Consider the following 230,686-nt stretch of genomic DNA (forward strand, 5'->3'; position numbering starts at 1 on the left):
TCCACCTGCAGCTGCAGTGGTAGGCGTTTTATAGCTTACCAGCGTTACATCATCGGTGTTGGAAGTACAGGTTGGGCTGCCATTGGAAACCGTCCAGCGTAATACAACCGTGCTGCCGGGCGTTAAGTTCACCCGGGTGGTTGGGCTGGTGGGCGCAACGATGGTGGCTGTGCCGGATACGATGGTCCACACACCGGTACCTACAGCCGGTGCGGTGGCGGTCATGTCAAAGAAGGTCACATTACAATCGCTCTGATCGTCGCCTGCTACCGCAGCAGAAGGTAATTCATAATTTATTAGCGTTACATCATCAGAAGACGGTGTACAAACAGTACCACCGTTGCTGATGGTCCAGCGCAATACCGCAGTATTGCCCGCCGCTACTGTTACAGTAGTATTGCGGTCTGTCAGATCGGTAATGGTAGCTGAGCCGGATATAACACTCCAGCGTCCTGTACCGGCGCCAGCTGCAGGAGCATTGGCTGCCATGGTGAAGGTGCTGATGTTACAATGTGATTGGTCTGCGCCTGCATCCGCCGTGGTAGGCAATTTATAGCTTGTCAGCTGTACGCCATCGGTAACGGGCGGACAGGTTGGGCTGCCATTGGAAACCGCCCAGCGTAATACCGCTGTGTTGCCGGGGACAATATTCACCCTGGTGGTTGGGCTGTTGGGCGTAAGGATGGTAGCTGCACCAGATACCACGGTCCACGTGCCAGTACCTACTGTAGGTGCAGTGGCGGCCATATCAAAGAAGGTCACATTACAACCGCTCTGATCAGCGCCTGCATCCGCAGGAGAGGGCTTCTGATAATTTGTAATTGATACGTCATCTGTGGTGGAGGTACAGGTTGGGTTGCCATTGCTAACTGTCCAGCGTAATACCGCGGTGGTACCTGCAGGCACTGTTACCGCAGAATTATAGAGGGCAGTGTTGGCGATCGTAGCCGTACCGGATACGATGGTCCAAACGCCGGTACCCACTGCAGGGTCCGTGGCGCCCAGGGTAAAGGACGCCAGTTCACAACCAAACAGGTCGTTGCCTGCTGCAGCCTGGCTGGGCTTGCGGAAGTTTGTGAGTGTTACCTGGTCTGCAGAAGTAGGACAAGGACCGTTTGAAATGGTCCAGGCCAGTACCGCCGTATCGCCATTTGGCACGGTGACGGTCGTATTACGCACGCTGGGGTTAGCAATAACAATGCTCGCCAGCGGTGCAGAAGAGCTAACTACGGACCAGGTACCCTTGGCGGTTGCCGGGCTGGGTACGCTGCCAGCCATTGTGAAGGTTGGCACTTCACAATGTACCTGATCAATGCCAGCATTTGCTGCACTAGGCTGGGCGAATACTGTTACTGTAGTAGAGGCGCAAGTAGTGTTGCCGCACGGGCCAGTACTTTCTGCTCTTACATAAAATGTAGTGGTGCTGGTAATTGTGCGGGTGATGGAGGGGCCGGTACCTACCTGGGTACCAGGAGCTCCGCAGCTGCCGGTATACCAAACCCACTGTGCGCCGGTACCTAATGTACCGCCGATTACCTTTAAGGTAACAGTATCGCGTACGCAGACCTGGGAAACACGGGCCTCAATGCCAATAGGAGCCACGGAAGGCGCAATCACTGTCACCGTGAACGGCTTGGTGGTTTCGCAGCTGTTCAGCGTTGTGTTCCTTAATACCAGGTTAAAATTATAAGTGCCGGGCGCTGTTCCTACCGGGTAGTTTACCGTAATAGGAGAGGTAGCCGGGAAAGTGGCATTATTTAAAGCTGTGAAACCAGGCATTGCGTTAGGGCCAACAGTCACTACGTCATATTTATCAGGACTGTTAACAACACCGCTGAATGGCAAGATGAATTTGCCGGTTGTTCTACAGGACGGATCAATAGTGCCTAATGTAAGATTAGGTTTATCGATCACATTTACGATCACGCTGTCCATATCCACGCAGGCGCCGTTTGTAACGGTGACCTTATATTTATTAGGCCCAACGACTGTTGGCGTATGCGTTAAGGTAACATCTGTTGAACCGGTAGGGTCCCATAGTATATCATAGAAGTTATCTGCATTGGATTGATCAATGCTGAGTGTTACCGATTGGCCTATACATATAGGATTGGTAGAGGTAAGGTTCAGATCTATCACCGGGGGATCGTCCACTAACACAAGCGCAGTTGCACTCCGGTAACAGACACGGCTCTCACCATTGCCATAGGTTTTTTTACCGGTAACGGTATACATTGTCTGCGTTGTTGGCGAGACATGGAGTGAGTCTCCGGGATATGTTAATGTGGTATCAGTAGGACCAGGCCCCCATCTCCAACCAAATTCATTGTATTCACCGTCCGGAAATAGAACAGCTTCCTGGCCCAAACAGATCTGGGTGCCATCAATTACGATCTTCGGGTTGGGGAGCAATCTTACTTTTACGGGTATAGAAGGTTGCGAACATGTGGTTGTGTTGCCCCTTTCATACACCTGTAACCGGAAGTATACAGAGTCAATAAGGCTGGGATCGCCCTGAAGTATGAGGGCATCCGGGTTAAAGTGCAGGATGGAACTATCCGCGCCAACAATACCATCTCCATCACCGGCAATTGTGGTCCAGCCGCCCGTAGCCTTTGTTGTATCGCGGGTGTATTGCCAGAAGTACTGTGCAGTATCAAAATACGTTTTAGGGTTGATCACGGAAGTCAGGTTGGTCTCCGCTCCGGCACACATAGTATATGTACCGCCCAGCTGGTCTGTCTGCCCATCAAAGAAAGAGTAGATCTGTGGTCCGCAATAGGCAAATTGAATATCATCAATGGCGATATCGTTACCGCAACCGCCTGGATTATTATTTTTTATACGCACGATCACCGAATCTATCTTTGGCGGCGTTTTAAAACTACCGCCGTACAGCTGCCAGCCACGATTAGGCGGATTGGCCTGTAATGGCATAGACACATCGTTCGTATTGAACGATGCAAGCACCTGGCTTGGGTTCTTAGCATTTAATACTTCAAATGTCACGCCTGCATATATATAGCCACCCTGGCAAATATCTTCTATTACATCCTGGCTGTTGGCGTTCCTGAACCAGGCAGTAAAATTATAGGTGGCGCCAGGACATAAGGAGCCAACAGGTCTGCTATAAAACGATTTCTTATCTATTGAAGAGTTGGCCACAAGCATTGCGCCGTTTGTGTTACCCGTGTGATCGAGTGACTGGTCCCAATCCGGCTTCAACTGCATTTGATTGGATATTGCGTATTGGTTATCCTGTAGATCTGAGCCGTTCACGAGGTTTGGAATATATTGAATCTGTCCTCTGCTTGGATCGAGCGCAATGCGGCTAGTGGTTTGACCGAAGTCCTCCTTGAAATTGGCCATCTCATCGTTTTCGCCTCTACAAACATCTATCACGCAGCTTTCTACCACAATGTTCTTGTTAACATCTGACCTAACGGTACCAGTTGTAGAGTTCCGCCCACGGGCCCTTACATTGTAGGTGCCTGCTTTGAGGAACTCAATCACCAGTGAGCGGTTTTGAGGAGATGCAGTGGCGCAGTTATTACAACCTTGTGAAAGAGCGGTGCCGCCATATAATATATTATAGTCTACTCCCGCCACGGCAGCTACACCACCCCGGGTAATATCCCATTGAGTATAATCGCCGTTGGGATTACCAACACTGACGGTAGCCCATCTTTTATTAGTGGCATCGGGTGAAAGACATACCCTGGCAGGTGCGTTAAGAACCTGCGCCTGGGCAGTTCCCAGGGCGAATGCTAAACAGAGGTATAGGAAAGCTAATATCTTTTTCATGTTTTCTGTAATCATTGAGTGAAAGAAGTGTGATTCCGGGAGAGGGTTACTCATAGCGGAATGACGTTGATTTACAGTGATTTAAAACAAGAAAAAGAGCAAACCTTTCTAACAGGCCGGCATTTTGAGATGAGTAAACTGGTTTCATAGGCATCGCTTATTCATTCGGTTAATAATATATGATATGGGTAAAATATGAGACTTATTTGAAATTAAAATTATGAATAATATAGTAAATAAAAAATGTGTGTATGCCAAAAAGGCATCTATGGCAGGAGAGGGGTAAGCAAAAAGACAGAAGGCGGATTTGATACTCAATTGTTTACCGGGGGCTAAAAAAGTATAAATTTGTGTTAAAAAGTTATCCACAGGGTTTCGTGGAAACTGGATGGTGAATAAATAATTGAAAATGACTGCTTGTAGTATGAAATATTTCCCTACCTTTGCAGACCAAATTTGACGTAAGATGCCCAAAGTAAAGACTCATTCCCGTGCTAAGAAAACGTTCAAGGTGACCGGGAGCGGACAGATCAAAAGGTATAAAGCTTTTAAAAGTCACTTGCTGACCAAGAAAGCTACCAAAAGAAAACGCAGCCTGAGAGGCAGCACGCTGGTTGCTGACGCTAACCTGAACCTGGTAAAGCGGCTGCTTTGTCTCCGTTAATTATAATCTAATTTATTAATCTGATCAAAAAAGCAGTATATGCCTCGTTCAGTAAATGCAGTTGCTTCCAGGGCCCGCAGGAAGAAAATATTAAAACAGGCCAAAGGCTTTTACGGTAAAAGAAAGAATGTTTACACCGTAGCCAAAAACGTATTGGAGAAAGGGCTTACCTATAGCTATGTAGGCCGTAAGCTGAAGAAAAGAAATTACCGTCAGCTGTGGATCGCACGTATCAACGCTGCTGCCCGCGCTGAAGGTATAACCTACTCTGAGTTTATGCACAAGCTGTCTGAAAAGAATGTAGGTCTGAACAGGAAAGTGCTGGCTGATCTGGCCATGAATGAGCCTGAGACTTTCAAGAGCTTAGTTGCAACTGTAAAGTAATTACGGGTGGATAGTCAGCGGTGAAGGGGTTTACTTTTCACTGATCACTTTCATCTTTCAGATAATTTCAAATACGCGATAGCCGGTGTCCCATAAGATGCCGGCTATATTATTTTTGGGAAATATCCCTACCATGGCAGATCCGCTGCCGCTCATGGTTGCATATAACGCGCCTGCGTTGTACATTTTTTCCTTTATCTGCTTTAATATGGGATGCGCCTGGAATACCGGCGCCTCAAAATCGTTGTGGATGAGGTCTTTCCAGGCCTCGAGGGGGTGTTGTATGCTGTCCCGGAGGGATAAAGCAGGTACCCTGGGGGTGATCTGGCCAAAAGCCCAGCCGGTATTTACGTGGATACCGGGGTGCACCAGCAGTATGGAATAAGCCGCCAGGTTCAGTTCCAGCGGTTCTAATATTTCTCCTCTGCCTGTAGCGTAAGCAGTACGGTTCTGGATAAAGAAAGCACAGTCGCTGCCCAGTTGTGCCGCGTAGGCGATCAACTGCGCTGTGCTAAGCTCCAGCCGGAACTTGTTATTCAGCAGCTGCAGCATAAAGGCCGCATCTGCGGAACCGCCGCCCAGTCCGGCGCCTATAGGAATATGTTTATGCAGGTGGATGTTTACGGGAGGCAGTTCAGGGAAGTCCGCCTTCAGCAAATGCCATGCTTTCAGGCACAGGTTATCCGCGGCATTGCCTGGCACGGGTATGCCGGTGCTGTTGAACTGCAGTTGTCCGGGTGACAGGACTTCCAGCGCATCTGTTACCGGCAGGGGATAAAAGACCGTTTCCAGGTCATGGAACCCATCTGCCCGCCGCTGCAGGATATTCAGCCCTAGGTTTATCTTACAGTTTGGAAAAACGATCATGGGAATTGTCCGTGGTAAGCGGTATTATTTGCTTTTACGGCTGTTGATCTCATCACGGATGGCGATGGCCCTTATATAGTCTTCCTGCTCCAGCACTTCCTGTAACAGGGTGCTTAATTCTTCCACGCTCATGGCTTTGAGGTCGTCTTCCACCCCTTTTTCGTGCTCAGAGATGGTTGGTGTGGTAGGTTTGGTGCCCTTTTTGCCAGTGGGGTCATCCAGCAATATACCTGCGCTGTTTAAAATATTCTCATAGGTGTAGATGGGGCAGCCAAAGCGGACTGCGAGCGCCAGGGCATCAGAGGTGCGGGAATCGATCTCTATGGTCTCGTCATTATTATGGCAGATGAGCTTGGAATAGAAGATCCCTTCCTGCAGGTTACTGATAACGACTTCAGAAAGCTCTATATTGAACGCATTCATGAAATTCTTCATCAGATCGTGCGTCAGGGGGCGGCTGGGTTGCATTTTTTCGAGTGCTACGGCAATAGCTTGCGCTTCAAAGCCACCTATTACAATGGGTAGACGGCGTAGTCCGTTCACTTCTCCCAATACCACGGCGTACGAATGTGTTTGCGTAATACTGTGCGATAATGCAACTATTTCCAGTTCTATTTTTCTCATATCTGTTATCTGTCTCGCGTTGTCGGCTGATAATTTTGTAAGACCGTGAAGTTAGAAAAATATTCCCTATCTAAAAAACTAGTTGGCAGTTAGCAAGACGCTAACTGCCAATGTTTATTACTGTTTTAGCTTTTTTACGGCCTCGGTCAGCTTTGGCACCACCTCAAAGGCGTCGCCCACAATGCCATAGTCCGCCGCCTTGAAGAAGGGGGCCTCCGGATCTTTATTGATCACCACTATGACCTTGCTGCCGTTTACGCCGGCCAGGTGCTGTATGGCGCCGGATATACCGATAGCGATATACAGGTTGGGGCGTACCGTTAAGCCGGTCTGGCCTACGTGCTCGTGATGCGGCCGCCAGCCGGAATCTGCCACTGGTCTGGAGCAGGCTGTAGCTGCGCCCAGGGCTTTTGCCAGGTCTTCCACCAGTCCCCAGTTCTCAGGGCCTTTAAGCCCGCGCCCGCCGCTGACGATGGTCTCCGCTTCTGTAAGGGGCACTTCGCCGCTTACTGTTTGCACGCTGGTGACCTTTACCCGGAAATCGGCGTCATTTACAGCAGCCTGGAAGGGCATTACCGTAGCAGTAGCGTCTGTTTTTTCCGGTGTAAATGTGTTGGGCATTACGGAGATCACTTTCTTATCTGATGTGATATTGATATTGGCAAATGCCTTGCCGGAGAATACGGTCTTTTTTACCACAAAACCATTGGCGGTATCCGGCAATGCTATGGCGCCGGTCACCAGGCCTGCCTGCAGGCGGGCGGCTACCCTGGGGGCAATGGCCCTGCCATCGAAGTTGTGGGAGAATATAATGATCTTAGCGTCTTCCTGGTTGGCGGCGGCTACTATTACCTTGGCCGCTACGCCGCTATCGATATCGTTTAAACGGGCATCTGCGGCGTGCAGCACTTTCTGGGCGCCATAATTGCCCAGGGCCGCCAGCTCAGCGTTATCTACTTCACCTAATACGATAGCCGTGGCGGTACCGCCAGATTGCCGGGCAAGTTTGGCCCCATATTGTACCGCTTCGAAAGCTGCTTTTTTTATTTTACCCTGGGATTGATCTGCGAATATTAAAACAGACATTGATTGTAGGATTTATAATTGTAGAGATGAGCGTTTCATGCATTCCGGGAGCAAGGGACGTATTAGAGCGCCTTGGCTTCTTCGTGCAATAATTTTACCAGTTCTTCCACGTTATCGGGGCTGATCAGCTTAACGCCTGCTTTGGCAGGGGGCATCTCAAAGCTAACGATGCTGGTAAGGGTGGGTGTTTCAACAGGCTCAACTACCGTGAGCGGCTTGCTTTTAGCAGCCATGATGCCCCTCATATTGGGGATACGGGCTTCCGCCATTCCTTTCTGACAGGATACTACGACAGGCAGGTTGACCTGTACGATCTCTTCGCCGCCTTCTATTTCGCGGTTGAGGGTGGCCGTGGCGCCATTCAGCTCCAGTTTGGCAGCGATGGAAATAAAAGGCAGATCCAGCAGTTCTGCTATCATACCGCCAATGGAAGAGCCGTTATAGTTGATTGTTTCTTTACCGGTAAGGATAAGGTCATAACCTTGTTGTTTTGCATGGGCAGCTATCTGCGAGGCTATATAATAACTGTCCTGGCTATCCGCATTTATACGGAAGGACTCATCGCCTCCCAGCGCCAGGGCTTTACGGATCACCGGCTCTGTATCTGCTCCGCCAACGGTTAACAGGTGCACGGTAGCTCCCTGGGTTTCTTTGAGCTCCAGAGCGCGTACCAGCGCATACCATTCATCATAGGGGTTGATGATGAATTGCACACCGGTCTCACTGAATTTCGTGTTGTTGTCTGTGAAAGCTATTTTTGCAGTAGTGTCCGGAGTTTTACTGATACATACTAAAATCTTCATAACCTAAAACTGTTTGGTTTGGAAAAAGCGGTATCAGCAAATATAACGGATTATTGGATAACTAATAAAACCATCAATGGACAGGATAGCTAAACTGAAAACCTTCCTGGAAAGCAGCCCTGACGACAGTTTCCTGAAGCATGCACTGGCGCTGGAGTATATAAAACTGGATGATGATGCAACGGCCCGCCGCCTGTTTGAGGAGGTATTGGAAAAGGAGCCCGGTTATGTGGGGTCTTATTACCATCTGGGCAAGCTGCTGGAAAGGGCAGGGGAGCAGACCCTGGCCGCGGGAATCTATGAAAAGGGAATGGAAGCAGCCCGGGAAGCCAGGGAGAAACATGCCTATAATGAGCTGCAGGCGGCCTATGAGGACCTGATGTATTAACTAGCAGCATGCAACTAAGACATATGAATAAAGACCTACAGACGGGGTTCAGCGAATATATACAAAAAGAGCAATTATGGGCGCCAGGGCGGCAAGTGTTGCTGGCCGTTAGCGGCGGAGTGGATTCTATTGTGATGACAGATCTTTTCCATGCGGCAGGTGTACCGTTCGCTATTGCCCACTGCAATTTTCAGCTGCGGGGAGAGGAATCGCTGCGGGACGAACAATTTGTGACGGCACTGGCAGCCAGGTACCATGCGCCTTTTCATACCATCCGGTTTGACACGGCCGCTTATATGGACAAACACCGTGTATCCGTACAGGTGGCCGCACGTGAGCTGCGTTATGGCTGGCTGGAGGAAATAAGGGCGGCACAGTCCTATGCGGCTATCGCTACGGCCCACCATATGCAGGATAATGTAGAAACGGTGCTGATGAACTTTAGCAAAGGCACGGGGTTGGCAGGGCTGCATGGCATACTGCCTAAACAGGGGCAGATCATCCGCCCTTTATTGTTTGCAGAAAAGGAAACGCTGCTGTCTTATGCGGCGGAAAAAGGCCTTTCATTTGTTGAAGACAGTTCCAATATAACAGATAAGTATACGCGTAATTTTTTCCGGCATCATGTGCTGCCGCCTATAAAAGAGGCATACCCCGGCGCTGTTGGCCATATGGCCGCCACCATAGAGCGGGTACGGGAAGCAGAGCAATTGTACCAGGAGGCGGTAGAGCGGCATAAAAAACGCCTGTTGGAACAACGCGGCAACACCTTTATGGTGGCGGTACTGAAGCTGCAGCAAACCAAACCGCTGGCTACTGTTGCCTATGAATTATTCCGCCCCTTTAACTGTGCGCCTGCGCAGATAAGCCAGGTACTGGAGCTGCTGGAAAGCGACAGCGGCCGCTATGTGAGCACGCCTACACATCGCATCATCCGCAACCGGCAATGGCTGCTGATCACGCCTGTTACACAACAGGACGCCAGTATCATTGTTATTGAACCGGAACAATCACATATACATTCCGCCGGCGGGCATTTAAAGCTGCGTACACTGGATAAGGCAACCATGGCCAGTATCCCATCCGCCGCGCAGACAGCCTGCCTGGATACGCAACATATACGTTACCCGCTATTACTGCGCCGCTGGAAACAGGGGGATTATTTCTACCCCCTGGGCATGACAAAGAAGAAAAAGCTGAGCCGTTTTTTCATCGACCAAAAGCTATCCTTACCACAGAAGGATAATGTATGGGTGCTGGAATCCGCCAAACGCATTGTTTGGGTGGTAGGCATGCGTATAGATGACCGGTTTAAAATAACAGACCATACCAGGAAGGTATTATGCCTGGAATGGGAGGCTTAGTTATCTCGCAAAATACCGCTCAAAATGTTTTATCTCATCTAAAAACTGGAGGGCCAGCACGGGCTTCAATATGATAGGGAATATGAACCCAAAGAGCGCGCCCCAAAGATGTGCGCTGTGGTTGATATTATCCCCTCCCCGGCGGGACATGTAGATGGAAGAGCCCAGGAACAGCAATCCATAGACTATAGCCGGCATTGGTATACCAAAAACATACAGCTGCGCCCAGGGCTCTGCTAATATGGCGGCAAACACTACTGCAGATACCGCGCCGGAAGCCCCTAGTGTTCTATAGCTGTATTGGTTGCGGTAGCGGATATAGGTAGGAAGATCTGAGACGATCAACCCCAGGATGTAGAAGACGAGGAAATAGGTCTTGCCGCCAAAATAATCCACAAACCGCGGTTCCATACTTGCCCCAAAGAAGAATAGGGTGATCATGTTAAAACCCAGGTGCAGATAATCCGCGTGGACTAAACCACTGCTGATAAAACGGTAATACTCCTTATGCTGTTTTACCATATAAGGCCACATCAACAGCTTCTCTTTATCGTCTGGCCTTGAGAAGGTGAGGATAGATACAAAGCAGGTGAAAACGATAATCGAGGTAGTGATTATTATCTTCGAGAGGATGAAAATTATCTCCGGCGGATTCATAATAATTCCAAAAGGTTAAGGTGTAAATGTAACTATTGGTGATGATATTTTTCGTTATGTAATACCGAATAAGCCCGGTACAGCTGTTCTGTTACAATCAGGCGTACCAGCTGATGGGGGAAGGTAAGGGAAGAGAGCGATAACTTGCCCTGTGCCCGTTGCAGGATGCTGGCATCCAATCCAAAGGCGCCGCCTATGAGGAGGATCAGTTGCCGGGCGCCGGCATTGGTGCGTTGCTGGAGAAAGTCCGCGAATTGCAGGGTGGTCATCATCTTACCATGTTCATCCAATGCCAGCAGGTAATCCTGCGGTTGCAGCAGATCCAGGATGAGGCGGGCCTCCTGTTTCTTTAGTTCGGGAATAGAAAGGCTGGCAGCCTGTTTTACGGTAGGGATGAGGCGTAATTCAAAATCCACATAATGTTGCAGGCGTTTCTGGAAAACCGCGATGCCATCCCTGATGTAGGGGTCATTATCTTTTCCTATGCTCCAGAGCTGTATTTTCATTTTATGCTGCCGCTTTTAATATGCAAAGCTAAGATTTGTGCGATCATTGTGAGGGATGTTTACTTATCCGGATCTCATCACCAGGGGATTTTTTATGATAGCAGGCTCCGCTGTGAAGTAACGTTGGTGGCGGTTTTCAGGTAAAAATATGTACTTTAAAACTGTGTGTAAATCAGTAGTTTTGAGAAAATATTTTGAAAAGTATTTGTTGATTTCAAAAAAACGCCTACTTTTGCAATCCCAATCACACAGACGGAAAGCGGTCAAAAAGTGATGAAGGAAATGGCTGCGTAGCTCAACTGAATAGAGCATCTGACTACGGATCAGAAGGTTTCAGGTTTGAATCCTGACGCGGTCACAAGAGGTCTGGCGAAAGCCAGGCCTCTTTTGTTTTGGCGTGGCTCAACTGATTAGAGCATCCCGATCTATGATCGGGAAGGTTTCAGGTTTGAATCCTGACGCGGTCACAAGAGGGAAGTCTTCACAAGACTAAAAACGAACAAAAGGCCCTCCAGCTCAATGCTGGAGGGCCTTTTAATTTTCTGGACTTCCCGGCAATTCCTGTTAATTCCCGGTAGTTTTTTGCACTTTTCTTTGCACTTTTTTGGAATGTTGGCGCCATCCATTGTATATCATGGGTAGTGTCCGTTGTCTCTGAATTAATGCATCCACACATAGGTGTATGGCTATATAAGTAAAGCCTTACAAAACTAAATTCCTAATACCTGAAGTAATAATCGATACGACACGCTGCTAATTCGTTTATCCCTGCACAGTTTGTAATTGGGACAGAATTTCCGTGACAGAAAACTTTGCCGCGCAAATAAACTCATCGGCGGCCCCGTAGTATACGGTAATTTCATCTCCATTTAAAATATGTCCATTCGTAAACACTACTTCGCCGAAAAAACCAATAAGCTCATAACTTGCAGTTGGTATCATAATAGGTTCCTTTGTCCTTCCGATTACAACAGAAGGGTCTTCGAGGTCCAACAAAAAGGCGCCGAGGCAATATTGATGTTGTGCGTTAGCCCCGTGATAAATGGCTAGCCATCCTTCGTCGGTCCTAATGGGAGCAGCGCCAGCGCCAACTCTTACACTATCCCACATTTGGGGGCGTGTCCGGATAATACATTGGTGATTTCCCCAATGAATACCATCCGGTGAAGAAGCCAGCCAGATATAGTTGCCTCCCAATTCAAGACTACTTGGACGATGAAATGCATAGCAAAGCCCCGTAATTCTCTCCGTGAAAATGGCGCAGTCCTTATTTTGTGGGGGCATGATCATCCCATGGTGTACAAACCGTTTCCAATCGGAAGTGGTTCTGAGACCCACACCCACCCCATTTTCAGATACTGCTGTATAAGTGAGATAATACATACTATCTAATAAGGATACTCTGCAATCCTCAATGCCAAATGTTTCAAGTACTCCTTGCCCATAAAGTGCTGGGTATTCCTCAACCTCATAAAAATGAACGTTATCATCGCTACACAACAACCGCAAATGAGAGAGTGTAGTGAGGTAATCCAAACCTTTATACCGGACAATACGAGTATCAGTCGCTATTAGGTCGGGATCATCCAATTTTATCTCCTGAATTTGTATTTTTCCTTCAGTCGTTTGTATTGGCAATGAAATATAAACCTCTCTTTGAAGAGGTCGCTCAGCGACCCGAATTATCAACCAGGTCTTACCTAAATAGGTAAAAACGCCGGGGTTCAATAAGCAGGCAATATGCAGTCCGGAGGCACTCGGCTTTAAGTCCCGGGGGGAAATAAGGGGATTTTCAATAAATCGCTTTGCAATATCTGTCATGTTAATAAAAGAGCTGGACGATATGGATGTATATTATTGAATGTTAGTGCATAAATCATTCCATTTATTACACTCAGGAAGAGTTTGGTACACGTTGAAAGATTTCAATGAAGACCTCAAGGAAATGGCAATTGCTGTCGGTTGGGAAAGAAAGTCATTTTGCGACGCTAAAATAGTCCGTTTTTGGCGATATTTATGTTTGCATCCGATAGAATGTTGCCACTGCTATCGTAGGTGTAGTCTGCCGTTTTATTGTTGTTTACATGGCCTCCATAGATACAAGGGACAGGGAAGCAGCCATGAGCGTAGGGGTACATTGTTTTATCATTAAAAAATGGTAATATTGGCGAGCTTGCGAACCTTTTTACTAGGACTAAATCAATTTATAAACCTATTATATCCGATTTCAATCTTTAAGAATGCATAGGCAGGCTGCTGCCCTTATAATGGCTAAAATAATTGATATTTTTCATGCTCTTACAGAAACTCTTTGCTTATTCCTGAGATTGACATTACCACTTATGACATCAATTTTTTAAACTTGTATAGTAAATTAATGTGTCGCTTAATATAACAATTTTACTATGGTAATTATTAACAGTTTTGAAGAATACAAAGCTTTAGAAGGGAAAATTTTAGGAGTTTCAAAGTGGCATAGAATCAGCCAAGAACAGATTAATAAATTTGCTGATGCAACCTTAGACCACCAATGGATTCATGTTGATAAACATCGGGCGGAAAACGAAGGGCCTTTTAAGTCAACTATTGCCCACGGTTACTTAACATTAGCGCTTATTCCTTACCTGTGGAAACAGATTGCAGACGTAAGAAACGTAAAAATGGAGATCAATTATGGAATCGAAAATCTGAGATTTGGCCAGCCCGTGTTGGTCGATAGTGAGATTCAGCTACAGGCTAAAGTAAAATCAATAACAAATCTCAGGGGCACCGTGAAGGCGGTTATCGAAGCAATATTGATGCTCAGGGAGAAAGAAAAACCGGTGTATATAGGGGATGTGGTCTTTTTGTATCATTTTAATTAAGATGAATTAATATTATTAAAAGTTAAAGATACGAATGCCCTGGTTACCATGCCGTCTAACATCTAACTGGACGCTTTATAAGAACGGGGTATTTGCTATCTTATCAAAAAGCAGGGTTTAACTAAGAAACAGCATTTCTGATATGATTCGATCAAAAATAATTGGTACCGGTGCGCATATACCTATTCAAAATGTAACAAACGACTATTTTTTGAATAATACATTCTATAACAATGACCATACAGTAATCGAACAATCCCCTGAAACAATTATCCGAAAGTTTAAAGCGATTACCGGAATAGAGCAGAGGCGGTATGCTCCGGTCGGAATGGCTGTATCCGATATTGGTACCTTTGCCGCTGAAGAAGCAATAGCAAATGCGGCGATAGACCGTGAATTGATAGACCTTATAATTGTTGCTCATAATTATGGAGATATGAAGTATAATGGAGCACCGCGAGACATGGTACCTTCAGTTGCATCCCGTATTAAGCACAAGTTGGGAATTAGGAATGTAAAGTGCATACCATTTGATATTATATTTGGTTGCCCAGGATGGTTACAAGCCCTACTCCAAGCTGATCTTGCTATTAGATCAGGCGATGCAGGAACCTGTCTTGTCATCGGTAGCGAGACCCTTTCACGAGTTATCGATCCATCAGACCGGGACGGCATGATATTCTCCGATGGGGCGGGCGCCTGTATTGTTCAAAGGAGCATAGATGGAGACAGTGGAATTATAAACACGGCTGTGAGGTCCGATACGGGGGACGAGGTCGAGTATATATGCTCCTCGGGAACCAATAAAGGTGATGAAACCGAACCGCACTTTATCAAAATGAAGGGCCGAAAAGTTTATGAGTATGCGCTCAAAAATGTTCCGCAGGCGATGAAAGAATGCTTTGATAAAAGCGGGAAGAACATCTGCGACCTGAAAATGATCTTTCTTCATCAGGCCAATGACAAGATGGATGAAGCTATCGTTAAAAGGTTCTTTGAATTGTATGGCATAGAAGATCTTCCTGAAAACATTATGCCTATGAATATCTCAACGATGGGCAACAGTTCGGTAGCGACCATTCCGACACTGCTGCATCAAGTTTTGAATGGGGAGTTAGCCCCCTTTCAACTATCCGAAGGTGATTTGATTATGTTCGCCTCGGTCGGTGCGGGAATGAATATAAATGCGCTTACATATAAATGGTGATAATTACAAAGATTATTCTCTTATCTATGGTCTTTACCGTTTCCGGTATGCGGGAACATGCCACCCAATTGCTGGAAGCCCGGGGGGAATCGCGGATAAGGCTGGTTACGCCGCTTCTTCATCCGTTTTGCAATGGCTTCCATCGGTTCCATTTGATGTTGAAAGTACTTAAGCATAGAGCTGTTGTTTGCATGGTTTTTGTATCGCTGTAATATCAGGATCAAGCGCCCATATGAAAAAGCCGTTAACAACAGCTTGCACTGACGCCGAAAGGACCCGCACACACCTTTCCGAAATCATAAAGGAAAGGATTTGGAGGAACGGGCCTATTACCTTCCAGGAGTACATGGAAATGGCTTTATATTACCCACAGTTAGGATATTATACCTCTGACCGTAATAAAATTGGTCCGAAGGGAGATTATTACACCAGTACCAATTTAAGTGCAGTTTTTGGCGCTATGATCGGGCGTCAGCTTGAAGAAATGTGGGATTTGACGGGGCGGGAAACGTTCACCATTGTAGAGTATGGAGCGGGAACGGGGGCACTTTGTCATGACGTGCTGCAATATCTGAAAAACAACCAGCTATTTTATGATCGGCTGAGGTATTGCATTATCGAAAAGAGCCCATTCATGCGCATGACCGAACAAGCCTATCTCCCTGGCGAAAAGGTAAGCTGGTACGATTCGATTGCTGCGATTGGCCCGGTTACCGGATGCATATTATCTAATGAACTGCTGGATAATTTCCCGGTTCATGAGGTTGTTATGGCGAACCAACTTATGGAAGTGTATGTAGGCTATGAAAAAGGGTTCTTTGAATTGCTGCGCCCGGCATCGGAAGCACTTAAGAATTATCTGAAGGAGCTACATATAGTTTTGCCAAAGGGTTTTCGAACAGAGGTCAATTTGCAGGCTATAGACTGGATGAAGGAAATTGCCTGTTTTTTAAAAAAGGGATTCGTACTAACTATTGACTATGGTTACCCTTCTGCCGAATTGTACAATCAGTACCGATGCAATGGTACACTTATGTGTTATTATCAGCACCGGATAAATGAGGATCCTTATTGTCATATAGGGGAGCAGGATATCACCTCTCACGTTAACTTTTCAGCATTAGATCACTGGGGTTCGATAAGTGGATTGGAATGCTGCGGATTCACGGAACAAGGCTATTTTCTACGATCCCTCGGCCTGATGGATTATTTGCGAACGGAGGAACAAAAGAAAAAAGATAACTTTTCTTCCAGTCCCGAAAAGGCGGCAGCGATTCATGATCTTCTAAACGGAATCGGAACTAAGCTAAAAATTTTCATCCAGCGAAAAGGGGTGACGCCGAAAGAATTAATGGGGCTTTCACTTACCAGAATGGCCGTATAGCGTTCAAGATGTGCTGTACACTGGAGCAGATTATACCACGATTTCTTCATAACTAATTGATTATAAGTGAGCAAATTGACTATGGCAGGGTCACAGAAGGTCTGGCGATTCAAAGGACGTAGAATCTTATTCCTAAACCACGAAGGCTTCGTAACTTGCGGTTAATGATCCTATTGTATGAAGACTTCAACCAACACAAGGCAAAGGTAGAACTGTTGTATGCGGATCACGCCATGAGCATGGCTTTCTGCAAGTACCGCCGTTCTTCGGAAGATGCGTTCTTTATGCCCTATGCAACGCTTACCTATGTACGTGAAGGCAGGAAAGTGGTTTTTCTGAACGGTGAATGTTATGACATGAAAGCCGGCGATGCACTTTTCGTTCCGAGAAATTCGATTCTATATTCTGATATCATTGTGAAGCGGGAGCCGTTCGTAAGCCTGAACCTGCTGCTTGGTGATGTGGATACATTGCTCAGCCCCATGGCCTGCCGGATTGCAGACCATATGCAACTGCAATATTATGCCGGTATCTACAACATGAGCCTGAGCACTTTTAAGCGATGGTTCAAAAAGAAAGTGGGCGCCAGCCCTGGCCAATGGATGATCGAGAAACGTCTGCAACAAGCAAAATACCTTTTGCAACACAAGCGTTTATCCGTGAAGGAGGCCTGTTATGGGAGCGGGTTTGAGGATGTGTCCTACTTTATCCGCAGGTATAAGCAGACCTTCGGCTATACGCCGGGTCAGGCAGCAATTTGACCTTTTTGTCCTATTCTCTCATCTTCCACCACCATACCTTTATCAAAAAAAAATGATCTCACGCGAACAAGCCCTGCAATTTGCGGACGAATGGGTAGCCGCATGGAACGCACATGACCTTGATGCGGTACTCACACATTATACAGAGAATTTTGAAATGAGCAGTCCCTTTATATTGCAGATGGGCATGAGCCCGGATGGCCGGCTAAAAGGCAAAGTAAATGTGCGGAACTACTGGGAAAAGGCCCTGGCGAAATATCATGATCTTCATTTCGATCTGCACGAAGTATTATCATGTATCAATACGGTGATCATTTATTACACAAGCGTCAACGGGAAAAAAGCGGCAGAATTTTTTGTGTTCAATGAAGATGGAAAGGTGGTTCAGGCGATAGGGCATTACAATTAGAGGGATCGCGGTAAGCTACCAGACCGCCGGGATTCGTGACATCATCAAATCCCGGTACTACGGTCTTATTATCCTATTTTCTGCCAAAGAATTTCTGCTTCACACTCTCTGCCGGCATCATCGAACGTATCGCATCCGCCGCCTCAATAGACCGGTCAGCTTCGATCAAGCTGGCGCCATCACGGATAATCGCCTGGTAAGCTGCCTTACGTTCAGCCGCAGAAGCAAGCTTGTCATATGTAGGCGCTGTTGAGATCATACACATCACACCGCGCTTATTTAAATCGCGATAAAGCGGTTTTAACGCGGTGCTGTTATCCGGTCCTACATATGCCATAATATGTGACCAGGGTATCTGTTCCGCTTCATATTCCTTCATCGCCTGCTGCGTTTTAACAAATGCCTCAAACACAATATCCTTATTGCGCTCGTAATACCAGCGGGCTTCTTTGGCGGTATGTACTGTTACCATTACGTTTCCTTCCGCGTGATTATCTTTAATGATCTTCGCGGTCATCTCGAAAGGAACGTCTTTTTTATCCAGGATCAATACGGTTTTCCCTTTGCTCCAGATAATAGCTTCCTGCAGGGTGGGGATGCGGAATGCTGTTACATTTCCTTCCGCATCTTTTAATTTCAATTGTTTAAGCTCTGCCAGGGTATAGTCGCCAACCTTTCCTTTGCCGGTAGTGGTGCGGTCTAGTGTGGCGTCATGCATCAATACAATGGCGCTGTCTTTTGTCAGACGCGGATCAATTTCAAAGGTGGCAGGCGTATGACGCAGGGTATTTTCAAAAGCCTCGATACTGTTTTCCGGGTAGCCTGCATTCACACCACCCCTATGCCCGCTGATAAACGGAATATCTTTCCCGGTATATTTAAAGAATTCTTGCAGGTCTTTACTGTTGCGGATGTTCAGCACATTCAACGGACCGGATTGTGCTGAGGTGTGCAGCTGGCAGGTAAGAAACGCGCCTGCCAATAATAGGTTTTTAATCTTCATAAATGGAATTTTGCATTAAGATGTTGTAATGTGAAAGGTTCGTTGGCCGACAGGCTAAATACGGTGACAGCCGCGTTGTCCTGTACCAGCATCCGGTAATTTTTCAGTGGCATCCCCAGCTTATAGGCCAGGTACAGGCGGTTAACCCCATTGTGGGCTGCCACCAGGATGTTGCCGCTGCTGTGTTGCTGCAGGAGCTCCTGGAAAAACTGCTCTACACGCGTTACTATTTCATGGCCGGTTTCGCCAGTGCCGCCGGCAGGGTGACTGCCGGGATCATTTATCCAGTTATCCCATAGCTGTGGGTCTTCGGCGATGAATTCTTCTTTCGTTTTATTTTCCCATTTGCCAAAATCAGCTTCAATGAGGCGGTCGTCCCTGGTCACGTCCATACCGCTGGCAATAGCGGCTGTTTTGTAAGCCCGGTCTAAGGGGGAGGAGTATACGGCGGAAAAACTAATTCCTTTGAGTTGTTCCCGTACGGCTTCCGCCTGACTGATGCCTTCTGCGGTCAGCGCAATATCTGACCGGCCGCAGTAGCGGTTATTGTCTGCGTTCCAGGCGGTTTGCCCGTGTCTTAACAGGTAAATATTAAGCATGCTCATAAGTTGAGATATATCCTTTTTCTTGCAGCAGTTGTATGAATGACAGATAATTGGTATCGTATTTTTTTACAAGGGATGGGTTGGGCAGTATCTCTTCCGCCACCTGGGTCATAGCAGCCGCGGCTTCCATGATGTTGGTGTACCATGTTTTCGAGGCCGCCAGGATAGCAGCTCCGGTAGCGCCGCTTACCTGTTTCATTTTGATGATGGGCAGGTTCAGCACATTGCTGCGGATAGTTAACCATGCCTGGCTGTTGCTGGCGCCGCCTGCGGTATAGATCTTCTTCACCGGTTCTCCGCTCAGCTGCCGGATCATATTGTATGCATAGCGCTCTATAAAGGCAACTCCTTCCATGCCTGCGGCGTAACTTTCCAGGTCAGATAATTCCGGCGGTTCAAATCCCCTTGCCTGTGGCGCCATAAACGGGAATCGTTCTCCCTGCTGCAACAATGGCCAGCTAAGGTACCCGGTAGGAATAACTGACAGGGCCTGCTCATTCAACAAGCTAAGCTCGCCCGGGAATTTTTTGCTCACCCAATCTGCTCCCGTATTACTGGCGCCTCCGGGCATCCAGTAGCCTTCCGGATGACGGTGACAGTATAACGCGCCGGAAGGATCGTTGATGAACCGGGTGGTCACTCCTTTTACTACCAGGGTAGTGCCTATTGTCGTATTCCAGTCGCCTGGCTTAACCGCCCCTGCTGCAATTTGTGAAGCGCAGCCATCTGTCATGCCAGCCACAACGATCACTGCTTCCGGTAGATCCAGGATGGTGGCCAGGTGGGGCAGAATGTTGCCCACAGGGGCGCCGGCAGCTACCACCTCCGGCAACCAGGATCGCTGTAAAGGCAGTTGCTCCCAGAGATATGCCGGCCATTCGTAGGCCTGTACGTCATAGCCCGATTTCAGGGCGTTGGTCTGATCCGTGATATCAAAGCGGCCACATAACTGACCGGTGATGTAATCCGCCGCATGAATAAATTTATACAGCGCTTTCGCCTGCCCGGGGTATTGTTGCACAAACCACCACATTTTCGACAAGCCACTGGAAGTATTGAATGATGTATATCCGGATGGGTGATACCGTAGGGCTGCCTCCCGGCAAATTTCCCCGGCATCTGCCTGCCTGCCATCGCTGTACATAATGGCATTATGCAGCGGTTGATGCTGATGGTCAATAGGTATAATGGTACCGGAGGTAGAAGTAACTGCGATGGCCCTGATCTGCTGCCGGTACGGCTGCAGGAGGGGATCCCCGAGAAGGCCCTGCAGGCAGGCAAGACATGCATCCCACCAGCCGGCGGGCGACTGCTCCTCCCGCATCTTTTCGCGCAGCGGAAAATGCGCTTCCCGGCTGCCCAGCAGTTGACCGGCTGCATCCATCAATACCACCCTTGCGCCTTGTGTGCCTACGTCGATGCCTATGAAACAAGCTGTTTCCATTATTGCTGTTTGATGTAATTAATTTATGCTCCGGAAATATTGCCGGGTTTTTTCCCATTCTGCATACAGGGTGGCATGATATTCCATATCGGAAGGATAGATCACTTCAGTATGATCATCCATCACTACCGGTACCTGCAACGCCTCATTGCAGATCAGCGCCCCGCCTACGGCAGATGACTGCTCATATTCTTTCCTGATCTGTACTTTTTTCCCGGTCAGGTTGGCGATGAGTTGCCGTAATACACGGCTTTGTAATCCTCCCCCGCAAGCCCAGATATAGTCCGGGTGATGACCGGCCGTTGCTGCCAGGATCCGGTAGTTTTTAACAATAGAACAGGCAATATCAAGGATGGTGGCCCATACAAAGGAACCACGGGTAAGCAGATGCGATACCGGCGCTGGAAAGATAAAGCCGCCACGCGTAAGGGAAATTGCTTCATCTGCCAGCAACGAACCCAAAGAAGCCATGCAAAAAGTATGGGTGTTTTCTTCCAGTTCTTTTTCTATCACCTCATAATTTTCATTGGGATAAAAAATTTCCTTCAGCCGCTGATAGTTCAGTCCTGTTACACCGGCGTTGGCCTCAAATACAAAGCGCCCCGGTTCTATATCCCGGCTGGTCCATGTTCTTTCCTCCGCATCGAGCGTATATGTTCCGGTTATCTTTACAATAGGTGTGGTGGTGCCGGAAACAATCACTACATCGTCTACCGCCGGGCGGGTGCTTTTAATGGCAAGCTGTGTATCGCCGCCGCCTGCTATTATCTTCACTGTTTCCGGAAGGCCCAGCTGGATGGCTGCTTCCGGGAGGATGTTGCCCAGTATGGCGGCGGAATCTACCAGTGGAGGCAGCAAAGCGGCATCCAACCCGAAAACATTACATAGCTCCGGCGACCATTCCTTTTGCGCTACATCGTATAGCAGTGTTTCAGATGCCTGGGAATGCTCATACCGCGCCACTCCGCTGAGCATAAATTCTATCCAGTTGCTGATACTGAGAAATGTGCTGCAGCGCTGCCATATCTCCGGCTTCCGCTCGCGGATGCCCACCAGTTTCAGCGCAGAGAATAACGACGTGGGATAACGCCCGGTGAGTTGGTATACCCTGCTTTTATCGGCAATCATGTTTTGCCATTCCCGGCCGCGATGGTCGATATTGGGTAACCCTATCAGCGATTCGCCTGAAGCCGAAAGCAGTACAATTCCTTCACGCTGGCTGGTGGCAGTGATCGCTTTCACGGAGCTGCCTGGAATGGCGGCCAGCACCTGTGCCGCCAAACGTAATACCTGTGACCACAGTTGCACCGGTTCAAAATACAGTGCATCGGGGTATAGCGGATCATTGATATACAATATATCTTCCCGGGCAACCCCCAATACCTGTCCCTGTGGGGATGCTGCTGCTACACGTACGTTCCCGGTGCCTATGTCCACAATGATGTAGGTGTCCTGTATTGTCATTGGAAATGAACTTTAAGAATGTCTTTGTTGGCTAATTCGGCAATGTACCGGTTGGCTTGTGCATACCACTGCAGCAAGGCCCTGTTCATAATTTCAACGTGGTGATCTTCCACTTCAAAGGTAGCTCCCGCAATATGCGGTGTGGCAATTACCTGCGGAAGATCAATGATCCGGTAATCCAGCTCGTCCGGTGGTTCATGGTCAAAGACATCTAAGATAGCGCCCCGGATCGATTTATTTTCCAGTACTTCCAGCAGCTCTTCCTGCTGCACTACCGAAGCCCTGGCTGTGTTGATGAAGATGGCGTCTTTTTTCATCATCTTCAGCAACCGGCTGTTGATCATCCCTTTGGTTTCTGCGGTAACAGGCAGGTGGATGGATACAATATCACTGGTGGCAAACACATCCTCCAGTGTTGTTTTGCGGTAGCCGCTGTTATATTCTGCCACATAAGGATCAAAAAACTGGATAGGGCAGGGGTATTCCCTGACCAGTTTGGCGATCAGTTGCCCAATGGCGCCAAAACCCACCATACCAATGGTTTTGCCCGCCAGTTCATTGCCTTTGAAATGCAGGTAGGAGTCGTGTGCGCCTGCCTGCCAGTTGCGTCCCTTCAGCCAGTTCATGCCCGGAATGGTATTGCGCAGCAGCATAATAACATTGGAAATAAACAGTTCCGCTACGGCCTGCGCATTACGGGCGGGCGTAAAAAATACGGGAATGCCCATTGCTGTAGCTTTACTCACCGCTACATTGGAAGGTGTGCCGCGGCATACCCCTATAAATTGCAGCTGCGGATTGGCCGTGATCACCTTGTCGGTCACATGATCGTGTTCTGTAATGAGCGCATCTGCCTGTGTATCCAACAGCATTTTCAGCAGCTCGTCTTCGTTGTAGGCCCTTCCATTAGGTTTCCATGACCGGTATATAATTTCACCAAACTGCCGTTGCAATGTTTCGAGCCCCGGCTCATGATATGGGGCAGTGACTAATATTTTCATGTGTATTATAATTGTATGGTTTCCGTGGTATTGCTGTAATGATAGATGGTCTTTGCATTGTCTGGCAAGGTGATGAAGCGGGTGATCAGCGCGCTGACAAGGTACAGTGCCGCCAGGATCCAGATAACGCCGGCATCGCCCACGCTGCCTATAAATAATCCTACAATAGCAGGACCTACAAAAACGGGCAACCCGGCGCCCAGGTTCAGAATAGCCATTGCTGCGCCTTTGTCTTTTTTCACGAGGGAAGGGACTAATGCGGACAGGGGTACATAACCAGCCAAGCAGGCGCCCCATAATATGCCGGCGACCATGACCACCCAGAAACTGCCTTCCCAGATCTGCGGGGCATAATAGAACAACAAGGTGGTAACCGCACATCCTATACCGCCAAACCACATAATAGTATTACGCCATCCCAGGCGGTCGCCTACAAATCCAAAAAGAAGGTTGAAGATGATATTGGCGGTAAAAATGGTGCCCCAGATTTGCAGCCACTGTGTGGTTGCATACCCATGTTCTGCCATATACATGGGCAGGAACACCGGAAACGCAAATTGCGCCGTGGTATTAATGATCCGGACAATGCCGCCCAGTAATACTTTGGGCTCCTCTTTCACAATGGTAAGCCCCTTGGTTAGTTCTTTGATCTGCGAGCCGCCTGTGGTTTGTTTCTTAATGCTTCCCTTATTTAATACCAGCGCGAACAATGCGCCCAGTAGTGCCCAGAAAACAGAGGTCCACAAAGTATTAAGATGGCCAAAACGGCCAATGGCCCAGCTGGAATAGTAGGCGCCAAGTACATTTAATCCGCCGGTAAATACAAACCAGAACCAGCCCACTGCACGCCCCAGCTGCTGCTGCGGACTGCTATACGCAATCCATACCAGGAAAGAGTAGGCGAATAAGGGATAACCAAATCCGCGCAATGCATAAAAAAGCAACATCAGCGGATAGTTCAGGTCCGGCATACCGTATCCTACAAACCCGATGGTGCCGAGAATATAGAGGACCAGGCCCGTGAACATGGTGCGTTTTACGCCATAGCCCTCCGCCAGTACGCCGGAAAACCAGGCGGATATGGCGATGGTGACGCCATACACCGTAAACAGCGCGGCGGACTGTTGTACACGCATACCATGTGACACCAGGTATGGGCTTAGCCAGCCCTGTTCAATACCATCGCCCATCATAAAGATCATGATGCCGATGTAACCGAAAAGCAGCTGCCGGGGCAATCCTGCCTTCTCAAAGAATGTTTTGTTTACTGTGGAATTGTTACCGGACATACCGTTGCTTGTTTAAGGTTCGTTGGTGTTGTTAATTTGCCCATCCCGGGTTCTGCACTAAATTTCCATTTAAGATGATCTCGTTATATGGAATAGGATAGAAGTATTTGCGGTCTTCGTACTTACGCGGCAGGTTGTCGAATAGCTGTAGCTTACCGCTGGCGCCGTTGCTCAGCTTAAACTGTACGTTGTCTACCAGGAAATAATATACACCGGGTACTTTCGTTGCCGGGATCTTTTCTACAAAACATACATCCATTTTACCATCTTCATTCAGGTCCATCAGTGTATTCAGCGCAGGTACATACATGCCATCGTAGGGCATGGTAAGGAGGTTGCCGAGATGCCAGCGTTTCAGATCGTCATAACGGAAGCCTTCCAATGCCAGCTCAATACCTCTCTCCCGGCGTATTTCCAGCAGTACAGGATCATTTATACCGGGAAAATAATGTTGCTGAAGATAGGAGTCCGCGGTTACCGGTAAACTGGCAGTGGTAATGCCCGCCCGCTGCCGCAGCGGTGCAATGGTGAGATCCCAGTCTTCCGGCGTAAAATTGCCCCGCTCCGCTTTCGCTTCTGCATAATTGAGCAACACTTCGGCATATCTTATCAGTGGAAGGGAGTTAAAGTTTTCGGCTACGCCATCGGTGGCTTTTGCGTCTACCGTCAGTTTGATGGGCATATACCCCGTATAGGTATATGTAAAGTCAGGCGGGGCTATAGCGCCATCGCGTGTATAGTTACCCATGCGGATACTCTGTTTCAGGCGCAGATCGCGATCTTTCACTTCCTGTGCAAATGGGATATTATCAAAACCTGCCTGCGCGGTAAAAGGAGTGCCATCCGTGTTCAGGTAGGTGTTGATGAAAGTTTTGATGAAGCTGTAACGGCCGCCGTAGGTGGCGCTGGTCCAATACCAGTTGGCGTCGTTGAATACGCGCAGGCTTTTGTTATTTACCGCCGCCAGCAGCACTTCTGTACTGTTGGGTGTTTCATTGATGAAGAGATTGCGGTAATTCTGATCGGTGGCGCCGGCGGTAAGGAGCTTATACTGTTTCCCGTCCATCACCTGTTTGGCGGCATCAGCGGCTTTATCGAGCCAGTCGTTGGAAGTGCCGGCGAGATTCAGTGCAGGATGGTATTTACGGATAGTTCCTTCAAACAGGCACACCCTCGATTTAAATGCCAGCGCTACCCACCGGGTGATCTGGGATGCGCCGTTATCCTTTGTATTACGGATATGGCTGCACGCGTAGTCGAGGTCGGCGAGCACGTTGTCCATTACCAGCGTGCGGGGATTCCGGCCTTTATAAAGATCGGGGTCATCCGCTGCCAGGCTTTTATCATACCAGGGCACATCCCCGAACTGCTTTACTTTATCGAAATAAAACCAGGCGCGGAAAAAACGGGCAAGACCCATGTAATGTTCCTTTGCCTCAGTGGTAATGTTTGCGTTACCGGCATGTTCCAGGAAGTAGTTGATCTTGCGCAATGCGCTCCACGTCCAGCCAGTGGCTTCTGTGGGGCCAAAGGCGCCATAGATATAATTGGACGGGGTTCTGCCCACCAGGTAATCACTCATGGCGTCACCACGTACAATGTCGCTCCCGTCCGGCAGATCCAGGTAAAAGGAATTAGCGTACAGCTGCAGGTCCTTTTCTGTATTAAAGGCATTTCCGGGCGACAGCTTATCAAATGGTTTCAGATCAAGATCACGGTTACATGCACTCATGATCATCATACCGGCAACCAGGAAGAGAATATATTTCATGATCATTTTATTTGAATGTTACATTGATCCCTATAGTGTAGGTTTTCAGCATGGGATAGCTCATCCCGTTCCCCGCGCCGTCATTGAGCTCAGGATCTGAGCCTTCAATTACTTCCGGGTCCATCGTTTTCACATACTTATACATCGGGCTCCAGGTCCATAAGTTTTGCCCGGTTACATAAATGCGTGCATTGGCCATGCCTGCCTTGTTCACCAGCGACGCCGGCAGGTTGTAACCCAGCGTAATATTTTTGAGGCGCAGGTAAGCGGCATTCTGCAGATATCTGGATTGTGTTACCTGTAGCTCAGCGCGGGAGTTAAGGGCAGTATAACCGCGCATACGCGGGAAGTAGGCGTCCGGGTTTTCTTCAGACCATACCTTGTTCATCACGTCTACCGGCTGCCAGCTATAGGGCCGGTTATAGGGGCCCCAGAACAGTGAGTTATCGGCCCCTGGCCAGAAATCCCTTTTGCCAATGCCCTGGAAGAAAAAGGAAACGAAAATATTATTCCAGTCCATGTTGCCGGTAAAACCATACATATACCGCGGAGAGCTGTTACCGATCACGGTCTTATCGCCCGGATCGGAGAGCGACCCGGCGCCTTCATTGATTATTCTATCGTTGTTAAGATCCTTGAACTTGATATCGCCCGGGAGTATTTTGTTGGCGGCAGATACGCGGATAAAACTCTGGTCAATGCCGCGGGTATCTATTTCGTGCTGATCCCTGAAATATCCATCGTTCACAAATCCCCAGATGTCGCCGATCTGCATGCCTTCATAGTAGGTGTTGATGAGCCCCAGCGGATTATTGAAGCGGGTGATCACACTTTTATTATCTGACAGTACCAAACGGACGTCGTAGCTGAATGGCTTTTTGCCGCCGGTTTTATTCCTCCACCCGATAGAAAGCTCCCATCCTGTTGTTTTCAGGTCCGCGTAGTTGCCTTTGGGCTCGGTAGCGCCAAATACGCCGGGGAGTGGCAATCCATCGGTAAACATGTCTTTTGTTTTGCGGGTGTACCAGTCGGCGGTAATGGTGAGCCGGTTGTTGAGTAAAGCGAGATCGGTCCCCAAATTCAGCGTCGTGGCTTTTTCCCAGGTAAGGCCATTCGGAATTACATTCGGTTGCTGGGTATAGTCTGGCCGGATGCCGTTCAGGATACGGGGCATTTGTGTTACGCTCATGGTTTCCAGGAACTGGTAAGGAGAGATGTTACCATTTCCCAGGGTGCCATAGGAAGCTCTCAGCTTCATATCAGATATCGCTTTGTAAGGGATCTTCCAGAACTTTTCTTTTGATACCCTCCATCCGGCGGAGGCGGAAGGGAAGAAGCCCCATTGCTGCGTTTGCGGAAATTTGGAAGTGCCATCATACCGGCCGTTCACTTCCAGCAGGTAGCGTTCATCAAAGTTGTAGTTGATGCGGAAGAAGCCGCCCAGCGTGCGCCATTCGTTGCCGCCGCCTCTCATCGTAAAATTAAGTCCGTTGGTAAGGGAAAAATCAGGCAGTTCGTTGTTGATAATACCATCCCGCTGGATGTACCTGCTTTTCAGCAGAGAGTTTTCATAGTTATACCCTGCCATTACCTTAAAGTAATGTTTGCGGTAAGTATGTTCGTAATCGGCGTAAAAGTTGGCCGCGAGGTAATTGGTTTTATCATCGTTTTCGTTCATCTTACTTTCGCCGCGTTCCAGTCTCACATCAGGTTTTTTGCTGTAGGGCACAGGCGTGTATATGCGTGTTTCCACATCGTTCAGCCGCCAGAAGGTCAGGTCACCGTTTACATGTACTTTGTTTTTAAAGAAGGTGGCGGTAAAGCGGGATGTGTTGCGGATCTGCACGCGGCTTAATTCTGATTGGTTATTGCCGGAAATAAAGCTGCCGAATACAATAGAGGCATTTTCGGTAAGGGTGCCATCCGGGTTGCGGAGCATGGCAATAGGAAAGGCTTCATCGGAGATCCGTCTCCATACCGGCGTATTGCTGGGATGGTTTAGGATCGGGTAAAAATAGCTGGTTTGCGTATAGTTAAGGTCATTTTCCACCTTCAGCCAGGATAGCGCCTGGACTGAGCCGCGCGCCCGCAGGTTATAGGTCTTAAAGTCATCAGGATTATAACGGAAGATGCCATCCTGCGACATATAGCGGCCAGAGAGGTAATAGCTTACGTTTTTGGCGCTGCCGGAAAGGCTGAGATTATGTTCCATAGATGGCGTGTTATCTGCATATAGCTCCTTCAGCCAGTCGGTGTTGCCGTAGTAAACATATTCACCCGTAGTGGGATTGATGTCTGTTTTAGGCAGGGAAGGGTCATCGTTCCTGCGTTTCAGTTCATCGAGATAGTCTAATGAGAACGGAAATACAGAGTTCGCTTTTTGTGGATGGGAGGCATAATCGTTCCAGGAAGTGAACGCGTCGTCGAAGTTTTTAGCCCATTGGTAACCGTTTGTCACCATTTTGGGTTTGATGGTGCGTTCGTTGATGGAATAATTGCTGGAGTAGTTGAGCGTGGTTCTGTCTTTAGCCGGGCTCTTAGTGGTGATCAGGATAACCCCGAACGATCCCCTGGATCCATAGATAGCAGCCGCGGCGGCGTCTTTCAATACCGTTACGCTCTCTATGTCGTTGGGATTGAGCAGGGATGGCTCACCTGGTACGCCATCAATGAGCACCAGGGCGCTGCCGCCTGCGCCAATGGAGGTGGTTCCGCGTACATTATAGGTGGCGCTGCGGGTGGGCTTACCATCTGTCATGCGGATGTTGAGGTTAGGGATAACGCCCTGCAAACCACGGGTGACGTTGGTGAGTGGCCTGTTTTGAAATACCTCGCTGCCTACCTGGTCCACTGCGCCGGTGAGGTTTATTTTCTTTTGTGTACCATAACCCACCACTACAAGGTCCTGCAATTGTTTAGCGGAAGGGGTGAGTTGAAGATCGATGGTATTGCGGTTGCCAACAGGCAATTCCTGTGGTGTGTAACCCACAAAAGAAAAGACGAGGATGGATCCACTACCCGGTACCGCCAACTGGTAGCGGCCTTCTGTGTTGGTGGTAACGCCGGTATTACTGCCTTTAACCCTTACATTCACGCCAATGAGTATTTCTCCTTTGTCATTGGTAACCAGGCCTTGTACATTGCGGGTTGTTTGGCCGGATAATGCAGACGGCCATGCAAGCAGCAGGAAACAGAGTATGTACAGTCTGTACATAACAGTGCAGCTTAAGTGATTCATAACTGGAATGTTTGTTTTGGTTGACCCTTTTTTTCTATAACATGAAATTGTTTATTGTGAACATACGGTTGCGCAGCGTCGTTACACCAAATTAAACATAATTTAACTGAATTAAAGCAAATGTAAGTAAACTATTTAATTTTTTTAAATGTTTTTTAACTTTATTAAATTGGGTCTTCTTTAACATTGTTACAGAAGGGAAGCTATTCTGCTGGCTGTTTCATCCAGGAGAGAATGGGGAGATTTGATTAATAATTTTATATTTGGTGAAAGAAATTTAAACATAAAGAAGAAAAATTCAACCTTTCATGAATATTACAGACCGGCATCAGCTTATTCTGCAGAAATTACAGGAAAACGGGAAAGTGGATATCCAGGAACTAAGTGATGCACTACAGGTGTCCGGTGTTACTATCCGGAAAGATCTTAAGCTACTGGAAGAGAAAAAGCTGTTGTACCGGACCAAGGGTGGCGGGTCCACACAAAACCCCTATACGGCAGAGCGGCCCATCAACGAAAAGGAGTTTATCAAAACCGAAGAAAAGAAAAAGATCGCCAAAGCAGCGGAAGCGCTGATCGGTATGAATGATTCTATCATTATTGGCTCGGGCACCACCGCCTTTGAGCTAACCCGCTACCTGCATCCGACCAAACACCTGACCGTGATCACACCGGCCCTGAAAGTGGCGCTGGAGCTGTGTAACCGTCCGTTTGTAGATGTTTTGCAGATAGGGGGCCTTATTCACCAAACGTCTTCCTCCGCCGCGGGCTCTTTCGCAGAGCGCTTGCTGGACGATATTTCATGCGGGGTGTTATTCATAGGGGTAGACGGTATAGATATGGAATTCGGGCTTTCTATTACCAACCTTGCAGAGGCCAGCCTGAATATGAAAATGATCAACCTTGCGCAAACCGTGGTGATCATGGCCGACAGTTCCAAATTCAACCGCCGCGGTATAGGCCGTATCTGCAGCCTGGAACAGGTGGATTATATTATTACAGATAGCCTGGTATCTGCAGACGCCGTGAAAACGCTGAAAGAACATGGTGTAAAGGTGATCATTGCGGAGTAACACCCGTCTGCATTGGCTGCTGGCTAGGGCATCCCGAAAAGAAAAATCCTCCAGCATCGCGCTGGAGGATCCAGGAGAATAGATCTTATCATAAAAATATCCGGAAAACCGGCAGCCTCACTTACCTCTTAGCCCGGACATCTCCATACATCTCAGGATATTTGTTAAACATCATGGACACAAATCCGCAGTGTGGTACTATCTTCAAATTGTTCACGCGTGCATAATCAACCACTGCACTTATTAATTTTCTTCCGTATCCTTTTTTGCGTTGCGTAAGGCTAACACCTGTATTTCCTGCGTTTAATATACCAGGAGTAATTTCGACCATCATCCTGCCGACTTCCTGGCCATCCACCATTAACGAAAAAAAGGAAATCCCTTTTTCACCTTCATGTATTTCAATTTTCTCCATCTGTATGGTCATTTACTATCCCCTGAAGTATTGCTCTTTTACGATCTGGCCATTTTCCCATATTGAGCGGATTATCTCATGCCAATGTATATTGCTTCCGTCCTTCATTTCGAAACTAAAAATGTATTCAGAAAAAGAGGCGTTATCATAGGATGCAGACCGGTGCAGCGTAATTTCATTCACAGTTTGAATGGCGCCTACAAAGTCCTGTAATTTCTTCATAGTTGCGTGCTTTCCCTCTGTTATAGAACCATCAAAATCGATGGTTTTGACGTGCGGCGCGAAATACTTTTCTGCAGCCTCAATGATCTGGCCAACTGTTATCATTTCATTCTTGTCGTTTGATAATTCCTGAAGCGTTTCTTTCATTGTCTGTTTTTTTATATTGTGAATAATTGTTTAAACGGCTGTCCAAATTGCATCCATAAACCATGATCTGGCGTCTAAAAACTCTGCAGTATGGATAAAACCATTATTACCTGCCATTTGGCGGATCTGCGCTTTTGAATATTTCTGTGATATTTCAGTCCATATGCATTCATCTTTCTCAAAAAGAATGCTTGCACCAGGTAGATGCACCACCATATCACTTAAACAAACAAGATAGCTGTTCGCGGCCCCTGTCAGCGGATCATAGCTGCAATAATGTTCAAACTGGTCAATCTTGAAATCGGCGCCTAATTCCCGGTTAATTCTCCTTAACAGGTTTAGATTGAATTCACTGGTAAACCCGTCCCCGTCATCGTAGGCCCGCTTGATAATAGCAGGATGTTTGACCAGATCGAATCCGATGATACATTGATCACCGGGGTGTAGATAACTACGCAGCTTTTTGCAGAATTGATTGCTTTCCGCCACCGTCATGTTGCCTATATTGCCTCCCAAACACATTACAACCTTCCGCTTTGTGGGTAATAAGGAATAAGATGTCAGTGAGTCAAAGTAATCGCCAACCAATCCATCAAATCGCAGATCCGGAATATTATCGGGTAGAAATGATTGTAGCTCACTGATCACATTTTCAGATATGTCGATAGGCACATAATTAAAAGACGCATTTGCAGTGATCAGGGCCCGTAACAGATGAATTGATTTCACGCAATTGCCAGGTCCTAATTCAATCAATTCAAAATCTAAATTTTTAGATATTAAGCTGTCAACTATTTGGGGGGCCTGACACGTGAAGATCTCCATTTCACATCTGGTAAGATAATAATCCGGAGAGCTCATGATTGATTGAAAAATGCCATCCCCTTCTTTGTCGTAAAAGTACTTTGATGGTAGCGTTTTGGGGACCTGTGTCAGCCCCTGGATAATGTCCAGATAAAATTCACTGTTCTCTTTTTGTCTGTATTTATCTACGTCTATTGTTAGCATACGTTAAATAGCGTGATCTTTCTTTGTTCTTATAGTTGCGAAGTGTGGTTGTCCGGCGTCTGTGTAGATGTTGCATCCAATGGCGGGTAGTTACCTGTGCCTGCAGGTGCTGCTTTATCGTCGGATAGGTGAGTGTCTATTACAATTTCACCTTGTAACAATTTAGCAACCGGGCAGTTTTTTGCTACCCAGAGCAGCCTTTCCTTTTGTTCATCCGTGACCGGTTGGCCAAACGTAATTGTTCTGAAGATGGATGTTTTGAAAGGCTCCGCCTCTTGCAGCATGTTTATCGAACAATGAATGTCCGTGATATCCCATTCTTTTCTCTTGATATACATACGTAGAGTGGTCAGTGTACACCCGATCAATCCTGACAGTACCGTTGTAAACGGGTCCGGGCCCATGTCTTTACCACCGTTAAAGGATGGCTCATCCAACACCATCTGGCCTGCCCTCCAGTTGATGATGACCTCCTGGCGGTCTTTTACCAGGTCCCCGGTAATATCTTTCGGGAAGAGACGCACGGTTTGCTTTCTGCGGATCATATTATTCGATTTTAGAACGGTTTATTGATTATTACATTCACCTTAGGCCAATCGATGGGTACATTGGTTATCGCATACAATAGGTTCAGTGTCCAGATATTACCAACAGCCAGTACCACATCCACCAGGTGCCCCTGGTCATATCCGGCTTCATAAAATTCTTCTAGGATATCGCCTACTATTTGCCCTTTGGTGATCGTTATGTTATGCGCCAATGCAGCTATGGCTTTTAGCCTCCTGTCAAAGCTGATATTATTCGAGCGGATGTCCAGGATCTGATCATTCGTAAAACCAATGCGGCCGGCGATAATAGTGTGAAAACTCAGGCAATAGGGGCATTGGTTCACCTGGCTAACTATCAGGTTCACCGTTTCGCGCTCACGGTCGCTGAGCGAGCTCTTTTGTGTCAGGTAGTTGAAATAGTTCTCAAGGCCATTCTCGCTGCTTGCAAAGGCGGCAAAGATATTGGGGACTATGCCAAACAGCCCCTTTAGTTCGCCAAAGATCCTTTTATTACTGTCTGAGATATTTTGCTCAGTGGACACTACAAACTCATTCATAAAAAGTATGCTATTGATTAAACAGGTTTGATTGTTTGTCTTCTTTTAACAAAATTGGAAAATGGCGAAATCATTTAAAGTGACATATATCACAGAATAACATTGTAATCTATCGTAAGGCCAATGGAAGCGGAGGGGGAGAATGGGCGCACCCGGTGGGGAAAATTTTTCTGGTCTTTGTGTGACATATATCAAATAAAAAGAGAAATCTCCATGCGTCCTTTGCAAAGCAACTGGCGATAGATTACTTTATATAACGCTAAAAATTAAACAGATGAAATCAGACACTAAACAGATGCCCGACTCTTTTCCACTTCCTACTAAACCCGAAGACATTATCCCGTCACTGGTTAGCCGGTTCCACTCCGGCGACGTCCGCAATCAAATGGCCATGTATGCCCCGGATGCGGTGTTCATCGCCAATGACGGGCGCACCATTACCGATCACGCAGAGATCGCTGCCATAATCGGGCGTGATATCAAACTTGGCCTGCCGCTGAAGACCAATGTGCGCCATCTGTTCGTTGCCGGCGATACCGCACAGATTGTTTTGGACTGGTCGATTGAAGGCAAAGGCCCTGATGGCCAGGATGTACGTCTTGGAGGATCGGCATGTGATATTGCGCGCCGCGGGGCGGATGGGTTCTGGCGGTATATCATTGACAACAATCAGGGGACCGCGGTGCGGCAGCCCGCCTGATGTATTAACTGGACCCCTTGATATTTTGAAATTGGCCTATTAGGTGGGCCAAGTTGCGTTTTAATTTTACACCAGATTAATAAGACCATTGTACTACTTAAATGTTAAAATCATGTTGAAAACAACCATGTACAGCAACAACACTTGCTCAAGTGAATGTTTGCTGACGAACAAAAAAGGAGGTGTAGTATGCAAGCAATAGTAGTAACAGATCAAGCTGCGGGAAGGCCCGGAATGCAGCTTGTGGAGCGGCCGGAACCGGAAGTAGCGATAAACGATGTTATCGTTGAGGTGCATGCATCGGCAATGACAGGGGATGAGCTGTCCTGGCCCTCTACCTGGACCGATCGCGCCGGCAGAGACAGGACGCCATCGATCCCCGGTCATGAGCTGGCTGGCATTGTCACCGCCATTGGCTATGGAACGACGGGCCTGTCCGTAGGACAGCGCGTATTTGGTCTAACGGACTGGTACCGCGATGGCACGCTGGCGGAGTATGTAGCCGTAGAGGCACGTAACCTGGCGCCGCTGCCGGCTGATGTTGACTTTACGGATGGTGCAGCCCTCGTAATGCCTGGTCTGACCGCATGGCAGGGATTATTCGACCATGGCCGTCTCCGCGCAGGGCAGACAGTTCTTGTACACGGTGCAGCTGGTGTGGTAGGTTCAATGGCGGCTCAGCTCGCACGTGCAGCTGGTGCTTATGTCATTGGCACGGGGCGTGCAAGCGGCCGCCAGGCAGCGCTTGATTTTGGTGCGCAGGAGTATGTTGATCTTGAAAAGGACAAGCTGCAGGACGTAGGCAACGTCGACCTGGTGTTCGATATCTTCGGTGGGGATATTGCCAACCAATCCACAGGCCTTATCAAACCAGGAGGAACGCTGGTGACGATCGCGGGCCCGATCGATGGCCGGCCTGCTAACGGATCGGTAATCGACTTTGTTGTTGTTGCAGATCCCAACCAATTAAATGAGGTTGTACAACGATTCCGCGAGGGGCGCCTGCGGACGAACACCGGCAATATATCTTCTCTCAGGGACGCCGTTGCGACGTACAATTCCGCCCAGGTCAGCGGAAAGACGATCCTCCGCGTCCGCCCTTAAAAGTCCGGACGTTGAAGGGTATACCACCCGTCGATCATCGTTATTATTTTCATTGAATGAGTTAAGAAACGATGGAGTATGTACACTCAGTTTGGGCTGGGCATACTCCATTTCATTTCTGTATTGGTAGTGCTAATGTTCTTCCGGGTCTACCACCTTCCCCAATGGCATATTTATAACAACTGCGGCTCTGTAGTATAATACAGCACTTAGTTACGGTATTGAGAAAATTCTTCTTTCAGTGCGTCTGTAAAACCTTTGAACTTATCTGTGTTTATATCATTGTCACGTAAATGGCATTGAAATAAAATTGTTGGATGATGAATAAAGACTTAAAAATAGAATTAGTAAATCCCCAAACCAATATTTTAGCGTTTAAGCTGATACAGCTTAACGATGACGAATATTTTAAAAGCATAAAAAGCTTTAACTGTTATAAAATAATCCTGATCAGAAAAGGGAAAGGCCGGGTATGCTTTGATGCCGCCAGGTATGATTTCTCTGAAAATTGCTTAATCAGATTTCCAATTTACCAGCCTTTTCAAATAGAGGGAGAGGGGCCACTTGATGGAATATTACTCCGGTTCCATCCGGATTTCTTCTGGAATCACAAATATGATATGGAGTTGACAAGCAAGCAGGTGCTGTTTAAGAGTACCGGTGAGATCCCCCTGATAAAAATCAGTAAAGAGGAAATGGATCAACTCCTGGACCCGCTGGATCATCTTCTTTCAGAGCTCAACAGCGACGGCCTGGGCCGCTATGATATTGCGATATCCTGGGTGAAAATATTTATGATCTATGCCTCACGGATAAAGATGGAAAGAGGCGTAGTTCATTCTGAAGCACTCTCAGAAGTTCATTACGCTGTCCGGGAGCTGGTCAATGCCGTGGAGCAGCACTATCAGCGCAAGCACCGGCCGGCGGACTATGCAAAATTATTGAACGTTTCTGTAAAAACGCTGAACCGTACCGCCAAGCAGCATCTGGGAAAGACCGTTGGCGATATGATCTCAGAGCGCATAATAACACAGGCTAAGCATGAATTGTATTTGAGTGACAAACCAATAAAACAAATCGCCTTTGATCTTGGATTTCAGGATGTAGCCTATTTCAGCCGTTTCTTTAAGGCACAGACCACTATGTCTCCCGAGTTATATCGTAAATCACTGCGGGCGGATACGAATTCATAATTGTTATAGATCGATCATGCTGCTGCGTATCCTGGCTAATGTTTCCCTTGTTATCCCAAGATAAGATGCGATCATAGACATTGGAAGGCGGTGATGTAATTGCGGAAAACACCGGATAAATTGCCGGTATCTTTCTTCTGCCTGATGACTGAGCATCATATAGATCCTATCCCTGGTTGTACTACATTCATCAATGATAATTTTAGTGTTTAAGGTATCGAAACCGGGGATGTCTTTCAGCAGTGTTTTAAAGCTATCTGTCGAAAACTGCATAACAGCACTATCTTCCAACGCATCGATAAATTCCTTTGAAGGCGCGCCGGTTACAATACTCACACGATCGCTTACCCAATGATTGGCCGGCGAAAGGCTAAAGATATGTTCGTTGCCTTTGTTGTCGATCCGGTATGATCGCAGACATCCGCTACATACGAATGTGTGAAACCTGCATACACTTCCTTCCCGTAATAAGTATTGCTTCTTTTTAAGTTGGTTTGGTATTGCCAATGACTTAATAATTGCAATCTCCCTATCGGAAAATAAGTTATGGGCTCTGATATAACTCTCAAAGGAATCAAATATACTCTCGGACATTAAATTGGGAATAGCTGAATAGCTTTCTACTATTGCTATTTTACCTATAAAATTAGCCCATATAAGAAGCGCGGAAAATGGACAAAAGGGACATTCTGTTGTAAAAACCGTCTTGATTGTTTAGCAGATCATCAATAACCTGCGCTGTCCGGGTTTTTCTTTTGGTGCACGGTGAATACATGGAAGAACCTTGCTTCCCGGATGATCAACTGCTAACCTCCATAGGTTACCGGGGCCTAAGTTTATTGGCCGTGCATGAGGTGTAGCCTGATAATGCAGATCAAAGAAATGTTCACTTAAGAATGATTCAAAACCGTTATCTGGCCCGTGGTATAGTTTTCTAAGCTCATCGCGTATTTCCGGAATAAGTACTTTCTTTTGGGCTTGTGAATTTGGCAATATGTCACTGCACTCGCCATAGTAGGTGCATAAAAAGGTATTGGTGGGGATAGGAGAGCGATCTACATGAAATGAATAAACATCGGTTGGAAAAAACCCGTAGCTGTCATCGCGGTCATAGTGGCTGATCACATTAAGGGTTGGCGATGCGCCATATGCATGCAAAGCTTTCCAGTCATTTAGAAGGATTTCACGGGCAAGTTGCCCTTGTTCACTTAGCTGAAGAGCAAGAAGATCCTCCTGGTCAATTGTCGTTATGTTTCCGCTTAGCGCTACCTTTCTGACAATCTCAGAAAAATCACCTGTTAGCTCACGGGCCCAGCAAATTGCATTCATTTCGCCACTGAACGGCGTAGAGACGAGGTCCTGGAAGTTCGTGACATAGTGAATGTTTTTCTCAGCAGAAGATAGATCGATCATAACAGCTAATATAAGATCATTTGGCGACTCAGGGGAAATGGAAATCTATTTCCCCTGCCCGGTCCAGCCGGGCCTTGTTGGGCGTTGCTTCGCTTTTTTCAGCTGCTGTTTCAATGCATCTGTTATCTCCTGGTGCTCATTGGCAATATTCCGTTGCTCTCCTTTATCGCTTTGCAGATTGTATAGCTGATCAACATGCATAAAGCCTGTTTCTATCTTTTTGTTCTTCATCCATAATGGTCCTTTCTGTGCTATTGGCCTGATATACTTCCACTCTTTTGCGCGTATGGCCAGCGTACCTGATTCTTCGAGCATAGTGTCCCGTCCTTTATTGGAGGTACCGAGGAGAGCAGCCAGCATATCAAAACTATCAGGGGCTTCGTTGCCAGCCAGCTCATGATGCACCAGTCTGGCAAAGGAGGCGTACCAATCCACCTGGCTAACCATCGCCTCGCTTGCCCCAGGTTTAATGGCGCCCGGCCAGGATACGATAACGGGCACGCGCGTACCGCCTTCAAATGCGCTGTATTTGCCGCCTCTGAATGGCCCCGCAGGTTTATGACTGCCTAGCTTTTCAACGGCCAGATCTTCGTATCCATCGTTTAAAACAGGGCCATTGTCACTGGAGAAAATGATCAATGTATTTTTTGAGATTCCCAGCTGTTGAATTTCTTTCATGATCTCACCCACGCACCAATCCATCTCAACGATGGCGTCACCGCGTGGCCCCATGGCCGTTTTGCCTACGAATGCCGGGTTGGGGGAGCGTGGCACATGGATATCAGTCAGCGAAAAATAGAGGAAGAAGGGCCGGTCCTTGTTGGTATTGATAAACTGTTTTGCCTTTGCCGTAAAGATCATGGCAAAATCCTCGTCTTTCCACCAGGCTTTTTTGCCACCGGTTTGGTAGCCGATACGGCTGATACCGTTTACGATAGTATTACTGTGCTGGGTATCCGCTTTCATCCTTAAGAGGCCGGGCTGTTCAAGCCCGGTTGGTTCGTTACCGATCTTTTTTTCATAAGAAACGGCTAAAGGGTCTGTGGCGTCTGCATTGACCATCCTGTGGTCTTCAATGTAAACGGTAGGCACGCGGTCTGCTGTTGCGGGTAACAGATAGCTGTAATCAAATCCTATTTCCAGGGGACCGGGGCTGATGTCCCCGTTCCAGTTAATGTTTCCTGATCCCAGGCCAAGATGCCATTTGCCAACGACCGCGGTTTTATAACCTTCTTTCTGTAACATGCCCGGGAGCGTTGGCGTGCCAGGCCGGATGAGCAAGGGCGCGTCGCCGGGTAATATCGCTGCTTTATTGCGGAACGCATAACTGCCGGTCAATAACGACACGCGCGAAGGCGTGCAGGTGGCGGCGGTACAGTGCGCATCCGTAAACCGTAGCCCCTGGGCCGCAAGGGCGTCGATATTGGGCGTTTTTACGCCGGTAGCGCCATAGCATCCTACATCCCCATAGCCAACATCATCCGTATAAATGATGATGATATTGGGCCGGGATTGCGCCTGGCAGGCGCCCGGACTATAAGAAAGAGCAACCGCCGCCGCGGCGCAAACGATCATCTTTTTTAAGATAGTATACATAGGTTATTGCCTGTATGGGAAACCGAGTTTCGTTTATCTCCCAATATAGGAAATTATGGTCTTTTTGTTTTCATGTGTTACGGCAAGTGGCCTTAACAACCGGGAACGTTTGCGTAATTTGATCGGTCAACAGCGCTTCAAATTCCTACATTAGCCTAACTGTGTATCGATTTTAATTAAGCCCGTATGAAAACTGTATACCGTCTTTATATGCTGATCATGGCAATAATGATAGCGCAGCTATCGTTTGGCCAGGTAAAGAACAACGATCTGTCATATACCAGTGTTGATCCCCGGCCTTTTGCGGATGCCGCAGGTCATTGGTATAGTATTGCCGATAAGAGCAACATGATAAATGCTTTGCCGGGCAGGCCAAGATATAAGCCAACAGAGATAGTAAAGATCGCAGACAATATCCTCCTTTTTCAAAAAGCCAATGGCGGCTGGCCTAAGAACTATGATGTTTTTGCTATTCTTACGGATGCACAAAAGGATAGCGTGCTTGCAAAAAAAGATGTTGATAATACTACTTTTGATAATGGCACTACCTATACGCATATAACCGTGCTGGCAAGCGTGTACACGGTTACCGGCGCCGCTAAATATAAGGAAGCTGCCATAAAAGGCCTGGATTTTATCCTGCAGGCACAATATGAGAATGGTGGCTGGCCACAGTATTATCCGCTGGAGAAAGGCAAATACAGCAGTCATATCACCTTTAATGATGGCGCTTTTGGGGGCATTATGGAGTTGCTTAAAGATATCGCAGATGGCAAACCGCAATACGCTTTTCTTGACGAAAAACAACGCACACAATTGGTAGCAGCCTTTAATAGAGCGATTCCCTGTATCGTAAAAATGCAGATAGACGATACGGGCAAACCAACGGCCTGGTGCCAGCAGTATGATGAGCAGACCCTGCAGCCGGTGTGGGCGCGGAAGTTTGAACCAGCAGCGATCTGCAACGGTGAAAGCGCAGGGATCGTACTTTTTTTGATGAGCATACAACACCCCTCCAATGAGGTGAAAACAGCCGTTCAGAATGCGGTAAACTGGTTTAAAGAATCCGAGATCCTGGATACCCGTATACAAACCATTCCTGCTGAACGGATGGTAACGCCGTTCAGGATCTCAACAACAGATAGGGTAGTGGTAACGGATACTGCAGCCCCTCCCATATGGACGCGTTATTATGAACTAAAAACGCATCGCCCCATTTTCTGTAACCGGGATAGTAAGATCGTGTATTCCCTGGCAGAGGTAGCGCGGGAGCGGCGCGACGGTTATGCCTGGTATACCTATGCGCCGCAGAAGGTATTGGATAAATACCCCGCCTGGCGCAAGCAATGGATAGGGCAGTAGTGATGCGGGATCTTACTTTTTCCGCTTTGTCTTAGCGCCGCGTGTTTTAGGCTTACCATATTTAGCCTTCATCTTATCAGCATGACTGATCTTTACATTCACTTTTTTGTTCTTCGCTGATTTTTCATGGAAGGCGGCGCCCACATTTTCGCGCTTGGGCTGTTTTAGTACGATGTTGGGAACAATAAAGACGGGATCTTCTTCATCCGTGAGTCTGGATGAGATCTCCAGGTGCGCTGGCAAGGGCAGCTCCGGGATCTGATAGTTCATCAATGCTTCCACGGCTTCGCGCTGGGCCTGTTCTTTTGCTGTAATGAAGCTAAGCGCAATGCCCTTTTTGTCAAACCGGCCCGTACGGCCAATACGGTGGATATAACTTTCCCGGATCTCCGGCATATCGAAATTGATCACATGGGTTACCTCAGAAATATCCAGGCCACGTGCAATGATGTCCGTGGCGATCAACACCCGGTATTTACCTTCCTGGAACTGTTTTACGGCGTTAAACCGGAAGTTCTGGTCCTTATTGGAATGAATAACGCCGATGGTATCCGGGAATGCTGCTGCCAGCGGCTCGTATAACTCATCCGCCAGTTTTTTAGTAGATGCAAATACCAGCACTTTGGTCATATCTGTTTGCTCGCGGATCAATAATTCGAGCAGGTTTACTTTTGTGTAGAAATTGGGTACCAGGTAGGCATGTTGACTGATATTCGTCAAAGGGGTGCCAGCCGGGGCGGCCTCGATGGTAACGGGATTATTAAAGAAAATAGCCATCAGCTCTTCCACCTCCGGCGTAATGGTGGCGGAGAAAAGAAGGTTCTGGCGCTTGGCGGGCAATAAGTCCAGGATGTTCTTTATTTGTGTACGGAAGCCAAGGTTCAGCATTTCGTCCATTTCATCTATCACCAGCTGCCGGATGGATTTCAGTTTTAGTGCGCCGCTAAGCACAAGATCCACCAGTCTGCCCGGGGTGGCTACCACCAGATCCAGTTTGCCTTTGGCTGTCTCCATCTGCGGGTTCATATTAGTGCCGCCATAGAAGCCTGCTACCTCAATGCTCATGTAAGGGGTAAGCTGCTTAACGGATTCCACTACCTGTGCGACTAGTTCCCGGGTGGGCACTACCACCAGGATCTGTGGGAACTTGTCTTTGGAGAAAGCCCACATACGCAGACAGGGCAGGAGGTACGCGAAGGTTTTACCGGTACCCGTCTGGGCAATGCCGCAGACGTCCCGTCCGGACATAGCCACGGAGAATACCCTGCCTTGAATAGTAGTAGGCGTGGTGAAATTAAGGTCCTTCAGTGCCGCAAGTAAAGGTTTATTCAGGTTTAATTCGTCAAAAGTCATATTTGTCAGGTAAACCGCAAAAATAATGTTATTCCCCGGTTAGGGGAAATTCATATTAGTTTTGCCATATGTTAAACAGTGCGGAGCTATATACGGATGGCAGTTGTAATACCCAAAACGGCCTGGGGGCCTGGGTAGCTATCCTGCTTTCGGGCGGAGAAAAGACCATTTTGTCCGGAACGACGCCGGATACCACCCATAACAGGATGGAGCTATACGCGGTGATAGCGGGCATCCGCCATGCGGAAAAGGCGTTTACCTCAATCCGGATCTTCTCAGACAGCCAGTATGTAACGGGATTGATGGCACGAAAGGAGAAGCTGACGGCTGCCGGCTTTATTACCAGCAAAGGAACGGAACTACGGAATGCAGACCTGGTAAGGGAATTATATGCCCTGAGCACACAGATCGAATTGACGTTTATTAAGGTGAAGGCGCACCAAAAGCAAGGCCCTGCGCGGAATTTTAATATAGAGGCGGATAAACTGGTCCGGAAAATCATGCGGGATACCTGTATGGAATAAAAGTATTGCTATTTTTACCTTATGAAACAGCTACTGTTATTCCTATTTACCCTTGCAGTAAACATTGTACATGCCCAGGAGCAACCCAATTTCCCTGATATGCGAAGCTGGATGATCTATGCCGGCGATACCACAGAACGGTACATATTTGCAGATACCGCCTTTGTGCGGGCCAGCCCGGGAATAAAGGGCGCGCCTGCCGACACGTTGTTTGCAGGCGATAATGTGAGGATAACAGCAATAACAGCGAAACCGCTGACTATCCGTGGTATAAACGGCCCCTGGTTAAAAATAGATTATTCCAAAAACGGGGAACAGAAGAACGGGTATATATGGCAGGGGCTTTTAAGCTGCGCCCCGTTACGCCGTGGAGATACAAAATTCATATATGGCATCGAACGCCGGGCAGACAGCCTGCACCTCGAAGGTACCAATACAGATACGATCCGGCGTTTTATGGTGGGCCTGAAGGTGGTACAGCAGGGCGGTATCCTGGCCAGAGCGTCTTTTATAACCCCGGATGACGAAAGCGCTAACTCCAGTTTTGGAAAGGTAATGAGCGGTATGGGGCTTAGTAATGTACAGAATGTGGTAGTACTTAGTTTCAGCGGTGAAGCATGCGGTATTCCTACCTATGACTACTATTTTGCCTGGACCAATCCAGGCCATCTGTTGCCCCTGCCTGGTAAAGTAAATATTGCGGATGCCGGCGTGTTTTATCAGTCAGAAACATTCACTTTTCCCAATGAGAAAAATGGCAAACCGGATATGATCCTCTGGAATATGACCACGGAAGAAGCAACAGATAAAGTGGATAAAAACGGCGAAAATATCATGAAGACCACGGAGAAGAAAAGCGCTGCTTACACCTGGGACGGCGTCAATGGAAAAATTGCAAAATCCGGCCAGCGCTAAACCGGCGCTGGTATACGTTCGTTGACCCCAGCGGCATCCCGGTGGCGGGTACTTATATCGTAAAAGGTATTGATAACAAGACCGGGGAAGTGTTATTCGCTAATAAAGCAGTGGTCTTATAGCGGCTGGTACGTCCGTATTAAATAAAAAGCCCTCCAGGTAATTTGCCGGAGGGCTTTTTATTGCCATAGGAAAATTTATAGGCTTGATCAAAAAGGGAGATTGCCCTCGCTCTTCAGTAAACAAAGGCTTTTTCTATCACCTTCCATGTTGTTTTTTCTGTTGCTTTTACTTGTATAGTACCATTGGAAGTGAGCTCCACATTTTCCAGTTCATAAAGCCCGGACTTAAAATGGGAGGGTACGCTTAAACCTTCTATTTTAGCTTCTGCCGGAATGGTGTTTCCATCTCCTTCTGCAACGATCTCGAGTATTTCCACTTTTTTCATAGGACAAAAATACATGACCACGCGGCCATGATCCATTTCAAGCCGTACAGGCGACAAATTTGCTTTCACTGTTCCACCATGAGACATTTTTTCCTCTTTCATCCTGGTCTGCAGGACGTTTGGCTGGGAGTAAGCGGTAACGGTTACGGGGGAAGATGAGGGTTGCTCAGATGGATCATAAGACTTTCCGCCGCCCAAAAAGTCTTCGAAGGCTGCAAATACCTTGTTCATAAACATAAATTTTGAGGATGAATGCAAGAAACCCGAATGGAGCGCGACCAGATCTAAAGTTGATTAAATTAATTCGGTATTAAACCACTCAACACGAAATACCTCTTAGCTAAGTTATGCAATTAACGGGCCCGGGTGCATTAAAACAGGGTAAGATCCTGTTTTTTGTTTGCTATAAATTTCGTAAATTCTTTGAGGGCGCCGGTAGCAGGATAAACACTAGCTTAACCACTCCATCACCAGGACCATAACTACGCTAAATAAGACATGAGAGCTGCCAATAACCAGGAGATAGGAGGAGCGGGGAACGCCCGGGGGCTGGTAGCGCACAATGAAAGTCAGCCACCAGATCAGCATGGCCAGCAAACCAGCCAGCACACCATACACAATAGCGCTATGTAAATTGATGCCGGTAACGCCGGCAGCCAATAGCTTACAGTAAATTATTGCAAATAAGACCCCTATAAAAAAATGCAGGAAGGTGGCCACGGCGAGCGGCGTATGGTACAATTTCCTGTCCGTTAACGGCCGGCGGCTGAGCACTGCCGAAAGGATATGGACCACCTGCCAGTTCCTGTTGGCCAGCCAGGCCAGTAAGTACACATAGATGGTCATCACTCCGGCGCCGGCCGTGCCAGCTAAAACAGCGTGTCCTATCATAATTTGTTAATAAGGTCTATTTCCCCTCCTCAACCTCCTTACTTTTCAGCAGGAAACTGATCCGGCCGTTCACCTCCAGATAAGCCAGTTTAACCTCCTGCAAAGCAGTTTGTTTTGTTTCAAGCCGGAGGCTTTCCTGCAGATCGGCCTTGCTGATCGAATTTGCCTTCATATTATGCCAGATAAATTCCCCATCCTTGTACAATACCTTATGGCGGCCTTTCAGCAGGTGCTCCAGCCGCTCGCTGTATACGCACAGAAAAGCCAGCAGCCGGTAGATAACGATCATAACAAAGGTGGCCGCAATGGTAGCCAGCAGGGGAGAGGCGCCCACTACTGCCCTGGCCAGTATTGCGCCCAGCATGATAACGACAATGCTGTCGAGCGCGGTTTTCTTACCAAATAAGCGTAAACCGCCCAGCCGTATCAGTACCAGCGCTACAAAAAATATCAACGCCGCGCGAACGGACATCTGTAATGGCGTGAGGTGCTCGCCCTGGCCTAATAAATTTAAGAGACTAACCATAGTGACTCTTTTTTATCATTTTCTCCGCTTCTTTTATAGAAACGGCGCCGATTTCCCGGAATAGATGATTATGAGCATATTATGAACCCATTAAAGAACGTGCCAATCTGCAGGGGGGAAGCCGGGGGTTTCCTTATTCAGGCAGCGCTTCAAAAGCAGGTATTACATCTTCCTGGATAATACGCGGTATATCCTTTGGCAGGGCTACGAAATCCACCAAACCGGTATGGATGGCATTTGTTGGCATGGCCGGAAACTCACAGCTTTCCGGCAGCTGCGCTAAAACGCGCCCTCCGGTCTGTTTTACACGATGAATACCCTGGCTGCCGTCAGCGCCGTTACCAGACAGTACAACAGCGATAACATCCAGATCGGGCTTATCGGGGATGGAGTTCAAAAAGCAGTCAAATGCATAGTTCCGGCCTGCCTTTTCATCACGTGCTACCGGAGATATGTTGTCCCCGGACACGTTCAGGTACATACGGGCCGGCAGGGTGTACACCCAGTTTGCCGTGATGGGCATGCCGCTCTCCGGTATAACGATCTTCATTTCCGAATACCGGGCAAGGATCTGCTTCAGTTTGCTTTCGTAGTCGTAAGGCAGGTGTTGCAGGATCACATAGGCCGCTGAGTCCAGCGGGGTATGGTCAAAAAAGGCTATTAAGGGCTGAAGCCCGCCGGCAGAACAGCCTATTGCCACCAGATACTTGCATTCCATACTGATAGCTTTACAAAAAACGCCCCAATTGCAGGAGCGGCCCGATCAACTCAGGGTAAATCCATGGATACTGTAGCAAAACAGCGGCAAGTTGTACTATAGGATTGGCATATACCCGGCCAAAAAGGTACTATTCTCTACAGTGGGGATTACAATAAGCCCGTAAACGATGCGGAACAAATATTGCTGAGTGGTAGCAGATGAATAAATCCCTTGATATGAACGCACTAACTCCCTGGGCAGTGTCGGCATGTTCTGAATTAACGCATTCAGCGCCAGCATTATTTGCGCAATCGGTAGATGGTTTTACGTTCCTGGTTACCCACACGGCTGATTCCCTATGGATCATTGCCGAAATGCCCAATGGTGGGCGGATGGCGTTCCGTGCGGCCTACAGTCCCGGTTCTTCCCTTAAAATAACGGACAGTCATATGCTGGAGCAGGGCGTTGAGCTGCAGCTATCCAGCGATATAGGCGCCTATGTGGCCACGGTCACTATTGACCGGGAGCAGGTGGTACCGGTGCTCCGTTATACTACTACGCTTACCCCGGCAAAGGATCTGCTGGTATCGTTCTGGCCGCGTGATGTATTGGCTACCGGTAAAAGCAACAACCCGGAATATACGGCAGGCAAGATACATGCCCGTCAGCAGGGCACACGTTCCGGCTTCCTGTATATGACGATGACACGTCCGCGGTCTGCCAGCATATTATACCTCCAAAACCTGACGGCGCTGGCAGACTACTGCGAGCAAACGCAGACCTCCTGCGCCGGCACGGTGGGTGGTGAATGGCCGGAGCTGGGTTTTGCATTGCCCCCCGCCAAAGACAAACCTTTGCCTGCGGGGAAAGAAGTCTGTATCTGCGATGCGCTGGTGGCTTTTGATCCGCAGTTCCCGGATGAGGAGCCTGCCCTGGTACGGCAATACCTGGAGCTGCTGGGGCGGCTCTACCTGCTGTTGCCCAAACCAGATACCTTGTACCGGGACTGGCCGGTTGTGCTTTCAAAGGGGCTTCATGACCTGATCGATAGTCCCGGCTGCTGGTCACAGGTAGCCGGCCATCAGTATTTCAATGCATATGTATCGGACTATAAAACGCCGCCGGAGATCATGGTGCAGCTGGCTATCCTGCTTCCATTACTGGATTATGTGGAATGGAATAAGAGCGAACTGAAAGTAATGAAGACGATCAGGGAAAACCTGTCTACCTTCTATGATGAAAAGCTGGGAACTATCCGGCGCTGGCTTCCCGCGGCTGCGGATAAGCTGGAAGCGGAAGAAGAACAGAAGCATCCCGATGTAATGGACAGCTGGTACCTGCATCATCCCCTGTTAAACCTGGCCCGGCTAGCGCTTAAAGGCGATAAAGAAGCCGCGCGGCTTTTCACAGACTCAGCGGAATTTGCAATCAAAGTAGCCCATCATTTCAACTATCACTGGCCCGTATTTTATAACATGAAAACCCTTGAGGTGATCAAAGCGGAGACAGCGGAGGGAAAAGGTGGGGAAAAGGATGTTGCCGGGTTATATGCACATGTTATGTTGCAGGCCTGGGAGCTTACGGATGAAAAACGATACCTCAGGGAAGCGGAGCAGGCTGCCAAAACATTGGAGGGGTATGGATTTGAGGTCTTCTACCAGGCCAACAATACCGCATTTTCGGCAGCGGCATTGCTTCGTCTTTATAAGATAACGCAAAATGAGCTGTACCTGCATCTGAGTAATATGTGCCTGGCCAGCATCTTCCAGAACACGCAGTTATGGGATTGCAATTATGGGCATGGGAAGCATTTTTCAACTTTTTTTGCGCTTTACCCGCTCAATGATGCGCCCTATACCGCGGCATATGAAGAACAGGAAGTGTTTTGCGCATTGCATGATTATCTGAAACATGCGGACGGCGTACCGGTCCTGCCATCGATCCGTATTTTAACAGCAGAATACATCCGTTACCTGGTGTACCGTGCGGTGTATTATTATCCAACCATGTTACCCAAAGAGATGCTTGCAGACAAGCCCAAGGTGGGGGAACTGGATAACAAGCTATGGATTGCGCTGGAGGACCTCCAGGATGGCTGGTTAAAGTCCGGTACCGTAGGTCAGGAGGTGTATGGCGCGGGCAATGCTTTTGGCATCCTGCCACGCCATTATATGCTGGTGCCGGATGAGGAATTTATGGTGTATGTAGACTATCCCACTGCAGGTTTTAATGCGCGTAAAGGACAGAACATCCATTTCCAGGTACTTGGCGACAGCCGTTTGCAATGCCGGATGATGATCGTCAGAGCCGCGGAAGCCAAATTGCCGAAGCTCACTGTTACCCTGGGTGGCAGCAGCCGGGAGATCAAGGGTAATAGCACGGAGGACGGCAATATGGAATATATTATCCATGGCGATCAGCAGGTCCACATTAGCTGGCCAAAGTAATAAGGGGCTGATTTCCCATGCCTGTGGATATTGCCCGAATTTTCTTATATTTATAATACGTGTATTTCAATGATATAATAGCCCCGATTTAAAAGATACAGCAGCCAAGCATATAGAGAAACAGGTATTACACTGGCAAAATTGCCATATTATCTTCCCTATACCTTCTCAAAGAACAGGGTGTTATAATGCCGCAGGTTACCGCGGTTTCAATTCACAAGAGAAAGGGTATACGACAATGTTTGCAAAACTAAAGCGTATTGGATGGCTGCTGGGCCTTCTATTGTGTAACATATTAAAAGCCCAGTTGCCCCTGCCGGTGCTGGGACCCTGCGGCGCTTCTGCCACTATAAGCGGGGTAGTTAATACTTATTATCCGGGATTGAACAATATAAACACCGGCGAGGTGACCATTGTGCTGGGCGCTCCCACTGGCAATGCCCAGCCGTTGGTAAGGGGCGACCGGGTGCTGATCATCCAGATGCAGGACGCCACCATTAACAGCAGCAATACGCCAGCCTATGGCGGAAACGGTACAGGGGGGAACGGCTGTATAGATCCCGGGCTCTCCGGCCAGTTTGAGTTTGGCCGGGTGGCCAATATCGCCGGTAATATCATCACGCTTAGTAATCCTTTACAACGTAGTTACCGCGCCATCAGCGGCATCCCCAACCGGAAATCTGCCTACCAGGTGGTGCGGGTGCCAACCTATCAAAATGCAACACTGGCAGGCAATGTTACCGCCACTGGCTGGAATGGGGCTGCCGGCGGCATCGTGGCATTTCATGCATGGCAAATACTGGATCTGAACGGGCATGAGATCAGCGCCACCGGCCTGGGATTCCGGCCAGGTAAGATCAATTCTGCCGGCGGATTATATAATCTCCAGGATTATGTAAGCCTTACCTATGGCAGTTATGGAGAAAAAGGAGAGGGTATAGCCGGTACGCCGCTGGGTACCTGGGCTGCTACCGCAGGGGGCTATGAAAACGGTAGTTTTGGAAGGGGCGCGCCGGCAAACGCCGGTGGCGGTGGCAATGCACATAATTCCGGCGGTGGCGGCGGCGCTAATTACGGGGATGGGGGACAAGGAGGATACCAGTACTCCGGTCCCCAGGATGTGGGCGGTCGTGGTGGCAAAGGTATCACCACAGGGCTGCCGGGCCGTATCATTATGGGCGGCGGCGGTGGCGGCGGGCACCAGAATAATGCGGCCGCTTTTGGCGGGGAACTGGGCGGCGGTATCATCCTTATTACCGCTAACCAGATCATGGGCACGGGTCTTATTCATGCCGATGGTAACAGCGCCGGGCCATCTACAGATGATGGCGCCGGCGGCGGCGGGGCAGGAGGTACCGTTATGCTTTCCTATACCGGCACACTGCCCGCCGGGATCACGATAACAGCCAAAGGCGGCGCAGGCGGTAATGAAACCTTTCTGGCCCGTCATGGCTCCGGTGGCGGCGCCGGCGGCGGAGTGATCATCACCAGCACGCCAGTAGCAATAACAGATGTTTCCGGCGGGCTGCGGGGGCTCTCGAACGGTACGGAATACGGCGCAACAGATGGAACGCCGGGTATTACGATGGATCTGGACCTGTCCCAGTTACACCCTGACAATATTGTGTTGCCGCTGCTGGAGGTAAAGGATACGGTGGTTTGCGCACCAGCAGCGGTAGACCTTATCAGCACCGTTACAAATAGCGACCAGGGGCCGGAATTTGTGCTTAGTTACTGGACCAACCCCGCGGCTACTGATCCCCTGCCAACGCCCCATGCGGTCAGTCAGCCAGGTATTTATTATATAAAACTCACCAACACCAATACCAACTGCCAAACCGTGCGGCAGCTGGAAGTAACTGTACACCCGCAACCCATATTGGTATTAACAGCTACATCGCCTCCCTGCGCGGGTGGCAATGGAAGTATCGTGCCCCGCCCCGGTAACGGAACAGCGCCTTATGAATTTAGTACGGATGGGGGCATGAACTGGCAGACAACCGGCTTTAACAGCCTGCCAGCCGGTACGTATACCATGCTGGTCAGGGATAGTTATGGTTGTATTTCCCGGCCGGTATCCGCCACGCTTACCGAGCCGCCATTGCTTACCCTGGGGGAAGAAACCGGCGCCCATGCGGATGTTACCTGCCAGGGGTTACAGAATGGACAGCTGCAACTTAATGCTACCGGTGGCACTACAGGTTACCTGTATACCGTTAGCTCCGCCGCAACGGGTGTGCTTAGTAATAATACCGGCCTTTTTACCGGGCTGGGGGCCGGCGCTTACAACACCGGCGTAACAGATGCAGCGGGGTGTACCCAAAGCGGGAATGCCCTCATACTGGAGCCGCCGGCGTTGCAGGTTTCCCTTATCTCTAAAACAGACCTGGAATGCGATGCATTGCCCAAAGCCGTTATTACGCTCAGCGCCACCGGCGGTGTGCCGCCTTACGCATTCAGCACCGGGAATAACAGCTGGCAAAGCGACAGCATATTCCGGGGCCTGGCGCTGGGACCATATACTATTGTAGTAAGGGATGGTAATAATTGTGTAACTGATCCGCTGCAGACAGAGATAATAATAGTAGAAGACTGCGATATATTTTTCCCCTCTGCATTTACGCCCAACGGCGACGGCCGGAATGATCTTTTCCGGCCTAAATACTACAAGCGGGTGAGCCATTACCAGCTAAACGTGTATAACCGCTGGGGGGCTACCATTTTCCAGAGCAATGACCCGGCTATTGGATGGGATGGTTCATTCAAGGGGGCATTATCAGATACCGGCACCTTTGTATGGATCGCCACGTTTATGAACCGGCACGGACAGGCGCAAACGGTAAAAGGAACGGTTACCCTGGTGAGGTGAGGTATTATCTCATGGCAATACGCTCCAGCTCCCGGCCCTGATACAGGTCATATAATTGCAGGTCTTCCAGGTGCACATAACCAATATGGCAACCACAGGTCTTATTGGTACAATTGCGCGGAAACAGGTTAGCGGTAAAATCCGCCTCGTAGATATTCCCTATTTTTTCTTTGATAAAATGGCAGCGGTACATATTGCCCTCGCCATCCACGCTGATAACCGTATGGCCTGTTTTACAGGCCTTTCCGTAGCTCTCGTGGTAGATCATATTGTTGGCCACATACGGGTCTATACCCATTAAAGTGGCGGTTTCCTCCGCGGTATAATAGTCAGCCTGTTTCTTTAATGCATTCACCCAAAGGTATTTTCCGACGGGTAGTAGTGCCCGTAACTCCTGTATCTCTGTGATCACGTCTTTAAAACCCACTACGCCTACGCTATAGGCCACCTGCATCTCATCCAGCTTACGGCATTTTTCCAGGAAAGCAGCCCTGTCTGTTTCGTTGGGATGATAGGTGGTCCACAGGGCTATCTTTTCTGTATCGGCCTTTTTTAACCAACCCAGCTGGCAGGACAGGTTGGTTTGTACGGCTACTTTCTCCACATTAGGCAGCAGGCTTAAGTTTACCATTGCCTCCTGGTAATGTTTGCGTATCAGGGCTTCGCCCCAGGGGGTGAACAGTATTTTAAACCGGATATGGGTATGTTGCCGCACAAATTCAACAAAGCGCATCAGACTGGCCGCATCGGCTTCCAGCGTTTTACGGGAGTCCTTTGTTTTGGCAAAGGGGCAATAACCGCAGCTGTAATTACAGCTGGACAACGGCCCTCTGTATAGAATGGATAGCGTCATTGTAAAGCAAAACTGTTTATACGTTCATTGATACCGGTGGAATATAACCAGGGGCCAATGGCATCCGAATAGTCGATACCGGCGCTGGTTAATGTAAGCAGCTGATCCTGCTGTATTGCCAGGCCATGCTCCTGTAACTGTTGCAATTGTGGATAGTCATCTGCGGGCAGGCTGCCGTACAGGGCCTGGTACCGTGTTAGATCCAGCCCGGTGCTGTGCAGGATGGATTTGATGATGAACCTTCTCTGCTGCTCTTCCCGGGAGAGTACAATGCCATAATCCGCATAGCCAAAGTCCTGGGTGGTTTTCAATGCGTATTGGTCTATGATGGATTTGATATTATGCCTGGCCACAGCGTATTCTGATGAGTAGTGCACCGCTTTGGTATAAGACCTGGCGCCGGCGCCCAGGCCCATCATCCCATCTTCCTGGCAGGAATACAGGGTAGTTGGCGCATTTGTTTTGCCGCGCCGGAACATCCGCATAGATACCTGCTCATAACCGGCTGTTATAAGCGCATTTTTGGCCGCCTGGTAAAGGGCCGGGCGGTTATCTTCCGGTAGTACGCCGGACCGGGTAATGCCTGTTAAAGGCCTTATATATAGCGGGTAAATAAATACTTCCTCTACCTCATAACGGATAGCCTCTTCTACGGAATACAGCCAGGTATCAACGGTTTGGCCCTGTGCGCCATAGATAAGATCTACGTTCACCGCGCCAAATGGGTATTGTTTCAGCAGATCAAGCGCAGCAAAAGCTTCTTTATTCTTTTGCGGCCTGCCTAATGCTTTCTGTTCTGTTTCAAGAAAACTCTGGATGCCGATGCTTACCCTGCTTACGCCCTGTGCCAGTAACAGTTCCGCCTTGGCGGCGGTAATAGTTTGCGGCGACATCTCAAAGGAGACCGGGATGTTTTCCGGCTGCGCGCCCAGGCGGCGGATGATGGCGAACAGCTTTTCCAGCTGCGGCAGCTCCAGGAAAGTGGGCGTTCCGCCGCCTACCGCCATTTGGCCAAAGCCTACCGGCTCCACCAGCTGTTTTAGCGCAACGGCTTCCCGTTCCAGCGCCTGCAAATAGGCGTTTACCATATCCTCTTTAGGATTGGCCATGGTGAACAGGTTACAGAAACCGCAACGCATTTCACAGAACGGCAGGTGTACATACAGGAAAAGCGCATCCTTTTTCTCGGGCTCCCATAGCTCCTTAAGGGATAGGGGCGCCAGCCTGCGGTAGCTATGCTTATGCGGGTAGGAATAAGCGTAAGATTCAAATATGTTCTCAAACAATGTTGTCATGTACTCTCTTTTTTATTACGAAACTGGCCATGGGCACCTCCCATACACTGGGGTGGCCAATGCGGTGGCCGGAATAGCCATCCTCTCCATATGCGGTGCCGTGGTCAGAACAGATGATACAAAAAGTATCCCGTTGCTGCTGTGCAAAAGCATCCAGCAACAGCGGCAACTGGCTGTCCACATATCGCAACGCCGCTTTATGCGAGTCCAGCGTGTCCGCTGTTTTAACAGGCGTGTGGTAAAAATAATTAGGTTGATGAATGGCGGATACGTTAATGAACATAAACAGCTGCTGGTTCTTCTGATCGTTGCTGTCCAGTACTTCCACCGCTTTGCTGAATTGGCGCCGGGTGGCATCCGGATCAGTTACGCCATATGATCTATCCCAGTAGCTTTCCTGGAACAATGCCGGCAGTACGCTGCCCAGGGCGGTTTGTTTATTAAAAAAGCCTACGCCGCCAATACAAACGGTGCGGAAACCCATACCGGCAAAACCGGTCACAATATCGGCGGTTTCAAAGACCAGCGTATCTTCCCCGGTGGTCTCGCTGCCTGCAAACTGCGCTGCAAACAAGCGGGGTGTTTTACCCGGCGTGGCCGGTGTTGGTAAAAAGCCGGCAAAAAAAGCATGGTGCGCCGCATAGGTAAAACTGCCGGGGGAATGGCATAATTGCCAGCCTTCCGGGCAGTACTGCCTGAAATTGGGCGTTTGGTGATCCCGGAATAATGCAATGGCGGCATCATAGCGTAGGCTGTCCAGGGTAATGAACAGGATATGCATGTGCCGGGCCAGCTCTTTCATGTTCAACATTTCAGCCATTGGTCCAGTGCGGTTATATGATGAATAGTCAGATCGGGTGTTACCGCCTGGCCGGTACTGCGGCCCTGCGACACCCAACAGGAAAAAAGCCCGCATTGTTGCGCGGGTCTTATATCATTGGTTAGATCATCGCCTGTCATCATCGCCTGTTGCGGATGAATAGCAAGTCTTTCCAAGATCGTTGTATAAAAACCGGTAGCTGGTTTTGCCAGCCCCATTTCGCCGGAAATGAATATATGCTCCTCATCAAAGTACCCTATCAACCCACATTGCTGTAGCTTGGCCCGTTGTACCTGGCTGCTGCCGTTACTGGCCAGCACCAGGCGAAAACGCTGCCGGAGTTTTTCCATCAACTGTAAGACGCCTGGATCCGGCGCCAGGTATTTTAACATGGTTTGCTGGATATATAACAGCAAGGCCGCCGGATCATCTATACCCGTGGTTTGCGTGCCAAACGTGTCCAGCAGCCAGCTACAGAACAGGGTACGGTCTGTATAACCTTCCGCATCCTGTTCCATGATAAGCGCTAATGGACAAGGGTGGCCGGCGTGTAGCTGCAACCAGTGTTCCATGGTCTTACGCATGGCCTTGTTACGGTCTGCCAGGGTATTATCCAGGTCAAAGATCAGCGTATCAATGGCTGCGCTCAACATATAGCCCTGGCCTCCTTTTGCTGTAATGCAGCTGAGAGGCTTGCTTCATAACAGTTTTCATCGTTATGCACCAGCCCGGGTAAAAGATCGCCAAAGGCATTTACTTCCAATACAAACACGTTAGCGGTGTTGGTCAGCAAAATATCTATTCCCATGTATAATGAGTTGGGAAAGCAGGCGGCTGTTTGCTCCGCCAGTTGCTGGATCTCCGTTAGTTTTTGTGCGCCGAAGATCGCTATAAGGTCCTGCATATTGCCCCTTTTGTTACCCAGGTGCAGGTTGGTGATCACCTGTTTACTGGTCCTGAGCACCATATGCCGGGCCTTGCCGGCGATAGCCAGCACGCGTATATCAAAATAACGGTCATGGATAATGGCTTTTGGCAGCCATTCCTCTACCTGTGCGTTTTCTGAGAGTATAATGTTCATTAGTGCTGCAATATCTGTTTCCCGGTTATAGGTTTGCACTTTCAGGGAATTGTACAGCCTGGGGCCATCCGGCGTATGGTGGAGCGCCGCAGAGCTAACCGCCTGTACCTGGCGCCCGTTCCTACGGAAGGCTACTACGCCTGATGCGGAAGATGCATGCGCCGGTTTTACAAATACCCGCATGATCCGCTGTTGCTGCATAACCAGTACCAGCTCGTCGTAATTATCTACCGGGGGCAGTATACGCGGCACAGGTACCTTGTTATTATAGAGATGTTGCTGACAGGCGGGTTTATCAAACATCAGCTTAATATCCTGTACGGTATTCATTACGTGCGCGGTATCTGGTAGCTGTTGTCTTATCCTGTCCAGCAAACCGCAATAGCCCTTGTACCATGCCTGCAGGTGAATAATAGGGCCTTTTTCATACGGCTCATCGGCGGCGGCGCCCAGGCCGCGTTCTATCAACAGTTTTCTAACGGCTGTATTTTCTCCGGGAGAATCTATCTTCACAATACTGCCCGGTGTTATGCCGGGCAGTATTGTATTTATATGGGTAAGCAGATCTATATAAGGTACAATGGTGATGGTACCATTCAACAATTTAGCGGCCGCTTCGCAGAAGAAAGCGGTGCGCCTGTTTTCCGGGTTCCCTATGATCACCGCGTCCGTCTTCATTCAGATACCTCTACATAACCACCCATGTCGCTATCGGGTTTTTCCTGATCGTCCAGGTTTATGTTGATACCCAGTGCAGCTAGTTTTGCCATCATCTCATTGCTGAGGAAATGGTGCCGCAGGTTCAGGAAAGATAAGCCTTTAATGCCGGGGCTGGCCAGCAGGGCTTCTGCGCCTTTGTCTGTGAGTGTGCCCATGGACATATCCAGTACTTCCAGCTGTTTTAATATGGGTGATTGGGAAATTGCAATAGCAATACCGTCCTGTATTTCGCTGTCCATTAAGCCCAGGTGTTTCAGCGTTGGGAATTTGCTGCCGGAAATGATGGGTTGCAGATCTTCCACAGTAGAATTAAAGCCATAGTTCTCATCACCCAGCCAAAGATCCAGCCTTTCCAGTTTAGGCAGCCCTGCATTTATAACATCCGTAAGGGTTGCCGGATGAAAGCCGCCGGTTTCGATGATCAATGTCTGCAGGTTGGCATGATGCAGGTTGTTAAAGCGCAAACCTTCGCCGCCTCTTACCTGTAAATGTGTTAATTCCGGGTAGGCATTTAACAGGGGGCTTATATCGCTTTGCTGGATCCAGGAGATCTCGCATTCTTCGTAGGTCATTTCCCCAATGAAAATAGCGCGCAGGCTTTTCAGTTTATCCTTTAAGGTGATCAGCGCGGATATCACTTCTGATGAATCATCGCTGGTATCTGTAACAAACATACCAATGATCAGTTCCTGTACTTCAGCTGCCTTAGGGTCATTGGCGAATTCATCCAGCAGGGTGGTGATGGCGATTTCTTCATTATCATAACTTACGCTAACCCGGTACACCACGCTTTCGATGTCTGTAAGGGGAGATCCGGAAATGAAATCCTGAACCCTTTTGTTCAGGAAGGTGTTGAGGTTGGAGGAAACGGTCATTTTTTTTGCCGGTAAATATATACGGTTTTTTTTACCGGCAAGAAGAATTTTACTTTAAGTTTATGGTAAGTTATATATTATTACGTTTTTCCCTATATGAAGAATAAGTGGGAAGTATTATATTGCACCGGTTTTAATGTTACCCATGTTCTGAATGTTAATCGTCCTATACCTTCATGGCTAAAGATTTTAAAGTGGTCAGCTGCCCCAATTGCGGTAGCGCACATAAGACAGCACTTAAACCTGACTATTTCCGCTGTGAGAATTGCCAGACTACCTGTTTCCCGGATAGCGACGAAGTCCGTATCCATGTTTACGGCCATCACCAGTCAGCATCCGGCACGTTGGATGTAAAGGAAGGGCGGCGCGTGGCTATCGCCATCTTTATTGTGATCCTGGGGCTGATGGGCGTTGGGTATTGGCTGGCAACAGCCGGGTAATGGCCAATGTATGACAGCGTAGCATGAAGAAGTTCCTTTACCTGTTTCAAAGCGGGCATAAAATGGCGCTTTGTTTGCGGCGGCTAATATAGGGAATGTAACACCATCAGCCGGTGGAGATGCTGCGGGGAGCAGTATCAAATCAAAGTTAAAGGCGTTAAAGGAACTGTTTGATGAGGGGCTGCTGAATGAGGATGAGTATAAGCAGAAGAAGCAGGAGTTGATGAAGGAGCTATAGCTATTGCTAAAAATAAAATAGAAGAAGCCGTCCAGTTGATCTGTGACGGCTTCTTTTGTTAATTACGTCGGTGCTCCATGGTTTCCGGTCACTTCACTGCCAGCAGGTCCACTTTCTCGATCACCGGTTCTTTAGCCAGCAGTTCCGGGGCATTGGCCATTAGAGCCTGGGCAATCTGTCCGCCCAGGTGGGCCTCCCGGCCCGCTTCCGCCTCAAAGGTGTCAAAGATGCCAAAGGTGGAAGGGCCCAGTTGGAGGGCAAACCAATGTACGGTTCCGGTTTCTGCCTGAGCCAGCGGCAATGCGCCCTTTATAAACTCTGCCACTTGCTGCTCCTTGCCCGGTTTGGCCTCGAGCCTTGCCAGCAATGCTAATTTTACCATGGGTCTGTATTTTTGAAGGTGAAGAAACTTATTTGACCTGGAACTCCGGCTTCATCTTATCGCCCATGGCCAGGGCCAGCTTATGCACTTTGGGGGCTGATACATACTGGATATAAGACTCATCCGGGTGCAGCCGGTAGTAACCCTGGTGATAGCTTTCTGCCGGGTAAATGACCTTAAATGGCTTTACCTCCGTCACGATCTTGTTCTTATAGTGATGCCCGGCATTTACCTTGGCGATCACCTGGTTCAGGATCTCCTTTTCTTCCGGCGTACGGTAAAAGGCTACGGAGCGGTAGTCTGAGCCTTCGTCCGGTCCCTGGCGGTTAAGTGTGGTAGGATCATGCGCATAAAAGAATGCCTCTGCCAGGGTAGCGTAGCTGATCACGGCGGGGTCGTAGTATACCTGTACGGATTCCGCATGCCCGGTTTCCTGTGTGCCTACCAGCTCATAGGTAGGCCGTACGGTGGTACCGCCGGCATAACCGGCCACTGTTCTGTTTACGCCTTTTAGTTCCAGCAGCCCTTCTGAAAGGCTCCAGAAACAGCCGCCGGCAAAAGTAGCTACCTGTTCGCCTTTTTTAGGCGCGGGCAGGTCTGCAAAATCTTCAGCGCTACGGGCGCTTTGGGCATAGGCGCAGCCAGATGTAAGAGCTACGCCCAGGAGATATATTAATAGCTTTTTCATTGTTCAACTGTTTTATTTAGTTTATTTAGCGGGGATAAATTTGAATGCGTAGGAGTTCATACAATAGCGTTTGCCGGTAGGCGGGGGGCCGTCATCAAAAACGTGTCCCAGGTGCAGGCCGGTGCTTTTTTCTACTACTTCGTCCCGTTGCATACCAAAGGAGTTATCACTTACGATCATGATATCATCCGGGTTAATAGGCGCATAAAAGCTGGGCCAGCCGGTACCGGACTCAAACTTGGTATTGGAGCTGAACAGCGGTTTGCCGGTAGCTGCGCTTACATAGGTGCCCTTTTTATGGTTGTTCCAATAGGGATTCTCAAAAGGCCTTTCCGTGCCCTTGTTCACCATGATCTCATAGGCCTCCGGTGATAATACCTTTTTCCAGTAGCTGTCCGGTTTAGCGTCCGGGAAGTTCTTATTCTGTACGGCGGCCGCCTTGGCGGAATTGTCTGATTGCTGTGCACAGGCCGTGAAGACCAAGAAGGCCATCAGCGGCGCCAGGAAATAAAGCGATTTCTGTTTCATATGATGCATGTTTTCTGTTCAATTAGTCGCATGCTACAGACAGTACCTTACAGTTGCTGATTGTAAAGAATTGTTAAAGCCCGGAGTAATAATCATATCCCTGCTCTGCCCAATAATCCGGCGGCCGCTCATTACTAAAGCTAATGGCGCCTATGCGTTTCAGGTTCTTGATACCGTATTTTACAGGGATAATAAGTCGCAGGGGCGCTCCGTGCTCCAGCTCCAGGGGCTGGCCATTCATTTCGTAAGCCAGCAGGGTTTGCGGGTGCAGGGCGCTTTCCATATCCAGGCCTATATAATACTCGCTATTGGGCGTTTCCATACCTACATATTTCATCCGGGCCTGTTGCTGCAGCCCGAAATGCGCTATAAAGTCCGTGAACTTTACGCCGCCCCAATGCTGGATCTGGTCCCAGCCTTCCACGCATTTAAAATCGAAAACGATATCTGTTTTGGGCAGTTTTTTCAGGTCTGCCAGGCTTAGCTGGAGGGTTTCTTTTTTGTTCTTTACCACGGACAGTTGCCAGCTATCCGGGTTATAATCCTCATCATCTATGCCAATATCGCCGTTTACGCGCACTTCCTTAGCGGCCATGGATGGGGGGTAGAGTTTTACCTCATGATCATTGCTGAAGATGCGACGGAAAAACAGTTCTGTTTTGTTAAGCGCCCGGCGCAGCGGTTTGCGGGCGCCGGCGGTAATACCTTCCGCTTCCTCCGGGGCATTGAACAACCATTTCCAGCCGCCAAACATAGCGCCGCCTACTACAAAAAAAGTGGTGAAAGAGATAAAGTTGCGGCGATTGATCCTTTGTTCTACCGTTAGTTCCTGTTTTTTCTTTTTATTGTTCACTGTTGCCATTATATAAAACATTTATATGGTTGGATCCTGTTTATTCACTACTTCAAATCCGGATACTACGGAGCGGAAATTATTCCAGCCGGCCAGTATCACCTGCACAATATGGATCAGGAAAAAGAATACATAACCCACGGTTAAAATAAAATGCAGGATCCGGGCTATATGATAGCCGCCACACAGCCAGCATAACCAGTATAACTGCACCGGCTTGTAAATAGCCAGACCGGTCAGTACGGAACCGATGCCCATAAAGATGATGGCGGTATAGGCCACACGTTGGGCCGCGTTGTACTTACCCTGTGGTGGCATGGTCTTACGCAGGTGCAGATCGTGCAACAATACCAGCCAGGCTTCTTTAAAGGAGCGGCGGTTGGGCATCAGCTCACGCCATTCGCCGGAGAAGATGGTATACAACACATAAAAGAAGCCGTTCAGCATAAAAAGCCACATAAACAGGAAATGGAAGGCCATACCTTCCGCCAGCCGCTGCGGAATGTTAAAGAGCTGATAGAACCAGTCCGGGAAGAAGCGTAGCAGCGTATGCCCGAAAATGGTGATAGTGTATACATCATTAGCCCAATAGATGAGCATGCCGCTCCAGATCATGATGGCCAGCACCGGGAAGTTGATCCAGTGCGTCCAGCGCATCAGCAGGGAGTGTTTTTCTTTGATCTCTTTCATATAGCAGGTTTGATAGCAAAGGCGCCTTATTAAAACACCGGTATTGCGGCCTTTGTTGCTGCAATTATCCCGCCATTGGCGGGTGTTTGTAAGAATGATATGATCTCCAGGTCGGCGACAGGGATGCCGGCTGGCAGCTGAATAGTGGCGGCGCCGGTGTCTTTACCATCCAGGGCATAACTGCTGAGTTTGCGCACCACCTGTACATGTGACAAAGTGCGGCCGCTATTTTCACCACGGCGTACCTGGGTCTGTGCGGCTTTTTGCACTACGGCTACCAACAGGTTGGTCTGCCCGCCCGCCGGCGATACCGTGTACTGCAGGTGCAGCTGCCCTTTATCTACCTGCATGGGCGCTACCCGGAGCTGTACATCGGACTGGCGGTCCAGGCTGGTGCTGATCGCCTTGCGTAGAACCTGTTCCTGGGAGCCGATAAGCTCTTCCCGGCCGTTTACCACGATCTGCGGGGTATATACAGACTTCAGGTGCAGCCAGCCGGCATATTGGTCCTGCCGACTGGAGTAGTCCGCGCTGCTGAAAACGTCTTTCCAGCCCAGCCGGTTCCAGTAATCTACATGGTAGGCCAATATATATACCGGCTGGTTATTGGTTTCCCGGCTTATCTGGGCCACCAGCTCGTCTGCCGGCGGACAGCTGGAGCAGCCTTCAGAGGTGAACAGCTCTACCACTGCGAAGCCTTTTTGTTCGCCTGTTATCTTTTTGTTACCGTTTGAGCGCTGGTAACTGTAGCCCGTTAAGCTGCGGCACAGCAACATCACTGTAAGGACACAGGCGGTTATTAAAAAGAACAATATTGTTTTCACGTTCACTGGTTTTTAACGGATTGGTCGTTTACAAGGCACAAACCTTACAAAAGGTTTTCAAATATTTTGTGACTTCCATCACACCCTCATGAAAAAAGCCTTAACATTTTTGTAAGGATCATTCTGCTGCAACGACTAGTCATGTAATTAAAAGCAAAGCAATGCTGCTGATGAGGAAAACAGGATGCAACTGCCGGCAAGCTACGGCAATGATAGAAAGGCAACAGGCAGGTTCATTGACAATATTACAGCGGTTAAGGTTACGCAGGCATCTGTCCCGTTGCCCGCCTTGCCGCTTTTTCAAGCGGCAGACCAGGCTGCTGGGCTGCCTGGTAAGAGACCGTCGGTACCCGGCAGCCGCCATACGCCCGGATAATAGCTTTATAATGAACTTACTGGAGACGCTTAAAAAAAATATTTAAAAAATACCCCCTGAACTGTAAGGTTTGTTTTGTTACAACGACAATAAGGGAAATGCTCAATTTTTAAACAAACAACAATCATGAAAAATCAAAACCTGAGAACAAACTTATTGGCCGCTTTAGTTGCTGCTGCCATTACCGCTTCTTTTACCGTACATGTGAATGCCGCTCCTGCCTACACCCAACCCGTAAGCGATACCACCCACCCTAAAATGGATAAAATGGGTAAGATGGACAAGAAGATGGATAAAAAGATGGATGGCAAAATGGACAAGATGGATAAGAAGATGGACGGCAAGATGGATAAGATGGACAAGAAAATGGATGGTAAGATGGACAAAATGGATAAGAAGATGGATGGCAAAAAGAAGGATAAAATGTCTGATAGTAAAATGTAATGTTAGTGTATGAACAGCATAAAGGGGCGTCTGCCCCTTTATCTTAAAAAACATCTAACCATGAAAAGACTCTTCACATTTACAGCTGGTATCTTGTGCGTTCTTGGGGCCATGGCCCAGTCTGGCCTTAAAAGCGGCGCTCCCGCACCTATGTTCACTGCCGTTGATAATGCCGGTAAATCCATAGATATGGGAAAGCTGCTGCAATCGCACAAAGCGGTAATACTGTTCTTTTACCGCGGACAGTGGTGCCCCTACTGCAATAAACATATACAGCAGCTGCAGGATTCATTACAGATGCTTACGGGTAAAGGTGCTTATGTGATAGGCGTAACGCCGGAAACCGGGGAAAACATCAATAAAACCATTGAGAAAACCCATGCTTCCTTTTCCATTATACAAGATAAGGACTACCGGATCATGAAGGCATATGATGTTAACTATGTGATGGCAGACACGATGGTGGCCAAATACAAAGCCTGGAACGTAGATCTCGAAAAGATGAACGGCAACATGGACCATGTATTGCCAGTACCGGCCACTTATGTGATAGATCAAAGTGGCAAGATCAGCTTTGTACAGTTTGACAAGGATTATCGTAACAGGGCGTCTGTACGATCATTGTTAAACGAGCTTAACTAACAGCTATAAAAGTTATCCAATAATTTATGGGCATTAACGGGATCATTAGCCACGGTGCAAGCTAAGTGTACCGGATAGGATCCGTGTGCCCTAACCTGAACAATAATCATTCGCTAACAGGGATATAAAACGATCCCAACAAACACAACAAACATATGAACTATCTGAAAAGCTTCAGCAGCTGGTCTGCTATCGCCCTGCTGCCTTTAGCCATCGCATCCTGCAGTAAAGATGATGACAACAATCAACCCCCTGCAGACAAAAAAAGCACTATTACCATTGAGAATGTACTGGATTCAAGACCACTGGTAGAATCCGGTACCTTCCAGGGAACCGGCTCCCCCGCGCTGATACTGCCTGGACAATCCACCACCATCCAGTTCTCTGCCGCCAAGGGTGAGGCGCTTACTTTTGCAGCCATGTACGGCGCGTCTAATGACCTGTTTTTTGCGCCGGCCAACCCTGGTATTCAGGTATATGATGATAAAGGTATGCCTATAGAAGGCGATGTATCTGCCCAGGTAAAGCTGTGGGACAACGGTACCCGTATTAACCAAAAGCCTGGCGCTACCGTGAACCATCCCGGTACGGCAGACAGCAAAAATATCACAGAGGTGAACGGCACGGATGCGCAGGGTAATACTTACCTGGCCGCTTCCAAACTGGTAAAGGCTACTTTAAAATACAACGGTAATTCCACCTTTACCCTTACGCTGCAGAACACCTCCGGCGGTACTGCTAATGAAACACCGCTAAGCCCCGGCGTTTGGGCGGTTTCCTACATCGTAGGCGGCCAGCTGCTGAATGCGGCGCCTTTGTTTGAAAACGGTAAACCTACTGCCAATGGCCTTACCGCTATCGCGGAAATGGGCGACAACTCCCAGCTGTCTGCTTACGTTAAAGGCATTACCGGCATCTTTACGCCGCTGTCACCGATCCTGGTGGTAGTATACAATGGCATTGACAACCCTATTTATAAGACCGGTGAAAACGACCGCGGCGAAGGTTTGAAAGATCTTGCACAGAAGGGCGATGCTACTGCACTGGCAGCTTCCCTGAAAGGTAAAGCCGGTGTAAAAGCGGTGTATGTATTACCTGCGCCCAGCAGCAAAGTGCTGTTGCCAAAGATAGGCGACCAACCCGGCAGCACAGTCTCCCAGGAAATAACCGTGGGTGAAGGCGACCGTTTGGCTATTGCCACTATGTATGGTTTCTCCAACGATTGGTTCTTTGCTTCCGCAGACAATGGCATTCCTGCTTCACAGACAGGCGATGTTTCCGCTACCATCAAACTGTTTGATAATGGCACCGCGGTAGATCAGTTCCCGGGCGCAGGCATCACCCAGTTTAACCTGGCAGGCACCCCGCTGGCAGAAACTAAAGTGATCAGTGAAATACCTAATCCTAATGCTTTTACTACCTTACCCGGCATTTCGAACATCATCCGTGTTACGCTTAAATAAGGACCACCATTAAAAGACCGGCGCTTCCCTGAAAGGGGAGGGCGCCGGTTTCCTATTTATGGCCAGCCATATCCAAGGGCTGGCCATATTTATTTCAGGGCCCGTCTGACCATTTCTGCTGACGCAAATTCCCCCTTATAATGTCGTGTTTACGCCCCTTGCAACCAAAAGGTTCCCTATATATTTGTACTGTAATAACAACCACCTAAACCACAACCTACAATGAAAAAGATTAACATCGCCTATTGGATCATCACCGGCTTATTAAGCGCTTTATTGCTCATGGGCTCCATTCCCGATGTGGTGAAACATTCTGACGCCATCGCACTATTTCAGAAGCTCGGTTACCCGGAATACCTGCTGCCTTTCCTGGGCATTGCCAAGATACTGGGCATCATCACCATATTGATACCTGGTTTTCCCCGGCTCAAGGAATGGGCCTATGCGGGGCTCACCTATGACCTGGCCGGCGCTATGTATTCCTCCATCAGCATTGGGGAGCCTATCAGTAACTGGTTCTTTTTCTTTATCGGCTTTGCAATGATCGCCGCATCTTATATTCTTCATCATAAAAGACTTAAACAACACCAACAACATGGCACTGTACGATTGGCATAACTGCCACCGCGCGCCTGTGAATAAATCCCTGCAGCTTATGGTAGAAGTCTTTAAAACCAATGTGGAGCATGCCACCCAGGCAACGCAACTGGTGGCCTTATTGCTGCAGCATTTCCCGGATAGCAGGGTGAATTTTGACCTGGAGGATTGTGACAGGATCCTGCGTATTGAGGGGCAACATTTTATTGCAGAGAAAGTACAGCTGCTGGTCAATGGCCGTGGATTCAGCTGCGAGGCACTGGAATAATGTGCTAATGTGCTAATATGCTAATGAATGTATACAATAGTGCGGTTTTTCGCATTTACACAGCTATACATCCCCAAATTAGCACATCAGCACATTAGCACATCAGCACATTTGCACATCCGCACATTAGCTTTCCGCATCGTGAAATATAATTCCCAGCGTATGCCTGTTACCGCTATGCAGCGGACTTACCCCATGTTTCATATTCACGCGGTAATAACCCTTACTGCCCTTTGCCGGCCGGAAATTGGTCGTGAACAGCAGCATATCGCCCCGGCGGGGCTGCAGTACATTGGCTTTGGATTGGGCCCGGGGGATCTGTTCCGTTAGCACAAACTCGCCGCCCGTATAATCTGTTCCCGGCTCATTGAGAAATAATACCAGCTGCATGGGAAAATATACCTCCCCATATAAATCCTGGTGCAGGGTATTGAAACCACCCGGGCCATATTGCAGGATCAATACGGTAGGCTGTGTTTGCCCTTTTGCATCACACAGGCTTTTCAGCTCCGCCAGGGTAGGCGGGAAGCGGGTAGCTATGTTCAATACCTCCATCCATTTATTGGCTACGGGGGCCAGGTAGGGATATACAGTTTGTCTGATATCGCTGATCAGCGCCGGTAATGGGTAGCGGAAGTATTTGTACTGTCCCTGTCCAAAGCGGTAACGCTCCATGCTGATGGTCTTGCGGTAGGTATCGTCCGCATTGTAAGCGGCTATCAGGGTATCACATTCGTGTTGTTGAAGGATATTGGGCAGCAGGGCATGCCCCTGTGCATGCAGGTCTGTAGCTGCTTTTTGCCAGTCCTGCTGTTGCAGGCGCTCGGTAATTGGTAACATGATCTTTTAGGGCAAAATTATCCCTTCATAATGGCGGGGGAAACCCGGAACTTGCTTATATATACCATACACCGCCCGGCGCTACAGATACATGTACAATATCGCCGGTTTTTACCTGTGGATGGGTAGCGCGGAGGGTAATGGCGCCTTCCGGTAGCAATACCTCCAGCTCATGATAACTACCCCAGAAGCTTATTTTTTTCACTTTTCCTGCGGGCGCGTGGCCATTTTCCGGTACCAGCATAAAGTTCTCCGGGCGTATGAACAGGTAACGGCCATTGAGGTGTATGTCCGGCAAACCATCCAGGGATCTTGCCTGCGCAGGCGACATTAAATTATATTTCCCCAGCAGGGCGGCGGCGTATTCATTTACGGGGCGCAGGTATACTTCTTCCGGCGGGCCTTGTTGCAGGATCTGCCCGTCTTTCATGATCATGATCTCATCCGCCCAGGACAGTATATCCTGCGGATCGTGGGAGATAAGCGTGCAGGTGATGCCCAGGTCGTTGCCTATATCGCGGATCACGGATTTAAGCACGCCTTTATGGATCATATCCAGGTTGGAGAAGGGCTCATCCAGCAGCAGGAGTTTGGGCGCGGTGATGAGCAGCCTGGCCAGCGCTATGCGTTGTTTTTCGCCGCCGGAGAGCGCATCTGTACGGCGTTTCAGCAGGTGGGTAATGCGGCAGATCTCGTATACCTCGTCTGCGCTTTCCTGCGTGAGCTGGTTCACATAGGCCAGGATCTCCTCTACACGGTACTGGTTGCGCAGCTCAAAATGCTGGGAAAGGTAGGCGATACCAGGATGCCCCGGCAGTAATACTTCCAGCGGGCCTTTTACGCGCACGCCTTCAAAACGGGCCTCGCCGCTATCCGGTTGTATAAGCCCGCCCGCCATTTTCAGCAGGGTGCTTTTACCGGAGCCGGTCTCGCCGGCAATGGCCAGCTTTTGAAAGGGCTGCTGGGTAAAGCTTACTTCGTTCACTACCAGTACGCCCTGCTGTATTTTGCTGATCTTTGTTACTTCTAAAAACTGCATGTCTGTTTTACCTTCTTTCATCATATACCCCAAACTCTGCTATGCGGGGAGCTTTACTAAACTGATCTATCAATATCCTTACTTTGCCTCCCCATACCCGGTTAAAACGGTGGATCTTTACCCGGCGTGTATCGTTGCCCGTGAGGAGCGGTTTCCAGGCGCCGTTTTCATAATACTCCAGGCGGTAATGGCTAATAGCCGGTTCCGCTTCTGTGATGGTAATGGTATTAAAAGGTTGGTCGTGGTCAAAAACTACTTCGTACCAGGGCTGTTTCACCGTAGGGTTCGACATCCAGTAGGTGGTAAAGTCATCATCATTTCCAAAATCCATGATCATCATATCATCGCTCCAGCTGGCATTGGCCGGCTGGTGTTTGGCTATGTTGGAGGCAATAACCGGGGCCTCATTCTCCGGCAGCGGCGCTACCGGGCCTTCGTTCTTCCATAAACGGCCTATTTCCTGCAGGGCTTTTACCGCGTTGTCGTCTATAAGGCCATCGCGGTTGGGCGCTACATTCAGGATAAAGTTACACCAGGCATTGTTAAAAGGCACAATATCCTCGTTCACCAGCATCTTAGGATCCTTTACGGGAGCAGTGGGGAAGCTGGTCTTCCAGAACCAGTTCTTATTTATAGGCAGGCAGGAGAGGGCCGGCAGGCGGTTATTCTCCTTAGAGATATGTTGGCCCGCGCCCTGCTCATAGGATTTAATATCCGTATACAGGAGGGCTTCCGCGGGATATTTGGCGGAGTTGAGGTCCATTACCAGGCAGTTGGGCTGCAGGGATTTGATGAGGGTATAGATCTCCTGGAAGGGCACCACATCATAGGAGATGCGTGACCAGGGAGCGTCCCATCCGTCAATGATCAATGCGCTGATCTCCCCGTAGTTGGAAAGCAGCTCAGTAAGCTGCGCCTTGATCATCTCTACATGCTGGCGGGTAATAAAACCGGGCCGCAATTTATGATGGGTATCCAGTATGGAATAGTACAGGAACACCTTAAGGCCTTTGGCGCGGAAAGCATTTACATACTCCCGTACCACATCCCGTTTTAAGGGGCTGTTCATCACGTTATAATCGGTGGTCCTGGTATCCCAGATACAGAAACCGCTATGGTGTTTGGTGGTCAGGCAGCCGTAGCTCATATGGGCAGCCTTGGCGGCGTCTGCCCACTGGTTGCAATCCAGCTTTTTAGGATCAAAAATGGCCGGGGAAGCATCCGGATCGGCCCAATCCTGGTCCATAAAAGTGGGGATATTAAAGTGGATGAACATGCCAAAGCGCAGATCCTCAAACTTTTGCTGCAGCGTATGCAATGGTATGGGCCGGGTGCCGGTAGACTGGGCATTGGCAAAAGACAGGAGCAGGGAAAGCGCGCATACAGCAAATAGCCTGTTCATTAGACGGTGCGTTTGAAGTAAAAGGGCTAAAATTATATATTTGCGCAGAATTTGCCAACAAACGCTCTTAATTACTATAATATGAAAGCCACTAAGCCGTATCCGCTACTGTTGCTCCTGTTGTTGTTCCTTTTCGCCTGTTCGCCCCTCATTTCCCGATACAATGAGTATGCCTATCAGCAAACTACCGCCCTGAAGGTGGATGTAATGCTGGTGATGGATATGGCGGCAGACAGCTTTTCTACCCACCAGAAAGAGCTGGCCGCGCTGCGGGTAAAAGTGGATAAGGCGTATGAATACGAGATCCACCGTCCCAATAACAGGATCACCATAGAGATGTGGCAGCTGCTAAAGGATTCCAGCCGCAACCTGTTAGGCGGATACCTGAAACGCTGGCAGCAGGACACTAAGCTGAACCCCGTCTTTATCCAGGAAGCCAAACAGCAGGTAGGGGAGGCGTTTGATAAGATCGCGGAGCTGGAAAGCGGAAAGGTCAAAAACTAAAACCATCTAAACCCTAAGAACAATGTCAACCGATTTTGCCCAGATATTCAACCAACTGATCGAGCAGGTCACCACGTTAGCTAAGAACACCGTAAAGGATTATACGGACGCGGCCGTAACAGACGGTAAACAATTCCTCCAGGAATCACAGGAAAAACTGCAACGCTGGACCACGCTGCTGGCCAATCACCAGCTGACCACGCAAGACTTTACCTGGCTGGTACAGAGCCAGAAAGACCTGGCGCAGATGGAAGCCCTGAAACAGGCCGGTCTGGCCATGGCACGCATAGACGCTTTTAAGGCCAGCATGCTTACCCTGATCATCGATACTGTATTTAGCATCCTGAAGGTAGCCTAGCTTAGAGCTGCCAGGAATTTTTATTCGTTTACATCGGGTTAACTAAGTAAATAACATATTCCTGCTAACTTCCTGTAAGTAAACCCATTTAGCTATGGAATATATGATCACCCATTACCAGATCTCCCCGCTGGTACACGGTATAAGGAAGTGCAGGTTCATTTACGCGATGGACGACGGCACTATTACGGTTGTTTGTGTGAACGGGCGTAAGAAAATGCAGGATTTCCTCATTAACACGGATGCCATTGAACTGGATGAGACGGTAAGTATATACGAAAAGGCGAATGAATTAAGGCGCATGCTGGGCCGTAAGGCAGAAAGCGTACCGCAAACAGAAGTGGAGGAGTAGAGAACGCCGGCTGTACGTAATTCCCGTATGATAAACGAATGCCATATTATTTATGATCTTCAAAAGCCGCCAGGTATTTATCTACGTATTCCTGTTTGCTTTTGGCCTTGTATTGCATCACAAACCGGGGGTGCTCTAACGGTATTACCTGCTCAAAAAAGCCTTCTTTTTCGTTGAGCGCCTGCAGAAAAGCAGCGTTTTTACCGGTTCCCATACAGTACCCAACTTTTCTGTCTATGCCAAACTGCAGTTGCCGGCGTATGCTGGTTACAATAAGCTCGTACACGGCTGTGGTGAGCGCCTTGCTGTCATAATAATTGTAGTTCACCACCTTGCCATTGGCAGCATCCGCGGTAAACCCGAGCGGGCATACGGAGCCAATGTAAAAATCCTGGTAAAACGGTTGTACCCCGCCATAGGCATGTATCACATCATATACAAATACGGAAGATGGCTCATGAGTCTTAAACCCGGTGATATGGATCCCGCATTCGTCCGCCAGGCGTTTGGTATCGCTGAAAGGTACACCGGTTGAGCCGGAGCCCAGCCTGCCCGGGTTAATGCCAAGGATCATGCGGCGCGTACGGTGATCGTTATAGAACTTTTTATAGAACTGCTGCATTACATCCGCAATAGCTCCCTGCTCCCGGAATGGGTTCATGATCTGTATACCGGGTGGCAATTTCCCTTTAAAATCTAGGCTAAGGTTAAACTGGATCACATGATCGGCAAAAGTAGACATGCTGCAATATACAGCCCCGCGCCGTACTCTCTGCAGTTTTCCCTATATTGCCGCATAAATTTTGTCACCACATGGAAGAAGAATTATCGGCAGGCCTGGGCTCCCGGGTACAACATTCCCGGTACGGCCCAGGGGTTATCATCGGGGTAAAATACGCCCAATACGTAGTCACTTTTATGAACACGGGTATTATGGAGGTGGATAAAACGGACCCCCTGTTTGAGGTACTGCACGCGGAAAATAAAACAGTAGAGGTGGAAACGGTCTCCGAAGTAGAGACCTCCCTGTTAAAGATCCTGCGTTTATGGGGCAATATCACAGAGGTAGTGCCGCTGGGCGACCGCTGGGTAAAAGGCACTATGGTGCTGAAACCATCCGACCCCACGTTAAAGCCTAAAGAGGTGCCGTTGGAAGCCTTCTTCCACAAGATCGTGATGGTCCGCGACCGCCTGCGGGTGCTGGAGCAACAGATCAACGGCCATAAGCTGCTGAGCGACGAGGACAAGGTGAATATGCAGCAGTATATTACCCGTATCTATGGCTCCCTTACCACGTTTAACGTGTTATTCCGCGATAAAGAGCACTGGTTTACCGGCGAAAAGGGAAGCGGTGAATAATCTGGCGGTAACAACTTATAACTATTACTTATATATTTGTTGGCGAATAAAATCCATTATTCTCCAACCGTGCAAAAGTCCATATCCTTTCAACACCACACATTCTGGGTAACACTGCTTTGTGTTTGCCTGGCGCCGCTGGCGCTCTCCGCACAGTCTATCCGTCCGCAACGTGATTCCGGTAGTGTAAACCGGGGCCGTCCGGGTTTTGCCGACAGTATACTGCAAAAGATAGAGCATGTACAGCAAACCCTTACCCGTATCAATAATGTAACGGAAGAAGGGTTTAATACAGATGAGATAGAGCAGGACCTGCCGGATATACAGGCCAATGTCCAGATCATACAGGAAAACCTGTCCCTGTACAGCAGCGTGCTCAATATCAAGAACCTCCTCATGTTCCAGGTACTGATGGGGGATATGCAGCAGCGCCTCAGCGACTGGCGCAGCTCCCTGTTCAGGTACAATAAAGAGCTGGTGACCATGCAGCTGGAAATGCGGAATTTTGGCCGGGATGATGTGTTCCAGCAGTTGCGCAAGGATACCCTGCTGCAGCAGCTGTATACAGATCAGCTGAATGATATCAAAAAGAACTGGCGGCTGGCCCGCAAGTCTGCCCGCGCCAATATGGCCCATATCACCACTTTACAGGCCAATGTATCCAAAAACTATTTTGCCCTGGTAGAGCTGCAGGATAATGTACGGGACCGGATCCGCCAAACCGGCATGCAGAGCTTTGGCAAGGAATATAATTACCTGTGGCAGGTAGCTGACAGTAATAAGACCAATGTACAGCTGATGGAGCTGGCCAGCAAATCGTATAGGGGCCAGCGTAAGATGCTGGGGTATTATTTCCGGGAGCACCAGTCTAACTGGTTTTGGCTGTTGCTGATAGCCGGCGTGTATTTCTTTTGGGTGTTCAATGCATACCGGAGGATCAAACGTGCCGGCCAGCTGGAATTGCTGGAAGAAGCCCGCTTTAATTATGTGAATGCCGTACCGGTGCTGGCTGCGCTGGTGGTAGCCCTGAACATGGCCCCGTTCTTTGACCTGCGGCCGCCATCTTCCTATGTGGAGATGATGCAGTTTTTCCTGATGCTGGCCCTTACCGCGCTTTTCTGGCGTAACTGGCCCCGCCGCCTGTTCTATTACTGGGTGGCCATTGTGGTGTTTTACCTGCTGTTTTCCTTTACCAATGCGGTGATCACGCCTAAACTCTCTACCCGTTTATGGCTGCTGGCGCTGAATATGGCTTCCGTGGTTTTTGGCTGGCTGCTGCTGCCAAATGTACGGCCCCCCATGCGCAAGTTTACCCGCATGGTGGTATACATTTATATAGGCCTCAACTTGCTGGCCGCGCTTTGTAATGTATTGGGCCGCATCAGCATGGCCAAGATAATGGGCACGGCGGCTATCTACAGCCTGGTACAGGTAATTGCCCTCAGCGTATTTACCCAGATGATCACGGAGGCATTTCATGTGCAGATGCTGAGCAGCCGCGTGGCGGAAGGCGAAAAACAGCTGTTCAATTACCAGCGCATACAGGCCAAGCTGAACCAGCTGCTTTCTTTTGGCGTGGTGACCTGCTGGCTGATCATTTTTACCACCAACCTGAATATCTATAACTATTTCCTGCGGATTGTAGAACATGTGCTCACCGCGCCGCATAAGATAGGCAGCACCCGGTTTACATTCTGGGGCATTATACTGCTGATAGCCATTTTGTACCTGGCCAATACATTGCAGAAATACATCGGTTATTTCTTTGGGGAAACAGAGGAAGGTTTTGGCGCGGAGATCTCCCGCAAAGGCTCACGGCTGCTGATGATACGGCTTTGCGTGCTAACCGTTGGTTTCCTGCTGGCGATCGTGGCCACCGGGCTGCCGCTGGACAAGATCACCATTGTGCTGGGCGCACTGGGCGTAGGTATTGGTCTGGGCCTGCAGAATATCGTCAACAACCTGATCTCCGGTATCATCCTCATATTTGAGCGGCCATTACAGCTGGGCGATTATGTGGAGATCGGCGAAAATAAGGGCCGGGTGCGCGATATCGGTATCCGGGCCAGCCGGCTGATCACGGCGCAGGGGGCGGAGATCGTAGTGCCCAATGGCGACCTGCTTTCCGGGCAGCTCACCAACTGGACGCTTACCAATAACCACATCCGGGTGGAGATGGAATTCACCATCAGCCCCACGGAAAAACAGGAGATCGCCCGGCAGGTGATCACCCAAACTTTAACGGGGCATCAATATGTGATGAATAAGATGCCGGTGGAGATCTTGTTCATCAGCATTACGGACGAGGCCTGCCAGCTGCGGGTACAATGCTGGATCAATAATATTGCGGCGGAGCATACCGTAAGGAGCGCATTGCTGTTTGATATTTACCAGGCGCTGAAAGGGGCCGATGTAGAGGTGAAATAATTTGACTAAATAAAAGAAGGGGGTGCATCGGATCCGATGCACCCCCTTCTTCTTATAATGATGTAACGTTTTGCTTTATGCAAATGCGGGCATTGGCTTGCGGCCCAGGGCCTTCATTAACCGGAAATGTGATCTCACCGCCTCCATCATGGTGGGCATGCTGTGATAAGGCAGCCCAAATTCCGCGCATTTGGCGGCAACTATCTTGCTGATGGCGGGATAGTGCACGTGACTGATACGGGGGAACAGGTGGTGCTCGATCTGGTAATTAAGGCCGCCTACAAACCAGGAGGTCACTTTATTACCTGCTGAAAAGTTAGCGGTGGTCTTTATCTGGTGGATGGCCCATTCGTTCTCAATCACCTTATCCTCTACGGATACGGTTTCGAACTCTGTCTCTTCCACTACATGCGCCAGCTGGAACACGATGGCCAGCGTAAAGCCCATCACGAAGTGCATGGCCAGGAAACCTACCAGCCAGGCCTGCGCGCCTACACACAGGATAGGGATCACCACATAAAAAACCACATATAATACCTTGCTGGCCCAGAATATAATATGATCATTCATTTTCATGGGCTGTAAAGGCGTTTTGTATACTTTACGGCTCAGGTATTTGATAAAATCGGTTAAAAATATCCACAGGATGGAAGAGATACCGTATACCAGCGGCAGGTACAGGTGCTGCACCCGGTGCATAGGCACCCAGCGTTGTGTGCTGCACTGGCGTATTACAGGGCTTTTGGCAATATCATCGTCCACACCGTCTACATTGGTATAGGTATGGTGGATCACATTATGTTTCTGTTTCCATAAAAAGGCATTACTGCCCAATGCGTTCAATGTAAGCCCCAGCACTTCGTTTACCCAGGGCTTGCGGGAATAGCTGCCATGGCAGGCGTCGTGCATGACGTTAAACCCTATGCAGGACAGTATAAAACCCAGGAAAGCGCTCAGCAGGATAGCCGGTAATGCCGGCAATACTCCGGTAAGCAGGATCACATACATAGCCAAAGCGCCGGGGATGAGTACGGCTGTTTTGATGTACAGGCGCGTATTGCCCGTCTTCTTCAGGTTATTCTCTTTGAAATAAGATTCTACCTCAGCCTTTACGGATTGAAAGAAGAAAGCGTTTTTGTTGTTGAAAGTTACTTTTGGCATAATATGTAAAAAAGCATTTAGGTCATTAGAATTGGCTGTCGAAGATGCACTGAGCGGAGAATTGTTAAACAGGCGTAATCAGCAGAAATTTAAAAGCCATAGCGCACTAAGATAATCTTTTTTGTGTTAACGAAGTCATAATACGGCAACAATCTCTTACATATCACAATCAATTAACATACGCAGACGGGTGTGTAAAACCGCATAACCCTTTATTATTTAATTATTTTGGATTATTGAACAGATACTGCTACCTTGCATCTTTATTCTTTTATAATATTTATCAAATGAACACAAAATTCCAGGGAACTGTAAAGTTCTTTAACGAGACAAAAGGCTTCGGCTTCATTAAACATGATGAATCCAATAAAGAGACTTTTGTACACGTAAACGGTCTCATTCATGAGATCCAAGCCGATGACAGGGTTGAATTCGAGCTGCAGGAAGGCAGAAAAGGTATGAACGCTGTAAATGTAAGACGTATTGACTAAGCTTTCTTATTAATACCTGTAAAAAGGTCCTGGTGAACACCAGGACCTTTTTAATTTTACAACCGGTTGTAAAACAACTAAGCCAAAGCGTCCTGCCGGCTAAGTCTCCAGAAGGAAATAGTTACCCCTGCCACGAAATTTTAAGGGCACATAAATCAAAACACTGCTGTAACTGTGCAGGCTTGTGTCTTATTATCGTGATAAGATTACACCAGTCGAAAGCACCCGTTTACTATCACTATTAAAACCCCGTTTATGAAACGACAATTTTACCTGTTTCTGTCGGCTATCCTCCTGGCTACTGCTACTACCTACGGCCAGAACGCCCAACAACTTTATTTTAACCAGTTAACCACAGATTTTGATTACCAGGCGCGTAGCTTCGTAGTGGATACGCCACCCAGCCCGAGTGGCGCAAGGGCTTTCCTGTTATGGAGCAAGAACTTCACGAAAGACCTGCTGGTAAGAGGTTTGTCGCTGGATGAGTTTGACAAATCCGGCAATTTCCTCTCCGCGCAGATCAATATGCAGCCGCAATCTCCCACAGAGACCATCCAGCCCAAAAAGATCATCAAAGCCCAGCGTGTAAAGGGTTATTACTTATTGGGATATGTGATCCGGTCTTTTAACACGATCAATGGTTTCCAGGTATATTCCACGCCGCTGGTCATCCGCCTGGATGATAACCTGCGGCCGGTGTGGATCTTCAAGATCCATTACAGCACTATCACCAGCGCCAATGCACAGTCCCTGATAGAGTATAACGATATCATAGAAGCCAGCAACGGCGACCTGGTGCTGGCAGGGCGCTACAGCGACGCGGCCGGCCAGCAGAGCCGTGTGCTGCTGACCCGTTTAAACGCGGGCGGCGCTGTATTATGGGCTATGCAATATTTCCCCGGTGGTTGTAATGTGGAAGCTTTTTCCCTTACAGAAACCACCAACCGCAACCTGGCGCTGACCGGTTATGTGGAGGAGTGCGGCAGCACCCCCAGCGGCGTACGCCGCCTGCTGTATGCCAATATCAGCAGCACGGGCATTCCCATCGTGTTTGAAAAGCTGGGCAATACCCCATTGGCCCTGGAAGGCAGCAAGATCGTAAAACATACGAATATAGCCGGCGCAGATGAGTTCTTCATCACCGGGTATGTGGATATTGTACAGCCCACCGGCCTTACGAACAGGCAGGTATTACTGGTGGATATCAAGGAAAGCGGCGGGTTGATCACCCTGAACCATATTGGCGACGCCGGTAGTGAAACAGGCAATGACCTCACGTACCGGGATGCCGGCAATGGCAACTACGACCTGTACCTGACCGGCGCCACCAGCAGTTATTATACGAACGTAAAATCAGAAGCATTCTACCTGCAGCTGAAGTATAGCGGCCATGTACTGGGCCTGGCGGAGTTCAGCACTTTCCCCAGCCTGGTGAGCAACTATGTAGCCAGGAGAGGGCTGGAGATAAAGAAAGCCGGTAAAGACCGCTTTGCCATACTGGCCAATAATGATTTTGTGATCGGTAGTCAGCAACGCAATTTCACCCATGTATTTATCCGCGACCTGGGAGATCCAACGGGCAACTGTATTAAACTGCACCAGCCCCCGGTTACCCGCTTCTCTATGGATGTGAAGACCATTGCGTTGAACTTCCCGCGGTTACCGTTCACCGTTTACCGCGATGATTTCAGGCCGTTTGAAAAAGTGACCCCGCGCCTGGAATGTGGCGATTTCTATGTTGACGCCTATAACGCCGCATCTGCTGCCCGTTTAATGAAAGGCGCATCGCTGGCAGTACAGCCAACGGTAAAAGGACCGGTGGCCTTAAAAGTATTCCCTAACCCGGTAAAAGATCAGCTGTATATCGAGCATCCATCCACCTTTACAAAGGGTATGGCTACGGCGCGTGTTTACAGTACAGATATGCGCTTGTTACGGCAGATAAGCCTGCCGGCAGGTGGTAACCGCAGCAATATATCTATGGATGGATTGCCGGCCGGGCTGTATTTCCTGCAGCTGCAATATGGCAGTGAAACACAACTCATCAAGATAAAGAAGGATTAAGATATTTGGGGGCTTCGCCTGGGAGTAAGCGAAAGGCGTACCTGCCGTAAAAAGCGGGTATGCCTTTTATCTTTTGAGATAGGGCGCAAGTTTTATGCGTACATACTGCTGCAGCAAAACAGGATATACATTGTAGAGGATATTGGTGATCAGCAAAATAAGCACCCAGCCTATATGACCTTTTACCAGTGCATCACCTATAATCACCAGGAAGAACAGGAACAACAGGAAATGAAATTTCTCAAACATATAGGTTTGATGATAGTGTTGCCGGATGGCCCGCCGGTTAAGCGGTATTACCCTGTACTGCGGGTATTTTTTCCGGATCCATTGGTTGATGATGGCGCCGTGTTGTGTAAACCGGTTTATAAAATGTACGCCCAGCTTATGGTAGATAGCAGGCGTTTGGCCCAGCTGCATACGATCAAAAAAAGCGCGGGGCAGGAATAAGCTCAGGGAACAACCCGCCAATGACCAGTAAAACAACAGGGGATCCGTAAACCGGTAACAGAAAACGGCAATAGGCGCGAGGTTCAGGATAGACCAGAAAAAGTTGGGAATGGCATTGTACAGGGCAGCGGTACGCTGCATTTTGGTATTGCTTACAGACATGGGGCAGGTGGCTAACCGCAAAAATAGTCATAATGTGCGGATGTGTGTATCCACATCCGCACATCCTTATGTTGAAAAGATAGTGTTAGCCTGCGTGATCTCGTCCTGGTTGATAGTATGCCCCATATTATCATACACTTTCAACCGCACATCCGCATTCATTTCCTGGAGGATATTACTGGTAGCATATACACGTTCAATAGGCACATGTATATCCGGGTTGCTGGAGCCAATGAATACCGGCGTACCGGCAAAATCGCCCGTGTAATGCTCCCGGTAGATCTTATCGCCTATCAGCCCGCCGGTAAAGGCAATAGCGCCGCCATAACGTTTGGCGTTGCGGGTCAGGAACTCCAGCATGAGACAGGCGCCCTGGGAAAAGCCCAGGAAATAAAGCTGTTCTGCCGCTATGCCTTGTTGTTGCACCTCTGCTGTTAATTCCTGCAGCAGATCAAGCGAGGAGCTTAACCATGGTTCATTATGCGATGGCTCTGCCAGGAAAGAATAGGGGTACCAGGTATGGTTGGTGGCCTGTGGCGCCAGCAGCGCATAATCCGTTACCTCCAGGTGGGTGGCCAGGGACAGGATGTCCATGGCGCTGCCACCCCGGCCGTGTACCATTATCAGCGCTTTGGTAGCGTCTGGCAGGGCTTTTCCTGCGGTCACAATATTCTTGGTGTGCATAATATTATTTGTATTGGTCCAGGTGTAAGGTGATAGGAGGCAATGCTTTTATAAGCGCTTCGCGGTGGGGCTCAAACTGCTCCGGCAGTTTTAAGCCTTCTCCCAGGTGGGCCATTTCTTCATCTACAGCAAAACCAGGGCCTGCGGTAGCTACTTCAAACAATACGCCGCCTGGCTCCCGGAAATAGATGGAAGTAAAATAGTTACGGTCCAATACCGGTGTGGGATTAAGCATACGTTTGGAAATACGCTGTCTTACTTCCAGCTGGGAAGCCGCATCCGGTGTGGCAAAAGCAATATGGTGCACGGTGCCGTTGCCGGACAGGCCTTTCAGGCTATCGGGCGTACACAGGATATCGATATAGTTGCCGGGTTTATCCGTGGCCGCAAAGCGGAAGCGGCCGCTTTTTTCAGCAATGAGCTGATGGTCCAGCTGTTCTGTGAGCAGGCCGGCGGTGCGCTCATAACCTTCTTCCCAGATCTCTACGTTATGGAACCCGCGGATAGCATGTTCCAGGGGAATAGGTCCATAGGTGAAACCGGGGCGCTCGTCACGGTCGTTAAATACTAGTTCCAGCCCCAGGCCGTCCGGATCTTCGAAGTATATGAACAGTTCGTTGTCAAATCGTTCCTGCGGTTCTTTGGTGGCTATGCCAAAACGTTTCAGGCGTTCCTGCCAGTAGCTGAAGGAGGACAGGGGCACGGAAAAGGTAGTGGTATTAAGCATGCCTTTACCATGCCGGCCGCCTGTTATGTCGCCGTAAGGGAAAAAAGTGAGTATGCTGCCGGGGTGGCCGGCTTCATCACCATAATAGAAATGATATACATCGGGGGCGTCAAAGTTCACGGTCTTTTTCACCAGCCTCACGCCCAGTATACCGGCGTAGAAGTCTACGTTCTTTTGTGCATCGCCTGCAATGGCGGTCACGTGGTGGATGCCTGTGATCAATTGGCTCATATAATAGGTTTATTTAGATGAATGATAATTAGTGGGACGTTTCATTACTGCCGCTGCGCCAGTGCGTTCTGGATCTCGTTCTCCAGCAGGCCGCTGCCGCCGCCAAAGTGCCGGGTAATAACCGCCCTGGGCTGCAGGGCCCGTAGTTTGGCGGTTAATGCCGCAGCTTCCTGCGGAGTAACGCCTGCGCAAAACAATATGATATCAAATGTTTCCTGCTGGCAGGCCGCTACCGCTTCCGCGTCTGTTGTAACGGTTACGCCTGTGCGCTGTTCTTTAGCGTTCAACAACCGGTGTAACACGGTCATGATCTCTTCGTTGCGGCCTATTGCCAGTACTTTGATGGGTTGTTCCATGATCCGTAGTATTATTGAATGTCCATAGGTACTTCCATGATCAGCAGCTCTGCCTGGTCATCGTTAGCGGTAATGTCTATCTTCCCTGCGTCTGCTATACCCAGTCCGTCGCGCTCGTTGAGGGTTTGACCATCTATGGTAAAGGATCCTTTGATCACAAAAGCATAGATGCCATTATCTGCTTTTTTAAGCTGATAGCTGGTCTGGAAACCTTTGTCAAAGATGCCCATATGGAACCAGGCATCCTGGTAGAGCCAGGTACCGGCATCGTCCGGGTTGGGGGATATTACCTGTTGCAGCTGGTTCTGACGGTCTGCCCGTTTCAGGGTTATCTGGTCATACCGGGGCGTTACGTTCAGCTGGTTAGGGAACAGCCAGATCTGGAGGAATTTCACGGGGCGTATCACATCGCCGTTATATTCGCTGTGGAATACGCCGGAGCCGGTGCTCATGACCTGTACATCGCCCTGGCGGATGATCTTGGTGTTACCCATATTATCCTTATGTTCCAGCACGCCTTCCAGGGGTATGCTGATGATCTCCATATTATCGTGCGGATGGGAGCCAAAGCCTTTGCCGCCTGCTACAAAATCGTCGTTCAGTACGCGCAGGGCGCCAAAATGTACCCGTTCCGGGTTATAATAATTAGCGAAGCTAAAGGTCTGATGTGAGTCTAACCAACCATGATTCGCGTGTCCGCGTGTATTTGCTGTATGTAGTGTGTGTGTTGCCATAACTTGTAATTTGATGACACAAATTTCAGCAACGTAAACTCCCTGGCCATTAATGTAGGTTAAGAAATTGAGCGGGTAGGGCGGGGGCGCTCTAAAAGGCTCAGTAATAGTAAGATAAACGCTATCAGCCCCAGGATGGCCACGATGGCGTGGGAATACTCCCATTGCAGCCTGAGCGCCGCCCAGTTTTCCGGCAGCTGGGTCCAGTTGGCGGTAGCCCGGTTTACCGGGAAGGTGAAGAAGAAGAACAGCAGCAGCATAGCGGCGCTGCACACCAGCGCGCCCAGGGTAAGGCGGAAAGCAGCGCCTTTTTCATGCAGCAGCTTTATGAATACCGCTACCAGGAAGCAGACCTGGAACGCGCCCAGCAAGGCCCAGCCCCGGTAGATCTGCTGCACCACAGCATAGTCCTGCTGCGGCATCTGCAGTTTCTGATACATTTCCAGCAGGTGGGCCATGGATGGCGATAGCGCCAGCATGGCAAATAACAGGCTCAGGAAGGTGAATGTACGGTTCATAACAGGTATACTGCCACAAATAACGTGCAAAGCATGTAAGATCATTATCCGATAGGGGCTGGTTATTTATTGATCGCTATGATACGATACCCTGACTGATCAGTTTGGGTAAACCAGATAGCGCCGTTTCCGAGCATAGCGCCCTGGTAGTTACGGAAAATACGGTCCAGCCGCTGGCTGGCTACGATTTCCTTTAATTCCCGGTCAAATACCTGCGCATAATGCTGTTTAAACTGGGCAGCCGTTTTGTATTTACCCAGCGGGTAGCGGATGCTGGCGGCAATACTATCCACCTGGTCTGCACGTACCCATTCTTTAAAACGGGCCACAAAACGTTTAAACCCGGCAGGGTCTGTGAAGCCGGCATCATCCCAGTTGGCAGGTTTACTGCCGTCTTCAAAAAGGGTATCCTGGGCCAGTAACTGCAGTCCGCTGGGGTCTTCCGGGGGCATGATGGCTGCCCGTGCAGGCGTATCCGTCAACACGGTATCTGTTAATACAGTATCCAGCCCGTCTGAGGGTTGCTGGGGACTGGGTTTAGGCTGACAGGCGGCCAGCAACAGGCAGAGAATAAGGGCCTTGGGTACGTACATTATATGATGGTTTAAGCATAAAGATATCATGTATACAAACGGGGTGTTAAAATAGTTCTGTTTTTATACACTGTTATGTTGTTGCATTTAGCGAGCTTTACCTTGCAATAAATAGCTATAATGGAAAACTATGAGCCCGATAACGATCCCACGCCTTTACTGCCCATTTACCCCCTCTGTTAACCCATTTGCGGCAGCTGTTACGATTCATACGGATGATTGGGTGCGCAGGTTTGGCCTCCATACCGGGGCTGCCTGGCAAAAGTACAAAGCCGACAACTTTACACAGCTCACTGCCCGTTTTTATACCACTGCCGGCCTGGAAAGACTGGCGGCTGCCAACGACCTGGTAGTGCTGTTATTTGCCGTGGACGACCTGCTGGATGATCAGCTGCAGCGCTCCTCCCTGATACAGCAAAAGGAGCGCCTGCAGGCATTTATTGAGCAGGTGACCGCTATTACCAGCGGCGCTGCCCCGTCTGTTGCGCCGGATGCCATGCCCTGGCTGGCGGCACTGGCAGATGTGTGGGAACGGCTCTGCGCTTTTGGCCCGCCCCAATGGCAGCAGCAGTTTGCCAAAAGCATACTGAAGATGTTCCGGACCGCCATATGGGAGTTTGACAATGCCCGTGGCCAGCTGCCCACCATAGCCCAATACGTGGAGAAAAGGCAATACCTGGGCGCTGCCTTCATTACCATTGGCATGATACAGGTGATAGAAGATATTCCCCTGCCGCCGGAAGTATTACAGCACCCCCGGGTACAGGAGATGGTAATGCTGTGCCGGAACATCATCTGCTGGGCCAATGACCTGTTTTCACTGGGTAAGGAACAGCAGCATGGCGATGGGCATAACCTGGTAACGCTGCTGCAAACGGAACGGAACCTTACGCAGGACGAAGCCATCCTTTGTACCACGGCCATGCATGACGCGGACATGTTTAAGTTCCTGCGCCTGTCTAAACAGCTGCCATCGTTTGACGCCGCTACCAACAAACACCTGGAGCGGTATGCCGGTACGCTTAACCGCCATATCCGGGGCAATGTGGACTGGAGCGTACAGGACACAAAGCGGTATAGTTTTGTTTATGGGAAATAGGGGATAACGGCTAAGGGCATACTGAATTTCAGATCATTACGGTGAACAACGCCGGTTTGTTAGTAAACGGTCTGCATATGGCTGCCGTAGCGGACGATCCATGCTGTTAAATAAACGTGCGCGTACCGGATGACAGGCTCTCACGGAACATTTTTGGCGTGCAGCCTTTCTTCTTTTTAAACAGGCGGTTAAAATTGGAGATATTATTAAAACCGCATTTGTAGGATATTTCCGCTACGGCATGTGTGGTATTTACCAGCATGCGGCAGGCATGGCCCAGGCGGATCTCGTTCAGGCTGTCTATAAAAGTATTGCCGGTACATTTCTTTATAAAACGGCTAAACGATACTTCCGTCATGCTTACCAGTTTGGCCACATCCGTAAGGCTGATGGCCTTATCGTAATTGTTGTTCATATATTCAAAAGCGGTTTCTATACGCCGGCTGTTGTGGTTGAACAGACCTTTGTGAAAAGTACTGTCTGAGAGCGTGCGCATGTTACGGGAAATGGACAGATCGTGCAGGATAGACATGAGCTCCAGCACGGAGTCGAAACCGGTTTTCTGGTTTAGCGTGAGCAGCCGGGGCGTTAACTGCTTTATGGTATCCCTGGAAAAGAGGAGGCCGTTGGCCGCTTTCTCAAACATCACCCGCATAAAACTCAGCTGATTCTTGCGCAGCAGCCTATCATCAAACAGGTCGCGATGGAACTGGATGGTGATCTCTGTGATCTCCTTGCTTTTGCACTCATGCGTAAACCAGCCATGGCTCAGGTTGGGGCCTACCAATACTAATTCTTCCGCTTCAATAGTATCGATATGATCCCCCACGATACGTTGCGCGCCGGGCGCCTGCAGGATCAGGTTCAGCTCAAACTCCTCGTGGTAATGCAGTGGAAAGTCGAATTTCTGTTTGGTACGGGCAAAGATCATGAAACAATCGCTTTGCGTAAGCGGGGTGATCTCCCGCAGGATACTCTTACTGATGGTATGATTCATAACGTGGGAGAGTTGGATATACCAAATATAACGGATAAAATAATACCATGATCGCCCGCTGCAAGACAACTTCAGTAGCACAGGCGTTTACAAGAATAGCTTTATAATAAGGTGGAAGAATGCGCATAACAAGATAAAAAAGTACAATTAGTGAGTATGTATTAAGACTAGATTTGGTTCAAATTCTTACGTTATGGAGAAGCATATTTTCTGCGGGGATTTTGTTATTTTGAATTAGTGAAACGTTATGGCGCCGTACCACCTGCGGTTGGAGGCCTATGATCCGGCACAATCCATGAATATTGCAGGTTTTGGCCTGTATCAATACAGTAATGCGGCAGACTATCAGCGCCTGTTGCGGGAGCGCCTGCAAATATTGGAGGGTGTAGCAGCAGCACATGGTAAGATCCCGGCATTAACAGAAACAGGCGCGGAGCAGATACCGCAGCCAACCTGGTGGACGGAGACGCTGCTGCCGGTGTTAAAAGCGCACCCGGTATCTTATGTGCTGATATGGCGGAATGGCCGGCAGGATCATTACTATGCGCCCTACCCCGGACAGGCCAGTGCGGAAGATTTCCGGCGGTTTTATGCAGATAAAAGCACGCTCTTCCTGTCGGAAATAAAAAGTAAAAAATAACAAATGAAGTTAGCAAGCATCGATCTTATCATCATCCTGGTTTATCTGCTGGCCACTATCGTTATCGGCATCATCCTCAAGAAAAAAGCAAAACAAAGCAAGGACGCTTATATGCTGGGCGGCAAATCCCTGCCCTGGTATTTACTGGGCCTCTCCAATGCGTCGGATATGTTTGATATTTCCGGCACTATGTGGATGGTGACGCTGGCATTTGTGTACGGGCTCAAAAGCATCTGGATCCCCTGGTTATGGCCATCCTTTAACCAGGTGTTTATGATGGTATACCTGTCTGACTGGCTGCGGCGCTCCAATGTAACCACAGGGGCGGAATGGATCAGCACACGATTTGGCGAAGGACGTGGCACGGCTTTATCCCATACGATCGTGGTGGTGTTTGCCCTGATCAGCTGCCTGGGTTTCCTGGCTTATGGTTTTATAGGGCTGGGCAAGTTTGTGGAGATCTTTGTACCCTGGACGGCCGTGCAGCCTTATATACCTTTTGAAGTACCAGCGGCCTATGTGCCGCATTTCTACGGCATCCTGTTCACCCTGTTTGCTGTGTTCTATGCGGTAATGGGCGGTATGACAAGCGTGGTGTGGGCTGATGTGCTGAAGTACCTGATCATGAGCGTGGCAGCGGTGACCATTGCGATCATTGCTTACCATAACCTGGCGGGCAAACAGCTACCGGTACCGGAAGGCTGGCTCAATCCTTTTTTCGGGTGGCGGCTGGAGTTGAACTGGAGCCGGATCATCCCGGAGGTAAATGATAAGATCAGAAGCGATGGCTTTTCCCTCTTTAGTATATTCTTTACGATGGTGGTGTTTAAAGGTATCCTGGCCAGTCTGGCCGGGCCTGCGCCAAATTATGATATGCAGAAGATCCTCTCTACCCGTTCCCCCCGGGAGGCCTCCATGATGAGCGGTATTGTATCCGTGGTGCTGATACCCGTGCGGTATGCCATGATCATCGGCTTTGCCGTGCTGGCCCTGCTGTACTACAACCAGCTGGACCTGACGACTGCACAGGGTATCGATTTTGAGAAGATCCTGCCCTCCGCTATCTACAATTTTGTGCCGGTAGGCCTCACCGGGCTGTTGCTGGCAGGGTTGCTGGCAGCGTTCATGGGCACTTTTGCCGGTACGCTCAATGCCGCGCAGGCTTATGTAGTAAATGATATCTATCTCAAGTACATACGGCCCAATGCCTCCAACCGCAGTATAGCGGGAATGAATTATCTATCCGGTATCATCGTTACGCTGGTCAGCATTGTACTGGGGCTGTTTGCCCGGGATGTGAACAGCATCCTGCAATGGATCGTATCTGCCCTGTATGGCGGTTATGTAGCAGCCAATGTATTAAAATGGCATTGGTGGCGTTTTAATGGTAACGGCTTTTTCTGGGGCATGCTGGCCGGTATTGTACCGGCGCTTATTTGTCCGCATATCTTCCCGGATACCCTGGGGCTGTACTATTTTCCCCTCATCTTCGTGCTTTCTGTAGCAGGCTGTATCCTTGGCGCGTATGCAGCGCCGGCCACGGATATGGAAACGCTGAAACATTTTTACCGTACGGTACGGCCCTGGGGCTACTGGCAGCCGGTGCATGCGCTGGTGGTGGCGGACGATCCCGGGTTTACCGCCAATAAACGTTTTGGGGCAGACATGTTCAATGTGCTGATGGGTATTACGGCGCAGATCTGCCTCACCTTATTGCCCATTTATGCCGTGCTGGCCATGCAGCTGCCCTTGATCATTACCATTGTCATACTGGCCACAGTATGCTTCATATTAAAACAAACCTGGTGGAAACACCTGGATGAGCAAAAGAAAAACCCAATGCGCAAAACACAACGTTATGAAACACTTTACTGAAAGACTGGCCGGATTACGGCAGCATCATGAGGCGCTAATTACCCGGCCCAACGAAATAATAACACCCGGCAACGGCGTATATGACCGTTACCGCTACCCGGTACTGACCAGCGCGCACACCCCATTGTACTGGCGTTATGATCTGGACCCCGCCACCAATCCATACCTGATGGAGCGTTTTGGCATCAATGCCGCTTTTAATGCAGGCGCTATTAAATGGGAGGGGCAATACCTGCTCATGGCCCGGGTAGAAGGGGTAGACCGTAAATCCTTTTTTGCCATTGCCGCCAGTGATAATGGGATAGATAATTTCCGTTTCTGGGAATATCCCTCCCTGATACCGGAAACGGCAGACCCGGATATCAATATTTATGACATGCGGCTCATCGCGCATGAAGATGGTTATATTTATGGTGTGTTCTGCACGGAGCGGCGGGACCCGTCAGCCCCGGCATACGACCAATCTGCCGCGCTGGCCAGCTGCGGTATTGTACGCAGCCGGGACCTGCAGCATTGGGAGCGCCTGCCGGACCTGCAAACGCCCTCGCCCCAGCAGCGTAATGTAGTATTACACCCGGAGCTGGTAAATGGCCGTTATGCTTTTTATACCCGCCCGCAGGATGGTTTTATAGACGCCGGCACCGGTGGTGGCATTGGCTTTGGTTATTGTAATGACATTACGCAGCCGGTGATCCGCGAAGAAAGTATACTGGATGGTAAGGCCTACCACACCGTGTACGAAGCCAAGAACGGCCTGGGCCCGGCGCCCATTAAAACGCCGCAGGGATGGCTACACCTGGCGCATGGCGTACGCAACACAGCCGCCGGACTACGGTATGTGCTGTACCTGTTCCTGACGGACCTGCAGGACCTGGCACGCATCACCCACAAACCCGCCGGCTATTTCCTGGCGCCGGAAGGGGAGGAGCGGATTGGCGATGTATCCAACGTGGTGTTCTCTAATGGCTGGATAGCGGATGAGGATGGAAAAGTGTTTATCTATTACGGCTCTTCTGACACGCGTATGCATGTAGCCGTTAGCACCCTGAGCCAGTTGCTGGACTATGTGACGCACACGCCAACAGACGGCGGCCGGTCTGCGGAAACCGTTAATACCGTGTACCGCATCATCAACAAAAATAAACAATACCTTTCGCATGCAAACGCCGCTTATTCGTTACCGTGAGGAAGTAAAGCAGGAGCTCTATAATATTCTCCGGTACTGGCAATCCCATATGGTAGATAAGGAGCAGGGCGGTTTCTATGGCGCCATCAACAACGCCAACGAAGTGCAGCCCAACGCTGCCAAAGGCCTGGTACTCAACAGCCGCATCCTGTGGACCTTCTCCGCGGCCTACGGTTTTGACCAGCACAAGGAATGGCTGCCATTGGCAGAGCGGGCCTATGATTACCTGCAGCAGCATTTCCGGGATATGCAGTATGGCGGCCTTTACTGGTCTGTGGATGCCCAGGGCAAACCATTGGATACCCGTAAACAGATCTATGGCGAGGTATTCGCCATTTACGCACTGAGCGAATACTACCGGCGCACGCAGCAGCAGGAAGCCCTGAACTGGGCCATAGCGCTATACAAGCTGGTAGAACGGTATAGCTTTGACCCGCTTCGCAAAGGTTACCTGGATGCCTTTACCCGCGAATGGCAGCTAACGGCAGACACACAGCTGAGCAATCAAAAAGAGCATGCGGATAAAACCATGAACACCCATCTGCATATCCTGGAGGCCTATACGAACCTGTACCGGGTATGGCCGGATGCAGGCCTGCGCACGCAACTCTATTATCTGATCAAAGTATTTACAGATCACATCATCCACCCCCAGACCCATCACCAGGTCCTTTTCTTTGACGCCCAATGGCAGCACCCCTCCACTGTATTTTCTTACGGACATGATATCGAAGCCGCCTGGTTATTGCCGGAGGCTGCGGACCTGTTACATGACAGCGAGCTTACCCAGCAGATAAGGGCGGTGAGCATGGCGCTCACCAATGCCGCCGCAGAAGGGCTGGATAAAACCGGCGGCCTTCGTAATGAATACGAGCCAGCCACCCAACATATGGATGCAGATAAACACTGGTGGGTACAGGCAGAGGCCATGGTAGGTTTTATGAACGCTTACCAGCAAAGCGGGCAGGAGCAATACCTGCAACAATCCCTGCACTGCTGGGACTTTGTGAAACAGTATATCATCGACAAAAAAGAAGGTGAATGGTATTGGGGCGTAACGGGCGATCTGCAGGTAATGGCCCGCCAGGATAAAGCCGGTTTCTGGAAATGCCCTTACCATAACAGCCGGGCATGCCTGGAGATCATTCACCGGGTAGGTGAGGAGCTTAAAGGGTAGCTGTTCACCTGCGGACAGCCATTGTACCGAAAGCGGACACTCCGCGCGTTATCTCATTACTAAACAATTGGTTAACAGGGATGTATATTCCGGCATTTTCTTAGCTTGCAGCTATACCGGATAATACTGCCCCTATGTTTAGAAACTATTTCAGGATTGCCTGGCGGAACCTGTGGAAGCACCGGTTGTTTTCCCTGATCAATATCGTTGGGTTGGGATTGGCGATGGCGTTTTGCCTGCTCATCATCATCCAGGTACAGAGTAGTTTTGAAAAAGATACTTTTCATCCATACCCTGACCGCACTTACCGTATACGCACAGATGTTACCAATAAAGATGGCAAAACGTTCGCGTTGGCCACCAGCCCTTTGCCACTGGGTGATAAGCTGCAGCAGGAGCAGAGTGGTATTGAGAAAACCGCCCAATTGATCCGTGGTTTTGGCGGCAATTTCAACACAGGGGAAAAATCATTGCCTGCTGGAGGCCTGTATGTAAGCCCCGGTTATTTTGATATGTTCGCTTTCCCGCTGGAGAAAGGTAAACCGGCGGAGGCGCCTTATACGATGGTGCTCTCCCATGAAACGGCTGCACGTTTCTTTGGCACAGCAGATCCCATTGGAAAAACACTGGAGGACAAAAAGTTAGGTACGTTTACCGTGACCGGCGTTTTTGCACCCATAAAAGAAAAGACCAGCAACCTGTCAGCCGATCTGGTGGTATCTATGGCCACTTATCCGTTGCTCCATCCCGGCAACGGGCAACAGGAATGGCTGAATTATGAGACCTATACTTTTGTGCTGTTACGCAAGGGCGTAAGCACGGCGCAGCTGGACCATATGCTGGCCACTGTTGTTGCCGATAACAAAAAGACGGTAGATTTTAAGGAGATCAGGGATCATCAGTTTCATTACCAGTTGATCGGCAAGCTTTCCCCTGATTTTAAAGGACTGTTTAAAAACCCGGGTGTAGAGCCCTTTACCAAAGTATTGGTGAATATCATTATGCTGCTGGTGATCATATCACTGGCGCTGTTTAATTACATTAATCTTACGCTTACCCGTTCTCTTAGCCGTGCCCGTGAAGTGGGCGTACGTAAAGTGGCAGGCGCAGCGCGCTGGCAGCTGGTGATGCAGTTCCTGCTGGAAAGTGTGCTGCTGTCTTTCCTGGCTTTAGGCATTGGCTACCTGGGCTTACAGGCAATGAAGTCTTTTATCTTTGCGGGATGGCTAACCTGGGAAGTACAAAATCCCCTGTACTTATGGCTGGCCTTTATTGGTTTTACTCTTTTAACCGGTATCAGCGCTGGTCTGGCGCCGGCCCGTTTATTGTCTGCCGGGAAACCGGTAGCTATCCTCAAAGGCATGTTGGGCCCTGCCAGTTTTGGTAAAACAGGATTGCGCAAAGGGCTTATTGTTACCCAGTTCGTAGTATCCCTGGTATTTATGGTATTTACGGCCATCATGTACAGCCAGTTCCGGTACATGGCCACTGATAATGAAAACTTTAACCGCAGGAACCTGCTGCATATTCCCCTGGCAGAGAACACCGACTACCGGCTGCTCAGTAATGAGGCCGGCAAACAGGCGGGCGTTAACCGCGTGGGCCTGACCGGGGCTCCTTTTAATGAAAGCGCCACGCAGGTCATCATTAGCCGGTATGCCCGGGCGCATGCGGGCATGGAACCGCTGCGGGCATTTAAGTATGCGGTAGATGCCGGCTTTATCCAGAACATGCAGCTGCATTTTGTAGCCGGTACCAACCTGCCGCCAGATAGCAGAGATACGCTGCCCGGCCGTTTTGTGGTGGTGAACGAAAAAGCCGTACAGGCACTGGGGTTAGGCGATGCAAGATCCAGCATAGGGCAAACGATGTTACTGGACAGCAACGAAGTGATCATAGCCGGGGTGGTGAAGAATTTTAATTTTATGCGCTATGAGCTCCCGGTACTGCCGCTGGTATTACGTTATGAGCCGCAAGCCTTTAAAACATTATCCCTGCAGGTGCAGGACGGCGCGCCGGGGGAACGGTTAACGGCCTCATTGCAGGCAGCCTGGAAACGCCTATATCCCTATGCGCCTTTTGAATACAGCTGGTACGAACAACAACTATATGAAAGCTATATGGAAAATGAAGACCTGAAGCTGTTTGGCGTTATCATCTTTATTGTATTTGTAATTGCCTCATTGGGTTTGTTAGGCGTAGTGACCCATAGCACAGAGAAACGGGCAAAGGAGGTAGGTATCCGGAAAGTGATGGGCGCGGGCGTAGGCCAGATCATGGGGCTTTTGTCCTGGAGCTTTGTAAAGCTGATCCTTATTGCCACGTTGATAGGCCTGCCGCTGGGCGGTTTCCTGGGCAGCCTGTTCCTGCACATCTTCACCTACCACGCCGCGCCACAAGTATGGATCTACCTGGTATGCCTGGGCTGTTTAGGCATGGTAGGCACGCTCACCATTGGCATACAAACCTATCGCACCGCCATGATCAACCCGGGGCGTACGCTGCGGATGGAATAGGTGGACGGTAACAAAAAAGCATTTGCTTAAAGCATTATAATATGTTCAGGAACTATTTCAAACTGGCCTTCAGGACCTTATGGCGGCAGAAATTCTACACCGCTTTGAACATCTTTGGCCTGTCGCTGGGTATCGCCGTAGGGCTGGTATTGTTCCAGTTTATCCGGTTCCATCTGGGCTTTGACCGCTACCATACGCATGCGGACCAACTGTACCGGGTGGTAACAGAACTACACCTGGATGATGGTTCCGTGATCTATGAAAAAGGCAGCCCGCTCGCTATTGGCACTGCCCTGCAGGCCTCCCTGCCACAGGTAAAGGACGCCGCCGTGCTGTTACAGCTACGCGGCGCAACGGTGGGTGTGCCGGCCCATGGAGATACAGAATACTTTACGGAGCATAGTAATATTGGCTTTGCAGACCCGCACTGGTTTGGCCTGTTTAATTATACCTGGGCGAACGGAGACGCACAAACGGCCCTCACATCCCCCAATAAAGCAGTGATCACGCAAAAGCTGGCCGTTAAATACTTTGGTCATGATAACCCCGTGGGCAGAACCCTGGTGTTGGATAACCATTATACTGTAACGGTGGCGGGCATATTAAAAAACAATCCGGATAATACGGACCTGCAGACGGATATTTTTCTATCCCGCGTATCCATGCGGCAATATTACCCTGGCTGGGAAGAAGGTATGATGCGTGACTGGGGCGCCATCAATTCCACTACGCAATCCTATGTACGGCTGACGGCAGGCGTATCGCCACAAAAAGCGGAAGCGGTGATTGCCCAATTGCAGAAAGCTCATTTTAGCCCGGATGTGGTAAAGGCCTACCGGTTCAAGCTACAGCCTTTGAGTGAGGTGCATTTTGACGGCCGCTTTGGCGGTTCCGTGCGGCGTTCTTTATTAATAACGCTGGCCTGTACGGGCCTTTTCATTGTACTTATAGGCTGCTTTAACTTCATTAATATGGCCACGGCTCAAAGCATGAAAAGGGCTAAGGAAATAGGCACGCGGAAAGTGCTGGGCGGCACGCCCATATCTATTTTCTGGCAGTTTATTACGGAGATCACGTCTATTGTGTTGCTGGCAACGGCACTGTCTTTTTTGTGGGTGATCTGTTTCCACTCCCTGGTGGCTAATTGGCTGCAGGTGCAGCTGCATTTTAATGTACTGCGGGACCCCAGCCTATTACTAGGCCTTGTATCCCTGTTGGTATTTGTAGTACTGGTGAGCGGCGTATACCCTGCTTTTGTGCTCAGCCGTTTTAAACCGGTAGCAGCTTTACAGCAACAGCGTACCGGCGGCCCAAACGCCGTATACCGGAAAGGGCTGGTGATCCTGCAACATGTGATCGTACAAGGGTTGATCGTATGTTCGCTGATCATTACCCTGCAGGTGAGGCATCTTAAGACAGCGGATATTGGTTATAACAGGGAGGCGGTGCTGATGATCCCCATCCCGGACACCGACAAACAAAAAATGAGTTACCTGGCCAATGAGCTGCGCGCCCAACCGGGCATACAATCCCTTTCTTTCTGTTTCCAGGCGCCCTCTGGCGAGGCCGCTCCCGGCGGCTCCATCAAATATGATGACCGCAACTGGGAGGCATTCCCCGCCAGTACGGTAGTGGGAGATGCGGCTTACCTATCCACTTTTCAATTAACGCTGCTGGCCGGCGATAACCTGCAGGAGAGCGATACCATCCGGCAGGTGCTGATCAACCAGACCTTACTGCATAAACTAGGGTTTAAAGAGCCCGGCCAGGCGATCGGCCATACGTTGACAATAGGGGGGCTAAACGACAGAACGGCTACTATCAGCGGCGTCGTAAAGGATTTTAATGTACACGCGCTGTATACGCCCATGGACCCGGTAGTGATCACCACCCAGCGGGATCAGTACCGGTATGCTGCCATTAAGCTGGCCGCTGCCGGTCAGGGACAGTTAAGAGAGCGGATACGTAAAGCCTGGCAGGCGGCATATCCTACCAGCGTATTTGAATACCGGTATGTAGATGAGCAGATAGATGCATTCTACCACAAAGAAGACCTGCTGAGCAATTTGATCAGGACCACCACGGTGATCGCTATCATTATCAGCTGTTTAGGTTTGCTGGGATTGATATCCTTCTTTACGTTACAACGCACCAAAGAGATAGGCATCCGTAAGGTGCTGGGCGCCAGTGTGGCGGGTATTGTATACCTGCTGTCCAAAGACTTTTTTATCCTGCTGCTGTTATCCATGGCCATTACCGCGCCCTTTGCCTGGTATGGCATGAGCCAGTGGCTGCAGGGATTTGCCTATAGGATCAATATCAGTTGGTGGATGTTTGGTTTGTCCGGATTAATGTCTGTTTTGATCACATTGTTCACTGTCAGCTACCAGGCCATTAAAGCAGCCTTTGCAAACCCGGTAAAGAGTTTGAAAATGGACTAGGACTGGTCAAAAAAATATGGGAAAGCAGTATGGTAAACTATATTAGAACCAGGTAGTTGCCCGTTCCTCATCCGGTGGCGGTGGCGCCGGGGCTTTTTCCGGTTCCGGTTCGCTTTCTTCAGCTGCTATAACTTCCTGTTCCAGACGGCTGGATACCTGTTTATGGATGGCGCCTTCTATGCGGGCACCTTCCTTTACTTCCAACACCAGGGCGTTCACGTCGCCTTTTACATAGGCTTCGTTACTAAGTACCGCTTTGTTGGAGATGTGGATATCACCGTAGATCTTACCGTAGAGAACGAGGTCTGTGGCGTGTACATTCCCTTTTACGCTGCCTTCCGGGCCAATTACGAGCTCTCCTTCTGTTTTCACATTTCCCTTCACTTGCCCGTCTATACGTCCTGGAATGGTAGCCTCAATGGAACCATGTACCACTACTTGCTTAGGTAATAGGAATCTGCCTTTTGCAAAGGCGCTGAATAAACGATCTGTTATTGTAGACATTATTGGTTAGGGCTGCCTGGTAAATTTAACTTTTCCTCCTCAAATATAGAAATGATAGATGAAGCATTTCCCAGGTCCACACCAACACTCCGTTGGGGTTTGTCGTCTGATATGCGTAAGGAATTATACAGGTAACCAATGCTGATAAGGCTCTCCGGGGAAGGCGCAACTTCTACCGGTATAAAATCCCGGAATTCCTCTACAAAAGCATCCGTTAATTCACGGTAGTGGGCGCCGCCACCCATCAGGTAGATCTTACCGCATTGTTCAAAATCCAGGTCGGTGAAGTAGTTGCGCATCAGCGGGGATACTACTTCTTTATAATATTGGGTGAGGACGTCTTTACGCACTTCCTTCAGGTCGATCCTTTTACGGTTGGTGAAGATGGAGCCTTTCATGAACGCATCGTCCAGCTGGTGCTCATTCTTCATATCCAGGTAGTACTTCTTGTTCAGCTCGCGGGTAAGGTTGTTGATGGCGTATTTAATGCCATGGGAGCTAAAGCAGGTACGGTTGATCAGGCCGTCGCCGGTGGCCATACCGCCCTCTATGGTGCCAAAGCCAAAGCTTACAGCAATGAAATTGTCCAGGTTGGGATCACCGATGGTCTTTTTGAGGCCGATGATACCGCCTACGATCTCCGGGATGATCTCAAACTTATCAATATCCAGCATGGCCTTTTTAACGGCGCCTTTGGTATTAAAGGTCTGGGTATCATATTCTACGAGGAAATGCCTTTTTGCCAGGAACTGCTCCGCCGCTTGTTTGTAGATGTTGTAGGTGGAGAAGGGGAAACCCATGGTAATGGACAGGGGTTGCTGTACTTTATCCGCCACATTTACCATAGCCGCTTTAAACAGGATATCATAGTCGTCTTCCATAGGCGCCGCGTTGGTGATGCGGCCGGGGTTGATACCGCCCCGTTTAGCCAGGTTACCCACCATATACCAGTTGTCATCTTTCTTTACTTTAATACCGTTCAGCAGGTCGCGGGAAGAGTTTTCCGTGTTGCCAAATGCCGTTTCAAAGACACTAGGGAAGCTAATAGTTGACGCTTTCATGATAGTCTGTTATATAACGCTAAAAGATTAAATATATAGAATAGTAATAAACTTTGCACTCTAAGAGTGTACAAGATATAAAATATATTGATTGTTAATAACTTCAGTTATTAAAAAAATCTAAATTTTAACAGAAGAGGCGGGCCGGGGGGGAATCAGGTAGTGTTGGCAGGAGAGACCGCATAATCCCTCCTGCGGTTGCGGATATAGCCCGCAACGCCTGCCGGATATGGGGGGCTGCTGTAAGATCAGATGGTTATACTAATGACTTACGCATGAGCAGCAGCCTTTTTCCTTGCAGCCGATTTCTTGCGGGAACTAGCGGCCTTTTTAGCGCTGGTCTTACGGGCCGCTGTTTTCCTGGTAGCTGTCTTCCGCGTGCCGGCTTTCTTAGTAGCAGATTTGCGGGTAGCAGACTTACGTGTTGCGGATTTACGGGTGGACTTTTTAGCAGCCGCCTTCTTAGCCGTTCCTTTTTTAGCGGCGGCCTTTTTAGTAGTAGCTTTTTTACGGCTGGAAGTCCCTTTTTTAGCCGCTGCCTTCTTAGCCGAGGATTTCTTACCGCTGGCAGACTTACCCGGCGGAGGGGGCACTTTACCGCCTTTTTCGCGGGCTTCAGACAGTCCTATAGCAATAGCCTGTTTACGGCTGGTCACTTTTTTACCGCTACGACCACTACGCAGCTTGCCACGTTTTTCTTTATGCATGGCTTCTTCTACGGTGTCCTGTGATTTTTTTGAATAACGTGCCATATATCAATGTTTTAGAAAATAGTCCAAAAAGGGGACCAATTTGGCAGGTTGGCCGGAGCTACGATGCGGGGCATAAAAAAAGTCCCGGCAACTAGTGCCGGGACCCTGTTTAGTTCCTTTTGCTTTTATTTCCTACGCTGGCATTATCCAGTTCAGGTTTAAGGGTGTGTTCTCAGGCTATTTTCATAACCACCCCGAAGTAAAAGAAACGTTCAATAAAATAGCCGCTAGTATCGTGCCAGACTGAAACTCAGAACAGGCTCAACTGCTGGCCGCCTTTATCTTTTTTAGGCGGCTTTGCCATCCCCATTACCGTTCGGCCGCCGTATTGCCAGGAATTGTCCCTTTCGCGCCGGATCACCTGCTGGAAGTTCTCATTCGGCACAAAATCCTTCTCCAGCCTTTCGGAAAGCACGGACAGCTTGCGGATCACTTCCTGTTTATCTGTCTGGCCCATTTTAGCCTTTTCTACGGCGTCCTGCAGTACATGGATGGTTTCATCATACACCTTAGTAGGCACCGGGAAGGGGTGGCCATCCTTACCGCCGTGCGCAAACGAGAAACGGGCGGGGTCTGTAAACCGGGAGGGGGTGCCGTAGATCACTTCGCTCACCAGCGTAAGGGATTGTATGGTACGGGCGCCCACGCCTTCCATCAGCAGCAACGATTCAAAATCGTGCAGTCCCCGTTCGTGCGCCACGGCGAGTACGCTACCCAACCGTTTCAGGTCTACGTTCTCTGCGCGCACATCGTGGTGGGAAGGCATCACCAGTTTGCGTATTTCCGGCAACATGCGGGCGGGGCCTTCCTGCACCAATTGCACCAAACTGTTTTTAGTAGCGGAGGCCTCTTTGGCGGTAAGGTTGAGGATAGGGCCCTGGTTATGCCCATATATAAAAGTATGCGGCGTTTCTGTAAAAGAAGGCATCATGGCGGAATGCCAGTGATAGCGCCGCGCCATGCCGTTGCTATCATTCATGCCCTGTTGTATAATAGCCCACTCGCCTTCGTCTGATACAACAAAAGTGTGCAGGTATAGCTGGTAGCCATCCTGCAGGGCGTTATTATCCACTTTGGCGGCCAGCTTGCTGCTGCGCACCAGCAGGTCGCCGGGCAGGCCGGTACGGGCGGCGATAACCTGTAGTTCCGCAGGCGTTTCGCGGGAGTGACGGCCCTTGCCTCCACAGAAATAGATACCCAGTTCGCGGGCCATGGGATTCACGGCTTTCTTCAGCGCGCCCATAACGCTGGTGGTGATGCCGGATGAATGCCAGTCCATGCCTAACACGCAACCCAGCGCCTGGAACCAGCATGGATCGCTGAGGCGGCGCAGCACTTCCCCTTTGCCATAATTAATGGCTACCGCTTCCACAATGGCTCCGCCCAGGAGGCTCATGCGGCGTGCCAGCCAGGGTGGCACCTGCCCATAATGTAGTGGCAGATCTGCATAAGAATTAGACATACTGCAAATTACTGAATAATGCGCGGACATATACCGTGTAAACATACAGTCATACTATTGCGCAAATATGCAATTATGAGCAAGTGCATAGTTTTATGACTGATAACCGCAATCCGTTCCTGTCACCCGAACGTATATTCACATACGGCCTTTGTATTAACTGGCACAATTCTTTCGATACCAATTGTCACGAACCATAGTTTTATTGTTTAACTGTAAATTTTGCATTATGAAATTTAAGATAGAAAGGGGGTCGCTCTATAAACTGTGCATCACCGTTTGCCTGGCTATGATGATAAGCCTCTTCCTCTTTGCCTGTGGCAGTTCCAAGGAAAGCAGCACAGGTACAACCACTGATTCTTCCAGCGTAATCCAGGATACTTCCGGCGCTATGCGCGACACTTCAACTATGCCACGCGATACGTCTTCCAGCATGCCGCCAGATTCTGTTCGTCAGTAAGCAATTGTGGCATAAAGAACACAGTGTGTAGCAAATTAGTCACGTAAACCATGTTTTTATGAAACGGAATAAGCTTTTATACCCGCTGTTAGTAGCCGGTATATCCGGTATTTTATTAACAGCCTGTGGTAGTGGTCAGAATACTTCTACTGACTCTACCGGCGCCATACAATCTGATAGCAATATGATGATGTCTGATACCAGCAGCATACGAGATACTGCTCCTGCGGCAGAACAGCCGCCGGGCGCCATTAACCCGGGCGAGGATTCTTCCAGGTACGGTACCGGAACGGGAGATTCCTCTAAAGACCGCCGTAATGGCAAATAAATGATCCATGTATTGTGAGATGGGAGGTTACAGGCCGAAAGGGCTTTTGTAACCTCCCTTTTTTTAGTAGCCCCTCCTTTTTTTATATCCCGGAATTAAAATATCTTGCCTGCGTATTCGTCCCCCATGTAGTAATATTGAAGATCAAGGACCCACATCCCGATACGAAAATAAATATTAAGCACCCTTACAAATGCAATATTTCGATTTAAAGCAATTCAAGAAAGGCGTTAGTCTACGTACCCTGAAGAAAACGTTGCGGCTATATAAATATGTAAGACCGTATTGGCCGGAGTTCAGCGTGGGGATGCTTTTCCTCTTTATTTCCAGCCTGGCGGGGCTGGCTTTCCCCAAACTGCTGGGCGAGCTGGTAGACTCCAGCGCCAAAGGACATTTGATGCAGGACATCAGCCGCCTGGGCTGGCTGCTGGTAGGCGTATTGGTGGCGCAAAGCGTTTTCTCCTATTTTCGTATAGTGCTGTTTGTAAATGTGACGGAAAAGACCCTGGCTATCCTGCGGCAAACAATTTATAATCACCTGATAAAATTACCCATGCGGTTTTTTGTAGGCCGGCGGGTAGGGGAGCTGGGTAGCCGTATTTCATCTGATATATCCATGCTGCAGGAGACTTTTACCACTACCATTGCGGAATTCATCCGCCAGATCATTGTGATCATAGGCGGCGTAGCCCTGCTGCTGCATACTTCTGCCAAGCTAACGGTTTTTATGCTGGCTATCTTTCCTGTGGTGATGCTGATCGCCTATTTCTTTGGCCGTTATATCCGTAAATTCTCCAAACAGGTACAAACGCAGGTAGCAGAAGCCAATACTATTGTAGAAGAAACACTCCAGGGCATCCTCAATGTGAAGGCATTTGCCAACGAATTCTTTGAGATGAACCGTTACCGGCAAAAGACCTTACAGGCGGCCAGCACGGGCATGCGTAGCGGTAAATATCGCGGAGCCTTCTCCTCCTTTATGATCCTGGGCATCTTTGGGGCCATGGTGGCCGTTATCTGGAGGGGCGCCCTCCTGATCGCCACGGGCGAGATGCAGTCTACCGGTGAGCTGTTCTCCTTTATTATCTATTCCGGGTTTATAGGCGGGTCGGTAACAGGGTTGGCAGAAGTGTATACCAGCATTCAACGCAGCATGGGCGCTACCGAAAACCTGCTGGAAATACTGGACGAACCGGCAGAGCCGATCACAGACAGCGCACAGCTGTCGCCGGAGCATTACCTGAGCGGCCAGATCGCGTTTGACAATGTGTCGTTCCATTATCCCTCCCGGGAAGACGTGCGCGTGCTCACAGATGTATCCTTTACCATAGCCGCAGATCAGCAGGTAGCACTGGTGGGTCCCAGCGGCGCCGGTAAAAGTACTATTGTATCCTTACTCTTACGGCTATATGATCCTGTGGAAGGCGCCATTACCTATGATGGCCGTGACGGCGTACGCCTGCCGCTTTCTGCCTTGCGGGCGCAGATGGCCGTGGTGCCGCAGGATGTGTTCCTGTTTGGCGGTAACATCCGCGAAAATATTGGCTATGGTAAACCCGGTTCTTCTGAGGAAGCCATTATAGAAGCCGCCCGGAAAGCAAATGCCTGGGAATTCATCCAACGGTTCCCGGACGGGCTGGATACGATCGTAGGGGAGCGGGGCATCCAACTCTCCGGCGGCCAGCGCCAGCGTATTGCCATTGCCCGCGCCGTACTGCGGGACCCGCGTATACTTATTCTGGACGAGGCCACCTCCGCCCTGGACTCAGAATCCGAAAGGCTGGTGCAGGATGCGCTGGAAAAACTGATGGAAGGCCGTACCTCCATTGTGATCGCTCACCGGCTGTCTACCGTACGTAAGGCAGATAAGATCATTGTACTGGATAAGGGCCAGATCGTAGAGGAAGGCACCCACCAGGAGCTGATGGAAATGCATGGCGGGTTATATAAGAACCTGAGCGAGATGCAGTTTACGCACTAGCTGTTAGCTATTAGCTTTTAGCGTTGATCGACATTACAGGTAAGCTGCTAAAAGCTAATAGCCAAAGGCTAAACGCTGTTTACAAATATGGTTTCATTTCTTCTTCAATATTCTTCCGCAGGTCCATCAGGCGTTGTGCATAGTTGCACATGTGATGGTCTTCCTCCGTTTGCGGCGTCCATTTAGGCACCCGCACTGTTTTACCATTATCATCCACGGCGGCAAATACCATGATACAGTGCGTGGTCTTAATACGCTCAGATTCCCTTGGGTTAGAGGCATATACGTTTATGGCGATGTGCATGCTGGTATTGCCGGTATATATCACAGAGGCGGTGATCTCTACCAGGTTGCCAATAGAGATGGGCTGGTAAAAGCGGATGCCGCCTACATAAACCGTTACACAATACTGGCCGCTCCAATGGGCTGCGCATGTATAGCCGGCCTGGTCTATCCATTTCATTACCGCGCCGCCGTGCACCTTTCCGCCGAAGTTTACATCGGAAGGCTGGGCCAGGAAACGGAGGGTAATGGAGTTAGTATTGGAAAGTTCTGTCATAGAAGTAGTGGTGCTTGTTTTCATGCTCAATATATATACAAAGAGGTCCATGATATGTACCATGGACCTCCTGTAAAGCTATTAATTAATGTGCTAATATGCTAATGTGCAGATCAAGACCGGTCACCTTCCTCCCTTTGCTCATTATTATTCTCCTGGTCTCCCTTATTGTTCTTACGTTTAAACAGGTTCATATCCATCTTGCCAAAGCGCCAGGCAATATTCACGCGCAGCTCGCGGGAGGCGCGCTTCCGGTACTTTTCCTGTTCTGCAAATGCGGTATTGGTGAAGCTCAGGTCCCGGTCCTGGTTAAAGATATCGTTCAGGGATAAGGTGACAGATAAAGCCTTGTTTTTCAGGAAATCGCGTTTCAGGGCCAGGTCTACCTGGTACTCTGCGGCTTCTTCGCCCTGGGGCAGGATCTGTTTGGATTCGTAGTTGCCTATCACCTGCATCAGCAGGTTCCAGGGCAGCTTTGTATTGCTGTTGATCTTACCGAACCAGGTAAAACCGCTGTTATTCAGGTTGGCGCCTACATTGTCCGCATCTACCCTGGTCTGGGCCAGGTTCAGGTTAGTGGTGATATCCCATCCAGGCAGGATCTGGTTGCGCACAGTGAATTCTGCGCCGTAGGCATTACGCGTGGCGGCATTCACCGGGTAGGAGAGCACCACTTTCTGTTGCTGGCCGTTGAGGTTCAGCGTGGTATCTGTATAGAAGTCCGTGATAGCATTATTGGTGTTGCGGTAGTATACGGATACCATCACATTATGTTTCTCTGCAAATGTCTTCAGGTAAGAGAGCTCAAAGGAGTTGGTGAACTCCGGGCGTAATGCCGGGTTACCACGGTTGGCACTCTGGGCGCTGTAGTCCAGGTTGGGCAATAGATCGCGGAACCAGGGGCGGCGGATACGGCGGCTATAGTTGATCTGCAGCTCGTGATCGCCTTTCAGCTTCTGCGACAGGAATACGCTGGGGAAAAAGTTGATGGGATAATTGATCTTATACGAGCTTTCCTTGCCACTTTGCATCTCCCCGCTGTAATAAGACTGCTCTGCCCTTACCCCGGCCTGGTAACCAAAGTCTTTGATAGTGCCGTTGTAATTTACGTATGCTGCATTGATCTGCTCCTGGTAATGGTATACGTTAGACAGGGCGCTATCTACCACGAACTGCCCGGTATGAAAATCCTGGCCAAGGGTGGTGATATTATTATTAAAGGTGCGGGAGGTGCTACGCAAGCCTGCCTCCAGTTTGGAAGTTTCCGTGATAGGATCCACATAATCGATCTGGCCGGTGAGGTAGGTGGTATTGCCACCGCCACGGCCACTGCGCAGCTCCGGCTCTTTAGGATCGAATACGGGCTCATTGGCCATATCATAATACTGGAGGGAAAAATCCGTTTGGTCCTCGTTATTGGCGCGGTTAAAGTTAAAGTCCGCAGTCAGTTCCCGGCCCGTTTTGGTAAAAGTGCGCTTATACCCCAACTGGGTGGTATAGTTCCGGAAATCGTGGCCGTTGTTATCGATGCCGGCGCCGTAGCGAACGCGTTGCTGCCCCGCATCCAGATCGTAGAGGGTCTGATCATTCAGGTTACGGAACTTGCCGGCCACAATGGATTGGGACAGGCTGATGGTGTTCCGGTTATCAAGGAACCAGTCAACCCCCATGCGGCCAAACTGGAAACGGCGGGTCTGGTCGCCATCCTGGAACTGATCCAGGAAAGTGGTAGTATCACCAATATTTTTGCGGAACAGATGGCTGTTGGCCCATGATTTACGCTGCCGCAGGTTATACGTGACGAAGAAGTTAAAACGTTCCTGCCGTATGTTCAGGTCCAGGCCTGCGTTATAACCACCCAGGGACGAGGCGCCGGCAGTTACCTGGCCGTTGATACCCGCTTTGCGGTTTTTCTTCAGCACTATGTTCAGGATCCCGCTCATACCTTCCGCATCATATTTGGCGGAGGGGTTGGTGACCACTTCCACGCTGGCAATAGCATCCGCAGGTATCTGCTCTAATGTAAGGGTAGAGGGGCGGCCGTCTATGAAGATGGTAGGGCTGCCATTACGCACGGTTACATTACCGTCTATATCCACGCTAACGGAGGGGACCTGTTTCAGCACATCTTCTGCGGTACCACCTACGGTAGACAGGTTCTTATCTACGTTAAATACTTTTTTGTCGATGGCCATGGTGTAGGCTGGTTTCTCGCCCACCACTTCCACAGCGGCCAGTGATTTTACATTGGCCATCAGTTTTATATTACCTGCGTCTACCTGGCTCGCGCCTTTCAGGTTAACACTTTTATAAACGGTAGTGTAACCAATGAAATTCACCTTGATCAGGTAGCGGCCTGGTGTTACATTCTCGAAATTAAAATCGCCGTTGTTTTTAGAGAGCATCCCGGTCACTATCGTAGAATCTGCCGGGCGTAACAATGCCACAGAAGCATATTCAACAGGCTTACCGCCCTGTCCGTCTACCAGTTTACCATAAATAGCGCCATGAGCAGGGCCATGTTCCTGGGCAGTTACAGTTCCAAACCATCCAGTCATTAAGAGCAGCCCGCAGAGGGCTAAGATCCGCATATAGTTTTTTTTCTTCAAGACTTGCTTTATCAGTGCACGTAAAAGTAATAGGATTTCAATGCGTTAATCTGGTTTTATGATGAATGGCAATGCATCCGTTCACCAGTTATAACTTTCATCATACCTCTCAAACTTTGTACCTTTACAGTCCTGCAATTTTTTTTGATTATGAATCGTGACTATCAGCCGGACTGGGACATCTACACATGCGCAATTGAGGACAATCCTGCCATCATAGGGCTGGACCTGAACCTGCGCGGTGTTGCGCCGCTGAAGGATAAGCCGCATGCCATTGTTGTATCCGTGTACCTGAATCATCCCCGTCCGGATGGTTTTCCGCAGGGGGATGAGTTCGCGTTGCTGGGCGATATAGAGGATGAGCTGGTAGCCCAGCTGGAGGAAAAGCACAGTGCCTGGTTTGTAGGCCGCACGATCTCTAACGGCGTGCGGGACCTCTATTTTTACTGTGGCGATACTTTCCTGCAGGACAAAACAATTGCCGATGTGATGATTAATTTCCCCAATTACCGTTACGATTTTGGGATACAGGAGGATAAGACCTGGGAGCTGTATTTTGATTTTCTGTTGCCGGATATACAGGAATTCCAGCGGATCCGGAACCGTAAAGTGCTCCGTACTTTGCAGCACCATGGCGATATTCCCGAATTGGAAAGGCCTATTGACCACTGGATCTATTTTGCCCGGGAGGCGGACCGCGACCTGTACTGGCAGGCGGTGAAGCAGGAAGGCTTCCGCCTTGAAAAAGACAGCCGCAGCGCGGGAGCGGAGTACCCCTTTACCCTGCATATCTCCCGTATGGATAAGGCAGACGCGGACAACATAGACGAGGTGGTCATGTACCTCTGGGAACTGGCCCAGGAGCTGAATGCCCGCTATGACGGCTGGGAAACGTCTATCATAAAAACCCGCGTAAGTCGTTAATAATTAGTTATTCAGGAAGCCGGTGCTGTGCCCGTTCCCGGCACTGGAATGATGTTTGTAACTCCACTAGCGTACACAAATAGTCAATCACCTAAAACTGTTTCATTATGTTACGCTGGGCACTAATCTTCTTTGTGGTGGCTATCATTGCGGCCATCTTTGGCTTTGGCGGTATAGCAGCAGGCGCTGCTTCCATTGCCAAGATCCTGTTCTTCATTTTTGTTGTATTGTTCCTGATCTCGTTGATCTCAGGGCTGTTACGGCGGTAAAATAAGCTCCCAATCTTTTCTGTATTTTTCAGTTTCTTGTTTTTTATATACATTACAGACAACACAACTGTTACACGCGAATTAAGCTGTCTGAAAAGATTGGGAAGACTTATTAAAATATGTTGGTTCACCTGCTGTTGCATTCTATTGCTACAGCCATCGGCAGTGAAGGGGGGTATGGCGCCAGTGAACGATGATCCACAGGTGACTGATACCGTTCCCAAGCCACCGCCGTCCCGTAATACTATCTTCAGACGTCTGGGGCAATACCGCGATTCCATCCGCAATAAGAGCTACCGCGACTCCCTGCTCAAACGCCTTACCAGGCAGAATGTGCCGGAGCCGGCGGAGATAGACAGTTCGCTCATTAAAAGCGAGCAGTATTTTAAGCCATTCACGGGACGGGTGGTGCGGGATATCTATTACCGGCAGGTAAAGGTATTTGGGCCACGCAATATCAACGATACCTCGTTCCGCAGCAATATGAAGCTGCTGGATATTGCCAACCGCCTGCATTATAATACCAATGAGTGGGTGATACGGCAGTCGCTTTTCTTCCGGGAAAGCGACACCATCAACCCATTTACCATGGCTGATAATGAACGCTACCTGCGTAACCGCCCCTTTATCCAGGATGCCCGGCTGTATATTATTAATACCGGCGCATCGTCGGATTCTGTGGATCTGCTGGTGGTAACAAAAGATGTATTTGAATACGGCTTTGACCTGGGGGAGCTGAGCACAAGCGCTTTTAAGGGCGGTATCTCCAACAATAACCTGTTTGGAGCGGGGCAGGGGGTAGATATTACCGGTGTGTGGCGTAATGAGCGAACGCCCACGTGGGGTGGCGCCTTCCGTTATACCAAATTCAATGTTGCCGGCAGCTTTGTGGATGCATCCGTTGGTTTTACCACGCTGAATGACTGGACGCCAGCCGCACTGGATACAGGTGTATTGGAGGGCTCCTACTACATCAACATCAACCGGCCGTTGTACCGCACCGGCGCCAGCCTGGTGGGCGGCCTGTACCTGGCCAGCAATTATTCCATCAACTACAAGAACCTGTCTGATAGCCTGTACCGCAAGTACAAGTATGGTGTTATAGACGCCTGGCTGGGGTATACCCTCATTAACCCGGCCCGTAGCGGCCAGGATCCGGGCAAAACGCCTACGGTGGCCCTGCAGGTACGGCATTATAACCTGTTCTTTAAGGACCAGCCGCCGCAGGAACTGTATAAGCAGGACCCGGTATATAATAACCGGCGCTATTACCTGGGACAACTGATCGCTTTCTGGCAGGACTTCTTTAAAGCGCATTATTTCTTTGGCTTTGGCAGAACGGAGGATATTCCCCTGGGTTACAATGCCTCTTTTTCATCCGGCTGGGAAAGCTGGAAGGGGCGGCGGCGCATGTATACGGGTCTGGAGATGCAGAAGTTCTGGATGACGGGGCGGCATGGCCTTTTTAACACCAGCCTGGGATTCAGCAGCTTCTGGCAGAACGGCACCTCAGAAGACGCGGTGCTGCGCGGCCGTTTTGAGTATTATAGCCGCCTGGTCAATCTTAACAGATGGGGAAGGCTGCGCCAGTTCGTGACGGCAGATTACCTGGGAAACCCTAATCCCTTTTTCTATAAACCGTTAGGGGTGGATGTGGATGCCGGCATATGGGGTTACCGCGGCTCACGCATCAATGGATTCCAGCGCCTGAATGTGCGCTCAGAAACGGTGTATTACAGCCCGCTGAAGATCCTGGGCTTCAAATTCAATTTCTCTTCCTATTTACAGCTGTCGCAGATCTCTGAAGAGAGCAATAATATCTTCAAGAACCCGCTACATAGTATGGTGGGGCTGGGCGTGCGGGTACGTAACGAGAACATGTCACTGAACACCCTGCGCATAGCGGCTTTCTATATGCCGGATGCGCCCCGCTATGTACATCCCTTCCTGCTGGAGATCACTACGGTAACAGATTTCCGGTTTGATATCTCCGCGCTGCGCATGCCGCAGTTCATTCCATTCAGATAATTTATTTACTGGGGACAATTTTAATGATCACCGCTTTGGATACCGGCGTATTACTTTTATCCGCTACGCTGTTCAGCGGCACGAGCACATTGGTTTCCGGGAAATAGGTAGCGGTACACCTTTCCGGTATGCTGTAGGCCACTACGATAAAACGTTGCGCTACGCGCTGGCGGCCATCCTGGTCGCTATATAGGTCTACGATATCACCAGCCTGCAGGCCTGCGTGGGTTATGTCCTGCTCATTCATCAGGATCACACGCCGCTCGTTGTACACGCCACGGTAACGGTCGTCCAGGCCATAGATAGTGGTATTGAACTGGTCATGGCTGCGGATGGTCATCATCACATATTCATCATCTGTCAGGGACAAGGGGTTTACATAGGCAATATTGAAATTGGCCTTACCGGTATGGGTCTTGAACTGTCCGGCCCTGGCGGTATTGGGCAGGTAAAAGCCGCCGGGATGGCGTACCCTTTCATTGTAGTGGTCAAAACCGGGGATCACCTTTTCTATATCATCGCGGATAAGATCATAATGCGTTTCATATTGTTCCCAGTCTACACGGGAGCGCTCGCCTAATGTAGCTTTTGCCAGGCGGCACACGATCACCGGTTCACTCAGCAAGTGGGAAGATACGGGCTCCAGCACGCCTTTGGACATTTGTATAACGCCCATAGAGTTCTCGCAGGTCACAAACTGGCGTTCGCCCAGTTGCAGGTCCTGATCGCTGCGGCCCAGGCAGGGTAAGATCAGCGCTTCTTTGCCATGCACCAGGTGGCTGCGGTTGAGTTTCGTAGATACGTGTACGGTAAGGTCGCAGTTACGCAATGCCTGGGCGGTCAGGAGGGTATCTGGCGTGGCGGACAGGAAATTGCCGCCCATGGCAAAGAATACCCTGGCCTGGCCGGTGAGCATGGCGCGTATAGCTGCCACGGTATCATATCCATGCGCCTGCGGCGGACGGAAACCGTACACCTCTTCCAGCCGTTGCAGCAGCTGCGGGGAGGGTTGTTCAAAAATGCCCATGGTACGGTCACCCTGCACATTGCTATGGCCGCGTACGGGACAGGTGCCCGCTCCGGGTTTACCAATGCTGCCTTTGAGCAGCAGCAGGTTCACCACTTCCTTAATGGTATCTACCGCATTTTTATGCTGGGTAAGCCCCATGGCCCAGCAGGCCACTATCTTCTTTTTCTTAGCCAGTAAGTTGGCGGCCAGCTTTATCTGCTCCAGCGGCACCATACAATCCGCTGCCAGTTCTTCGAGGCTATGCTGGCGCAGGTGTTGTACGTAATGTTCGTAGCCGCTGGTCTGGCTGGCTATGAAGTCCTGGTCCAGCACTGTGCCGGGCTGCTGCGCTTCTGCCTCCAGCAAAAGGATGGCAATAGCCTGCAGCAGGGCCATATCCCCATTGATCCTTACCTGGAGGAAAAGATCTGCCAGATGGGTTTTGATCGTGAGGAAACCTTTTACCGTTTGCGGGTTCAGGAAGTTCATGAGGCCAGCCTCCGGCAGGGGATTTACGGCAATGATGGTAGCGCCGTTCTTTTTGGCGCGCTGCAGGGCGCTGAGCATGCGCGGGTGATTGGTGCCGGGGTTTTGTCCCAGGATAATGATCACCTCTGCCTGGTAAAGATCTTCGAGGGTAACGGAGCCTTTGCCTATGCCCAGCGATTCACCCAGGGCTACACCGCTGGACTCATGGCACATATTGGAGCAATCCGGCAGGTTATTGGTGCCGTATTCCCGTACAAACAGCTGGTACAGGAAGGCGGCCTCATTACTGGTACGGCCGGAAGTATAGAAAATGGCCTCATCCGGCGAGGCCAATGCATGTAAGTGTTGGGCTATTTTCTGAAAAGCATCTTCCCAGCTGATGGGCACATAATGGGTAGCGCCGGCAGGCAGGTACATGGGCTGGGCAATACGGCCTTTACGGCCTATCTCATGGTCTGTTAGTTCCGCCAGGTCAGCCACGGCATTTTCCCTAAAGAAATCCGGGGTGAGTTTTTTCTGGGTAGCTTCTTCTGCCACGGCTTTAGCGCCGTTCTCACAATATTCCGCGATAGGGGAGCGGTCATCGTCCGGATCAGGCCAGGCGCAGCTGGGACAGTCAAATCCGTCTTTCTGGTTCAGCTTCAGCAGGGCTTTCATCCCACGCAGGGCGCCGGCTTCCTGTAAGATATGCCGGGCGCTTACCATGACGGCAGGTAAACCGGCGGCTACCGTCTTAGGTTTGCTCAGCTTTAAGCCGGTAAAATGTAGCGGGTTCTCTGCCGCGGGGATTTGCGCTTTTGTGTCCATCTTGTTCGTTTTAATACGTGCTGATAGTGTGTGCCGTTCTTGTGCTGACTATTGTCTATAGTCAATTGTGCTTACACCACAATCCTTTCTTCCTTTGTATAGATATTACAACGCTGTTGCCGCAGGAAACCAACCAGGGTAATATTCCATTGCTGCGCCATCTTTACCGCCATTCCGGAGGGCGCGCCTACGGCAGCTATAATAGGTATGCCGGCCATGGCAGCTTTCTGGATCAGCTCAAAGCCGGCACGTCCGCTCAGCAATAGCACCCCATTGTGCAGGGGCATATGGCCGGCCAGGAGCGCAGCGCCTATCAACTTATCCACTGCGTTATGGCGGCCAATATCTTCCCTTAAGAACAACAGTTCTCCGTCTGTATTAAATAATGCGGCGGCGTGAATACCGCCGGTAAAATCGAACAAGGGTTGCTGATCGCGGATCATCTCCGGCAATTGCAGCAAGCGTTCAACCGGCAGCGTTAGTAGTGGCTGTTCATTCACAGGCGATTGTACCGGTGTAAATATGGAGGCTACGTCTGCTTTGCCGCATACCCCGCAGCCGGAATTGGCGTAGAAGTTACGCTGCGCGGATTGCAATACCGGGCGCACGCCTTCCTGCAGGCTTACCTGTATGGTATGTATATCGTCCGGGGAGGTATGGATGTCCGCAATGTCTGCGGCAGACCGGATAATACCTTCTGTATAAAGGAAACCGGCGGCCAGTTCATGATCCTCTCCGGGCGTACGCATGGTAACGGTAAGGCTTTGTTGCTGACGGTTATGCGCGGGGCCGTGCACCAGCTTTATTTCCAGCGGCTCTTCGGCGGCCAGCATATCTTCCTCGTCCGTGACAAGTGTTTCGCGGATCTTCCTGATGCGGGTATATAAAATAGCAGGATTGGGCATGGTTAAAGTTACGAAAAAGCTAAAGGATAGGGGTAAAACCACCCACGTCCTTTCGGCAGGGCTGGCATGCGGCTTGATACATAACACAGACTGGAGAGCAGCAGATAACAACCAGAAAATTAGGGGACTCATAGACTTACATGGTTTTTAATTGTAACTTGTAACCAAATCTCAACCCATTATGCGTTGGCAAAACAGACGTTTAAGTGATAACGTAGAAGACCGTCGCGGTAGCGGCGGCGGTATGCGCACCGTAGGCATTGGCGGTGGTATTGGCGGCATCATCATCATTGTGCTGGCCTTATTATTTAACCGGAATCCCCAACAGGTACTGCAACAGGTGCAGCAGGGCGCCGGTACTACCGACCAACCTGCTGAGCGGGTAACTGCCAACAGCGACGAAACCGCCCGCTTTGCTTCTTCTGTACTTGGCTTTACAGAGGATGTATGGGAACAACAGTTCAGCAATATGAATAAAACCTATACGCCGCCTAAGATGGTGATCTTCAGTGATGCTACGGAGAGCGCCTGCGGTTATGCCCAATCCGCTATGGGACCTTTTTATTGTCCCGCAGATGATAAGGTATACCTGGACCTCACCTTCTTTAATGAAATGAAGGAACGCTTTAATGTAGTAGGGGATTTTGCCATGGCGTATGTGATCGCGCACGAAGTGGGGCATCATGTGCAGAACCTCCTGGGCATCAGCCGCAAAGTACAGGCGATGCGGTCACAACTGAGCGAAACAGAATACAATAAACTCTCCGTTAAACTGGAGCTGCAGGCGGATTTTTTTGCCGGTGTATGGGCGCATCATGCGCAGCAGATGGAGCAAACACTGGAAGCTGGAGATATTGAAGAAGCGCTGAATGCTGCCAGTGCGGTAGGCGATGATAAGCTGCAGGAAGCTACCCAGGGCCGTGTTGTGCCAGATGCTTTTACCCATGGTACCTCTGCACAGCGTATGTTCTGGTTCAAAAAAGGTTTTGATACCGGGGATATTAAACAGGGGGATACTTTTTCTGCTATAAATTAATAGACCTTTGGATACGGCGCCTGTTGTATCCAAAGGCATTCCTGAACTTCAGTATAAGGGACTACGAAAACGGCGTACTATCTTTTTACTGTAAGGAATAACCATACTGTCCGTATCCGGGCCGGTAGATTTTGATAAATAGTCCGTACGGCCGGCCGCTTGTTTACCGTGGGAAATAGTGCATATACACGGAATCCGGCAGCAGTTTAGCCCCGGTGATCATCTGCCGGTTTTTTCTGCGGAAACGCTCAAACCCATGGCGCAGCTGCGCCAGCTTCTCCTTGTCATTTACGGCGGTTAACGCCAGATCATTACTTACCTCATATAAATCGTTGCCTATCAGCATATGATTGCCCTGTATAAAATCGATCATGTAGTGTTTGGTTTGCATGAGGGGGTAGCCGTGCCGGTTCTCAAATATATACGAAGTATCCAGCCCGCTGCCCACCCAGGCAGCAAGGGAGGGCATTTTTACTTGGTATTGGCGTTTTAGCAGCTGCAGCATGCTGGGGGTTATATCAAAATGTGTAGATACCCCATTGAATTTAGCTGCACGGCTTAGCAACGGCGAGTAGAGGATCATGGGTACGCGGTAGCGGTCCAGCTTATCCCGCATGGGGATCTCCGGCATGCGGTGATCCCCGGTGATAATGAAGATGGTGTTATTGAACTCCGGGCGTTGCATATAGCGGTGAAAAAGCTGCCGCAGCGCATCGTCCACATACAATATGCTGGCATACTGCATCTTATAATCCCGGGCATCGGCCTTGCGCTCCTCATCAAAATGCAGTTCCTTCATGCGTTGCTCGAACCTGGCCAGGTAAAACTCCTGCCGGTTTACCAGGAATGGCTCATGGGAGGCAACGGTCAATAACACATTACAATAGGGGGTATCTGTATTGGCAAGGGTAGCGTTGTAGTAGCGCATCAGCTCCTGGTCGCCATAGCCCCAGCAAAAGCCCTGGTCATTTTCCGGTAATTTGGTGTAGTCTGCCGGAAATGACTGGATATCATGGATCTGGTCTATCGCGTTCTGTTGGAGAAAGCCGGACATATTATCAAACACCGCATCACCGCCATAATAAAACCCGGTCTTATAACCATTGTATTTGAGCAGGCTTAGCAGGCTCAGATGTTCCGGCATATGTGGCAGTTCTGTAAACCCGCTTTTTCCAAATGGAAGGGAGGCCAGTATGGAGGGCAGCGAGGCAAAAGTGCGGCCTGCCTGGCTCAGGAAGTTCTGCCAGTACAGGGAATGGCCGGCCAGGGAGTCGAGGAAGGGCGTAAAGCTGCCCAGGTAAGCACCCTCGTTGGCATAAGCCCTGCCCAGGCCCTCAACGATCACGATCACCACATTGGGCCGGTGTTCGCCTTTAGAGAAGAAGGGCGACAGCACGTCCGGCGTTTCATCCTGATGGAGGAAGGGGTAGTTCACTTCATCCGGATAGCGGAAGCGTATGGAGGCATCATTTTTATAATCCAGAAAAGTATCCGCATAGATGCTTACTTCTGCGGGCGGCGGAAAGAAGTAATCAATACTTTCTTTAAAGAAATAGTACGATTTATTGATACTGAGGCTATTGCCGTATTCAGAGCTATCATTGCGCCAGATATTGGCCTTTGCGGCCAGGTTAAAGTCTTCACAGATCACAAACAGCACGATCAGCGCGAGGGCTGCGGTGGGCGCCATCTTGATCCTGCGGGGCAGCCTGGCCAGCGACCAGGTAGCTATCAACATGATCAGGACCACTACCAGGATAACGGACCATTTTATGCCGGCGGCGGCTATGATCTGCCATATATCCCGGGGCGAATAATGCCATAGATCTGCGCCCAGGGCGGTTAATGTAGTCAGGAAATATTGGGATAGGACCAGGTGCACCAGGCATAATGTCACCGCAATAACAATAAAGACCGCGCGGGCCAGTTTTTCGCTGGCCAGGGATAGCAGGAAATAGATCAGGAAAGCCCATCCGCCGATGGTCATCAGGAAGGTAAGGTCTTTAATGATACCGGTTAACAACACTTCCCACCAGGCGGTGAGATGGCCGTGCAATAATCTGTCATATATCATTTCCGCACAGCGGATCATAAAAAAGAGAACGCATAATACGATGAAACAGCTAATAAACCTGCTCACGATTTTTTTTACGTGGACATAAGATGACCGGATGTACTTCACCATAGATAACGGGGTTGTCTGGCATAGTGAACAGAATGTTGAGGGGTGTATCGGGGCTACAGGAAAAGTAACAAAGCAATCAAATTTAATAATTTCTTAACAAAGGATCAAATTATTTCCGTTTCAGGGCCATAGGAGGGCTTCCGCGCGAAAATAGGCGCCTGGAGGACGTAATCAAAACAGACAATTTTACCAGGGTGCATCTGGTGGTAGGGTGTAACCTTTACATGCAGTTGCAGTAACGTTGCTATGCAGTAGCGATGCAATTACGCTGCTATTTGGGCGATCATCAATTGTCCATAGTTACGCCGGCCTGTATGACCCGGGGATATTCCTGCGGCTCACCCTCTTCCTCTGCCAGGGGAATGGTGAAGTAAAAACTGGTGCCTACGCCCTGGCGGCTCTGGAACCAGATGCGGCCGTTGTTCAGCTCCACAAAATCGCGGGAGAGCGGAAGTCCCAGGCCGCAACCTTTTTCATGCTGGGTACCGGGCGTGGAATAGTAAATATTGGAAAATACCTTATGCTGATCCCTTTCCGGGATGCCGATGCCATGGTCCTGCACGCAAACCTCCAGGAAGCCGTTGCGCACCTGGCCGGAGATATGTACGCCCCTGCCCGCGGGCGTGAATTTGATGGCGTTGTTGATGAGGTTGCGCAATACCACCTTGATCATATCCGCATCCGCATACACCAGCACAGGTTGCTGGAACTGGTGGGTAAGATGTACTTCTTTCTGGCGGGACAGGGCCTGCAGCAGCTCAAACTCCCGTTTGAAGATGGCCGTGAACTCAAAATCATCCGCCTTTACGCGGATCCCCTTCATCTGGCTGCTGGCCCAGTTAAGCAGGTTATCCATCATGTAGGCGGTATTCTTCATATCCCGCCATAGCTCATCCGTAAATACCTGGAACTGCGCCGTAGGCATTTTTTTATCGCGCAGCAGGAACAGCATGCCCTCCAATATGGATAAGGGCGAGCGCAGGTCATGCGAGATCACGGAGAAGATCTTGTCCTTTACCTGGTTCAGGTTACCCAGGGTTACATTCTGCGCGGTGATGATGCTATTTTGACTGGATACTTCCTCGTTCTTGCTGTTCAGCTGCCGGTAGAGCTCCTGCTGTCTTTTGTACATCCGGTACAGCATAATGGTGATCACAAACAGGATAGCCAGGAGCAGGGCACAGACGCCCATCAGAATGCGTTGCTGATGGATGGTGGACAGGTGCGCATGCTGCTCTATCTTCAGCAGCTGGTTTTCCCGCTGCTTTTTTTCCGATTCATATTTTTCGCGGGTATTGGCAATGAATTTGGCCTTTTCGACGGCGAAGTACTTTTCCTTCAGGTCCGTAAAATGATTGTAGTGCTCCAGCGCGGCTATGTAGTTATGACGGGAAGAATCCAGCTGGGCAAGATAATGGTAATAGATCATCTCATTGCGGGCATTCTTCATGGAGGCATTGATGCGGGCGGCTTCCGCCAGCTGCTGCTCCGCCACAACATAGTGTTGCAGGAGAGTATTCACCTTGGCCAGGTTGAGCCAGCTTTTGCCAAGCCCCGGCGGGTAGTCTGCTGTCCGGAAATGCTCCTGCGATTGCTGCAGGTATTTAAGGGCCACCTGGTACATACCTCTTTTTATGTAGATGAGGCCCATGTTCTCATAGGTAAAACCCAGACCCTGCTGGTCGTGCAGGCGTAGTTTTACTTCTTCTGAGGCTTCCAGGTAGCAGAGGGCAGAGTCTAACTGCTCCAGTTGCATATAGCAGGAGCCAATGTTGTTAAGGCTTTTGGCGATCTCCGGCTGTTCATGGAACCTTTTCTTGATGAACAATGATTTTTTCAGGTAGCGGAGCGCTTCCGCCGGGTTGTTCTGTTCTATGAGTATGTTGCCAATATCGTTATTCAGTATACCGGCCAGGTGTAACAGGCCGGCTTTCTCTGCCAGGCGGAGGGCGCCCAGGGTCATATCCATCTGTTTATCCAGGTTGCCTTTGCTATTTTCTACCAGGGCCAGGTTGCGGGCAGCCCGTATGGAGCCCTCTTCATAGTGCAGGCTGTCGCTGAGGTGCATGGCCTCCTTTGCGTAGGCGGCGACCAGGTCCGCGTCCCGGTTAAAATAAGCCCTGCCCAGCTGGTTCAACAGCTTTACGCGCGTAGTATCGCGCAGGGCATGACGCTTTAATGCAAGCAATAAGCTGTCTGCATTGGCAGGGGCGGAAAAAGCAGGTCTTACCAGGAATAACAAAGTGCAGGTATATCCCAGGTACAGGAATCGTCGTACTCTCATGTTATGCTGACATACAATTGTTCAGTTGTTAGGCCCAAAGCAGTGGTTATGAAGGAATTAACCGAACCGCGGGCTAAAAGTAAGGCGAAATAAGCAGGAATCAAAAACAAGATGACAATTGGCAGGGCTGCCATGATAGCTGGCAGAGCCTGGTAGATGGTCAGCTGTTTGCAGCTAATAACTGGCAAGTTTGTTACATGATAAGACGGATTAAACCTTGAGTTATGTGGTTGCGTCTTTTTATTCACCGGCTGCCTTATTGATTATTTATTATTAATATCTTGCGGCAAATTTTACGGTTGCTATGACGGTTAAACGCAAATCGGCGCTGGGATTCATCTTTGTAACGGTGTTGATAGATGTAATAGGTTTTGGCATTATCATTCCGGTAATGCCCAAGCTAATAGAACACCTCACCGGCGAGGGCTTAAGCGCCGCCTCCCAGTACGGGGGCTGGCTGCTGTTTGCTTTTGCGCTTACGCAGTTCTTCTGTTCCCCGGTAGTGGGTGCGCTGAGCGACCGGTATGGGCGCCGGCCTGTATTATTATTTGCTTTGTTTGGATTTGGGCTTGACTACCTGTTCCTGGCTTTTGCGCCTACCATTGGGTGGCTGTTCCTGGGGCGGGTAATAGCCGGCGCCACGGGCGCAAGTCTTACTACTGCCACCGCTTATATAGCGGATGTGAGCGAGCCGGAAAAAAGGGCGCAGAACTTTGGGCTGGTAGGCGCCGCATTTGGGCTGGGCTTTATCATAGGACCGGTAATTGGTGGGCTTTTCAGCCATTGGGGCCCCAGAGCGCCTTTCCTGGCAGCAGCCGGGCTTACATTCATGAATGTACTATATGGTTATTTTATATTACCAGAATCATTATTGCCGGAAAACCGCCGGCCTATTGAATGGAAGCGTGCCGCACCAGGCGCCTCCCTTAAACACCTGGGCCGTTACCCGGTAGTAACCGGGCTGATTGCCACCCTGATCATGATCTATGTAGCGGCGCACGCCGTACAATCCACCTGGAGCTTTTTTACCATGGAGAAATTTGGCTGGAGCGAAACCATGGTGGGCTACTCGTTGGGTTTTGTGGGGTTGCTTATTGCGCTGGTACAGGGACTGCTGATACGGATCACGATCCCCAAGCTGGGCCAGAAATGGTCCGTATATACCGGATTGTTATTTTATACGCTGGGCCTTTTGCTGTTTGCTTTTACCAACCAGGGTTGGATGATGTTTGCCGTGTTGGTGCCGTACTGCCTGGGCGGTATTTGCGGGCCTGCGCTGCAGGGGATCATCTCCAGCCAGGTGCCGGCTAATGAGCAGGGGGAGCTACAGGGCGCCCTTACGAGCCTGATGAGCCTCACGGCTATTATTGGCCCGCCTATTATGACCAATCTTTTTGCGTGGTTCACCAAACCGGGAGCGCCGGTACATTTCCCGGGCGCGCCTTTCCTGGCGGGCGCTGTGCTCACGTTTATGGGTATATTATTAGCCCGCCAGTCACTGGAGGCATTTGGCCGCGGGGAAAAGCAGCCAACACCTGACGCCGGGTTAAAAGCAGAATAACCCCTAATTTTGCGGGCCGCGGTGTAAGCTGCGGTGCATTATCATTAACCATTTATCTTTAATCAACATTACAATGAAACCTATCATCACCATAGAATACTGCCCCAAATGCGGATGGCTGTTAAGAGCTTCCTGGATGGCACAGGAATTGCTAACAACGTTCGCCGATGACCTGGGCGGCGTAACATTGCGCCCCAGCGAAGTATCAGGCAGCTATATTATCTACGTAGGGGATGAAAAGCTGTTTGACCGGAAAGAGCTTGGCCATTTTCCAGAGATCAAGGAGTTAAAACAATTAGTGCGCGATAAGGTGAACCCCGGCAAAAGCCTGGGCCATGCGGACAGGAAGTAAACCATCAGAATGCAAAAAAGATCGTTCGTTACCGTTATTTTAGTATTGTCAGCTACCCTGGCGCTACCCCAGGAACGTTTGGACTCCGCCATCCGTAAGGATACCCTTCTCCACAGGGATACGGTGATCCGCAGGCACAGTTTTTTCCCGCTGCCGGCAGCCGCTTACTCACAGGAGAAAGGGCTGGAACTGGGCGCGGTGATCCTGTATTCTTTTTACACAGATAATAAGAACCCGGATCCGCTGACCCGTAACTCTACCATCAACCTGATCCCCTCCTTTACCACCAAAAGCCAGTATAAGATAGACCTGAAAACGGATATCTGGACACATGCAAACGGCTGGCATTTTAAGGGTAATCTGCGTTATCACGACTTCCCCATTTATTTCTTTGGGCTGGGTGACGAGACGCGGAAGGCCGATGAATCCTTATTGAATAATAAACGCTATAAAGCACAGTTTGAAGGGGAGCGGCGCATTACCGGTAATTTCTACGCCGGCCTGTCAGTGATGTATCAGCATGATACCTACGACTCCAAGGATAGTAAAGGCATTTACCCGGGCGCGCAGCTGGTGGATAAAGAAGGCGGTTATGTGACCCTGCTGGGCGCTACCGCTATCTTTGATAACCGGGATAACCAGAACTATACCACCCATGGCATGTGGTGGCGGTTTAATCTGTCATACGCCCCAACGGGCCTTAGCAAACATGAAATGTGGAAGTTTGATCTCCAGGGCCGTCAATTCTTTGCTATCTCCCGCAAAAGCACCATCGGCTTAAACTTTAACTTTAATTCTGTGCAGGGCAGCAATATCCCGTTCTATCTCTTGCCGGAACTGGGCAGTGACCTGCTGATGCGCGGTTATTATGCCGGCCGTTACCGCGGCCAGAACTACCTGGCGGGGCAGGCGGAGTACCGCTATTTCCTGGATCCGAAGATCCCGATTAATATCTGGTTTGTACATATGCAGCCTAAGTTTGCGCTGGCAGCTTTTGGCGGCGCCGGCGCCGTGTTTCCCAACAGCGGGTTTACGAGCTTTAAGCCTAACTATGGTTTAGGCGTACGCTGGTTCTATGATGAAAGCGCCCGTTTGACCGTGCGTATTGATTATGGATGGGGTGAGAAAAGGCCGGGAGAACAAAGGCAATCTGGATTGTATCTGTCGTTGGCGGAGGCGTTTTAAGATATTTGGACGATTGGAGGATGAGCGTTAATAACCGCTGCTAAGACCGTATTTAATTTGTTTATTTATAGAAAGCTCCCAAAAGTTAAACACTTTTGGGAGCTTTTCATTTTGATCAAGCGTTAGTTGCCCGTACTTCCTTAAACAGATAATTCAACAGCGGCATAGAAGCTTTGCCCGTTACCCGTATACTTTCCCCGTTTACATGGCCATTGGCCGCAGAGCCTAAGTACAGGATCAGGGAAGCCACATCCTCCGGCAGCGTGATACGCCCGGTGGGGTATGCCTTGCTGAGGGTTTCATGCGTTTGTGCCGGGAAGAACTTTTTTGCTCTTTCTGTCAGCGTCCAGCTGGGCAGCACGTTGTTTGACAGGATGTTAAATGCGGCATATTCCTCTACCAGGTTAGCGATAAAACCTACATACGCTGCCTTTAACGTGCTATAGGGGCCGGAGCCTTTCATACTATCCGTGGAAAGATCGCTGGAGATATTGACGATACGTCCCCAGCCACGACTACGCATAAACGGCACCACCAGCCTGGTGAGTTTTACCGTACCTAAAAGGTTGATGTTGATCATTTCCTGCCAGGCCTCCCAGGGCTGCTCTTCCAGGTTTTTACCCCGGTTGGAAGGATCGCCCCATACTACCGCATTATTGACCAGCACATCTATGCCACCCCATTGCCGGGAGATCTGTGACACGGCCAGTTCCAGGCTGCCGGGCGCGGCGAGGTCCATTTCCACGGCCATGGCTTTACCACCACCGGCTTCTATAAGCTGTACTATTTCGTTGGCTGCTTCCCGGCTATGACAATAGCTGATGGCTACCTGTGCGCCAGGCTCTTTGCCATAGGCCAATGCGGTAGCACGGCCAATGCCTTTGCTGCCACCGGTAATAAAGATTGTTTTACCCTGTAATCCCAGATCCATATGTGATTGATTTAGGGGCAAAACTAGGGCAGGGGAGGGAGGAGGAATTGTACGGGAACGACAGGGGGGAGGTTAATTGTCAGGCATTACCGCATCAACCGGCCAGTCCTGCCGGCCCGCAGGCCACAAATTTACCCGGACGCACACCGGAGAACTGTTTGAACTCGCGCGAGAAATGCGCCTGGTCGTAATAATTAGCGGTATACCCCACATCCGTAAGCCGCCATTTTGGGTGGTCGACCATCAAGGATTTAGCGCGCTGGAAACGGCAGATGCGTATATAGGTTTGCATATCCAGGCCAATGAGCTGTTTAAAACGGCGCTCTGTTTGCCGCCAGCTAAGATTGCTTAACTGCTTTAAACGGGGAAAAACAATGCTTTCATTTTCAATCTTTAACCAGCTGGCCAGGTGGATCACCAGTTCATCTGCCGGTAAGACCTGCCGGAAACGTTGTAATAGGAATTGCTCCAGTATGGTAATACGTTGGTTAGCATCTGTTTGCTCGTGTAACTGTTCATATAATGCGGTTGTACCCGCGCCCCAGATAAGCTCCGGCGTTACCCGCTGATTTGTAAACGCATAGACGGGAACAGCTGTAAAACGGCTTAAGCCGGCCGGCGATAAACGTATCAGCAGGCTATCCGGACCGCCCTGATGCGGCCTGGAAATATACGGCTGGTCCTGTATACCACTAACGGCCGTACGAAAACATGTGCTTCCGTCAGATACAGTGTTATTAAAATGAAAAACCATATTGGCGCCAGCACGGGGCAGGATCTGCTTGACGGGCATGCTGCTATCGCCGCTAACCTGGTAATATTCTTCAATAAACGGCGCCAGTAATGGATGCACCGGTTTGTATCTGTGATAATTGAGCATGTTAACGCAAAGCTACGGTATCCTGCTTTAATTGGTATGCCTGCGTAGCCTGTTATGCTGCTTTGGTTGATCACTGCAAGTCCGACCAGTCAAACGCGGCATTGGCTGCCGGAGAAACAGATTGCTGCATGATCGCATGCAGGGCTTTTACACGGTCCGGATACCGGGCTGCCAGGTTGTGCTTTTCTCCTATATCCTGGCTGATGTTATACAGCTCCAGTATTTCCGGTTGGCCTTTGGTCTTAAAACGCACCAGTTTCCAGTTCCCTTGTAGTACCGCTTGTCTGAGCTGTCCTTCGTTGAACTGCCAGAACAGGTGATCATGTTGCTGTGTTTGCGGCGCGCCATGGATGGCGGGTAAAAAAGAGTACCCATCTATGTTAGCCGGAGTAGCAGCACCGGAGAGATTGCAAAGCGTAGGCAGTACATCCCAGAAAGCCCATACCTGGTTGCTGGTACGGCCAGCGGGCACTTTACCCGGCGCCCGTACGATCATGGGCACACGGATACCGCCTTCGTACACATCGCGCTTAATACCCCGTAAAGGGCCGCTGCTGTTGAAATATTCCGGATCAGCGCCGCCTTCTTTATGCGGGCCATTATCGCTGGTAAAGAATACATAGGTGTTCTCATCCAGCCCCAGTTCCTTCAGCAGCTGCATAAGCCGGCCTACATCGGCGTCCAGTTTGGTGACCATGGCCGCAAAGGCGGCATGGGGTTGTGCCTGGCTATGATAAGAGTTTTTACCCTTTTGTACAAAGGGCGTTTCCGGTTGCAGCTTACTGGTACCGTCCGCATTCAGGAAAGGCTGCATGTATTTTTGGGGCAGCAGCAGTTCTGCATGGGGAATGGTTACCGGCAGGAACAGGAAGAATGGGCCGTTTTTGTGTTCGCGTACAAAATCCAATGCATGGTCCATGATCAGGTCATGGCTGTATTGGGAGTCTGTGGCTACTTGTTTCAGCTGTTTATCCCTGAGCTCAAAAAGATGATCCGTAAAATAATAGTGTGCATGCGTTTGGTTCAGGTAACCATAGAAATCGCTAAAGCCTTTGAACTGGGGTGCGCCTTCATCGTTTTCTTCGCCCAGGCCCCATTTGCCAAACATGCCGGTAGCATATCCTTTGGCCTGCAGCTGCTGCGCCAGGGTTGTATCCTGCGGGCGCAGGTGCTGGGCGGCGTTGCCGCGTATATAGGCGTGTCCCATATGGTAACCCGTCATCAGCGCGCAGCGGGAGGGGGCGCAGACCGGGCTGCCGGCATAGAATTGCGTAAAACGGGTGCCTTGCTGCGCCAGCCGGTCAATATTGGGTGTGCGGATGCGGCTTTGCGGGTTGAAGCAGGAAACATTGCCATAGCCCAGGTCATCCGCAATGATAAAGATGATATTCGCAGGTGGGTGGCTGTTGGCCGATTGTGCAGCCGCCGGAACTACGCTGGCAAATAAGGCTAGCATCAGCAGCCATAAAGTGTGGAATTTTCTTTGCATGCAATTTAGTTTATAGCAGACATGTAGTCCACTAACCCAGTAGACAAACATACAGATTAAATTCCTGAATTTTTAGCGGTTATCTGGTAACTCCGTAGGATCGTATCCGTAAAATCACCTACAGGTTTAACATGCCTCGTTATTAGGCTAACGCACTTCAAGTAAAAGTTTAATAAACCTATTCCTTATCGCGGGTTAACCGTGCTTCCAGGAAAGGTTTCAACAGGTCTACCGGTACCGGAAAGATGGTGGTGGAATTGTTCTCCGTAGCAATCTCCCGGAGGGTCTGCAGGTAACGCAGGGTTAGCGCGCTGGGGTGCGCCCCTAAAATGGTCGCGGCGTCTGCCAGTCTTTGAGAGGCCTGGAATTCGCCTTCTGCGGCAATCACTTTGGAACGCCGTTCGCGTTCCGCTTCCGCTTGCCGGGCCATGGCGCGCTGCATTTCCTGTGGCAGATCGATCTGTTTGACCTCTACATTGGAAACCTTTACGCCCCATGGCTCCGTGTGTGCGTCGATGATCTGCTGCAGCTTCTGGTTGATCTTTTCCCGCTGGGAGAGCAGGTCATCCAGCTCTGACTGCCCCAGTACGCTGCGCAGGGTGGTCTGTGACAGCTGGGAGGTGGCCATCAGGAAATTCTCTACCTCCACCACGGCCTTATTGGGCTGTATAACGCGGAAATACACGACGGCGTTCACTTTTATGGACACATTATCCTGTGTGATAACGTCCTGCGGCGGCACATCCATCACCACGGTGCGTAAGCTCACCCGCACCATTTTATCAATAAGCGGTATGAGCAGGATGAGGCCCGGGCCCCGCACGCCATTGGCGGTGGTCAGGCGGCCCAGCCGGAAAACAACCGCCCGTTCGTATTCCCGCAGTATGCGGATGGCATTGCCCAGGATAAGAACGGCAAAAACGATGATCACGATCATCCATACAGAGAATGGTCCCATAAGTATATGCTTTATTTGAGTGTTCAGCTATTTAACGGCTCTACGAGTACCGTAAGGTCCCGTACGGCCACTACCCGCACTTTTTCTCCCTGGAGGATAGCCCTGCCCGTGGCATTGGCGCGCCAGATCTCCCCATGTACCCGAACGGACCCTACGGGGTTCAGCAGCTCCAGGGATTCGCCTATTTCGCCGGTCATCCCTTCTACACCGGTGGTAGGTTTGGCCCGCAACGCCCGTATGCCCAGCCCCAGGATAAACAGGAAAAAGAGCGCAGACACCGTTACGGCTGCAATGATCACGCTACGCGAGATCCGCACGGTCTCCAGGGCGGCGTCTGAACGGATCAGCATCAGGGAACCTAACAGGAGGGAAATAACGCCGCCAATGGCCAGTATGCCATGGCTGACGATCTTTATCTCCAGCAGGAACAGCACAATGGCAAAGATGATCAGTGCCAGCCCGGCATAGTTGATGGGAAGCGTATGCATGGAGTAAAAAGCGAGGATCAGGCTTATAACGCCCACAATACCAGGCAGTATGGCCCCTGGATTATACAGTTCAAACAAGATGCCGTACATGCCCAGCAGTAACAGGAGATAGGCCACATTGGGATCGCTGATGAGGTCCAGGAGCCGCTCCATAAAGCTCATTTCCAGCACCTGTACGTTAGCGTTGCGGGTGTGCAAGGTAACCGTACCAGCCGGCAGGGCGATGGTCTTACCATCCAGCTGGCGCAGCAATTCGGGCGTATTGGCCGCCACCAGGTCAATAACCTTCTTTTGCAGGGCTTCATTTTCGGTGATGGAAAGGCTGCGGCGCACCGCATCTTCGGCCCACTGGAAGTTTCGCTGGCGTTTCTCCGCAATGGAGCGGATGAACGCGGCCGCGTCGTTGGTGGTTTTCTCGCTCATAACGGAATCCATTTTGCCCTGCATATCCACGGGGTGCGCGGCGCCGATATTGGTGCCAGGGGCCATAGCCGCCACATGAGCCGCCATGGTGATAAAAACGCCTGCAGAGCCGGCGTGGGCGCCGCCAGGATACACATATACGATCACCGGCACCGGAGCGGCCAGGAGATCGCTGACAATGACGCGGGTAGATTTGAGCAGGCCGCCAGGCGTGTTCAGCTGTATAAGCAGGCAGGCGGCTTTTTCCCGGGCCGCTTTTTCAATGCCTTCATGGATGAAAGCGGCGGAAACGGGATTTATGCTGCCATCAATTTTTATCGCGATCACTTGCTGCGCAAAAAGAACGGATGGAGAGATAAATAAACAGCAACAGAAGATAACAAACGGCTTCATAAAACTGCTGGATTGATGAAGCGGCTACGGAGCTGCGTATAGAATTGCGTGTCAGACTAGTTACTGTAAGTTACGTAAAAGCCGGGAAAGATGTGCAATAAGCAGGTTTTGCAAACGAATTAAGGCTCAATATTTTATGTATTATATATCGATCATAATTTACATTATGTTAAATAGCATAAAGGAGAAATTAGGATGGGTATCCCCTGGCTGTATGTTGTTGATCTAAATTTCCGCGATAATTTTCGTAACTTCCTGCTACACAAAATAACAGCGTATGTTATTCCTTGATCTGCTTTTTACGATCGCAAACGAATTGCTTAAGAGAGTCATGAAGCGAAAAACAGTTGCCTGAAACCGGGCAACCTGTAAAAATATAAGCGGGCATTTTATCCTTATAAAGGATTGAATGCCCGCTTTTTTGCGTTTGTTTCTCCTGTTTTACTTCATCTTATCACGCAGCACCTTCATAAAATATCCCCCTACCACGCTCCTGGCCTGGAAACCTACCATTTTCCCGTCCGTAGTCTCGTGCCAGTCAGATAACGGCACCCTGGATGTAGTTTCGGTAGCATATTTGTATATCGGGCTCACCAGCGCGTCAAAATCCGCTTTATTCTCTGCCATGGCGGCTGTCCACATGATCCAGTCGGATTTGGTGTAGGTCTTGCGGCTATCCAGCGGCAGGCCAAATGGCTGCTGGTGCGCCAGGTAAAATTTCATTTCTGTGTCGTATACCTTGGCGGGGAACAGTCCCAGGTGCAATACTTTGTCCCATACCATATTGTATTTCTGGCTCCAGGTATCTTTGTTGTCAAATACCAGCGCATAATGGTCGCCAGCGTCATCTTTTTCTATCCAGTTCTGGGCCATCTCAGCAGCCATTTTCTTGTATTTGCTGGCAGCGTCTTTCTGTCCCAGCATTTCCGCCATCTGGGCGTATGCGCCTATGGCTACAATGGCTTTTACAGAAAGGTTGGCGTTGTGCGCCAGGTGGCCTGCAAAATCATCGGTACAAAGCTGGTTACCGGGGTCAAAACCGGCTTCCGCCAGGTAATTGGTCCAGGTGGTAAGCACTTGCCAATGCTTGCGGGCATAGGCCGGGCTTTTTTCTGCTTTTACAATAGCGGCTGCGAGGATGATCATGTTACCGCACTCCTCTACCGGCATGTCTTCGCCGTAAGTTTGGCCGTTGGCCAGCGGGTACGTGCCCAGGTCATGAGCTGCAAACGGCTTTTGCCATTTACCGCTTTCGCTATAGTAAAAGATCCCGTTCAGCATACCTTTCAGCAGTTCTGGATTATAAACCAGGTACATGGGCGCTGAAGGATAAGTCACATCCACGGTGTTGATAGAGCCATTGCTGAAATTCTCTTTAGACAGCCAAAGCAGGTCACCCTGTGGGCTTTTTACCAGGTGATGCGCAGCAATGCTCTGGCGGTAAGCCATCACGCATAAACGGGCGTACTGCTCTCCTCCTGACTTCAAAGCGTCATTATAGATCTGCGCATCTGTTTTACCACAGGTGCGTAATACGCTGGCATAGTTGCGGGATGCTTTGGCCAGCATACCTTCCATTGTGGCGCCGGGCGTATTACGCCACCAGGGCCGCAGGTTGGTATGGAAATACTGAATAGCGTACTGGTCGTCATAACCCACCATCAGGTAGCGGGATACCGTATCACGGCCTACTTTACCCAGCGTCAGTATGGTGTTCAGCATCAGCTGTTTACCGGTGCTGCCAGTATCGCCGGCAGGTTTGTTAAGGAATGAAGGGATGGCGGCATCTTCCTGTGTAATATATTGCTGTACAGCCCCAGGCGCTGCCACATACATATAGCCCCAGTCTATGCGGATGTTATCCCCTTTCTTTTGCAGTACGGGTTGTTCCGTAGTACCTGCTTTTAGGATCTTTAAGCCGCTGTTGCTATAGGCGGAAGCATGCACTTCCTGCGTAGGCTGGTTCACGGCAATATCTGTACTGGCGCCTTGGTAAACGATTACGTTGTGGGGCTGCGCATCAGCGGAGCTGGCCTGGTAAGTAATATAAGATACCGGAGACGACAGCAGCGCCAGGTCATTCAGTATCAGCGGAGAGGTAAAACTAACGCGTAGGTTCACCGGTCCGCAATTAAAAGTGTAGATGGTTTGGGTAGCCGTTACCGTTACACCGGTCTGTTCTGCTGTTTTTACGGCGGCATCTGTTGGGCGCTCTGCTTCTTCCATTAAACCTGCATCCAGCCAGGAGCCGCCGCCTGTATTGCGGCAATGCATGGCCAGCACATTCTCCCCGGCTACTAATTTGTTCTTAGCGTCGTCTGAGAGGGTTATCATCTGGTAATCGCCATTGGCGCCGCCTTCACGGGCAATGCGCTGGCCGTTCAGAAATACCTGTACGCCATCGTCGTGGTATACTTTCAGCACCAGCCGTCCCTGGGGCACACTGGCCAGCTTGAACTTACGGCGGATCCAGAGGTCTTTGCCGGTCCAGGGTGTGCCTGCTTTAGCCCGGTCATCGCCAAAAGGCGCAGCGCCGGTCTTCCAGTTACTATCATCAAAAGAAGCCTGCTCCCAGCCAGCTGGCGGGGCTGTCTCCATCTGGTATTGACAGGTATAGGGCTGCTCATCTCCTGCCGCCAGCAAGGGCTTATACAGCGGAGCCGGTTTGCCCATAAAACGGTAGTATCCGTCATCCACCTTTACAAGACCCAGTAATGATTGTGAGCGGCCGGTCCAGTGCCGGGTACCGGAAGCGTTTAATGCATCGGTATTGGACCAGATGCTGAAATACGTGTGATGTGTAATAAGCGGGTAAGCCGGCAGTTTGTCCTGCGAGTGCGCCACATTTCCCAGCGCCATAGCTGTTACCAGACCGGTGGCCTGGCAACACAGTTTTTTGAATAGTCCTTTCATGAAATAAATACGTGGTTATTACTTAATTATGGTTTCACCTGATGAGCGGATAAGATACGGCGTTATTTATTTAATGCCGCTTTTTTCCGGGTTTTGGGAAAACCTGGTGGGTATTCGCCCATTGCCGCCACAGGCTATCCAGCTGCTGTACTTTCTCCGGGTGCTGCGCAGCCAGGTCCTGGGTTTCTGTTCTGTCGGCAGCCAGGTTATACAGATGCCAGGTGCTGTCATTGCTAAGGGAAACCAGCTTCCACGCTCCTAACCTGGCGTAACGCGCGCCAAAATGCTCATTAAAAAGCGCTTCATGGCCCGGCGTTTCCCGGCCGCTGAAGGAAGGCAGCAGGCTAATACCTGTAGTGGGCGTTACCGGGCGGCCATTATACTCCTTAGGATAAGTAGCGCCCGCCAGCTCCGCAAAAGTGCTCATGAAATCCATTACATGGCCTACATGAGGGCTAAAACCGCCTTTTTTAGCGGTAATACCTTTGGGCCAGAAAGCTATCAGGGGCGTGTGTACGCCGCCTTCATAGGATTCTGCTTTCCAGTACTGATAGGGCGTATTGGCTACATTTGCCCAGCGCTGGCCAATGGAGGAATACGTGGTTTCCGGGCCAGGCATGGCCTGCTTCTGTGTGGCGTACACGATCTTACGCCCGTCGCGGGTTTCGCTGGGACGGTCAAAACCGGGGCCGTAAGCGGCGCAATTCTCTGCGCTGGCGCCATTATCGGACAGGAACAGGATCAGCGTATTATCCAGCTGGCCGTTTTGTTTCAGCGCATTAATGATGCGGCCAATGCCCTGGTCCATCCGGTCGATCATAGCGGCGTGTACGGCCATGGCCATAGCGTCCCATTCTTTGGTGGGGTTGTCTTCCCAGCGCAGGTCATCTTTCCAGCGTTTAGATAGCTTTGTCTTGGCCGGGTCTATCAGGCCCAGTTTCACCATACGTTGATAACGGGCTTCCCGGGTCGCCTCCCAGCCTCCTTTGTAAGTATCCTTGTATTTGGCTATGTCTTCCGGCAGCGCCTGTAAAGGCCAATGCGGCGCATTCTCCGCCACGTACAGGAAAAAAGGCTGGGATGACTGAGCGTATCCGTTAATGTAAGCCACAGCCGTATCGTTGATCGCATCTGTATGGTAATAATTGGCCGGCACCTCCCTGATGGGCGTAGTACCGCTTACCAGGCTAAAAGGATCGTAAAAGTCTACCACGCCCCAGATGGTGCCAAAGAATTTCTCAAATCCACGGCTGGTAGGATACTGGCTGATGGGTGAAAACTCGTTGTAAAACTTATGATGGTTCAGCCAATCCAGCTGATCCTGCTGGCTGCCCTGGCCGTTAGTATTGGACACGTGCCATTTGCCTGACATAGCGGTATGATAACCTGCGGTCTTAAGTACTTCCGCCAGCGTTACCGCATTCTCCGTAATATGGCCCCGGTAACCGGGTTCATCTTCCGCATCCGTCATTTTGCCGATACCAGCCTGCTGGTTATATAAACCTGTGAGCAGCGAGGCCCTGGTGGGGCAGCAACGGGAGGTGTTATAAAACTGCGTGTACCGGATGCCGTTACCAGCCAGCCAGTCTATATTGGGCGTATGTACTTCCCCGCCATAACAGCCCAGGTCAGAAAAGCCCATATCATCCGCCAGAATAACGATGATATTAGGACGTTTGGGCCTGGCCGGCGGCGGCGCAGGGTTGTTACGCCGGAAAGCGCTTAACGCTACCAGCGAAACGCCGCTTAATAATAACAAGGCAATAAAAATGGGTTGTTTCTTCATATACGTCATATGGTTTCCGTTACCAATTAGGATTCTGTACCAGGTTCTTGTTCAGGATGATCTCCTGCTGTGGAATGGGCCAAAGATAATCGCGCTGTGGATTAAATGAGCGGATAAAGCTGTTATTGACCACCGTGGTCAATACGCCGTTCTTTACATAGGTCATTCCTTTTATAGGGCCGGGATAAATGGTTTCCGCCGTTTTCCAGCGCCGGATATCAGTGGTATGGAGGCCTTCAAAGGCCAGTTCCACGGTGCGCTCATGCCGTACCGCCGCTCTCAGCTGAGTTTGGGATAAGCCGGTGGCCAGCGGCGGCATATTTACATCCGGGCGTTGCCTTACCTGGTTAATGGCGTCGTATACGCTCTGGTCCAGCTGGTTCTGTTCAATTTTTGCCTCTGCATAGGTGAGCAGCACTTCCGGGTAGCGGATCACGATAATATTGATACCACAGTTGCCTGGCGTGCCCAGGTCTTCCGGGTTGATGTATTTACGTACGTTAAAACCCGTGGTGGTGGCCCAAAGGTTACCGCCGCCAATAGCGTCCGCAGTGCCGCTGCCTGGTGTGGAATTATAGACCTTACCGTTTACAAGCGTATCGCCGGGCGCATATATGGAGTAATGCAGCCGGGGATCGCGGTTATCATACGGTTTGTAGGGATCAAAGCCGCTGGCGGGATCTGTGATGGGTTTACCGTTGGCCATTTCATATTCATCCGCCATCTGTTTGGTAGGCACTACCTGCGGCACGGCAGATGCCAGGGAGGCCGGCGCCATAGAGGAAAAGATGGTATTGGAATAGATGTCTTTGGCAAACTCCTTATCCATGATCACTTCACTGTTATTCTCTGCAGCATAGCTGAATAGCTGTTTATAAGCCGGATACAGCGTGTACACATTCAGGTCCATTACCGCTTTGGCGGCGGTGGCAGCCTCCGCATAACGGCCTGCATACAGCATGGCGCGTGCTTTCAGCGCCAGGGCGGCCCCTTTTGTGATGCGGCCCTTGTCTGCCTGTGTATTGGGCAGCAAAGGCGCGGCTATATCCAGTTCGTTGGCGATAAAGTCATAGATAGCGCCTGCATCTGTACGGCTTAATTGCACGCCTTCATCAATGGTAATACCGGTGGTGGTAAGCGGCACTGCGCCAAACCAGCCTACCAGGCGCAGGTAATAATAAGCGCGTAAGGTCCGCACCTCTCCTTTGCGGCTGTTTACCAACGAGGCATTGCTCACGGTGATCTTGTCTACATTATCCAGGAAATAATTAGCCGCGCGGATACCCCTGTAGCAGTTAGTATACACATCTGCAAAGCGGCCATTCTGCGCATCGGCTACGCCCTGGTCTACGGGGGCGTATTCTGTACCGGTGGTATTGAAATGGCCTATATCAGACAAGCCATCCCAGAATACGATATTAATACCATCCAGATAGGTATACACGGCGGTGGCGGCATTGGTTGCATCTGCATCTGTTTTCCAGTAGATCTCTGAAGAGATCCTGTCTGTGGGCGGCGTTTTGAGCAGGTCCGGACGGCAGGATGCCAGCGCGGCCAGGCCCAGTATAAATAAAGCAACGCGATATATATGATTGGTATTCACAGCTTCTTCATTTAATCAGTTAGAAATTAACATTAGCGCCTAAAGTGTATACCCTGGTCTGCGGGTAATAATCAGCGCGGCCTGTCGGGAATTCCGGGTCTATGCCCCATTCATTGGCTTTTGAAATGGTAAAGAGGTTAGCCCCGGCCAGGTATACCCTGGCTTTTTTGATTTTGATCCTGTCTGTAAGGGATTTGGGCAGCGTATACCCTAATTGCAGTGATTTTACGCGGATATAACCGGTGTGGATCACCCAGAAATCAGAGATCTGGGCATTCTTATCCGTGAATTTCTGCGGACGGGCAAAACGGGCGTCTGTATGCTCCGGCGTCCAGTAATCCTTCTCAATATCGATCACAAAACCCTGGTTATTGCCGGCATCCGCAAAAGCGCCGGAGATACGGGCATCCTGTTTCAGTGCGCCCTGCAGGAATAGATACAGGTCAAAATTGCCATACTGGAAATTGGAAGTGAGGCCAAACGTGTAGTGCGGGAACGGATCGCCGATCATGGTGCGGTCATCCGCCGTGATCTTATGATCACCGGTCAGGTCTACATACTTGATATCACCGGGGAAAGTGTTGGTATCGTACTTGGCGGATTTTGCCACATCATCAGCATCCTTATACAAACCATCTGTCTTAAAGCCCCAGAGCACGCCTATCGGCAGGCCCGTCTTATTCGCATACAGGCCATCATTGGGCGAGCCGGTGATGTATGGGCCTGTGCCTTTCAGGTCTACGATACGGTTAATGTTGTTAGAGATATTGAAATTAAACGCGTAGTGCAGCTTGTGCGACATATCCCGGTAATTAAGCCCTAGCTCCCACCCTTTATTGGATACCACGCCAGCATTTTGTACCGGCGGGTTAAGGCCCACAGCCCCCGGTATGGCCAGGCTTAATAAGATCCCGGAGGTTTGTTTATCGTAGTAGTCAAATACAACATCCAGTTTGTTATTCAGGACGGTAGCGTCAAAACCCAGGTCCGTCTGGCGGGTGGTTTCCCATTTAATATCCCGGTTGGCATAGTTCTGTAATGAGTAGCCCGTAGCAGCATTGCCGCCAAACACGTAGTTCAGCGTATTCAGGGCTTCATAAAAGCTATATGCATTCACTGTTTGATTACCGGTGTTGCCATATGAGCCCCGCAGTTTAAACTCCGGGATGATGTTGGCCAGCGGCTGCCAGAATTTTTCCCGTGATATACGCCAGCCTGCGGAAAACGAAGGGAAAAAGCTGTACAGGTTATCTCCGGTAAAATTGGAAGAACCATCGTAACGGCCATTGATCTCCAGCAGGTATTTATCATCAAAATTGTAGTTCAACCGGCCAAAATAGGAACGCAGCCCGGACTCCAGGTCCCTGCCGGTATTATCCCTGGAAGATGCTGCGCCTGCGGATAAGGCCTGTATATCGTTACTATAAAACGTGTTGCGGAAACCGGTCAGCGTATCGCCGCGGGTATAGATCTGCGAGTAGCCGCCCAAGATCCCGAAATTATGCTTGCCCCACTGCTGCTTATATTCCAGCAGGCTGTTAATGGTTTCCTGGAAATTATTATTCCGGTTTTCATTCAGCTGGTTGGTGGCAACCGTTTTGGTACGGGAAGGGTTGTTCTCATCCACAACGGCGTAGGTATCGCGGAATGTTTTCACCCTTTCTGCCGCGCTCACAATGGCATATTGGGTAGAGAATTTGAGCCCCTTCAGGATATTCCATTCGCCGCGCAGGTTGGCGGAGAAGGTATTAAACCAATCATTGTTATAACCGGATAAGTCGCGGTTCACCAGGGGATTATTGCCCTGGGCGCTGAGGCCATAACCGCCATCCGGGTAACGGGGCGTTACAAACTGCGCGCCGTGCAGGGTGTTATAAAATACGTTGTAGGCATCCTGTGGCGCAGTGGTATATAACATACGGTAGTTACCATCTGCGCTGAACCGGAATTTATCAGAGGGCGTAAAATCTGTGTTCAGGCGGATCTCACGGGCATCATTGCTGAAATTGTCCGTGATACCATCCTGTTTCATATAACGTACGGTAGCCAGTGCTTTGAACTGTTTGCTGCCGCCGCTTACAGAAAAGTTGTTGTTAAACTGTGGCGCCGCGCGGTACAGCACATTGTAAAAATCATTGGCCAGTGGATATTTGATCCGGTCCGGGCTATTGACATAGGTCTTAATATAGTCCTCTGTATAAGGTGCGGCCTGGCCGGCATTCACATAGGCCACATTTTGCTGGCGCATGTAATCCTCCGTGCTCATGGCAGTGGGATGGTTGCCCAGTTGCTGCAATGCCGCATACCCGTTGTAGGAAACGTTCAGCTGGCCTTCTTTCGCCCGTTTGGTGGTAACCAGTATTACGCCCGTAGCCGCCCTGGAGCCGTATATGGAGGTAGCCGCCGCATCTTTTAACACAGATACAGACTCAATATCGTCCGGGTTAATATTATTGATGCCCTGCTCAATACCATCCACCAGCACCAGCGGGTTATTGCCGCTTAAGGTGGTGATACCGCGGATGCGCGCCGTTACATTAGCCCTGCCGGGCGCACCGCCCTGGTCCTGGATGGTGAGGCCGGGGGTTAAACCCTGGAAAGCCTGTACAGAGTTATTCACCGGCCGGCGGGAAATATCTTCTGCCTGTATTACGCTTACGGCGCTGGTGAGGCTTACTTTCTTCTGGGTGCCATAACCCACTACCACCACCATATCCTTGAGCATTTTGATATCTTCTTTCAGGACGATGGTAAACTCAGTCTGACCGGCCAGGGGTATTTCCTGGGTCACGTAACCGGAATAGGATACGATCAGCACCGCATGTTCATCCACGCCCTGGATACTGAAATGGCCGTTTGCGTCCGCCTGGGCCCCTTTTTGCGCATCTTTAATGCGAACGGTGGCGCCGATCAGTGGCTGCCCTTTGGCGTCTGTAACCCGTCCGCTGATATTTACCGGCGGCGGTAGCCTGTCCGGCTGTTGCGCAGGCGCTGGTTGTGGCGTAATGATGATCAGCTGATCCCTGATCTCGTAGGACAGCCGCTGTTTGCTGCAGATCTCCCCCAGCACGGCGCTGAGCTCCTGGTCCGTAGCCTGGATGGTGACCGGCCCGGTATGCTGTAGCACGTCTTTATCAAAGATGAAATAGTAGCCGGTCTGCTTCCTTATTTCATTCAGGATTGTCTTCAGATCACTGTTCTGCCGGTGGATCGTTACTTTCTGCGCATAGGTAGATGCGCTTACCTGTAATGTAGCTGCCAGTAATATGACCCCAGTTAGTTTCATTGACAGTAAAAAATTTCGTACGGATGATGATTGCTGAGCTGTAGCGTAGCCGCCACTGCCGCACATGGCAGTAGCCTTACAAAGTACCTTTTGTTTCATACTTTTGTACCGTTTATTGGTTTGCATGATGATAGATCAGGTACCGGCCGGTACCTGTGTGGAATTTTTCCTGCATAGCCAGAACATGGAACTTACCGGGCGCAATCCGGTAGGTTCCTCTTTTTATGAGGAATAGCGGTGGTGAGTGTTACTTTTTCACAACGTTAGCATAGCGTGTTTTTTAGTGAATAACCTGGTTAGTTATTTATTGGTGGTGGTGGTGCACGGTAATAACATTGTCCTTTACAGTAAAGGATACCTTCCTGGTGGACGCCAGCATATTCAATACCGTATTCACATCGCTGCTGCGCGGCAATACGCCGGTAAATACAGCATCCGGCTTCCCTCCTTCATACACGATCCTGGCGTCATACCATCGCCTTAGCTGGCTCATGGCGTTTTCAATGTCTGTATCATCAAACAGGAACAGCCCTTGTTTCCAGGCCATTACTGCGTCTATATTGGCCGGTTTTATCAACATAGCTGCGCCTTCCTGGTTAGGAACGGCCGCCTGCTGCCCGGGTTGTATACGTTGTATGTCTTTGCCATGGCTTACCTGCACCGCGCCTTCCAGCAGGGTGATCTCCTGTACGCCGGCATCCGGGTAGGCCATTACATTAAAATGGGTGCCCAGCACGGATACTTCCGTATGGCCGGTGGCTACGAAGAACGGCATGCGGCTCACCACGCCATTGAGGGCGCGGTTTATTTTGGCCACTTCAAAATAAGCTTCCCCGGTTAGCTCCACCTTACGCGCCGCTCCGCTGAACACTGTAGGAAAAGTGAGTGACGATGCGGCATTGAGCCATACTTTGGTGCCATCCGGTAAGGTGATCTGGTATTGACCGCCTTTAGGGGTAGTAATGATATTCAACGCTTTTGCGGAGGTATCGCTACCTGCCGCCGGCTCGTAAATAAGGGAGCCGTCCTTTGCTTTCTTTACCTGTGTGCTTCCTTCCATAGCCAGTACGCCATTGGCCGCGCTATCCAACACAATGGTATTGCCATTGGCCAGTTGCAGGATGGCCCGGTTGCCGCCGGGGATCAGTGGCTGTTGTTTTGCTAGCTGTGGTGTGTGGGTGATAGTATCCGGCCGCAGGCGGTAATACCAGGCGCCGGCCGCTATCAGCAGTAATACGGCGGCCGCCGCCCAGGTAATGATCTTATAGCGTTTACGGGAGGCGGCCACGGTAAGCGCCGGCGCCTGTATACGCGTATCCTGTTCATTAACAGGGCGTTCCTGCGCCAGGATCTGCGTAAATACCTGGTCCGCCTTTTCAGGCGCCAGCTTTGCATCCGGCGTAAACTGTTGCCAGAGGTCTTCCAGCATAACGCGCAAAGGCTCGTCCAGCGCCGGCTGCTGTAATAGGTCCTGCAGCTCCGCTATTTCCTCCGGCGTTGCCGTGCGGTCAAACCATTGTTGCAGCAGATATTTTAACCTGGATGTTGACATATCAGAATAAGCCCTCTGTTTATAATGACAAATAACTGAACGGAAAAAAGTAGTCTGTGTAAAAAATATTTTTGCCGGGCGCCTCAGGCATGCAGGGACCAGGTAACCAGGCCCAGGATCAGTATTACCTCTAAATTGTATTGCAGCGCGCTTCTGAGGGATTGGGTAGCCAGGCTCAGGTGTTTTTTTACAGTGCCAATGGAAATATTGAGGCGGTTGGCAATATCCTCATGCGGCAGGCCCTGGAAATGGCTAAGGGTAAATACCAGCTTTTGCTGAGAGGGTAGTTTCTCCAGCTCACGGTTCAGCTGTTCGCGCAGCACTTTGAATTGTATGGCGTGCTCGGTATCCTCTGCGAATGTTTTTTGTCCGGCCGTTAGCTGGTCCAGGATATCCCGCCTGTAGGCGATCTTTTTGGTGAGATTGAAAGCGTGGTTACGGGCGATGGTAAACAGGTAGGCGTCGAAATTGCGCACGGCAGGCAGGCTGCCCCTGTCGGTCCAGATCCTGAGAAAAGTATCCTGTACTATATCTTCGGCGGTCTCGCTACTGCTGCTTAACCGTAACATATAGGCAAACAGCTTGTCCCGGCGCGTATCAAACAGATACCGGAAGGCCATTTCATTGCCTGCTGCTACCTGCAATAACAGATCTGCCTCTGATAGCATGCTGTACATGTAAGAAGGATTTAAACCATGATCAAGACAAAGACAAATGTATAAAAACGGCGTAATTAACAATATCCCCCAAAGGTATTAATAGGTATGCCGGAGGACGCTGCCCGTTTACAGTGTCTTCCGGCATACTTCACATACAGGTATAATAATTGTTATTTATCCGGCAGCACGGCGCCTTTCTCCACCCACTCTCTCACCTTTGCCGCAAATTCGCCGTGTTCCAGCGGCGGGCGGGTGCCATAGGTAAAGCTATGCAACACAAGCGGGTCTTTCTCTACATGTTCTATAATCTGGTGTATGGAGGCAAAGCCGGTGAACCTGGCATTTTTAAAGCTGGCCGCCAGTTCGCGCGGGCTTTTCCCCTGGAAGACCATGGGCCGGTCTTCCGGCGGAAGGCGCCAGGTAGGCAGTCCGGGCGGCATATGTTCTCCCGGCAGGTTGGCATCCTGGTGACAGTTCTTACATTTCAGGGCATAGAGCCCCCTGCCGTCCGGTCCCCGGCGCACCCCCTGGGTATGCAGATGGCTATCATCCCCCTGGAGGGGTACATTACCTGCAGGATGGCAGTTCATACAGCGCGGGCTCATAAATACGTGGTAAGCGGATTCAAAAGCGGCTTTTGATTCCGCTTCGCGACGCAGGGCCATTTCGCGGGTCTCACCAGGGCGTATAGCGGTAGGCTCTCCCGGAATGCCCAGTATCGACAGGCCCGTTCCCGCGAGGAACAGGATAGCTAGTATCCATTTGCGTGGTCGTATGCGAAGATTGACATGTTTCATAGATCATGGGTTTAAGGTTGTACAGCAGCAGCGGATGTCTTTAGTGTAACCGCCATGTGAATGGCGCTGCGTATGCGTTGGTAAGTCCCGCAGCGGCAGATATTCCCGGTCATGGCGTTATCAATATCCCGGTCTGTGGGATGGGCATTATCCCGGAGCAGGATGGCGGCAGCCATGATCTGGCCGGACTGGCAATACCCGCATTGCGGCACATCCACTTCCGTCCAGGCTTCCTGCAGGGGTTTAGCCAGGGAGTCATCCAGCCCTTCTATGGTAACAATCTTTTTACCAACGGCCCTGGATACAGGCGCTACACAGGAGCGGATAGCTTCTCCATCCAGATGGATGGTACAGGCCCCGCACTGGGCGGCGCCACAGCCAAATTTAGTGCCCGTAAGCCCCAGCTTATCCCGTAGCACCCAAAGGATGGGCATATCTGCGGGCGCGTCTACTTCATATGTTTTACCGTTAACGGTCAATTGTATCATAGCAATAGTTTTATAAGTTCAACCCATTAGTTTACTATCCTGCAAATGGCCATTCAATGGCTGGTTCCTAAGCGGTAAATGGCGTATACGTTTACCGGTAGCGGCGTATACCGCATTAGTAAGCGCAGGGATCATCTGTCCTACGGAAGCCTCGCCAACGCCGCCCGGTTTTTCCTTGCTGGGCACAATGAAAACAGCTACCTGCGGCATTTCATGTATGCGCAGCATGGGGTAATCATAAAAGTTCCGCTGCTGTACTTTGCCATCCCGGAAAGTGATCTCGCTGTATAACGCTGTGGATATACCAAAAGCAATGCTGCCTTCTGTCTGGGAAATAATACCGTCGGGGCTTACGGCAATGCCACAGTCTATGGCGCAGGTCACTTTGTTTACGTGGATGGTATTATTCAACACGGCTACTTCGGCTACGATAGCTACAAAACTGCCTACTGCCTCAAATACCGCCACTCCTCTCCCATGGCCTTTGGGCAGGGGGGCGCCCCAGCCGCTTTTTTCTGCCGCCAGGTTAAGGACGCCTACCAGACGGGGCTCGTCCTTATAAAGCATACGGCGGTATGCTACCGGGTCTTTGCCGGCGGCAATAGCCATTTCATCGGAAAGGCTTTCCATGGCAAAGATGGTATGGCTAAGGCCTACGGCCCGCCAGTTATCTACGGATACTGGCCATTCGGGGGTATTGACCTCTATACGCTGGTCCTTGACCGCTTTTACATGCGGGGCGGTTTGCATGCCTTCAATAGAAAACATATCCACGCCATTGATAACGGCCAGTTTTTCGAAGGGACCGCCGGTCATTACGGATTGTCCTACGCTGATCTGTTTCCAGGCAATAGGTGTACCGCCAGCATCCAGGCCAACTTTGAAACGATGCAGGAACGCGGGCCGGTACATACCACCTTTGATATCGTCTTCCCGTGTCCACACCGTCTTTACCACTTTACCGGAGGCTTTGGCTACCTCCACGGCTTCCCGTACAAAATCTGAGCGGGTAATGTTACGCCGGCCAAAGGAGCCGCCCAGGAACAGGGTGTTGATAAAGATCTTTTCCACGGGCAGCCCGGTGATCTCTGCTGCGCCGCGCTGGTCATCCGTTTGTGTTTGGGTACCGGTCCAGATCTCGCATTTGTCTGCGCTTAATTGTACCGTACAGTTCAGCGGCTCCATGGGCGCATGTGCCAGGAAGGGCTGATAATATTCTGCTTCCACGATGTGTGCCGCGCGGGTAAAGGCCTCCTCAGGGTTGCCTGTGTTGGTGGCAGCGATGCCGCCTTTATTGGCGCGCTCGCGGAATTCTTTCAGTAAGGCATCGCTGTTCATGTTAGCCCCCGGGCCCAGGTCCCAGTCTACCTGTAAGGTTTCCCGGCCCTTTTTAGCTGCCCAGAAATCATCTGCCAGTACAGCCACGCCGCCAGGAATGGCCACTACCTGGCGTACGCCGGGTATAGCCATAGCGGCTGCGGCTTCATAACCTTTTACTTTCGCGCCGGGCGCAGGTCCCCTGGCTACCATCGCGGTGAGCATGCCTGGCAATTGCACATCCATTCCAAAAATGGCTTTACCGGTGATCTTGGCCGGGGTGTCCATACGTTTAATGCGCTTGCCGATGATCTTCCAATTGGCAGGGTCCTTTAACGGTACGTCTGCAGGTGTTGGCAGCGCGGCCGCATCTGCTGCCAGGTCGCTATAAGGGATCTTTTTGTCGCCGATGATGACCATGCCGTCTTCTGTACGGCAGTCCTGCACAGCTACCTTATAACGGTTGGCGGCGGCTTGTACCAATAGCTGACGTGCAGTGGCGCCGGCTTTGCGGTAACGGTCAAATTCTGATAACAGGCTGCTGCTGCCGCCCGTGCGCTGGGTGGCGTAGATGGTGTGGAAATAGGCTGGTGCGGCGGGCGCATGTACTGCCTGCAGGGTTTTCCAGTTGGCGTCCAGCTCCTCTGCGATCAGCATACAAAGTGTTGTCCAGATGCCCTGGCCCATTTCGCAATGCGAGAGTATAACGGTGACGGAATTATCTGTGCCCACCTGCAGGAAGGCATTGGGCGCAAAGGCCGGTTCCTGGCCGGTGCGTCGTCGCTTGCCGGCTGCCGGTACGTTAAATGCGATGATAAGCCCTCCGGTTGCCAGCGCGGCTGTCCGGATAAACTGTCTGCGGTTAATGTCTGGGGATAATGTCATGGGATTTTGTTTAGGGGTAAATACAGAAATTCCATCTGCATATATATCGCTCAATGATGGTATGCTACTCAGTTCACTGTCACAATAAATCGCTGTCGGATACTAATGTTATGGCTTCTTATGATCGTGCTACAGATCCTGCGCGGTCGATATGGATGTTGGCTACGTACGTTAACCGGTTGTTACTAACGAATTTATATAATTTCCGGCAAATTTAATAATGCTAAATTTTTGGTGTAAGGCGCTACTGTCCCTATTAAATACTGTCAGGTTATTGTTTTGTTACGGATAGGCGTCGTTATATATAAGCGTCGATAACCCGCGCTATAGAATGTGCTTAACATGTCAACCATAATGTGCTTTAAAGCCTATCCTTATAGTAGACGCTAACCGTCCAGGCATAAAAAAAGCTGCCTCCTATTTGGGGGCAGCCTTGCAAAAACATACTTTTCAGGCAACTGGTTCGATATTGTTTAGCTGGTAATTTTGGGTGAACGGGTCGCCTATAAATTCTACATCTGCTTTTACGGTGACGCCGGGTTTTATGTTTGCGGGGAGTGAAAAGGTAAACCCTTCTATATGCCGGCCGGCAGCAAAGAACGTATTATCTTTTGCGCCCTCCGCGGCTGATAATATTTCGCCCGAAACATGGTACTTCCCAGGCGTGCCGGCGTCTTCCCGGATCCCGCTGATATGCAGTGTGCATGCCCAGGAATTAGGAGCTGTCATCATAACGGGTGCTGTTTATGGTAAAATTACGCTATTCTGTTATCATGGGCTGACTGTTAAGCGCCAGCGTTCCTCCATTTCTACCTGGTCCGGGGCGGCTGTCTTTACCGGCGTACGCTTAAAAACGAGGCAGTCTCAATGTCTGAGACTGCCTCGCAATGTACTTATAGATTTCAGGCAACCCGCTCCAGGTTCGTTAGCAGGTAACGTTGGACAAACGGGTCGCCCATAAATTCAACATCTGCTCTGGCGGTAGCGCCGGCTCTTACATCCCTGGGTAAGGAGAAAGTAAATGCCTCGATCCGGCGGCCAATGGCAAAAAAGGTATTGTCTTTCCGCTCCGGTGGCGCCGATACGATCTCGCCTAAAAGATGGAACTTGCCAGGTGTATTAGGGTCCCTCCAGACATCCTGGATGTACAGTGTGCAGGTGGAGGAACTGGGAGCTGTCATCATAACAGGTACTATTTACCGTAAAATTAGGCTAACCTTTCATAGCTGCCCTTTTTAACGTTTTTTGTCAGGCGCTTTGGGGTTGCCATTGCCGGTTTTATCCCCCGGCGGCTCCTTGGAGGGTCCGGGTGCGCCGCCTTCCGTTGTGGCGCTGGTTGTACCGGAGGGCTGATGTACAGGTTCTGGCGATTGCAGGCTACTGCCAGCTGCGTTTTGCGGCTGGATACTGGGAGCGGGAGCGGCGCCACTGGCCGTGCTTGCGCCCGCAAATGACTGTTCTGAAGGCGCAGGCGCGCCTCCTGAGGTAGCGGCGCTTTCCGCCGGCTGTTTATCAGGGGCGGGCGCCGAAGCCCCTCCTGTTTGCATGGTAACGCCAGCCACCGTAATACCGGCCTGCTGATCCGGCGCCGGCCCGCTACTGATCTGCGCGCTGCCGGCCGCTTCCTGCTGCGTACCGTTTGAATAAACGTTTATCGTAACCATTGGTGCAAATTTTAAGATGATGATAAGTCTTACAGGTAAAGCACTGATATTTCGCCGCTGGCGGTGAGTGTGCCACTTACAGCAATACCGCTGGCCTTTGCTGCAGATAACATAACGAACATATTAGTGCTGCCATCCGTTGACAATAACTGTACTTTTTTCCATCCAAGGGTGTCTATATAAGCCCAAACATTCTGGGAGTGAGGAGTGGAATATACCTGTAATATTTTTTGTGCGAAGTTCATGACATTAAAATTTTGGGAGTTAAAAATTGGTTTAAGATAAGGAGGTACGCTTCTTTGCTAATGACTGTACCCGTGTTTAATAATACACTATGCTCATGTTAGTGCCATCGACCTGTACGGTCACCTGCTGATTCTTTACCCTTGCCTGGACCAGGGCGATAAAGAAGGCGGTAACCCCGTTCGGAGATATATCCTGCACCTTGCGCCAGCCAACGCTGTCAATATATGCCCAGGCATTCATGCTGTGCGGTGTAGCATAAGTCATCAGCACTTTTTTAGTTACCATAGTGGTAGCGGTAACGCCGCCTACATTCACTTTGGCAGTGACATTGCTGCCGGAACGGGCAATATTGGTCACAGATACTTTTGAGTCTGCGCCACTGTAAGTTTTGCTGCTAGGACTGCTGGATATAGTGAACTGGCTGTTGCTGGCGGTAGGGAACGGGTCGTTTGCGTCTCCATTGTTGGCATTGATATTCAGATGCCTTAGACCATCCGCCTGCTCTACATCCACCAGGTAATGGTTTTCGTCTGTATTATTGGTCTTGTTTTCGTCAATATGCTCTATCAACAGCCCCTCTCCCGGAATACCGGCATCAAAGCCAAGTTTACGCCGGTTGGAGATCAGGTAGTACTCCTTGCTGTTAACATCGCCTATGGGCAGTTTAAAGATGTCCTTGTTATCCTTGTAGGGGCGTACGGTAATGTCCAGCTCCTGGTTAAAGATAACAGAGGGGTTTACCCAGCCGCATTTTACCTTACACCAGGCGGTAGGATGCGCGGGCGTGTTGCCACCGCCATTCCAGCTACCACCCGCCATCAGGTCCCAGTTGCCTGTACCGCGGGAGCTATAATCCGTATCGTACAGATCCGGCAGCCCAAGCAGCAGGTGTCCCAGCTCATGTGCCATTACGCCTACGCGCCCGTCTTCCGGGGCCATAAAATAGCGGTCGATCTTAACGCCGTCTACTGTTTTGGGCGTGATGCTCCACTTGTGAGACCAGATATCGCTTGTATTACCGGTCTGTTCTCCGCCAGACCCGGCGCAGATAATTACCAGCGCCTCTACAAAACCGTCGCCGTCATTGTCATACTGGGAGAAACTAACAAAGGGATTAGCCAGGTCAATGGCATCCTCTGCCAGCTTTTGGGCATTCTTGGGATAGGCGTTGAAACCAAAATTGCCGTCTGTGTAATAGGATTTAGGGCTGGGGGCACGGAACCAGCCGGCAGTAGGGCCACCGGAGCCAGATACAGCGCCGGTTACATCCAGCTGCCCATAGGAGGCTTCTTTGTAAAAATCGCGCATACTGCCTGTGGCATAACTGCCCTGGGAAAACAACAGGCTATTGTAATGTGCTTGCCCTGTAGCCGCTGCGCGGTCAGAAAAGTCTACCAGCAATACAATAGCTTTACGGGTGCCTGTAATAGGCGCGGCGTCCCGGCTTTCGCCCACAAACTCGTGGGCTCTTGTCTGGCGTGGACGGGAGGCGATGAGAGTGTAAGTCCGCAGGTCCATGATATCGATATCCTCGATACCGGTAAGATTGGCTTCTTTGATAATAGCCTCTTTGGTGCGGACAATCTTCTCCTCCAGTTCCGGCGATGGTGGCATAATGCACAACCCGCCGCAACAAGACGAATGATTAGTCATGGTGCAATTTTTTTGGGGATCAGATAATAAAACGCTCAGTAAAATTTAAGGTTCTTAAAACAATCTTGGGGTCGTAGTATTCGTGGTGTTCGGACTTATTTTCACATGATACTTTTGATACTTGTGTGCTACGTTTTCATGCTCGCGGGCCAATCATACTTGTGCTACAATTTCATACTTGCGGACCTAAGGTAAATAAACTGTGGAAAACAAAAAATTTTATTTACCAATTAAAATAGGTACTTATATAACTTATAACATAGACCTTGCTAAATCAACACCGGCCTGCTCTTGCTCATGTCTTAGGGTCAATAATACACATCATTCCAGGACCCGGTTTATACCCGTAATTATCCGGTACTCCCGCCGGAAGAAATCATGCACCGTATTGTTAAACAGTTCACTCCGCACCACTGGGGTACTATGCCCGGCATCGGGTACGATCCATAGGTTATTATGATCACCGGATCCGGTTATATTTTTTCAGGATGGCTATTACTTTTTCCCGGGGGATGGCTTCCACGGTATGTCCTTCTTTTCCTTTGGTGGTGGTAGCCGCAAACAGCGAGTTAACGATCGCCTCTTCCGCCGCTTCAATAACGGCCATAAACAAGGGCGTTACAAATTCATTGTGCAGCGCGGGTAATTCCATAACAGGTTTATCAGCTTCATAAGGGATACGTACAGCGTCTGCGCTGGAGAAAGCCACCACGTAATCGCCGCTGCCGTTGGATGCAATGCCGCCGGTTTTAGCAAGGCCCATAAACGCGCGTTTGGCCAGGCGTTGCAGGTTGCGGCTATCCAGCGGCGCATCTGTAGCTACCACGATCATACAGGAGCCATCTACCGGGTTATTCAACACATCGCTGAAGTCATATTTCCCCAGCTCCTGCCCTACCGGCGCCCCATTGATCTCCAGCACACCGCCAAAATTGGTTTGCACCAGTACGCCCACGGTATAACCGCCCAGGTTTTGCGGCAATTTACGGGAGGCGGTGCCAATACCGCCTTTGTAACCAAAGCAAACAGTGCCGGTACCGGCGCCTACGCAACCCTCTGTTACGGGACCTGTTTGGGCGGATTGTATGGCCTGCAATACATCTTCCTTATGTACGGGCCGGTTGCGGATCTCATTCAGCCAGCCATCATTGGTCTCGCCTACAACAGCGTTCACAGACTGTATTTTTTCATTGCCTTTTTGCTGCAATGTGTATTCGATCACGGCATCCATAGCAGTAGCTACGTTGAGGGTATTGGTCAATACGACCGGCGTTTCCAGGTTGCCCAGTTCCGTTACCTGGGTAGTACCGGCCAGTTTGCCAAAACCATTTCCAACAAAAACAGCGGCGGGCACTTTCTGTTGAAAGATATTGCCGCCATGCGGCAGTATAGCCGTTACGCCTGTACGGATATTATCCCCTTTTACCAGCGTGGTCTGTCCTACTTTTACGCCCGGTACATCTGTAATAGCGTTCCATTTACCGGTGGGCAGCACGCCTATATGGATACCCAGTTCCCGCGCTCTTTTGTTTGTTTGGGCATGCAGGTGTAAAGATGAAGCTAATAATAACAGGATACTAAAGAGAAAACGCATAGACCGTGGTTTGCTTAATTTAAAATACATTGTTTTTCACTCATCATCCTCACCAAATTCCGGATCATCCACCTCTATAATGTCTGTGAAGGTGATCGTTTCTATAACGGGCGTACCTGCCACTATATGAGGCCCCAGCTTGTCATGCAGCCCCGCCTCTACCGCGTCCATATCTACCCATTGTCTAAACTGTTGCTGCAGCGCCAGGATCTCCGGCGTTTCATAATCCGGGATGGACCGGTCAAAAAGATGCACATACACTATATCCGGCGCAGGCGCTGTGATGGCCAGCGCGCCGGTAAAACTGCGTACCCGCTCCTGATCAAAATACAACCAGCTACCAGGGCCAAACCACATTTCCGGCGCAGCAGCCAGGCACATGCTATAGGTTTGTATTTCATGCCCCGGGTTCTGTGATAGATCAATTACCGGCCCGTAATGTTTGGTAAATAAAGGATGTTCGATCTTTCTAAGATGGGCATGCGGCCTGCCAGCTTCTTCATAATGGTGTACAAACAACTCTGACTGCCAGCGGGATTTTTGGTGATCTGTATAAATGGCCATGGTGAAGCCCCGGCTACCGGCTGCGTTTATTAAACTTGTTATATCAATGCTACCGGGGCTGGCGGCGTTGATGGAGAATAATTCCAGTTGGTAGCCCGGTTTTCTTCTGTACACCACAAAATTTATGTTGTCATCCCCCAGGTCCTCCATTACTGCGCCATCATGCAGCGCCAGGTAATCATCATTATTGACCGCAAGGTCTTTTGTCAGTTCAACAACCTGCGCCTTATCAAACAATTGGGCGCCTTGTCTGGAAGGCGAGGCATTTATAAAACGGATATCAAAATGAAGAAACGGATATATAAATGAGAAAGCATCACCGGTATTGGCAAACGAACCTGCCGGAAAACTGAGTTTTAAGGACATGGAATTGGGCATTAATGAATGAACGAATAACGCTAAAAATAGGAATAATATCCACGCAATCCGCGCAAATCCTGCCATATCTGGTTAATATCCGGAAAGCCGTGGCGGCCGCTAAATTGTACTTTGGAATAATGAAATCCGTAACCATGTGTTTCCTTCGTTTATACCTCAGCTTTACCCTATTGCTGGCAGCCGCCGGAGCCAGCGCCCAACAACTTACCACAGCAGGACAGGCGGCACAGCTTACCATCCGTAGCGCCGGTGCGCACAGCATCCGTGTTACATTAAAACCGCTCAGTTACAAAGGTGATTTTCCGTATACGCCAGCATTGGTCAGGCAACCTGCCTCCTCGCCTGTTATTAGTTTGCGGACATTAACCGGCACTGTAAAAAAACAGGTAGGCAGCCTGCTGGTAACCGTAGAACCATCCCCGCTGACAATAAAGGTTACGGATCTGCAAGGCCGGCCGGTGCAGGAATTGGTCTTCCGGGAAGATGGTAATGTATCATTTAAGCTGGATGATCACCCGGTATTAGGGATGGGCGAAGGCGGTCCCAAACCCGCTAAGGGCGTAAACTGGCGGCAACTGCCGGTGGAGTTTGACCGCCGTGGGCGCATGCACCAGATGCAGCCCCGCTGGCAGGGCGACGCCTACGGCTCCCGTAACCCTGTTCCGTTATTGGCCGGTACAGGCGGATGGGGATTGTTCGTAGCCAGCCCCTGGGTATTGGTGGATCTGCAGCATACAGATCATGGCGTTTTTATACCCTGGCAAACAACCGGTCAACAGGGAGATATACAAACCCAACGCAACCAGCACCTGAACCAGGGAAAGGGATTACCGCCTGCCGGCAGCGCGATACCAGGCCTGTTTGATTGTTTTGTTTTTGACGCGCATGATCCTGCCTGGTTAATGCAGTCCATCGCCAATATCGGCGGGCATGCCGCCATGCCGCCAAAATGGGCGCTGGGTTATATGCAGTCACACCGCACGCTGGAAGACGAAAAACAAATGATAGGCATCATAGATACGTTCCGGGCCAAACAACTGCCGCTGGATGCGGTCATCTATTTAGGTACCGGCTTTGCGCCCCGTGGGTGGAATACGGAACAACCGTCCTTCACTTTCAACCCGGAGGTATTCAAACGTAGTCCCGATGCCGTTATAGCCGATATGCACGCCCGGCATACAAAAGTAGTGGTACATATAGTTCCCTGGGACCGTGACCGCCTGCCTGGCCTCCATGGCAATATACCAGCTGCTCCCGGCGAAACTGCAGACGCCGGCCAGATCAGCCAGTACTGGCAACAGCACCTGGGATTGATGCGGGCGGGTATAGATGCTTTCTGGCCGGATGAGGGGGATTGGTTCGATCTCTTTGAGCGTATAAAGCGCCATCAGCTATATTATCAGGGGCCCCTCAGTACACGCCCCAATGTACGGCCCTGGAGCCTGCACCGCAATGGTTTCCTGGGCATTGCCCAATGGGGTGGCTGGGTATGGTCCGGCGATACGGAAGCATCCTGGAAAACGCTGGAAACACAAATTGCCGTAGGCATCAATTACTCATTAAGCCTCTCGCCCTACTGGGGCTCCGATATTGGCGGCTTTTACCCTAATGAGGAGCTAACCGGGGAACTATACGCCCGCTGGTTCCAGTTTGGCGCGTTCTGCGCGTCTTTCCGCTCCCACGGTAAGACCTGGTGGACAAGATTGCCCTGGGGCTGGGGCCTTCCCGAAATGGGGCCATTAGAGGCAAAGAACAACCCGCTGCCCGCTGAGCTGAACAACCCCGCTATTGAGCCGGTGGTAAAGCAATATGATGAGCTGCGTTACGAGTTGTTGCCTTATAATTACACCCTGGCCTGGGAAGCCCGTAATACCGGTATGCCGCTGATGCGCGCCATGTGGCTGCACTATCCCAATGATACGGCAGCTGGCCGCATAGGCGATCAATACCTCTGGGGCCGCGATCTGCTGATAGCCCCCGTGTATACGCCCCATGCCACCACCCGCCAGGTATACCTGCCGCAAGGTGATTGGTATGATTGGTGGACCAATACAAAAGAAACCGGCAGCCGGATGGTGACGCGTGCGGTAGACCTCAGCATCATGCCCATATATGTAAGGGCTGGCGCCATTATTCCCTTGGATGCAGTACGTCAGTACACCGCCCAGGCGCTCCCCACACCCACCACCATCCGGATCTACCGCGGCGCAAATGGCGCATATACATTATACGAAGATGATGGCATTAGCCAGGACTATCTGCAAGGCAAGGCCGCATTTACGCAGTTTAACTGGAACGATCAAACAAAACAGTTAACGGTCACCGCCAAAGGTGTTAATACCAATCGTTCCTTCAACGTGGTATTATTGCCGGAAGGCGCAACAAAGACCATAAAATACGCCGGCCAGCCCTTGCATATTAGTTTCTAATACACGGGCCGGCCGGAGATCAGGTTTAAAATGGCGGAAGGTTTACTGATGCTGTAAATGGTAGGTACTATCGGCGCTGTTACGCGGACCATCATACCAACAATGCCTGTCATACCGGGAATGATGCCCGGCATACCCGCGGTTAAGACGGAAGGCAAATATATTGGTGGCAATAAACAGCACAATGACCAGGATGGCTGCTATCCTCGCAAAGACCGTCAGCGTGCGTTTTTTGGCAAATGGGCCAAACACATAACCGATAATGAACACCATACTGGCAATAAACAGTATCCGCAGCAAAATGATCAATACAAAAAACATAGCTGTAAGATTTAAATGGTGATGAAATAATGCTGTAACAAAGCTACCACCCCTTACGCGCCCTGCTTTTGCTAAAGAGATCAAAGCATGAAATGTTGATACGAACACAGGAATTCTATCGTCCCGGCTTAAAGGAATATGCCACCCGCAGCGCCAGCTGATTGGCATGGGTGAGGGCGGTAAAGGTCTCAAAACGCAGCCCAACATCCAGCCGGTCATTGAATATCAACCCCACGCCCGGCGACCATATAAAGGAGCTGTTACCGTTTGTATTGATACCTATGCCGGCCTCCCCGGTCAGATACAGGTTGCCCAGGGCAAACAGCTGCAGCCCTCCTTTTATGGGGAAAAGGTTATAATAATTCTCTGTTTGTCCGGGGAAAGGCGTTCCGTCCGGCCAGGTGGCCAGCCACGGCAGCGGGTTAAAGAAGCGGGTAAAACCAGCTGTCAGCATACCGTATAACGACGGCACAATACGTTTCTGCACACGCAGGTCCACGCCCGTAACCGGCTCAAAGCTATTATCTGTGGAGCCGCCTAAAGACAGGCCCACCTGCATATCCCAATCGCTTTTGTTCCTCCAGAGCGGATGTATCAATGGGCGTACATGCTGGCCGGACCGGTCGCTGCGCCAAAGACTGTAAGCCAGCCGCAGGGCAAACTGTTTGGTATCTTTACTCTTGGCAAAATCCTCATAACGCAGGCTGATATCCAGCCCATTGCCAAAGGAATACCCCCCTGCCGGCGCCCATACAAAGGAAGGGCTCCATTCCTCAAAACCAAAGCCCAAACCGGCCTCACCGGCCATATACCAATGTTTGCCCACAAAGGTCTTAAAACCAACCTTGACAGGAAGCACATTATAGGGGCTGCCATAACCGGAATGCCAGGTAAATTCCTGCTTATTACGCTCAAAGAAATGTGCAAAGCCGGTGGTAACCGTAAGGTCAGTACTGCGGGAAATGCCCTTTTCCAGTCGCAGATCACCGCCCATTACAAGACCAAAGACGCTGGTGGTCGAAAGACCGGTATTTACGCCCATTTCCAGGGACCAGCCCGGCGCCTGCTGAGCGCTGGCACGGAGATAGCCGGCTATACAAACAATAATGATAAGCGCCGTTCGGATAATAGTAGATCTCATTTTGTATTCCATTTCCAGTACGACAATGTTATCACGCCTATCCCCTACCCGCAACAGAAAAAACTAACGCAGGAAATGTGATGATGCTTATTTTTGGAGCCTGCACATGGAAAAACTAGGATACGACTTTTACACGCGCACCAATGTACTCACTATAGCCCGCGAGCTGCTGGGCAAGGTATTGGTAACACAGTTTAACGGCGTGCTCACCAGCGGCCGGATCGTGGAAACAGAGGCTTATGCCGGCGTGGTAGACCGGGCCTCCCATGCTTACGGCGGCAGGCGCACCGCCAGAACGGAGATCATGTATGCCAAAGGCGGCACCGCCTATGTTTACTTCATTTATGGCATTCACAATATGTTTAATGTGGTGACTAACCAGGCAGAAACCCCGCATGCGATCCTCGTAAGGGCCATTGAGCCGCTGAGTGGTATTGACGCCATGCTGACCCGTACCGGCCGTGCAAAAGCAGATTATACCCTTGGTAAGGGACCGGGTAATGTAGCCAAAGCGCTGGGCATCACTACCCGCCATACCGGTCTGGACCTCACAGGTAATGAGATCTTCATTGCTACGGATGACTATGTACTGAAGAAAAAGGATATACTCCTCTCCCCGCGGATAGGCGTAGATTATGCCGGCGAAGACGCGCTGCTCCCCTACCGGTTTACTGTCAGGGACAATCCTTATGTTAGCGGTAAAAAATTAACCGGGAAGAAGTAAAAAGGCTTTCCTAAGAATTAAGTACCGCCTTAAGATCCGCGTTTTTGTTACGCAGGTCAATCCCCCCTTCCAGCAACGATTTTAAATTAGTAAGGTAAAACAACCAACCGCCCTGGCAGCCGATATGGAATTTCACTTTTGACTCCTCGTCCGTAGGTATCTGATCCTGCGTAAGCTCTACCATCGTTTCCCCTTCAATGGCCTTAATACGCACACTTACAGTACCAGCTATTCCAAAAGTGAACTGGAAAAGATCTTTGCCGTTGGCCGCCAGCACCGTGCCGGTTTCTGTTACATCATCCGCGTAACCATGCCAGCGCCATGTATAGGTGTCTGTAGTGGCTACCCTTTGATGTTTATCCCGCGGCGTATCAGTTACCGTTGTAAAATCAGCCTGGCGCAGGAACCAGTTTTCGAGACCGGCAGGAATGGTCCACGCGTCATAAATTTCCTGTTGACTGGCTTTAATAGGGAGCTTTAGGGTAAATTGGCTCCAATCATGTTGTTTCATACATGTACATTTTTATAGGTTAATAATGCTACAGGCAATGGTTTCAATCGGGATATAAATATACTTATTTACAGTATGTTGTAACCCGTAATCTTCTATTATAAGAGAAGAGGTCCGTTCAACAGACCACAGCTGCTTACAAAAAGGCCGGTATTGCATTGCAGTACCGGCCGTTCATTGTACACTGTAATATTACTTATTTCATGCCATACGTAATGGTCACATAATACATACCTCCAATAGCAGGCCCGCCAAGGAACGAGTTGTAATAATGATTCAACAGGTTGCTGGCGCCTATTTTCACTTTACAATTCAACTTATCAAAAGAGTAATTGACCTGCGCATCCAGCGTGCCATACGCCGGCGTTTGGCCATTTACCAGGAAGGATTGCCAGTAATAAGCGCTCTGCCATTTCCAGGAAATGCCCGCGCCGGTATGTTTTACAATTTCTTCTTTTGATACCATCGCATTTACTATCCATTCCGGGGTGTTAAAACCATCTTCCAGCCCATCCTCATTAGATGACATACGGAGTTTAGCATAAGAGCTGTTGGCATGCAGCCGGTAGCCGTGTATGCTATAGGTTACGCCCAGGCTCGCGCCGTAGTTATATACTTTGGTCTGGGAGTTCGTCCACATACGGTATTGGGCCTGTTGCCCCTTATTATACAATGCAAAAGGAATGGAGTCCTTATTTTGCACAAGCGGCACATTCATATTGGCTTGCGCAATAAAATTGCGGTAATTATTAAAGTAAAGGTCCGCATCTATAAACAGCCTGCCGTCAATAAACACACCTTTATAACCGCCTTCAATGGAATTCACATGTTCTGGTTTCAGATAGGTATACGGGTTCTTTTTCAACAGGGATTGATTTTTTACAATAGCATCATGCTGCGATAACCCATTTGTATTTATATCACCCAGCACCGCCTGTTGAAAAGAGGTAATGGACGATTGCAGCCAGGCGTTTTCAAAGATCCCGTTTGACATGGCCGGCAATCCCCCTACCCTTTTTACGCCGCCGCTGTTAACATTGGAATATGCCTCAAATATGCTGGGATAACGGTATCCGCTCTGGAAAGACGCCCGGAAGTTCTGTGTGCGCACCGGCGAGAATACCAGCGTAAAACGCGGGCTCCAGTTCAGGTCAAAATAATCATTCTTGTCTGCCCTTAATATAGCGCCCGCCCGCAGCTTATGCTGCCACAGGGATTTTGTAACGGATACAAAACCGCCTGTCTTACCATAGGTGATATTTGTATAGGTTTTGCCAGCCGCCGGGTTAATGAAATAGTTGCCATCCGGCACAATAATATAGGTGCGGTGATCTGCGCCAGCCAATATTTCCAGCCCGGCGTCTTTCTTCAAAGCAGGGAACCATTGTTCCGTAAGATTGATCTGTCCTTCTGCCTGTATAAAGCTGGCCTTCACCTTTAATGCCGCGCCGGTGTCCCAATTATTGATCTGGGCAAGTTTGTCCAGCTCCTGTTTAAATGCCGGCGTACCGGGTTGATAGCGGCCCTGGTCCGCAAATACACGGGCCTGGCGGTGCGCGTCAGCTACAGCGGCGCCTGTTTGGGTGGCGTGGTTAAAGGCGGTGGTATAATCGGCATACCAGGCATTATCCGGTTTATAACCCCGGTCAATATTCTCCGCCATAGAACGGAGGTTATAAGAATTGCCGGAATTCTCTGTATTCAGGTATACTTTCAGCTGTATCGCATTGGACTGATATTGCAATCCATGCTGTTGCACGCGGTAATCTTCCAGCCGGAAACGGTTGGCGCGCTGGTATACATTGTTCAGCACTGCCACGTGATAAAAATAGCCAAGAGTAGCCTGTGGGGAGACCTTATAGTAAATGCCGGCGTCTGCTTTTATGTTCTGCAGGCCATAGTCTACTACATCCTTCTCATCATACCCCGTGCGGGATACAATATAATTTTTGCCGCCCAGGGCGATGGTCTTACGGTCAGAGGATTCGTTGCCATAGCCGTTCACCGGGTCCTGCGCCGGGTTGTCTGCCCCTTTAAGACCGGTACTGGCATTGGCGTTTCCATTCAGTTCTGTATGATCATTGGCTATCCAGTCATACCCTTTCATAAAGGCGGCATTTACTTTAAAAGCCAGCCGGGGCGTAATTACCTGCGCCCAGCGTACGCTGGTCTCTGAGAACATTTTGGCGCTGCTGTTTGGATCGCCCAGGTGCGTAACAGCGGTTTTCTGCTGTATGCTTAAACCAGGCGATGTAAATGGGTTTTTGGTGCTGATGTTAGCCAAACCGTTGATCGTATTCATACCATACAGGGCAGATGCGACACCAGGCAGGATCTCTACATTGTCCACATCCAGGTCTGTAGGTCCCAGTGCATTGGCAATTGGGCCGCCAATATGCGGGCTTTGTACGTCCATCCCATCCACCAGCTGCGCAAAACGCACATTAGTGGTGTTGGCGAAACCACGGGCATTCAGCACTTTAAACCCCATGCTGGGCGTGATCATCTGTACGCCCTGCACATTCTCCAGGGCATCAAAGAAAGACGCTGCCGGAGCGGCTTTAAAATACTGGCCGCCCACTTTTTGTATGCTTACGGGCGACTGCAAAATACTTTCCTTTATACGGGAAGCTGATACGGTGATCTCTGACAATATACGTACCGTAGTATCTGCCCGGGTGGTATCTGAGGTATTGTTCAGGTTTTGCGCCTGCAGGCCAAGAGCTGGTAAACAATAAAGAAGGCTGGTTGATATGATTTTCATGGGCGCTATCGATATATTTTCAAATATACAACGTTAGGTATAAAGAAGCCCCTGTTTTATAAAACAGGGGCTGGTATACAGTTTCAGGTATTTATTTTAGTCTCGCTGTCACTTACCCGGGGCATTTGCTGCATCTTTCGTGCGGCTGACGATTGCCCTCATTTCACATGTCATTTTAATCTGGCTGTTTCCTGTTCCAGGAACTCACGGAACCTTAGGCGCAACTGCCGGTGATAGGCGATCATCTGCCGGGCTTCTTCGGAGATGGTAGACCCGCCGCCTTTTTCGCCGCCTGTGCTTGTGATCACAAACGGTTTCTCGCTCAGGTTATTGAGATTGGTGATCAGGTCCCAGGATTTTTTATAAGACATACCCATCGCTTTGGCGGCCTGTTTAATGGAGCCTGTTTCTGCAATGCGTTCCAGCAGTTCCACCGGCCCGGGGCCAAAGAAACGTTTGCCGTTATGCTCCAGCCACAAGCTGCCATTCACTTTTAGCTCGCCTGCTATTAATATATCCCTGATCGTTTGTTCCATAATCAAATGTAAAGATTATTTATCGGGCAGGAAAGCGCCTTTGTCTATCCATGCCTTAAACTGTTTTGCAAACTCCGCATGCGTCAGCGGCGGCAGCGTACGGCCATCGCCGGGGTTCCATCCGCCCAGCACCAGCGAGTCTGATGTAACATGCGCTATCAGCTGTGCCGTGGTCTTGTGGCCATTCAGCTCAGGATTAAGTAACTGCGCGGCCAGTTCCCGGGGCGATTTACCCTGGAATACCATCTTCATATCCGCAGGCGGCAAATGCCAGTTAGGGTTACCCGGCGGCATATGCAATCCCGGCGTATTTTGTGGTTGGTGACAGTTGGAGCATTTAAGGGCATACATCCCCTTGCCATCGTGCCCGCGTTTTACGCCCATGGTATGTACATGGCTGTCATCGCCCTGCAGCGGCGCCTCCCCGGAGGGATGACAGTTCATACAACGCGGGTGCATGAGTACGCGGTAAGCCGCCATAAAAGCTTTTTTAGAGCCAACGCTATCCTTTGCTACACCGTCAGCCGGTTCGTGATAAACGACCGGTTGTTTATTACCTGCGGCATCTGTTCTGGAAGATACGGCCACTGCGGAAACTGCCGTTACGGATAACAGCAGGTATATGATCTTGTTCGTTTTCAATTTTGCCATAAACTATGCTTTCAGGTTCGTATTGCAGAAGGGCAGGTCGCGTAAGCGTTTGCCGGTGGCGGCAAAAACGGCATTCGCAATGGCAGGGGCTACCGGCGGTACGCCAGGCTCGCCTACCCCGCCCATCTTGTCGGTGCTGTTTACAATATGTACCTCTATGGTGGTGGGTGTATCGTTCATACGGGCAATACGGTAATCATGGAAATTACTTTGCCGTACTACGCCTTTATCCAGGGTGATCTCTCCATAAAGCGCGGTGGAGATCCCAAAGTTCACGCCGCTTTCTATCTGGGCACGCACGCCGTCCGGGTTTACTGCCAAGCCACAGTCCACAGCGGATACCACTCTGTGGATCTTAATGGCGCCCTGTTCGTCAACAGACAGCTCTACCACATGGGCTACATAACTCAGGAAAGACTCATGCACCGCTACACCGCGGAAACGGCCCGCCGGTAACGGTTGTCCCCAGCCGGATTTTTCAGCGGCCAGGTTCAACGCCGCCAGGTGACGCGGATGATCCTTTAACAGCATACGGCGGTACTCCACCGGATCTTTACCGGCATTATGCGCCAGCTCATCTATCATCCCTTCCATGGCCATAGCCGTATGGGTATGCCCCACAGAACGGTACCATAAAACGGGCAGCTGTAGTCTGGGCGAGTGTAATCCTACCCAATGATCCGGGATAGCGGCCAGGTAGGGCGAGTCATTCACGCCTTCTACAGAAGAGCCGTCCACTCCTTCCTTTGGCTCAAACGGGGTGCCGGCCATAATAGACTGTCCCGCAATATTATGTAACCACGCTACAGGCTTACCTTCGCCATCAACGCCTACGCGGACATTATGCACAAAGGATGGGCGGTAATAAGCGCCATGTATATCATCTTCCCGGGTCCAGACCATTTTAATGAACTGACCGCTGGCTTTGGCAATGTTCACCGCTTCAGCTACAAAATCGGAGGCAAAATTGGCCCTTCTGCCAAAACCGCCACCCAGGAAAGTAGTGTGCACACTTACTTGTTCCGGGTTAAAGCCCAGTATCTTAGCGGCTACCTGCTGATCGTTGCCGGGCATTTGGGTACCTGTCCAGATCTCGCATTTGCCGTTCTCCACCTTCACCGTTACATTCTGCGGCTCCATAGGCGTATGCGCCAGGTAAGGGAAAGTGAATTCCGCTTCCAATACCTTGCTGGCTTTGGAAAGGCCGCTGGCTGCATCGCCTTTCTCCGCTGCCTTTTCGCCCTTGGTAGCTGCCAGCTTTTTGAATTCCTGCAGCTGCGCTTTACTATCTATATTCACATTAGGCCCGGTTTCCCAGCTTACCTGCAGGGCAGCGCGGCCCTTTTTAGCCGCCCAGAAATTATCTGCTATCACCGCTACGCCGGTAGGGATCTGTACTACATTGCGCACCCCCTGTATCTGGCGGGCCTTGCTATCATCAAAGGATTTTACTTTGCTGCCATATACCGGCGGGTGTGCTACTACAGCGGTAAGCAAACCGGGAAACTGCATGTCCATACCAAATTTGGCCTGGCCATTCACTTTCACGGGAGCATCCAGGCGTTTTACGCCTTTGCCAATATATTTCCATTCCGAAGGCGGCCGAAGTTGCACCGGTTCCGTAAGCGGCGGCAATGCGGCGGCAGCAGCAGCCAACTCGCCATAGCGGGCTTTTTTGTCGCCGGCTATCACCATGCCGTTCTCCGTACGGCAGTCAGCCGGGCTCACGCCAAACTTTTTAGCCGCAGCGTCTACCAGCAGTGTCCGCGCCGTAGCGCCGGCCTGGCGGTAACGGTCAAACTCAGACCAGGTGGTACTGGAACCGCCGGTGATCTGTAAGCCGTATACGGTGTGCACATACGGCTGTCCCGGAGGCGCATGTACGATCTTGATCTTTTCCCAGTCAGCATCCAGCTCTTCTGCTATCAGCATGGTAAGGGTGGTCCAGATACCCTGGCCCATTTCTACGTGCGCCAGCCATACCTGTATACTATCGTCAGCGCCTATACTTAAGTAGGCATTAGGCGTAAAAACTGCGGCGGCTGCGCCATCTGTTCCCGGTAGTCCCATGGCAGCCAGGCGTTTAGCGCCGGGTACCACAAAGGAAACGATCAGACTGCCGCCCAGCATAGCGCCCGTCTTAAGAAAGCCGCGGCGGCTGGTAGTCATTTCATTGCTCATTTGTTACCTCCTTCCTGTTGTAATTTTGCTGCCAGGTGAATGGCTTTACGGATGCGCGGATAAGTACCGCAGCGGCAGATGTTACCACTCATGGCGTCGTCAATGTCCGCATCTGAGGGATGGGGGTTTTCGCGCAGCAATACAGCGGCAGACATGATCTGGCCAGACTGGCAATAACCGCATTGCGGCACATCTTCCTCTAACCAGGCGCGTTGCAGGGGATGGGTACTATCGGGAGATAATCCTTCAATAGTCACGATCTGCTGCCCAGCCGCCCGGGACAACAACGTTACACAGGAGCGCACCGCCTCCCCATTCAGATGTACGGTACAGGCGCCGCATTGCGCCATACCACAACCAAACTTGGTGCCCGTTAACCCGACTATATCGCGTAAAACCCAAAGCAGCGGCATATCCGGACTGGCGTCTACGGTATGCTCCTTTTGGTTAATAGTGAGCTTAATCATAATGTACTTGCTTTTTCCTTATAAGATTTGACCAATACTACCTTACATGTAAACAAAGGCACGTTAAAGATAGTTCATGATAACATTAAGAACTATCGAAATTCAAAGGAAAAATGATGAAATTCAAATATTTCTTAAAGGGAAGTGATCAATTTGATTAGTTGATAAGTAGTCGCTAATCCTTTACAATAGATAACTTTATAAGAATATTCCTGAAAAATACCAGCTACTCGTTATGTCACCAAGTAAACAACGGTTATCAGGTTCCTAATACAGCAAAGACAACGGCATGCCGTTAGCAAAGCAAAACGGCCTACTCTTATTAACGGGTATATCCACTACGGTATACCGCCTTGCCAGGCAGCATGTAAAACGGCCCTTGGCCGGCGCGGCTGCTGCAGCCTACCTGCTAAGCAACCAACCCGCGGCGGGCGCAGGCCGTTTTGCATCTGCCTGGCATGGATAACACAACGCGCTCACCGGCAAATCTGGACTGCATCCTACCTGCTAAGCGACCAACCCGCGGCGGGCGCAGGCCGTTTTGCATCTGCCTGGCATGGATAACACAACGCGCTCACCAGCATACCTGGGATGGCATCCCCCCCTTGAATAACACAACGCGCTCACCAACGCAGCCTAACATATATCCTATCTGCCAGCATTAAAACAACCAGTGGTTAACCATCAGCGCCCACCAAAAGACGCCAACAATTAACCACTGATCCGTTTTGCTCCGTTCTACCTTATACGTTATCTACTCTATACCAGCCAGCAATTTTGCAATATTACTATAGAACGGCCTTACAGAAGGCAGATACCCAATACCGATGATATCGAAATGATCATAGCCGTTATATACCCCCATATGATTCCACACGCCTTTCTCCAACGCCCGCGCCGCATTATATTCGCGGATAATACTACCTTCCGGCCCGCTCATACCATAAGTATTAGCTGCGCCATCATTAGGCCACCACTTGGAATCAATGATGATCTTACCCGGCTGTTTACGGGTATAGTTACCAATACCCATCAGGATAGGCGTAGGATACGCCACCGGCATCAATATAGGGAACATATCCAGCCGGGGATATTCCCAACCAGTCAGCAACCCGCGCATAGAAGCTTTGGTAGTAAAAGAAAAATAGTACACACTTTTGGAGTCCGGATCTTTTTTAGCCGGATCCAGCAGCGCTTCCGGCGTAACATCATGACCGGAATAATCCTCCGTGGTAGCCAGCGCGGAATTAGCCGCCACCCGGTTGGCATAGGAGCCGAAGCTCTCACCCGGCTGCCGTTCCAGTCCCCACTGTTCCAGGGAAAAATCATAGATATTATCTACGCCGGAAAAACCGCCGGCCAGCGCAGCTGCCGCGGTAATGAACTGCCGTACGAACGGAATATACCCGCTCAATAATATATAACTAAGCGTAGCGCCGTTATGCGGGGTACTGATAGAAGTAACAGACTTTACCCAACCGGTCTTATCACCATTAAAAAGACCAGCATGTGCAGGGTCCTGTTGCTCCAGCGCATCCCCTTTCTCGAGCAGGGTCACCAGCTTGCGCACAGTGATACCACCCATGCTATGTCCCAGCAGATGTACAGGATGCTGGGCATCCCACTGCGGATAGATGCCCGGATAATATTTCGCCTTCTTTTGCGCGTGACCATATTTAGCGCTGTGGAATTTACCATAGTCCACATAACCGCCCTTTATATAATAATACAGCTCTACCGCACGGTCATAATTACTGCTTACAGGCCCTACCTTGGCCGCAAAGGCCGGGTAGCCATTAGCGGTAAGATATTTGGGGATATCGTCTATCCCGCCCCAGTAATGATAAAGGCCCAGCATATCGTCCGGGCCTATCCCGCCCAGGCCGTGCACCATAATAATGGGGATCCGTTCGCCGGAAGCAGTACGTGCGCTGGCATGACCGCCGGCAGGTAATGGAATAATTTTGTCTAACGGGGTAATGGGCTCGTCTGCAACCGCCTCCTGTTGACCGGATGGCTGGGCGTTTTCCTGGGGCGCTGCTGTCTCCTTCTTGCAGGAAACGGCCAGCAGTAACAGCATAGTAGCAACAAGCGTTACATAAAGGTTTTTCATGAACATGTTAAGGATGATTTTGGAATTTGGTTTTACAATGCTTGCCTTATGGCAATTGCTGGGTTCATATCATAACATAACGGAACGGGGCAATAATAGAATTTAAATAACCGTCAAAAGCTAATAAGATGTTAATGAAGGGGATTATAATGCGTGATAATATATCAATATGATATAAGAATTACCATCTTAACAACAATGATATAGCGCGATGAAACGCCGCACCGGTAGGCCGGGTAACAATATTATGCAGGTTGATCGCTCACCATTACGGCGTAACCCGCTTCCCGGGTACATCCCTGCCTCCCTGATGCAGCACCAGGCCATCCACCTTTCCCTGCTCATCCCTGGTAAATGTGATCTGGGCATCCACCACCCGCATAAAGAACTTACCCGGCGATTGCGGGAAGATCTCATAACGGCGTTGGCCGGTCACCTGCTCATAGATGCGGCTTCCTTCTACGGTAATGGTCATCACCACGCCCGGCCCCAGCAAATAACTACCCGCATAGGTGCGGTAGGCCGCGGTATCTGCCTGGGAGGCGGTTATCAGCTGTTGTACTGCCGGGGGCAATACCGCCGGATGTATGGGCAGATCATAGGGTTTATCATGCAGGATCCCCAGTATGCCCCTGGCCATATCTTCCAGGTCTGTGCCGCCGGTATTGTTCAATAACACCACCAGGTCCTTAGTGCCGGGTATACGTACGATCAGGGACACGAAACCATTAATACCACCGCCATGCCAGATGGCGCTGAGCGTATCCGTAGTTTTGCCCAGGTTGATGGGCTTACGCACCCAGCCACAGGCATAGCCATCCAGGTAAGGCGTAAAATAGGTATGTTTACTGTCTTTGTTCAATAGCTGCTCAGTATATAAAGCCTGGTCCCACAGGTACAGGTCCTCCACGGTGGAGTACATGGCGCCGGCGGCAAAGGGCAGGCTCATATCCAGGTATTCCGCATGCTCATACCCATTGCGTCTTTTCATATAACCATCCGCCCGCTTTTTGATCACGGTGGCAGCTGTATCATAACCGGTGTTATTCATGTGCAGCGGGCGCAGTATATTTTCATGTAAGACTTCGTCATAAGGTTTGCCGCTTACTGCTTCTATAATAGCGCCCAGTATGAAATAGCCGGAGTTAGAATACTTATACTTTGATCCTGGGCTGAACTCCAATGGCAGCTCCGCAAACACCGGAATAAATTCCCGCGGCGTATAGGCATTACGGGCATACCGGGAAAAGAACTCCGGCAAAGCGGTATAGTTTGGAACGCCTGCGGTATGCGTAAGCAATTGATATACCGTGATCTTACCGCCATTATCTTTTGGATAATACGGCAGGTAATCCGTCACCTTCCCATCCAGCCGTATCTTGCCTTTCTCCACCAGCTGCAGGATGAGCATGGCTGTAAATTGTTTGGTAATAGACCCCAGTCGGAATTTTGTATCTGTAGTATTGAGGATATCCCATTCAAAATTGGCATAGCCATAGCCTTTTTTGAAGATGATCTTCCCTGCTTTTGCCACCAGCACCGTGCCGTTAAACTGGCCGTACTCATAATACTTACCCAATAACTGATCAATTTTTGCGGCATCCTGGGCAGAAGAACGGCAGCTGAATAATACAGGGAACAGCAAAAGAAGCATAAGGGTGCGCATAAAGGACAGGGATTTTGCAATAGCAATATACAGCAATTCCAGGGTATGTTGCAGGCCGCAGTTTAACCGCGGTTTCGTAATTTACGGCATGACAAAGCTGAACATCAAACGGCTCCTTATCTATATGAGCAAATGTGTAGCGGGCGCGCTGGTGGTATTTTTACTGGCATCCCTGCTGCATTATAAGGATTATATCTGGTGTATGATCTCTGTTATGTTGGTATTATCCCCGGACGGCACAGACGCCGTTGTCCTGGCGGTGAGCCGCATAAAGGCCAACCTGGTAGGCGCCGGCGCCGGACTGCTGATGCTGGTGATACACCCCACTACCGTGGTGATGGTATGCGGCGGCATCGCTATTACCGCAGCCGCCTGTATGCTGTTAAAGCTGGAAGCCTCCGCCCGCTCCGCACTGGCCGCTACCATCATCGTTACCCTGCACGAGGCCGGGCGCTATGTATGGGATACCGCCCTGGAAAGGATCATAGCCGTGCTGGCGGGTTGTTTACTGGGCCTGCTCATCACCTTCCTGTTCCACTCCCGCTTTACCACTCACCCGGCAGAAACACCCGTTCAACATGAAGCCTGAACAAACTACCGGCCTGACAAAACATTGCGCAGTCCGGGTTTGAAGCCACAGCCTCACAGCATGGCCTTCCCGCAACTGCTGTAATATTTCCGGTGAAATAATTATCTTGATCTATAATTTCAGTGTATGACCCGGTTTATCCTGGAAACCAACCTGAATATCTAACACAGCACACAACGCAGAGATCTTACAGCTTATGACAGTCAACAAAATCTTCGCACTATCGGCGGTTCTGGCAACAGGTTTATCATATGCCCATGCCCAGGTGCCTGCCGCAGCTGCTACCGGCGGTTATGACCAGCATCAGGCCTTCAACCCGGTGTTTTATACACAGAATGGTAATGAATACCGTAGCGCCGGCGGTGCACCCGGCCCTAAATATTGGCAGAACCGGGCAGACTATTCCATCAGCGTTACGCTGGATACGGCCCAACATCGTGTAAGCGGCTCCGTAGCCATCACCTATACAAATAACAGCCCGGATACTTTATCATTCTTATGGCTGCAACTGGATCAGAATATTTACCGTGAGGACTCCCGCTCAGAAGCGGCCTCTCCCTATGGCGGCGGGCGTTTTATAAACCGGGGCGCCACCGGTGGCGATGAGATCAGCGCAGTAACACTGGTACAGCGGGGCAAAACACAGGCGGCCGATTACAGCATTACCGATACCCGGATGAAGATCCGGCTGCCACAGGCGCTGAAGACCGGCGCTGCAGTACAGATCAGGATCAACTATGCTTTTAATGTGCCGCAATACGGTACGGACCGTATGGGCCGCCTCCCATCCCGCAATGGCTGGATCTATGAGATTGCGCAATGGTATCCCCGCATGGCGGTGTATGATGATGTATTGGGCTGGAACACCATCCCTTACCTGGGCGCATCTGAATTTTACCTGGAATATGGCAATATCGATTATAGCATAACCGCCCCGGCAGATCTGGTGGTGGTAGGCTCCGGCGCATTAACAAATGAAGCGCAGGTGCTCACCGCAGACCAGCTGGCCAACCTGGAAAGAGCGCGTACCAGCGACCGCACCATCACTGTTAAGGACAGCATGGCCATCCTCCGGCATGAGCATGCCGGTAAGGACAATCTTACCTGGCGTTTCTCCTGCAAGAATACCCGCGATGTAGCCTGGGCAGCCTCCCGGGCATTTATCTGGGATGCCGCGCGTATTAATCTCCCCGGCGGTAAAAAAGCCCTGGCGCAGTCCGTATACCCGGCAGAGGTAGCCGCGGCATATGCCTGGGGCCGTTCTACTGAATACGTAAAAGGCTGTATAGAATTGTATTCTGATAAATGGTATCCCTACACCTACCCCGTGGCTACCAACGTAGCGGGCATAGTAGGCGGTATGGAATATCCAGGTATCGTATTTTGCTCTGCCCGCAGCACACGTGCCGGTTTATGGGGCGTCACCAATCACGAGTTTGGCCATAACTGGTTCCCCATGATCGTAGGCTCCAATGAGCGCAAATACGCCTGGATGGACGAGGGCTTTAATACTTTTATCAACGATATCTCCACCCAATCTTTCAATAACGGCGAGTACTACCGTGCCCGCGATGTGGGCAAAACCGGCCCCGGCCTGTTTGCTCCCAACACAGATGGTATCATGAATACCCCGGATGTGATACAGGCGTCCCAACTGGGCAATATGGCCTATTTCAAACCCGGTCTGGCCTTAGCCCTGTTGCGGGATGAGGTCTTAGGCCCCGAAAGGTTTGATGAAGCATTCCAGGCCTACATTCACCGCTGGGCATTTAAACACCCTACGCCCTGGGATTTCTTCCGCACCATGGAAAATGTATCTGGCGAAGACCTCAGCTGGTTCTGGCGTGGCTGGTTCCTGAACACCTGGAAACTGGACCAATCCGTAAAAGACGTGAAGTACTCAGATAACAATCCCGCCAAAGGCGCCCTGGTGACTATTGAGAACCTGGAGCAGATGGTAATGCCCGTAACCGTATCCATAAAGGATGTTAACGGACATGCAGATACGGTGAAGCTACCGGTAGAAGTATGGCAGCGCGGCGGTACCTGGACTTTCCACGTAGAGACCACCGCTGCATTAAGCGAAGTGGTAGTGGACCCCCGGAGCGTCCTGCCGGATGTCAACCGTGCGAATAACACCTGGAAAGCGAAATAAACCATGTCAGGTAACCGGAAGCAAAGAAGGAAAAGTAACCGCTGAATAAGCTGTTATTTATTACTTTACATGAAATATAGATTCTATTTTCCCAACTTCAAATAAAACTTCAAATGAGATATTCAGCCATCTTATGCCTGCTCATAGTATTCGCCTGTGCCTGCAATCGTAATAACATGCAGACAAACCTTTTAAGTGAACAAAAATCATTGAAGGATAGCGCTAACAATATAAATGAAAGGATAGGTGGCTATCTGTCCGAAGGCCTTGACGCTAAAGCAGAGGCAGAAAAATTGCAATTGGGAGCCGTTCATGCCCGGTTGATAGATATCCAGGCTTCAATGGACAGTATTGCGAAACTGAGACGATAGTTGCAAGATTCCAAACCGGGCTCAATACACTAAAGAACCTGCTGGGTATCATCTCCCTGGCAGGTTCTTTTATTATTTTATATAGGCATTATTGAAACTTGAACACGCCCAGCACAAAGATCAGCAACAGGATCGCCACCTGCAGGATATAGAACAGATCCATCCGCCGTTTTGCCGAAGACAGCTGCAGCATATCCGCCGTAGGCGATTCCAGCAAAACCCCTAATCGTTTGGTACCCGGCGCGCCCAGGAGCGTTATATTCAGGATCATCAATACGATCAGCCCCATTTTGATCTCAAACCAGGATTGTTTGCTTACCGCAAACTGGAAAGCCCGTAAGAGCATGAACCCGCTGATCAGCATCAGCGCGCCTCCTATCCTGAAAAACAAGCTGTAAGCAGCAGTGATCTTAAACACTACTGTAGCCTTCTGCTGATCAGCCGGCAGGTATTTCCATAGTTGACGTAACGTTACAAAACTGCCTACCGTACCGCCGGCCAGCAGCGCAATACCGGTAATGTGAAGGAAGATCCCCGAAGAGAACAGGTTAATTGTTGCCATATGTGTCTGTTTTAGAACTTTCTGCGGATGTGTGGCCCCTTCCCATACAGCATGAAGAACAACAGCCGGATGATGCATAGGTGCGCCATTAACGGCAGGTGTATGAACAGCTTTATTTCCCGTAGGAAATCGGCAAAGGCTGGGCTCATGGTCCTGACTTTAATTGATCAGTAATAAAATTGAAATGAAGTGCAGCGATGGTAGGTAAAACAGACCGGATTGTTACGTTTCCGAAGTATCTGGAACAAATATAGTACACATCCGTTATATTTAATAGGATTTCCGGAATATTTTTTTCTACTTTGCTCTATATCCGTAGTATTATGAATAAGACCGTACAACTGGTAAATGCATGGGCCGCCTATGAGGAAAAACATCCGGATGGAAGCATAGAGGATTTTTGCCGCTATCACCTCATACAGCAAAAACAACAGCACCCGCCGGATCTGCAAAAGCTTACCGGGGGTATACAGCCCTTTAAGCCAGAGGCTATGCTTATGAAGATCATGGGACGCGTAATGCGTTTACACGCCATGTACTCCCGTATAGCGCTGGATGATACCGGCGTAAACCAGCTGGAAGAGTTTGCCCTGCTGCTGGCCATTGTACAGCTGCAACATCCGCGTAAATCAGAGGTGATCTATGCTACTATTTATGAAATGTCCACCGGTACGGATGTGCTGAACCGCCTGCGGGATAATGGTTATATTTCCGAGGTGGCAGACATAGCGGATCGCCGCTCTAAACGGGTGAAGATCACGGCCAAAGGAGAGAAAGTATTGCAGCGTTGCTTAAAGCGGATGGAACAGCTGGTGACCATGATGTTAAACAGAATGGATACGGAGGAAGTGTTGCTGTGCATCCAGCTGCTGATGGATATAGAGATCCGCTTTTCTGAGCGCTGGCCCGCAGATAAAGGCCAGTCCTTTGATGAGATCTACACCAGCGTCATGTCTTCGACCTGAATATTAATATCCTGCGCACAGTTATAATAGCTGCTGATTGCTAACCTTTCCAGCGTCTTGATTGTATTCAAACTCCAGTAACTGACAAAAAAAAGGGCCTCAACAAAAATGTCAAGGCCCTCTTCTATATTGATCTGGATCATTTAACCTTAAAATACTCGTGGAAATAACTTTCCGGCTTCATATTTAACCACTCCTGCCGGTTAGCGGCAAATTCCTCATAAGTAAGCTGTTCTATCTGCGCCGGGGTAAAGGACAGCGGTTTTTCCTGTTTGCCTTTGGTGATGATACCCAGGCCATGATCACAATCCAGCACAAACACATTGATATCCTGACGGGTGCTTCTCAGGTGCATAATGGTCTTCCACACATCCCCGTTCCAATCGCCGCTGTAATTATTGTCCCGGTATTCCTTCCAGGTATAGCTGGCCTCGCGGCTCTTGGGATTGCAATCGTGCATAATGATCACGCCGTTATCCGGCATGTATTGCAGGCAGTTTTCTACATCCCGCAGGGCAAATGCATACTCATGCATGCCGTCCACCAGGCAGATATCCAGGGGCTTGCCGCGCAGCGCCTTGGTCACATATTTTGCAAAGAAACGGTCGCTTTCCTTTTGAAAATACGATGCGTTAAAATTCTGCGGGTACTTAAACGCCATCTTTAGCTTTTGTCTCCAGTTAAACCGGAAGATCGGGTCTACCGCTATCTTCCGTTTTGCTTTAACTGGAAAAAAGATATGTCCGTGCTCCACCCCTATTTCCATATAAGTGTTAAAGCCGTAATTGTCGATAAGCCACTGAGCGATAATGCTCCTATCAAGGTTTTGTGTCATAATGGTTTTCAGGTAAAGCCTAAAGATATATTTTTGTTTTAATATTTAACAGCATGCTCCGCTTAAATAAACGGCATTTTTTTTCAGAAAGTCTGCGTATAGGCAAAAAAAGGGCCCTGACAGGAATGTCAAGGCCGCCGCTTCGTATTACTTGCTATTATTCAAGGCTAAAATAATGATAGACATAGGCCGCCGGCTTCAGATTCAACCACGCCTCACGGTTAGCGGCCAGTTCGTCATAACTCATTTGCGCGATCTGTGCCGGGCTAAAGGACAGGGGCTTTTCCTGCTTCCCTTTTGTAATAATGCCCAGCCCATGATCACAATCCAGCACGAATACATTGATATCCTGCCGGGTACTTCTCAGATGCAGGATCACCTTCCATACATCCCCGTTCCAGAACCCTGCGCACTTGTCCGTTTGCCACTGTTCCCAGGAATAACTGGCTTCTTTTGACAGCGGGTTGCAATCATGCATAATGATCACGCCACCGTCTGAAAGGTGCTGCAGGCTGTTCTCTACATCCCTCAATGCAAAAGCATATTCATGCATGCCATCCACCAGGCAAAGGTCCAGGGGCTTGTTATGCAAGGCCTTAGCCGCTGCTGTTTCAAAAAACCGGTCACTTTCCATTTTATAATAAGCAGCCCTGAAATTCTGGGGATACCGGATGGCCTTTACCAGCTTTTTCAGCCAGCCAAACCTGAAACCCGGGTCCACCGCTATTTTCCTGTCTGCTTTAATGGGAAAGAAGTTTTTCCCGGCGTCTACTCCTATCTCCAGATAGGTCTTAAAATCAAACTTGTTGATGAGGCGCTGAATGATAATGCTTCTGTTTAGTATCATAACGTTTTGTAGGTATGGTACTAAAGATAAGGCTGTTTTTCAGTATTGCCTATCGCCTCCTGTGCAGCGTATCCCCGTGATGAGAACTGTCCACCGGCGGGTTGGGGAAAGTATCATGCGGATAATGTGGGAACGTGTCGTGTGGCGGCTGAGGGAACGTATCATGCGGTGGTACCGGGAAGGTATCGTGCGGCGGATGCGTTGCAGTGTCATGTGGCAACGTGTCACGGGGCACGGTATCATGAGGTATCGTATCATGCGGCGGCAAGTGCACGCTGTCATGGGTGCTGTCATGCAGCGAATCCAGGAATACCGGTCTGCCTATTATATTTTTCCGGCAGGCAGTGGCCGTTACAATAAAGGTGGCTACGAGCAGTAGCAAAAGATGTAGTCTGTTCATGGTCAAATAGGGTTTATACTTTATAAGACAGCATTCCGTGATCAAAAGGTTGGGTGCCGTCGTAAATTTATTCCCTATCTGCCCAGCGGTATCCGGATGTAGAATTCCAGCATACTTTTATCCAGTATACGTGTAGTACCGCGGTATTTATTCTTGTCATCATCAGGCCCAAGGAGATGGTCCGGCACATTGCTGAACGAGGGATCAATACCGGGTTGCAGGAAGAACAGTTTATAGTTGATACCTACCTGTAACCGCGGCAGCACATAATAGGCCGCATCCAGGTTCCAGCCCAGGGAACGCAGGCCCGGCAATTTACTTTTATTAAAAGTTGCCGGTGTAACAGGGCCCAGTTGCCCACTGGTATCTCTAAATGTTTCCTGGTGATGGGTAGACGTATCCTGAACGCCCGAAGGAAGCACAAAGCTGAACGTAATGCCCGTTCCAACAGACCAACGGCCTTTTGTATAATTAAGGTTAATACCCGCATTGCCCACAAACGCTTTTTTAAGCGTATAAGGCGTGGTGATGCTGTCTATTACAAATACGGAATCCCTTACCTCGTCCCGTCCGGTGCCCATATGGGTAAACCGTTTATCGTATCCTGTTATATAGCCCAGTCCGATGGAAGGCTGCAGGTAAATATTACGCCACAGCGGCAGGTTATACAAAGCGCCCAACCGGATCCCCAGCGCGCTGCCCGCGCTGGCGCCAGCCATGCCTGACACCGGTAATAATACCCCCGCCTGCATGGCCCAGCGGCTGCCATCTGCCTGCCAGGCCCGTTTTGCAGGGGGTAATGAGGAATAAGGAATATGCTGGCCGCGGCTGCCGGATGAGAGTACCGGCTTTTCCACGATAAAAGGATTATTCGGGCGCAGCGGCCGGAAACCGGCTCGTAGGGCGGTAAGACCATCATTATCCCGGGTCAGGCTGCTGTTGGCAGGTTTATCTCCTCTTTCGGGCTCACGATTATTTTTTACTGCTGAATGTTTATCGCCGTTACTATTGGCCACAGATGACGGCGCCTCACCCCGCTGCCCTGTTGCATCAGCATGACCAGCCACAGAGAACGGCTTAGTACCTCTATTATTTGCTCCCGTGCCCCTGTTATTGCTATTCGGCACATTTACTCCGGCCCCCGGTTGCTTTGCACCAGCGCCGGCGTTATTTCCGGATCTTCCTGCACGCCCCTTGTTATCCACTGCCGGTGTAACCGCCTGATTTGACGGCGACAATAATTTATTACCTGCATTTAGAGACGAGTTCGATAGCTGCCGGTCATTACCTGCTATTACATGTCCCGCATTATTCCCCGCTGCCTCTTTTGCCGCAGCATCTTCTCCGCGCCCTGGCGCTGCATTCGCCGCACTATTACCAACCCCGTTACTTTCACTCGCGCCAGGCCATCCTGCTGCGCCAATACCATTCAACGCCCCTTTAGTTATTCCCTCTCTACCTCCTGAAGATGAGTCACTTACAACATTCCCAGCCATCCCATTCCCAGCCATCCCCGCCCCGGAATCCGCCACAGGCCCAGCCCCACCGCCCGTCGCTGAATCACCGCTCCCTTTATCCTGGCGCTCATTCGTAACACCCTGTTTTTGTTTCGTTTGTACATCCATGTTATGATACAATAGCACGCCTGCCACAATAGAGATCACCGCAGCTGCCGCTACCGTAGGCACTATTACAGTAGCCTGCCCCATAGCAGCCCATACCTTCTGCAGTATCGTTCTGGCAGGCGCTGCCGCCGGCCCTGCGGCCGGCGAAGCAGCTGATGCTCCTGCTGCGGCAGATGCGTCCAACAAGCCAGACATCTTTGACCAGGCCTGCCGCTTCATATCCATACCGGTCGGATCCGGCGCGGATTGCTGCGCGGCGTCTTTTAGCCATTGCTCAATATGTAAATGCTTGTCATCCATCATACTGCCTTGTTATTGTTAAAGACGTTTTGCTGAGCGGTCACATGTTCCTTCAACAGTCGTTTTCCTTCGGCTACATGCCATTTGGAAGTACCCGTGCTGATGTTCAGCATGGTAGCAATTTCTTTATGGGAATACCCGTCTATAATAAAAAGATTGATAACAACTCTCGTGGTCGGCGGTAATAATTCCAATGCCTGCAGCAGATCCTTATATTCCAGCCGGTTATCTGCGTGAACAGTGGCCAGGTCCTCCGGCACATCCGCTACAGAACGCTCTTTCTGCTGTGCCTGCGCACTCCGGAAATAGTCTGCTACAGCATGTACGATGATCCGGCGTAACCAGCCTTCAAAGCTGCCGCTATGCTGATACTGTGCTATTTTTTGGAAAGCCCGCAGAAAGCCGTTGTTCAGGATATCAACACCCTGGTCCTGGTCTGTCGTATAACGGCGTATTACTCCCAACATCCTGTCAAAATATAGGTAATACAGCTTCTCCTGGCACAAACGGTCGCTCCTGCGGCAGCCGTCCAGTATCTGGTCCAGATTGTCGCAGGCGTCATGATAATCAGCCGTATGTGCGGATAAGTTGATCAGCAGCGTTTTCAAGTTAATTAGTAAACAGGACGTATAAGGCGAACTGCAAAAAGGTGGCAACAGGGTTCTGACATCTTACAACCGCCTTGCTACGTCCTGGTACTCTATAAAGACAGGAAGGTGTATTCCAAAGGTTGGGTAATTCTAAAAATATTTTTTTACGGCCTTACATATACTTCTATTACAGCGTTAGTAGGCCGGCGGGGAGCCAGAAAATCGTCCACCTGCCGGTAATGTTGTTTCAATTCCGCCCGCAGGGCGAACGGGAAAAAGTTATTCAGTCCCGGCGCATATTCATATAGCACCAGGTCATAATGATGTGTTCTTACCTTTTCCGTAAAAGCAGCCAGCTGCCGGTTGAACATGCCTACCCCCAGGTGATACCACAGCGGGTAATCTTCCCCGGTCTCCAGCCGGAACGGCATCGCATGCGCCAATGGCGTTAACTCCGTCATGTTCAGCACTTTGATGCTATCCTGCTTCTCTTTTACCACCGGCAGCGCCAGTATCCGTTCCATCCCCTGTACGGTGGACGGCGGCATATAGATCTTCTTAAATTCCGGCAAACGGGAAAAGATCCACTCAGACGTAGGCACGTCCTTGGTCGTATCTGTACTGAGCATAAAGTTCCGGCGGGATACCACATTCTCCGCATCCGGCGATGCCTTTGCCATCTCTACCGGCGCCGGGAAAACACGGGCAAATACCCGGTCAATATATTTCCAGAATACGCCGGACCACCACAACAGCACCAGCAGCGCGCCGGCAACAAAAGTGCGGAAACGGCCCAGGTCAATATGCTGCAACACGCTAAAATGGCTGCACAAAAAAGCGAATGCAAAACTGTGGAAGAATATATTATTATCCGGAGGCGTATAACTGGTCACCTGGAACAGGGCCGCTTCTGCCAGGATCCCCAGCGTAAGCAGCAGGAACAGCATGGCCTGCTTATTCAGCCACAGGGCTTTTATATCCCGTAAGGCCGGTACCAGGCATAACACCATCAGTACCAGGTAGAATTTGATCCATTGGGAAGCGCCCAGTATCTCCTCTGCAAAATCCGTTACGGCTAAACGGGAATTATGCGGCGGCTGCCCATGATTGAACCAGTAGCTAAAACCATGGGGTAACAGCGGACCAATAAAGGCAAGCGCCACCGCGCCCAGGAAAACCAGGAACAGCGGAATATCCCAGGGGCGTTTTTCATGCAGGCTATTATATAATAATAAGGCCAGGCATAACAATAGGGCCAATCCTCCCCCATCCTGCTTGGTGAAAATAGACAGGAAAACAAAAAGCGCCGCCAGCAGCAGGTACAGGAAACGTACCTTTTGCCCGGGCCGGGTGATGAACTGGAACAGGAAGGCCAGGCCTACCAGCTCATATACGATCACCGTATGGTTATACCAGGGCCAGAAATTAAAGAAGGAATAAGACAGGACAAACACCAGTACTGACAGGGTACGTATACCCGGCGCTACTTCCAGCCGTTTCAGGATGGAACGGAAGGCAAACCCCGCCATAATATTGATAAACACCTGGGCTTTTACCAGGGAGATCAGCTGCGGGCCAAATAGTTTAAAGAACAGTGCCGGTATGATCCAGAAGCCATACCCCAGCGGCAGGCCAAAATCTTTATAGGGCATCTGCCCGATGGACATCCGGTAAGCGCCCTCCCAGGACAGGAAAATATTTACCCGGTAAGGAAAACTGGTGAACAGCGGAACCAACGCCAGGCCAATAATGATCAGCGACTCAATTACGGTAAAGATGCTACGTTTCTGGTAAAGGGATGACCCTGACGGTGACATAATGGGGAACGTTTTATGTTTGAAAGCCTCAAAAATAGTGTTTTAGGTACAAAAGGGAAAGCCCCCGCAGAAAGAAGGCCGCTCCCGCCAGCCACCAGTCCTCCGTCAGGGCAACGCATGCGCAGTCACCTTTCTCACTGGCTACCAGTCTCCCGGCAAGGCCATACTTTCACGGCTCGCCCCTCGCCGGCAACCATCTAACGGCAATGTACCACCCCAAACGGCCACATTATTATTCCATTATTAATTGCTGCAGTACACCGCCCGGTACTGCTTCCAAAACACCGGCAATAAAAACGCTCCCGGTTACTGTAGGCCGTTACAGGCCGTTTCCAACTGCTTATAACCCACTGTCAGCAAACCTACCAACACGCCGCCCTGCCCCAATGCACCCTTCCTCTCCGGCTCACCTGCGCCCCGCTCGCTTTGACCTTTCACATGAATGCCGTATCTTGCCGCCGGACATAATCACTGTTTTATCCCCGTGCAATATCTTAAACTACTAAGGCCCCATCATTGGGTAAAAAATCTGTTCTTATTTATTCCCCTGTTTTTTGCGGGAGAACTTTTTTACCTCTCTACCATAGAGACATTACTGGCTGCATTCCTTGCATTTAGCCTGGTAGCCAGCAGTATCTATATTATTAATGACTATAAGGATATCGAGGCAGACCGTAAACATCCGGTCAAGTGTAAACGCCCGCTGGCTTCCGGAGCAGTATCCCCCGCCGCGGCGCTGGTATTCTTTGTCATTTGCCTGGTAATAGGCATAGGCCTGGCCTGGTATGTACGGCCCAAATTCCTTTTTGTGGTGAGTATCTACTTCGTGCTCAACCTGTTCTACTCCCTGGGGCTCAAAAACATCTCCATCCTGGACATCATCATCCTTTCCATGGGTTTTGTGCTGCGTATCAAGGCCGGCGGTATCGCCTCCAATACTGCGGTATCTTCCTGGCTGATGGTCATGGTATTCCTGCTGGCCCTGTTTATGGCAGTGGCAAAACGCCGGGATGATGTGCTGATCAAGGAAGCCTCCGGCACAGAAATGCGCAAAGCGTCCAAAGGGTATAATATGGACTTTATGAACGTAATGCTGGCCCTGTTATCGGCCGTCATTATCGTGTGCTACCTGATGTATACCCTGGACCCCACCACCATCGGCCGGTTCGGCACCCACCGTCTTTATTACACCACTCTTTTTGTTATTGCAGGATTATTACGATATTTGCAAATAACCTACGTGGAGAACAATACTGGCTCTCCCACCAAGATCCTGTACAAAGACCGCTTTATCCAATTAACCATAGCCCTGTGGATCCTGAGTTTTTATGTGATCATTTATTTACCGGCAAACAAAAGTTTTTTTAACTAATGCAAAAACGGTTAGCAAATTGGGGCAATTACCCGGTGGTATCCAGTGAAGAAAGCACTTTTACCCGGGAAGACCAGCTACAGGAGCTGTTGGATAGGCCATCCACCTTCATCGCACGGGGCAACGGCCGCTGTTATGGCGATGCCTCCCTGGGCGTACACAGTATTTCTACCCTTAAATACGACAAAGCACTGGATTTTGATACGGAGCTGGGCATCCTGGAATGCCAGGCCGGCCTTACGCTGGATCATATCCTGGACTTTATTGTACCCAAAGGCTGGTTTCTGCCGGTTACGCCAGGCACCAAGTTCATTACCGTAGGCGGCGCAGTAGCGTCCGATGTACATGGTAAAAACCACCATGTGGATGGGGCCTTCTCCAACCATATCGTAGATATGGATGTGATAACCGCCCAAGGGCTGATCACCTGCTCCGCGCAGCGGGAGCCGGACCTGTTCTGGGCAACCTGCGGCGGTATGGGCCTTACCGGGGTAATTACCCGGGTAAAGTTCCGCCTCAAAAAGATCGACACCGCCTACATCAAACAACGCCAGATCAAGGCGCGCAACCTCGAAGAGGTGATCCGCCTGTTCGAAGAATACCGGCATTATACCTATTCTGTGGCCTGGATAGATTGCCTCCAGAAAGGCGATAGCTTTGGCCGCAGTATACTCATCGTGGGCGAACATGCCACGCCGGAAGAGCTGTCTGCCCAACAACGCCAGGCCCCCCTGGAGCTTCCTAAAAAGAAGAAGCTCACCATCCCCTTTAATCTTCCCTCCTTTGTGCTGAACACCTTTACGGTCAAAGCCTTTAACTGGCTGTACTATGCCAAGAACACCAAAAAGGAGATCAATAACGTAGTTTCCTACGAGCCGTTCTTTTACCCGCTGGACGCATTCCTGCATTGGAACCGCGGCTACGGCAAAGCCGGCTTTGTACAGTACCAGTTCGTACTGCCGCTGGATCAGAAAGAAGGGCTCATCGCCATCCTCAAACGTATCAGCGATAAAGGCTGGGGCTCTTTCCTGGCCGTGCTAAAGGTATTTGGCCACCAGGACAGCCTGATCTCCTTCCCAATGGAAGGTTATACCCTGGCGCTGGACTTCCCCGTACGCAAAGGTCTGTTTGATTTCCTGGACGAGCTGGATACCCTGGTGCTGCAATACGGCGGACGGCTATACCTATCCAAGGACGCCCGTATGAAACAGGAGATCTTCTGGCAAAGTTACCCCCATGTACAGCGCTTTGCAGAGATCGTGAAGCAGTATAACGGCGATTTCCGGTTCCGGTCCTTACAGTCCGACAGGCTATTGCTTACCGCTGCAGATCAACAACCGGAGGCGGCCAGCACTGCAGTACCACAAGTTTCAGCCGTATAGTTAAAGGATAAGCACCCTGTGTACAAACTATGGATGCTTGCCGCTATTAAGCGACCTGGTAGCATCGTCATTAAGCCTTACATGTCTACCGCTGTAGCCAGTATGGTTCCATATGGCATCATTACAGGGCAACACAGCTGGCAAACAAGCCTTAAATGCTTGCTCCGCTGCATCCAATATGGCGTTGATGGCAACCGCGTTTACCGGCATCCGTTAAACATCGCCATTGATCTCATTCATTGTTAATCGTTCATTATTAATTAAATACATGCCTACTGTTTTAATCCTGGGCGCCGGTTCTGATATGGCCGTAGCCATTGCCCGGCAGTTCGCCGCTGACAAATACGATATACAACTGGCCGCGCGCAACGCTGCGCATCTGCACGCGCAGCAACAGGACCTCCACATCCGTTATGGCGTGACAGCTACCGCCTACACCTTTGACGCCCTCGACTTCGATAGTCACACTGAATTTTATGATACCCTGCCCATTAAACCAGATATTACCATTTGCGTATTTGGCTACCTGGGGCAACAGGAACAGGCGCAGGTCAACTGGCAGGAAGCCAGCCGCATCCTGCACACCAACTATACCGGCGCCGTATCCATCCTGAATATTGTCGCCAATGACTACGCCAATCGGCGTGCCGGTATGATCATCGGTATTAGTTCCGTAGCAGGCGAACGTGGCCGGCAAAGCAACTACCTTTACGGTAGCGCAAAAGCAGGTTTCACGGCCTACCTGAGCGGCCTGCGCAACCGGCTCTTTCACCATAATGTACATGTCATGAGCGTACAGCCAGGATTCGTCTACACCCGTATGACGGAAGACCTGAAGCTGCCGCCGCTCCTAACCGCCCAACCGGAAGATGTTGCCAAAGCTGTCTCCAGCGCCGCCCGATCCCGTAAGAACATACTCTACGTAAAATGGTTTTGGAGATATATTATGTTGATAATCAAGTCTATTCCAGAGTTTATTTTCAAAAAACTGAAATTATAAAACAAGTGCAGCTAAATAATTGATATATAGCTGATAATGCACTTTTACCAGATTAGATAGCATCAGCATTGAATTATTATCTTTAATAATCAACAGCTTAGCGATTGATATGTAGGACATAAGGAATGAGGCGCTTTTCTGCATAATCCCTTTCATCCACGAACTGTTAATCGCTAATTACTAACCAATTAAACATGGCATCGATCGCCTTTTTTGATTTTGACGGTACCATTACATCCAGGGATACACTTTTTGAGATCATCCAGTTTCAAAAAGGAAATGCGTATTTTTATACAGGCATGCTACTGCTATCGCCGGCGCTGGTATTGTTTAAGCTAAAGCTGATATCCAGCCATAACATGAAACAGCTGGTGCTACGGTACTTTTTCAAGGGTACACCGGTAGCAGATTTCCGCAAAGGCTGCGATGATTTTTGCCGCCAACGCCTCCCCGGTTTACTCCGGTCCCAGGCGCTGATCGCCATAAAAAACCACCAGGCGCAAGGGCACCAGGTGGCAGTTGTAACAGCTTCCGCCCAGGATTGGGTAGCGCCCTGGTGCGCCGCGATAGGTATCAGCTGCATCGCCACTCAGCTGGAAGTAAAGGATGAGCAGTTAACCGGTAACATATTGGGCCTTAACTGTAACGGCGATGAAAAGGTTTGCCGTATTAAGAATGAATACGATCTGGCAGGTTTTGAGACCATCTACGCCTATGGCGATAGCAGCGGGGATAAAGCGATGCTCAGCATTGCCGGCGTGCCGCAGTTTAAGCCCTTCAGGGCAGCGCTATGATCACGTGGTAGCAGCCGCCAGGAAACACAATCTGTGGGCCCAAAATGTTGCAGGCTAAAACCGGTATCAGCACCTTAACAGCGCAACCACTCCGCCACTGATACACGATTACCCCAACTCAACTCCACATCAAGTCCACCTTTAGTCCACGTTTTGTCCATGGCAATCCCTACTGTGCTTGCTGTTTGCTTGCTATGTGCTTCGTAGTTAATATACTATCAGTATATATTCGCGCGCTCTCCCGTTAAAGGCAACTTTCTTGTATCCTACTTTTTACCTGGCAGCAAAAAATAGCGCGTCACCATCCCACATACTCCGGTGGTTTTATACCGCAAAGCCTTAAATAAACCAATATTTGTCCCCTGTGATGGCTTTGATGGTCGCTCAATAAATTAATGATCTGTAACCTGGTCATAGGCCCGGCAAAGAATTTTACCGTATCCCCCAACTGCTTCGCATCAAAATTATCCAATGCTTTGATCGCATAATCATAGGTTGACAGGAGAACTGATCGTATACTATCCTTACTGGAGATCTTTTCATCAATTTTAAAGGCCGGATGATCTTCCGTTGTCAGATAAGTGGAGCTTAGCCAGCCAAGATTGCCGCATATGTGCAGCAGCTGCGCGCCAAAGCTTAATTCTTCTTTAGTGGGCTTATAGTCATACTTGTTCTCCGGCATCAGATCGGCCACCTTTAACATATATTCCTTCGAATGAGTAAGTTTAACACGGGCAGCGGCAAGGAACAACGAATCATGCCCCTGCCCGTTTACTGCGTGTATGGCAAAACTAAACAGGATAAGAATGGATCCAATAAATTTCATAGCTCTTATTTAAAAAAACGCGGTTATAAGATATGATACAACCCAGCTCTTAGCCTTTGCTGTGCCGCCCCGTTACCTGTAATGCAATTGCCAGAAATGCAAGGTCCTTTACCACAAAGAAATCTGTAACCGGCACAAATTCAGACATTTTCCATATACCAGGCGTCGTAAATAAAAAGCTCAGCGTGGTCACAAAAATGATCAATGCCAGATAGCCCCCTATCCGGCCCGCTGTCCGGCTACTAAAAGAGGCCAGCAGCAATACCCCTGTCACTATCTCAAAAACCCCTACCAGATCAGACACTACATTAACAGAGGCTATCTTATACAACCAGCTCATTAAGAAACTGTGTTCAACATACGGCTTTATGGCCATAGCCTCTGCCGTTGTAAATTTTAAGAGCCCGATCCATAGTAACACCAATGCAGTAGCGATAACGCCCAGCGCGTAGCCAGCTTTCTGAAGTTTCATGTTGTCGTTTTAAGGTGATTAGATTAGTGAGTTGTTTTTTTCTTTAGTCGGCGCTTTGACTAAAACCTTACAACAGGCGTAAAATTACCTGACTGCTGGGCACTGCAGCTGGCTTAAAATATTCGTGGTATCCCTGACATAAACTGATCTGTAGAATAGCCGGCGTCATATGCCGTTTCATTCTTTTTTGCCGCTCATTAACTTGTCCTGTCCCCTATCTGAGCCGCTTTGGATTTCTTGCCAATGAGCTTTTTTATTCCTAATTTATATTCCTCTTTTATCAACCTGTAAATCTGTTCTAATGACAACCGCCGCTTCCGCCATTCCTGCGCCTCCATCCCCACGCCTGTTATCGATTGATTTCCTGAGGGGCCTGGTGATGGTCATCATGGCGCTGGACCACGTCAGGGATTTTATGCATTTTGACATCCCGTTCTTTAATCCCCTGGATGAAACAAAAACATCCATCGGCTTATACCTTACCCGCTGGGTCACACATTTTTGTGCGCCCACATTCGTGATGCTGGCCGGAGCCAGCATTTACCTGGTAAGTACCCGCCGCAGCCGGGAAGATCTGCGCCGCTTCCTGCTTACCCGCGGCCTCTGGCTGATCTTGATAGACCTTACCCTCATGAGCTTCATTTTCAGCTTTACGCCGCATTTCGTCTTCTTTGGGGTGATAGCCGCCATTGGTATGAGTATGATCCTGTTATCGCTGCTGCTCTCCCTGCCGGTAGGAGCCGTATTTTCCATTGGGCTCTTCATCATCCTGTTCCACAATCTGACAGATGGAATACAACTGCAGCCCGGCACGCCCTTACAGTTGTTGTGGGGATTGCTGCGGAGCACCGCAGGAATGCAGCTGGGCAGCATGACAATTTTTGCCGGTTATCCTATCCTGCCCTGGTTTGGGGTGATGGCCGCCGGGTATGGCCTGGGCTCCTTGTTCCGGCACGGTTATGACGCCGCCAAACGCAAACACGTGCTGCGTTATGTTGGCGCAGCGGCCATCCTGCTTTTTCTGGTGCTGCGTTACTTCAATATATATGGTAATCCAACACCCTGGAAACCAGGCGCCACCACTACCCAATCGGTAATGAGCTTCTTTAATGTGCTTAAATATCCGCCGTCTTTACTCTTCTTATTGATTACCCTGGGACCCGTGCTCATATTCCTCTCTTTCCTGGACAACGCGCGTATCCGCCCCGGTCATCCACTCATCAGCATAGGCAGGGTACCCTTCTTCTATTATATACTGCATATGCACGCTATTCATCTGATAGCCGTGCTGGTGGGGGTGATTATGGGCTTTCCGCTGGCGCAGATGCTCACCCATAATTTTTCGCTGGATGCGGCCAAACTGCGGGGACAGTATGGGGTATCACTGGCATGGGTATATGCGATATGGTTGTTACTGGTACTGGGACTCTACCCGCTGTGCAGGCGCTACGCCGCTTATAAACAACAACACCAGGATAAGCGCTGGCTAAGTTATCTCTGATAATATGCTGATGTGCTAATATGCTGATTACCAACAATAGCACAAAAACTAAATGCTGATGTACAAATGATCTCAAATCATTTATGCATCAGCATTTACTATTCTTACAAAAAAGTATATCCGTTATCCGTACATCCGCACATTAGCACATTAGCACATTAGCATATTAGCACATCAATTACGCTGCCGCACGGTACTGCGTCCGTTTCACCTTAGCAGATTTCAGCTTGATGATACCCAGCCAGTTCATGGTTTTCATTACCGGGTAAGTAGGATCCAGCTCAAACCATTTCTTTGCGAAATTAGGGCTGTCCTTGAACTTATGGTGGTTATTCTGGAACAGTTCGCCCAGCAGTAAGATACCCCAGGGAGAAGAGTTACGGGAATGATCACCGTTATTGAAATTGCTATAACCATATTTGTGGCCGCACCAGTTTACCACTGCGCCCTGTACGGGGCCCATCAGGAAGTGGATAGGCAGCAGCAGGAACCAGATCCAGCTGGGAGCAAAAGCTACATAAAACGCTACATAACCTGCTATAAATACCAGCCTGGTAAGGATGTGATCACCAAAGCGGTCGAGCGAAGCCCATTCCGGCAGTGGCTCTTCCAGGAACTTGGCGTCCGGCTGACGTTTGTGGTTCAGATAATCGTTATATATCTGGCGGGTACGCACCATCATGCTCCATACATCTTTGAAGAAGTGGGGAGAATGCGGATCGTGCTCAGTATCGCTATATTCATGATGCATACGGTGCATTACGCCATATGCCCTTGGAACCAGGTAAGAAGAGCCCTGGAAAAACCAGGTGCTGAAATAGAATACCCGTTCCCAGCCCTTGCTGGTGGTATACATCTGATGGGAAGCATACCGGTGCAGGAAGAATGTGTGAAAGAACAATGATAAGAACCAGTGCACACAGAAAAAGATCAAAATCGCTGTCATTATGCTACTTTAAAATGAGTATTAAGGGGCAAAGTTAGACTAATTAATTGGTGTTCAAAGCAATGAAATGTTAAAAGCGCTATGGGCGCGCTGCTGCCGGGTTTGCGCGGAGGGGCTGGCTGGCAGCAATTACTGGCCCCTTTGATGCCACAATTTGTGGCCCATCTGTTACCGTTCGATCTTCGCCCAACGCAATTCCAATATATTCAACCCGTTATCCCGCAACCCATGTACATAAGGCTGTATAAAATGGATAGCCTCATCATAAAACACAGGTACCAGCGGCGCATCCGCTACCACCATCCGGTCCATTTGCCGGTACAGCTCGTACCGCAGGGAATCGTTGGTCTCCAGCAGCGACTGCTCATACAAGCGGTCAAAAGCCGGGTTGGCATACCGCGTATAATTGGGCGGGGCCGGGTTCCCTCCATAGAAAAAGGCCAGGTAACTTTCCGCGTCCGGGTAGTCCGCTATCCAGGTGCTGCGGAAAAACACAGCGGCGGATTTGGCGGTTTGCTCCAGCAACAGGCTTTTCTGGATCACTTCCACCTGTATCCGTATACCTACTTCCTGCAGCTGCGCAGCAATATAATTGGCCAGGTCCGCATACATGGGGATGGTCAGCAGCCGTATCACCGGCAGACCCTTTCCTTCCGGAAAACCAGCTTCCTGTAACAGCTGCCGGGCCAGCGTGGGGTTATAATTATATCCTTTTACTTTATCCGCATCAAAAGACGGCAATCCCCTGGGCACAAAACCTGCATTGGCCGGCGTGCCAATACTGTTACGCAGATAGGTCATCATTTTTACCCGGTCAAAACCATAGTTGATGGCCAGCCGTATCTTTTTAAGCCGGGTGGGCGATTGCTGCACAGGCGTCTTGCTGCTATCCAGCAAAAAGCCCAGGTACTCCACGTTCAGATAAGGGCTTTTGGCCAATACCATTTTACCAGCCCACTCCTTTTTTAACTGCCCCGTTTTGGTAAGCACCTCATCTTTAAAGGAGGCGTCCAGGTCATTCATAAAATCCAGTTGCCCCTGCCGGAATAGCAGGAATTCTGTGGCCTTATTATCCAGGAAGGTCATTTTCACCGCATCCAGATAAGGCAGGGAATGCCCGTCGCTGTCTTTTTCGAAATACCGGGGATGGCGGTGCAGGATCAGGGCCTGCCCTTCATCCCAAACAAAGAACTGGAAAGGCCCCGTACCGCATGGATGCCGCCGGAAATCTGCCCCGTACTTTTCCACTACCTCGTGTGGCACAATAGAGCAGTATTGCATACTCAGGATCCCCAGTATAGGATGGAAAGGCTGCAGCAGTGTGAGTTGAAAAACGGAGTCATTCAGCGCCCGGAACCCTTTTTCCGGATCCACCTTCCCATTAAAGATCCAGGCGCCGGGAGATGCGGTGGCCGGATCCATGATCCGCCGGAAGCTATACACTACATCCCGGGCAGTCATTTGCCGCCCCTTACCACCTGTAAAAGCTTCGTTATCATGAAAGTAAACGTCTTTTCGTAAATAAAAAGTGTAAGTCAGATGATCGGCAGATTCCTCCCACCGGGTCGCCAGCGAAGGGCGTATTACCATCTGCGTATCCGGTTCTACCAAGGTATTGTAGACCAGGTGCACGGCCCAGATAATTGCCTGGCTTTTGGCAAAGGCGGGATCCAGGGACGAAAGCCCGTCTGTGTGGTTAAAGCGGAACACCTGCTGATCCTGCCGGGCTGTACGCTGACAGCCAGATAGGCATAACCATAAAACACCATATATAAAAACAACGGAATAACCCCTTAAAAAAACAATAAGTCCCGGACTTTCACGTTTGTTAGCCGTCATTTTACATGTATGAGTTTATATTTTACACTGTAAATTAATATCTTTCGGTTTTAAATACGATTTCTGATTTATGCGTGGCGTACCTATCTTATTATTGACTCTTCTGATGGCGTTGTGTGCACGGGCCCAGCAACAATCGCATTTTAAAGGAACAAAGGAGCCTCATTTCACCCGTGTAGACAGCCTCCGGGGCTCCATTACCCGCGAGCGCGCCTGGTGGGATGTGGTGAGCTACGACCTGCAGGTAAATGTAACACCGTCTGACAGCACCTTCAGCGGTTCCAACACCATCACTTACAAGGTATTAAAAGCAGACAGCGTGATGCAGATCGATCTGCAGTATCCCATGGCAATCGATAGCGTAGCCATGGATATTGATAGCCTGAAGATCTCCACCAAAACAAAACTGGAATTTGAGCGCGACAGCAATGTATGGTATATCCGGATGAGAAAATCGGAGAAAATAGGCACTGAGAAGAAGGTGACGATATTTTACCATGGCAAGCCCAAAGTAGCAGTAAATGCCCCCTGGGATGGCGGCGTGGTATGGACCAAAGACTCCCTGGGCCGTACCTGGGTGGCCACTGCCTGTCAGGGCCTGGGCGCCAGCGTATGGTGGCCTAATAAAGACCACCAGAGCGATGAGCCGCAATACATGACCATCAGCGTTACCGTGCCCCAGGACCTCGTAGATGTTTCCAACGGCCGCCTGAAGATCAAATTTCCAAACAAGGAAGACAACACCGTGACCTATGTATGGTATGTGAGCAACCCTATCAATAACTATGATGTAGCGCTGAACATTGGTCACTATAAAGAGATCAAGGACACCTATAACGGCGAAGGCGGCAAGCTGGACCTGGACTACTGGGTATTGGACTATAACGTAGAGAGGGCAAAAAAACACTTCGAAGTGGTAAAACCCATGCTAAAATGTTTTGAATACTGGTTTGGCAAATACCCCTTCTATAAAGACAGTTACAAGCTGGTAGACGCCCCTCACCTGGGTATGGAGCACCAGAGCGCCGTTGCCTATGGCAATGGTTACCAGATGGGCTATAAAGGCAGGGATCTTTCCGGTACCGGCCAGGGCCTCAAATGGGACTTCATCATTGTGCATGAAAGCGGCCATGAATGGTTTGGTAATAACATCACCACCCGCGATATCGCTGACATGTGGGTACATGAAGGTTTCACCAACTACTCCGAAACCCTCTTCACGGAATGCCAATATGGGGAGGAAGCCGGTAACGAATACCAGATGGGCACCCGTAAGAACATCAAGAACGATATTCCCATCATCGGGCATTACGGCGTAAACAACGAAGGCTCCGGGGATATGTATTACAAAGGCGCCACCCTGGTACATATGATCCGCCAGATCATTGATGATGATGAGGCCTTCCGCCAGCTGCTGCGCGATATGAACCGTGATTTTGGCGGCCTTACCATCTCCTCCGCAGAAGTGGAACAGTACATTATGGATAAAACCGGCAAAGACCTCCGCAAGACCTTCGACCAATACCTGCGTGATACCACCCTGCCGGAGCTGCAATACCGTATTGTAGGCCAGGTGCTGTATTTCCGCTGGTCTTCAGATATCCAGAACTTTGATATGCCGGTGAAAGTAACCGTAGGTATCGATAACTTCCAGTTTATCCACCCCGGCCCGCGCTGGGCAACGGCTAACCTCAGCTATATGGATCCTAAATACTTTAAGGTGGACAAGAAGTTCTATATTAAAGTAAAAGAAATGAAGACGGTGAAGGAGATGAAGGACGCGCTCAAGAAATGATGTGCTAATATGCCAATATGCTAATGTGCTAATGAAATTGCAGCGGATAGCATACTAAAAACTATTGCTAAACAGAAAATGCTGATGTTCAATGGTTATCCATTTCAACATCAGCATTTTTATCTATTGACAGGTTGAATCCTGCTATCAACTACAAAAACGATCCTTTATCAGGCTGGTAGTCCGATAGACAGCATACGATCATTAGCACATTAGCATATCAGCACATTAGCACATTAACTCTTCTTTTTCTTCACGATCTTAAATGCATGATCCCAGCTCCCCGTCCGGAACCCATATGCATTCCATAATATTCCCAACGGCTCTATATTACGGCTCATAATGATCTTACCCATATCCGCCACATCTTCCCAGCCCATCTGGTGCAGGATCCCGGTCACCTCCTTTTTAGCCTGAAGATTATTACCACAAATAAACATGGTAGGTTTTTCGCTGTCCTGCTGATGCTGGAACATCATCTCGTGCCCAACGCAGCTGAGGGCTTTTACTACGTTGGCGTCTGGCGGCAGCCAGGCCTGTATCTGCTCCCCGGCAGAACTGAGGCCGGTCACAAAAGACATACGCCCTTCCTTATCCGGGCCTTTACCGTCCAGTGGATTAGTAACATCTACGATGGTTTTCCCCTTAAAATTCCAGATACCGGCTTGTTCGATCGCACTTTTAGCGCCTATCCAGCTTACACAGATAACAATGAGATGCCCGGATGATGCCGCCTCCCGGAATGTGCCGATAACGGCGGCAGGCCCCTGGCGTTTAGCCCATTGCTGCAATGCTTCCTTAGCAGGATTACGTGTTCCAATAATGACATGGTGGCCCATTCCTACAAACCCGGCGCCTAAAGTGAGCCCTACAGCCCCACTACCCAGGATACCGATATTCATATGACGTGAAGTATTTGCAGGAAGTTAAGAAAATTTAGTCACTAAGGCTGAATAAATTACATAACGAAGCGTAACATATCTGTTGATGGGGGATCCTAACCGTTACGCCCCTACTGTAAAACGCCACCCTGTCGGGTGCTGTTTAGCATAAAACTGACCGGCGCCAGGCAAGCCTCACATTTACAGTACAGGGAAAACACAGGCCCGCCGTACCAGCAGCCCGGAAAGATCAATGGGGTTAAAAAAGCCGTTCATGCTTACTGCAGGTAACTCAGGAACTTTTGCATACCCTGCCGTTTGGCCGGCGTAAGCGGATAGCTGATATGCTGGGTATAATAAGCCGTCAGGTCAAAGACCGGGTAAGGGTTTTCCGCCACTACCGCCGGTATATTATGGATGCCGATACTATTGGCATTATTGAATTCCTGAATAAACTCCACCGGCAAGGGCTTATTGCTAACCCAGGCGGCAAATACAAAAGGCAGGCTGGTAAAACGCATCCAGGCCTCTGCCAGGTCGTAGATATAGGCAGATACCTTGCGTTGCGCCAGGGCGCGGTCGCCGATCACCAGGCCGGCATCGGTGCCGCCAATCAGGTGCTGATAATCATCCGAGGTCTCTATCAGCTCCACATCCAGCTTCCAGAAATCGCGCACCAGCAGCTTTAACAGGGCTACAGAGGTACGGCTCTGGTAATCCAGGTAGATTCGTTTGATCTCCTGCAACGGTACCTGGCTGAACAGGCAAACAGAGGCTACCGGTCCCTCCGCCCCTATACAGAAGTCGGAAATGATATGTGATTCCTGCATCTTAGGGATCACCGCCACGGGTACCAACGCTACGTCTACGCTGCCTTCTATAAGCTGGCGCGCTATTACAGACGGGTAATCCATGGTCAATTCTGTCATCTTCATCACCGGATGGTTCTTAAAACCATATAACAAAGGCTTGGTATTCAAATAACTTACTGCCGCTACTTTTACTTTCCGTTCCAATTTCTGTATTTTTGTGGCCCGCAAAATTAAGCTAAAATATTATGCAACTACAACCTTTAACCGCCATTTCACCGTTAGACGGTCGTTACCGTAAGCAACTGGACGAACTGGCGCCCTATTTCTCGGAATTCGCGTTGATCCGTTACCGTGTACTGGTAGAGATAGAGTATTTCATCGCCCTGGCGGAACAGAAGGTGTTTTCATTACCTAAAACGAAAATACCGGCCCTGCGCAAAATATACCAGGATTTTACGGTAGAGCATGCGCAGCTCATCAAGGATACGGAAAAGATCACCAACCATGATGTGAAGGCCGTAGAGTACTTTGTAAAGAACGAGCTCAAAGGCCTGGGCCTGGAAGATCTGCTGGAATGGGTACATTTCGGCCTTACCTCCCAGGACATCAATAATACCGCCACCCCGCTGCTCTGGAAAGACGCCGTGGAGCAAACCTATATGCCGGCCATCGCCAACCTGGTGCTGGAACTGAAGAAACTGGGCAAGGGCTGGATGAAGATCCCCATGCTGGCCCGTACACACGGACAACCCGCATCCCCCACCATCCTGGGCAAGGAGATCCTGGTATTTGTAGAAAGGCTCGAAGGCCAGATCAAACTGCTGGGCGATATCCCCTTCGCAGCCAAATTTGGCGGCGCTACCGGTAACTTCAACGCCCATCACGTGGCATTCCCCAAGGTAAACTGGGAAAAGTTTGCGGATAAGTTCGTACATGGCGCCCTGGGCCTGCAGCGCATGCGCTATACCACCCAGATCGAGCACTACGACAACTTGGCCGCCCATTTTGACACGCTCAAGCGTATCAACAATATCCTGATAGACCTTTGCCGCGATATCTGGACCTACATCTCCATGGACTATTTCAAACAAAAAGTAAAGAAGAACGAAGTAGGCTCCAGCGCCATGCCGCACAAAGTGAATCCCATCGATTTTGAGAATGCGGAAGGTAACCTGGGCGTAGGCAATGCCCTGTATGAGCACCTGAGCGCCAAACTGCCCATCTCCCGCCTGCAACGCGACCTCACGGATTCTACCGTGCTGCGTAATATAGGCGTGCCCTTTGGACATAGCATACTGGCCCTCCGCTCTATCCAGAAAGGCCTGGAAAAGCTGATCCTGAACGAAAGCAAGCTGAAAGAAGACCTGGAGAACAACTGGGCCGTGGTAGCAGAGGCCATTCAGACCGTATTACGTCGCGAGAACTACCCCCAGCCCTACGAAGCGCTGAAGGAGCTCACCCGCGGCGGCGATGCCATCACCAAAAAGACCATGCACCAGTTCATTGACGGGCTTAAGATCAATGCAGCCCTGAAGAAAGAATTGAAAGCCATTACGCCGGCTAACTATACCGGCGTGTGGAATTGATCTATAATATTTGTATAGGCGCTGATCGTAGAAACGGTCAGCGCCTTTTTTGTATACACCTTAGCGAAGCTCTATTTCTTTCAGATCCACAGATACCAACAGGGGCTCCGGCAGCAAAGGAGTGTTATCTTCCTTCCTCACATACACCCGCCGTTTGGTAGCGATCTTAATACCGTTTACATCCACATAATCATCTGTATAATGCACCGCGCTGGCGCCGCCTAAAACATCCACATCGTAATCATGGCGGCGGATCAAGCCGGTCTTATCTATATAAAACACCTGCACGGCCCCATGGGTGGCTACGTTTTCGGGGAATTGCACCCGCAACCGCCGCCAGGTTTCGCCATTCTCTTCCCATAGTTCCAGCTCGCTTACCTCATAACCAGGCTGTATAAAGTTAAAAGGCGCATTGAAATAGGTCCACATGGCATAACCGGCAAAATATGCCAGCTGTAGCCGGGTCCAGGGCGTTTCTACCGTATGCCCTTTAAAAGAAGCCCGGGGATTGGCTAACTCTTCCACTACCGTGCCATTGGCATCCTCGATAGCAACCCTTCCCGGCTCAAAAACGGTATGCCAGTCAGTTTGAATAAAGGGGGAATGGGAGGCCCATTCTTTCTTCAGATCAACCGTTACATGCAGATCATCCATTACCCCCGGATGGCCTTTCATTGGCCAGGTAACGCCGCCTACCAGTAAACGGGCAGAAATATTGTCAAACTGTTCCCAGCGTGGCAGACCGCCATGCGCGGCTATTGTCAATGCTAATAAGTCGTTCATTTTTTTAGGTTTTGTTTGCTTACCTGTTGATCAGGTACAGTACAAAGGTACTAGCACGGGCAGCCGGCAAACATTCACCTATGTGAATAAATGCAAAGGGGTAGAAAATATTGGCTGCTATATAGAAAACTGCAAGAACCTGGAAAGGTATCCTTTCCGCGCGCTCAGTCCCTCAATACCCACCGGTCCGGATCCGGCTCAATGACTGCGGCGCAATACCCAGGTAAGATGCGATATAATGATTGGAGAACATTTGCAGCAAATGCGGCTCATCCTTCAGCAGTTTCTCATAACGGTCCGCAGCGCTCATAGTAAGCATGGCAAATACGCGGTCGTAGGTATAGATAAAAGACCGCTCATTCAGCTTACGCATCCACCGCTCAAAAAGCAGGGAACTTTCGATCATGCTGCTGACAGCCTCCCGGGTGAACAGGATGGCCTTTACATCTGTCAGGGTTTCTATGGTGATGGAAGACAGCTGCTCGCTTAAATAACTCTTATAATCTACCAGGAAAAGGTTCTTGAGATTACTCTCCGGCGTGTTAAAATGAAACAGCCAGGTGGTGGTCTTGCCGGTATAATCCGTATAATAAGACCGGGCCTTCCCGGATACAATAAAATAGGCCTTGTTGCTATTAACGCCCTCTTCCAGTACCAGCTCCTTTTTGGAGAACGTTACTTCCCGGGTGTTGGCAGCCACCAGCTCCATTACGCTTTCGTCCAATTTAACGAACCGGCCCATCACATCAAAAAAGGGCTGGCAGGCAGCTATAGTGGTCATGGTATTACAAGACAGTTGATACAGCGTAAAAATACACAATCATGCGGCATTTATCCGGTGGCTATTGCAGAAGGGCCACGGTGTCATTAATCCAGCCAGCAGACAACCATATGCACCGCCCGCCTACTACAGACGATATCCCCTTATAGCCTTCGATTGCAACGCCGGCAATACCGCCCCCGGTTTATCCAGGTAAAAATAAGCCGTAGCCGAAACATCATCCGACCGGTAAAAATTCGTCCAGGTATCAGACAGCCCCGCCGTTTTTAACCGCACCGTCTTCCCTTGCTGGTACAGGGCCAGCTGTTTCCCATCCATATCGCTGGTGATGGGGATCATCGGCGCCCCTGCTTCCTGCAGGGCAGCTACGGTGGATGTTTGTCCGCCCCCTATCTGTTGCAACGTCACCCGGCAACTGCTCGTAAAAAAGATAGGATCAGGGATATGGTACCGGTAAAAGCACCACTGCCGCAGAGAATCGCTGGATACCAGGCAGCCGGTATACCGCTGCGCAAAAAATCCCTGGCCCCAACCGGTACCTATATAATCCTCTGTGCCGGTGCCCACCAGTGTAGGCAGGGCCCGGTCCCCATCCAGGAACATTTTCACCTCTCCCTCACCCCACCATAATTTACCATAGGCCGGGTTGGCATTCACCCCCACATTCACGCCCAGGAAACGGCCCTTGCCCTGTATGCCCGGCAGCAGCTCAAAATCCCTGGAGGGCGTAGTAGCCGTATCCCGCCGCCAATAAGCATGGAAATACAGGTTATCCTCGTCCCAGTTTTTTACCAGGCTATAATCCACATCAAAAAAGAAATGGCTCAGGGCTTTGCCGGATTCATTGGTCACCACAATACGGGCTGCCTTGCGGAAAGGCATCGGGATAAAGCAATTAAAGGAGCGGCCCTCCGGGCTGGCAAACAGCGCATTCTCAAAAACGGCGGTGCGGCCCAGCCCTACGCCAAAGAAATCACCCAAAGGCACAGATACCGCCGGCGTAGACGCGCCATCCCAATACATCTCCAGTTTCAACAGGCGCAGCATCTCCGGCGACCGGTCTGCCAATGTAACCCATATCCGGTGGATGATACCCTGCCCCTGGATATCCAGCAGGGTATTGCTCGCTCCTGGGGCGATAGGATCACAGGGATGCCCTTTAGCTCCATTATTAGCTTTGCCGCCTGCCCCCTTCACCCCGTTCAAATTCTCCGGACTGCTCCACCGCGGCGTAAGATTATTATCAAACTGGTAAACAGGCGCCTGCGCCATACTACCGCACACCACACACGTCAATAACATAGAAAATAAAATACCAAAACGCATAGTCATTAATTAGCTACAGATGATCAACTAAAAAGCACGCTCGCTCGTATTCATCACTAACAATCAATTACAAAACATACCCACCCGCATTCATCATCAATAATCAACCAACAAACATTCCCCTCCGCATCCATCATTAGTAATTAGTAATTCGTAATTACTAGAACGCGTCTTCAAAATGCGCCAGCTCATACTTATCCTCCTGGGTAAAAGTGATAGCAATGATATCAAACCGTATCGCCGTCGGGATCCAGGGGCTCCGCGCCATAAATACCTCCGCGGCCGCCTGCAGATAATTCTGCTTCCGGATACCCACCGCCTCTTCCGGCCAGCCGTACAGGTCACTCATGCGCGTCTTTACTTCAAAAAATACCAGGCAATCTTCCCGGCTGGCAATGATATCGATCTCCTTCCTGCCCCATTTCCAGTTGGTATGTAATACCTCGTAAGCCTGTTCTTGTACGTATTGCCGGGCAATCAGCTCTCCTTTTTTACCCAGCTCATTATGGGAAGCCATTTTTTCAACTAATTTTGGGCCGGTTTACAATGGTTCATTAATAAATCTACAGAAATGGCTGCAGTTGATAAAAAGTTATTCCGGCTGGATGGTAAAGTACAGCACTATGCATGGGGTGGTTATACCTATATCCCCCAATTACTGGGACAACCCGCTAGCGATAAGCCCAGCGCGGAGTACTGGATGGGCGCGCATCCCAGCGCACCTGCCACCATTCACCTGAACGGACAAACCACTACGCTGGATCAACTGATACAGCAATCCCCCGCCCCCATCGTGGGCCAACAGGTATGGGACCGCTTTAAGGAGCTGCCTTACCTGCTCAAGATATTGGATGTAAAAGATATGTTGTCCATACAGGTGCACCCCACCAAGGCCGAAGCAGAAAAAGGTTTCGCCAGGGAAAACGAGGCCGGCATACCGCTCAATGCCCCGCACCGTAATTATAAGGACGCCAACCATAAACCGGAGATCATGGTGGCCCTCAGTGAGTTCTGGCTGCTGCATGGTTTTTTGCCGGAAGATAAACTGCGCACCGTACTGGAAACCGTGTCCGCATTCGCCTCACTCAAAACCGTGTACGAAAAAGAAGGAACCTACGGCTTGTACAAGACCGTCATGGAAATGCCCCAAGACCAGGTAAACCAGCTGTTACGCCCCCTGGGAGAAGCAGTCCTGGAAGCCTACCAGAACGGTCGCCTCGCCAAATCAGATCCCGCGTTCTGGGCTGGCAGGGCCATCGCCAATGATCCGCAGGGCCTGGACCGGCTGGACAGAGGCATCTTCTCTATCTACTTCTTCAATATTGTACAAACACAACCCGGAGACGCCGTTTTCCAGGATGCCGGTATACCGCACGCCTACCTCGAAGGCCAGAACGTAGAGCTGATGGCCAACTCTGACAACGTACTCCGCGGCGGCCTCACTCCCAAACATATCGATGTGCCGGAGCTGCTCAAACATACCCGTTTCGAAGGCGTACATCCGCATATCATGAAAGGAGAGCCCGCCGCCAACCCGGCAGAAAGGATCTACCACTCCCCCGCGCCGGATTTCGTGGTAAGCAGCATCACCCTGCAAACGGGAACCGTATACGAGCATACCAGCCAGGCGGCAGAGATCATGCTGGTGTTGAAAGGCGATGCAACCATCACCGGTTCCGACAACCTGGAGCTCCGGCAGGGCCAATCCGTTTTTGTAAGCGCCGGCGAACCTTACCGTATTACCGGTAATGCTTTGATCTTCAAAGCCACTGTACCGGTGAATAATTTATAATTTTAACGTAATTTAGCTGGATGATTGGCCTGACTGCCAGTCATCTGACCCAGATAAACGCAACAAGTTCCATCTGGTCAACAAACAGTCAAACTGGCTCAGATGAAATCCCTGATTCCATCTGACCAACATAAAAAATCAAAGTGATCCAGATGAAACAACAAAAATCATCCTTTTCAGAAATCCTCCTCATTGCAGGTCTTATCCTCGCGGCCGGTCTATGCCGTTTGATCACCAACGAACTGCAATGGTGGAACTTCAACGCCATTGGCGCCAGCGCCCTCTTTGGCGGCGTAGTGATCAAAAACAAACGCTTATCTTATATATTACCGCTGGCCACACTCTTCCTCACGGATCTTTGTTTCCAGCTCTTCACCAACATCCAGGGCTTCTACGGTGCGCAGATGTTCTTTGTATACGGCGCCTTCCTGCTCATCACCTTCATCGGCACACAGCTGAAGAAGATCAATGCGCTGACAATATTCCTGACAGCCATAGGCACAGGCCTGCTGTTCTTCCTGATCTCTAACTTCGGCGTATGGGTGCTGTCTAATATGTACCCGCATACCGCCAGCGGATTAATGGCCTGCTATGCCGCAGCCATCCCATTCTTCCGGAACGATATGTTCGGTAACTTCCTGCTCAATACCATCATGGGCAGCGTATGCTATAGCGCAGTATTATTCGGTGCATATGCACTGGTAAAAAGGATCGCGATCAAACCGCAGGGTCAGCTGGCCTAAGCGTTACATGATATTTTACTAAAGGAAGGGGTCGTCTCAAGGCAATTGAGGCGTCCCCTTTTGTTTTCAGGGCCGGTGTTTGCGGCAGGGACAATGCAAACCTTTTGGATCAGGCTGTTTAACAACCGCTTTCAACCAACCGCCCACGCCACAGAAACCGCCGCCACTAGCCTGAAAAGCAATCAAATTTTTACCACAGAATCAGTACATTTAAACAAGAATCAACCAAATATCCGAGGTCAGGGATGTATAACGCAACAGACAGTGTAAAAGACCTTTTCCGCCGTATCGCAGAAGGAGACGAAGCCGCTTTCAAGCTACTTTTTGATCATTACCTCCCTATCCTGCGTCCTTTTATATTCAAACTGGTACAGCAGGAATCCGGCGCAGAAGACGTAATGCAAAATACTTTTGTAAGGGTATGGCTCAACCGTGACAAGCTGGAGGGTGTAGAACATCCCCAGGCCTGGTTATACCGCCTTACCGCCAACGAATGTTATACCTGGCTTAAAAAAGAAGCCACCCTCCGCCTGCGCCACCAGGCCGCCGCCCACCCGGATACCGGCTACGATCCGGTGGCCGGCCAGCTGGCCCTCAAAGAAACGCGTCATCTCATCGCCCAGGCAGTCGATAAACTGCCGCCACAGCGTAAACAGATCTACCTGCTCAGCCGCAACGCAGGCCTTAAGATCCCGGAGATCGCGGACCAGCTGCAGCTTTCCCAGAGTTATATCAAAAACGCCATCGTATTTTCCCTCAAAAGCATCCGGGACCACCTGGAGAAGAACGGCCATTACATTCCGCTGATCGTACTGCTCTTTATAAAGGAATGAAACGCGCTCCTCTAAAGAATAACCATGTCACTGCTCTCCATAAAAGAGCCTCATTTTCCCTCAAACGATCACCTATCAAAGAACAGCCACCTGCTCTCCACCAAAGAGCCCCTTTTTCCCTCAACCCACCCCCTTCATCCAAAAAACTCCAAAAATATTTTCCCTCCGATAAGTACCGTTCCTTTTTTGCGCATTCTTATTAATAACACAGCATAACAACACACAGCAAAAACATGCAATCAGCCAGACTGGAATATCTGCTACAACAGCACACAACCGCCTCCCTTACACCGCAAGAACAGCAAGAGCTCGATCTCTTCCTTGCCAACGAAGGGAACCGGGACGATTTTACCGCCATCGTCACATCCATGCTGGCCCAACAACAACCAACCACAGACCTTCCAACACACTGGCACAACATACCAGACCGCATACTCGCCATGGACAAACCAACGCCCATAAAGCGCCTACCAGTCTGGAAACAAATCGCCGCCGCGGCCGCAATCCTGGCATTGCTCATCGCCGGCGGAACATTATGGTTCTCCCATAAAACCCCGGCGCCAATAGCCCAACAGCCGCATATACCACCCGGCTCCAACAAAGCTATCCTCACCCTGGCAAACGGTTCCACTATCCCCCTGGATAGCAACGGCAACCAACTCATCCACCAGGGCAACACCGCCATACGCCAAACCGGCGGCCTGCTGCACTATGATAACAACAACAACACAGCAACCGCCATCAGCTACAACACCCTCACCACGCCCCGTGGCGGCCAGTTCCAGGTACGTTTACCAGACGGTACCCAGGCCTGGCTCAATGCGGCCAGCTCCCTGCGCTACCCTACCCTTTTTACCGGCCTGCAACGCATCGTAGAAGTTACTGGCGAGGTCTATTTCGAAGTGGCCGCCAACGCTGCCCAGCCCTTTATTGTACAATCCAGCGGACTGGAAATTACCGTACTGGGCACCCACTTCAACGTAAACACCTATAAAGATGACGGCACATTACGTGTCACCCTCCTCGAAGGCGCCGTAAAGGTTAAGGGCGACGGGAGCCCCGTTACCTTGCAACCCGGTCAGGAAGCAATCATCAGCAACAATAACATCAACATCGCAACAGCAGATGAAGAACAGGCCATGGCCTGGAAGAACGGCTTCTTCGTATTCCGCAACGCCAGCATCGGAATGGTCTTCAACCAGCTAAGCCGCTGGTACAATATGGATGTACAATACAACGAGAATTTAAAAGACAAACGCTTCGTAGGCAAAATGCCCCGCAGCTATTCACTTGAAGAGATTTCAGCCGTTTTAAACGAAAGCGGCGTCTATATAACGATAGTCGGCAATAAAATACAAATACAAGAACCAACCAACCATTGACGGGAGTATCCCGCGGGTACTCTCCGTCTTTTTTAGAAAGAGGAAAAAGAAACAATCAATATCAACCAAATTACTGCTATGTCTGTAAACCTTCTATCCCGGTTACAGCCGGGCGATCTATGTCCGTCAACCAAAATATTACGAGCTATGAAGTGGTCAGTTATACTGCTGTTCATCGGCATGTTAAGCGCCCATGGCGCCGCTTTCTCCCAGAAGATCACCATCTCCGGCAGGAACATGCGCCTGGAAAATGTGCTCAGCGAGATCGAGCGCCAAAGCGGCTACCAGTTTTGGTACGAGGCCGGTATGTTAAACAATGCCCGCGCCATCGACATCAATGTAAAGAACATGGCGCTCGAAGAAGTGCTCGATAAAAGCCTCAAAGCGCAGCACATCCGCTGGAAGATCGTCAAACAAACGATCATCCTCACCAAAGAGAAAAACACCGTACAGGAGGCGGCATTGCCCGCGCAGCTGATCAGCGGCGTGGTGGTGGATGGCCTCTCCTTTATGCCGCTGCCCGGCGCTTCCATCCGTCTGAAAAGCAATAACAAATACAGCGTCACGGATGCGGAAGGCCATTTTTCCGTGCCTACAGACCTGCAGGCAGATCAGCTTCAGGTTACCTTTATCGGCTACCAGCCGCTATCCGTACACTGGGCGGCGGGCGATAAGCTGCGCATCCGCCTCTTCCCGGCCCCGGCCAAACTAAATGAGACCGTTATCACCGGCTACAGCGAAAAGAAAGTTGGCGAGCTTACCGGCTCTATCCAAAAGATCTCCGGCGATGCCCTCCGCAGAGGCATCACCACCTCTGACCCGGTATCGCTGTTGAAAGGCTGGGCCACGGGTTTGTACATCTCTGAACAACAGGCGGGGGATCCTACCAGCAGCGGCGGACAAATATTCGTACGCGGCCAGAGCAGCGTCGTAGGCGTAGGGGTTGACCAGGCCAACGAGTTCGCCATGCCCACGCAGAACTACGGCCCGCTCCTGGTGCTGGACGGCGTTATCATGCCCAACCAGAACCTCAAGGAGATCGTCACCCCGCAGGAGATCCAGGATATTACCATCCTCAAAGATGCCGCCGCCACGGCCATCTATGGCTCCCGCGCTGCCGCCGGCGTACTGGTGGTGAACACCAAAAGAGGCAAACTGGGCAAAACCCGCGTCAACGCAGAGGTAAAATATGGCCTCAACCATCCCAGCCGCGGCCCGGTACGTTTTCTCAGCGCACAGGAACTGTATGATCTTCAGAAATCATACTATACAGAAAATTACAGTATCAACAACGCCGCACTGTCGCCCACTTATCCCACGCTGCAGGCCTATCTCGATAACCGCCTCCCATCACAGGAAGAGGTTGCCCATCCCTACGATTGGGAGAAATACGGTTTTCTCAACAGCAACACCAAAGAGGTGAATGTGAACGCCAGCGGCGGCAACGAAAAAACGCGGTTTTATACCGGCGCCTCTTATTACAATGAACAATCCACCGCTGTAATGAACGGCTTAAAACGTATGAGCTTCCGCTTGAATCTCGATACCCGTCTTTCAGACCGCCTTACCTCCAGCATCGCTATCAACGCCATCATCAACAACGGGCGGCAGCAATACTCCAGCACCGGCACTTTCCTGTATTCGCTGGTACCCTGGGCTAACCCGTATAATGCAGACGGTACCATCCGCCCCTCGCTGGATTATAAGATGAATGGCAGCATGCAACAGAACGAGAACCCCTTGTTCGAGGATCAGTACAACTACGTTGGCCTCCGTTCACAGCTGCTCTTCGGCTCTGCCAAACTGGATTATAAGATCACAGACTGGCTCAGTATTTCTACCACTAACTCCGGTAACCTGAATTACAATAAAACAGAGCGTTATATGGATGCCCGGTCCTTTGGCGGCTCTGGCACCATCTATTCTCCCAAAGGTTACCTGGGCACTACCACCAATTACCTGAGCTCCTACCTTACCTCTAACCAGCTTAACTTCCGTAAAAGCTTTGGCGAGCATACCATCCGCGCGCTGGCAGCCATGGAGTTTGGCCTCACGCATGTAGAAGATATCCGGGTGAATGTGAACAACGTACGGGCAGGTTACCCCGTTATATCCCTGGGCCGCCAGGTGGGCCCTTCTTATGATTACTCCAGCTTTGGCATCATCCCTACCAAAGCCGGTAACGTAGAAGGTGGTAAGGAAGAACGCGGCGTATACTCCATGTTTGGCGAAGCCGGTTACACCTACCACGGCCGCTACAGCCTCAACGCCTCCCTCCGCAGGGATGCTTCCAGCAGCTTTGGCAAGGATAACCGTTATGGTACCTTTTACTCCGTAGGCGGCGCCTGGATAGTAAGCGAAGAACGTTTCCTCGCACAGCAAAAATGGCTCAGCAATCTTAAACTGCGCCTCAATTACGGCACCAATGGCTCCCAACTGGGCGATAACTTCCTGTCTAACACCCTTTACCAGCCCCGCACTACCTACAGCGGCCAAACCGGCGCCACAATAGTGGTGCTGGGCAATCCAGACCTGCGTTGGGAGATCACCAAAACGCTCAGCAGCGGCATCGATCTGGGGCTGTTTAACCGTGTAACGGCCAGCGTGGATTATTACCGCCGCCGTTCAGACGATCTGCTGCAAAAAGTGGCCCTGACCTCCCTGGCTGGTTTTGACAGCCAGTGGCAAAATGTGGCCAGCGTGCAGAACCGCGGTGTAGAGATCCTTATCAACTCAGATAATATCGTGCACAAGAATTTCCGCTGGAATATGAGCTTCAACGTCACCTTCAACAAGAATAAGATCCTCCATGTGGCTAACGACTCCCTCCGCCAGGGCTTCTATACCTCCAACAGCTTTTACCTCAAAGCCGGCGAAGATATCAATAGCCTCAAGGCCGTCAAATACGCCGGCGTAGATGCCCAAACCGGCCAGCCCCTGTTTGAAAAACTCCTCTTCGATGCCAAAGGCAATGTAACCGGCAAGGAACTGGTACACACCCCGGAAGAAGTGGATGCAGGCACAGATACCCGCCAGTTCCAGACCATTGGCTCTTTTCAGCCAAAATATTACGGTGGATGGAATAACAGCTTCAGCTACAAACAATTCACCCTCAGCGCCCTTGTCACCTTTGCCGTGAAATATATTATGGTGGATGATCTGGCACAACAGATGCAGGGTTACTATGTAGATACGTACAACCAATTAGCCTACCGTAAATCCCAGCATGTCTGGACCAAACCCGGACAAACAGACGCCACAGAGCCTTCCATCTACTACCAGGCCAACACGCCCTGGAGCGGCACCAGCAAATTCATGCACGATGGCACCCATGCCCGCCTGCGCAGCGTAAGGCTTAGCTATGACCTGCCAGCTTCGCTGCTCACCCGTCTCCGCCTGGCTAACTGCCAGGTATATATCAGCGGTGATAACCTGTACACCTGGTACTCAAAGGATATCATGGCGGCTGATCCGGAAGGCCCTTCCGTAGGCCAGGCGCAGGACTTTGGTACCTCCGTCGGCTCCGGCGTAGGCGCGCCCCGCCGGTATGTATTTGGTTTACAGGTAGGTTTTTAACCACATCTAAAAAAGAAAATAATGAAAAGGATCCACTACTATATACTTATAGCTGCCCTGGCGCTAAGCGCCTGCGATGGCAAGATTGACGATATCCGGCCGCTCACCAAGATCGATAAGGAGGGCGAGCTGTCCTCTCTGGAAGGCATAGAGGAAACTACCGTTGGCGCTTATGTAATGCTCACCACACTCCAGCGGGTATGGCTCGACTTTGGCGAAAGCCGTGGCAACAACGTCACCCTGCAGGAATGGGCGCCGGCCAGCAAGAATACAGACGCTTTTTTCTTCCGTAACAGCAATGGCCCTACGTCCGGTTACAGCGTAGAGATGTTCCGGAGTGCCTACCAGCTCATCGTAAGCATAAACGTTACGTTGGAAGGTATGCGGGACTTTGAGCAAACCGGTTACGCCGGCCTTACCCAGGAAGAGAAAGACCGTTTCCAGTACGCCCGTGGCGAGAACCTTTTCCTCCGGGCCTTTACCTATTTTAACCTGGTGCGCGCTTTTGGCAAACCCTATTACCAGGGTGGCGGCAGCGGCCCGTCAGTGCCCTTAAAACTGAGCAGTAGCCTGGATGATGTACCTGCCCCGGCCACCGTAGCAGAAGTATACAATTTCATTATAGACGAACTGCAAACAGCCGCTCAGCTCATGAAAGCCCCGGTTACCAGAACAAATGCCTTTGCCACCACCGCTGCTGCCTGGGCCCTCCTCAGCCGTGTGTACCTGTATAAAGGCGGCGCCGTGGCCAGTCCGGATAATACCGCCAACCAGCAGGTCATCCTTTATACAGATAGCGTGCTTACCCAAACATCCGGCCGCTACGCCCTCCAGCAGGGCGATGCCTATCGCAATATGTTTGGCGATGATGAAACCGGCGCCATAGGCCGCTCCAAAGGCCAGGACAACAAAGAATACATTTTCGCCTATGACAACACCACCGGCGGCTCTGATCTGGGACAGCTCTTCCATTTTGACGCTATCTACAACGTGGGCGCCATCTTCCTGCCATCTTCGGACCTGCGGCAACAATTCACGGCAGCAGATATACGGGGTAGTTTCTTTAAGCTGAATGTAAACTCTAACTATACAGAAACCACCAAATGGCTGGTCCTCAACGAAGCCTGGATCACCTACGGGCCCAACGGATTCCTGCGCCTGGGAGAGATCTACCTGAACCGGGCAGAAGCCGCCGCCAAACTAAAGAACTATACCGCCGCCCGGGATGCGCTTACCATCATCCATACCCGCGCAGGCCTGCCCGCCGCAGATATTATCAGTCTGCCGGATACGGACCTGCTTACCGCCATATTAAAGGAACGCCGCCTGGAACTGGCCTTTGAAGGCCATGCGGGCTACGATTATTTCCGCAATGGCCTGCCCATGACCCGCATCGCCGCGGATAATAACGGCAGTGCGCTCACTATTCAACCGGATGATCCTAAAATTGTATTCACCTTACCCACTAATTAATAAAACGACTAACTAATAAAACGAAAACCAGATAACATGAAAAGAACATGCTTCCTTGCCATTACCTTAGCCGCCATGGCATTCTCCTGCCAGGGGCAACAAAAGGACAAACTAACCCTCACCGGCCATATCAGGGGCCTGCAGGACTCCGTGATACACATCTACTATGATGGAGAGCACGCCGATACCGTGCCCGTACAGGATGGCCATTTCACCTGGAGCCGCCGCCTGCCGGAGCCGGCCAAATTATTCGTGACCACCAGCCGCCGCTACCTGGAATTCTTCGGAGAGAACGGAACTATGCAGCTTAGCGCACATATCGACTCTACAGAGCAGATGCAGGTCACCGGCTCCCCCGTACAGGACGAATACCAGGCCTATAAAAACTCCTTAAAGGATATCGAGGAGAAAGAATACCCCCTCTACGATGAATACGCCAAAGTAAAGGGTAACGAAGCCGCTACCGCCAAAATAGACGATCAGCTGGAAGAATATCGCAAACAAACCCGCGAGCGGACACTGAACTATATCAGTCAGCACCCCGCCAGCGTCGTAAGCGCCAACCTGGTAGCCGGTATGGCCTCTATGGGCGAATATTCCAAAGTACTCACCGCCTACAACCAGCTGGCTCCTTCCGTCAGGAATACCGCTACCGGCAAAAAGATCGTAAAACGGCTCGAAGTGCTTAAACGCAGCGCTATCGGCGCCAAAATGAAGGACTTTACCCAGGCAGATCCCGCCGGCAAGCCCTTCCAGTCATCCGCGCTCCGTGGCAAATATGTGCTGGTAGATTTCTGGGCCAGCTGGTGCGGCCCCTGTCGGGCAGAGAACCCCAATGTGCTCAAGGCCTACAACACCTACAAGGATAAGAATTTCACCGTACTGGGCGTATCGTTGGATGATAAGGCGGACCGCTGGCAAAAAGCCATTAAGGAAGACGGTATGCCCTGGCAGCAGGTATCTGACCTTAAAGGCTGGAAGAACGAGGTATCCAACTACTACGGTATCAACGGCATCCCCAGCAATTTCCTCATCGATCCGCAGGGTAACATCGTTGCCAAGGACCTGAGGGGCGTTGCCCTGCAGCGCAAGCTGGCAGAAGTGATCCAATAACATCCATATCCTGCATATGAACACAGCGTTTATGCTTCCGGTTGCCTTCCTGCTCCATGTAACCGTACAGGGGCAGGCCCTGCAACCCTTCACCTTAACAGGTACGGTAAAAGGTATGCCCACAGGTACCATCTACCTTAGCTACCCCGTTTCGGAAGATCAGTACCAGCAAGATAGCGCCGTCCTGCAAAACGGGCGCTTTACCATCAAAGGCGCGCTGCCAGGCCCGGTATCCGGCGTTATTTACCGGGATAAGAACCTGATCATGAGCCCCACCGCAGATCTCATGAACGTTTTCCTGCAACCCGGCCAAATGACGGTCACACTGGAAAAAGGTCACTTCCCCGAAGGTCATCTCCAGGGTTCCGCCCCCCAGGAAGAGCTGGATGCCCTCGAAAAAGAACGGGCGCCTGTCAACCGGCAGCTGCGGCCTTTATCCATTGCTTTCGATGAAGGAAACAACGCCTACATAGCCGCCATGCGCGCCAAAAAGGACGAGGCCTTTCTAAAGCCGCTAAAAGCTTCGCTGGATAGTATCAAGGAAAATATGGAGCCTTTTTACGAAGCCATGGACCAGGTAGACAGCAGCTTTATCAGCCAGCATCCCGCCTCCTACGTAAGCGCTTATCTCTTACGCTACAAGGTCAGCGGCATGCCCCTCCGGCAAGGCGAAGCAGCATACGCAAAACTCTCCCCGGACATCCGGCAAAGCCTGTACGGGAAAGCCATCCGCACAGAGCTGGATGGCCTCCGCAAAGGCTCCCCCGGCAGCGTGGCCTATACATTCACCAAAACAGATATCAACGGCCAGGAGCTAAGCCTGGCCGCCCTCAAAGGCAAATACGTGCTCCTGGATTTCTGGGCCAGCTGGTGTGGCCCCTGCCGCAAAGGCAACCCGCATCTCAAAAACCTGTACCACCAGTACAAGGATAAAGGCCTCGAGATCATCGGCATCTCCGATGATGACCGCGCTGCCGCCGCCTGGAAAAAAGCCGTGGCGGAAGACGGCATCGGCATCTGGAAACACGTACTCCGCGGACTGGACATGGACAAACGCCGTACAGGCCAGCCCAACCCGGAAGACATCAGCGATCATTACGGCATCCACAGCCTGCCCACCAAAATACTGATTGACCCTAATGGCAACATCATTGGCCGTTACGGCGGTGGCGGCGAAGACGATGACGCCATGGATAAAAAGCTGGCGGCCCTGTTTGGGCCAGGGCATAACAGCAAGGAGGATTGACATGAAAAAAGGAGGCCGTTACTGGCCTCCTTTTATTTAAATATCTTCCAGGTATCAATAGGAAAATTTCCTTGTACGGGTCTTATACAAACTGCCCGCAAATGTTTGCGTAGACACTACCTTCGTGAGCTGCTGATCGGCATTATAAGTATAGGTAAAAGCATTGACCGTCGTCGTTTGCGTAGTGTTAATAAACGTGCTGCCTGTACACATGTTTTTGTTAAACCATGTCTGTTGATCTGCTATATCATTCATACCAAGCGCACTATTATCGTTAAACAAAGAAAGTGATTTGAAAATATTCGGATCACTGTTATAGGTCAATGTGCTTTCACCAGTAAAAAGGCCTCCGGAATATGACTTTATTTTAGTGATATTACCATCCGTCACCTCGTATATATAATACGCGCCCAGGCTGAGTTCCCCATTCGGACCGACCGCGTAGCTGCTGTTTTTTGAAACAACACCGTTTGTATATTCAAACACATTTCTATTTTCATCGTTACCTTGCTTATGGCTGATTTGCGTTAGCTGGTTAGCTGCATTGTAAGTATAGGTAACGGTTGTGATCGAACCATTATCCTTCAGCACCATCTGGCTAAGATTTCCGGCGTCGTTATAAGTCCCGATCAGCGAATCCTCCCAGGAAACATTGACAACATTTTTCATCCGGTTGTTTGCGTCATAATTAAACACAAATGTTGTATCATCAACACCCGTCCCCTGTATCATGCCAATGAAATTATGACTGGCGGGCTGGGATGTGTCAACCGGGCTTTCATCGTCCCCCGGTGTCTCAGTCTCAGGTTTCGGGTTATCTTCAGTTTTACTACAGGAAACAAACGCCGTAAACGCGCATAATAATGCAGGAATAACAAATCTCATTTTCATAAGTATGGGTTTCATGAACCGCAAAACTAACTATTTCAGCTTAGTTAAAAATAACATATATGGGTGAGCAGCGCCTTCATCTTCGCTTTAACACATATAAAAAATCCCGGCCGCAAGCTGCAACCGGGATAGGCTATAAACCATTAACTTCTTTCAATAAAAAAGCTTCCAGGTCTGGTTTCCCCCGGGCCTGCCTTCAAATGTCTGGCCCCACACCACCATCGCCAGCTGCTTTTCATCATTATAACTGTACGTAAAAGTATTAATAGTGGGCACGTCACCACTCGGGCCCTGGGACAGGCCCGTTAGCAGGTTCTTATTGAACCAGCACTCATCATTGGCAATATCATCTATAAACGTAAATCCATTAATGTTCAACAAAGAAACCCCTTTAAACACATTCGGATCACTACCATAGGTCAATGTTTTTTGCGTACCAGGACTGCCATCCGCGTTAAAGTATCGTATGCTGGTAATATTGCCAGCTGTTACCTCATAGGTATAGTACCCCGTAAGATAAGGTTGCCCGTTATTGATGTCAGGATGGCTCGTGTAAGAGGTTTTCTTAGTGATCAGGCCATTGTTATATTCTAAAGTGTCTGAAAACGCAGCATCAATCCCCCTTTCACTTTCGTATGTACTGTTGATCCGGGTTAACTGGTTAGCTGCATTGTAAGTATAATCAACAGTTACCACGTCCCCATCCCCCTTCGCCACCACCTTTACCGGGTTGCCGGCGCTGTTATAAGTCGCCATCACAGAATCTTTTAACGTCGTATTTACCACTTTGGTAACCCTATTCCCCGCATCATAGCTAAGCACAAAACTGGTATCATCCCCGCCGGTTCCCTCCGTCACGCCAACAAAATAAGGGCCTCCGGGATGGGCATTTTCATCCGGATCGGGATTCGGGTTATCATCATCTTTGCCGCAGGACACAAATGTCAGTAAAGCAAACAAAACAGGCATAGCAGATCTTAATCTCATAAATATGGGTTTCATTGAATCATTTAATGTATACGCTTAAAGGTGATCTATAGGTTGATGGCCCAACGCATTCCCATCCTTATCCAAAGGAATAAAAGTGCTGTAGGCCACCTCCAGTATATTACCTTCAATATCCTCAAAATAGAAGAACAGCCCGCCAAAAGGAGGCGCAGTAGGCGGTTTCAGGATCTTTACGCCTTTGGCCTTCAGCTGTTCATACAGCGTGTTTACTTCCGCTTCTGTAGCCACATTATAGCCAATGGTAACAGAACGGAAACCGCTCCCTTCCGGCGGCACGCCAATAAAATCCGCCAGGGCTTTACGTTTGCCTAAGCTGAACAGGAAACCGTTCATCTGGTAAAAGATAATATCCTGGTTTTCCGCCACCGGTTTCCAGCCAAAGCTCTCTTCATAGAACTTTTTCATAGCCGGGAGGTCATCCGCTCCCAATGTTAGTACGCTTATACGTTGTTGCATCATATAGTTGATTTTTTTTACCGGGTGATAGAAAAACGCATGATCGTAAAACCTGCCCCTGTTTCTCTACTTGATAGCCCCAAAATCAGCTATGCAAGATATTGACAACTGATATTGGACTTACCCCTATCCGTTATTTAAATTTTCTTTTCAGCTACCGGAAAGATCGGCAATATTGGGGGCAATGGCATTGATCTCAGGCCTCGCCGTTATAATCATCGTATACCACAAATTACCGTTTATTTACCTTATACCCTATGGATGAGCTAACCCGCAATCACTGCATAAAAACAATACACTTACTTAAATGTAAGTATGCCAAAGCAAGTACAGCCCTCCCATAGCTTTGCGAAAAAAAATCATGAAGTATAAGCTTAAATTACTGGCTACCATCCTATTCCTCACCACTGCTGTGATAGCGCAGGAAAAAAATACTACATTCTCCCATTTCATAAAGGGCATTACAAATCCGGAAGACATCATTCAGATCCCGGATGCGCAATGGGTACTCGTCAGCTCAATGGCGTCAGACGCCAGTTCCTCCGGCGCCATCTATGGCATAAACACCCAAACGGAAGAAATAAGGCTCCTGTTCACCCCGGGCAAAGACAATACAGCAAACCATCACCTTGCCCGGTTTGCCCCTCATGGCATTTACGTACACAAGGATCAGCTATTGGTCATCAACCACGGTAGCAGGGAAGCAATAGAACTATTTGATCTCCATTTTGAAAACGGAGCGCCTAAGCTAAAATGGTCGCGTTATATCAGCTTCCCCGCAAATGTTTGGGCCAACGGCCTGGTAACCGGTAATGATGGAAAAATCTATGCCACCGCTATGTACGACCCTGCCGATACCTTGTTTCTACAAAAATTCACCCATGCCCTTCCTACAGGCGCCGTTTGGCAATGGGACGATCTAAACGGATGGCGGCCATTTAATAAGATGCTGTTTTCCGCCGCCAATGGCATTGCCATTTCGCCAGATGGTAAATATCTCTACGTTGCTGAGTGGGCCCGGCGGCGTGTGCATAAGCTATCAACAAGCAATGATGCAGATACACTAGCTATTGAGGTAGATTTTATGCCTGATAATATCCGCTGGACCAAAGATGGGCAGCTTATTATCGCCGGCCAACGGGCCTTACCGGTAACCGTATTCACCAATAAAGGCATTCATCAAAAAGTGGTATATTTCAGCGTAATAAAGATAGATCCCGCATCCATGGCTCACAAGCCGCTCTTAAAAGCTGGCGGCAGTACATTTGCAAGTGCAACAGTTGCAGCAGAAATAAATGGAAGCTATTGGATCGGCTGTGTAGGAGATAACAAAATAGCGGTGTATACTAAAAAATAGGTCATGCCGGAATTTTTTCATGATAGAAGGTTGTACTATACACCCATAGAGTTTGCCTTAAAACATATAGGCGGCACCTGGAAAATGCCTATACTGTGGCGCTTGCAGGGAGAAGCCCAACGCTTCAGCGAGCTTAAAAAAGATATTCCGCACATTACAGATAAGATGCTTACCAGCCAGCTCCGGGAATTGGAAACCAAAGGACTTGTCAAAAGGATCGTTCTACCCGGGACCACACCCCGGGTAGAATATAGTTTAACGGACAAAGGCAAAACTGCTATCCCCGTTATTGAAACCATTATGAAGTATGGATTCGGGCTAATGCAGGAAGAAGGTATTGAATGGCCACATTAAATTTTATGCTTTATCCTCCCACTGCAAAAACCAATAATCCCCGTGCCGCACTTTCTCATACCCCCCAACATGCACCGCCCCCTTAAACAACGGGCAATCAACCACCAGCGTATGAAACTCCCCATTCTCCCCGCATACATCCACCCCTTTCGCTTCCAGCTCATGCACCAACCCCATATCCATCACACGCCCCAGGAAATCCGGCCCTAACTGCACATTGCAGGAAACGATCATCGTGCGGATCCCATCCCGCAACATCGCCTCCACCAACGCCCGCCGCGGCTGTTGCCACAGCGGCAATACCGCCTCAATTCCCGCCGCCGCACACACCTTCTCCTCCCAGTCACGATGCGCCTGCAGGTCAATATCGCCAAAAACCGCGGCCCCTACTTTATAAAGTTCCGTGATCTGGTGCAGCGCAGCTATAAACCGCATCTCATACGCCTCCCACGAGGCAGGCACCGTAATAAGCGGCAATCCCACTGCCTCCGCCTGTTGCAGTAATAAATGATGCGGCAGCCCATGCGAACGGGAGATCTGCCCGTTCTCATTCATCATATTTAACAATACCGTAGGCTGATAACCGGCCGCTATAGCCTGCATCATGGCATAACAGCTGTCTTTACCCCCACTCCAGGAAACTAATGTTTTCAATGTTGCAATAGTTGATGTTGAACAATGGATACCTTGTACCAGGTACAGCAATGTAATGGTTTTAATTGGTAGTCGGATTTGGCTGATTGGAGGAAAATACTATGTACATCTTGGCATGAAACGCCTATATTTCATCACACTGATGTGTCCAATGCTCAGAAAAGTAAGGATTATAGAATCATATTGTTATATCAACAACAATAATTTCATTATGTATTTCTATGTAAAGTTGTAGGACTTCGCTAATATCAAAACTGAAAATTGTGGCATTTTGGGGGTCTATTCTCTCCCTATCAAATCGATGAACTATCCTCTGCCCGTCACCATCATAGGAATGGAATTTTATCTCATCGGTAATAATTGCTGACTTTGACTTATTCTCAACCTGGACATCTAAGTCATTCCCGTTTAGTATAGGCGTAATGCTAATGTGCTTAATACTAATACTGGTTGACATGCCAACTCTGTGATAACCGTACAGTCTGAATATGAGATGATCTATATTTATATAAGGATTTCTTTCATAAAATGGTAACTCACTTACTGTTGATTTTCGTAGCCATGCGGCATTAACAGTAGCTAATTCAAGCGTTTTTCTTATTTCGTCAAAAATCTCCGTACCCGCCTTTTTCTCGCTGGTGTAACCGGTAACATGCTTAGCTAATGGAACGTCCTTTGATTTGGTAAATGGGGTGTCATTCTGTTCAAAATGTAAAAGGAACCAATGCTCAATGGCAATACTGGTAAATGCAATATGGACCAACGGTTCAACCAGGGATAACGTATAAGCTGCTGCATGATAAGGATGTCCGTCCTTATCGTATACCGCCCAGCCTTCGTCATAACCACGTTCCAATCTCCACAACTGCGCCTCTCGCACGTATCTTACCGGTACCTGTTTATGCTCTTCCTCAATGATGGGTTCATCTTTAACGACAATAAGATCCCTCTTTTTTCTTTCGGATTTGTGAGGTTGCTTATTCGTCACGGTGGAGGCTTCGGGTTTGGGAAGTGGGTAAACTTCGATAACATCCCAGATCTTTTCGTCCGCCAGTTCCTTAACAAACCCTTTGAGATAATTGGGCGTTACCTTTGAATCCTCACAAACAATGACAAGCGTTTTAAAAAGTGGCTTACTTACCGTCCTCGTCATCATTAAATATGTATTCTATGTCCTTAATATCAGGTAATGCCCCAAATTTACCAGCCAGGTACCATTTATCAAATGGGATATCTTCCCGTATATCATTAAAATCTTGTGCGGAATATATCTCGGTATCTCCTTTTTCTTTCTTATTTGCAAACCAGATCTGGTCTGAACGGAACATATCTTTGTCTATCAAGTGGGCTTCATGCGTACTGAATATAATTTGAGCGTTTTTCTTATTAATCGTTGGGTTATTAAACAGCGAAACCAGGAATCTTGCTACCTTAGGGTGTAAACTATTATCCAGTTCGTCAATAAATACCACCCCACCAAGTCTTATTACAACAAGTACGTAGGCCCCGAGAGCAAATAACACATTCGTCCCAGCCGATTCTTCTATAAAAGGCAATTCATAGTTAGAAAAGACCTTATCCCTTTTATAAACAATATGATTTCCAAACAGATGTTTAGTCCGTTGTTCGTTGTTCGGAGTGTGTTTTAGGTAGCGTCGCTTCACTCCATTATCTACTTCTTCCTTTAACAACAAGCCATCAATTTTAGTATCTGCAGCTTTGACTAGTTTCTCAACTTGTTTAAAAAAATCATCTCCAAGTTGATGATCAATTCCAGTGATAACTGCCCTGGACAATTCCTCAATTCCTTGCGAGTTGTTCTCGCTCCATATCATCCAGTAAGCTTCAAAGTAGCTATAGACGGCATTAAAGAATTTGTCTGGTATTTCAGACCCGAATTTTGAGAGAATTACCTGATTCTTAAACACTTTAAAATGTTCAGGGAATAGCTTAAGATCAATTCCTTTCACGTCTTTAGCCAAACGAACATCGTCGGCCAGCTCCCCCTTTTTACTTATAATGCGTTTAAATAGATTTTTCTTGACGTTTTTGGGATAGTAATTCAACTCCTCTGCAGTGATGTTATATAAATTAAATGATATTGAATACCTATATTTAATATTTTCTATTATAAATACACATTCATACCTGGTGTCCATTTCTTGATTTTCGACCTCAAATAAGAAAGGATCATAAAATATATTGGGTTTTCCCTCTGGAAGTCTTCCAGTTGTCATTATTATGGTCTTAAAATTGCGGAACGCCTTAATGAAGGTACTCTTACCTGATGCGTTGGCCCCGAAAATTACAGCTGACTTTAAAAGCTGAACATGATCGTCCTTCCCAATACTCACCTGCACCGTATTAGTGTCACGCTTATACTTCGTGGCCTCTGCCACCATTGAAAAAGTCTGTGCGTCTTTTATGGATCGGTAATTTTCAACTGTGAACTCTACTAACATAATGTAAATATACTGCAAAAAATAGCTCCTTTCACTCCCGCAAACACATAGAAATGCCATTTTCTGAACATTTTCATCAAAAAATAAGCTTTCTTATAAAAATTTAATGCACTCCCTCCTTCATATCCCCAATTATTCCCCTAATTTCACCCCTCAAACCACCCGCCATGGAACTCGACTACATCGACAACAAAACCTTCGAAAAAGAAAACTACACCGCCTCCCCTTTTCCCAAAGGAGAATACGAACAATGCACCTTCATCCGCTGCGATTTCTCCAACACAGACCTCTCCGATAACAAATTCATCGACTGCTCCTTCCAAAGCTGCAACCTCAGCCTCGCCAAACTAAAGAACACCGCCCTTCGCGATATCACCTTCAAAGATTGCAAGCTCCTGGGCCTGCACTTCGAGAACTGCAACGAATTCGGCCTCGCCTTCTCCTTCGATAACTGCACCCTCGATCATACCTCTTTCTACGGCCGGAAACTAAAAAAGACCATCTTCAAAAATACCTCCCTCAAACACGCAGACTTTACAGACGCAGACCTCACCAGCTCCTCATTCGACAACTGCGACCTGTCCAATGCGCAGTTTGACAATACCACCCTCGAAAAAGCAGACCTGCGCACCGCCTTTAATTACGCCCTGGACCCGGACCAGAACCGCATAAAGAAGGCAAAGTTCGCCCTCCCCGGCGTGATCGCCTTACTCTCCAAATACGATATTGAGATCGGCTAAAATGATCAGGCAGCCTTCACACCATCTATAAACCTTTCCCTCTTAAAACCACTCCCCATCCTGCATCTACCAAAACACAAACAAAAACGCCCGTACTGCATCGCAATACGGGCGTTTTTAAATATATCCGAATATAATTCTCAACCTACCAATCCAGCATCCTCATTCGTAATTCGTAATTACTAATCATCCAGCTTCAACACCGCTAAAAACGCTTCCTGCGGCACTTCCACACTACCTATCTGGCGCATACGTTTCTTACCTTCTTTCTGCTTCTCCAACAGTTTACGTTTACGGGAAATATCACCGCCATAACACTTCGCCGTTACATCCTTACGCATCGCGCTGATGTTCTCACGCGCCACGATCTTAGCGCCAATAGCCGCCTGTATCGCGATCAGGAACTGCTGACGGGGCAGCAGCTCTTTCAGCTTTTCACACAGCTTACGGCCAAAATCATGCGCGCGGCCGCGGTGAATAAGAGCGCTCAGGGCGTCCACTTTCTCTGCATTCAGCAGGATATCCATTTTCACGATATCGCTATCGCGGTACCCAATAGGCGAATAGTCAAAAGAAGCATATCCACGGGTCTGGCTCTTCAGCTTATCATAGAAGTCAAATACGATCTCTGTTAAAGGCATCTCAAAGATCAGCTCTACACGGGTAGTAGTAAGGTAGCTCTGGTTGATGAGGATCCCACGTTTACCTAGGCACAGCGTCATGATATTGCCAATGTACTCCGGTTTAGTGATGATCTGTGCGCGGATAAATGGCTCTTCAATGCGTTCCAGGCGGGTAGGGTCTGGCATTTCAGATGGGTTGTTCACGATCAGCTTTTCTCCCCGGCTCGTATGAGCAATAAAGCCCACGTTCGGTACCGTAGTGATCACCGTCTGGTTAAACTCCCTTTCCAGGCGCTCCTGGATGATCTCCATGTGCAGCATGCCCAGGAACCCGCATCGGAAACCAAAGCCCAATGCCTGGGAGGTCTCTAGCTCGTAGGTAAGGGAAGCGTCATTCAGCTGCAGCTTATCCATACAATCACGCAGCTCCTCAAAATCATCGGTCTCTACCGGGAAGATACCGGCAAATACCATCGGTTTCACCTCTTCAAAACCCTTGATGGCGTTTACGCCCGGGTTGGAGGAGAGCGTGATGGTATCGCCCACCTTCACTTCCTTGGCGTTTTTGATACCGGTGATGATATAACCCACATCGCCGGTCTTCACCTCGTTCCTGGGCTCCAGTCCCAGCCGCAGAATACCTACCTCGTCGGCAAAGTACTCCTGGCCGGTGTTCACAAACTTCACCTTGTCGCCTTTTTTAATAGCGCCGTTATATACGCGGAAATAAGCGATAATCCCGCGGAAAGAGTTAAATACGCTGTCAAAGATCAATGCCTGCAGCGGCGCGTCCGGTTCGCCTTTAGGGGCGGGGATGCGTGCTACAATGGCTTCCAGGATGGCTTCCACGCCCAGGCCGGTGCGGCCGGAGGCCAGCAGGATGTCCTCTTCTTTACAGCCGATCAGCTCCAGGATCTGGTCTTTTACCTCCGGGATCATGGCGCCGTCCATATCTATTTTATTGATAACCGGGATGATCTCCAGGTCGTTCTCCAGGGCCAGGTACAGGTTAGAGATCGTCTGGGCCTGTATGCCCTGGGTAGCATCCACCAGCAGCAGCGCGCCTTCACAGGCGGCCAGCGCACGGGAAACCTCGTAGGAGAAATCCACGTGGCCCGGGGTGTCTATCAGATTAAAGGTATATTGCTCTCCATTGTGGGAGTAGTTCATCTGGATAGCATGGCTCTTAATGGTGATGCCTTTCTCGCGTTCCAGGTCCATATCGTCCAGTACCTGGGCCTGCATATCCCGGTCGGAGATAGTCTTGGTGAGTTCCAGTAAACGGTCGGCTAATGTGCTCTTGCCGTGGTCAATATGTGCAATGATGCAAAAATTCCTGATATTCTTCATATATTCTTTTCGGATAATGCGAAGTAGGATGCAGTTTAGCTGCATCCTACTTTTACATTTGTCTTCCGGATACAAAGGTATTTAAATTTTGACTATATTTTGTGCCAAATCAATGTTATGGATCTGCAACAACAGTTTGAAGCAGCGGTAGCTGCCAGCAAAACCCTCCCGGAGAAGCCAAATAACGAGACCCTCCTGCAATTATACTCCCTCTACAAGCAGGGTACGGAGGGTGATGTGAACACCCCGCCCCCGGATAACCCCTTCGATATCGTAAACCGCGCCAAACACGAAGCCTGGTCCGGCCAACAGGGAAAGACCAGGGAACAGGCCATGGAAGAATACGTAAAACTGGTAAATCAGCTCAAAGGATAAGGCATGCGCCATAAATTTTCCGGTGGAAGGTTGCCCCGTCTGGCGGCAGCCTTTCAATATCTGTATGCATTGCCGGCCCGTCGTTCATATGGCCGTATTTTTTCCGGTGGATGGTTGCCCTATCCGGCAATCGCCTTCCTCCTGCTGGCCGGCCTCTTTACCGCCTGCCACACCCCGGAAACCCCACCTCCCGCCCCCTTTACCACCATCGACTACGTAACCGTAGGCAAAATGATGGACACCATCCGTCCGCCCTACATCATCGACGTATCCCACGGCCCTAAACGCGTGGTTCTCATAGGCTGCGATCATAACCGGGATACCACCCATCCCCAGTTCAGAGAAATAGCCCGCCTGTTCAATGACCTGCACCCCCAGCTCACCTTCAATGAAGGCGGACAGATCCCAGACACCCTCCATTTCAACTCCCTCAACGACGGCATCACCCACAAAGGCGAAACCGGCGCTTTAAAATACCTGAGCAACCAGGCCGGCATCCGCATGCTGAACGGCGATCTGACAGACAGCCTCGAGTTCTCCATCACCCTCCGCAAGTACCCCGCAGACCAGCTCCTCCTCTATTACCTGATGGAGCGCCTGGTAATCCCCTACCTCAGTGGCGCCTACGGTAACGCCCCCTTTGAGGAGATCTATAATAACGCCATTCAACACTGGTTTATAGACGAAGGTTTCCCCGTGCCTGAAAACCAACGCTCCTTCGCCGGTTTTAAACAACTATACCAGCACTACACCGGCCATCCTTTCGAACTAACCCTCAACGAACAAATAGAGCTGTTTGACTACATAAATGGCGGCGACTGCCAGTTCTGTGCCATCGGCCGGGCCTCCAAAATGGTGAGGGACAGCGTATTGCTATCAAAGATCGATAACGCCCTCACTGACCATGACCGTGTAATGATCACCTTCGGCCACGGACATGCCATCGCGTTAGCACCGGCCCTGCAGCAAGTCGTAGACCGGCACTAACAGTCACCATACCTAATGGCCGCCAGCGCCTCCGCTGCATTTCATCTGCACATCCGCACATCTGCCCATCCACACATCAGAAGCCCTGCCCGTGCGCGGGCATCATTAGCACATTAGCATATCAGCACATTAGCACATTTTAAACTACCTTTGACCCGTATGGTACCTGCATTTACAATCAGTGAAAGAACACAACACTACCTGGCGCTGGAAGAACAGTATGGCGCCCATAACTATCATCCCCTCCCCGTAGTCCTCGACCGCGGCGAAGGCGTTTTCGTATGGGATGTAGATAATAAGCGTTATTACGACTTCCTCTCCGGCTATTCCGCTGTAAATCAGGGGCACTGCCATCCTAAGATCATCGCCACCCTGGTAGAACAGGCGCAACGCCTTACCCTCACCTCCAGGGCCTTCCACAGTGATCTCCTGGGTGAGTACGCCGCTTTCATCACCCGCTTTTTCGGGTATGATAAGGTACTCCCCATGAACACCGGCGTAGAAGCCGTGGAGACCGCGCTAAAGCTCTGCCGCCGCTGGGGCTACATGATCAAAGGCATACCCGAAAACAAAGCAAAGATCATCACCTGCGCACATAACTTCCACGGCCGTACGTTGAATGTGATCTCCTTCAGCACCGATCCTGCAGCCAAAAAGGATTTTGGCCCTTACATGCCCGGTTACGAAGTGATCCCCTTCAACGACCTTCCCGCGCTGGAAAAAGCCCTGCAGGACCCGAACGTAGCCGGTTTCCTCGTAGAGCCCATCCAGGGCGAAGCCGGCGTAGTGGTGCCGGATGATGGCTACCTTACCAAAGTAAGACAATATTGCAGTGACGCCAATGTGCTGTTCATTGCAGACGAGATCCAGACCGGCCTTGCCCGTACCGGCGCTATGCTGTGCTGCGACCAGGAAAAAGTACGCCCGGATATCCTCGTACTGGGAAAAGCCCTCTCCGGTGGTACCCTCCCGGTATCTGCCGTACTGGCGGACGATGAGATCATGCTTACCATCCGCCCGGGAGAGCACGGCTCCACCTACGGCGGTAATCCCCTGGCCTGTAAAGTGGCCATGACGGCGCTCACCGTACTAAAAGAAGAAAAGATGGCGGAGAACGCCGCCGCCATGGGACAACTGTTCCGCCAGGAGCTGGCCGCGCTGCAGTCCCCGCATATCGCCACCATCAGGGGTAAAGGGTTGCTCAATGCCATTGTAATAGGCCATGCCAACCAGGAAGCTGCCTGGGAACTTTGCCTGGCGCTTAAAGAACAGGGACTGCTGGCCAAACCCACCCATGGCGACAAGATCCGTTTTGCGCCGCCGCTGCTCATCACCGCCGCCCAGGTAAAGGACTGTGTAAGCATCATCGGGCATAGCCTTAAAAGCCTGGATTAACAGCGCCGCCAATAGCGGTACGCAGCATGCGGATGTTTTGAATGAAAAGAAAGCTAACGTGGCCACACCGGGAAAACAGTTACTAACACAGTAATACACATTTGTGGATGTCAATAAATTAATTGCCCTATATGGGCAATTTTTTCACCCATTATCCGTCATAAGTCACAATGCGAACTAATATCAATCACGTACCTGGATTCCGTATTGATAGCTCATTACTCAAACTTGCCACGAATGCAACTACGCCATAACACCGCCATCCGGAGCTCCGGATGGAAAACTGACATGCTCATTGGGTTCCCGGATGGCTTATTCATGTTATTCTTTACCACCCTGCTTATACACGAACTAAACGTAAGCATACAGCAGTTCTATGATTTGAATATATGGATTGCCGTATTGGGAGGCATACTGGTCATGGCGGCCGCCTGGCAAGCCAACCGTGGCGATCAGCAACATGAAGCCGCCACCATTACCCCGGAAGAAAGGAATAAACTACAACACCTGGATATAAACGAAGAGACCATCAATCATATCGCCCACGAAATGGAGCAGGATGCCACCCGCTGGGCCAAAACATTAGAACAGCAAAAAGTACAGCTGACCGCCTGGAGCCCCCTCCGCGCCCTGCGCAGCGCCATCACGGCAGGCATTTTCTTTCTGCTGGGCGCCGCCATCCCCTTCTGGCCCTACCTGGCCAACGAGAACTTCACCGCCGCCGCCCAACTCAGTCTTTTATTGGTATTTCTAAGCGCCACCGTCTTTGCCATCGTCAAAGCAAAGATCACCGGGCAACAATTACGTCCCGTGATCGTACGCTATCTCTTATTGACCGCCGGTATATGGGCAGCCGTATATTTAGTAGGTAAAGTTATTGGGTGACTTTCCCATTCTTTTTTCTCACCAACACACTCAAAAAAGCCACCACCGCCGCTATCAGCGACAAATACAACCCTATCTCCTTCTCCGGGCACTCCCCCATCTCACAACGGGCAAACAGGATAAAATTCCTGAACGTCCACGCCATCAGGAAAGCCGTGATAAAGATATTCAATCGCTGTGCCCATACCTTCTGTAACGCAAACAATACAGCGGCTATCAGCGCCAGGACAATATTAAGCTTACCCGGTTCCCCAAAACTGGAGCCGGTGGTCTGCAACCCGGTAAATACCAGCTGCTTGCTTTCAATGGTAAGCCAGGGAAGAAAAGCGCTCACAATAACAATAACGGAAGCGCCTATACCTATAAGTGTGTTTTTGGACATAGCACGCAAAGGTAGCAACCCCGGCGCAATTGTTCAATTTTTACCTTGTGGAGCACAGCAGCCGCTTTGGCAGGCCGCACTCCTGCCGGCTGCCATGGTATAATATTTGGGCTGCCGTTCATGGTATAAATTGATGGCATATGAAGGCAATCTGGCATAATATGGTGATTGCAGAAAGCACGCATACGATCGTAATAGGACGCCAGCACTACTTTCCCCCGGAAACCGTGAAAAGGGAGGTACTGCGGCCTTCTGCCATGCATACGGTTTCCCCCCTGGAAGGCGAAGCCTCTTACTACAGCATCAACGTAGATGGTCATGTCAACCTGCATGCGGCCTGGTATTATCCGCATCCCTCCCCGGAGGCGGCACAGATCAGGTATTATATTACTTTCAGGGAAGATATCTCCATTACAGAATAACTTCGCTAAAAAAACACTCCCCATATGCAGCAATACAAAGCTATCATTGTTGGATCAGGACAAGGCGGAAACCCTTTAGCCTGGAAACTGGCCGCCGCCGGATGGTCCACCGCAGTGGTGGAAAAAAGATTTATAGGCGGCACCTGTATCAATGACGGGTGCACACCCACCAAAACCATGATAGCCAGCGCCCAGGTGGCCCATATGGTCGCCAATAGCAAACAATGGGGCGTTACGGTCAATGGCTGGTCAGTGGATCTGGAGCGCGTCGTGGCCCGCAAGGACAAAATAGTGCTCGACTACCGCTCCGGCATCGAAAAAAGCCTGGAGAAAACGGAGAACATTACCGTCTACCACGGAGAGGCCGTCTTTTCCGGCCCTAAAACGCTCACCGTTAAACTGAACGAAGGCGCCACGGAAGAACTATCCGCAGAATACATCTTCCTGGATATCGGTACCCTGCCCATGATACCGCCCGTACCCGGGCTCGATGAGGTATCCTGGCTCACCAGCACCACCATCCTCGATCTTACTACCCTGCCCTCTCACCTGCTCATCCTCGGCGGTAGCTACATCGCCCTCGAACTGGGTCAGCTGTACCGGCGCCTGGGCGCAGAAGTGACCATCATGGAAAGAGGTCCCCGCCTGCTGAACAATGAAGATGACGATGTGGCGGAAGCCGTGCAAAAGATCATGCAGGATGAAGGTATTCACATCTTCACCGGCACGCAGCTGAAACAGGTGTCCCAAACGAGCCGGGGTATTGTATGCAGCATCCAAAAGGACGGGCAAACCCATTCCGTAGAAGGCTCCCACCTGCTCATCGCCACCGGCCGCGTACCGCAAACAGCCACCCTGCAGCCGGACAAAGCAGGCATTGAGCTCGATGAAAAAGGTTTCATCCGCGTAAACGATCACCTGGAAACTACCGTTCCTGGCATCTACGCCATGGGCGATGCCAAAGGTGGTCCCGCATTCACCCATATCGCCTGGCACGATCACCTGATCGTATATAAACACCTCACCGGCGCTTCCGCCTCCGTAAAGGACCGCCAGGTGCCTTACTGCATGTTCATAGATCCCCAGCTGGGCCGCATTGGGCTGTCTGAAAAAGAAGCCACCGCCCGGGGACTTGATTATACCGTGGCCCGCCTGGATATGACCCGCGTAGCGCGCGCCCTGGAGACCGGTACCGCCAAAGGATTTATGAAAGCCCTTGTGGCAAACGATACGGGCAAGATTTTAGGTGCTATGGTACTGGGGCCGGAAGGCGGCGAGCTCATGTCGCTGCTGCAAATGGCTATGGCCGGAGGCATTACCGCCCAGCAAATGAAAGAGATGGTCTTTGCCCACCCGCTCTATGCAGAATCTTTGAACAATCTTTTCTATAAGCTATGATAATGAGATAATTGCGGGCGAAGCCTACAATGTGGGTAATTTTTTCCTCACATTCAAACAGATGGTTGTAAATTAAAAAACGATACGCGGGGCATTACGAAACAGGTAACCATGATCAAACTAGAGCACGTTTATAAATACTTCAGCCAAAACAGGCCGGCGGTGTCCGATGTTTCCCTGGAGGTACAACCCGGGGAAACCCTGGTACTATTAGGCACCAGCGGTAGCGGTAAAACCACTACCCTCCGGATGATCAATCGCCTGGTAGAGCCCTCGGAAGGTAACATCCTCGTAAATGGCAAACGTATCCAGGACCAGTCGCCGGAAGACCTGCGCCGGGGCATAGGATACGTACTCCAGGAAAATGGGCTCTTCCCGCATTATACTGTTGCAGAGAATATAGCCGTAGTGCCCAACCTCCTGGGCTGGGATAAAACCCGAATAACAGAACGGGTAGATGTCCTCATGGAAAAGCTGCACCTGCCCCCGGCAGAATACCGGCAAAAATATCCCCGCCAGCTAAGCGGCGGCCAGCAACAGCGCGTTGGCCTGGCCCGCGCCCTGGCGGCAGACCCGCCGGTATTGCTGATGGACGAGCCTTTTGGCGCCCTCGACCCCGTTACAAGGGCCAGCGTACGGAAAGAGTTCCGCACACTGGACGAGCTGGCGCACAAAACCGTTATCATCGTCACCCACGATGTGCAGGAGGCGTTCGAATTGGGTACCCGTATTGGTTTGATGGATGATGGCAAGCTGCAACAGATAGGCGCCCCCGCGGAGTTATTGTTCCGCCCTGCCAACGATTTTGTGACAGCCTTTTTCAGGGATCAGCGCCTTTCTTTAGAGTTGAAAACGCTTACCCTGGCAGATATTAAACCTTACCTGCCACCTACCGCGGATACGGACCATTACCAGCCGCACGTATTACCAGGCAGTACTTCCTGTTGGGATGCGCTGGAGGAGACCATGCACACAGAGGGCGCCATATCTGTCGACTTCCGTACCGAGGTCTTTACAATGGATAGCCGCAGCCTTATGACCGCCATTACTGTATACAAGCAAACCGCCCTCGCCCATGGAAGCGCAACAAAGCTTTTTTGATTTTGTGCAGCAACAGTCCGGCAAATTGCTGGAACAAACGCTGCAACATATCGGCCTTACATTCATTTCCCTGTTGATTGCAGTGCTGATAGGCGTGCCCCTGGGCATCCTCATCACCCGCCGCAAAAGACTGGCCGCCCCCATACTGGGCCTGGCCGGTATTATGCAAACCATCCCCAGCATAGCCCTGCTGGGATTTATGATACCGTTACTCGGCATTGGCCCTCAACCGGCCATTGTAGCGCTGTTCCTGTATGCGCTGCTGCCCATCATCCGCAATACCTACACCGGCATTAAGGAGGTGAACGCCACCGTGGTAGATGCCGCCATTGGTATGGGTATGAGCCGCCGCCAGCTCCTGTACAGGATCCAGTTACCACTGGCCATGCCCGTATTACTGGCCGGCATCCGCACCGCTACGGTGATCAATGTAGGCGTGGCTACGCTGGCCGCCTATATCGCCGCCGGCGGCCTGGGCGAATTCATCTTTGGCGGTATTGCCCTTAACAATACCCACATGATCCTCGCCGGAGCCATTCCCGCCGCCTTACTGGCCATCATCTTCGATGGCGCGCTGGCCCTATTGCAGCACATCCCTTTCCGGCGTATACGCACGGTCCTGTATGTGCTGCCCGTACTGCTGGTGGTCCTCTCCTCTTTTTACCTGTTGCCCGTAGCTTATGGCACCAAACTCGTTGCAGGTTTTACCCCGGAGTTTATGGGCCGTAAAGATGGTGATCTGGGCCTGCGTAAGGTATATGGCCTGCAACTACGTACCGTAGTGATCAGCGACATGATCATGTATAAGGCGGCCTACGAAAAAAAGCTGGATGTCATCAGCGGCAGCAGCACAGACGGCCGCGTACGCGCCTTTGACCTCGTAGTGCTGGAAGATGATAAACACATCTTCCCCCCTTACTACGCCGCCCCCATTGTACGCAACGCCACGCTGGAACAGTACCCGGAACTGGCCCCCGCACTGAATAAGCTGGTTGGTACAATTAATGATAGTATCATGACGGAGCTCAACTACCGCGTGGACTACCTGAAAGAGGATCCCGCCAAAGTAGCAAAGGATTTCCTGGCTGCGCAGCACCTGCTGCAGCCTGCCCGTAATGGCAATAAGGGCGTTATCCGTATTGGCTCCAAGATCTTTGGGGATGGCTATATTCTGGCCAATATGTACAAATTGCTGATAGATGGCTATACGGATCTCCGCGCGGAAACGCATACCGGCCTCGGTGGCACCAAGATTGCTTTTGACGCGTTGGTGAATAAACAGATAGACCTGTACCCGGAGTATACCGGCACAGGCCTGCTGGTGATATTGGCCGCAGACCAGGCCACCGTGGATAGCCTCATCGGCGACAAGCAAAAAGTCTATGAGCACGTGAGCAATGCCTTTATGCAACGTTACGGGATCCGATGGCTGCCGCCCATTGGCTTCAACAACACCTATGCACTTATGATGCGCCGGCAACAGGCCAGCGCGTTGCATATTAAACGGATCTCAGATCTGAAAGCACAGCAATGAACCGCCGCTTGTACTTATCACGGATAAGCTGCCAAATGCTTGTACTTATCACGGTTTGTCATGCACATTTTACGGTTCACTATTGCTTTTCATTATTCTTTGAACAACTTTACATACATGCGCCTGAAAGATAATTATGCCACCGTGCGCCAGCGATCAGAAGCTATTTGCGCACCCCTGAAAACGGAAGACTATGTGGTACAACCTGTAGTGGATGTAAGCCCGCCCAAATGGCACCTGGGCCACACTACCTGGTTCTTCGAGACCTTTCTCCTGAAGCCTAACGTACCAGGCTACACGGAATTTGACCCGGACTACAATTTTGTGTTCAACAGCTACTATGAATCTGTTGGCGCCCGGGTGATACGTACCAACAGGGGTAACCTGAGCCGCCCCGCGGTAGAGGATGTAATGCGTTACCGCCAGCATGTGGACCGCGCCATGGAAAACCTGCTGGATCAACCCCTCACCCCGGAGCTGGAAACGCTCATCGTCCTGGGACTCAACCACGAAGAACAGCACCAGGAGCTCCTGTATACGGATATCAAATACATCCTGGGGCACAATCCGCTCTTCCCCGCCTATTGCGAAGAAAAGGCCACCGGCGCCACCGTAGGCGCAGATAAAGGACCGGATATGCTCTCCATACCGGAAGGGATCTACGAAATTGGTTATGAGGGGGATGGCTTCTGTTTTGATAACGAACAGCAACGCCATCGTGTATACCTGCAGCCCTACCAGATCAGCACCCGCCTGGTGACCAATGCGGAATACCTGGCCTTTATAGAAGCCGGCGGTTACCAGGATTTCCGCTTCTGGCATGCAGAAGGCTGGGATTGGGTAAAACAGCAATTAACACATGCGCCGCTCTATTGGCATCAGGTAGACGGAAAGTGGATGCACTACACCTGGCAGGGCCTGCAACCGCTGGACCTGGGCGCGCCTCTTTGTCATATTAACTACTACGAGGCTACCGCCTACGCAGCCTGGAAAGGCATGCGCCTGCCCACAGAATTCGAATGGGAAGCCGCTGCTCCCCAGCTGTCATGGGGCGAGCGCTGGGAATGGACGGAAAGCGCCTACCTGCCCTACCCTGGTTTCACCAAAGCGCCCGGCGCTATTGGCGAATACAATGGCAAATTCATGGTAAGCCAGATGGTGCTGCGCGGCGGCTCAGAGGTAACCCCTCCCGGCCATAGCCGTATCACCTACCGGAACTTTTTCCACCCAAGCCTGCGCTGGCAGTTCATGGGCATCCGGCTGGCGAAATGATGAAATAACACTCAACGTATCAACATAATTAATTACGGGCAAACGGTACCTGAATAATTCATGATAAATATTCGATTATGCATACCACCATTGTAATTCCAGCCGTAACGGACCATGTGATCAGCAGGGAGCCGTTGGAGATCTTTAGTCAGGATGTGGTGCGCGGTCTGACCGCCTCGCCCAAATACCTGGAGTCCAAATATTTCTATGATGCTACGGGAGACCGCCTCTTCCAGCAGATCATGCAGTGCCAGGAATATTACCTCACTAACTGTGAAATGGAGATCATGACGGAGCAGGCGGCAGATATTGCAGCAGCTATCACCTCCCGCATTAAAGCCCCGTTTGACCTGATAGAGCTGGGCCCCGGAGATGCTACCAAATCCATCCACCTGTTAGAGCAGCTGCTCAAAACAGGCACAGACTATACGTATTATCCCATTGATATATCCGCCAACGTGATCAGCTCCCTGGAAAAGGAACTGCCGGAAAAATTACCCGGCCTCCAGCTCCATGGCCTCAATGGGGATTATTTTGATATGCTGCAACAAGCCGCCGCCCTTAGCCGCCGGCCCAAAGCATTGCTGTTGATGGGCGCCAACATCGGCAACTTTACGCCCGTAGCCGCCCGCAAATTCTGCCGTCAGCTGCGCAGCTGTATGCAACCCGGTGATCTGCTGCTCATAGGTTTCGATCTCAAAAAACACCCGCAGATCATCCTCAACGCCTATAATGACGCCGCCGGCATTACCCGCGCCTTTAACATGAATCTCCTCACCCGCATCAACCGTGAGCTGCAGGCAGATTTCGATCTCGATGCGTTTGAGCACTACCCGGTATACGATCCCGGCGCCGGCTCCTGCAAAAGCTATCTCGTAAGCCTCGCAGACCAGGAAGTGCATATAGGCCACGCTGATGTAACCATCCAGTTCCAGCAATACGAAACATTATACATGGAGATCTCCCAGAAATACAGCCTGGAAGAAACAGAGGAATTAGCCCTGCAGACAGGCTTCCGCCCGGATGGCTGTTTTAAGGATACCAAAGGCTGGTTTGCAGACTGCGTATGGAAAGCCTGAACTAATGTGCCAATGTGCTGATATGCTAATGTGCTAATGTAAAATGTAGGCGTATTATAAAAGTATAAAGGCGGGTGGCATAGATGCCGCCCGCCTTTTACATAGTAGCGTATTTATATTTCTTCAGATCTGGCCAAAGCCATTAGCACATCAGCACATCAGTACATTAACCCCACGCTCCCAACAACCGCCTCAGCACAATGATCTCCCCAACATGATAACTGTTATGATCCGCGATCAGCATCGCCTCCCGTAACAAATTCTGCCCGGTACCATGCGCAAAAGGCGTAAACAGATCCGCATCTTCGGCCTCCAGCAACTGCATAAACTCCTTACGGTCCGCAATTACCTGCGCTACACTTTCTTTCCACGCCGCAGCATCCTTAGGCGCGCGCTCCTTCGGCCAATACCCTTCCGGCCATTCCGGCGATACATATTCCGGATCCCTGGAAAACTCCAGGATATCCTCCTGTGTAATACGGATATGCTCTACCAGCTGCCAGATACTATACGGCATACCCTTCGGTACCTCTCCCTGCAATTTGGCCGGCAGATCCTTCACAGACTGCTCAAAAGTAGCATGTGCATGACCGCCATTTATCAACTCTTTCAGGTTTTTAATAAGGACATCTCTTTCTTTCATAAAAACACTTTTTAAGGATACTGTCATCCACAAAAATCAATCCATCCCGCTCTCATCCGCACATTCACTCACCTCGCTCCCGGCGGGCAATACTGCTGCAGATAATGCGTATAAACAGTAGACAAATGCGCCCTGGTACCTTCACCCTCGCTGATACTATGCGTACGGTTAGGATACGCCATAAACTGAAAATACTTATTATACCTGATCAGCTCATTCAGCAGCATCTCTGCATTCTGGTAATGCACGTTATCATCGCCGGTACCATGTATATACAGCAGGTTTCCTTTCAGGTTCTTGGCATACGTAATGGGCGATCCCTTCACAAAATCTTCGCGATTCTCTTCCGGCAGCCCCATATAACGCTCCTGGTAGATATTATCATAGGTAAGCTGGTTGCCTACCGCAGCAATAGCAATACCGGTCTTATAGATCTCCGGGTACTGGAACAGCAGGTTCAGCGTCATGGAACCGCCGCCGCTCCAACCCCACACCGCTACGCGGGAGGTATCCATATAAGCGCGTTGTTTGAACAGCGCAGTAGCTGCCTGTGCCTGGTCGCGGGCATTCACCACACCCACTTTACGGTAAACGCTCTTACGCCACTCGCTCCCTTTGGGTAATGGCGTACCACGGTTGTCCATGGATACATAGATATAACCATCTTCCGCCAGATCGCCATTATACAGGTAATTACGGCCAGCGCCAAACTCATCGCGGGCAGTAGCGCCTGCCGGTTCGCCATATACGTAAAACAGTACCGGGTATTTTTTAGTAGAATCAAAATTGTTGGGCTTGCGCATCCAGCCATCCATCTTTACGCCGTCAGCGGTGGTAACAGTAAAGAACTCCAGCAGTTTATTGGAATTGGCCTTTTCTTTTACGCTGGCAGACAGATTACCCGCATTGCTCTTATGCTCCGGCAGATGTACGATCTCCGTGGCGGGATAAAAATAATAGTTGGAGAACTGGTGGATAGCATACTGCGCATCTGGTGATATCTCATACTCATGCACGCCGGGCTGGTCTGCCGGGGTGATCCGCTCCGGCTGTCCCTTGCCCTCCATAGATACCTTGTACAGGTACTGCTGGGTAGCATTTTTAGGAGAAGCCAGGATATAGGCGCTACGGTGTGCCTCGTCTATCCGCACCAGGTTGATCACGTCATAATCGCCGGGCGTTAGCAGGGTGGCTTTACCGCCGTTCATATCAATGCTGTACATATGACGCCAGCCGTCTTTTTCGCTCATCCATACAAAAGCAGCGCCGTTGCGGATCCAGTCCCAGCCGCTGATATCGTCGTCATCCCAGCGGGATTTAACATCTATCCAGGCCTTATCCGCCTCTTCAAACAGCAGTTTGGCTGCGCCGGAAGTGCCGTCGCACAGGAACAGTTTGCTTTCGTTCTGTTTGCGGTTCAGCTGTTGTATGATCAGCTGGTTTTTACCAGGCGTCCACTCCATACGGGGAATATAGTGCTGTTGCGCATCGCCCGGAACCTGCAGCCAGGTGGTGGCAGCGGTATTGATGTCCACAACGCCTACCCGGCAGGCAGAAGGGCTTTCGCCCGCTTTAGGGTACTCTACCGGTACGGTAAAGGAGTAAATGGAATCTGTATTATCCATCATCAGGAAATCGCGGATTTTGGTGGCGTCTATCTGCCAGTAAGCAATGGACTTACCATCCGGGCTCCAGCGGAAGCCGTCGCGGCAGCCAAATTCCTCTTCATAGGCCCAGTCAAAAGTACCATTGATAAAACGGCGGGTACCGTCTTTGGTCAGCGGTTTTACAGCGCCGCTCGCCAGGTCCTCCACATACAGGTTATGGCCGCTTACATACGCTACCTTAGACGCATCTGGCGAGAATTTGGCAAACATCAGCGAAGAGGCCGGCAGGTCCTTACCCAGCTGTTTCAGCTGGTGGGTGCCCATATCCAGTACCCAGTAATCGCCCCGGGTCTGGTAGCGCCATACCCGCTTGGAATTGGTATAGATGAGCAATTGACGCTCATCGGTAGAAAAACTAAAATCCTTTACCTGCAGAGGGCTGCTCATGCCGGCAGGGGTTAACTGGGCAGCAGGCACCTTTACCTGTGGTTGTCCGTCTTTGAGGCCGGTGGCCATGATGGCATTGCTTTCCACATTATAGATCGCCTGCCCGTCGCGGCTCCATTTGGTTGATTTTCCAGGCTGTGCCTGCACAGAAATGTACAGCAGGCATAAGCAGAAGAGTAAGTTGTAACGTAATGGTTGCATTTTGCTAGCGTTAAAATTTTTTACAAAGCAAGATAATCGTTTTAGGTTAAGAAAAAACGATCCCTTAACTTTACGCTCCTTCCGGACATAACCGTTGCCAACTTCCTAAGAGATTAATGACCATTATCTTATGTGGATAATTTTTTGCTGTGGATAACGTGTTTATATTTTATTATATAAATACTTTTCATACTTTTACAAAATTACTATAGTATGTCCCGGCATTAAAACTATCCTTTGAAAAGCAATATTTTATATGATACAGATTAGCTATTCCTACAAGAACCGAGAATTCCTGCAACTGGAGGATGCACTGCTTAATCAATTAGCACAGACTGGTAAGACCCTTTTGTACGCGCTACTGGAGCCCCTGCAGGATACCCTGCTGCGGGAGAACGGCAAGATCCGCATTAACCTGGACCAGCATCCCAAGATCGAGCTGGAAGGTTTCAGCGTAGATGTAAAGGAACAAATTGAAATGACTTTACGGGGGGAGGCTTAATTATTTAAACTTTCTTTGCCCCAATATTGTTAATCCAGAGGAAAAACCTTTGATAAAAGCTATTGTCAATGCTGAATGGCAACAATAGCATGGCTATGTTGGCCCGAATTGTGGCTTATTACTGATTTGTTCACCAGTAAAAAAACTATCCGGTTCTGTACCCTAATAAACAATAACAATATCCATATCGGCAAAGTTCCACAGGCACTGTTATAACCAGTTAACGGTAAGGCTATTTATTATCCTGATTTATTTGATGCACGCGGCTGTTAACAGGTGTGAACGTGTTTGCGGGAAAGGTATGTGTGGAGATACGGAACGGTTAGACGGCGATATCATACAGCCAGGATAGCCGCAGGCTTGCGGACAATGATGCACTGGCACGATGTTGACACCTTTAGAGATAATGTATTTTGATCTGATTTTACAAAGACTCAAATTCTCTTTCTATAACGTGAATACAGGTGCTGGTTATCCAGCCGGAACCGAAGAGCAAATAGACGGAACAGTTACCGTAACAACCGTCCCGGTCACGGGACGGTTCTTTATTATACTACACTAACAATATCCGACACCTGACGCTGGGAATATCAATTTCCCTTCCTGAAACACCGCTCCCCTACTTCCTCAACGAGTAAAAAGTCTGCGATATCTTCACCAACGGCGTTTCATCATAAGAAAAATCCAGGCTGTTAAACTCCAGCGCCGTATCAGAGATATGCGTGGCTTCACACAGCATCGAATCCAGCTTAAAAAACACCGGCGTTATCTCCTCATAACGCAGGCTATCCGTCCGCTGCGTGGCAGCTGAAAACGCATACGCTACCCCAGCCTGCGTAAAATCTATATGATCCCCGCCGCCATAATGCAGGGTATCTATCCGGTAGTAATTAGTATCCCCCTGTGATACCGTATACTGCTTCGCTACCGCCGTTACATAGATCCATTTACCATAAAAATTCCTGTACGGGGTGCTTTCCTGTTCCTTTTTGCAGGCAAAAACCGCCAGCAACAGCATGATCACCAATACTTTCTGCATCCGTTAATCGTTTTTTGGGCAATTGCCGGCGAAATTACAAAATAATACGTTTATCCGGGTAAAGCTCCCAGCCAAAACTGCCTGCCTCCTGTCAGCAATTCAAACGATTGCACGACAATGTGTCATTGAAGCCACGGCTTGGACTAAATATTGATCTGCTCCTATTACTGCAGATCAAACACCTGGCAGCCGGGTGCAAAATGGCTGAGATCAATAACCAACGTATAAATCGATTGTCATAAATGAGCTTTCCACGTAAACACTTATCAACCGGGGTGTAAACCGGTTGTCAACCAAAACATAGCAAGCAAAGAAAATTAAACCATCCCCAACGGACTTAAACACCGGCATAACGCCAACTGGCTGCACCAAACTGCACCCCGGAAAGCGATCATGCCATCATTAGCATACTGTTCCCGTCAAAACGGCTTATTCCTAAAACGAATAAGCCCCCGTATAGTTACAATGCGATCACAGCGCCCAAAACAATCAACTAAATGGCTATTCAACTGGATCTTACGAATTGCAAGGATGAAACCACGTTTAAGCAGCTCACCGGACATGACTTCAAAGCCGTCATCGCTTTAACAGGTGTATATGCTGTGTATACCTATGATGAATTGGCGGAGGGCGAGGGCGTTTTAATCAGTACCCCGAATCCCTTCGAGGCGCATATCCTGATAATGCATGAAGGTCTGGAGTTGACGCGCATTATCGACTATAATGCCCAAACCATCATGAATATCTCCTTTAAATTAAAGAAGCAGAGAGCAGGAACAGGAACCCTGGTATTGATTGAACAAATATTAGCTGCTGAAAAGGAAAATTTTGGTCAGTTAACCTGTAATGCCATTGGCGGTGAATATGAACCATTATTTAATGGCTATAGCACATGGGGCAAACTGGGCTTTTCAATAGTGAACAACAAACTCTCTAAAGCAATAGGCATCCCCTCTCTTGATAGGTATAATAAGCTCTTGGAACAACATGGTATTCCTTCTATGCCTATTCATGAATTGTTAGCCGCCAAAAATATCATCTGTACCAATGGTAACATCATTAAAAGTGGGGAAGATTTTTGGAACGCTCCGGGAAATGGCTTTCCATGGTCAGGAGCGTTTGATACAGGTAAGGGGTCTGTTAACAGGGCAATTTTATGCGCGTATATAAACCGGAAAATAGAACAATTAGAAACAGAGCTGGCTAAACATCAGACGGAAGCTAACCTGCTGTCCACCCTCCATAATAAAAACCGGCTTGAGCAAAAGATCAGAGAAATAAAACAACAGATAAACATATTGTCAGAGAAGCGCTGCCTGCTGGCTTAATTCCTCCCGTTCCAGGTGTAATTCGTGTAGAACTTCCGCAAAATCCCTGTGTTTGATGCTTTCCAAATAACGTTTTCCTGCTTCAGAACAATGTGCTATCTCGTACTCAAATCCACCTACCTGGGCGCCTAATATCCAGCCCGTTTTCGAGTTTACTTTCACCATCTCCTTCATAATGTCTAACTTGGTCAATGGCGCCGGCGCCGCAGGTTGTTGCTTGCTAAAAATAGTCCGCATATCCCTGACCAAAGCACTGTGATGATTGCTGGCCGCATTCGCACACCGCAATCCTGATTGTATTTTTTGACTCATAATATTGTAATTACGAAATCCTATTAATTCAAAGTTTGCTAAAACTGAGCCTATTAGCAGGCCTGCTCTCACGTTAACAAATTGCTAACTAATTAGTTGGCGTTACAAATATATACAAATTGGAATTGAAATTAGTTCAGCCATTGTCATATTTTATTAATAAAACACCAAATCAGCCATATGAAACTGATTGATTGTAAGAAGGTTAGTTTAATTGTCGTTGGTTTATCTTGGGATTAAGATTATCAATTCAATATTGATAATCATCTGGTTATCAGCATCTAAATTATGAAATCGCTTCGAATCGCCCAAAAAGTTAACCAATCATTTTTGATCGATGCCTGCAGGGATTAGTTCCCGGACTGTCAGTAACAAACGTTTCCGGGCAGCAAAATTGCATCATCTTCCCTGCAACGGCCTACTCCGCCCGCAAACTCTTCACCGGGTCCGCTATCGCCGCCTTGATCGATTGATAACTCACCGTCAGCAATGCGATCACCACCGACAACATCCCCGCCAGCGCAAACACCCACCACTGTATCCCTACCCTATAACTATAACTCTGCAGCCAGCTATGCATACCCCACCAGGCAAGCGGCGTGGCTATCAAAAACGACACTATCACCAGCTTCACAAAATCTTTGGACAACAACGCCGTAATACTGCTTACAGAGGCGCCCAGTATTTTACGCACCCCAATTTCCTTGATCCTGTTCTCCGCCATATACGTGGCCAGCCCAAACAAGCCAAGGCATGAAATAAATATCGTCAGGCAGGCAAACAACCCCGCCAGCTTGCCCTGGCTTTTTTCATTCTCAAACTTTTTGGCATACGCCTCATCCACAAATTTTGCATCAAAAGGATAATCAGGATTATATTTCTTGAAAATAGCCGCCATCCTGTCCAGGTTCTTTGCCGTCCCGTTGCTCCCGTTCAGCTTTATCTGCACCACATTGAACGTCATGAACTGGCTCTTGGCCCCGCATATCAATATCGGGTTAATGGGCTCATAAGGGCTGGTCAGGATAAAGTCCTTGATCACCCCTACAATATGCCAGTCGATCCCAAGATCACTCACTCTTTTACCAATAGGGTCTTTGAATTTCAGTACTTTCAACGCCGATTCATTGACGATCAGCCCCGTTGAATCCGTGGGAAATCGTTTCAGATCAAAATCACGGCCCGCCACAAATTGCAACCCCGCAGTAGCACCCAGGCCCTCATCCGCCAGATACCGGTCAAAAGAGGTTTTATCATTAGGATCCTTCCCTTCCCAGTCCTGTCCCCACCCATTACTCCACCGCTCAGTGAGC

At 49.9% G+C, this 230,686-nt stretch carries 213 protein-coding genes, 2 tRNA genes and 1 riboswitch (1 of these 216 cut by a window edge); of the genes, 89 read left to right on the top strand and 126 right to left on the bottom strand.

Translation table 11 applies throughout. The annotated features are described in order from the left end of the window. Nucleotides 1-3,804 (bottom strand): Ig-like domain-containing protein (locus F0L74_RS19225; RefSeq protein ID WP_149839550.1); only part of this gene is annotated, 3,804 nt, incomplete at its 3' end. Nucleotides 3,805-4,270: 466 nt separating this feature from the next. Between F0L74_RS19225 and rpmI the strand changes: the two genes are divergently transcribed. Both rpmI and rplT read left to right on the top strand, forming a co-directional pair. Further along, nucleotides 4,271-4,468, top strand: a complete 198-nt coding sequence (gene rpmI, locus F0L74_RS19230) for a 50S ribosomal protein L35 (RefSeq protein ID WP_149839551.1) — start codon at nucleotides 4,271-4,273, stop codon at nucleotides 4,466-4,468. 39 nt (nucleotides 4,469-4,507) lie between these two features. Next, nucleotides 4,508-4,852 (top strand): 50S ribosomal protein L20, encoded by a 345-nt coding sequence (gene rplT / locus F0L74_RS19235; protein ID WP_149839552.1) that lies wholly within the window; start codon nucleotides 4,508-4,510, stop codon nucleotides 4,850-4,852. Between the two features lie 57 nt (nucleotides 4,853-4,909). Here rplT and ispE read toward each other — a convergent pair whose 3' ends face one another. The 4 genes from ispE to F0L74_RS19255 form a co-directional block, all read right to left on the bottom strand. Next, nucleotides 4,910-5,719 carry a 4-(cytidine 5'-diphospho)-2-C-methyl-D-erythritol kinase gene (ispE, locus tag F0L74_RS19240; protein WP_149839553.1) on the bottom strand — a complete coding sequence of 270 codons (810 nt, stop codon included), beginning with the start codon at nucleotides 5,717-5,719 and terminating at the stop codon, nucleotides 4,910-4,912. 24 nt (nucleotides 5,720-5,743) lie between these two features. Further along, the gene (locus tag F0L74_RS19245) at nucleotides 5,744-6,343 is read right to left on the bottom strand and encodes a bifunctional nuclease family protein (RefSeq protein WP_149839554.1); all 600 of its coding nucleotides are present in this window, start codon (nucleotides 6,341-6,343) and stop codon (nucleotides 5,744-5,746) included. Nucleotides 6,344-6,460: 117 nt separating this feature from the next. Then, nucleotides 6,461-7,429 (bottom strand): electron transfer flavoprotein subunit alpha/FixB family protein, encoded by a 969-nt coding sequence (locus tag F0L74_RS19250; RefSeq protein WP_149839555.1) that lies wholly within the window; start codon nucleotides 7,427-7,429, stop codon nucleotides 6,461-6,463. Between the two features lie 62 nt (nucleotides 7,430-7,491). Further along, entirely contained in the window at nucleotides 7,492-8,232 is a 741-nt protein-coding gene (locus tag F0L74_RS19255; RefSeq protein WP_149839556.1) for an electron transfer flavoprotein subunit beta/FixA family protein, read from the bottom strand. A gap of 76 nt (nucleotides 8,233-8,308) precedes the next feature. Between F0L74_RS19255 and F0L74_RS19260 the strand changes: the two genes are divergently transcribed. Further along, nucleotides 8,309-8,620, top strand: coding sequence for a hypothetical protein (locus tag F0L74_RS19260; protein WP_149839557.1), 312 nt, complete (start codon nucleotides 8,309-8,311; stop codon nucleotides 8,618-8,620). A 23-nt stretch (nucleotides 8,621-8,643) separates the two neighbouring features. Next, nucleotides 8,644-9,984, top strand: a complete 1,341-nt coding sequence (gene tilS, locus F0L74_RS19265) for a tRNA lysidine(34) synthetase TilS (protein WP_149839558.1) — start codon at nucleotides 8,644-8,646, stop codon at nucleotides 9,982-9,984. On the opposite strand, the gene F0L74_RS19270 is transcribed toward tilS, so the two are convergent. Next, nucleotides 9,985-10,641, bottom strand: a complete 657-nt coding sequence (locus F0L74_RS19270) for a rhomboid family intramembrane serine protease (protein WP_213087029.1) — start codon at nucleotides 10,639-10,641, stop codon at nucleotides 9,985-9,987. A 32-nt stretch (nucleotides 10,642-10,673) separates the two neighbouring features. Further along, nucleotides 10,674-11,147 (bottom strand): 23S rRNA (pseudouridine(1915)-N(3))-methyltransferase RlmH, encoded by a 474-nt coding sequence (locus F0L74_RS19275; protein ID WP_149839559.1) that lies wholly within the window; start codon nucleotides 11,145-11,147, stop codon nucleotides 10,674-10,676. Nucleotides 11,148-11,431: 284 nt separating this feature from the next. Here F0L74_RS19275 and F0L74_RS19280 point away from each other — a divergent pair. Together F0L74_RS19280 and F0L74_RS19285 are read left to right on the top strand one after the other, a co-directional pair. After that, nucleotides 11,432-11,505 (top strand) — tRNA-Arg (locus F0L74_RS19280). 36 nt (nucleotides 11,506-11,541) lie between these two features. After that, nucleotides 11,542-11,614 (top strand) — tRNA-Ile (locus tag F0L74_RS19285). Nucleotides 11,615-11,909: 295 nt separating this feature from the next. Here F0L74_RS19285 and F0L74_RS19290 read toward each other — a convergent pair. After that, entirely contained in the window at nucleotides 11,910-12,968 is a 1,059-nt protein-coding gene (locus F0L74_RS19290) for a glycoside hydrolase family 130 protein (RefSeq protein ID WP_149839560.1), read from the bottom strand. A 584-nt stretch (nucleotides 12,969-13,552) separates the two neighbouring features. Between F0L74_RS19290 and F0L74_RS19295 the strand changes: the two genes are divergently transcribed. After that, nucleotides 13,553-14,011, top strand: coding sequence for a MaoC family dehydratase (locus tag F0L74_RS19295; protein ID WP_149839561.1), 459 nt, complete (start codon nucleotides 13,553-13,555; stop codon nucleotides 14,009-14,011). Between the two features lie 142 nt (nucleotides 14,012-14,153). After that, nucleotides 14,154-15,218: a 3-oxoacyl-ACP synthase III family protein gene (locus tag F0L74_RS19300; RefSeq protein WP_149839562.1), complete on the top strand. Its 1,065-nt coding sequence runs from the start codon at nucleotides 14,154-14,156 to the stop codon at nucleotides 15,216-15,218. Between the two features lie 20 nt (nucleotides 15,219-15,238). On the opposite strand, the gene F0L74_RS33660 is transcribed toward F0L74_RS19300, so the two are convergent. After that, the gene (locus F0L74_RS33660) at nucleotides 15,239-15,394 is read right to left on the bottom strand and encodes a hypothetical protein (RefSeq protein WP_213087030.1); all 156 of its coding nucleotides are present in this window, start codon (nucleotides 15,392-15,394) and stop codon (nucleotides 15,239-15,241) included. A 56-nt stretch (nucleotides 15,395-15,450) separates the two neighbouring features. On the opposite strand from F0L74_RS33660, the gene F0L74_RS19305 reads away from it, so the two are divergent. The 3 genes from F0L74_RS19305 (at nucleotide 15,451) to F0L74_RS19315 (ending at nucleotide 17,772) form a co-directional block, all read left to right on the top strand. Beyond that, entirely contained in the window at nucleotides 15,451-16,602 is a 1,152-nt protein-coding gene (locus tag F0L74_RS19305) for a class I SAM-dependent methyltransferase (RefSeq protein ID WP_149839563.1), read from the top strand. A 164-nt stretch (nucleotides 16,603-16,766) separates the two neighbouring features. Beyond that, nucleotides 16,767-17,363: an AraC family transcriptional regulator gene (locus F0L74_RS19310; RefSeq protein ID WP_149839564.1), complete on the top strand. Its 597-nt coding sequence runs from the start codon at nucleotides 16,767-16,769 to the stop codon at nucleotides 17,361-17,363. Between the two features lie 52 nt (nucleotides 17,364-17,415). Beyond that, nucleotides 17,416-17,772: a nuclear transport factor 2 family protein gene (locus F0L74_RS19315; protein ID WP_149839565.1), complete on the top strand. Its 357-nt coding sequence runs from the start codon at nucleotides 17,416-17,418 to the stop codon at nucleotides 17,770-17,772. A 73-nt stretch (nucleotides 17,773-17,845) separates the two neighbouring features. On the opposite strand, the gene F0L74_RS19320 is transcribed toward F0L74_RS19315, so the two are convergent. The 8 genes from F0L74_RS19320 to F0L74_RS19355 are packed head-to-tail and all read right to left on the bottom strand — an operon-like array spanning nucleotide 17,846 to nucleotide 29,563. Beyond that, nucleotides 17,846-18,775, bottom strand: coding sequence for a glycerophosphodiester phosphodiesterase family protein (locus tag F0L74_RS19320; RefSeq protein WP_149839566.1), 930 nt, complete (start codon nucleotides 18,773-18,775; stop codon nucleotides 17,846-17,848). After that, nucleotides 18,772-19,380, bottom strand: a complete 609-nt coding sequence (locus F0L74_RS19325; RefSeq protein ID WP_246197769.1) for a histidine phosphatase family protein — start codon at nucleotides 19,378-19,380, stop codon at nucleotides 18,772-18,774. The genes F0L74_RS19320 and F0L74_RS19325 overlap by 4 nt, the downstream gene beginning before the upstream one ends. Further along, entirely contained in the window at nucleotides 19,367-20,824 is a 1,458-nt protein-coding gene (locus F0L74_RS19330) for an FGGY-family carbohydrate kinase (RefSeq protein WP_149839567.1), read from the bottom strand. Before F0L74_RS19330 ends, F0L74_RS19325 begins: the two co-directional genes overlap by 14 nt. Nucleotides 20,825-20,842: 18 nt before the next feature. After that, nucleotides 20,843-22,288, bottom strand: coding sequence for an FGGY-family carbohydrate kinase (locus tag F0L74_RS19335; RefSeq protein WP_149839568.1), 1,446 nt, complete (start codon nucleotides 22,286-22,288; stop codon nucleotides 20,843-20,845). Continuing rightward, entirely contained in the window at nucleotides 22,285-23,289 is a 1,005-nt protein-coding gene (locus F0L74_RS19340; RefSeq protein ID WP_149839569.1) for a 2-hydroxyacid dehydrogenase, read from the bottom strand. Before F0L74_RS19340 ends, F0L74_RS19335 begins: the two co-directional genes overlap by 4 nt. Nucleotides 23,290-23,294: 5 nt before the next feature. Further along, entirely contained in the window at nucleotides 23,295-24,578 is a 1,284-nt protein-coding gene (locus F0L74_RS19345; protein ID WP_149839570.1) for an MFS transporter, read from the bottom strand. A 31-nt stretch (nucleotides 24,579-24,609) separates the two neighbouring features. Then, nucleotides 24,610-26,349 carry a RagB/SusD family nutrient uptake outer membrane protein gene (locus F0L74_RS19350; protein ID WP_149839571.1) on the bottom strand — a complete coding sequence of 580 codons (1,740 nt, stop codon included), beginning with the start codon at nucleotides 26,347-26,349 and terminating at the stop codon, nucleotides 24,610-24,612. A gap of 7 nt (nucleotides 26,350-26,356) precedes the next feature. After that, entirely contained in the window at nucleotides 26,357-29,563 is a 3,207-nt protein-coding gene (locus F0L74_RS19355; protein ID WP_213087031.1) for a SusC/RagA family TonB-linked outer membrane protein, read from the bottom strand. 332 nt (nucleotides 29,564-29,895) lie between these two features. On the opposite strand from F0L74_RS19355, the gene F0L74_RS19360 reads away from it, so the two are divergent. Further along, nucleotides 29,896-30,660: a DeoR/GlpR family DNA-binding transcription regulator gene (locus F0L74_RS19360; protein WP_149839573.1), complete on the top strand. Its 765-nt coding sequence runs from the start codon at nucleotides 29,896-29,898 to the stop codon at nucleotides 30,658-30,660. Between the two features lie 121 nt (nucleotides 30,661-30,781). On the opposite strand, the gene F0L74_RS19365 is transcribed toward F0L74_RS19360, so the two are convergent. Genes F0L74_RS19365 through F0L74_RS19385 form a run of 5 tightly spaced genes read right to left on the bottom strand, consistent with a single transcriptional unit; the run spans nucleotide 30,782 to nucleotide 33,557 of the window. After that, on the bottom strand, nucleotides 30,782-31,075 hold the full coding sequence (locus F0L74_RS19365) for a GNAT family N-acetyltransferase (protein ID WP_188316074.1): 294 nt from the start codon (nucleotides 31,073-31,075) through the stop codon (nucleotides 30,782-30,784). A 15-nt stretch (nucleotides 31,076-31,090) separates the two neighbouring features. Further along, the gene (locus tag F0L74_RS19370) at nucleotides 31,091-31,444 is read right to left on the bottom strand and encodes a hypothetical protein (protein ID WP_149839575.1); all 354 of its coding nucleotides are present in this window, start codon (nucleotides 31,442-31,444) and stop codon (nucleotides 31,091-31,093) included. A gap of 30 nt (nucleotides 31,445-31,474) precedes the next feature. After that, the gene (locus F0L74_RS19375) at nucleotides 31,475-32,452 is read right to left on the bottom strand and encodes an L-histidine N(alpha)-methyltransferase (protein ID WP_149839576.1); all 978 of its coding nucleotides are present in this window, start codon (nucleotides 32,450-32,452) and stop codon (nucleotides 31,475-31,477) included. Nucleotides 32,453-32,481: 29 nt separating this feature from the next. Continuing rightward, complete coding sequence (locus F0L74_RS19380) at nucleotides 32,482-32,997, bottom strand: OsmC family protein (protein WP_149839577.1); 516 nt, start codon at nucleotides 32,995-32,997, stop codon at nucleotides 32,482-32,484. Between the two features lie 11 nt (nucleotides 32,998-33,008). Next, the gene (locus F0L74_RS19385; protein ID WP_149839578.1) at nucleotides 33,009-33,557 is read right to left on the bottom strand and encodes a carboxymuconolactone decarboxylase family protein; all 549 of its coding nucleotides are present in this window, start codon (nucleotides 33,555-33,557) and stop codon (nucleotides 33,009-33,011) included. Nucleotides 33,558-33,831: 274 nt separating this feature from the next. Here F0L74_RS19385 and F0L74_RS19390 point away from each other — a divergent pair, with 274 nt between their 5' ends. The 3 genes from F0L74_RS19390 to F0L74_RS19400 all read left to right on the top strand — a co-directional run bounded on the left by F0L74_RS19390 (nucleotide 33,832) and on the right by F0L74_RS19400 (nucleotide 36,554). After that, nucleotides 33,832-34,257, top strand: a complete 426-nt coding sequence (locus tag F0L74_RS19390) for a YybH family protein (RefSeq protein WP_149839579.1) — start codon at nucleotides 33,832-33,834, stop codon at nucleotides 34,255-34,257. Between the two features lie 189 nt (nucleotides 34,258-34,446). Next, nucleotides 34,447-35,361 (top strand): NADP-dependent oxidoreductase, encoded by a 915-nt coding sequence (locus F0L74_RS19395; protein WP_149839580.1) that lies wholly within the window; start codon nucleotides 34,447-34,449, stop codon nucleotides 35,359-35,361. Nucleotides 35,362-35,678: 317 nt separating this feature from the next. After that, the gene (locus tag F0L74_RS19400) at nucleotides 35,679-36,554 is read left to right on the top strand and encodes an AraC family transcriptional regulator (protein WP_149839581.1); all 876 of its coding nucleotides are present in this window, start codon (nucleotides 35,679-35,681) and stop codon (nucleotides 36,552-36,554) included. 3 nt (nucleotides 36,555-36,557) lie between these two features. Here the strand turns inward: F0L74_RS19400 and F0L74_RS19405 are convergent, their stop codons facing one another. The 3 genes from F0L74_RS19405 to F0L74_RS19415 all read right to left on the bottom strand — a co-directional run bounded on the left by F0L74_RS19405 (nucleotide 36,558) and on the right by F0L74_RS19415 (nucleotide 39,563). Further along, nucleotides 36,558-37,148, bottom strand: a complete 591-nt coding sequence (locus F0L74_RS19405) for a Crp/Fnr family transcriptional regulator (RefSeq protein WP_149839582.1) — start codon at nucleotides 37,146-37,148, stop codon at nucleotides 36,558-36,560. 120 nt (nucleotides 37,149-37,268) lie between these two features. After that, complete coding sequence (locus tag F0L74_RS19410; RefSeq protein ID WP_149839583.1) at nucleotides 37,269-37,967, bottom strand: DUF1826 domain-containing protein; 699 nt, start codon at nucleotides 37,965-37,967, stop codon at nucleotides 37,269-37,271. A 45-nt stretch (nucleotides 37,968-38,012) separates the two neighbouring features. Further along, on the bottom strand, nucleotides 38,013-39,563 hold the full coding sequence (locus tag F0L74_RS19415) for a sulfatase family protein (protein WP_149839584.1): 1,551 nt from the start codon (nucleotides 39,561-39,563) through the stop codon (nucleotides 38,013-38,015). Nucleotides 39,564-39,749: 186 nt separating this feature from the next. On the opposite strand from F0L74_RS19415, the gene pelA reads away from it, so the two are divergent. Continuing rightward, a complete protein-coding gene (pelA, locus tag F0L74_RS19420; protein ID WP_149839585.1) occupies nucleotides 39,750-40,925 on the top strand; it encodes a pectate lyase in 1,176 nt (391 codons plus the stop codon). Nucleotides 40,926-40,937: 12 nt separating this feature from the next. Here the strand turns inward: pelA and F0L74_RS19425 are convergent, their stop codons facing one another. After that, nucleotides 40,938-42,278 carry a DEAD/DEAH box helicase gene (locus F0L74_RS19425; protein ID WP_149839586.1) on the bottom strand — a complete coding sequence of 447 codons (1,341 nt, stop codon included), beginning with the start codon at nucleotides 42,276-42,278 and terminating at the stop codon, nucleotides 40,938-40,940. A 68-nt stretch (nucleotides 42,279-42,346) separates the two neighbouring features. On the opposite strand from F0L74_RS19425, the gene F0L74_RS19430 reads away from it, so the two are divergent. Both F0L74_RS19430 and F0L74_RS19435 read left to right on the top strand, forming a co-directional pair. Beyond that, nucleotides 42,347-42,802 carry a ribonuclease H family protein gene (locus tag F0L74_RS19430; RefSeq protein ID WP_149839587.1) on the top strand — a complete coding sequence of 152 codons (456 nt, stop codon included), beginning with the start codon at nucleotides 42,347-42,349 and terminating at the stop codon, nucleotides 42,800-42,802. Between the two features lie 21 nt (nucleotides 42,803-42,823). Further along, complete coding sequence (locus F0L74_RS19435) at nucleotides 42,824-43,717, top strand: SH3 domain-containing protein (RefSeq protein ID WP_149839588.1); 894 nt, start codon at nucleotides 42,824-42,826, stop codon at nucleotides 43,715-43,717. A 235-nt stretch (nucleotides 43,718-43,952) separates the two neighbouring features. On the opposite strand, the gene F0L74_RS19440 is transcribed toward F0L74_RS19435, so the two are convergent. The 4 genes from F0L74_RS19440 to F0L74_RS19455 all read right to left on the bottom strand — a co-directional run bounded on the left by F0L74_RS19440 (nucleotide 43,953) and on the right by F0L74_RS19455 (nucleotide 46,300). Next, complete coding sequence (locus tag F0L74_RS19440) at nucleotides 43,953-44,396, bottom strand: hypothetical protein (protein ID WP_149839589.1); 444 nt, start codon at nucleotides 44,394-44,396, stop codon at nucleotides 43,953-43,955. Nucleotides 44,397-44,615: 219 nt separating this feature from the next. Then, entirely contained in the window at nucleotides 44,616-45,056 is a 441-nt protein-coding gene (locus F0L74_RS19445) for a hypothetical protein (protein ID WP_149839590.1), read from the bottom strand. Between the two features lie 16 nt (nucleotides 45,057-45,072). Beyond that, on the bottom strand, nucleotides 45,073-45,582 hold the full coding sequence (locus F0L74_RS19450; protein ID WP_149839591.1) for a DUF421 domain-containing protein: 510 nt from the start codon (nucleotides 45,580-45,582) through the stop codon (nucleotides 45,073-45,075). Between the two features lie 133 nt (nucleotides 45,583-45,715). After that, nucleotides 45,716-46,300 (bottom strand): chemotaxis protein CheB, encoded by a 585-nt coding sequence (locus F0L74_RS19455; RefSeq protein WP_149839592.1) that lies wholly within the window; start codon nucleotides 46,298-46,300, stop codon nucleotides 45,716-45,718. 218 nt (nucleotides 46,301-46,518) lie between these two features. Here F0L74_RS19455 and F0L74_RS19460 point away from each other — a divergent pair, with 218 nt between their 5' ends. Both F0L74_RS19460 and F0L74_RS19465 read left to right on the top strand, forming a co-directional pair. Beyond that, nucleotides 46,519-48,729 carry a glycoside hydrolase family protein gene (locus tag F0L74_RS19460; protein WP_149839593.1) on the top strand — a complete coding sequence of 737 codons (2,211 nt, stop codon included), beginning with the start codon at nucleotides 46,519-46,521 and terminating at the stop codon, nucleotides 48,727-48,729. Between the two features lie 238 nt (nucleotides 48,730-48,967). Further along, nucleotides 48,968-51,598 (top strand): T9SS type B sorting domain-containing protein, encoded by a 2,631-nt coding sequence (locus tag F0L74_RS19465; RefSeq protein ID WP_149839594.1) that lies wholly within the window; start codon nucleotides 48,968-48,970, stop codon nucleotides 51,596-51,598. 4 nt (nucleotides 51,599-51,602) lie between these two features. On the opposite strand, the gene F0L74_RS19470 is transcribed toward F0L74_RS19465, so the two are convergent. From F0L74_RS19470 to F0L74_RS19495, 6 genes are read right to left on the bottom strand one after another with little or no spacing between them, the layout of a single operon-like run. Beyond that, complete coding sequence (locus tag F0L74_RS19470) at nucleotides 51,603-52,451, bottom strand: STM4011 family radical SAM protein (RefSeq protein ID WP_149839595.1); 849 nt, start codon at nucleotides 52,449-52,451, stop codon at nucleotides 51,603-51,605. Further along, entirely contained in the window at nucleotides 52,448-53,746 is a 1,299-nt protein-coding gene (locus F0L74_RS19475; protein WP_149839596.1) for an STM4012 family radical SAM protein, read from the bottom strand. Before F0L74_RS19475 ends, F0L74_RS19470 begins: the two co-directional genes overlap by 4 nt. After that, the gene (locus F0L74_RS19480; protein WP_213087032.1) at nucleotides 53,730-54,566 is read right to left on the bottom strand and encodes an STM4013/SEN3800 family hydrolase; all 837 of its coding nucleotides are present in this window, start codon (nucleotides 54,564-54,566) and stop codon (nucleotides 53,730-53,732) included. The genes F0L74_RS19475 and F0L74_RS19480 overlap by 17 nt, the downstream gene beginning before the upstream one ends. Next, nucleotides 54,551-55,219 carry an HAD family hydrolase gene (locus F0L74_RS19485; RefSeq protein WP_149839597.1) on the bottom strand — a complete coding sequence of 223 codons (669 nt, stop codon included), beginning with the start codon at nucleotides 55,217-55,219 and terminating at the stop codon, nucleotides 54,551-54,553. The genes F0L74_RS19480 and F0L74_RS19485 overlap by 16 nt, the downstream gene beginning before the upstream one ends. Beyond that, entirely contained in the window at nucleotides 55,213-56,325 is a 1,113-nt protein-coding gene (locus F0L74_RS19490; protein ID WP_149839598.1) for an STM4014 family protein, read from the bottom strand. The genes F0L74_RS19485 and F0L74_RS19490 overlap by 7 nt, the downstream gene beginning before the upstream one ends. After that, a complete protein-coding gene (locus tag F0L74_RS19495) occupies nucleotides 56,322-57,242 on the bottom strand; it encodes an STM4015 family protein (protein WP_149839599.1) in 921 nt (306 codons plus the stop codon). Before F0L74_RS19495 ends, F0L74_RS19490 begins: the two co-directional genes overlap by 4 nt. A gap of 176 nt (nucleotides 57,243-57,418) precedes the next feature. Between F0L74_RS19495 and F0L74_RS19500 the strand changes: the two genes are divergently transcribed. Then, complete coding sequence (locus tag F0L74_RS19500; RefSeq protein WP_149839600.1) at nucleotides 57,419-57,682, top strand: hypothetical protein; 264 nt, start codon at nucleotides 57,419-57,421, stop codon at nucleotides 57,680-57,682. Between the two features lie 70 nt (nucleotides 57,683-57,752). After that, nucleotides 57,753-57,920 (top strand): SHOCT domain-containing protein, encoded by a 168-nt coding sequence (locus F0L74_RS19505; RefSeq protein ID WP_149839601.1) that lies wholly within the window; start codon nucleotides 57,753-57,755, stop codon nucleotides 57,918-57,920. 88 nt (nucleotides 57,921-58,008) lie between these two features. On the opposite strand, the gene F0L74_RS19510 is transcribed toward F0L74_RS19505, so the two are convergent. From F0L74_RS19510 to F0L74_RS19535, 6 genes are all read right to left on the bottom strand, one after another. Further along, on the bottom strand, nucleotides 58,009-58,302 hold the full coding sequence (locus tag F0L74_RS19510) for a putative quinol monooxygenase (protein ID WP_149839602.1): 294 nt from the start codon (nucleotides 58,300-58,302) through the stop codon (nucleotides 58,009-58,011). A gap of 28 nt (nucleotides 58,303-58,330) precedes the next feature. Continuing rightward, nucleotides 58,331-58,990, bottom strand: coding sequence for a peptide-methionine (S)-S-oxide reductase MsrA (msrA, locus tag F0L74_RS19515; protein WP_149839603.1), 660 nt, complete (start codon nucleotides 58,988-58,990; stop codon nucleotides 58,331-58,333). A gap of 21 nt (nucleotides 58,991-59,011) precedes the next feature. Next, nucleotides 59,012-59,518: a peptide-methionine (R)-S-oxide reductase MsrB gene (gene msrB / locus F0L74_RS19520; protein ID WP_213087033.1), complete on the bottom strand. Its 507-nt coding sequence runs from the start codon at nucleotides 59,516-59,518 to the stop codon at nucleotides 59,012-59,014. A 73-nt stretch (nucleotides 59,519-59,591) separates the two neighbouring features. Next, the gene (locus F0L74_RS19525) at nucleotides 59,592-60,380 is read right to left on the bottom strand and encodes a molybdopterin-dependent oxidoreductase (RefSeq protein WP_149839604.1); all 789 of its coding nucleotides are present in this window, start codon (nucleotides 60,378-60,380) and stop codon (nucleotides 59,592-59,594) included. A gap of 12 nt (nucleotides 60,381-60,392) precedes the next feature. Beyond that, nucleotides 60,393-61,061, bottom strand: a complete 669-nt coding sequence (locus F0L74_RS19530) for a cytochrome b/b6 domain-containing protein (protein WP_149839605.1) — start codon at nucleotides 61,059-61,061, stop codon at nucleotides 60,393-60,395. Nucleotides 61,062-61,090: 29 nt separating this feature from the next. Further along, the gene (locus F0L74_RS19535; RefSeq protein WP_213087034.1) at nucleotides 61,091-61,885 is read right to left on the bottom strand and encodes a DUF1223 domain-containing protein; all 795 of its coding nucleotides are present in this window, start codon (nucleotides 61,883-61,885) and stop codon (nucleotides 61,091-61,093) included. A 170-nt stretch (nucleotides 61,886-62,055) separates the two neighbouring features. Here F0L74_RS19535 and F0L74_RS34145 point away from each other — a divergent pair, with 170 nt between their 5' ends. The 6 genes from F0L74_RS34145 (at nucleotide 62,056) to F0L74_RS19565 (ending at nucleotide 65,675) form a co-directional block, all read left to right on the top strand. Further along, complete coding sequence (locus F0L74_RS34145) at nucleotides 62,056-62,307, top strand: zf-HC2 domain-containing protein (protein WP_188316075.1); 252 nt, start codon at nucleotides 62,056-62,058, stop codon at nucleotides 62,305-62,307. 80 nt (nucleotides 62,308-62,387) lie between these two features. Then, the gene (locus tag F0L74_RS19545) at nucleotides 62,388-62,705 is read left to right on the top strand and encodes a hypothetical protein (protein ID WP_149839607.1); all 318 of its coding nucleotides are present in this window, start codon (nucleotides 62,388-62,390) and stop codon (nucleotides 62,703-62,705) included. A gap of 60 nt (nucleotides 62,706-62,765) precedes the next feature. Then, nucleotides 62,766-63,347, top strand: coding sequence for a peroxiredoxin-like family protein (locus F0L74_RS19550; RefSeq protein ID WP_188316076.1), 582 nt, complete (start codon nucleotides 62,766-62,768; stop codon nucleotides 63,345-63,347). 155 nt (nucleotides 63,348-63,502) lie between these two features. After that, nucleotides 63,503-64,810 (top strand): spondin domain-containing protein, encoded by a 1,308-nt coding sequence (locus F0L74_RS19555; RefSeq protein ID WP_149839609.1) that lies wholly within the window; start codon nucleotides 63,503-63,505, stop codon nucleotides 64,808-64,810. 222 nt (nucleotides 64,811-65,032) lie between these two features. Continuing rightward, on the top strand, nucleotides 65,033-65,428 hold the full coding sequence (locus tag F0L74_RS19560) for a DoxX family protein (RefSeq protein ID WP_149839610.1): 396 nt from the start codon (nucleotides 65,033-65,035) through the stop codon (nucleotides 65,426-65,428). Next, on the top strand, nucleotides 65,406-65,675 hold the full coding sequence (locus F0L74_RS19565; RefSeq protein ID WP_246197770.1) for a hypothetical protein: 270 nt from the start codon (nucleotides 65,406-65,408) through the stop codon (nucleotides 65,673-65,675). Before F0L74_RS19560 ends, F0L74_RS19565 begins: the two co-directional genes overlap by 23 nt. A gap of 126 nt (nucleotides 65,676-65,801) precedes the next feature. Here F0L74_RS19565 and F0L74_RS19570 read toward each other — a convergent pair whose 3' ends face one another. From F0L74_RS19570 to F0L74_RS19580, 3 genes are read right to left on the bottom strand one after another with little or no spacing between them, the layout of a single operon-like run. Further along, nucleotides 65,802-66,515, bottom strand: coding sequence for a 2OG-Fe(II) oxygenase (locus F0L74_RS19570; RefSeq protein WP_149839611.1), 714 nt, complete (start codon nucleotides 66,513-66,515; stop codon nucleotides 65,802-65,804). 55 nt (nucleotides 66,516-66,570) lie between these two features. Further along, nucleotides 66,571-67,554 carry an ABC transporter ATP-binding protein gene (locus F0L74_RS19575; protein ID WP_149842076.1) on the bottom strand — a complete coding sequence of 328 codons (984 nt, stop codon included), beginning with the start codon at nucleotides 67,552-67,554 and terminating at the stop codon, nucleotides 66,571-66,573. 7 nt (nucleotides 67,555-67,561) lie between these two features. After that, nucleotides 67,562-68,956: an alpha-L-fucosidase gene (locus tag F0L74_RS19580; RefSeq protein ID WP_149839612.1), complete on the bottom strand. Its 1,395-nt coding sequence runs from the start codon at nucleotides 68,954-68,956 to the stop codon at nucleotides 67,562-67,564. 81 nt (nucleotides 68,957-69,037) lie between these two features. Here F0L74_RS19580 and F0L74_RS19585 point away from each other — a divergent pair, with 81 nt between their 5' ends. From F0L74_RS19585 to F0L74_RS19595, 3 genes are all read left to right on the top strand, one after another. Further along, on the top strand, nucleotides 69,038-69,460 hold the full coding sequence (locus F0L74_RS19585; protein WP_149839613.1) for a hypothetical protein: 423 nt from the start codon (nucleotides 69,038-69,040) through the stop codon (nucleotides 69,458-69,460). Nucleotides 69,461-69,482: 22 nt separating this feature from the next. Continuing rightward, on the top strand, nucleotides 69,483-69,818 hold the full coding sequence (locus F0L74_RS19590) for a hypothetical protein (protein ID WP_149839614.1): 336 nt from the start codon (nucleotides 69,483-69,485) through the stop codon (nucleotides 69,816-69,818). Between the two features lie 94 nt (nucleotides 69,819-69,912). Further along, nucleotides 69,913-70,170 carry a hypothetical protein gene (locus F0L74_RS19595; RefSeq protein WP_149839615.1) on the top strand — a complete coding sequence of 86 codons (258 nt, stop codon included), beginning with the start codon at nucleotides 69,913-69,915 and terminating at the stop codon, nucleotides 70,168-70,170. 46 nt (nucleotides 70,171-70,216) lie between these two features. Here F0L74_RS19595 and F0L74_RS19600 read toward each other — a convergent pair whose 3' ends face one another. After that, nucleotides 70,217-70,912 (bottom strand): uracil-DNA glycosylase family protein, encoded by a 696-nt coding sequence (locus F0L74_RS19600; protein ID WP_149839616.1) that lies wholly within the window; start codon nucleotides 70,910-70,912, stop codon nucleotides 70,217-70,219. 71 nt (nucleotides 70,913-70,983) lie between these two features. Between F0L74_RS19600 and F0L74_RS19605 the strand changes: the two genes are divergently transcribed. Both F0L74_RS19605 and F0L74_RS19610 read left to right on the top strand, forming a co-directional pair. Next, nucleotides 70,984-71,529: a DUF8685 domain-containing protein gene (locus tag F0L74_RS19605; protein ID WP_149839617.1), complete on the top strand. Its 546-nt coding sequence runs from the start codon at nucleotides 70,984-70,986 to the stop codon at nucleotides 71,527-71,529. A 69-nt stretch (nucleotides 71,530-71,598) separates the two neighbouring features. Next, on the top strand, nucleotides 71,599-73,956 hold the full coding sequence (locus tag F0L74_RS19610) for a mechanosensitive ion channel family protein (RefSeq protein ID WP_149839618.1): 2,358 nt from the start codon (nucleotides 71,599-71,601) through the stop codon (nucleotides 73,954-73,956). Between the two features lie 75 nt (nucleotides 73,957-74,031). Here F0L74_RS19610 and F0L74_RS19615 read toward each other — a convergent pair whose 3' ends face one another. Beyond that, the gene (locus F0L74_RS19615; protein ID WP_149839619.1) at nucleotides 74,032-75,117 is read right to left on the bottom strand and encodes a fatty acid desaturase family protein; all 1,086 of its coding nucleotides are present in this window, start codon (nucleotides 75,115-75,117) and stop codon (nucleotides 74,032-74,034) included. 287 nt (nucleotides 75,118-75,404) lie between these two features. Between F0L74_RS19615 and F0L74_RS19620 the strand changes: the two genes are divergently transcribed. Together F0L74_RS19620 and F0L74_RS19625 are read left to right on the top strand one after the other, a co-directional pair. Next, nucleotides 75,405-75,608: a cold-shock protein gene (locus F0L74_RS19620; protein ID WP_145716217.1), complete on the top strand. Its 204-nt coding sequence runs from the start codon at nucleotides 75,405-75,407 to the stop codon at nucleotides 75,606-75,608. 255 nt (nucleotides 75,609-75,863) lie between these two features. Further along, complete coding sequence (locus tag F0L74_RS19625; RefSeq protein ID WP_149839620.1) at nucleotides 75,864-77,672, top strand: T9SS type A sorting domain-containing protein; 1,809 nt, start codon at nucleotides 75,864-75,866, stop codon at nucleotides 77,670-77,672. Nucleotides 77,673-77,738: 66 nt separating this feature from the next. Here F0L74_RS19625 and F0L74_RS19630 read toward each other — a convergent pair whose 3' ends face one another. The 7 genes from F0L74_RS19630 to F0L74_RS19660 all read right to left on the bottom strand — a co-directional run bounded on the left by F0L74_RS19630 (nucleotide 77,739) and on the right by F0L74_RS19660 (nucleotide 82,127). Beyond that, nucleotides 77,739-78,284 (bottom strand): glycosyl-4,4'-diaponeurosporenoate acyltransferase CrtO family protein, encoded by a 546-nt coding sequence (locus tag F0L74_RS19630; protein WP_149839621.1) that lies wholly within the window; start codon nucleotides 78,282-78,284, stop codon nucleotides 77,739-77,741. A 66-nt stretch (nucleotides 78,285-78,350) separates the two neighbouring features. Continuing rightward, nucleotides 78,351-78,968, bottom strand: coding sequence for an alpha/beta hydrolase (locus F0L74_RS19635; RefSeq protein ID WP_149839622.1), 618 nt, complete (start codon nucleotides 78,966-78,968; stop codon nucleotides 78,351-78,353). A 4-nt stretch (nucleotides 78,969-78,972) separates the two neighbouring features. Next, nucleotides 78,973-79,926 carry a VOC family protein gene (locus tag F0L74_RS19640; RefSeq protein ID WP_149839623.1) on the bottom strand — a complete coding sequence of 318 codons (954 nt, stop codon included), beginning with the start codon at nucleotides 79,924-79,926 and terminating at the stop codon, nucleotides 78,973-78,975. Nucleotides 79,927-79,970: 44 nt separating this feature from the next. Further along, nucleotides 79,971-80,282: a hypothetical protein gene (locus F0L74_RS19645; RefSeq protein ID WP_149839624.1), complete on the bottom strand. Its 312-nt coding sequence runs from the start codon at nucleotides 80,280-80,282 to the stop codon at nucleotides 79,971-79,973. Nucleotides 80,283-80,293: 11 nt separating this feature from the next. Further along, the gene (locus F0L74_RS19650) at nucleotides 80,294-81,016 is read right to left on the bottom strand and encodes a pirin family protein (RefSeq protein ID WP_149839625.1); all 723 of its coding nucleotides are present in this window, start codon (nucleotides 81,014-81,016) and stop codon (nucleotides 80,294-80,296) included. A 59-nt stretch (nucleotides 81,017-81,075) separates the two neighbouring features. Then, nucleotides 81,076-81,534: a DUF1772 domain-containing protein gene (locus F0L74_RS19655; protein WP_149839626.1), complete on the bottom strand. Its 459-nt coding sequence runs from the start codon at nucleotides 81,532-81,534 to the stop codon at nucleotides 81,076-81,078. A 62-nt stretch (nucleotides 81,535-81,596) separates the two neighbouring features. Then, the gene (locus tag F0L74_RS19660; protein ID WP_149839627.1) at nucleotides 81,597-82,127 is read right to left on the bottom strand and encodes a hypothetical protein; all 531 of its coding nucleotides are present in this window, start codon (nucleotides 82,125-82,127) and stop codon (nucleotides 81,597-81,599) included. Nucleotides 82,128-82,257: 130 nt separating this feature from the next. On the opposite strand from F0L74_RS19660, the gene F0L74_RS19665 reads away from it, so the two are divergent. After that, a complete protein-coding gene (locus tag F0L74_RS19665; protein ID WP_149839628.1) occupies nucleotides 82,258-83,226 on the top strand; it encodes a terpene synthase family protein in 969 nt (322 codons plus the stop codon). Between the two features lie 106 nt (nucleotides 83,227-83,332). Here the strand turns inward: F0L74_RS19665 and F0L74_RS19670 are convergent, their stop codons facing one another. Then, nucleotides 83,333-84,223, bottom strand: coding sequence for an AraC family transcriptional regulator (locus F0L74_RS19670; RefSeq protein ID WP_149839629.1), 891 nt, complete (start codon nucleotides 84,221-84,223; stop codon nucleotides 83,333-83,335). A 247-nt stretch (nucleotides 84,224-84,470) separates the two neighbouring features. Between F0L74_RS19670 and F0L74_RS19680 the strand changes: the two genes are divergently transcribed. From F0L74_RS19680 to F0L74_RS19705, 6 genes are all read left to right on the top strand, one after another. Then, a complete protein-coding gene (locus F0L74_RS19680; RefSeq protein ID WP_149839630.1) occupies nucleotides 84,471-84,863 on the top strand; it encodes a hypothetical protein in 393 nt (130 codons plus the stop codon). 3 nt (nucleotides 84,864-84,866) lie between these two features. Continuing rightward, nucleotides 84,867-86,738, top strand: coding sequence for a sodium:solute symporter family protein (locus F0L74_RS19685; protein ID WP_149839631.1), 1,872 nt, complete (start codon nucleotides 84,867-84,869; stop codon nucleotides 86,736-86,738). After that, nucleotides 86,722-87,924 carry a glycoside hydrolase family 130 protein gene (locus tag F0L74_RS19690; RefSeq protein WP_149839632.1) on the top strand — a complete coding sequence of 401 codons (1,203 nt, stop codon included), beginning with the start codon at nucleotides 86,722-86,724 and terminating at the stop codon, nucleotides 87,922-87,924. The genes F0L74_RS19685 and F0L74_RS19690 overlap by 17 nt, the downstream gene beginning before the upstream one ends. Then, entirely contained in the window at nucleotides 87,896-89,101 is a 1,206-nt protein-coding gene (locus F0L74_RS19695; protein ID WP_149839633.1) for an AGE family epimerase/isomerase, read from the top strand. Before F0L74_RS19690 ends, F0L74_RS19695 begins: the two co-directional genes overlap by 29 nt. Nucleotides 89,102-89,235: 134 nt before the next feature. Then, on the top strand, nucleotides 89,236-91,617 hold the full coding sequence (locus tag F0L74_RS19700) for an ABC transporter permease (RefSeq protein WP_149839634.1): 2,382 nt from the start codon (nucleotides 89,236-89,238) through the stop codon (nucleotides 91,615-91,617). Nucleotides 91,618-91,658: 41 nt separating this feature from the next. Next, complete coding sequence (locus F0L74_RS19705) at nucleotides 91,659-94,058, top strand: ABC transporter permease (RefSeq protein ID WP_149839635.1); 2,400 nt, start codon at nucleotides 91,659-91,661, stop codon at nucleotides 94,056-94,058. 42 nt (nucleotides 94,059-94,100) lie between these two features. On the opposite strand, the gene F0L74_RS19710 is transcribed toward F0L74_RS19705, so the two are convergent. The 4 genes from F0L74_RS19710 to F0L74_RS19725 form a co-directional block, all read right to left on the bottom strand. Continuing rightward, complete coding sequence (locus F0L74_RS19710; protein WP_149839636.1) at nucleotides 94,101-94,562, bottom strand: bactofilin family protein; 462 nt, start codon at nucleotides 94,560-94,562, stop codon at nucleotides 94,101-94,103. Then, nucleotides 94,562-95,623 carry a ParM/StbA family protein gene (locus tag F0L74_RS19715; protein WP_149839637.1) on the bottom strand — a complete coding sequence of 354 codons (1,062 nt, stop codon included), beginning with the start codon at nucleotides 95,621-95,623 and terminating at the stop codon, nucleotides 94,562-94,564. Before F0L74_RS19715 ends, F0L74_RS19710 begins: the two co-directional genes overlap by 1 nt. Nucleotides 95,624-95,892: 269 nt before the next feature. Further along, nucleotides 95,893-96,375 (bottom strand): DUF6496 domain-containing protein, encoded by a 483-nt coding sequence (locus F0L74_RS19720; RefSeq protein ID WP_149839638.1) that lies wholly within the window; start codon nucleotides 96,373-96,375, stop codon nucleotides 95,893-95,895. A gap of 112 nt (nucleotides 96,376-96,487) precedes the next feature. Next, nucleotides 96,488-96,582, bottom strand: a riboswitch (TPP riboswitch). A gap of 43 nt (nucleotides 96,583-96,625) precedes the next feature. After that, the gene (locus F0L74_RS19725) at nucleotides 96,626-97,837 is read right to left on the bottom strand and encodes a DUF763 domain-containing protein (RefSeq protein ID WP_149839639.1); all 1,212 of its coding nucleotides are present in this window, start codon (nucleotides 97,835-97,837) and stop codon (nucleotides 96,626-96,628) included. 229 nt (nucleotides 97,838-98,066) lie between these two features. On the opposite strand from F0L74_RS19725, the gene F0L74_RS19730 reads away from it, so the two are divergent. The 3 genes from F0L74_RS19730 to F0L74_RS19740 all read left to right on the top strand — a co-directional run bounded on the left by F0L74_RS19730 (nucleotide 98,067) and on the right by F0L74_RS19740 (nucleotide 100,606). Then, on the top strand, nucleotides 98,067-98,297 hold the full coding sequence (locus F0L74_RS19730; RefSeq protein WP_149839640.1) for a hypothetical protein: 231 nt from the start codon (nucleotides 98,067-98,069) through the stop codon (nucleotides 98,295-98,297). A 58-nt stretch (nucleotides 98,298-98,355) separates the two neighbouring features. Then, nucleotides 98,356-98,625 carry a hypothetical protein gene (locus F0L74_RS19735; protein ID WP_149839641.1) on the top strand — a complete coding sequence of 90 codons (270 nt, stop codon included), beginning with the start codon at nucleotides 98,356-98,358 and terminating at the stop codon, nucleotides 98,623-98,625. Between the two features lie 193 nt (nucleotides 98,626-98,818). Further along, nucleotides 98,819-100,606, top strand: coding sequence for an ABC transporter ATP-binding protein (locus F0L74_RS19740; protein WP_149839642.1), 1,788 nt, complete (start codon nucleotides 98,819-98,821; stop codon nucleotides 100,604-100,606). Between the two features lie 79 nt (nucleotides 100,607-100,685). On the opposite strand, the gene F0L74_RS19745 is transcribed toward F0L74_RS19740, so the two are convergent. Continuing rightward, nucleotides 100,686-101,189 (bottom strand): acyl-CoA thioesterase, encoded by a 504-nt coding sequence (locus F0L74_RS19745; protein WP_246197771.1) that lies wholly within the window; start codon nucleotides 101,187-101,189, stop codon nucleotides 100,686-100,688. Between the two features lie 89 nt (nucleotides 101,190-101,278). After that, entirely contained in the window at nucleotides 101,279-103,756 is a 2,478-nt protein-coding gene (locus F0L74_RS19750; protein ID WP_149839643.1) for a TonB-dependent receptor, read from the bottom strand. Between the two features lie 168 nt (nucleotides 103,757-103,924). Between F0L74_RS19750 and F0L74_RS19755 the strand changes: the two genes are divergently transcribed. The 3 genes from F0L74_RS19755 (at nucleotide 103,925) to F0L74_RS19765 (ending at nucleotide 106,995) form a co-directional block, all read left to right on the top strand. Beyond that, nucleotides 103,925-104,698, top strand: coding sequence for a DUF695 domain-containing protein (locus tag F0L74_RS19755; protein ID WP_149839644.1), 774 nt, complete (start codon nucleotides 103,925-103,927; stop codon nucleotides 104,696-104,698). A gap of 107 nt (nucleotides 104,699-104,805) precedes the next feature. Continuing rightward, nucleotides 104,806-104,967 (top strand): DUF1328 domain-containing protein, encoded by a 162-nt coding sequence (locus F0L74_RS19760; RefSeq protein WP_149839645.1) that lies wholly within the window; start codon nucleotides 104,806-104,808, stop codon nucleotides 104,965-104,967. Nucleotides 104,968-105,144: 177 nt separating this feature from the next. Continuing rightward, nucleotides 105,145-106,995, top strand: coding sequence for a hypothetical protein (locus F0L74_RS19765; RefSeq protein WP_149839646.1), 1,851 nt, complete (start codon nucleotides 105,145-105,147; stop codon nucleotides 106,993-106,995). Nucleotide 106,996: 1 nt separating this feature from the next. On the opposite strand, the gene F0L74_RS19770 is transcribed toward F0L74_RS19765, so the two are convergent. Together F0L74_RS19770 and fdhD are read right to left on the bottom strand one after the other, a co-directional pair. Next, on the bottom strand, nucleotides 106,997-109,300 hold the full coding sequence (locus tag F0L74_RS19770; RefSeq protein WP_149839647.1) for an FdhF/YdeP family oxidoreductase: 2,304 nt from the start codon (nucleotides 109,298-109,300) through the stop codon (nucleotides 106,997-106,999). A gap of 71 nt (nucleotides 109,301-109,371) precedes the next feature. Further along, nucleotides 109,372-110,337: a formate dehydrogenase accessory sulfurtransferase FdhD gene (gene fdhD, locus F0L74_RS19775; protein ID WP_246197772.1), complete on the bottom strand. Its 966-nt coding sequence runs from the start codon at nucleotides 110,335-110,337 to the stop codon at nucleotides 109,372-109,374. 49 nt (nucleotides 110,338-110,386) lie between these two features. Here fdhD and ypfJ point away from each other — a divergent pair, with 49 nt between their 5' ends. Further along, nucleotides 110,387-111,241, top strand: coding sequence for a KPN_02809 family neutral zinc metallopeptidase (gene ypfJ, locus F0L74_RS19780; RefSeq protein ID WP_149839648.1), 855 nt, complete (start codon nucleotides 110,387-110,389; stop codon nucleotides 111,239-111,241). A gap of 163 nt (nucleotides 111,242-111,404) precedes the next feature. On the opposite strand, the gene F0L74_RS19785 is transcribed toward ypfJ, so the two are convergent. Next, complete coding sequence (locus tag F0L74_RS19785) at nucleotides 111,405-113,315, bottom strand: LTA synthase family protein (RefSeq protein WP_188316078.1); 1,911 nt, start codon at nucleotides 113,313-113,315, stop codon at nucleotides 111,405-111,407. A gap of 397 nt (nucleotides 113,316-113,712) precedes the next feature. Further along, nucleotides 113,713-115,710, bottom strand: coding sequence for a tetratricopeptide repeat-containing sensor histidine kinase (locus tag F0L74_RS19790; protein WP_149839650.1), 1,998 nt, complete (start codon nucleotides 115,708-115,710; stop codon nucleotides 113,713-113,715). Between the two features lie 304 nt (nucleotides 115,711-116,014). Between F0L74_RS19790 and F0L74_RS19795 the strand changes: the two genes are divergently transcribed. The 3 genes from F0L74_RS19795 (at nucleotide 116,015) to F0L74_RS19805 (ending at nucleotide 118,808) form a co-directional block, all read left to right on the top strand. Next, a complete protein-coding gene (locus tag F0L74_RS19795; RefSeq protein ID WP_149839651.1) occupies nucleotides 116,015-117,271 on the top strand; it encodes a TCR/Tet family MFS transporter in 1,257 nt (418 codons plus the stop codon). A gap of 73 nt (nucleotides 117,272-117,344) precedes the next feature. Continuing rightward, a complete protein-coding gene (locus tag F0L74_RS19800) occupies nucleotides 117,345-117,623 on the top strand; it encodes an Rdx family protein (RefSeq protein ID WP_149839652.1) in 279 nt (92 codons plus the stop codon). A 9-nt stretch (nucleotides 117,624-117,632) separates the two neighbouring features. Then, nucleotides 117,633-118,808, top strand: a complete 1,176-nt coding sequence (locus tag F0L74_RS19805) for a BamA/TamA family outer membrane protein (RefSeq protein ID WP_149839653.1) — start codon at nucleotides 117,633-117,635, stop codon at nucleotides 118,806-118,808. Between the two features lie 115 nt (nucleotides 118,809-118,923). Here F0L74_RS19805 and F0L74_RS19810 read toward each other — a convergent pair whose 3' ends face one another. From F0L74_RS19810 to F0L74_RS19910, 21 genes are all read right to left on the bottom strand, one after another. Further along, nucleotides 118,924-119,739 carry an SDR family NAD(P)-dependent oxidoreductase gene (locus tag F0L74_RS19810; protein WP_149839654.1) on the bottom strand — a complete coding sequence of 272 codons (816 nt, stop codon included), beginning with the start codon at nucleotides 119,737-119,739 and terminating at the stop codon, nucleotides 118,924-118,926. 94 nt (nucleotides 119,740-119,833) lie between these two features. After that, nucleotides 119,834-120,619 (bottom strand): helix-turn-helix domain-containing protein, encoded by a 786-nt coding sequence (locus F0L74_RS19815; RefSeq protein ID WP_149839655.1) that lies wholly within the window; start codon nucleotides 120,617-120,619, stop codon nucleotides 119,834-119,836. A gap of 70 nt (nucleotides 120,620-120,689) precedes the next feature. Beyond that, complete coding sequence (locus tag F0L74_RS19820) at nucleotides 120,690-122,108, bottom strand: arylsulfatase (protein ID WP_149839656.1); 1,419 nt, start codon at nucleotides 122,106-122,108, stop codon at nucleotides 120,690-120,692. 178 nt (nucleotides 122,109-122,286) lie between these two features. Continuing rightward, nucleotides 122,287-123,066 (bottom strand): slipin family protein, encoded by a 780-nt coding sequence (locus F0L74_RS19825; protein ID WP_149839657.1) that lies wholly within the window; start codon nucleotides 123,064-123,066, stop codon nucleotides 122,287-122,289. Nucleotides 123,067-123,089: 23 nt separating this feature from the next. Next, nucleotides 123,090-124,370, bottom strand: a complete 1,281-nt coding sequence (locus F0L74_RS19830) for an NfeD family protein (protein WP_149839658.1) — start codon at nucleotides 124,368-124,370, stop codon at nucleotides 123,090-123,092. A 441-nt stretch (nucleotides 124,371-124,811) separates the two neighbouring features. Then, complete coding sequence (locus F0L74_RS19835; protein WP_246197773.1) at nucleotides 124,812-127,283, bottom strand: glutaminase family protein; 2,472 nt, start codon at nucleotides 127,281-127,283, stop codon at nucleotides 124,812-124,814. 70 nt (nucleotides 127,284-127,353) lie between these two features. Beyond that, the gene (locus tag F0L74_RS19840; protein ID WP_149839659.1) at nucleotides 127,354-129,069 is read right to left on the bottom strand and encodes an arylsulfatase; all 1,716 of its coding nucleotides are present in this window, start codon (nucleotides 129,067-129,069) and stop codon (nucleotides 127,354-127,356) included. 19 nt (nucleotides 129,070-129,088) lie between these two features. After that, nucleotides 129,089-130,672 carry a RagB/SusD family nutrient uptake outer membrane protein gene (locus F0L74_RS19845; RefSeq protein ID WP_149839660.1) on the bottom strand — a complete coding sequence of 528 codons (1,584 nt, stop codon included), beginning with the start codon at nucleotides 130,670-130,672 and terminating at the stop codon, nucleotides 129,089-129,091. Between the two features lie 19 nt (nucleotides 130,673-130,691). Beyond that, on the bottom strand, nucleotides 130,692-134,057 hold the full coding sequence (locus tag F0L74_RS19850) for a SusC/RagA family TonB-linked outer membrane protein (RefSeq protein ID WP_188316079.1): 3,366 nt from the start codon (nucleotides 134,055-134,057) through the stop codon (nucleotides 130,692-130,694). 205 nt (nucleotides 134,058-134,262) lie between these two features. Then, the gene (locus F0L74_RS19855; protein ID WP_149839662.1) at nucleotides 134,263-135,510 is read right to left on the bottom strand and encodes a FecR family protein; all 1,248 of its coding nucleotides are present in this window, start codon (nucleotides 135,508-135,510) and stop codon (nucleotides 134,263-134,265) included. Between the two features lie 83 nt (nucleotides 135,511-135,593). Continuing rightward, complete coding sequence (locus tag F0L74_RS19860; RefSeq protein ID WP_149839663.1) at nucleotides 135,594-136,187, bottom strand: RNA polymerase sigma factor; 594 nt, start codon at nucleotides 136,185-136,187, stop codon at nucleotides 135,594-135,596. 152 nt (nucleotides 136,188-136,339) lie between these two features. After that, nucleotides 136,340-136,966 (bottom strand): hypothetical protein, encoded by a 627-nt coding sequence (locus F0L74_RS33330; protein ID WP_188316080.1) that lies wholly within the window; start codon nucleotides 136,964-136,966, stop codon nucleotides 136,340-136,342. Nucleotides 136,967-136,977: 11 nt separating this feature from the next. After that, entirely contained in the window at nucleotides 136,978-137,454 is a 477-nt protein-coding gene (locus F0L74_RS19870) for a (2Fe-2S)-binding protein (RefSeq protein WP_149839664.1), read from the bottom strand. Nucleotides 137,455-137,472: 18 nt separating this feature from the next. Continuing rightward, nucleotides 137,473-139,656, bottom strand: coding sequence for a xanthine dehydrogenase family protein molybdopterin-binding subunit (locus F0L74_RS19875; protein ID WP_149839665.1), 2,184 nt, complete (start codon nucleotides 139,654-139,656; stop codon nucleotides 137,473-137,475). Nucleotides 139,657-140,106: 450 nt separating this feature from the next. After that, entirely contained in the window at nucleotides 140,107-140,388 is a 282-nt protein-coding gene (locus F0L74_RS19880) for a hypothetical protein (protein WP_149839666.1), read from the bottom strand. A 170-nt stretch (nucleotides 140,389-140,558) separates the two neighbouring features. Continuing rightward, the gene (locus tag F0L74_RS19885) at nucleotides 140,559-140,840 is read right to left on the bottom strand and encodes a hypothetical protein (protein WP_149839667.1); all 282 of its coding nucleotides are present in this window, start codon (nucleotides 140,838-140,840) and stop codon (nucleotides 140,559-140,561) included. A 51-nt stretch (nucleotides 140,841-140,891) separates the two neighbouring features. Beyond that, on the bottom strand, nucleotides 140,892-141,320 hold the full coding sequence (locus F0L74_RS19890) for a hypothetical protein (protein WP_149839668.1): 429 nt from the start codon (nucleotides 141,318-141,320) through the stop codon (nucleotides 140,892-140,894). Nucleotides 141,321-141,349: 29 nt separating this feature from the next. Continuing rightward, nucleotides 141,350-141,565 (bottom strand): peptidase M6, encoded by a 216-nt coding sequence (locus F0L74_RS19895; RefSeq protein WP_149839669.1) that lies wholly within the window; start codon nucleotides 141,563-141,565, stop codon nucleotides 141,350-141,352. Nucleotides 141,566-141,641: 76 nt separating this feature from the next. Further along, nucleotides 141,642-143,219 (bottom strand): M6 family metalloprotease domain-containing protein, encoded by a 1,578-nt coding sequence (locus F0L74_RS19900; protein WP_213087035.1) that lies wholly within the window; start codon nucleotides 143,217-143,219, stop codon nucleotides 141,642-141,644. A 460-nt stretch (nucleotides 143,220-143,679) separates the two neighbouring features. After that, nucleotides 143,680-144,813, bottom strand: a complete 1,134-nt coding sequence (locus F0L74_RS19905; protein ID WP_149839670.1) for a DmpA family aminopeptidase — start codon at nucleotides 144,811-144,813, stop codon at nucleotides 143,680-143,682. Nucleotides 144,814-144,849: 36 nt separating this feature from the next. Then, on the bottom strand, nucleotides 144,850-145,743 hold the full coding sequence (locus tag F0L74_RS19910; RefSeq protein WP_149839671.1) for a hypothetical protein: 894 nt from the start codon (nucleotides 145,741-145,743) through the stop codon (nucleotides 144,850-144,852). A 131-nt stretch (nucleotides 145,744-145,874) separates the two neighbouring features. On the opposite strand from F0L74_RS19910, the gene F0L74_RS19915 reads away from it, so the two are divergent. Beyond that, nucleotides 145,875-148,184, top strand: coding sequence for a glycoside hydrolase family 31 protein (locus F0L74_RS19915; RefSeq protein ID WP_188316081.1), 2,310 nt, complete (start codon nucleotides 145,875-145,877; stop codon nucleotides 148,182-148,184). A 42-nt stretch (nucleotides 148,185-148,226) separates the two neighbouring features. On the opposite strand, the gene F0L74_RS19920 is transcribed toward F0L74_RS19915, so the two are convergent. Continuing rightward, nucleotides 148,227-148,505 (bottom strand): hypothetical protein, encoded by a 279-nt coding sequence (locus F0L74_RS19920; protein WP_149839673.1) that lies wholly within the window; start codon nucleotides 148,503-148,505, stop codon nucleotides 148,227-148,229. A 115-nt stretch (nucleotides 148,506-148,620) separates the two neighbouring features. Continuing rightward, on the bottom strand, nucleotides 148,621-149,646 hold the full coding sequence (locus F0L74_RS19925) for a hypothetical protein (protein WP_149839674.1): 1,026 nt from the start codon (nucleotides 149,644-149,646) through the stop codon (nucleotides 148,621-148,623). Nucleotides 149,647-149,752: 106 nt separating this feature from the next. On the opposite strand from F0L74_RS19925, the gene F0L74_RS19930 reads away from it, so the two are divergent. Next, nucleotides 149,753-150,370, top strand: a complete 618-nt coding sequence (locus tag F0L74_RS19930; protein WP_149839675.1) for a DNA-3-methyladenine glycosylase — start codon at nucleotides 149,753-149,755, stop codon at nucleotides 150,368-150,370. 10 nt (nucleotides 150,371-150,380) lie between these two features. On the opposite strand, the gene F0L74_RS19935 is transcribed toward F0L74_RS19930, so the two are convergent. The 6 genes from F0L74_RS19935 to F0L74_RS19960 all read right to left on the bottom strand — a co-directional run bounded on the left by F0L74_RS19935 (nucleotide 150,381) and on the right by F0L74_RS19960 (nucleotide 157,480). Next, nucleotides 150,381-150,881 (bottom strand): SRPBCC family protein, encoded by a 501-nt coding sequence (locus tag F0L74_RS19935; RefSeq protein WP_149839676.1) that lies wholly within the window; start codon nucleotides 150,879-150,881, stop codon nucleotides 150,381-150,383. 196 nt (nucleotides 150,882-151,077) lie between these two features. Continuing rightward, a complete protein-coding gene (locus tag F0L74_RS19940) occupies nucleotides 151,078-153,645 on the bottom strand; it encodes a TonB-dependent receptor (RefSeq protein WP_149839677.1) in 2,568 nt (855 codons plus the stop codon). 170 nt (nucleotides 153,646-153,815) lie between these two features. Continuing rightward, nucleotides 153,816-154,181, bottom strand: coding sequence for a winged helix-turn-helix domain-containing protein (locus F0L74_RS19945; RefSeq protein WP_149839678.1), 366 nt, complete (start codon nucleotides 154,179-154,181; stop codon nucleotides 153,816-153,818). 15 nt (nucleotides 154,182-154,196) lie between these two features. Further along, the gene (locus tag F0L74_RS19950; RefSeq protein WP_149839679.1) at nucleotides 154,197-154,832 is read right to left on the bottom strand and encodes a hypothetical protein; all 636 of its coding nucleotides are present in this window, start codon (nucleotides 154,830-154,832) and stop codon (nucleotides 154,197-154,199) included. 3 nt (nucleotides 154,833-154,835) lie between these two features. Further along, complete coding sequence (locus tag F0L74_RS19955; RefSeq protein ID WP_213087036.1) at nucleotides 154,836-157,001, bottom strand: xanthine dehydrogenase family protein molybdopterin-binding subunit; 2,166 nt, start codon at nucleotides 156,999-157,001, stop codon at nucleotides 154,836-154,838. Nucleotides 157,002-157,009: 8 nt separating this feature from the next. Then, nucleotides 157,010-157,480, bottom strand: a complete 471-nt coding sequence (locus tag F0L74_RS19960) for a (2Fe-2S)-binding protein (RefSeq protein WP_149839681.1) — start codon at nucleotides 157,478-157,480, stop codon at nucleotides 157,010-157,012. A 289-nt stretch (nucleotides 157,481-157,769) separates the two neighbouring features. On the opposite strand from F0L74_RS19960, the gene F0L74_RS33335 reads away from it, so the two are divergent. Next, nucleotides 157,770-157,946, top strand: coding sequence for a hypothetical protein (locus tag F0L74_RS33335; protein WP_188316082.1), 177 nt, complete (start codon nucleotides 157,770-157,772; stop codon nucleotides 157,944-157,946). Between the two features lie 288 nt (nucleotides 157,947-158,234). On the opposite strand, the gene F0L74_RS19965 is transcribed toward F0L74_RS33335, so the two are convergent. Next, the gene (locus F0L74_RS19965; RefSeq protein WP_149839682.1) at nucleotides 158,235-159,593 is read right to left on the bottom strand and encodes an esterase/lipase family protein; all 1,359 of its coding nucleotides are present in this window, start codon (nucleotides 159,591-159,593) and stop codon (nucleotides 158,235-158,237) included. A gap of 268 nt (nucleotides 159,594-159,861) precedes the next feature. Beyond that, nucleotides 159,862-161,259 (bottom strand): serine hydrolase, encoded by a 1,398-nt coding sequence (locus F0L74_RS19970; protein ID WP_149839683.1) that lies wholly within the window; start codon nucleotides 161,257-161,259, stop codon nucleotides 159,862-159,864. A gap of 88 nt (nucleotides 161,260-161,347) precedes the next feature. Between F0L74_RS19970 and F0L74_RS19975 the strand changes: the two genes are divergently transcribed. The 3 genes from F0L74_RS19975 (at nucleotide 161,348) to F0L74_RS19985 (ending at nucleotide 164,374) form a co-directional block, all read left to right on the top strand. Beyond that, nucleotides 161,348-161,848 carry an FUSC family protein gene (locus F0L74_RS19975; protein ID WP_149839684.1) on the top strand — a complete coding sequence of 167 codons (501 nt, stop codon included), beginning with the start codon at nucleotides 161,348-161,350 and terminating at the stop codon, nucleotides 161,846-161,848. A gap of 196 nt (nucleotides 161,849-162,044) precedes the next feature. Beyond that, nucleotides 162,045-164,003: a M1 family metallopeptidase gene (locus F0L74_RS19980; protein ID WP_149839685.1), complete on the top strand. Its 1,959-nt coding sequence runs from the start codon at nucleotides 162,045-162,047 to the stop codon at nucleotides 164,001-164,003. Nucleotides 164,004-164,179: 176 nt separating this feature from the next. Continuing rightward, nucleotides 164,180-164,374, top strand: a complete 195-nt coding sequence (locus tag F0L74_RS19985) for a hypothetical protein (RefSeq protein ID WP_149839686.1) — start codon at nucleotides 164,180-164,182, stop codon at nucleotides 164,372-164,374. 88 nt (nucleotides 164,375-164,462) lie between these two features. On the opposite strand, the gene F0L74_RS19990 is transcribed toward F0L74_RS19985, so the two are convergent. Then, nucleotides 164,463-164,936, bottom strand: coding sequence for a hypothetical protein (locus F0L74_RS19990; protein ID WP_149839687.1), 474 nt, complete (start codon nucleotides 164,934-164,936; stop codon nucleotides 164,463-164,465). Between the two features lie 323 nt (nucleotides 164,937-165,259). Between F0L74_RS19990 and F0L74_RS19995 the strand changes: the two genes are divergently transcribed. After that, nucleotides 165,260-165,901, top strand: coding sequence for a MarR family winged helix-turn-helix transcriptional regulator (locus tag F0L74_RS19995; protein WP_149839688.1), 642 nt, complete (start codon nucleotides 165,260-165,262; stop codon nucleotides 165,899-165,901). A 139-nt stretch (nucleotides 165,902-166,040) separates the two neighbouring features. Here the strand turns inward: F0L74_RS19995 and F0L74_RS20000 are convergent, their stop codons facing one another. The 6 genes from F0L74_RS20000 to F0L74_RS20025 form a co-directional block, all read right to left on the bottom strand. Continuing rightward, the gene (locus F0L74_RS20000) at nucleotides 166,041-166,736 is read right to left on the bottom strand and encodes a class I SAM-dependent methyltransferase (protein ID WP_149839689.1); all 696 of its coding nucleotides are present in this window, start codon (nucleotides 166,734-166,736) and stop codon (nucleotides 166,041-166,043) included. Between the two features lie 157 nt (nucleotides 166,737-166,893). Then, nucleotides 166,894-167,583, bottom strand: coding sequence for a class I SAM-dependent methyltransferase (locus F0L74_RS20005; RefSeq protein ID WP_149839690.1), 690 nt, complete (start codon nucleotides 167,581-167,583; stop codon nucleotides 166,894-166,896). A 49-nt stretch (nucleotides 167,584-167,632) separates the two neighbouring features. Next, a complete protein-coding gene (locus F0L74_RS20010) occupies nucleotides 167,633-167,983 on the bottom strand; it encodes a hypothetical protein (protein WP_149839691.1) in 351 nt (116 codons plus the stop codon). Between the two features lie 74 nt (nucleotides 167,984-168,057). Further along, nucleotides 168,058-169,911 carry a TrbL/VirB6 family protein gene (locus F0L74_RS20015; RefSeq protein WP_149839692.1) on the bottom strand — a complete coding sequence of 618 codons (1,854 nt, stop codon included), beginning with the start codon at nucleotides 169,909-169,911 and terminating at the stop codon, nucleotides 168,058-168,060. After that, nucleotides 169,908-170,516, bottom strand: coding sequence for an RNA polymerase sigma factor (locus F0L74_RS20020; RefSeq protein ID WP_188316083.1), 609 nt, complete (start codon nucleotides 170,514-170,516; stop codon nucleotides 169,908-169,910). Before F0L74_RS20020 ends, F0L74_RS20015 begins: the two co-directional genes overlap by 4 nt. A gap of 146 nt (nucleotides 170,517-170,662) precedes the next feature. After that, nucleotides 170,663-172,315 carry a hypothetical protein gene (locus F0L74_RS20025; RefSeq protein ID WP_149839694.1) on the bottom strand — a complete coding sequence of 551 codons (1,653 nt, stop codon included), beginning with the start codon at nucleotides 172,313-172,315 and terminating at the stop codon, nucleotides 170,663-170,665. A 484-nt stretch (nucleotides 172,316-172,799) separates the two neighbouring features. Between F0L74_RS20025 and F0L74_RS20030 the strand changes: the two genes are divergently transcribed. From F0L74_RS20030 to F0L74_RS20045, 4 genes are all read left to right on the top strand, one after another. Further along, a complete protein-coding gene (locus tag F0L74_RS20030) occupies nucleotides 172,800-173,687 on the top strand; it encodes a decaprenyl-phosphate phosphoribosyltransferase (protein WP_149839695.1) in 888 nt (295 codons plus the stop codon). Beyond that, the gene (locus F0L74_RS20035; protein ID WP_149839696.1) at nucleotides 173,687-175,069 is read left to right on the top strand and encodes an FAD-binding oxidoreductase; all 1,383 of its coding nucleotides are present in this window, start codon (nucleotides 173,687-173,689) and stop codon (nucleotides 175,067-175,069) included. Before F0L74_RS20030 ends, F0L74_RS20035 begins: the two co-directional genes overlap by 1 nt. Before the next feature lie 268 nt (nucleotides 175,070-175,337). Then, entirely contained in the window at nucleotides 175,338-176,069 is a 732-nt protein-coding gene (locus F0L74_RS20040) for an SDR family oxidoreductase (RefSeq protein WP_149839697.1), read from the top strand. Between the two features lie 194 nt (nucleotides 176,070-176,263). Then, entirely contained in the window at nucleotides 176,264-176,863 is a 600-nt protein-coding gene (locus tag F0L74_RS20045) for an HAD-IB family hydrolase (RefSeq protein ID WP_149839698.1), read from the top strand. Between the two features lie 298 nt (nucleotides 176,864-177,161). Here the strand turns inward: F0L74_RS20045 and F0L74_RS20050 are convergent, their stop codons facing one another. Continuing rightward, a complete protein-coding gene (locus tag F0L74_RS20050; protein ID WP_149839699.1) occupies nucleotides 177,162-177,689 on the bottom strand; it encodes a DinB family protein in 528 nt (175 codons plus the stop codon). Nucleotides 177,690-177,738: 49 nt separating this feature from the next. Further along, a complete protein-coding gene (locus F0L74_RS20055) occupies nucleotides 177,739-178,161 on the bottom strand; it encodes a DUF417 family protein (protein ID WP_149839700.1) in 423 nt (140 codons plus the stop codon). Nucleotides 178,162-178,462: 301 nt separating this feature from the next. Here F0L74_RS20055 and F0L74_RS20060 point away from each other — a divergent pair, with 301 nt between their 5' ends. Continuing rightward, nucleotides 178,463-179,662, top strand: a complete 1,200-nt coding sequence (locus F0L74_RS20060) for an acetyltransferase domain-containing protein (protein WP_149839701.1) — start codon at nucleotides 178,463-178,465, stop codon at nucleotides 179,660-179,662. A 178-nt stretch (nucleotides 179,663-179,840) separates the two neighbouring features. Here the strand turns inward: F0L74_RS20060 and F0L74_RS20065 are convergent, their stop codons facing one another. Both F0L74_RS20065 and F0L74_RS20070 read right to left on the bottom strand, forming a co-directional pair. After that, complete coding sequence (locus F0L74_RS20065; protein WP_149839702.1) at nucleotides 179,841-180,608, bottom strand: acyl-CoA desaturase; 768 nt, start codon at nucleotides 180,606-180,608, stop codon at nucleotides 179,841-179,843. Between the two features lie 168 nt (nucleotides 180,609-180,776). Further along, on the bottom strand, nucleotides 180,777-182,447 hold the full coding sequence (locus F0L74_RS20070) for an ABC transporter substrate-binding protein (RefSeq protein ID WP_149839703.1): 1,671 nt from the start codon (nucleotides 182,445-182,447) through the stop codon (nucleotides 180,777-180,779). Nucleotides 182,448-182,553: 106 nt separating this feature from the next. Here F0L74_RS20070 and F0L74_RS20075 point away from each other — a divergent pair, with 106 nt between their 5' ends. Beyond that, complete coding sequence (locus F0L74_RS20075) at nucleotides 182,554-184,242, top strand: M1 family metallopeptidase (RefSeq protein ID WP_246197774.1); 1,689 nt, start codon at nucleotides 182,554-182,556, stop codon at nucleotides 184,240-184,242. Nucleotides 184,243-184,478: 236 nt separating this feature from the next. Here the strand turns inward: F0L74_RS20075 and F0L74_RS20080 are convergent, their stop codons facing one another. After that, a complete protein-coding gene (locus tag F0L74_RS20080; RefSeq protein WP_149839705.1) occupies nucleotides 184,479-185,144 on the bottom strand; it encodes an NADPH-dependent F420 reductase in 666 nt (221 codons plus the stop codon). A 257-nt stretch (nucleotides 185,145-185,401) separates the two neighbouring features. Further along, complete coding sequence (locus F0L74_RS20085) at nucleotides 185,402-186,139, bottom strand: menaquinone biosynthetic enzyme MqnA/MqnD family protein (RefSeq protein WP_149839706.1); 738 nt, start codon at nucleotides 186,137-186,139, stop codon at nucleotides 185,402-185,404. A 41-nt stretch (nucleotides 186,140-186,180) separates the two neighbouring features. Here F0L74_RS20085 and purB point away from each other — a divergent pair, with 41 nt between their 5' ends. After that, nucleotides 186,181-187,521 (top strand): adenylosuccinate lyase, encoded by a 1,341-nt coding sequence (gene purB, locus F0L74_RS20090; RefSeq protein ID WP_149839707.1) that lies wholly within the window; start codon nucleotides 186,181-186,183, stop codon nucleotides 187,519-187,521. 60 nt (nucleotides 187,522-187,581) lie between these two features. On the opposite strand, the gene F0L74_RS20095 is transcribed toward purB, so the two are convergent. From F0L74_RS20095 to F0L74_RS20110, 4 genes are all read right to left on the bottom strand, one after another. Continuing rightward, nucleotides 187,582-188,304 carry a hypothetical protein gene (locus F0L74_RS20095; RefSeq protein ID WP_149839708.1) on the bottom strand — a complete coding sequence of 241 codons (723 nt, stop codon included), beginning with the start codon at nucleotides 188,302-188,304 and terminating at the stop codon, nucleotides 187,582-187,584. Nucleotides 188,305-188,476: 172 nt separating this feature from the next. Next, nucleotides 188,477-189,085 carry a Crp/Fnr family transcriptional regulator gene (locus F0L74_RS20100; protein ID WP_149839709.1) on the bottom strand — a complete coding sequence of 203 codons (609 nt, stop codon included), beginning with the start codon at nucleotides 189,083-189,085 and terminating at the stop codon, nucleotides 188,477-188,479. A 126-nt stretch (nucleotides 189,086-189,211) separates the two neighbouring features. Then, entirely contained in the window at nucleotides 189,212-190,387 is a 1,176-nt protein-coding gene (locus tag F0L74_RS20105; protein ID WP_246197775.1) for a glycoside hydrolase family 172 protein, read from the bottom strand. Between the two features lie 184 nt (nucleotides 190,388-190,571). Then, a complete protein-coding gene (locus F0L74_RS20110) occupies nucleotides 190,572-190,928 on the bottom strand; it encodes a YraN family protein (protein WP_149839711.1) in 357 nt (118 codons plus the stop codon). A 54-nt stretch (nucleotides 190,929-190,982) separates the two neighbouring features. Here F0L74_RS20110 and manA point away from each other — a divergent pair, with 54 nt between their 5' ends. From manA to F0L74_RS20150, 8 genes are all read left to right on the top strand, one after another. Beyond that, nucleotides 190,983-192,203: a mannose-6-phosphate isomerase, class I gene (gene manA, locus F0L74_RS20115; protein WP_149839712.1), complete on the top strand. Its 1,221-nt coding sequence runs from the start codon at nucleotides 190,983-190,985 to the stop codon at nucleotides 192,201-192,203. Nucleotides 192,204-192,355: 152 nt separating this feature from the next. Beyond that, the gene (locus tag F0L74_RS20120; RefSeq protein ID WP_149839713.1) at nucleotides 192,356-192,946 is read left to right on the top strand and encodes a DUF6580 family putative transport protein; all 591 of its coding nucleotides are present in this window, start codon (nucleotides 192,356-192,358) and stop codon (nucleotides 192,944-192,946) included. A 245-nt stretch (nucleotides 192,947-193,191) separates the two neighbouring features. After that, nucleotides 193,192-193,779 (top strand): RNA polymerase sigma factor, encoded by a 588-nt coding sequence (locus F0L74_RS20125; protein WP_149839714.1) that lies wholly within the window; start codon nucleotides 193,192-193,194, stop codon nucleotides 193,777-193,779. A 233-nt stretch (nucleotides 193,780-194,012) separates the two neighbouring features. Continuing rightward, the gene (locus F0L74_RS20130) at nucleotides 194,013-195,161 is read left to right on the top strand and encodes a FecR family protein (protein ID WP_149839715.1); all 1,149 of its coding nucleotides are present in this window, start codon (nucleotides 194,013-194,015) and stop codon (nucleotides 195,159-195,161) included. A gap of 147 nt (nucleotides 195,162-195,308) precedes the next feature. Next, complete coding sequence (locus F0L74_RS20135; protein WP_188316084.1) at nucleotides 195,309-198,737, top strand: SusC/RagA family TonB-linked outer membrane protein; 3,429 nt, start codon at nucleotides 195,309-195,311, stop codon at nucleotides 198,735-198,737. A 21-nt stretch (nucleotides 198,738-198,758) separates the two neighbouring features. Next, nucleotides 198,759-200,210 carry a RagB/SusD family nutrient uptake outer membrane protein gene (locus F0L74_RS20140; RefSeq protein WP_149839717.1) on the top strand — a complete coding sequence of 484 codons (1,452 nt, stop codon included), beginning with the start codon at nucleotides 198,759-198,761 and terminating at the stop codon, nucleotides 200,208-200,210. A 36-nt stretch (nucleotides 200,211-200,246) separates the two neighbouring features. Further along, nucleotides 200,247-201,323, top strand: a complete 1,077-nt coding sequence (locus F0L74_RS20145; protein WP_149839718.1) for a TlpA disulfide reductase family protein — start codon at nucleotides 200,247-200,249, stop codon at nucleotides 201,321-201,323. Between the two features lie 16 nt (nucleotides 201,324-201,339). Continuing rightward, nucleotides 201,340-202,569 (top strand): TlpA disulfide reductase family protein, encoded by a 1,230-nt coding sequence (locus F0L74_RS20150; RefSeq protein ID WP_213087038.1) that lies wholly within the window; start codon nucleotides 201,340-201,342, stop codon nucleotides 202,567-202,569. 54 nt (nucleotides 202,570-202,623) lie between these two features. Here the strand turns inward: F0L74_RS20150 and F0L74_RS20155 are convergent, their stop codons facing one another. The 3 genes from F0L74_RS20155 to F0L74_RS20165 all read right to left on the bottom strand — a co-directional run bounded on the left by F0L74_RS20155 (nucleotide 202,624) and on the right by F0L74_RS20165 (nucleotide 204,927). Further along, nucleotides 202,624-203,460, bottom strand: coding sequence for a hypothetical protein (locus F0L74_RS20155; RefSeq protein WP_188316085.1), 837 nt, complete (start codon nucleotides 203,458-203,460; stop codon nucleotides 202,624-202,626). Between the two features lie 153 nt (nucleotides 203,461-203,613). After that, a complete protein-coding gene (locus tag F0L74_RS20160) occupies nucleotides 203,614-204,447 on the bottom strand; it encodes a hypothetical protein (RefSeq protein ID WP_149839720.1) in 834 nt (277 codons plus the stop codon). A 36-nt stretch (nucleotides 204,448-204,483) separates the two neighbouring features. Further along, nucleotides 204,484-204,927 carry a VOC family protein gene (locus F0L74_RS20165; RefSeq protein WP_149839721.1) on the bottom strand — a complete coding sequence of 148 codons (444 nt, stop codon included), beginning with the start codon at nucleotides 204,925-204,927 and terminating at the stop codon, nucleotides 204,484-204,486. A 358-nt stretch (nucleotides 204,928-205,285) separates the two neighbouring features. On the opposite strand from F0L74_RS20165, the gene F0L74_RS20170 reads away from it, so the two are divergent. Both F0L74_RS20170 and F0L74_RS20175 read left to right on the top strand, forming a co-directional pair. Further along, complete coding sequence (locus F0L74_RS20170; protein ID WP_149839722.1) at nucleotides 205,286-206,281, top strand: SMP-30/gluconolactonase/LRE family protein; 996 nt, start codon at nucleotides 205,286-205,288, stop codon at nucleotides 206,279-206,281. A 3-nt stretch (nucleotides 206,282-206,284) separates the two neighbouring features. Next, entirely contained in the window at nucleotides 206,285-206,635 is a 351-nt protein-coding gene (locus F0L74_RS20175; RefSeq protein ID WP_149839723.1) for a winged helix-turn-helix transcriptional regulator, read from the top strand. A gap of 3 nt (nucleotides 206,636-206,638) precedes the next feature. On the opposite strand, the gene F0L74_RS20180 is transcribed toward F0L74_RS20175, so the two are convergent. From F0L74_RS20180 to F0L74_RS20190, 3 genes are all read right to left on the bottom strand, one after another. Further along, the gene (locus tag F0L74_RS20180) at nucleotides 206,639-207,289 is read right to left on the bottom strand and encodes a Dph6-related ATP pyrophosphatase (RefSeq protein WP_149839724.1); all 651 of its coding nucleotides are present in this window, start codon (nucleotides 207,287-207,289) and stop codon (nucleotides 206,639-206,641) included. Nucleotides 207,290-207,467: 178 nt separating this feature from the next. After that, nucleotides 207,468-208,445, bottom strand: coding sequence for an RloB domain-containing protein (locus tag F0L74_RS20185; RefSeq protein WP_149839725.1), 978 nt, complete (start codon nucleotides 208,443-208,445; stop codon nucleotides 207,468-207,470). Beyond that, nucleotides 208,423-209,751 carry an AAA family ATPase gene (locus tag F0L74_RS20190; protein WP_188316086.1) on the bottom strand — a complete coding sequence of 443 codons (1,329 nt, stop codon included), beginning with the start codon at nucleotides 209,749-209,751 and terminating at the stop codon, nucleotides 208,423-208,425. Before F0L74_RS20190 ends, F0L74_RS20185 begins: the two co-directional genes overlap by 23 nt. 167 nt (nucleotides 209,752-209,918) lie before the next feature. On the opposite strand from F0L74_RS20190, the gene F0L74_RS20195 reads away from it, so the two are divergent. Further along, nucleotides 209,919-210,491: a pentapeptide repeat-containing protein gene (locus F0L74_RS20195; RefSeq protein ID WP_149839727.1), complete on the top strand. Its 573-nt coding sequence runs from the start codon at nucleotides 209,919-209,921 to the stop codon at nucleotides 210,489-210,491. A gap of 182 nt (nucleotides 210,492-210,673) precedes the next feature. Here F0L74_RS20195 and lepA read toward each other — a convergent pair whose 3' ends face one another. After that, nucleotides 210,674-212,464 (bottom strand): translation elongation factor 4, encoded by a 1,791-nt coding sequence (lepA, locus tag F0L74_RS20200; RefSeq protein WP_149839728.1) that lies wholly within the window; start codon nucleotides 212,462-212,464, stop codon nucleotides 210,674-210,676. Nucleotides 212,465-212,581: 117 nt separating this feature from the next. Between lepA and F0L74_RS20205 the strand changes: the two genes are divergently transcribed. From F0L74_RS20205 to F0L74_RS20220, 4 genes are all read left to right on the top strand, one after another. After that, nucleotides 212,582-212,839 (top strand): acyl-CoA-binding protein, encoded by a 258-nt coding sequence (locus tag F0L74_RS20205; RefSeq protein ID WP_149839729.1) that lies wholly within the window; start codon nucleotides 212,582-212,584, stop codon nucleotides 212,837-212,839. Between the two features lie 3 nt (nucleotides 212,840-212,842). Continuing rightward, a complete protein-coding gene (locus F0L74_RS20210) occupies nucleotides 212,843-213,826 on the top strand; it encodes a hypothetical protein (protein ID WP_149839730.1) in 984 nt (327 codons plus the stop codon). Between the two features lie 159 nt (nucleotides 213,827-213,985). Then, nucleotides 213,986-215,221, top strand: a complete 1,236-nt coding sequence (gene rocD, locus F0L74_RS20215) for an ornithine--oxo-acid transaminase (RefSeq protein WP_149839731.1) — start codon at nucleotides 213,986-213,988, stop codon at nucleotides 215,219-215,221. 237 nt (nucleotides 215,222-215,458) lie between these two features. After that, nucleotides 215,459-216,106, top strand: coding sequence for a VIT1/CCC1 transporter family protein (locus tag F0L74_RS20220; RefSeq protein ID WP_149839732.1), 648 nt, complete (start codon nucleotides 215,459-215,461; stop codon nucleotides 216,104-216,106). Here F0L74_RS20220 and F0L74_RS20225 read toward each other — a convergent pair. Further along, nucleotides 216,096-216,488, bottom strand: a complete 393-nt coding sequence (locus F0L74_RS20225; RefSeq protein ID WP_149839733.1) for a hypothetical protein — start codon at nucleotides 216,486-216,488, stop codon at nucleotides 216,096-216,098. The genes F0L74_RS20220 and F0L74_RS20225 overlap by 11 nt on opposite strands. Nucleotides 216,489-216,628: 140 nt before the next feature. Here F0L74_RS20225 and F0L74_RS20230 point away from each other — a divergent pair, with 140 nt between their 5' ends. From F0L74_RS20230 to egtD, 6 genes are all read left to right on the top strand, one after another. Further along, nucleotides 216,629-216,910 carry a DUF427 domain-containing protein gene (locus F0L74_RS20230; protein ID WP_149839734.1) on the top strand — a complete coding sequence of 94 codons (282 nt, stop codon included), beginning with the start codon at nucleotides 216,629-216,631 and terminating at the stop codon, nucleotides 216,908-216,910. A 24-nt stretch (nucleotides 216,911-216,934) separates the two neighbouring features. After that, complete coding sequence (locus F0L74_RS20235; RefSeq protein ID WP_149839735.1) at nucleotides 216,935-218,308, top strand: mercuric reductase; 1,374 nt, start codon at nucleotides 216,935-216,937, stop codon at nucleotides 218,306-218,308. 111 nt (nucleotides 218,309-218,419) lie between these two features. After that, a complete protein-coding gene (locus tag F0L74_RS20240) occupies nucleotides 218,420-219,409 on the top strand; it encodes an ABC transporter ATP-binding protein (RefSeq protein WP_149839736.1) in 990 nt (329 codons plus the stop codon). Further along, nucleotides 219,384-220,943, top strand: coding sequence for an ABC transporter permease/substrate-binding protein (locus tag F0L74_RS20245; RefSeq protein ID WP_149839737.1), 1,560 nt, complete (start codon nucleotides 219,384-219,386; stop codon nucleotides 220,941-220,943). The genes F0L74_RS20240 and F0L74_RS20245 overlap by 26 nt, the downstream gene beginning before the upstream one ends. A gap of 117 nt (nucleotides 220,944-221,060) precedes the next feature. After that, nucleotides 221,061-222,215 (top strand): ergothioneine biosynthesis protein EgtB, encoded by a 1,155-nt coding sequence (gene egtB, locus F0L74_RS20250; protein ID WP_149842082.1) that lies wholly within the window; start codon nucleotides 221,061-221,063, stop codon nucleotides 222,213-222,215. A 77-nt stretch (nucleotides 222,216-222,292) separates the two neighbouring features. Next, the gene (gene egtD, locus F0L74_RS20255; protein ID WP_149839738.1) at nucleotides 222,293-223,294 is read left to right on the top strand and encodes an L-histidine N(alpha)-methyltransferase; all 1,002 of its coding nucleotides are present in this window, start codon (nucleotides 222,293-222,295) and stop codon (nucleotides 223,292-223,294) included. Nucleotides 223,295-223,460: 166 nt separating this feature from the next. On the opposite strand, the gene F0L74_RS20260 is transcribed toward egtD, so the two are convergent. Together F0L74_RS20260 and F0L74_RS20265 are read right to left on the bottom strand one after the other, a co-directional pair. Then, nucleotides 223,461-223,937, bottom strand: coding sequence for a DinB family protein (locus F0L74_RS20260; RefSeq protein ID WP_149839739.1), 477 nt, complete (start codon nucleotides 223,935-223,937; stop codon nucleotides 223,461-223,463). A gap of 68 nt (nucleotides 223,938-224,005) precedes the next feature. Then, nucleotides 224,006-226,192 carry a S9 family peptidase gene (locus F0L74_RS20265; protein ID WP_149839740.1) on the bottom strand — a complete coding sequence of 729 codons (2,187 nt, stop codon included), beginning with the start codon at nucleotides 226,190-226,192 and terminating at the stop codon, nucleotides 224,006-224,008. 256 nt (nucleotides 226,193-226,448) lie between these two features. Here F0L74_RS20265 and F0L74_RS20270 point away from each other — a divergent pair, with 256 nt between their 5' ends. Continuing rightward, nucleotides 226,449-226,694, top strand: a complete 246-nt coding sequence (locus F0L74_RS20270; protein ID WP_149839741.1) for a hypothetical protein — start codon at nucleotides 226,449-226,451, stop codon at nucleotides 226,692-226,694. A gap of 619 nt (nucleotides 226,695-227,313) precedes the next feature. On the opposite strand, the gene F0L74_RS20275 is transcribed toward F0L74_RS20270, so the two are convergent. Then, a complete protein-coding gene (locus F0L74_RS20275) occupies nucleotides 227,314-227,733 on the bottom strand; it encodes a hypothetical protein (RefSeq protein WP_149839742.1) in 420 nt (139 codons plus the stop codon). Between the two features lie 497 nt (nucleotides 227,734-228,230). Here F0L74_RS20275 and F0L74_RS20280 point away from each other — a divergent pair, with 497 nt between their 5' ends. Further along, nucleotides 228,231-229,061, top strand: coding sequence for a hypothetical protein (locus F0L74_RS20280; RefSeq protein WP_149839743.1), 831 nt, complete (start codon nucleotides 228,231-228,233; stop codon nucleotides 229,059-229,061). Here F0L74_RS20280 and F0L74_RS20285 read toward each other — a convergent pair. Continuing rightward, nucleotides 229,035-229,373, bottom strand: a complete 339-nt coding sequence (locus F0L74_RS20285) for a hypothetical protein (RefSeq protein ID WP_149839744.1) — start codon at nucleotides 229,371-229,373, stop codon at nucleotides 229,035-229,037. The genes F0L74_RS20280 and F0L74_RS20285 overlap by 27 nt on opposite strands. A 418-nt stretch (nucleotides 229,374-229,791) precedes the next feature. Beyond that, nucleotides 229,792-230,686, bottom strand: partial view of an ABC transporter permease gene (locus F0L74_RS20290; RefSeq protein WP_149839745.1) — the final stretch only. 1,484 nt of this gene lie beyond the right edge of the window; 895 of the gene's 2,379 nt are visible here — the last part of the coding sequence; the start codon falls outside the window, past its right edge — the gene reads right to left on this strand; its stop codon occupies nucleotides 229,792-229,794.

It is taken from the genome of Chitinophaga agrisoli, assembly GCF_008386695.1.
Lineage (GTDB): Bacteria > Bacteroidota > Bacteroidia > Chitinophagales > Chitinophagaceae > Chitinophaga > Chitinophaga agrisoli.

What these genes read in the sequence shown, in the direction of transcription:
- rpmI (WP_149839551.1), top strand. Translation starts at nt 4,271, where the DNA reads ATGCCCAAAGTAAAGACTCATTCCCGTGCTAAGAAAACGTTCAAGGTG.
- rplT (WP_149839552.1), top strand. Translation starts at nt 4,508, where the DNA reads ATGCCTCGTTCAGTAAATGCAGTTGCTTCCAGGGCCCGCAGGAAGAAA.
- ispE (WP_149839553.1), bottom strand. Translation starts at nt 5,719, where the DNA reads ATGATCGTTTTTCCAAACTGTAAGATAAACCTAGGGCTGAATATCCTG.
- F0L74_RS19245 (WP_149839554.1), bottom strand. Translation starts at nt 6,343, where the DNA reads ATGAGAAAAATAGAACTGGAAATAGTTGCATTATCGCACAGTATTACG.
- F0L74_RS19250 (WP_149839555.1), bottom strand. Translation starts at nt 7,429, where the DNA reads ATGTCTGTTTTAATATTCGCAGATCAATCCCAGGGTAAAATAAAAAAA.
- F0L74_RS19255 (WP_149839556.1), bottom strand. Translation starts at nt 8,232, where the DNA reads ATGAAGATTTTAGTATGTATCAGTAAAACTCCGGACACTACTGCAAAA.
- F0L74_RS19260 (WP_149839557.1), top strand. Translation starts at nt 8,309, where the DNA reads ATGGACAGGATAGCTAAACTGAAAACCTTCCTGGAAAGCAGCCCTGAC.
- tilS (WP_149839558.1), top strand. Translation starts at nt 8,644, where the DNA reads ATGAATAAAGACCTACAGACGGGGTTCAGCGAATATATACAAAAAGAG.
- F0L74_RS19270 (WP_213087029.1), bottom strand. Translation starts at nt 10,641, where the DNA reads ATGAATCCGCCGGAGATAATTTTCATCCTCTCGAAGATAATAATCACT.
- F0L74_RS19275 (WP_149839559.1), bottom strand. Translation starts at nt 11,147, where the DNA reads ATGAAAATACAGCTCTGGAGCATAGGAAAAGATAATGACCCCTACATC.
- F0L74_RS19290 (WP_149839560.1), bottom strand. Translation starts at nt 12,968, where the DNA reads ATGACAGATATTGCAAAGCGATTTATTGAAAATCCCCTTATTTCCCCC.
- F0L74_RS19295 (WP_149839561.1), top strand. Translation starts at nt 13,553, where the DNA reads ATGGTAATTATTAACAGTTTTGAAGAATACAAAGCTTTAGAAGGGAAA.
- F0L74_RS19300 (WP_149839562.1), top strand. Translation starts at nt 14,154, where the DNA reads ATGATTCGATCAAAAATAATTGGTACCGGTGCGCATATACCTATTCAA.
- F0L74_RS33660 (WP_213087030.1), bottom strand. Translation starts at nt 15,394, where the DNA reads ATGCTTAAGTACTTTCAACATCAAATGGAACCGATGGAAGCCATTGCA.
- F0L74_RS19305 (WP_149839563.1), top strand. Translation starts at nt 15,451, where the DNA reads ATGAAAAAGCCGTTAACAACAGCTTGCACTGACGCCGAAAGGACCCGC.
- F0L74_RS19310 (WP_149839564.1), top strand. Translation starts at nt 16,767, where the DNA reads ATGATCCTATTGTATGAAGACTTCAACCAACACAAGGCAAAGGTAGAA.
- F0L74_RS19315 (WP_149839565.1), top strand. Translation starts at nt 17,416, where the DNA reads ATGATCTCACGCGAACAAGCCCTGCAATTTGCGGACGAATGGGTAGCC.
- F0L74_RS19320 (WP_149839566.1), bottom strand. Translation starts at nt 18,775, where the DNA reads ATGAAGATTAAAAACCTATTATTGGCAGGCGCGTTTCTTACCTGCCAG.
- F0L74_RS19325 (WP_246197769.1), bottom strand. Translation starts at nt 19,380, where the DNA reads ATGAGCATGCTTAATATTTACCTGTTAAGACACGGGCAAACCGCCTGG.
- F0L74_RS19330 (WP_149839567.1), bottom strand. Translation starts at nt 20,824, where the DNA reads ATGGAAACAGCTTGTTTCATAGGCATCGACGTAGGCACACAAGGCGCA.
- F0L74_RS19335 (WP_149839568.1), bottom strand. Translation starts at nt 22,288, where the DNA reads ATGACAATACAGGACACCTACATCATTGTGGACATAGGCACCGGGAAC.
- F0L74_RS19340 (WP_149839569.1), bottom strand. Translation starts at nt 23,289, where the DNA reads ATGAAAATATTAGTCACTGCCCCATATCATGAGCCGGGGCTCGAAACA.
- F0L74_RS19345 (WP_149839570.1), bottom strand. Translation starts at nt 24,578, where the DNA reads ATGTCCGGTAACAATTCCACAGTAAACAAAACATTCTTTGAGAAGGCA.
- F0L74_RS19350 (WP_149839571.1), bottom strand. Translation starts at nt 26,349, where the DNA reads ATGAAATATATTCTCTTCCTGGTTGCCGGTATGATGATCATGAGTGCA.
- F0L74_RS19355 (WP_213087031.1), bottom strand. Translation starts at nt 29,563, where the DNA reads ATGTACAGACTGTACATACTCTGTTTCCTGCTGCTTGCATGGCCGTCT.
- F0L74_RS19360 (WP_149839573.1), top strand. Translation starts at nt 29,896, where the DNA reads ATGAATATTACAGACCGGCATCAGCTTATTCTGCAGAAATTACAGGAA.
- F0L74_RS19365 (WP_188316074.1), bottom strand. Translation starts at nt 31,075, where the DNA reads ATGGAGAAAATTGAAATACATGAAGGTGAAAAAGGGATTTCCTTTTTT.
- F0L74_RS19370 (WP_149839575.1), bottom strand. Translation starts at nt 31,444, where the DNA reads ATGAAAGAAACGCTTCAGGAATTATCAAACGACAAGAATGAAATGATA.
- F0L74_RS19375 (WP_149839576.1), bottom strand. Translation starts at nt 32,452, where the DNA reads ATGCTAACAATAGACGTAGATAAATACAGACAAAAAGAGAACAGTGAA.
- F0L74_RS19380 (WP_149839577.1), bottom strand. Translation starts at nt 32,997, where the DNA reads ATGATCCGCAGAAAGCAAACCGTGCGTCTCTTCCCGAAAGATATTACC.
- F0L74_RS19385 (WP_149839578.1), bottom strand. Translation starts at nt 33,557, where the DNA reads ATGAATGAGTTTGTAGTGTCCACTGAGCAAAATATCTCAGACAGTAAT.
- F0L74_RS19390 (WP_149839579.1), top strand. Translation starts at nt 33,832, where the DNA reads ATGAAATCAGACACTAAACAGATGCCCGACTCTTTTCCACTTCCTACT.
- F0L74_RS19395 (WP_149839580.1), top strand. Translation starts at nt 34,447, where the DNA reads ATGCAAGCAATAGTAGTAACAGATCAAGCTGCGGGAAGGCCCGGAATG.
- F0L74_RS19400 (WP_149839581.1), top strand. Translation starts at nt 35,679, where the DNA reads ATGATGAATAAAGACTTAAAAATAGAATTAGTAAATCCCCAAACCAAT.
- F0L74_RS19405 (WP_149839582.1), bottom strand. Translation starts at nt 37,148, where the DNA reads ATGTCCGAGAGTATATTTGATTCCTTTGAGAGTTATATCAGAGCCCAT.
- F0L74_RS19410 (WP_149839583.1), bottom strand. Translation starts at nt 37,967, where the DNA reads ATGATCGATCTATCTTCTGCTGAGAAAAACATTCACTATGTCACGAAC.
- F0L74_RS19415 (WP_149839584.1), bottom strand. Translation starts at nt 39,563, where the DNA reads ATGTATACTATCTTAAAAAAGATGATCGTTTGCGCCGCGGCGGCGGTT.
- pelA (WP_149839585.1), top strand. Translation starts at nt 39,750, where the DNA reads ATGAAAACTGTATACCGTCTTTATATGCTGATCATGGCAATAATGATA.
- F0L74_RS19425 (WP_149839586.1), bottom strand. Translation starts at nt 42,278, where the DNA reads ATGACTTTTGACGAATTAAACCTGAATAAACCTTTACTTGCGGCACTG.
- F0L74_RS19430 (WP_149839587.1), top strand. Translation starts at nt 42,347, where the DNA reads ATGTTAAACAGTGCGGAGCTATATACGGATGGCAGTTGTAATACCCAA.
- F0L74_RS19435 (WP_149839588.1), top strand. Translation starts at nt 42,824, where the DNA reads ATGAAACAGCTACTGTTATTCCTATTTACCCTTGCAGTAAACATTGTA.
- F0L74_RS19440 (WP_149839589.1), bottom strand. Translation starts at nt 44,396, where the DNA reads ATGAACAAGGTATTTGCAGCCTTCGAAGACTTTTTGGGCGGCGGAAAG.
- F0L74_RS19445 (WP_149839590.1), bottom strand. Translation starts at nt 45,056, where the DNA reads ATGATAGGACACGCTGTTTTAGCTGGCACGGCCGGCGCCGGAGTGATG.
- F0L74_RS19450 (WP_149839591.1), bottom strand. Translation starts at nt 45,582, where the DNA reads ATGGTTAGTCTCTTAAATTTATTAGGCCAGGGCGAGCACCTCACGCCA.
- F0L74_RS19455 (WP_149839592.1), bottom strand. Translation starts at nt 46,300, where the DNA reads ATGGAATGCAAGTATCTGGTGGCAATAGGCTGTTCTGCCGGCGGGCTT.
- F0L74_RS19460 (WP_149839593.1), top strand. Translation starts at nt 46,519, where the DNA reads ATGAACGCACTAACTCCCTGGGCAGTGTCGGCATGTTCTGAATTAACG.
- F0L74_RS19465 (WP_149839594.1), top strand. Translation starts at nt 48,968, where the DNA reads ATGTTTGCAAAACTAAAGCGTATTGGATGGCTGCTGGGCCTTCTATTG.
- F0L74_RS19470 (WP_149839595.1), bottom strand. Translation starts at nt 52,451, where the DNA reads ATGACGCTATCCATTCTATACAGAGGGCCGTTGTCCAGCTGTAATTAC.
- F0L74_RS19475 (WP_149839596.1), bottom strand. Translation starts at nt 53,746, where the DNA reads ATGACAACATTGTTTGAGAACATATTTGAATCTTACGCTTATTCCTAC.
- F0L74_RS19480 (WP_213087032.1), bottom strand. Translation starts at nt 54,566, where the DNA reads ATGGCTGAAATGTTGAACATGAAAGAGCTGGCCCGGCACATGCATATC.
- F0L74_RS19485 (WP_149839597.1), bottom strand. Translation starts at nt 55,219, where the DNA reads ATGTTGAGCGCAGCCATTGATACGCTGATCTTTGACCTGGATAATACC.
- F0L74_RS19490 (WP_149839598.1), bottom strand. Translation starts at nt 56,325, where the DNA reads ATGAAGACGGACGCGGTGATCATAGGGAACCCGGAAAACAGGCGCACC.
- F0L74_RS19495 (WP_149839599.1), bottom strand. Translation starts at nt 57,242, where the DNA reads ATGACCGTTTCCTCCAACCTCAACACCTTCCTGAACAAAAGGGTTCAG.
- F0L74_RS19500 (WP_149839600.1), top strand. Translation starts at nt 57,419, where the DNA reads ATGGCTAAAGATTTTAAAGTGGTCAGCTGCCCCAATTGCGGTAGCGCA.
- F0L74_RS19510 (WP_149839602.1), bottom strand. Translation starts at nt 58,302, where the DNA reads ATGGTAAAATTAGCATTGCTGGCAAGGCTCGAGGCCAAACCGGGCAAG.
- msrA (WP_149839603.1), bottom strand. Translation starts at nt 58,990, where the DNA reads ATGAAAAAGCTATTAATATATCTCCTGGGCGTAGCTCTTACATCTGGC.
- msrB (WP_213087033.1), bottom strand. Translation starts at nt 59,518, where the DNA reads ATGAAACAGAAATCGCTTTATTTCCTGGCGCCGCTGATGGCCTTCTTG.
- F0L74_RS19525 (WP_149839604.1), bottom strand. Translation starts at nt 60,380, where the DNA reads ATGGCAACAGTGAACAATAAAAAGAAAAAACAGGAACTAACGGTAGAA.
- F0L74_RS19530 (WP_149839605.1), bottom strand. Translation starts at nt 61,061, where the DNA reads ATGAAAGAGATCAAAGAAAAACACTCCCTGCTGATGCGCTGGACGCAC.
- F0L74_RS34145 (WP_188316075.1), top strand. Translation starts at nt 62,056, where the DNA reads ATGAGGAAAACAGGATGCAACTGCCGGCAAGCTACGGCAATGATAGAA.
- F0L74_RS19545 (WP_149839607.1), top strand. Translation starts at nt 62,388, where the DNA reads ATGAAAAATCAAAACCTGAGAACAAACTTATTGGCCGCTTTAGTTGCT.
- F0L74_RS19550 (WP_188316076.1), top strand. Translation starts at nt 62,766, where the DNA reads ATGAAAAGACTCTTCACATTTACAGCTGGTATCTTGTGCGTTCTTGGG.
- F0L74_RS19555 (WP_149839609.1), top strand. Translation starts at nt 63,503, where the DNA reads ATGAACTATCTGAAAAGCTTCAGCAGCTGGTCTGCTATCGCCCTGCTG.
- F0L74_RS19560 (WP_149839610.1), top strand. Translation starts at nt 65,033, where the DNA reads ATGAAAAAGATTAACATCGCCTATTGGATCATCACCGGCTTATTAAGC.
- F0L74_RS19565 (WP_246197770.1), top strand. Translation starts at nt 65,406, where the DNA reads ATGGCACTGTACGATTGGCATAACTGCCACCGCGCGCCTGTGAATAAA.
- F0L74_RS19570 (WP_149839611.1), bottom strand. Translation starts at nt 66,515, where the DNA reads ATGTTACCAATTACCGAGCGCCTGCAACAGCAGGACTGGCAAAAAGCA.
- F0L74_RS19575 (WP_149842076.1), bottom strand. Translation starts at nt 67,554, where the DNA reads ATGCAGTTTTTAGAAGTAACAAAGATCAGCAAAATACAGCAGGGCGTA.
- F0L74_RS19580 (WP_149839612.1), bottom strand. Translation starts at nt 68,956, where the DNA reads ATGAACAGGCTATTTGCTGTATGCGCGCTTTCCCTGCTCCTGTCTTTT.
- F0L74_RS19585 (WP_149839613.1), top strand. Translation starts at nt 69,038, where the DNA reads ATGAAAGCCACTAAGCCGTATCCGCTACTGTTGCTCCTGTTGTTGTTC.
- F0L74_RS19590 (WP_149839614.1), top strand. Translation starts at nt 69,483, where the DNA reads ATGTCAACCGATTTTGCCCAGATATTCAACCAACTGATCGAGCAGGTC.
- F0L74_RS19595 (WP_149839615.1), top strand. Translation starts at nt 69,913, where the DNA reads ATGGAATATATGATCACCCATTACCAGATCTCCCCGCTGGTACACGGT.
- F0L74_RS19600 (WP_149839616.1), bottom strand. Translation starts at nt 70,912, where the DNA reads ATGTCTACTTTTGCCGATCATGTGATCCAGTTTAACCTTAGCCTAGAT.
- F0L74_RS19605 (WP_149839617.1), top strand. Translation starts at nt 70,984, where the DNA reads ATGGAAGAAGAATTATCGGCAGGCCTGGGCTCCCGGGTACAACATTCC.
- F0L74_RS19615 (WP_149839619.1), bottom strand. Translation starts at nt 75,117, where the DNA reads ATGCCAAAAGTAACTTTCAACAACAAAAACGCTTTCTTCTTTCAATCC.
- F0L74_RS19620 (WP_145716217.1), top strand. Translation starts at nt 75,405, where the DNA reads ATGAACACAAAATTCCAGGGAACTGTAAAGTTCTTTAACGAGACAAAA.
- F0L74_RS19625 (WP_149839620.1), top strand. Translation starts at nt 75,864, where the DNA reads ATGAAACGACAATTTTACCTGTTTCTGTCGGCTATCCTCCTGGCTACT.
- F0L74_RS19630 (WP_149839621.1), bottom strand. Translation starts at nt 78,284, where the DNA reads ATGTCTGTAAGCAATACCAAAATGCAGCGTACCGCTGCCCTGTACAAT.
- F0L74_RS19635 (WP_149839622.1), bottom strand. Translation starts at nt 78,968, where the DNA reads ATGCACACCAAGAATATTGTGACCGCAGGAAAAGCCCTGCCAGACGCT.
- F0L74_RS19640 (WP_149839623.1), bottom strand. Translation starts at nt 79,926, where the DNA reads ATGAGCCAATTGATCACAGGCATCCACCACGTGACCGCCATTGCAGGC.
- F0L74_RS19645 (WP_149839624.1), bottom strand. Translation starts at nt 80,282, where the DNA reads ATGGAACAACCCATCAAAGTACTGGCAATAGGCCGCAACGAAGAGATC.
- F0L74_RS19650 (WP_149839625.1), bottom strand. Translation starts at nt 81,016, where the DNA reads ATGGCAACACACACACTACATACAGCAAATACACGCGGACACGCGAAT.
- F0L74_RS19655 (WP_149839626.1), bottom strand. Translation starts at nt 81,534, where the DNA reads ATGAACCGTACATTCACCTTCCTGAGCCTGTTATTTGCCATGCTGGCG.
- F0L74_RS19660 (WP_149839627.1), bottom strand. Translation starts at nt 82,127, where the DNA reads ATGTACGTACCCAAGGCCCTTATTCTCTGCCTGTTGCTGGCCGCCTGT.
- F0L74_RS19665 (WP_149839628.1), top strand. Translation starts at nt 82,258, where the DNA reads ATGAGCCCGATAACGATCCCACGCCTTTACTGCCCATTTACCCCCTCT.
- F0L74_RS19670 (WP_149839629.1), bottom strand. Translation starts at nt 84,223, where the DNA reads ATGAATCATACCATCAGTAAGAGTATCCTGCGGGAGATCACCCCGCTT.
- F0L74_RS19680 (WP_149839630.1), top strand. Translation starts at nt 84,471, where the DNA reads ATGGCGCCGTACCACCTGCGGTTGGAGGCCTATGATCCGGCACAATCC.
- F0L74_RS19685 (WP_149839631.1), top strand. Translation starts at nt 84,867, where the DNA reads ATGAAGTTAGCAAGCATCGATCTTATCATCATCCTGGTTTATCTGCTG.
- F0L74_RS19690 (WP_149839632.1), top strand. Translation starts at nt 86,722, where the DNA reads ATGAAACACTTTACTGAAAGACTGGCCGGATTACGGCAGCATCATGAG.
- F0L74_RS19695 (WP_149839633.1), top strand. Translation starts at nt 87,896, where the DNA reads ATGCAAACGCCGCTTATTCGTTACCGTGAGGAAGTAAAGCAGGAGCTC.
- F0L74_RS19700 (WP_149839634.1), top strand. Translation starts at nt 89,236, where the DNA reads ATGTTTAGAAACTATTTCAGGATTGCCTGGCGGAACCTGTGGAAGCAC.
- F0L74_RS19705 (WP_149839635.1), top strand. Translation starts at nt 91,659, where the DNA reads ATGTTCAGGAACTATTTCAAACTGGCCTTCAGGACCTTATGGCGGCAG.
- F0L74_RS19710 (WP_149839636.1), bottom strand. Translation starts at nt 94,562, where the DNA reads ATGTCTACAATAACAGATCGTTTATTCAGCGCCTTTGCAAAAGGCAGA.
- F0L74_RS19715 (WP_149839637.1), bottom strand. Translation starts at nt 95,623, where the DNA reads ATGAAAGCGTCAACTATTAGCTTCCCTAGTGTCTTTGAAACGGCATTT.
- F0L74_RS19720 (WP_149839638.1), bottom strand. Translation starts at nt 96,375, where the DNA reads ATGGCACGTTATTCAAAAAAATCACAGGACACCGTAGAAGAAGCCATG.
- F0L74_RS19725 (WP_149839639.1), bottom strand. Translation starts at nt 97,837, where the DNA reads ATGTCTAATTCTTATGCAGATCTGCCACTACATTATGGGCAGGTGCCA.
- F0L74_RS19730 (WP_149839640.1), top strand. Translation starts at nt 98,067, where the DNA reads ATGAAATTTAAGATAGAAAGGGGGTCGCTCTATAAACTGTGCATCACC.
- F0L74_RS19735 (WP_149839641.1), top strand. Translation starts at nt 98,356, where the DNA reads ATGAAACGGAATAAGCTTTTATACCCGCTGTTAGTAGCCGGTATATCC.
- F0L74_RS19740 (WP_149839642.1), top strand. Translation starts at nt 98,819, where the DNA reads ATGCAATATTTCGATTTAAAGCAATTCAAGAAAGGCGTTAGTCTACGT.
- F0L74_RS19745 (WP_246197771.1), bottom strand. Translation starts at nt 101,189, where the DNA reads ATGAAAACAAGCACCACTACTTCTATGACAGAACTTTCCAATACTAAC.
- F0L74_RS19750 (WP_149839643.1), bottom strand. Translation starts at nt 103,756, where the DNA reads ATGCGGATCTTAGCCCTCTGCGGGCTGCTCTTAATGACTGGATGGTTT.
- F0L74_RS19755 (WP_149839644.1), top strand. Translation starts at nt 103,925, where the DNA reads ATGAATCGTGACTATCAGCCGGACTGGGACATCTACACATGCGCAATT.
- F0L74_RS19760 (WP_149839645.1), top strand. Translation starts at nt 104,806, where the DNA reads ATGTTACGCTGGGCACTAATCTTCTTTGTGGTGGCTATCATTGCGGCC.
- F0L74_RS19765 (WP_149839646.1), top strand. Translation starts at nt 105,145, where the DNA reads ATGGCGCCAGTGAACGATGATCCACAGGTGACTGATACCGTTCCCAAG.
- F0L74_RS19770 (WP_149839647.1), bottom strand. Translation starts at nt 109,300, where the DNA reads ATGGACACAAAAGCGCAAATCCCCGCGGCAGAGAACCCGCTACATTTT.
- fdhD (WP_246197772.1), bottom strand. Translation starts at nt 110,337, where the DNA reads ATGAGTCCCCTAATTTTCTGGTTGTTATCTGCTGCTCTCCAGTCTGTG.
- ypfJ (WP_149839648.1), top strand. Translation starts at nt 110,387, where the DNA reads ATGCGTTGGCAAAACAGACGTTTAAGTGATAACGTAGAAGACCGTCGC.
- F0L74_RS19785 (WP_188316078.1), bottom strand. Translation starts at nt 113,315, where the DNA reads ATGATATATGACAGATTATTGCACGGCCATCTCACCGCCTGGTGGGAA.
- F0L74_RS19790 (WP_149839650.1), bottom strand. Translation starts at nt 115,710, where the DNA reads ATGAGAGTACGACGATTCCTGTACCTGGGATATACCTGCACTTTGTTA.
- F0L74_RS19795 (WP_149839651.1), top strand. Translation starts at nt 116,015, where the DNA reads ATGACGGTTAAACGCAAATCGGCGCTGGGATTCATCTTTGTAACGGTG.
- F0L74_RS19800 (WP_149839652.1), top strand. Translation starts at nt 117,345, where the DNA reads ATGAAACCTATCATCACCATAGAATACTGCCCCAAATGCGGATGGCTG.
- F0L74_RS19805 (WP_149839653.1), top strand. Translation starts at nt 117,633, where the DNA reads ATGCAAAAAAGATCGTTCGTTACCGTTATTTTAGTATTGTCAGCTACC.
- F0L74_RS19810 (WP_149839654.1), bottom strand. Translation starts at nt 119,739, where the DNA reads ATGGATCTGGGATTACAGGGTAAAACAATCTTTATTACCGGTGGCAGC.
- F0L74_RS19815 (WP_149839655.1), bottom strand. Translation starts at nt 120,619, where the DNA reads ATGCTCAATTATCACAGATACAAACCGGTGCATCCATTACTGGCGCCG.
- F0L74_RS19820 (WP_149839656.1), bottom strand. Translation starts at nt 122,108, where the DNA reads ATGCAAAGAAAATTCCACACTTTATGGCTGCTGATGCTAGCCTTATTT.
- F0L74_RS19825 (WP_149839657.1), bottom strand. Translation starts at nt 123,066, where the DNA reads ATGGGACCATTCTCTGTATGGATGATCGTGATCATCGTTTTTGCCGTT.
- F0L74_RS19830 (WP_149839658.1), bottom strand. Translation starts at nt 124,370, where the DNA reads ATGAAGCCGTTTGTTATCTTCTGTTGCTGTTTATTTATCTCTCCATCC.
- F0L74_RS19835 (WP_246197773.1), bottom strand. Translation starts at nt 127,283, where the DNA reads ATGAAAGGACTATTCAAAAAACTGTGTTGCCAGGCCACCGGTCTGGTA.
- F0L74_RS19840 (WP_149839659.1), bottom strand. Translation starts at nt 129,069, where the DNA reads ATGAAGAAACAACCCATTTTTATTGCCTTGTTATTATTAAGCGGCGTT.
- F0L74_RS19850 (WP_188316079.1), bottom strand. Translation starts at nt 134,057, where the DNA reads ATGAAACAAAAGGTACTTTGTAAGGCTACTGCCATGTGCGGCAGTGGC.
- F0L74_RS19855 (WP_149839662.1), bottom strand. Translation starts at nt 135,510, where the DNA reads ATGTCAACATCCAGGTTAAAATATCTGCTGCAACAATGGTTTGACCGC.
- F0L74_RS19860 (WP_149839663.1), bottom strand. Translation starts at nt 136,187, where the DNA reads ATGTACAGCATGCTATCAGAGGCAGATCTGTTATTGCAGGTAGCAGCA.
- F0L74_RS33330 (WP_188316080.1), bottom strand. Translation starts at nt 136,966, where the DNA reads ATGAAACATGTCAATCTTCGCATACGACCACGCAAATGGATACTAGCT.
- F0L74_RS19870 (WP_149839664.1), bottom strand. Translation starts at nt 137,454, where the DNA reads ATGATACAATTGACCGTTAACGGTAAAACATATGAAGTAGACGCGCCC.
- F0L74_RS19875 (WP_149839665.1), bottom strand. Translation starts at nt 139,656, where the DNA reads ATGACATTATCCCCAGACATTAACCGCAGACAGTTTATCCGGACAGCC.
- F0L74_RS19880 (WP_149839666.1), bottom strand. Translation starts at nt 140,388, where the DNA reads ATGATGACAGCTCCTAATTCCTGGGCATGCACACTGCATATCAGCGGG.
- F0L74_RS19885 (WP_149839667.1), bottom strand. Translation starts at nt 140,840, where the DNA reads ATGATGACAGCTCCCAGTTCCTCCACCTGCACACTGTACATCCAGGAT.
- F0L74_RS19890 (WP_149839668.1), bottom strand. Translation starts at nt 141,320, where the DNA reads ATGGTTACGATAAACGTTTATTCAAACGGTACGCAGCAGGAAGCGGCC.
- F0L74_RS19895 (WP_149839669.1), bottom strand. Translation starts at nt 141,565, where the DNA reads ATGAACTTCGCACAAAAAATATTACAGGTATATTCCACTCCTCACTCC.
- F0L74_RS19900 (WP_213087035.1), bottom strand. Translation starts at nt 143,219, where the DNA reads ATGACTAATCATTCGTCTTGTTGCGGCGGGTTGTGCATTATGCCACCA.
- F0L74_RS19905 (WP_149839670.1), bottom strand. Translation starts at nt 144,813, where the DNA reads ATGCGTTTTCTCTTTAGTATCCTGTTATTATTAGCTTCATCTTTACAC.
- F0L74_RS19910 (WP_149839671.1), bottom strand. Translation starts at nt 145,743, where the DNA reads ATGTCCTTAAAACTCAGTTTTCCGGCAGGTTCGTTTGCCAATACCGGT.
- F0L74_RS19915 (WP_188316081.1), top strand. Translation starts at nt 145,875, where the DNA reads ATGAAATCCGTAACCATGTGTTTCCTTCGTTTATACCTCAGCTTTACC.
- F0L74_RS19920 (WP_149839673.1), bottom strand. Translation starts at nt 148,505, where the DNA reads ATGTTTTTTGTATTGATCATTTTGCTGCGGATACTGTTTATTGCCAGT.
- F0L74_RS19925 (WP_149839674.1), bottom strand. Translation starts at nt 149,646, where the DNA reads ATGAGATCTACTATTATCCGAACGGCGCTTATCATTATTGTTTGTATA.
- F0L74_RS19930 (WP_149839675.1), top strand. Translation starts at nt 149,753, where the DNA reads ATGGAAAAACTAGGATACGACTTTTACACGCGCACCAATGTACTCACT.
- F0L74_RS19935 (WP_149839676.1), bottom strand. Translation starts at nt 150,881, where the DNA reads ATGAAACAACATGATTGGAGCCAATTTACCCTAAAGCTCCCTATTAAA.
- F0L74_RS19940 (WP_149839677.1), bottom strand. Translation starts at nt 153,645, where the DNA reads ATGAAAATCATATCAACCAGCCTTCTTTATTGTTTACCAGCTCTTGGC.
- F0L74_RS19945 (WP_149839678.1), bottom strand. Translation starts at nt 154,181, where the DNA reads ATGGAACAAACGATCAGGGATATATTAATAGCAGGCGAGCTAAAAGTG.
- F0L74_RS19950 (WP_149839679.1), bottom strand. Translation starts at nt 154,832, where the DNA reads ATGGCAAAATTGAAAACGAACAAGATCATATACCTGCTGTTATCCGTA.
- F0L74_RS19955 (WP_213087036.1), bottom strand. Translation starts at nt 157,001, where the DNA reads ATGACTACCAGCCGCCGCGGCTTTCTTAAGACGGGCGCTATGCTGGGC.
- F0L74_RS19960 (WP_149839681.1), bottom strand. Translation starts at nt 157,480, where the DNA reads ATGATTAAGCTCACTATTAACCAAAAGGAGCATACCGTAGACGCCAGT.
- F0L74_RS33335 (WP_188316082.1), top strand. Translation starts at nt 157,770, where the DNA reads ATGCCGTTAGCAAAGCAAAACGGCCTACTCTTATTAACGGGTATATCC.
- F0L74_RS19965 (WP_149839682.1), bottom strand. Translation starts at nt 159,593, where the DNA reads ATGAAAAACCTTTATGTAACGCTTGTTGCTACTATGCTGTTACTGCTG.
- F0L74_RS19970 (WP_149839683.1), bottom strand. Translation starts at nt 161,259, where the DNA reads ATGCGCACCCTTATGCTTCTTTTGCTGTTCCCTGTATTATTCAGCTGC.
- F0L74_RS19975 (WP_149839684.1), top strand. Translation starts at nt 161,348, where the DNA reads ATGACAAAGCTGAACATCAAACGGCTCCTTATCTATATGAGCAAATGT.
- F0L74_RS19980 (WP_149839685.1), top strand. Translation starts at nt 162,045, where the DNA reads ATGACAGTCAACAAAATCTTCGCACTATCGGCGGTTCTGGCAACAGGT.
- F0L74_RS19985 (WP_149839686.1), top strand. Translation starts at nt 164,180, where the DNA reads ATGCAGACAAACCTTTTAAGTGAACAAAAATCATTGAAGGATAGCGCT.
- F0L74_RS19990 (WP_149839687.1), bottom strand. Translation starts at nt 164,936, where the DNA reads ATGGCAACAATTAACCTGTTCTCTTCGGGGATCTTCCTTCACATTACC.
- F0L74_RS19995 (WP_149839688.1), top strand. Translation starts at nt 165,260, where the DNA reads ATGAATAAGACCGTACAACTGGTAAATGCATGGGCCGCCTATGAGGAA.
- F0L74_RS20000 (WP_149839689.1), bottom strand. Translation starts at nt 166,736, where the DNA reads ATGACACAAAACCTTGATAGGAGCATTATCGCTCAGTGGCTTATCGAC.
- F0L74_RS20005 (WP_149839690.1), bottom strand. Translation starts at nt 167,583, where the DNA reads ATGATACTAAACAGAAGCATTATCATTCAGCGCCTCATCAACAAGTTT.
- F0L74_RS20010 (WP_149839691.1), bottom strand. Translation starts at nt 167,983, where the DNA reads ATGAACAGACTACATCTTTTGCTACTGCTCGTAGCCACCTTTATTGTA.
- F0L74_RS20015 (WP_149839692.1), bottom strand. Translation starts at nt 169,911, where the DNA reads ATGATGGATGACAAGCATTTACATATTGAGCAATGGCTAAAAGACGCC.
- F0L74_RS20025 (WP_149839694.1), bottom strand. Translation starts at nt 172,315, where the DNA reads ATGTCACCGTCAGGGTCATCCCTTTACCAGAAACGTAGCATCTTTACC.
- F0L74_RS20035 (WP_149839696.1), top strand. Translation starts at nt 173,687, where the DNA reads ATGCAAAAACGGTTAGCAAATTGGGGCAATTACCCGGTGGTATCCAGT.
- F0L74_RS20040 (WP_149839697.1), top strand. Translation starts at nt 175,338, where the DNA reads ATGCCTACTGTTTTAATCCTGGGCGCCGGTTCTGATATGGCCGTAGCC.
- F0L74_RS20045 (WP_149839698.1), top strand. Translation starts at nt 176,264, where the DNA reads ATGGCATCGATCGCCTTTTTTGATTTTGACGGTACCATTACATCCAGG.
- F0L74_RS20050 (WP_149839699.1), bottom strand. Translation starts at nt 177,689, where the DNA reads ATGAAATTTATTGGATCCATTCTTATCCTGTTTAGTTTTGCCATACAC.
- F0L74_RS20055 (WP_149839700.1), bottom strand. Translation starts at nt 178,161, where the DNA reads ATGAAACTTCAGAAAGCTGGCTACGCGCTGGGCGTTATCGCTACTGCA.
- F0L74_RS20060 (WP_149839701.1), top strand. Translation starts at nt 178,463, where the DNA reads ATGACAACCGCCGCTTCCGCCATTCCTGCGCCTCCATCCCCACGCCTG.
- F0L74_RS20065 (WP_149839702.1), bottom strand. Translation starts at nt 180,608, where the DNA reads ATGACAGCGATTTTGATCTTTTTCTGTGTGCACTGGTTCTTATCATTG.
- F0L74_RS20070 (WP_149839703.1), bottom strand. Translation starts at nt 182,447, where the DNA reads ATGACGGCTAACAAACGTGAAAGTCCGGGACTTATTGTTTTTTTAAGG.
- F0L74_RS20075 (WP_246197774.1), top strand. Translation starts at nt 182,554, where the DNA reads ATGGCGTTGTGTGCACGGGCCCAGCAACAATCGCATTTTAAAGGAACA.
- F0L74_RS20080 (WP_149839705.1), bottom strand. Translation starts at nt 185,144, where the DNA reads ATGAATATCGGTATCCTGGGTAGTGGGGCTGTAGGGCTCACTTTAGGC.
- purB (WP_149839707.1), top strand. Translation starts at nt 186,181, where the DNA reads ATGCAACTACAACCTTTAACCGCCATTTCACCGTTAGACGGTCGTTAC.
- F0L74_RS20095 (WP_149839708.1), bottom strand. Translation starts at nt 188,304, where the DNA reads ATGAACGACTTATTAGCATTGACAATAGCCGCGCATGGCGGTCTGCCA.
- F0L74_RS20100 (WP_149839709.1), bottom strand. Translation starts at nt 189,085, where the DNA reads ATGACCACTATAGCTGCCTGCCAGCCCTTTTTTGATGTGATGGGCCGG.
- F0L74_RS20105 (WP_246197775.1), bottom strand. Translation starts at nt 190,387, where the DNA reads ATGTTATTGACGTGTGTGGTGTGCGGTAGTATGGCGCAGGCGCCTGTT.
- F0L74_RS20110 (WP_149839711.1), bottom strand. Translation starts at nt 190,928, where the DNA reads ATGGCTTCCCATAATGAGCTGGGTAAAAAAGGAGAGCTGATTGCCCGG.
- manA (WP_149839712.1), top strand. Translation starts at nt 190,983, where the DNA reads ATGGCTGCAGTTGATAAAAAGTTATTCCGGCTGGATGGTAAAGTACAG.
- F0L74_RS20120 (WP_149839713.1), top strand. Translation starts at nt 192,356, where the DNA reads ATGAAACAACAAAAATCATCCTTTTCAGAAATCCTCCTCATTGCAGGT.
- F0L74_RS20125 (WP_149839714.1), top strand. Translation starts at nt 193,192, where the DNA reads ATGTATAACGCAACAGACAGTGTAAAAGACCTTTTCCGCCGTATCGCA.
- F0L74_RS20130 (WP_149839715.1), top strand. Translation starts at nt 194,013, where the DNA reads ATGCAATCAGCCAGACTGGAATATCTGCTACAACAGCACACAACCGCC.
- F0L74_RS20135 (WP_188316084.1), top strand. Translation starts at nt 195,309, where the DNA reads ATGAAGTGGTCAGTTATACTGCTGTTCATCGGCATGTTAAGCGCCCAT.
- F0L74_RS20140 (WP_149839717.1), top strand. Translation starts at nt 198,759, where the DNA reads ATGAAAAGGATCCACTACTATATACTTATAGCTGCCCTGGCGCTAAGC.
- F0L74_RS20145 (WP_149839718.1), top strand. Translation starts at nt 200,247, where the DNA reads ATGAAAAGAACATGCTTCCTTGCCATTACCTTAGCCGCCATGGCATTC.
- F0L74_RS20150 (WP_213087038.1), top strand. Translation starts at nt 201,340, where the DNA reads ATGAACACAGCGTTTATGCTTCCGGTTGCCTTCCTGCTCCATGTAACC.
- F0L74_RS20155 (WP_188316085.1), bottom strand. Translation starts at nt 203,460, where the DNA reads ATGAAAATGAGATTTGTTATTCCTGCATTATTATGCGCGTTTACGGCG.
- F0L74_RS20160 (WP_149839720.1), bottom strand. Translation starts at nt 204,447, where the DNA reads ATGAGATTAAGATCTGCTATGCCTGTTTTGTTTGCTTTACTGACATTT.
- F0L74_RS20165 (WP_149839721.1), bottom strand. Translation starts at nt 204,927, where the DNA reads ATGATGCAACAACGTATAAGCGTACTAACATTGGGAGCGGATGACCTC.
- F0L74_RS20170 (WP_149839722.1), top strand. Translation starts at nt 205,286, where the DNA reads ATGAAGTATAAGCTTAAATTACTGGCTACCATCCTATTCCTCACCACT.
- F0L74_RS20175 (WP_149839723.1), top strand. Translation starts at nt 206,285, where the DNA reads ATGCCGGAATTTTTTCATGATAGAAGGTTGTACTATACACCCATAGAG.
- F0L74_RS20185 (WP_149839725.1), bottom strand. Translation starts at nt 208,445, where the DNA reads ATGATGACGAGGACGGTAAGTAAGCCACTTTTTAAAACGCTTGTCATT.
- F0L74_RS20190 (WP_188316086.1), bottom strand. Translation starts at nt 209,751, where the DNA reads ATGTTAGTAGAGTTCACAGTTGAAAATTACCGATCCATAAAAGACGCA.
- F0L74_RS20195 (WP_149839727.1), top strand. Translation starts at nt 209,919, where the DNA reads ATGGAACTCGACTACATCGACAACAAAACCTTCGAAAAAGAAAACTAC.
- lepA (WP_149839728.1), bottom strand. Translation starts at nt 212,464, where the DNA reads ATGAAGAATATCAGGAATTTTTGCATCATTGCACATATTGACCACGGC.
- F0L74_RS20205 (WP_149839729.1), top strand. Translation starts at nt 212,582, where the DNA reads ATGGATCTGCAACAACAGTTTGAAGCAGCGGTAGCTGCCAGCAAAACC.
- F0L74_RS20210 (WP_149839730.1), top strand. Translation starts at nt 212,843, where the DNA reads ATGCGCCATAAATTTTCCGGTGGAAGGTTGCCCCGTCTGGCGGCAGCC.
- rocD (WP_149839731.1), top strand. Translation starts at nt 213,986, where the DNA reads ATGGTACCTGCATTTACAATCAGTGAAAGAACACAACACTACCTGGCG.
- F0L74_RS20220 (WP_149839732.1), top strand. Translation starts at nt 215,459, where the DNA reads ATGCAACTACGCCATAACACCGCCATCCGGAGCTCCGGATGGAAAACT.
- F0L74_RS20225 (WP_149839733.1), bottom strand. Translation starts at nt 216,488, where the DNA reads ATGTCCAAAAACACACTTATAGGTATAGGCGCTTCCGTTATTGTTATT.
- F0L74_RS20230 (WP_149839734.1), top strand. Translation starts at nt 216,629, where the DNA reads ATGAAGGCAATCTGGCATAATATGGTGATTGCAGAAAGCACGCATACG.
- F0L74_RS20235 (WP_149839735.1), top strand. Translation starts at nt 216,935, where the DNA reads ATGCAGCAATACAAAGCTATCATTGTTGGATCAGGACAAGGCGGAAAC.
- F0L74_RS20240 (WP_149839736.1), top strand. Translation starts at nt 218,420, where the DNA reads ATGATCAAACTAGAGCACGTTTATAAATACTTCAGCCAAAACAGGCCG.
- F0L74_RS20245 (WP_149839737.1), top strand. Translation starts at nt 219,384, where the DNA reads ATGGAAGCGCAACAAAGCTTTTTTGATTTTGTGCAGCAACAGTCCGGC.
- egtB (WP_149842082.1), top strand. Translation starts at nt 221,061, where the DNA reads ATGCGCCTGAAAGATAATTATGCCACCGTGCGCCAGCGATCAGAAGCT.
- egtD (WP_149839738.1), top strand. Translation starts at nt 222,293, where the DNA reads ATGCATACCACCATTGTAATTCCAGCCGTAACGGACCATGTGATCAGC.
- F0L74_RS20260 (WP_149839739.1), bottom strand. Translation starts at nt 223,937, where the DNA reads ATGAAAGAAAGAGATGTCCTTATTAAAAACCTGAAAGAGTTGATAAAT.
- F0L74_RS20265 (WP_149839740.1), bottom strand. Translation starts at nt 226,192, where the DNA reads ATGCAACCATTACGTTACAACTTACTCTTCTGCTTATGCCTGCTGTAC.
- F0L74_RS20270 (WP_149839741.1), top strand. Translation starts at nt 226,449, where the DNA reads ATGATACAGATTAGCTATTCCTACAAGAACCGAGAATTCCTGCAACTG.
- F0L74_RS20275 (WP_149839742.1), bottom strand. Translation starts at nt 227,733, where the DNA reads ATGCAGAAAGTATTGGTGATCATGCTGTTGCTGGCGGTTTTTGCCTGC.
- F0L74_RS20280 (WP_149839743.1), top strand. Translation starts at nt 228,231, where the DNA reads ATGGCTATTCAACTGGATCTTACGAATTGCAAGGATGAAACCACGTTT.
- F0L74_RS20285 (WP_149839744.1), bottom strand. Translation starts at nt 229,373, where the DNA reads ATGAGTCAAAAAATACAATCAGGATTGCGGTGTGCGAATGCGGCCAGC.